The 230,686-nt window shown below is 46.4% G+C and carries 200 protein-coding genes, 3 tRNA genes and 4 pseudogenes (1 of these 207 running past the window's edge); 116 read left to right on the top strand and 91 right to left on the bottom strand.

Annotated elements, in window-relative coordinates:
- The 4 genes from R3289_RS02255 to serS all read left to right on the top strand — a co-directional run.
- Window positions 1–1,144, top strand: the end of a protein-coding gene (locus tag R3289_RS02255; RefSeq protein WP_318923790.1) for a DNA translocase FtsK. The gene continues 1,955 nt to the left of window position 1, outside the view; only the last 1,144 of its 3,099 coding nucleotides appear in the window; the start codon falls outside the window, past its left edge; its stop codon occupies window positions 1,142–1,144.
- 31 nt (window positions 1,145–1,175) lie between these two features.
- Window positions 1,176–1,793: an outer membrane lipoprotein chaperone LolA gene (gene lolA, locus R3289_RS02250; RefSeq protein ID WP_318923787.1), complete on the top strand. Its 618-nt coding sequence runs from the start codon at window positions 1,176–1,178 to the stop codon at window positions 1,791–1,793.
- Window positions 1,794–1,922: 129 nt separating this feature from the next.
- Complete coding sequence (locus R3289_RS02245; RefSeq protein ID WP_318923786.1) at window positions 1,923–3,263, top strand: replication-associated recombination protein A; 1,341 nt, start codon at window positions 1,923–1,925, stop codon at window positions 3,261–3,263.
- Between the two features lie 126 nt (window positions 3,264–3,389).
- Entirely contained in the window at window positions 3,390–4,682 is a 1,293-nt protein-coding gene (serS, locus tag R3289_RS02240) for a serine--tRNA ligase (protein ID WP_318923784.1), read from the top strand.
- A gap of 91 nt (window positions 4,683–4,773) precedes the next feature.
- Here the strand turns inward: serS and R3289_RS02235 are convergent, their stop codons facing one another.
- The 3 genes from R3289_RS02235 to metG form a co-directional block, all read right to left on the bottom strand.
- Window positions 4,774–5,679, bottom strand: a complete 906-nt coding sequence (locus R3289_RS02235) for a hypothetical protein (protein ID WP_318923782.1) — start codon at window positions 5,677–5,679, stop codon at window positions 4,774–4,776.
- 261 nt (window positions 5,680–5,940) lie between these two features.
- Complete coding sequence (locus R3289_RS02230; RefSeq protein ID WP_318923781.1) at window positions 5,941–7,254, bottom strand: dicarboxylate/amino acid:cation symporter; 1,314 nt, start codon at window positions 7,252–7,254, stop codon at window positions 5,941–5,943.
- A 546-nt stretch (window positions 7,255–7,800) separates the two neighbouring features.
- On the bottom strand, window positions 7,801–9,846 hold the full coding sequence (gene metG / locus R3289_RS02225; RefSeq protein ID WP_318923779.1) for a methionine--tRNA ligase: 2,046 nt from the start codon (window positions 9,844–9,846) through the stop codon (window positions 7,801–7,803).
- 432 nt (window positions 9,847–10,278) lie between these two features.
- Here metG and apbC point away from each other — a divergent pair, with 432 nt between their 5' ends.
- The 3 genes from apbC to R3289_RS02210 all read left to right on the top strand — a co-directional run bounded on the left by apbC (window position 10,279) and on the right by R3289_RS02210 (window position 14,696).
- Window positions 10,279–11,370, top strand: a complete 1,092-nt coding sequence (gene apbC / locus R3289_RS02220) for an iron-sulfur cluster carrier protein ApbC (RefSeq protein WP_318923777.1) — start codon at window positions 10,279–10,281, stop codon at window positions 11,368–11,370.
- 142 nt (window positions 11,371–11,512) lie between these two features.
- Entirely contained in the window at window positions 11,513–12,157 is a 645-nt protein-coding gene (gene udk, locus R3289_RS02215; protein ID WP_318923775.1) for a uridine kinase, read from the top strand.
- A 388-nt stretch (window positions 12,158–12,545) separates the two neighbouring features.
- Entirely contained in the window at window positions 12,546–14,696 is a 2,151-nt protein-coding gene (locus R3289_RS02210; RefSeq protein ID WP_318923773.1) for an AsmA family protein, read from the top strand.
- A 100-nt stretch (window positions 14,697–14,796) separates the two neighbouring features.
- Here the strand turns inward: R3289_RS02210 and R3289_RS02205 are convergent, their stop codons facing one another.
- On the bottom strand, window positions 14,797–15,249 hold the full coding sequence (locus R3289_RS02205; RefSeq protein ID WP_318923771.1) for an HPP family protein: 453 nt from the start codon (window positions 15,247–15,249) through the stop codon (window positions 14,797–14,799).
- A gap of 211 nt (window positions 15,250–15,460) precedes the next feature.
- Between R3289_RS02205 and R3289_RS02200 the strand changes: the two genes are divergently transcribed.
- Entirely contained in the window at window positions 15,461–16,501 is a 1,041-nt protein-coding gene (locus R3289_RS02200; RefSeq protein ID WP_318923770.1) for a metal-dependent hydrolase, read from the top strand.
- 59 nt (window positions 16,502–16,560) lie between these two features.
- Here R3289_RS02200 and R3289_RS02195 read toward each other — a convergent pair whose 3' ends face one another.
- The 6 genes from R3289_RS02195 to rne all read right to left on the bottom strand — a co-directional run bounded on the left by R3289_RS02195 (window position 16,561) and on the right by rne (window position 24,966).
- A complete protein-coding gene (locus R3289_RS02195) occupies window positions 16,561–16,995 on the bottom strand; it encodes a phosphate-starvation-inducible PsiE family protein (RefSeq protein ID WP_318923768.1) in 435 nt (144 codons plus the stop codon).
- Window positions 16,996–17,118: 123 nt separating this feature from the next.
- Window positions 17,119–17,724, bottom strand: a complete 606-nt coding sequence (gene cobO, locus R3289_RS02190; RefSeq protein WP_318923767.1) for a cob(I)yrinic acid a,c-diamide adenosyltransferase — start codon at window positions 17,722–17,724, stop codon at window positions 17,119–17,121.
- Window positions 17,725–17,758: 34 nt separating this feature from the next.
- Window positions 17,759–18,562: an adenosylcobinamide-GDP ribazoletransferase gene (locus tag R3289_RS02185; RefSeq protein WP_318923936.1), complete on the bottom strand. Its 804-nt coding sequence runs from the start codon at window positions 18,560–18,562 to the stop codon at window positions 17,759–17,761.
- 50 nt (window positions 18,563–18,612) lie between these two features.
- A complete protein-coding gene (gene cobT / locus R3289_RS02180) occupies window positions 18,613–19,641 on the bottom strand; it encodes a nicotinate-nucleotide--dimethylbenzimidazole phosphoribosyltransferase (RefSeq protein ID WP_318923765.1) in 1,029 nt (342 codons plus the stop codon).
- 242 nt (window positions 19,642–19,883) lie between these two features.
- On the bottom strand, window positions 19,884–21,443 hold the full coding sequence (locus tag R3289_RS02175) for a SulP family inorganic anion transporter (RefSeq protein WP_318923763.1): 1,560 nt from the start codon (window positions 21,441–21,443) through the stop codon (window positions 19,884–19,886).
- Between the two features lie 292 nt (window positions 21,444–21,735).
- Window positions 21,736–24,966, bottom strand: a complete 3,231-nt coding sequence (gene rne / locus R3289_RS02170) for a ribonuclease E (protein ID WP_318923761.1) — start codon at window positions 24,964–24,966, stop codon at window positions 21,736–21,738.
- Window positions 24,967–25,405: 439 nt separating this feature from the next.
- Between rne and rluC the strand changes: the two genes are divergently transcribed.
- The gene (rluC, locus tag R3289_RS02165) at window positions 25,406–26,350 is read left to right on the top strand and encodes a 23S rRNA pseudouridine(955/2504/2580) synthase RluC (protein ID WP_318923760.1); all 945 of its coding nucleotides are present in this window, start codon (window positions 25,406–25,408) and stop codon (window positions 26,348–26,350) included.
- A gap of 64 nt (window positions 26,351–26,414) precedes the next feature.
- On the opposite strand, the gene R3289_RS02160 is transcribed toward rluC, so the two are convergent.
- On the bottom strand, window positions 26,415–26,996 hold the full coding sequence (locus R3289_RS02160; protein WP_318923758.1) for a nucleoside triphosphate pyrophosphatase: 582 nt from the start codon (window positions 26,994–26,996) through the stop codon (window positions 26,415–26,417).
- Window positions 26,997–27,418: 422 nt separating this feature from the next.
- On the opposite strand from R3289_RS02160, the gene yceD reads away from it, so the two are divergent.
- From yceD to ptsG, 14 genes are all read left to right on the top strand, one after another.
- Entirely contained in the window at window positions 27,419–27,931 is a 513-nt protein-coding gene (yceD, locus tag R3289_RS02155; RefSeq protein ID WP_318923756.1) for a 23S rRNA accumulation protein YceD, read from the top strand.
- Window positions 27,932–27,955: 24 nt separating this feature from the next.
- A complete protein-coding gene (rpmF, locus tag R3289_RS02150; protein ID WP_006231206.1) occupies window positions 27,956–28,126 on the top strand; it encodes a 50S ribosomal protein L32 in 171 nt (56 codons plus the stop codon).
- A gap of 9 nt (window positions 28,127–28,135) precedes the next feature.
- Window positions 28,136–29,161, top strand: coding sequence for a phosphate acyltransferase PlsX (plsX, locus tag R3289_RS02145; protein WP_318923733.1), 1,026 nt, complete (start codon window positions 28,136–28,138; stop codon window positions 29,159–29,161).
- A gap of 5 nt (window positions 29,162–29,166) precedes the next feature.
- A complete protein-coding gene (locus R3289_RS02140; RefSeq protein WP_318923731.1) occupies window positions 29,167–30,123 on the top strand; it encodes a beta-ketoacyl-ACP synthase III in 957 nt (318 codons plus the stop codon).
- Window positions 30,124–30,148: 25 nt separating this feature from the next.
- On the top strand, window positions 30,149–31,084 hold the full coding sequence (fabD, locus tag R3289_RS02135) for an ACP S-malonyltransferase (protein WP_318923729.1): 936 nt from the start codon (window positions 30,149–30,151) through the stop codon (window positions 31,082–31,084).
- 12 nt (window positions 31,085–31,096) lie between these two features.
- On the top strand, window positions 31,097–31,831 hold the full coding sequence (fabG, locus tag R3289_RS02130) for a 3-oxoacyl-ACP reductase FabG (RefSeq protein ID WP_318923728.1): 735 nt from the start codon (window positions 31,097–31,099) through the stop codon (window positions 31,829–31,831).
- 159 nt (window positions 31,832–31,990) lie between these two features.
- Window positions 31,991–32,227 (top strand): acyl carrier protein, encoded by a 237-nt coding sequence (acpP, locus tag R3289_RS02125; protein WP_107253049.1) that lies wholly within the window; start codon window positions 31,991–31,993, stop codon window positions 32,225–32,227.
- 85 nt (window positions 32,228–32,312) lie between these two features.
- Window positions 32,313–33,551, top strand: coding sequence for a beta-ketoacyl-ACP synthase II (gene fabF, locus R3289_RS02120; RefSeq protein WP_318923725.1), 1,239 nt, complete (start codon window positions 32,313–32,315; stop codon window positions 33,549–33,551).
- Window positions 33,552–33,631: 80 nt separating this feature from the next.
- The gene (gene pabC, locus R3289_RS02115; RefSeq protein ID WP_318923723.1) at window positions 33,632–34,441 is read left to right on the top strand and encodes an aminodeoxychorismate lyase; all 810 of its coding nucleotides are present in this window, start codon (window positions 33,632–33,634) and stop codon (window positions 34,439–34,441) included.
- A complete protein-coding gene (gene mltG / locus R3289_RS02110; protein WP_318923721.1) occupies window positions 34,435–35,445 on the top strand; it encodes an endolytic transglycosylase MltG in 1,011 nt (336 codons plus the stop codon). Before pabC ends, mltG begins: the two co-directional genes overlap by 7 nt.
- On the top strand, window positions 35,445–36,074 hold the full coding sequence (gene tmk, locus R3289_RS02105; protein WP_318923719.1) for a dTMP kinase: 630 nt from the start codon (window positions 35,445–35,447) through the stop codon (window positions 36,072–36,074). The genes mltG and tmk overlap by 1 nt, the downstream gene beginning before the upstream one ends.
- A gap of 1 nt (window position 36,075) precedes the next feature.
- Entirely contained in the window at window positions 36,076–37,053 is a 978-nt protein-coding gene (gene holB, locus R3289_RS02100) for a DNA polymerase III subunit delta' (RefSeq protein ID WP_318923718.1), read from the top strand.
- The gene (locus R3289_RS02095) at window positions 37,043–37,819 is read left to right on the top strand and encodes a YchF/TatD family DNA exonuclease (protein WP_318923716.1); all 777 of its coding nucleotides are present in this window, start codon (window positions 37,043–37,045) and stop codon (window positions 37,817–37,819) included. Before holB ends, R3289_RS02095 begins: the two co-directional genes overlap by 11 nt.
- Before the next feature lie 462 nt (window positions 37,820–38,281).
- Window positions 38,282–39,712, top strand: coding sequence for a PTS glucose transporter subunit IIBC (ptsG, locus tag R3289_RS02090; RefSeq protein ID WP_318923715.1), 1,431 nt, complete (start codon window positions 38,282–38,284; stop codon window positions 39,710–39,712).
- A gap of 129 nt (window positions 39,713–39,841) precedes the next feature.
- On the opposite strand, the gene R3289_RS02085 is transcribed toward ptsG, so the two are convergent.
- The 4 genes from R3289_RS02085 to flgA form a co-directional block, all read right to left on the bottom strand.
- Window positions 39,842–40,684 carry a lytic transglycosylase domain-containing protein gene (locus R3289_RS02085; RefSeq protein ID WP_318923713.1) on the bottom strand — a complete coding sequence of 281 codons (843 nt, stop codon included), beginning with the start codon at window positions 40,682–40,684 and terminating at the stop codon, window positions 39,842–39,844.
- Between the two features lie 5 nt (window positions 40,685–40,689).
- The gene (flgN, locus tag R3289_RS02080; RefSeq protein ID WP_318923711.1) at window positions 40,690–41,124 is read right to left on the bottom strand and encodes a flagellar export chaperone FlgN; all 435 of its coding nucleotides are present in this window, start codon (window positions 41,122–41,124) and stop codon (window positions 40,690–40,692) included.
- A gap of 8 nt (window positions 41,125–41,132) precedes the next feature.
- Window positions 41,133–41,414 carry a flagellar biosynthesis anti-sigma factor FlgM gene (gene flgM, locus R3289_RS02075; RefSeq protein ID WP_318923710.1) on the bottom strand — a complete coding sequence of 94 codons (282 nt, stop codon included), beginning with the start codon at window positions 41,412–41,414 and terminating at the stop codon, window positions 41,133–41,135.
- A gap of 68 nt (window positions 41,415–41,482) precedes the next feature.
- Window positions 41,483–42,133, bottom strand: coding sequence for a flagellar basal body P-ring formation chaperone FlgA (gene flgA, locus R3289_RS02070; protein WP_318923708.1), 651 nt, complete (start codon window positions 42,131–42,133; stop codon window positions 41,483–41,485).
- Window positions 42,134–42,341: 208 nt separating this feature from the next.
- On the opposite strand from flgA, the gene flgB reads away from it, so the two are divergent.
- The 12 genes from flgB to R3289_RS02010 all read left to right on the top strand — a co-directional run bounded on the left by flgB (window position 42,342) and on the right by R3289_RS02010 (window position 52,360).
- On the top strand, window positions 42,342–42,704 hold the full coding sequence (flgB, locus tag R3289_RS02065; RefSeq protein ID WP_318923707.1) for a flagellar basal body rod protein FlgB: 363 nt from the start codon (window positions 42,342–42,344) through the stop codon (window positions 42,702–42,704).
- Between the two features lie 4 nt (window positions 42,705–42,708).
- Window positions 42,709–43,143, top strand: a complete 435-nt coding sequence (gene flgC / locus R3289_RS02060) for a flagellar basal body rod protein FlgC (protein ID WP_318923706.1) — start codon at window positions 42,709–42,711, stop codon at window positions 43,141–43,143.
- A complete protein-coding gene (gene flgD, locus R3289_RS02055; RefSeq protein ID WP_318923705.1) occupies window positions 43,140–43,832 on the top strand; it encodes a flagellar hook assembly protein FlgD in 693 nt (230 codons plus the stop codon). Before flgC ends, flgD begins: the two co-directional genes overlap by 4 nt.
- A 26-nt stretch (window positions 43,833–43,858) precedes the next feature.
- Complete coding sequence (gene flgE / locus R3289_RS02050) at window positions 43,859–45,067, top strand: flagellar hook protein FlgE (RefSeq protein WP_318923703.1); 1,209 nt, start codon at window positions 43,859–43,861, stop codon at window positions 45,065–45,067.
- Window positions 45,068–45,078: 11 nt separating this feature from the next.
- On the top strand, window positions 45,079–45,810 hold the full coding sequence (gene flgF / locus R3289_RS02045; protein ID WP_318923702.1) for a flagellar basal-body rod protein FlgF: 732 nt from the start codon (window positions 45,079–45,081) through the stop codon (window positions 45,808–45,810).
- A 14-nt stretch (window positions 45,811–45,824) separates the two neighbouring features.
- The gene (gene flgG / locus R3289_RS02040; RefSeq protein WP_318923701.1) at window positions 45,825–46,610 is read left to right on the top strand and encodes a flagellar basal-body rod protein FlgG; all 786 of its coding nucleotides are present in this window, start codon (window positions 45,825–45,827) and stop codon (window positions 46,608–46,610) included.
- Between the two features lie 10 nt (window positions 46,611–46,620).
- Window positions 46,621–47,295: a flagellar basal body L-ring protein FlgH gene (gene flgH, locus R3289_RS02035; protein ID WP_318923699.1), complete on the top strand. Its 675-nt coding sequence runs from the start codon at window positions 46,621–46,623 to the stop codon at window positions 47,293–47,295.
- Window positions 47,296–47,360: 65 nt separating this feature from the next.
- Entirely contained in the window at window positions 47,361–48,446 is a 1,086-nt protein-coding gene (locus R3289_RS02030) for a flagellar basal body P-ring protein FlgI (RefSeq protein ID WP_318923934.1), read from the top strand.
- Window positions 48,447–48,455: 9 nt separating this feature from the next.
- Window positions 48,456–49,004 carry a rod-binding protein gene (locus R3289_RS02025; protein ID WP_318923697.1) on the top strand — a complete coding sequence of 183 codons (549 nt, stop codon included), beginning with the start codon at window positions 48,456–48,458 and terminating at the stop codon, window positions 49,002–49,004.
- A gap of 5 nt (window positions 49,005–49,009) precedes the next feature.
- On the top strand, window positions 49,010–50,383 hold the full coding sequence (gene flgK, locus R3289_RS02020) for a flagellar hook-associated protein FlgK (RefSeq protein ID WP_318923696.1): 1,374 nt from the start codon (window positions 49,010–49,012) through the stop codon (window positions 50,381–50,383).
- A 9-nt stretch (window positions 50,384–50,392) separates the two neighbouring features.
- Window positions 50,393–51,289, top strand: a complete 897-nt coding sequence (gene flgL / locus R3289_RS02015) for a flagellar hook-associated protein FlgL (protein WP_318923694.1) — start codon at window positions 50,393–50,395, stop codon at window positions 51,287–51,289.
- A 15-nt stretch (window positions 51,290–51,304) separates the two neighbouring features.
- Window positions 51,305–52,360: a flagellin gene (locus tag R3289_RS02010; protein WP_318923692.1), complete on the top strand. Its 1,056-nt coding sequence runs from the start codon at window positions 51,305–51,307 to the stop codon at window positions 52,358–52,360.
- A 98-nt stretch (window positions 52,361–52,458) separates the two neighbouring features.
- Here the strand turns inward: R3289_RS02010 and R3289_RS02005 are convergent, their stop codons facing one another.
- The 18 genes from R3289_RS02005 to R3289_RS01920 form a co-directional block, all read right to left on the bottom strand.
- The gene (locus R3289_RS02005; RefSeq protein ID WP_318923690.1) at window positions 52,459–52,752 is read right to left on the bottom strand and encodes a hypothetical protein; all 294 of its coding nucleotides are present in this window, start codon (window positions 52,750–52,752) and stop codon (window positions 52,459–52,461) included.
- Window positions 52,753–52,869: 117 nt separating this feature from the next.
- The gene (locus R3289_RS02000) at window positions 52,870–53,865 is read right to left on the bottom strand and encodes a flagellar motor protein MotB (RefSeq protein WP_318923689.1); all 996 of its coding nucleotides are present in this window, start codon (window positions 53,863–53,865) and stop codon (window positions 52,870–52,872) included.
- Window positions 53,865–54,722: a flagellar motor stator protein MotA gene (motA, locus tag R3289_RS01995; protein ID WP_318923688.1), complete on the bottom strand. Its 858-nt coding sequence runs from the start codon at window positions 54,720–54,722 to the stop codon at window positions 53,865–53,867. Before motA ends, R3289_RS02000 begins: the two co-directional genes overlap by 1 nt.
- A 9-nt stretch (window positions 54,723–54,731) precedes the next feature.
- Complete coding sequence (locus R3289_RS01990) at window positions 54,732–55,460, bottom strand: FliA/WhiG family RNA polymerase sigma factor (RefSeq protein WP_318923687.1); 729 nt, start codon at window positions 55,458–55,460, stop codon at window positions 54,732–54,734.
- Window positions 55,461–55,471: 11 nt separating this feature from the next.
- A complete protein-coding gene (fliL, locus tag R3289_RS01985) occupies window positions 55,472–55,954 on the bottom strand; it encodes a flagellar basal body-associated FliL family protein (RefSeq protein ID WP_318923686.1) in 483 nt (160 codons plus the stop codon).
- 16 nt (window positions 55,955–55,970) lie between these two features.
- The gene (locus tag R3289_RS01980) at window positions 55,971–57,095 is read right to left on the bottom strand and encodes a flagellar hook-length control protein FliK (protein ID WP_318923684.1); all 1,125 of its coding nucleotides are present in this window, start codon (window positions 57,093–57,095) and stop codon (window positions 55,971–55,973) included.
- Between the two features lie 3 nt (window positions 57,096–57,098).
- The gene (locus R3289_RS01975) at window positions 57,099–57,401 is read right to left on the bottom strand and encodes a hypothetical protein (protein ID WP_318923683.1); all 303 of its coding nucleotides are present in this window, start codon (window positions 57,399–57,401) and stop codon (window positions 57,099–57,101) included.
- Window positions 57,394–57,783 carry a flagellar export chaperone FliS gene (gene fliS, locus R3289_RS01970; RefSeq protein WP_318923681.1) on the bottom strand — a complete coding sequence of 130 codons (390 nt, stop codon included), beginning with the start codon at window positions 57,781–57,783 and terminating at the stop codon, window positions 57,394–57,396. Before fliS ends, R3289_RS01975 begins: the two co-directional genes overlap by 8 nt.
- Before the next feature lie 11 nt (window positions 57,784–57,794).
- Window positions 57,795–59,132: a flagellar filament capping protein FliD gene (gene fliD, locus R3289_RS01965; protein ID WP_318923680.1), complete on the bottom strand. Its 1,338-nt coding sequence runs from the start codon at window positions 59,130–59,132 to the stop codon at window positions 57,795–57,797.
- Window positions 59,133–59,448: 316 nt separating this feature from the next.
- Window positions 59,449–60,297, bottom strand: a complete 849-nt coding sequence (gene lafA / locus R3289_RS01960) for a lateral flagellin LafA (protein ID WP_318923679.1) — start codon at window positions 60,295–60,297, stop codon at window positions 59,449–59,451.
- Window positions 60,298–60,406: 109 nt separating this feature from the next.
- Window positions 60,407–61,213, bottom strand: a complete 807-nt coding sequence (locus R3289_RS01955; protein ID WP_318923678.1) for a hypothetical protein — start codon at window positions 61,211–61,213, stop codon at window positions 60,407–60,409.
- A complete protein-coding gene (gene flhA / locus R3289_RS01950) occupies window positions 61,206–63,299 on the bottom strand; it encodes a flagellar biosynthesis protein FlhA (protein WP_318923676.1) in 2,094 nt (697 codons plus the stop codon). Before flhA ends, R3289_RS01955 begins: the two co-directional genes overlap by 8 nt.
- 23 nt (window positions 63,300–63,322) lie before the next feature.
- Complete coding sequence (gene flhB, locus R3289_RS01945; RefSeq protein ID WP_318923675.1) at window positions 63,323–64,450, bottom strand: flagellar biosynthesis protein FlhB; 1,128 nt, start codon at window positions 64,448–64,450, stop codon at window positions 63,323–63,325.
- Window positions 64,447–65,226, bottom strand: a complete 780-nt coding sequence (gene fliR / locus R3289_RS01940; protein WP_413466649.1) for a flagellar biosynthetic protein FliR — start codon at window positions 65,224–65,226, stop codon at window positions 64,447–64,449. The genes flhB and fliR overlap by 4 nt, the downstream gene beginning before the upstream one ends.
- Entirely contained in the window at window positions 65,226–65,495 is a 270-nt protein-coding gene (gene fliQ / locus R3289_RS01935) for a flagellar biosynthesis protein FliQ (protein WP_318923673.1), read from the bottom strand. The genes fliR and fliQ overlap by 1 nt, the downstream gene beginning before the upstream one ends.
- Before the next feature lie 9 nt (window positions 65,496–65,504).
- The gene (fliP, locus tag R3289_RS01930; protein WP_318923672.1) at window positions 65,505–66,251 is read right to left on the bottom strand and encodes a flagellar type III secretion system pore protein FliP; all 747 of its coding nucleotides are present in this window, start codon (window positions 66,249–66,251) and stop codon (window positions 65,505–65,507) included.
- A 3-nt stretch (window positions 66,252–66,254) separates the two neighbouring features.
- Complete coding sequence (gene fliN / locus R3289_RS01925; protein WP_318923671.1) at window positions 66,255–66,644, bottom strand: flagellar motor switch protein FliN; 390 nt, start codon at window positions 66,642–66,644, stop codon at window positions 66,255–66,257.
- A gap of 4 nt (window positions 66,645–66,648) precedes the next feature.
- Window positions 66,649–67,476: a FliM/FliN family flagellar motor C-terminal domain-containing protein gene (locus tag R3289_RS01920; RefSeq protein ID WP_318923669.1), complete on the bottom strand. Its 828-nt coding sequence runs from the start codon at window positions 67,474–67,476 to the stop codon at window positions 66,649–66,651.
- Window positions 67,477–67,988: 512 nt separating this feature from the next.
- Between R3289_RS01920 and R3289_RS01915 the strand changes: the two genes are divergently transcribed.
- From R3289_RS01915 to fliJ, 8 genes are read left to right on the top strand one after another with little or no spacing between them, the layout of a single operon-like run.
- Window positions 67,989–68,879, top strand: coding sequence for an OmpA family protein (locus tag R3289_RS01915; RefSeq protein ID WP_318923668.1), 891 nt, complete (start codon window positions 67,989–67,991; stop codon window positions 68,877–68,879).
- The gene (locus tag R3289_RS01910; RefSeq protein ID WP_318923667.1) at window positions 68,879–70,207 is read left to right on the top strand and encodes a sigma-54 dependent transcriptional regulator; all 1,329 of its coding nucleotides are present in this window, start codon (window positions 68,879–68,881) and stop codon (window positions 70,205–70,207) included. Before R3289_RS01915 ends, R3289_RS01910 begins: the two co-directional genes overlap by 1 nt.
- A 12-nt stretch (window positions 70,208–70,219) precedes the next feature.
- The gene (gene fliE / locus R3289_RS01905) at window positions 70,220–70,585 is read left to right on the top strand and encodes a flagellar hook-basal body complex protein FliE (RefSeq protein WP_318923666.1); all 366 of its coding nucleotides are present in this window, start codon (window positions 70,220–70,222) and stop codon (window positions 70,583–70,585) included.
- 54 nt (window positions 70,586–70,639) lie between these two features.
- Entirely contained in the window at window positions 70,640–72,310 is a 1,671-nt protein-coding gene (fliF, locus tag R3289_RS01900) for a flagellar basal-body MS-ring/collar protein FliF (protein WP_318923931.1), read from the top strand.
- Window positions 72,279–73,307, top strand: coding sequence for a flagellar motor switch protein FliG (locus tag R3289_RS01895; RefSeq protein WP_318923665.1), 1,029 nt, complete (start codon window positions 72,279–72,281; stop codon window positions 73,305–73,307). Before fliF ends, R3289_RS01895 begins: the two co-directional genes overlap by 32 nt.
- A 3-nt stretch (window positions 73,308–73,310) precedes the next feature.
- A complete protein-coding gene (fliH, locus tag R3289_RS01890) occupies window positions 73,311–74,075 on the top strand; it encodes a flagellar assembly protein FliH (RefSeq protein ID WP_318923663.1) in 765 nt (254 codons plus the stop codon).
- Window positions 74,068–75,423, top strand: coding sequence for a flagellar protein export ATPase FliI (gene fliI, locus R3289_RS01885; RefSeq protein WP_318923662.1), 1,356 nt, complete (start codon window positions 74,068–74,070; stop codon window positions 75,421–75,423). The genes fliH and fliI overlap by 8 nt, the downstream gene beginning before the upstream one ends.
- Window positions 75,420–75,854, top strand: a complete 435-nt coding sequence (fliJ, locus tag R3289_RS01880; RefSeq protein ID WP_318923661.1) for a flagellar export protein FliJ — start codon at window positions 75,420–75,422, stop codon at window positions 75,852–75,854. Before fliI ends, fliJ begins: the two co-directional genes overlap by 4 nt.
- A gap of 55 nt (window positions 75,855–75,909) precedes the next feature.
- On the opposite strand, the gene R3289_RS01875 is transcribed toward fliJ, so the two are convergent.
- From R3289_RS01875 to R3289_RS01865, 3 genes are all read right to left on the bottom strand, one after another.
- Window positions 75,910–76,809 (bottom strand): lysine exporter LysO family protein, encoded by a 900-nt coding sequence (locus R3289_RS01875; protein ID WP_318923659.1) that lies wholly within the window; start codon window positions 76,807–76,809, stop codon window positions 75,910–75,912.
- Between the two features lie 124 nt (window positions 76,810–76,933).
- Window positions 76,934–77,857: an HDOD domain-containing protein gene (locus tag R3289_RS01870; RefSeq protein WP_318923657.1), complete on the bottom strand. Its 924-nt coding sequence runs from the start codon at window positions 77,855–77,857 to the stop codon at window positions 76,934–76,936.
- A gap of 107 nt (window positions 77,858–77,964) precedes the next feature.
- Entirely contained in the window at window positions 77,965–78,564 is a 600-nt protein-coding gene (locus R3289_RS01865) for an LON peptidase substrate-binding domain-containing protein (protein WP_318923656.1), read from the bottom strand.
- Between the two features lie 258 nt (window positions 78,565–78,822).
- Here R3289_RS01865 and R3289_RS01860 point away from each other — a divergent pair, with 258 nt between their 5' ends.
- Window positions 78,823–79,410, top strand: a complete 588-nt coding sequence (locus R3289_RS01860) for a TfoX/Sxy family DNA transformation protein (protein ID WP_318923654.1) — start codon at window positions 78,823–78,825, stop codon at window positions 79,408–79,410.
- A 91-nt stretch (window positions 79,411–79,501) separates the two neighbouring features.
- Complete coding sequence (gene dsdC / locus R3289_RS01855) at window positions 79,502–80,410, top strand: DNA-binding transcriptional regulator DsdC (RefSeq protein WP_318923653.1); 909 nt, start codon at window positions 79,502–79,504, stop codon at window positions 80,408–80,410.
- 46 nt (window positions 80,411–80,456) lie between these two features.
- Here dsdC and R3289_RS01850 read toward each other — a convergent pair whose 3' ends face one another.
- From R3289_RS01850 to R3289_RS01835, 4 genes are all read right to left on the bottom strand, one after another.
- Window positions 80,457–81,002 (bottom strand): hypothetical protein, encoded by a 546-nt coding sequence (locus R3289_RS01850; RefSeq protein WP_318923652.1) that lies wholly within the window; start codon window positions 81,000–81,002, stop codon window positions 80,457–80,459.
- Between the two features lie 335 nt (window positions 81,003–81,337).
- The gene (locus R3289_RS01845; protein WP_318923651.1) at window positions 81,338–82,330 is read right to left on the bottom strand and encodes a 2-hydroxyacid dehydrogenase; all 993 of its coding nucleotides are present in this window, start codon (window positions 82,328–82,330) and stop codon (window positions 81,338–81,340) included.
- A gap of 75 nt (window positions 82,331–82,405) precedes the next feature.
- Window positions 82,406–82,906, bottom strand: coding sequence for a response regulator (locus R3289_RS01840; RefSeq protein WP_318923650.1), 501 nt, complete (start codon window positions 82,904–82,906; stop codon window positions 82,406–82,408).
- 20 nt (window positions 82,907–82,926) lie between these two features.
- On the bottom strand, window positions 82,927–84,852 hold the full coding sequence (locus R3289_RS01835) for an ATP-binding protein (protein WP_318923649.1): 1,926 nt from the start codon (window positions 84,850–84,852) through the stop codon (window positions 82,927–82,929).
- 219 nt (window positions 84,853–85,071) lie between these two features.
- Here R3289_RS01835 and R3289_RS01830 point away from each other — a divergent pair, with 219 nt between their 5' ends.
- From R3289_RS01830 to udp, 7 genes are all read left to right on the top strand, one after another.
- Window positions 85,072–86,379 carry a DUF945 family protein gene (locus R3289_RS01830; RefSeq protein WP_318923648.1) on the top strand — a complete coding sequence of 436 codons (1,308 nt, stop codon included), beginning with the start codon at window positions 85,072–85,074 and terminating at the stop codon, window positions 86,377–86,379.
- 182 nt (window positions 86,380–86,561) lie between these two features.
- Window positions 86,562–86,984, top strand: coding sequence for a CBS domain-containing protein (locus R3289_RS01825; protein ID WP_318923647.1), 423 nt, complete (start codon window positions 86,562–86,564; stop codon window positions 86,982–86,984).
- 435 nt (window positions 86,985–87,419) lie between these two features.
- A complete protein-coding gene (locus R3289_RS01820) occupies window positions 87,420–88,835 on the top strand; it encodes an SLC13 family permease (protein WP_318923646.1) in 1,416 nt (471 codons plus the stop codon).
- Between the two features lie 79 nt (window positions 88,836–88,914).
- Complete coding sequence (locus R3289_RS01815; RefSeq protein ID WP_318923645.1) at window positions 88,915–90,240, top strand: ATP-binding protein; 1,326 nt, start codon at window positions 88,915–88,917, stop codon at window positions 90,238–90,240.
- Window positions 90,241–90,249: 9 nt separating this feature from the next.
- The gene (locus R3289_RS01810; protein WP_318923644.1) at window positions 90,250–90,723 is read left to right on the top strand and encodes a response regulator; all 474 of its coding nucleotides are present in this window, start codon (window positions 90,250–90,252) and stop codon (window positions 90,721–90,723) included.
- 159 nt (window positions 90,724–90,882) lie between these two features.
- Window positions 90,883–93,384 (top strand): zinc/cadmium/mercury/lead-transporting ATPase, encoded by a 2,502-nt coding sequence (locus tag R3289_RS01805; protein WP_318923643.1) that lies wholly within the window; start codon window positions 90,883–90,885, stop codon window positions 93,382–93,384.
- 356 nt (window positions 93,385–93,740) lie between these two features.
- Window positions 93,741–94,508 (top strand): uridine phosphorylase, encoded by a 768-nt coding sequence (gene udp, locus R3289_RS01800; protein ID WP_318923642.1) that lies wholly within the window; start codon window positions 93,741–93,743, stop codon window positions 94,506–94,508.
- Between the two features lie 272 nt (window positions 94,509–94,780).
- Here the strand turns inward: udp and R3289_RS01795 are convergent, their stop codons facing one another.
- Entirely contained in the window at window positions 94,781–95,947 is a 1,167-nt protein-coding gene (locus R3289_RS01795; RefSeq protein WP_318923641.1) for a Card1-like endonuclease domain-containing protein, read from the bottom strand.
- Window positions 95,948–96,427: 480 nt separating this feature from the next.
- Between R3289_RS01795 and treR the strand changes: the two genes are divergently transcribed.
- The 3 genes from treR (at window position 96,428) to treC (ending at window position 100,822) form a co-directional block, all read left to right on the top strand.
- Complete coding sequence (treR, locus tag R3289_RS01790; RefSeq protein WP_318923640.1) at window positions 96,428–97,378, top strand: trehalose operon repressor TreR; 951 nt, start codon at window positions 96,428–96,430, stop codon at window positions 97,376–97,378.
- A 230-nt stretch (window positions 97,379–97,608) separates the two neighbouring features.
- Window positions 97,609–99,048: a PTS trehalose transporter subunit IIBC gene (treB, locus tag R3289_RS01785; protein WP_318923639.1), complete on the top strand. Its 1,440-nt coding sequence runs from the start codon at window positions 97,609–97,611 to the stop codon at window positions 99,046–99,048.
- Window positions 99,049–99,139: 91 nt separating this feature from the next.
- A complete protein-coding gene (gene treC / locus R3289_RS01780; protein WP_318923638.1) occupies window positions 99,140–100,822 on the top strand; it encodes an alpha,alpha-phosphotrehalase in 1,683 nt (560 codons plus the stop codon).
- A gap of 131 nt (window positions 100,823–100,953) precedes the next feature.
- Here the strand turns inward: treC and R3289_RS01775 are convergent, their stop codons facing one another.
- The 5 genes and pseudogenes from R3289_RS01775 to R3289_RS01750 all read right to left on the bottom strand — a co-directional run bounded on the left by R3289_RS01775 (window position 100,954) and on the right by R3289_RS01750 (window position 107,374).
- Entirely contained in the window at window positions 100,954–101,829 is an 876-nt protein-coding gene (locus R3289_RS01775; protein WP_318923637.1) for a DMT family transporter, read from the bottom strand.
- Between the two features lie 2 nt (window positions 101,830–101,831).
- Window positions 101,832–103,806 (bottom strand): annotated as a pseudogene (locus R3289_RS20510) (dipeptide ABC transporter ATP-binding protein).
- A 14-nt stretch (window positions 103,807–103,820) separates the two neighbouring features.
- Window positions 103,821–104,744: an ABC transporter permease gene (locus R3289_RS01760; protein WP_318923634.1), complete on the bottom strand. Its 924-nt coding sequence runs from the start codon at window positions 104,742–104,744 to the stop codon at window positions 103,821–103,823.
- 21 nt (window positions 104,745–104,765) lie between these two features.
- Window positions 104,766–105,734, bottom strand: a complete 969-nt coding sequence (locus tag R3289_RS01755; RefSeq protein WP_318923633.1) for an ABC transporter permease — start codon at window positions 105,732–105,734, stop codon at window positions 104,766–104,768.
- 59 nt (window positions 105,735–105,793) lie between these two features.
- A complete protein-coding gene (locus tag R3289_RS01750) occupies window positions 105,794–107,374 on the bottom strand; it encodes an ABC transporter substrate-binding protein (RefSeq protein WP_318923632.1) in 1,581 nt (526 codons plus the stop codon).
- A gap of 336 nt (window positions 107,375–107,710) precedes the next feature.
- Here R3289_RS01750 and R3289_RS01745 point away from each other — a divergent pair, with 336 nt between their 5' ends.
- Genes R3289_RS01745 through R3289_RS01735 form a run of 3 tightly spaced genes read left to right on the top strand, consistent with a single transcriptional unit; the run spans window position 107,711 to window position 111,096 of the window.
- Window positions 107,711–108,400 carry a GntR family transcriptional regulator gene (locus R3289_RS01745; protein ID WP_318923631.1) on the top strand — a complete coding sequence of 230 codons (690 nt, stop codon included), beginning with the start codon at window positions 107,711–107,713 and terminating at the stop codon, window positions 108,398–108,400.
- A 12-nt stretch (window positions 108,401–108,412) separates the two neighbouring features.
- Window positions 108,413–109,600, top strand: coding sequence for an amidohydrolase family protein (locus R3289_RS01740; protein WP_318923630.1), 1,188 nt, complete (start codon window positions 108,413–108,415; stop codon window positions 109,598–109,600).
- 14 nt (window positions 109,601–109,614) lie between these two features.
- A complete protein-coding gene (locus R3289_RS01735; protein WP_318923629.1) occupies window positions 109,615–111,096 on the top strand; it encodes a chlorohydrolase family protein in 1,482 nt (493 codons plus the stop codon).
- A gap of 265 nt (window positions 111,097–111,361) precedes the next feature.
- Here the strand turns inward: R3289_RS01735 and nagA are convergent, their stop codons facing one another.
- From nagA to R3289_RS01720, 3 genes are read right to left on the bottom strand one after another with little or no spacing between them, the layout of a single operon-like run.
- Window positions 111,362–112,501 (bottom strand): N-acetylglucosamine-6-phosphate deacetylase, encoded by a 1,140-nt coding sequence (nagA, locus tag R3289_RS01730; protein WP_318923628.1) that lies wholly within the window; start codon window positions 112,499–112,501, stop codon window positions 111,362–111,364.
- Entirely contained in the window at window positions 112,501–113,382 is an 882-nt protein-coding gene (locus R3289_RS01725; protein ID WP_318923627.1) for an N-acetylmannosamine kinase, read from the bottom strand. The genes nagA and R3289_RS01725 overlap by 1 nt, the downstream gene beginning before the upstream one ends.
- Entirely contained in the window at window positions 113,379–114,080 is a 702-nt protein-coding gene (locus R3289_RS01720) for an N-acetylmannosamine-6-phosphate 2-epimerase (protein ID WP_318923626.1), read from the bottom strand. The genes R3289_RS01725 and R3289_RS01720 overlap by 4 nt, the downstream gene beginning before the upstream one ends.
- Window positions 114,081–114,322: 242 nt before the next feature.
- On the opposite strand from R3289_RS01720, the gene R3289_RS01715 reads away from it, so the two are divergent.
- From R3289_RS01715 to R3289_RS01685, 7 genes are all read left to right on the top strand, one after another.
- The gene (locus R3289_RS01715; RefSeq protein ID WP_318923625.1) at window positions 114,323–115,288 is read left to right on the top strand and encodes a sialic acid TRAP transporter substrate-binding protein SiaP; all 966 of its coding nucleotides are present in this window, start codon (window positions 114,323–114,325) and stop codon (window positions 115,286–115,288) included.
- A 56-nt stretch (window positions 115,289–115,344) separates the two neighbouring features.
- Entirely contained in the window at window positions 115,345–115,860 is a 516-nt protein-coding gene (locus R3289_RS01710) for a TRAP transporter small permease (RefSeq protein ID WP_318923624.1), read from the top strand.
- Between the two features lies 1 nt (window position 115,861).
- Window positions 115,862–117,145: a TRAP transporter large permease gene (locus tag R3289_RS01705; protein WP_318923623.1), complete on the top strand. Its 1,284-nt coding sequence runs from the start codon at window positions 115,862–115,864 to the stop codon at window positions 117,143–117,145.
- Between the two features lie 60 nt (window positions 117,146–117,205).
- Entirely contained in the window at window positions 117,206–118,096 is an 891-nt protein-coding gene (locus R3289_RS01700) for a dihydrodipicolinate synthase family protein (protein WP_318923622.1), read from the top strand.
- Between the two features lie 149 nt (window positions 118,097–118,245).
- Window positions 118,246–119,079: a MurR/RpiR family transcriptional regulator gene (locus R3289_RS01695; protein ID WP_318923621.1), complete on the top strand. Its 834-nt coding sequence runs from the start codon at window positions 118,246–118,248 to the stop codon at window positions 119,077–119,079.
- A gap of 182 nt (window positions 119,080–119,261) precedes the next feature.
- The gene (locus tag R3289_RS01690) at window positions 119,262–120,422 is read left to right on the top strand and encodes an N-acetylneuraminate epimerase (protein ID WP_318923620.1); all 1,161 of its coding nucleotides are present in this window, start codon (window positions 119,262–119,264) and stop codon (window positions 120,420–120,422) included.
- A 16-nt stretch (window positions 120,423–120,438) separates the two neighbouring features.
- Window positions 120,439–121,509, top strand: a complete 1,071-nt coding sequence (locus R3289_RS01685; protein WP_318923619.1) for a YjhT family mutarotase — start codon at window positions 120,439–120,441, stop codon at window positions 121,507–121,509.
- A gap of 144 nt (window positions 121,510–121,653) precedes the next feature.
- Here R3289_RS01685 and R3289_RS01680 read toward each other — a convergent pair whose 3' ends face one another.
- Window positions 121,654–122,301, bottom strand: a complete 648-nt coding sequence (locus R3289_RS01680; RefSeq protein WP_318923618.1) for a LysE family translocator — start codon at window positions 122,299–122,301, stop codon at window positions 121,654–121,656.
- Between the two features lie 296 nt (window positions 122,302–122,597).
- Window positions 122,598–122,789, bottom strand: a complete 192-nt coding sequence (locus R3289_RS01675) for a hypothetical protein (protein ID WP_318923617.1) — start codon at window positions 122,787–122,789, stop codon at window positions 122,598–122,600.
- Window positions 122,790–123,386: 597 nt separating this feature from the next.
- Here R3289_RS01675 and R3289_RS01670 point away from each other — a divergent pair.
- Window positions 123,387–123,764 carry a hypothetical protein gene (locus R3289_RS01670; RefSeq protein ID WP_318923616.1) on the top strand — a complete coding sequence of 126 codons (378 nt, stop codon included), beginning with the start codon at window positions 123,387–123,389 and terminating at the stop codon, window positions 123,762–123,764.
- 32 nt (window positions 123,765–123,796) lie between these two features.
- Here the strand turns inward: R3289_RS01670 and R3289_RS01665 are convergent, their stop codons facing one another.
- From R3289_RS01665 to R3289_RS01645, 5 genes and pseudogenes are all read right to left on the bottom strand, one after another.
- Window positions 123,797–125,644, bottom strand: a complete 1,848-nt coding sequence (locus R3289_RS01665) for a M3 family metallopeptidase (protein ID WP_318923615.1) — start codon at window positions 125,642–125,644, stop codon at window positions 123,797–123,799.
- 196 nt (window positions 125,645–125,840) lie between these two features.
- Window positions 125,841–126,293: a hypothetical protein gene (locus tag R3289_RS01660; protein WP_318923614.1), complete on the bottom strand. Its 453-nt coding sequence runs from the start codon at window positions 126,291–126,293 to the stop codon at window positions 125,841–125,843.
- Between the two features lie 166 nt (window positions 126,294–126,459).
- Window positions 126,460–128,070 carry a M4 family metallopeptidase gene (locus R3289_RS01655; RefSeq protein ID WP_318923613.1) on the bottom strand — a complete coding sequence of 537 codons (1,611 nt, stop codon included), beginning with the start codon at window positions 128,068–128,070 and terminating at the stop codon, window positions 126,460–126,462.
- Between the two features lie 357 nt (window positions 128,071–128,427).
- A pseudogene (locus R3289_RS20505) lies at window positions 128,428–128,511 on the bottom strand (hypothetical protein); the annotation flags it as partial.
- 448 nt (window positions 128,512–128,959) lie between these two features.
- The gene (locus tag R3289_RS01645; protein ID WP_318923611.1) at window positions 128,960–129,889 is read right to left on the bottom strand and encodes a LysR family transcriptional regulator; all 930 of its coding nucleotides are present in this window, start codon (window positions 129,887–129,889) and stop codon (window positions 128,960–128,962) included.
- Window positions 129,890–129,961: 72 nt separating this feature from the next.
- On the opposite strand from R3289_RS01645, the gene R3289_RS01640 reads away from it, so the two are divergent.
- Window positions 129,962–130,921 (top strand): DMT family transporter, encoded by a 960-nt coding sequence (locus R3289_RS01640; RefSeq protein WP_318923610.1) that lies wholly within the window; start codon window positions 129,962–129,964, stop codon window positions 130,919–130,921.
- A gap of 24 nt (window positions 130,922–130,945) precedes the next feature.
- On the top strand, window positions 130,946–131,302 hold the full coding sequence (locus R3289_RS01635; RefSeq protein ID WP_318923609.1) for a nuclear transport factor 2 family protein: 357 nt from the start codon (window positions 130,946–130,948) through the stop codon (window positions 131,300–131,302).
- Window positions 131,303–131,661: 359 nt separating this feature from the next.
- Here the strand turns inward: R3289_RS01635 and R3289_RS01630 are convergent, their stop codons facing one another.
- Complete coding sequence (locus R3289_RS01630; RefSeq protein WP_318923608.1) at window positions 131,662–134,808, bottom strand: DUF748 domain-containing protein; 3,147 nt, start codon at window positions 134,806–134,808, stop codon at window positions 131,662–131,664.
- A 247-nt stretch (window positions 134,809–135,055) separates the two neighbouring features.
- On the opposite strand from R3289_RS01630, the gene R3289_RS01625 reads away from it, so the two are divergent.
- Window positions 135,056–135,538 carry a hypothetical protein gene (locus tag R3289_RS01625; RefSeq protein ID WP_318923607.1) on the top strand — a complete coding sequence of 161 codons (483 nt, stop codon included), beginning with the start codon at window positions 135,056–135,058 and terminating at the stop codon, window positions 135,536–135,538.
- A gap of 259 nt (window positions 135,539–135,797) precedes the next feature.
- Entirely contained in the window at window positions 135,798–136,160 is a 363-nt protein-coding gene (locus R3289_RS01620) for a carboxymuconolactone decarboxylase family protein (protein ID WP_318923606.1), read from the top strand.
- Window positions 136,161–136,420: 260 nt separating this feature from the next.
- Here the strand turns inward: R3289_RS01620 and R3289_RS01615 are convergent, their stop codons facing one another.
- Complete coding sequence (locus R3289_RS01615) at window positions 136,421–137,905, bottom strand: AGE family epimerase/isomerase (RefSeq protein WP_318923605.1); 1,485 nt, start codon at window positions 137,903–137,905, stop codon at window positions 136,421–136,423.
- Between the two features lie 297 nt (window positions 137,906–138,202).
- The gene (gene yccS, locus R3289_RS01610; protein WP_318923604.1) at window positions 138,203–140,392 is read right to left on the bottom strand and encodes a YccS family putative transporter; all 2,190 of its coding nucleotides are present in this window, start codon (window positions 140,390–140,392) and stop codon (window positions 138,203–138,205) included.
- A gap of 311 nt (window positions 140,393–140,703) precedes the next feature.
- Between yccS and helD the strand changes: the two genes are divergently transcribed.
- The 4 genes and pseudogenes from helD to R3289_RS01590 all read left to right on the top strand — a co-directional run bounded on the left by helD (window position 140,704) and on the right by R3289_RS01590 (window position 148,006).
- Entirely contained in the window at window positions 140,704–142,800 is a 2,097-nt protein-coding gene (helD, locus tag R3289_RS01605) for a DNA helicase IV (protein WP_318923603.1), read from the top strand.
- 309 nt (window positions 142,801–143,109) lie between these two features.
- Window positions 143,110–143,329 (top strand): annotated as a pseudogene (locus R3289_RS01600) (IS6 family transposase); the annotation flags it as partial.
- Window positions 143,330–143,568: 239 nt separating this feature from the next.
- Window positions 143,569–146,019: a M9 family metallopeptidase gene (locus tag R3289_RS01595; RefSeq protein ID WP_318923602.1), complete on the top strand. Its 2,451-nt coding sequence runs from the start codon at window positions 143,569–143,571 to the stop codon at window positions 146,017–146,019.
- A 421-nt stretch (window positions 146,020–146,440) separates the two neighbouring features.
- Window positions 146,441–148,006, top strand: coding sequence for a methyl-accepting chemotaxis protein (locus tag R3289_RS01590; RefSeq protein ID WP_318923601.1), 1,566 nt, complete (start codon window positions 146,441–146,443; stop codon window positions 148,004–148,006).
- A gap of 376 nt (window positions 148,007–148,382) precedes the next feature.
- Here R3289_RS01590 and R3289_RS01585 read toward each other — a convergent pair whose 3' ends face one another.
- The 3 genes from R3289_RS01585 to torT form a co-directional block, all read right to left on the bottom strand.
- Window positions 148,383–149,363 carry an alcohol dehydrogenase catalytic domain-containing protein gene (locus R3289_RS01585; RefSeq protein WP_318923600.1) on the bottom strand — a complete coding sequence of 327 codons (981 nt, stop codon included), beginning with the start codon at window positions 149,361–149,363 and terminating at the stop codon, window positions 148,383–148,385.
- Between the two features lie 265 nt (window positions 149,364–149,628).
- Window positions 149,629–150,087 carry a methylglyoxal synthase gene (locus tag R3289_RS01580; RefSeq protein WP_318923599.1) on the bottom strand — a complete coding sequence of 153 codons (459 nt, stop codon included), beginning with the start codon at window positions 150,085–150,087 and terminating at the stop codon, window positions 149,629–149,631.
- A gap of 127 nt (window positions 150,088–150,214) precedes the next feature.
- Window positions 150,215–151,309, bottom strand: coding sequence for a TMAO reductase system periplasmic protein TorT (gene torT / locus R3289_RS01575; RefSeq protein WP_318923598.1), 1,095 nt, complete (start codon window positions 151,307–151,309; stop codon window positions 150,215–150,217).
- A gap of 80 nt (window positions 151,310–151,389) precedes the next feature.
- Between torT and torS the strand changes: the two genes are divergently transcribed.
- Together torS and R3289_RS01565 are read left to right on the top strand one after the other, a co-directional pair.
- Window positions 151,390–154,344 carry a TMAO reductase system sensor histidine kinase/response regulator TorS gene (gene torS / locus R3289_RS01570; RefSeq protein ID WP_318923597.1) on the top strand — a complete coding sequence of 985 codons (2,955 nt, stop codon included), beginning with the start codon at window positions 151,390–151,392 and terminating at the stop codon, window positions 154,342–154,344.
- 173 nt (window positions 154,345–154,517) lie between these two features.
- Window positions 154,518–155,990, top strand: a complete 1,473-nt coding sequence (locus R3289_RS01565) for a C69 family dipeptidase (RefSeq protein WP_318923596.1) — start codon at window positions 154,518–154,520, stop codon at window positions 155,988–155,990.
- Window positions 155,991–156,111: 121 nt separating this feature from the next.
- Here R3289_RS01565 and fusA read toward each other — a convergent pair whose 3' ends face one another.
- Together fusA and R3289_RS01555 are read right to left on the bottom strand one after the other, a co-directional pair.
- On the bottom strand, window positions 156,112–158,205 hold the full coding sequence (gene fusA, locus R3289_RS01560; RefSeq protein WP_318923595.1) for an elongation factor G: 2,094 nt from the start codon (window positions 158,203–158,205) through the stop codon (window positions 156,112–156,114).
- Window positions 158,206–158,496: 291 nt separating this feature from the next.
- Window positions 158,497–159,354 (bottom strand): PA4780 family RIO1-like protein kinase, encoded by an 858-nt coding sequence (locus tag R3289_RS01555; RefSeq protein ID WP_318923594.1) that lies wholly within the window; start codon window positions 159,352–159,354, stop codon window positions 158,497–158,499.
- A 191-nt stretch (window positions 159,355–159,545) separates the two neighbouring features.
- On the opposite strand from R3289_RS01555, the gene R3289_RS01550 reads away from it, so the two are divergent.
- Complete coding sequence (locus R3289_RS01550; protein ID WP_318923593.1) at window positions 159,546–160,007, top strand: RNA-binding S4 domain-containing protein; 462 nt, start codon at window positions 159,546–159,548, stop codon at window positions 160,005–160,007.
- A 30-nt stretch (window positions 160,008–160,037) separates the two neighbouring features.
- Here the strand turns inward: R3289_RS01550 and R3289_RS01545 are convergent, their stop codons facing one another.
- Window positions 160,038–160,442 carry an XRE family transcriptional regulator gene (locus R3289_RS01545; protein WP_318923592.1) on the bottom strand — a complete coding sequence of 135 codons (405 nt, stop codon included), beginning with the start codon at window positions 160,440–160,442 and terminating at the stop codon, window positions 160,038–160,040.
- Between the two features lie 96 nt (window positions 160,443–160,538).
- Here R3289_RS01545 and R3289_RS01540 point away from each other — a divergent pair, with 96 nt between their 5' ends.
- Window positions 160,539–161,447 (top strand): aldo/keto reductase family oxidoreductase, encoded by a 909-nt coding sequence (locus tag R3289_RS01540; RefSeq protein ID WP_318923591.1) that lies wholly within the window; start codon window positions 160,539–160,541, stop codon window positions 161,445–161,447.
- Window positions 161,448–161,537: 90 nt separating this feature from the next.
- On the opposite strand, the gene R3289_RS01535 is transcribed toward R3289_RS01540, so the two are convergent.
- The 3 genes from R3289_RS01535 to mobB form a co-directional block, all read right to left on the bottom strand.
- Entirely contained in the window at window positions 161,538–162,830 is a 1,293-nt protein-coding gene (locus tag R3289_RS01535; protein WP_318923590.1) for a rhodanese-like domain-containing protein, read from the bottom strand.
- Window positions 162,831–163,032: 202 nt separating this feature from the next.
- Complete coding sequence (locus tag R3289_RS01530; RefSeq protein ID WP_318923589.1) at window positions 163,033–163,185, bottom strand: hypothetical protein; 153 nt, start codon at window positions 163,183–163,185, stop codon at window positions 163,033–163,035.
- Window positions 163,186–163,346: 161 nt separating this feature from the next.
- Window positions 163,347–163,865 (bottom strand): molybdopterin-guanine dinucleotide biosynthesis protein B, encoded by a 519-nt coding sequence (gene mobB / locus R3289_RS01525; protein ID WP_318923588.1) that lies wholly within the window; start codon window positions 163,863–163,865, stop codon window positions 163,347–163,349.
- A gap of 326 nt (window positions 163,866–164,191) precedes the next feature.
- Between mobB and R3289_RS01520 the strand changes: the two genes are divergently transcribed.
- From R3289_RS01520 to R3289_RS01500, 5 genes are all read left to right on the top strand, one after another.
- Window positions 164,192–164,689: a hypothetical protein gene (locus R3289_RS01520; protein WP_318923587.1), complete on the top strand. Its 498-nt coding sequence runs from the start codon at window positions 164,192–164,194 to the stop codon at window positions 164,687–164,689.
- A gap of 117 nt (window positions 164,690–164,806) precedes the next feature.
- Window positions 164,807–165,880, top strand: a complete 1,074-nt coding sequence (locus R3289_RS01515; protein WP_318923929.1) for an endonuclease/exonuclease/phosphatase family protein — start codon at window positions 164,807–164,809, stop codon at window positions 165,878–165,880.
- A 71-nt stretch (window positions 165,881–165,951) separates the two neighbouring features.
- Window positions 165,952–167,085, top strand: coding sequence for a 2-methylcitrate synthase (gene prpC / locus R3289_RS01510; protein WP_318923586.1), 1,134 nt, complete (start codon window positions 165,952–165,954; stop codon window positions 167,083–167,085).
- Window positions 167,072–167,707: an alpha-ketoglutarate-dependent dioxygenase AlkB gene (locus tag R3289_RS01505; RefSeq protein ID WP_318923585.1), complete on the top strand. Its 636-nt coding sequence runs from the start codon at window positions 167,072–167,074 to the stop codon at window positions 167,705–167,707. The genes prpC and R3289_RS01505 overlap by 14 nt, the downstream gene beginning before the upstream one ends.
- Window positions 167,708–167,831: 124 nt before the next feature.
- Complete coding sequence (locus R3289_RS01500) at window positions 167,832–168,974, top strand: DUF3541 domain-containing protein (RefSeq protein ID WP_318923584.1); 1,143 nt, start codon at window positions 167,832–167,834, stop codon at window positions 168,972–168,974.
- A 117-nt stretch (window positions 168,975–169,091) separates the two neighbouring features.
- Here the strand turns inward: R3289_RS01500 and amrA are convergent, their stop codons facing one another.
- Together amrA and amrB are read right to left on the bottom strand one after the other, a co-directional pair.
- A complete protein-coding gene (amrA, locus tag R3289_RS01495; RefSeq protein ID WP_318923583.1) occupies window positions 169,092–169,679 on the bottom strand; it encodes an AmmeMemoRadiSam system protein A in 588 nt (195 codons plus the stop codon).
- Window positions 169,648–170,436 carry an AmmeMemoRadiSam system protein B gene (gene amrB, locus R3289_RS01490; RefSeq protein ID WP_318923582.1) on the bottom strand — a complete coding sequence of 263 codons (789 nt, stop codon included), beginning with the start codon at window positions 170,434–170,436 and terminating at the stop codon, window positions 169,648–169,650. Before amrB ends, amrA begins: the two co-directional genes overlap by 32 nt.
- Window positions 170,437–170,508: 72 nt before the next feature.
- Here amrB and amrS point away from each other — a divergent pair, with 72 nt between their 5' ends.
- From amrS to R3289_RS01470, 4 genes are all read left to right on the top strand, one after another.
- The gene (gene amrS, locus R3289_RS01485; protein ID WP_318923581.1) at window positions 170,509–171,588 is read left to right on the top strand and encodes an AmmeMemoRadiSam system radical SAM enzyme; all 1,080 of its coding nucleotides are present in this window, start codon (window positions 170,509–170,511) and stop codon (window positions 171,586–171,588) included.
- A 100-nt stretch (window positions 171,589–171,688) separates the two neighbouring features.
- Window positions 171,689–171,997, top strand: coding sequence for a glutaredoxin domain-containing protein (locus tag R3289_RS01480; protein WP_318923580.1), 309 nt, complete (start codon window positions 171,689–171,691; stop codon window positions 171,995–171,997).
- Window positions 171,998–172,309: 312 nt separating this feature from the next.
- Window positions 172,310–172,972, top strand: coding sequence for a nitrite reductase (locus tag R3289_RS01475; protein WP_318923579.1), 663 nt, complete (start codon window positions 172,310–172,312; stop codon window positions 172,970–172,972).
- Between the two features lie 79 nt (window positions 172,973–173,051).
- Window positions 173,052–173,258, top strand: a complete 207-nt coding sequence (locus R3289_RS01470; protein ID WP_318923578.1) for a hypothetical protein — start codon at window positions 173,052–173,054, stop codon at window positions 173,256–173,258.
- 65 nt (window positions 173,259–173,323) lie between these two features.
- Here R3289_RS01470 and nrfA read toward each other — a convergent pair whose 3' ends face one another.
- Complete coding sequence (gene nrfA, locus R3289_RS01465; protein ID WP_318923577.1) at window positions 173,324–174,772, bottom strand: ammonia-forming nitrite reductase cytochrome c552 subunit; 1,449 nt, start codon at window positions 174,770–174,772, stop codon at window positions 173,324–173,326.
- A gap of 637 nt (window positions 174,773–175,409) precedes the next feature.
- Here nrfA and nrfB point away from each other — a divergent pair.
- The 6 genes from nrfB to nrfF all read left to right on the top strand — a co-directional run bounded on the left by nrfB (window position 175,410) and on the right by nrfF (window position 180,894).
- On the top strand, window positions 175,410–176,012 hold the full coding sequence (gene nrfB, locus R3289_RS01460; RefSeq protein WP_318923576.1) for a cytochrome c nitrite reductase pentaheme subunit: 603 nt from the start codon (window positions 175,410–175,412) through the stop codon (window positions 176,010–176,012).
- An 11-nt stretch (window positions 176,013–176,023) separates the two neighbouring features.
- A complete protein-coding gene (gene nrfC / locus R3289_RS01455; protein WP_318923575.1) occupies window positions 176,024–176,716 on the top strand; it encodes a cytochrome c nitrite reductase Fe-S protein in 693 nt (230 codons plus the stop codon).
- Entirely contained in the window at window positions 176,713–177,672 is a 960-nt protein-coding gene (nrfD, locus tag R3289_RS01450) for a cytochrome c nitrite reductase subunit NrfD (RefSeq protein WP_318923574.1), read from the top strand. The genes nrfC and nrfD overlap by 4 nt, the downstream gene beginning before the upstream one ends.
- 169 nt (window positions 177,673–177,841) lie before the next feature.
- Window positions 177,842–179,827 (top strand): heme lyase NrfEFG subunit NrfE, encoded by a 1,986-nt coding sequence (gene nrfE / locus R3289_RS01445; protein WP_318923573.1) that lies wholly within the window; start codon window positions 177,842–177,844, stop codon window positions 179,825–179,827.
- 21 nt (window positions 179,828–179,848) lie between these two features.
- Window positions 179,849–180,385, top strand: a complete 537-nt coding sequence (locus tag R3289_RS01440) for a DsbE family thiol:disulfide interchange protein (RefSeq protein WP_318923572.1) — start codon at window positions 179,849–179,851, stop codon at window positions 180,383–180,385.
- Window positions 180,382–180,894 carry a heme lyase NrfEFG subunit NrfF gene (nrfF, locus tag R3289_RS01435; RefSeq protein WP_318923571.1) on the top strand — a complete coding sequence of 171 codons (513 nt, stop codon included), beginning with the start codon at window positions 180,382–180,384 and terminating at the stop codon, window positions 180,892–180,894. The genes R3289_RS01440 and nrfF overlap by 4 nt, the downstream gene beginning before the upstream one ends.
- Before the next feature lie 282 nt (window positions 180,895–181,176).
- Here nrfF and R3289_RS01430 read toward each other — a convergent pair whose 3' ends face one another.
- Window positions 181,177–182,091, bottom strand: coding sequence for a diguanylate cyclase (locus tag R3289_RS01430; protein ID WP_318923928.1), 915 nt, complete (start codon window positions 182,089–182,091; stop codon window positions 181,177–181,179).
- A 294-nt stretch (window positions 182,092–182,385) separates the two neighbouring features.
- Here R3289_RS01430 and R3289_RS01425 point away from each other — a divergent pair, with 294 nt between their 5' ends.
- The 7 genes from R3289_RS01425 to R3289_RS01395 all read left to right on the top strand — a co-directional run bounded on the left by R3289_RS01425 (window position 182,386) and on the right by R3289_RS01395 (window position 185,665).
- A complete protein-coding gene (locus R3289_RS01425; RefSeq protein WP_413466655.1) occupies window positions 182,386–183,330 on the top strand; it encodes a sugar kinase in 945 nt (314 codons plus the stop codon).
- Window positions 183,331–183,526: 196 nt separating this feature from the next.
- Window positions 183,527–183,600, top strand: a tRNA-Cys gene (locus R3289_RS01420).
- 19 nt (window positions 183,601–183,619) lie between these two features.
- Window positions 183,620–183,695 (top strand) — tRNA-Gly (locus R3289_RS01415).
- 82 nt (window positions 183,696–183,777) lie between these two features.
- A tRNA-Leu gene (locus tag R3289_RS01410) sits at window positions 183,778–183,864 on the top strand.
- A gap of 242 nt (window positions 183,865–184,106) precedes the next feature.
- Complete coding sequence (locus R3289_RS01405; protein ID WP_107282882.1) at window positions 184,107–184,310, top strand: hypothetical protein; 204 nt, start codon at window positions 184,107–184,109, stop codon at window positions 184,308–184,310.
- A 3-nt stretch (window positions 184,311–184,313) separates the two neighbouring features.
- Window positions 184,314–184,664 (top strand): hypothetical protein, encoded by a 351-nt coding sequence (locus R3289_RS01400; protein WP_318923569.1) that lies wholly within the window; start codon window positions 184,314–184,316, stop codon window positions 184,662–184,664.
- 233 nt (window positions 184,665–184,897) lie between these two features.
- Window positions 184,898–185,665, top strand: coding sequence for a tRNA(His) guanylyltransferase Thg1 family protein (locus R3289_RS01395; protein ID WP_318923568.1), 768 nt, complete (start codon window positions 184,898–184,900; stop codon window positions 185,663–185,665).
- A 90-nt stretch (window positions 185,666–185,755) separates the two neighbouring features.
- Here the strand turns inward: R3289_RS01395 and R3289_RS01390 are convergent, their stop codons facing one another.
- Window positions 185,756–185,998, bottom strand: a complete 243-nt coding sequence (locus R3289_RS01390; protein WP_318923567.1) for an RNA-binding protein — start codon at window positions 185,996–185,998, stop codon at window positions 185,756–185,758.
- A 206-nt stretch (window positions 185,999–186,204) separates the two neighbouring features.
- Window positions 186,205–187,143: a DMT family transporter gene (locus tag R3289_RS01385; protein WP_318923566.1), complete on the bottom strand. Its 939-nt coding sequence runs from the start codon at window positions 187,141–187,143 to the stop codon at window positions 186,205–186,207.
- A 512-nt stretch (window positions 187,144–187,655) separates the two neighbouring features.
- Here R3289_RS01385 and R3289_RS01380 point away from each other — a divergent pair.
- From R3289_RS01380 to R3289_RS01370, 3 genes are all read left to right on the top strand, one after another.
- Window positions 187,656–188,318 (top strand): site-specific DNA-methyltransferase, encoded by a 663-nt coding sequence (locus tag R3289_RS01380; RefSeq protein ID WP_318923565.1) that lies wholly within the window; start codon window positions 187,656–187,658, stop codon window positions 188,316–188,318.
- A gap of 281 nt (window positions 188,319–188,599) precedes the next feature.
- Window positions 188,600–190,069, top strand: coding sequence for a multiheme c-type cytochrome (locus R3289_RS01375; protein WP_318923564.1), 1,470 nt, complete (start codon window positions 188,600–188,602; stop codon window positions 190,067–190,069).
- Window positions 190,070–190,118: 49 nt separating this feature from the next.
- Window positions 190,119–190,679, top strand: coding sequence for a NapC/NirT family cytochrome c (locus R3289_RS01370; protein ID WP_318923563.1), 561 nt, complete (start codon window positions 190,119–190,121; stop codon window positions 190,677–190,679).
- A gap of 196 nt (window positions 190,680–190,875) precedes the next feature.
- Here R3289_RS01370 and R3289_RS01365 read toward each other — a convergent pair whose 3' ends face one another.
- A complete protein-coding gene (locus R3289_RS01365; protein WP_318923562.1) occupies window positions 190,876–191,643 on the bottom strand; it encodes a DUF3108 domain-containing protein in 768 nt (255 codons plus the stop codon).
- A gap of 463 nt (window positions 191,644–192,106) precedes the next feature.
- Here R3289_RS01365 and R3289_RS01360 point away from each other — a divergent pair, with 463 nt between their 5' ends.
- Together R3289_RS01360 and R3289_RS01355 are read left to right on the top strand one after the other, a co-directional pair.
- Window positions 192,107–192,325: a hypothetical protein gene (locus R3289_RS01360; RefSeq protein WP_318923561.1), complete on the top strand. Its 219-nt coding sequence runs from the start codon at window positions 192,107–192,109 to the stop codon at window positions 192,323–192,325.
- Between the two features lie 136 nt (window positions 192,326–192,461).
- On the top strand, window positions 192,462–192,935 hold the full coding sequence (locus R3289_RS01355) for a DUF2947 domain-containing protein (protein ID WP_318923560.1): 474 nt from the start codon (window positions 192,462–192,464) through the stop codon (window positions 192,933–192,935).
- A 111-nt stretch (window positions 192,936–193,046) separates the two neighbouring features.
- Here R3289_RS01355 and R3289_RS01350 read toward each other — a convergent pair whose 3' ends face one another.
- A complete protein-coding gene (locus tag R3289_RS01350; protein WP_318923559.1) occupies window positions 193,047–193,883 on the bottom strand; it encodes a pirin family protein in 837 nt (278 codons plus the stop codon).
- Between the two features lie 401 nt (window positions 193,884–194,284).
- On the opposite strand from R3289_RS01350, the gene R3289_RS01345 reads away from it, so the two are divergent.
- Window positions 194,285–195,703, top strand: a complete 1,419-nt coding sequence (locus R3289_RS01345; RefSeq protein ID WP_318923558.1) for a bifunctional NUDIX hydrolase/phosphatase PAP2 family protein — start codon at window positions 194,285–194,287, stop codon at window positions 195,701–195,703.
- Between the two features lie 46 nt (window positions 195,704–195,749).
- Here R3289_RS01345 and R3289_RS01340 read toward each other — a convergent pair whose 3' ends face one another.
- Window positions 195,750–197,459 carry an ABC transporter substrate binding protein gene (locus R3289_RS01340; RefSeq protein ID WP_318923556.1) on the bottom strand — a complete coding sequence of 570 codons (1,710 nt, stop codon included), beginning with the start codon at window positions 197,457–197,459 and terminating at the stop codon, window positions 195,750–195,752.
- Window positions 197,460–198,009: 550 nt separating this feature from the next.
- On the opposite strand from R3289_RS01340, the gene R3289_RS01335 reads away from it, so the two are divergent.
- Complete coding sequence (locus R3289_RS01335; protein ID WP_318923554.1) at window positions 198,010–199,242, top strand: EAL and HDOD domain-containing protein; 1,233 nt, start codon at window positions 198,010–198,012, stop codon at window positions 199,240–199,242.
- Between the two features lie 284 nt (window positions 199,243–199,526).
- Window positions 199,527–200,759 carry a saccharopine dehydrogenase family protein gene (locus R3289_RS01330; RefSeq protein WP_318923552.1) on the top strand — a complete coding sequence of 411 codons (1,233 nt, stop codon included), beginning with the start codon at window positions 199,527–199,529 and terminating at the stop codon, window positions 200,757–200,759.
- A 187-nt stretch (window positions 200,760–200,946) separates the two neighbouring features.
- Here R3289_RS01330 and R3289_RS01325 read toward each other — a convergent pair.
- The 4 genes and pseudogenes from R3289_RS01325 to R3289_RS01310 form a co-directional block, all read right to left on the bottom strand.
- Window positions 200,947–201,428, bottom strand: a pseudogene (locus tag R3289_RS01325) (IS1595 family transposase); the annotation flags it as partial.
- 137 nt (window positions 201,429–201,565) lie between these two features.
- Window positions 201,566–204,013: a molybdopterin guanine dinucleotide-containing S/N-oxide reductase gene (locus R3289_RS01320; protein WP_318923550.1), complete on the bottom strand. Its 2,448-nt coding sequence runs from the start codon at window positions 204,011–204,013 to the stop codon at window positions 201,566–201,568.
- A 30-nt stretch (window positions 204,014–204,043) separates the two neighbouring features.
- Complete coding sequence (locus tag R3289_RS01315; RefSeq protein ID WP_318923549.1) at window positions 204,044–205,144, bottom strand: NapC/NirT family cytochrome c; 1,101 nt, start codon at window positions 205,142–205,144, stop codon at window positions 204,044–204,046.
- Between the two features lie 389 nt (window positions 205,145–205,533).
- Complete coding sequence (locus R3289_RS01310; RefSeq protein ID WP_318923548.1) at window positions 205,534–206,421, bottom strand: LysR family transcriptional regulator; 888 nt, start codon at window positions 206,419–206,421, stop codon at window positions 205,534–205,536.
- Between the two features lie 130 nt (window positions 206,422–206,551).
- On the opposite strand from R3289_RS01310, the gene R3289_RS01305 reads away from it, so the two are divergent.
- The 3 genes from R3289_RS01305 to R3289_RS01295 all read left to right on the top strand — a co-directional run bounded on the left by R3289_RS01305 (window position 206,552) and on the right by R3289_RS01295 (window position 211,868).
- Window positions 206,552–207,415: an MBL fold metallo-hydrolase gene (locus tag R3289_RS01305; RefSeq protein ID WP_318923547.1), complete on the top strand. Its 864-nt coding sequence runs from the start codon at window positions 206,552–206,554 to the stop codon at window positions 207,413–207,415.
- A complete protein-coding gene (locus R3289_RS01300; protein ID WP_318923545.1) occupies window positions 207,409–208,029 on the top strand; it encodes a DsbA family protein in 621 nt (206 codons plus the stop codon). Before R3289_RS01305 ends, R3289_RS01300 begins: the two co-directional genes overlap by 7 nt.
- Before the next feature lie 767 nt (window positions 208,030–208,796).
- On the top strand, window positions 208,797–211,868 hold the full coding sequence (locus R3289_RS01295; protein WP_318923544.1) for an FAD-binding and (Fe-S)-binding domain-containing protein: 3,072 nt from the start codon (window positions 208,797–208,799) through the stop codon (window positions 211,866–211,868).
- 156 nt (window positions 211,869–212,024) lie between these two features.
- Here the strand turns inward: R3289_RS01295 and R3289_RS01290 are convergent, their stop codons facing one another.
- Window positions 212,025–212,909, bottom strand: a complete 885-nt coding sequence (locus tag R3289_RS01290) for a LysR family transcriptional regulator (RefSeq protein ID WP_318923542.1) — start codon at window positions 212,907–212,909, stop codon at window positions 212,025–212,027.
- 190 nt (window positions 212,910–213,099) lie between these two features.
- On the opposite strand from R3289_RS01290, the gene R3289_RS01285 reads away from it, so the two are divergent.
- Window positions 213,100–213,786, top strand: a complete 687-nt coding sequence (locus R3289_RS01285) for a cation transporter (RefSeq protein ID WP_318923540.1) — start codon at window positions 213,100–213,102, stop codon at window positions 213,784–213,786.
- Between the two features lie 95 nt (window positions 213,787–213,881).
- Here R3289_RS01285 and R3289_RS01280 read toward each other — a convergent pair whose 3' ends face one another.
- The gene (locus R3289_RS01280; RefSeq protein ID WP_318923539.1) at window positions 213,882–214,361 is read right to left on the bottom strand and encodes an NYN domain-containing protein; all 480 of its coding nucleotides are present in this window, start codon (window positions 214,359–214,361) and stop codon (window positions 213,882–213,884) included.
- A 169-nt stretch (window positions 214,362–214,530) separates the two neighbouring features.
- On the opposite strand from R3289_RS01280, the gene R3289_RS01275 reads away from it, so the two are divergent.
- Together R3289_RS01275 and R3289_RS01270 are read left to right on the top strand one after the other, a co-directional pair.
- On the top strand, window positions 214,531–215,277 hold the full coding sequence (locus R3289_RS01275; RefSeq protein ID WP_318923538.1) for a YggN family protein: 747 nt from the start codon (window positions 214,531–214,533) through the stop codon (window positions 215,275–215,277).
- A 127-nt stretch (window positions 215,278–215,404) separates the two neighbouring features.
- Window positions 215,405–215,560 carry a hypothetical protein gene (locus R3289_RS01270; RefSeq protein ID WP_318923537.1) on the top strand — a complete coding sequence of 52 codons (156 nt, stop codon included), beginning with the start codon at window positions 215,405–215,407 and terminating at the stop codon, window positions 215,558–215,560.
- Between the two features lie 73 nt (window positions 215,561–215,633).
- On the opposite strand, the gene R3289_RS01265 is transcribed toward R3289_RS01270, so the two are convergent.
- The gene (locus R3289_RS01265) at window positions 215,634–218,000 is read right to left on the bottom strand and encodes a YgiQ family radical SAM protein (RefSeq protein WP_318923536.1); all 2,367 of its coding nucleotides are present in this window, start codon (window positions 217,998–218,000) and stop codon (window positions 215,634–215,636) included.
- Between the two features lie 310 nt (window positions 218,001–218,310).
- Between R3289_RS01265 and R3289_RS01260 the strand changes: the two genes are divergently transcribed.
- On the top strand, window positions 218,311–218,778 hold the full coding sequence (locus tag R3289_RS01260) for a hypothetical protein (protein WP_318923534.1): 468 nt from the start codon (window positions 218,311–218,313) through the stop codon (window positions 218,776–218,778).
- Window positions 218,779–218,909: 131 nt separating this feature from the next.
- Here the strand turns inward: R3289_RS01260 and R3289_RS01255 are convergent, their stop codons facing one another.
- The 3 genes from R3289_RS01255 to R3289_RS01245 form a co-directional block, all read right to left on the bottom strand.
- Complete coding sequence (locus R3289_RS01255; RefSeq protein ID WP_318923533.1) at window positions 218,910–220,385, bottom strand: peptide MFS transporter; 1,476 nt, start codon at window positions 220,383–220,385, stop codon at window positions 218,910–218,912.
- A gap of 446 nt (window positions 220,386–220,831) precedes the next feature.
- Window positions 220,832–222,187, bottom strand: coding sequence for an anaerobic C4-dicarboxylate transporter DcuC (gene dcuC / locus R3289_RS01250; protein ID WP_318923531.1), 1,356 nt, complete (start codon window positions 222,185–222,187; stop codon window positions 220,832–220,834).
- A gap of 335 nt (window positions 222,188–222,522) precedes the next feature.
- Window positions 222,523–223,392: a LysR family transcriptional regulator gene (locus R3289_RS01245; protein WP_318923529.1), complete on the bottom strand. Its 870-nt coding sequence runs from the start codon at window positions 223,390–223,392 to the stop codon at window positions 222,523–222,525.
- 139 nt (window positions 223,393–223,531) lie between these two features.
- On the opposite strand from R3289_RS01245, the gene R3289_RS01240 reads away from it, so the two are divergent.
- Entirely contained in the window at window positions 223,532–224,749 is a 1,218-nt protein-coding gene (locus R3289_RS01240; RefSeq protein WP_318923528.1) for an MFS transporter, read from the top strand.
- Between the two features lie 73 nt (window positions 224,750–224,822).
- On the opposite strand, the gene glpC is transcribed toward R3289_RS01240, so the two are convergent.
- The 4 genes from glpC to R3289_RS01220 form a co-directional block, all read right to left on the bottom strand.
- A complete protein-coding gene (gene glpC / locus R3289_RS01235; RefSeq protein ID WP_318923527.1) occupies window positions 224,823–226,034 on the bottom strand; it encodes an anaerobic glycerol-3-phosphate dehydrogenase subunit GlpC in 1,212 nt (403 codons plus the stop codon).
- Window positions 226,031–227,389, bottom strand: a complete 1,359-nt coding sequence (glpB, locus tag R3289_RS01230; protein WP_318923525.1) for a glycerol-3-phosphate dehydrogenase subunit GlpB — start codon at window positions 227,387–227,389, stop codon at window positions 226,031–226,033. Before glpB ends, glpC begins: the two co-directional genes overlap by 4 nt.
- Complete coding sequence (gene glpA / locus R3289_RS01225) at window positions 227,386–229,113, bottom strand: anaerobic glycerol-3-phosphate dehydrogenase subunit A (RefSeq protein WP_318923523.1); 1,728 nt, start codon at window positions 229,111–229,113, stop codon at window positions 227,386–227,388. The genes glpB and glpA overlap by 4 nt, the downstream gene beginning before the upstream one ends.
- A gap of 242 nt (window positions 229,114–229,355) precedes the next feature.
- Entirely contained in the window at window positions 229,356–230,549 is a 1,194-nt protein-coding gene (locus R3289_RS01220) for a GGDEF domain-containing protein (protein ID WP_318923522.1), read from the bottom strand.
- Window positions 230,550–230,686 lie beyond the last annotated feature (137 nt).

Here is a 230,686-nt window from a genome sequence, read left to right as displayed (position 1 = left end):
CGAGCGCTTCCGAAATATGAAAGGCGCGCTGCCTATCGTATTGGGTAATGACATAGCCGGTGAAGCGGTGGTGGCGGATTTGAGCAAAATGCCGCACTTGCTGGTCGCCGGTACAACGGGGTCTGGTAAATCGGTGGGTGTCAACGTCATGATCCTGAGCTTGCTGTATAAATGTAAGCCGGAAGATTGTCGTTTCATCATGATCGACCCGAAAATGCTGGAACTCTCGATCTATGAAGGGATCCCGCACCTGTTGACGGAAGTGGTTACCGACATGAAAGATGCAGGTAATGCACTTCGCTGGTGTGTGGGTGAGATGGAGCGCCGTTATAAAATAATGTCTGCGGTCGGGGTGCGTAACCTTGCCGGTTATAATGCGAAATTACAGGAAGCGGCAGAGGCCGGCCATCCGATTTATGATCCGTTATGGAAGCCCGGCGATAGCATGGATGAACATCCCCCGTTGTTAGAGAAAATGCCAAGTATTGTTGTTATCATCGACGAATTTGCCGACTTAATGATGGTTGTTGGTAAAAAAGTGGAAGAACTGATTGCTCGCCTGGCCCAGAAAGCACGTGCTGCCGGAATCCACCTTATACTGGCGACTCAGCGCCCATCTGTGGATGTGATCACCGGCTTGATTAAAGCCAATATTCCAACCCGTATGGCATTTACGGTATCGACCAAAACCGATTCCCGCACCATTCTTGATCAGGGCGGGGCAGAGTCGCTACTGGGAATGGGTGATATGCTGTATTTACCACCAGGTCAGAGCCATACCATACGTGTTCATGGTGCCTTTGCGTCAGATGATGATGTGCATAATGTTGTCAATGACTGGAAAGCCCGCGGACGGCCACAATACATCGACAGTATCTTAAATGCAGAGCAAGGTTCAGAAAGCTTATTACCGGGTGAATCTACATCCGCAGATGACGACCGAGATCAATTATTTGATGAGGTTGCCGCTTTTGTAGCAGAAACACGGCGGGGCTCAGTCTCCGGCGTACAACGCAAATTTAAAATTGGTTATAACCGCGCGGCGCGTATTGTGGAGCAACTGGAAGCACACGGGATTGTGAGCCCTCCGGGGCATAATGGTAACCGTGAAGTATTGGCTCCGCCACCGCCACCAAGGGATTAGCCAGAATGGTTAAAAATATAGGTTGTTGAAAATGATTAAAAAAATAGTAATGAGTTTGCTGGTTGCAGCGCCCATAATCGTTTCCACCGCTGCTTGGGCTGATCCGCAGCAAGAGCTAAGTGAGCGGTTAAATCTAGTGAATGCGTTCAGTGCACAGTTTGATCAACAAGTGCTGAGTCCCGAAGGTGATGTACTGGTGGAAGGTCAGGGCGATGTTGCCATTAAACGTCCGAATCTTTTTCGCTGGAATACCGTCACGCCTGACGAAAACATATTGATCTCAGATGGCAAAACGCTGTGGTACTACAGCCCGTTCATCGAACAGGTCACGGCAATGTGGCTGCAAGATGCCACAGAGCAGACCCCATTTGTGTTGCTGACTCGCAATAGTGACAGTGACTGGGCGCATTACAACGTGGCGCAAACGTCAGATACATTTACCCTGACGCCCAAAGACAACACATCCTCAATGGGCAAGTTTGTTGTTACTGTCGCTAAAAGCGGTGAAGTGCGTAATTTCTCTGTTGTTGAACAAGACGGGCAGCGTAGCAATTTTACCTTCCGCCAGTTCAGTAAGCAGATGCCTGAAGGCGGCATGTTTACCTTTTCGCCACCGAAAGGGGTTGAGCTAGATGATCAGCGCAATTAAGTGTTTCAGCGATGAGATGCGCGTATTCTAGTAGCGAGGATCTGGACCCTCGATCCTCGACCCTATCGCAATTGTTTAAATAGGTGGTACTGAGTACCGCCTTTTTCCGTATTAAAGAGAGTGGTTATTTTGAGTAACTTTAGCCTCGATTTTTCTTCTGACTTTCGCCCGCTCGCAGCGCGTATGCGTCCCCGTACTGTAGAAGAGTACATTGGTCAGCACCACATTCTGGGTGAAGGAAAACCGCTGCGTCGTGCGCTTGAGGCGGGTCATCTGCACTCGATGATCCTCTGGGGGCCGCCAGGTACAGGTAAAACGACGTTAGCAGAAGTTGCGGCAAATTATGCCAACGCCGAGGTCGAACGAGTCTCTGCCGTTACCTCTGGGGTCAAAGACATCCGTGCTGCGATAGATAAAGCCAGAGACAATAAGATGGCCGGTCGCCGTACTATCTTGTTTGTCGACGAGGTGCACCGCTTCAACAAAAGCCAGCAAGATGCTTTTTTGCCGCACATCGAAGACGGCACGGTGACGTTTATCGGCGCGACCACGGAAAATCCCTCTTTCGAGTTGAACAACGCATTGTTGTCACGTGCCCGGGTCTATAAATTGAAATCGCTGGAAACGGAAGAAATTCTGGCGGTCATCGAGCAGGCGTTGGCCGATAAGAGCCGCGGCATCAGCGATACTAATATGCGCTTCGTCGATGATGTAACAGAACGCTTGGCCGAGCTGGTTTGTGGTGATGCCCGTATGGCGCTGAACTATCTTGAGCAGCTCATCGATATGGCGGAAGAAGACGGCAGCGGCATTAAGCAGATCACCTTATCTTTGCTGGCTGAAGTGGCCGGAGAGAAGATTGGTCGTTTCGATAACAAAGGCGATCTGTGGTACGACATGATTTCCGCTCTACATAAATCGATCCGGGGCTCGAATCCTGATGCGGCACTGTATTGGTATGCCCGTATGCTGCAAGCGGGCTGTGATCCGCTGTACGTCGCTCGTCGTTTACTGGCAATTGCTTCGGAAGATGTCGGCAATGCCGATCCGCGCGGTATGCAGATTGCGGTTTCTGCCTGGGATTGCTTTACCCGGGTGGGGGCATATGAAGGTGAGCGGGCGATTGCTCAGGCAATCGTCTATCTGGCATGTGCACCGAAAAGCAATGCGGTCTACGTCGCCTTTGCGAATGCGAAAGAAGATGCCCGTAACCACCCTGATTATGAAGTACCACCTCATTTACGTAATGCACCAACCAAGTTAATGAAAGAATTAGGCTACGGGGCTGAGTATCGTTATGCCCATGACGAGCCTGGTGCCTATGCGGCCGGAGAGAACTATTTTCCACCGGAAATGAAAGAGACACGTTACTATCAGCCGACAAATCGAGGCTTAGAGACCAAAATTGCAGAAAAGTTGGATTATCTTGCTTCTTTAGATGCCAAAAGCTCATTAAAGCGCTACCAATAATAAGGCTTTTTGGGTATCGTTGAACAATTGACGTCAGACTTGCTGGCGTATGGAAAAATAAGATTATTTTGACATGAATTGTCTGAATAACATGCATTTCAGAATATTTAAGAGCACAGGATTAGCATGCTAGATTCTAAATTACTTCGAACTGAGCTGGACGAAACAGCTGAAAAACTCGCGCGTCGTGGTTTTAACCTCGATGTTGAAAAATTACGCAACCTTGAAGAGAAACGTAAGTCCCTTCAGGTAAAGACAGAAGAGCTGCAGGCTCTGCGTAACTCGCGATCGAAGTCGATTGGTCAAGCTAAAGCTAAAGGCGATCATGACGCAGCCGAGAAGATCTTGGCTGAAGTTGCCAATCTTGGTAACGAGCTGGATGACGCGAAAAAAGCCCTTGCTGAACTTCAAATCGAACTTCAGGACATTACGCTATCTGTGCCTAACCTGCCGGATGATTCTGTACCAGCAGGTAAAGATGAAGACGAGAACGTTGAGATCTCTCGCTGGGGTGAGCCAAAAAGTTACGATTTCGACGTAAAAGATCACGTTGATTTGGGTGAAATGGCCGGTGGTCTTGATTTCGCAAGTGCGGTTAAGATTTCTGGTTCACGCTTTATCGTAATGAAAGGCCAATTTGCGCGTCTTCACCGTGCGATTGCACAGTTCATGCTGGACCTTCACACCGAAGAGCACGGCTATACAGAAATGTATGTACCGTACCTGGTGAACAAAGACAGCTTGTTTGGCACAGGCCAGTTACCTAAGTTTGGCGAAGATCTGTTCCACACCCAGCCAGCTACTGAAGAAGGCGTAGGTATGTCACTGATCCCGACTGCCGAGGTACCAGTGACAAACATGGTGCGCGATACCATTACAGACGAAGCTGATCTTCCTCTGAAAATGACTGCTCATACACCGTGTTTCCGTTCTGAAGCGGGCTCATACGGTCGTGATACCCGTGGTCTGATCCGTATGCACCAGTTCGACAAAGTGGAATTGGTACAAATCACCAAGCCTGAAGATTCAATGGCTGCCCTGGAAGAGCTGACGGGTCACGCTGAGAAAGTTCTGCAGTTGTTAGAGCTGCCATACCGTAAAGTGGTTCTATGTACGGGTGACATGGGCTTTGGCGCATGCAAAACCTACGATCTGGAAGTTTGGGTTCCTGCGCAAGAAACTTACCGTGAAATCTCTTCATGTTCTAACATGTGGGATTTCCAGGCACGTCGTATGCAAGCTCGCTTCCGTCGTAAGGGCGAGAAGAAGCCAGAGCTTGTTCACACGCTAAACGGTTCTGGTCTTGCTGTTGGCCGTACGATGGTGGCGATTCTTGAGAACAACCAAGAAGCAGACGGCCGCATCGCTATCCCTCATGCACTGCGTAAGTACATGGGTGAGCAGACTCACATCGGTTAACGGCTCTGATCACCGTATGATCATTACAGCTGTTTACCGCTGGTAGAATACAACCTTGTTAAAACCCGGCTTCGGCTGGGTTTTTTATTGATTATTTAACCCCCGTCACCACTATCCGGCTCTTCTTACTCTTATGTCCAGCTTGCTTGTCTGACTTAATGTCCAGTGGAATAATATTTGCGTCATTGAGATTAATCGCCGGGAAACGGACTGAAATATCATTGGCAATATCCCTTAACATCACATCAAACAGAATAAAAATGGTGTCAGATATTCTTAAGGACAACTGATAGAGTGATTGTTTAGTCATCATCACATCTTCGGAGTCTAGATTGATCTGATCAAAATCGGCCTGCAATTCGTCAAGCATAAAGGCTGGGGGAGTCTGGCGCATGAGCACTGATAATTGCCCTAACCGACGCTGAACCATCTTAATATGGAGTTTGAGTTCTTGTTTTGAACCGGAATTATCAACATTGTAGTTTTCGATGGTGTGGCGAAAGCGACTTAGGCTATCGATAGCATTGAGCGTGATGGGCCAAAACGCCTGATACTGGTTGAACAATTGTTCTTTGCCGGCAGCCAGTAAACTTTGGGTAATAATATCATCAATAAGATACAGAACATGGCGTATAGCTTTGCCATGAATCGCTTGATTACGCCTTACCGAGAAGTGAAACCATTCATTCAGCAGGCTGTTAATACGCTGGCGCAAAATTCGGTGCATCGGCTTATGCGTATGCTCAGCCCGGTTAACTAAGGTTTGTAGCAGGGCTCTAATTGCTTTGGCTTCATTCAGTTCTTTCTGTGCGGGGGAATGGATCTGCGACAGACACTGATGAGATTGCCGGCGGTGAAAGCGTAATAGGTAAATTAGCTGGCGTAATCCAATTACCTGGTCAAATCGTGTCTGTAAGAGATCATTTGTTTGCTTTGACTGCCAGACCAAAAAACTGGTCGCGATCAAAGAAATCGCAAGTAGTAATATTATCCACATAATCCCTCCTGACAGATATTCAAACTTCTGGATATATTGATTCTGCAATATCTGTGCCGAAGAAAAGATAAGAACCGTTTGAATTAGTGCTATTTAAAACAGAGGGTTAACTGTTTATTGTTGAGGGGGAGGTGATGGGGTGTGCGATTTTGGGGAGTATTGACCCAGATTGGTGCAAACGGACTGCTGGATCTGCAGGTATAAAAAAGGCTCCGAAGAGCCTTTTTAAATAGAGTAATCGCTGTCTGCTTGAGTCAGTAATTAACTATGTTTTGTGATTGGATGAAGGTGAAACTCTTCGTCTTTCTCGCCCGCTCTCGGATCGTTGAAGTGTTTGATGTCCATTTCATTTTCAGATTTAGCCACGATACATGTTACCACGCTATCACCCGTGATATTCACGGCGGTACGGATCATATCCAGCAGACGGTCAACACCCATAATCAGCGCAATGCCTTCAATTGGGAGACCCACTTGGTTCAGTACCATTGCAAGCATGATCAGACCAACACCCGGAACACCCGCAGTACCAATCGATGCAAGAGTGGCCGTCATAATCACTGCCAGATAGTCACTCATGGTCAGGTCAATGTTAAAGGCCTGTGCAATAAAGACCGTCGCCACACCTTGCATGATGGCGGTACCATCCATGTTAATCGTTGCACCTAGCGGCACTGTAAATGAAGCAATCTTGTTGCTAACACCTAAGCGCTTGGTCGCTGTCTCCATGGTTACCGGAATGGTCGCATTTGAAGAGGCGGTAGAGAACGCAAACATAATAGCGTCTTCCATTTTCTTCAAAAATATCTTAGGGCTTAGACCTGTGAAGATCTTCAGCATTGAAGTATAAGTAACCAGACCATGGATCAGTAGTGTTGCTGTGAGTACCAGGAAGTATTCAAATAAGTTAAAAATCGCATCCAGGCCTAAGCTGGTGAACAATTTTGCCATCAGGAAGAAGACGCCGAACGGGGCGATGTTCATTAATAGCGCCACCAGCTTCATGATCACTTCATTTAAGTCTGTAAACATGGCAGAGATGCGTTCACCCGGCTTGCCTGCTGCACTGATAGCAATACCGAACAGAATAGCAAAGACAATGATCTGAAGGGTATTACCCTGAGCCATCGCGTTGATTGGGTTTGTCGGGAACATGCCAATGATGACATCACCCAGTGACGGCGCTTCTTTTGAAGCAAAACTGCTTGCTGCGGTTAAGTCAGCACCTGTACCTGGCTGGAAAATTGTACCCATGGCAAGGGCGAGTGTGATAGCAAGCGCGGTCGTTGCCAGGTAAAAAGCCAGCGTTTTACCCCCAAGTCGACCCAGGGTCTTGATATCATTGAGTGAACTGGTACCACATACCAGAGAAACAAAGACGAGTGGCACAACAAGCATTTTCAAGCTTGCAATAAATATTTTACCACCAACGTCGAACAGGCCATTGACAATGTATTCAAAGACAAAAGAGGTTTCAGCAAAAAGGGAACGAATGACAAATCCTGTCAAGATGCCCAACACCATACCGAGAATGACACGGCCGGTAAGCGACATTTTTTTCTTCTGTGTCTTCATGAATAGAACACTCCTTATAATTATTCACTCTGTAAATCATTCATCAGAGAGCGGAGCACATTAGCAGTAGTTTGGGTGTTAAAGCGAAGTAAAAGATGGCTCAAAATGCAAAGGTATGTTTCAGATCACACTTTTTATAGCGGAATAGCGTTCTGAAAACATTAAATTTAACCAAGCTTTAACCTGCGGTTTGATATTTAACCAAATATGATGTTGTTGCGTTGATATTTTAGGATGTTGCTCGCGGAATTTCGAATTACAAGCCATGTTATTGGCTCGATCAAAATTTTCATTAACAACTATAAACAGCAAGTCTTTATTCTACAGCGTGTTTTTCAGCACTAAACGTAATGATTTGGTTAACTATTTCACCAGTCAGGGACGTTTCAGGTAACGCCGCTGCAATTCAGAGTACGGCGCATAGAGGCACTGATATGAATATTTATGCTTAGACTTAAAGTGTGGGAGGGGGCTAAAAGAAACATTAAATAGTGTAAAGAATAAAAAAGGAGCCTCAGCTCCTTTTTCGATTAGTGATGTTAATGATTACATCACACGCATACCAGGCTGGGCGCCTTCGTGTGGCTCAAGGATCCACAGGTCTTTACCACCCGGGCCAGCAGCCAGGATCATGCCTTCAGACATACCAAACTTCATTTTACGAGGTTTAAGGTTCGCTACCATGACAGTATGCTTACCCACTAACTCTTCTGGCGTGTAGGCTGATTTGATACCGGAGAAAACCTGACGCATTTCACCACCGATATCCAATTGGAACTTCAGCAGTTTGTTTGCTTTAGGCACTTCTTCACAAGAAACGATTTTCGCGATACGCATATCCACTTTGGCGAAGTCATCAAACTCGATTTCAGCTTCAATAGGTTCGTCAATAAGAGGGCCGGTCGGTTTTTCTGCGGCTTCTTTTGCTGCTTTTTCTGCTGCCGCATCCTCTTTAGATGCTTCGAGCATGGCTTCTACATGTTTAGGATCGATACGGTTGAATAGCGCCTTGAACTTAGTCACTTCATGATCAGTGAGAGGCTTAGCAATACCCTCCCAAGTTAACGTCTCATTCAGGAATGCTTCAGTACGCTCTGCCAGCAGAGGCATAACCGGTTTCAGGTAAGTCATAAGAACGCGGAACAGGTTAATACCGACAGAGCAGATTTCTTGTAGCTCTTGATCTTTACCTTCTTGTTTCGCAACAACCCATGGGGCTTTCTCATCAACGTACTGGTTGGCTTTATCAGCAAGCGCGGTAATTTCACGGATAGCGCGGCTGTACTCGCGCGATTCGTACAGTTCAGCAATGCGATCAGCCGCTGCAACAAACTCGGCATACAGTTCTGGCTCGGCGAAGCTTTCAGACAGCTTGCCGTCAAAACGCTTAGCAATGAAGCCGGCATTACGAGATGCCAGGTTAACAATCTTGTTGACCACATCGCTGTTTACGCGCTGGGTAAAGTCGTCAAGATTAAGATCCAGATCATCAATACGGCTATTTAGCTTTGCCGCGTAGTAGTAACGAAGACATTCCGGATCCAGATGCTGAAGGTAAGTACCCGCTTTAATAAAGGTACCTTTAGACTTCGACATTTTCGCGCCGTTTACGGTGACATAACCATGCACAAAGACATTGTTTGGTTTACGTAAACCCGCGCCATCAAGCATCGCAGGCCAGAACAGGCTGTGGAAGTAAACAATGTCTTTACCGATGAAGTGATATAGTTCGGTAGAACTGTCTTTGTTCCAGAACTCATCAAAGTCCAGGTCATCGCGTTTGTCGCATAGGTTCTTGAACGAGCCCATGTAGCCGATCGGTGCATCTAGCCATACATAGAAGTATTTGCCGGTTTCACCTGGAATTTCGAAACCGAAGTAAGGTGCATCACGGGAGATATCCCACTGTTGCAGACCAGACTCAAACCACTCTTGCATTTTGTTTGAGGTTTCGGTTTGAAGCGCGCCTGACTTGGTCCACGCTTTCAGCATCCCTTCGAACTGAGGCAGGTCGAAGAAGAAATGTTCCGAATCTTTCATGATCGGCGTTGCGCCAGAAACGGCAGACTTAGGATCAATCAGATCGGTCGGGCTGTAAGTTTCACCACAGTTGTCACAGTTATCGCCGTATTGGTCTTCAGCTTTACATTTCGGGCAAGTGCCTTTTACGAAACGGTCGGGCAGAAACATTTCTTTCTCAGGATCAAACAGCTGAGAAATCGTGCGGCTAGTAATAAAGCCATTATCTTTAAGCTGAGTATATACAAATGATGCCAGCTCACGGTTTTCATCTGAATGGGTGCTGTGGTAGTTATCAAAGCTAATATCAAAGCCAGCAAAGTCCGCTTGGTGTTCTTTGCTCACTTCCGCAATCATCTGCTCAGGTTCCATACCCATCTGCTGGGCCTTAAGCATGATTGGAGTACCGTGTGCATCGTCAGCACAAATGAAATGAACTTCGTTGCCGCGAAGGCGCTGATAGCGCACCCAAATATCCGCTTGTACATGTTCAAGCATGTGACCTAAGTGGATAGAACCGTTAGCGTACGGCAGGGCGCAGGTCACCAGAATTTTTCTTGGATTTGCAGCCATAATTACTTATTTCGCTCATGATGGGTAAAAAGATTTTAAGCTACAAATATTACCTGAAGGGCACGCTATTGCCTAGGGTCTGACAGCGTTATTCGACCTCAATAGCAGCGATATTTAGGGTTTGGTGATACGCTATACCCAAGTTACCTCAAGATGCAGGATTCAGAGTGATGCCAGCCAGTTTACTTCAAGGAAAATGTGCGAAGGAATGGCTGGTCCTTTCGAGTGCATTTGACACAGAAGTAAACTGGCTGGATCACTCCCGAAGGGCGAGTTTTCCAGGTACTAATGTTGCGTTGCTGATTTTTAATGTAGAGCGCTATATCTGCAAATCAGCGCCTGACCTTAGCACCTGGAAATTCTCGCTGAAACGAGCATCTTGAGGTAACTTGGGTATAAACCCGGAATAATAATAACGGAGCGCTATACATTATGGGTAACGACTCAATGATCCGATTTGAAAATGTTGCAGACATCTGCCTATGGCTGAACCATTTTGAGCACCCCTGGCTGCATCACGCATGGGCTGAAACGCCGAATGTGGTGTCGGTTTCGGCCCAGGGATTGGTCACCATTAGTTTGCCTTTTGCGGCCGCAACGGTGGCTGAGCTGTTAGAACACTGGATTATCACCCAGCAACAATTACATCATGTTGCTGCCAATATGGCCTTCACTGTGCAATGTCATGTCGCCCCGCTATCGAGCGGTGATAAAGCCCCGCTGAAAGGGGTAAAGAACATTATCGTTGTCAGCTCAGCCAAGGGGGGGGTCGGTAAATCAACCACTGCTGTTAATCTGGCACTCGGCCTGAAACAGCAAGGCGCAAAAGTCGGGCTGCTCGATGCTGATATTTACGGCCCATCTGTCCCGATGATGTTGGGAACGGTTGATCAAAAACCGCAATCGCCTGACGGCAAGATGATGATGCCGATTGAATCATGCGGTTTGTTTACAAACTCTGTTGGTTATCTGGTTCCCGCGGAGAGTGCGACGATCTGGCGTGGCCCGATGGCTTCAAAAGCACTGACCCAAATTCTGACTGAAACCTGGTGGCCCGATCTCGACTATTTGGTGATTGATATGCCTCCGGGTACCGGCGATATTCAATTGACGCTGGCTCAGCAGATCCCGGTGACCGGTGCGATTGTTATTACGACGCCGCAAGACTTAGCGCTGGCAGATGCGATTAAAGGCATCAGTATGTTTAATAAAGTCGAGGTGCCCGTCATCGGGATAGTGGAGAACATGAGTTACCACATCTGCAGCAACTGCGGCCATCATGAACCTATTTTTGGCACCGGTGGCGCAGAGCGAATGGCGAAGGAATATTCGGTACCGTTATTGGCCCAACTGCCGTTGCATATCAAAATTCGTGAAGATATTGACCGTGGGAAGCCAACCGTTGCAGCCTCGCCTGATTCCGAGCAAGCCGCCGCCTATATTGATCTGGCCGGAGCGGTTGCCAGTCGATTATTTTGGCAAGGTACAGTGGTTGCAGAGCAGATTACTATTCGTACAATGTAACGTTTTGCGTGAAAATCTGTGAAGGATTTCCAATCTAATGTGTCAGGTGTCTCATTTTTGCTGGTATCTGACGCTGTGAATCCCTATAATCAGGCCGTTTAATTTTTCACCTAGCCACGTTGTCTTACAGGTGCTCTTTGATATGTCTGAAAACTCACACCAATGCGTAATTATCGGTATCGCAGGCGCTTCTGCGTCCGGTAAAAGTCTGATTGCCAGTACTGTTTATAAAGAATTAAAAGAAAAAGTAGGCGATCATCAGATCGGTGTAATCACGGAAGATTGTTACTACAACGACCAAAGCCACCTGAGCATGGATGAGCGGGTTAAAACGAATTACGATCACCCGAATGCTCTTGATCACAACCTTCTGTGTGATCATCTGCAACAGCTGATCGAAGGTAAAGCCGTAGAAGTACCTCAGTATAGCTACAGCGAACATACCCGCACGGATGAAACGACCTCAATGACACCGAAGAAGGTGATCATTCTGGAAGGTATTCTGTTGCTGACCGATCCGCGTTTACGTGAAATTATGCACGCAAGTATATTTATGGATACGCCATTAGATATTTGTTTGCTGCGTCGCCTGCAGCGTGATGTTGCTGAACGTGGCCGTACCATGGAATCGGTACTTGTGCAGTATCAAAAGACCGTACGTCCTATGTTTATGCAGTTTATTGAGCCATCGAAACAATATGCTGACATCATTGTTCCACGAGGCGGTAAAAACCGTATCGCGATCGACGTGTTGAAAGCGCATATTGCCAGGCTTCTTAAATCATAAAATTGCTTATTAAGGCTGACGTTGTCAGCCTTTTTTATATCCGTTTTTTAAGCCATCATGAATAAATACGGATAACATGACTATTTAAATGGGCAGCCTATACGGCTGTCTTTTTTTTACTTTACTCATCGCTAACCCCAACCATGTTAATGAATTCTCGCTGAACTCTGCATCTTCGGTGGTTTGGGTATATACTTTCTTTCTTGTCTTTGATGTAAAAGCATTTTTATTTTACGTGCGAATTATGAGCGGTGAGTGTTTGTAGGAAACTAACAATGGTTATCGCTGTCATAAACGGCAATTGGCTAGATTGCCTGACGGATTAATTTACCAGCTTGATATGATTTACCTCATCGAATCAGGAAGAACGGATCACACAGAGGATACAATGAAAAAGCTACTTTATATTTTACTGGCCATCGTACTCATCGTTGTCGTGGGTATTGGTGCTTTACTCGCGCTGGTGGATCCTAACCAGTTCAAGCCCTTGCTAAGCGAACAAGTTAAGAAGGCGACGGGGCGAGATTTGGTTATTACGGGTGACATTAGCTGGCGTTTCTTTCCGAGTATCGGATTTAACCTGGGGGAGACCGAATTTAGAAATCCTGACGGTTTTGCCGAACCGAATTTGGTGAAACTGGGCAATGCAGAGCTATCTGTTTCAGTCATGCCATTATTCTCGCAGCGTCTAGATATTGGCAATATCAGTCTTTATGATGCGCGTGTTTTTATCCAGACACGTGCGGATGGTGTGAGTAACTTAGATGGCTTGGGTGAGCAGCAAGGTGAAGTGAGTGAGCCGGCTACACCGTCCACACCTGCAGAAGCTGAGCCTGAGCCCGTTGGACCTGAAAGCAGTCAGCCGTGGTCAGTCAGCTTAGCGGGTATGGAGCTGGTTAATGCCAGTGCAATCGTTCGGGATGATAAAGCGGGCACCATAACGGAAGTCAGCCGCTTGAACGTCAGTTTGGCTCATTTCGCCCCGGGCGAATGGACCAGTGCTAATTTTGATGTCACCGGTAACAATGGCGAGCTGAGCTTTACGGCCAAAGGTGAAACGGGGCTGCTTATTCTGCCGGGTTTCAAAGATGGCGAGCTGAAAGCATTAACCTTATCTGCAACCGCGAAGGATCCTGTGAATGATATTGAGGTATTTGAGCTAGGCGTTGATAAGTTTAAAGTGGGAGAGTGGTCGACTATTTCCTACAACACCAAAGGGCAGGTGCCAGATCTTGGTTTTGATGCCAATGGTCAGACACGGCTTAAACTCAGCAAAGATTTTAATGTTGCCGAGCTGGAACAACTCACATTGGCGGCCAAACTGAAAGGTAATACGCTTCCCCGTCCGGAGATGACCGTCAAGCTCAATGCAGATGCCAGCTATGATGTGGCCAAAGGTCTGGCAACGCTGAGTCGTTTTGAAACCGCTATCGACGAAATTACGATGAAGGGCAAGGGATCATTCCAGAATGCCGATGTTCCGGCTGTACGATTTGCCGTAAACAGTGACAACATCGATTTGGATGCCTTCCTTGGCCTGAAGCAAGCACCTTCAGGTAAGCCTTCGGCAGAGGATGGCAAGCAGGTTGCACCCTCTCAGCCTGGTTCGCAATCGGATGAAGCGGTCCCGGTATCGGATATCGAGCCGGATCTGTCGGTACTGAAAACACTGGATCTGGCGGGTACGATGAATATTGGCAAATTGAAAGCCGCCAATGCCAGAGTCTCTAACGTGCAGATTGATGTGAAAGTTAAAAAAGGGATACTTACGCTTAACCGCTTTGACGCCAATTTATATGGTGGCTCAGTGAATGCGCAGGCAACGATCGATGCCAATGGCAAGCTACCCAAGTACCAGGTAACCAAGCAGATCAGGGGCGTGCAGGTTCAGCCAATGCTGGTCGACATTGTACAAAACGATACCCTGGCAGGTACCGGGAATATCGATGTTACGTTATCGGGTGCAGGGCTTGCGGAAAAACGGATACGTCAGAATACATCGGGTACGATAGACATTAACTTTGCCGATGGTGCTGTTTACGGAGTCAATATTCCGCAAATGATCCGTGAAGCCAAAGCAACCCTTAAAGGGCGAAAGGCGGAATACGTGAAAGAAGACAAGAAGACCGACTTCTCTGCGTTAACAGCCACCGTTAAGTTAGGCAAGGGGGAGGCCTCAACCAATAACCTGTATCTTGCATCACCGTTGCTTCGGATTGATGGCAAGGGCAAGACCAACCTGATGAGTGAAGCGATTAACTTTACCATTAACACCTCTGTGGTCGCGACCAGCAAAGGTCAGGGCGGGAAAGAGATTGATGAGGTTGCGGATTTAACCGTTCCAATTGATGTTAGAGGTGACTGGAAGCAGCCGACCTTTTCGCTTAACCTGAAACAGTTGCTCAAACAGAACAATGAGTTGGAAGAGAAAGCTAAAAAAGAACTGGATCGTGGTCTGGAGAAGTTGCTTGGCGATAAAGCCAAGGATGACAAAATTAAGGATGCAGCGGATAAATTGCTGAAAGGCTTATTTAACTAATCGCTTTATTTTACCGAACGACGAAACGAAAAGGCTTGCCACAATAGGGCAAGCCTTTCTTTTTTCTGATAAATCTGTATGCCCATTATCCTTATCGGAATTAGGCGGCCGATTTTCGCTTCTTATTGATTTTTTGTGACACCAAAGTGTCCTGGAATGCTAATAACAGATCAACGGCAGATAACATTCCTACCAGCTGCCCGGTTTTATCTAACACCGGAGCCGCCCCAATGTGGTGATTCAGTATCGTGCCGACAGCCTTGGTTAAGGTATCGTAAGTCCGGACATGAATTACATTTTTAATCATCACGTCACCCACATGCAGATCGTCTGTCAGTGCATAGTCATGGCCAATATCAGGTGACTCATCAACCCAGCCCGGTCGGCGTAATTCTCGGTCACTGATAATCCCCCTCAGCTCACCGTCAGCACCGATGACCGGCAGATGGCGAATGGCTTTATCGCGCATCAGAAAGAAAGCCTCACGCAGGCCGGCTTCAGGGGAAATAGTAATTACTTTGCGGGTCATGTATTCCGAGACTTTTGTTGGCATCACATCTTCCTTTGGTGAAAGTGAATGGATGTTGCCTTTCTTACGCTAACCAAATCAAACCGTATGAACTGCGACTCGTTACACATTTTTACTTTCTCTTAACTTTTTTGTCGCTATTATGTGTGGCAGGGTTAAGAAAGCTTATGAATGTTTTACCCTTTGGGATAATTGTGCCGATTGGCCCTATCCAAAGGGGATTAAAGGAGTTGATGTGGATTCGGTTACTCAGGCTGCGCTAGGCGCCACGGTTGCTGCCGTGGTTGCAGGAAAAAAATGTACGCCTAAGGTGTTACTGGCTGGGGCTACTCTCGGCACTTTGCCCGATCTGGATGTCTTTATTGGTTATGGTGATCCGGTCTCTGATATGGTGAAACACCGTGGCTTCAGCCACTCTCTGTTGGTTCTGCTGCCCTTTGCCAGCATACTTGCATGGGGCTGGCAGCGTTATATGGCAACGCGATTGACGTTTCCACGGTTATGGCTGCTTGTCACGGCGTGTCTGCTGACCCATCCCGTACTGGATGGGTTCACGTCCTATGGTACGCAGTTGTTCTGGCCACTGGATGTCAGCGTGGCGATATCGAGTATCTTCATCATCGATCCGCTTTATACCGTGCCGTTACTGGTGATGCTTTCAGCCAGTTTGCTGTGGCGTGAAAAAATGGCAAGGTTATGCGGAATAGGCCTGACCATTTCCACGCTTTATCTGGTTTGGTCAGTCGTTGCTCTCAATCTTGTTGAGTCCAGAATTGCTGCAGACGTCAAAGATACCCCATTGGAAAATAAGCCAATATTTATTGCGCCGACCCCTTTCAATACGGTGTTATGGCGGGTTGTTGTGCTTGATGGTGATACTTATTGGGAAGGACTGACCTCATTGCTGGATGACAACACGGCAATTGATTTTATCTCCAAGGAACGTGGACAGTGGCCGCTAGCAGATAAACCGGATCATCTTGTGATGCTGGAAAAGTTTACCCGGCAGTTTGTGAAGTATCGTCAAATCGATAATACGCTGACGGCAACCGATCTTCGCTTAGGGATGGTAGACTACCTGCCATTTCGTTTTGTCTTTGCTAAGCTGGGGGCAGATCAACAATGGCAAGCACTGGTACCTGAACAACTTGATGCGGCTCGCGTCAGACCAAAGCATTTACCTGCGTTATGGCTGCGCTTATTGGGTAACCAGGACATTAATGCAGACTTATGCCATGTAAAAGAGTGCACGGAAACGATAAATACTCATTCATAGGAGAAGGGAGCGTTCAGCTCCCTTTTTTATGCCTGTTTGTCTGCATTGACTTGGCTGGATTAATCTTCAGGCTGATTTTTGCTCGGATCGGTCACTATCTCGTAAGGCCAGTAATGGTGGCCGATACGGATCAGCAGTGTGGCGGCGGCAAGGATAAACGCGGCCAATGCCAGCCAGACGACCAAAATGCCGTCCAAGTCTTTCATTCCCAGTGTGATATACCGTGCTATCGCCATTATTGCGATATAGATAGGATAGCGAACGGGAATTTTACCGTTAACAACGAATTGCTGCACCATGGCCAATACTTCAAGATAAATAAACATCAGCAAGATATCTGTCAGCTGAATATTACGGTTAACGAGCACATGAATGAATTCATTGATCATGGCAAACAGGGTTGCCAGAGTGATAGCGACTAATAAAATAGCTTCAAGAACATGAAACAATTTCAGAAAACGAGAGCTGAAGGCTTTAGGTAAATGTGATGGCATAAACTCTCCGGGCATAACGCCTGACCGTGTTATTACGGCTTATTGGAATAATTACTTATAACGTAAAGCGAATAGCAAACCCTGCGGCAGTGGGCTTGCACAGCCGCAGGGTGTTGTAAGCACTTACCAGTCGATACCTTTACGGGCTTTAATCCCGCTTTCAAAAGCATGCTTAATGTTTCTGACTTCAGAGACGGTATCTGCCATATCGATTAACGAACGGTGCGCCGCGCGGCCTGTAATAATGACAGACTGCATCTTAGGGCGGTGACTGATTGCTTCAATGACTTCATCCAGCTCAACATAACCATACGTGACCATGTATGTCATTTCATCAAGCAGTACGACATCATAGCTGTCATCGGCCAGCATCTTCTTACATTCGCCCCAGGTCGCCTGTGCTGCGGCTATATCGGTTTCTTTGTTTTGTGTATCCCAGGTGAAACCGGTTGCCATTACCGAGAAATCAACGCCGTGCTGTTCCAGTAATTGACGTTCACCGCAATCCCAGGTGCCTTTTATGAACTGGCCGACGCCACACTTAAGGCCATGGCCAACAGCACGGGCAACGGTGCCGAAACCGGAGGTTGATTTTCCTTTGCCATTACCTGTAATGATCAGAAAAATCCCTTTTTCTATCTGAGCGGCTTCAACACGCGCATCCACTTGATCTTTTACTTTCTGTTGGCGCGCCTTATAGCGTTCGTCTTTAGTGGTTTCGTCAACCATGGGTCTTCCTTTGTTTTTATGTCGAATTTAATTATCAATATGATGATGAAAACAGGGCTAACAAGGCCATATACCCTGATAGTTCGGCAATTTGCTGCGCGGCACCCAGACAATCACCGGTATAGCCGCCCAATTGTTGCTGAAACCATTTACCACACAGATAGCGTATTGCGACCATAACAAGCGTTAAGGTAATCGCTGCGTCAATTGGCAGTAACAGTAACATAACCAGGCCAGTACCGAGTAAAATCCATAGATCCTGCTGGCTTTGCTGATTAGCCAGTGGCTTAACTTTACTTTGCTGATCGGCCCTGACATATGGATATGAAAAAATCAGGCTGGCAGCGCAAATACGGCTTATGCTGTGCATGACGATCAACAGGATTGCCGGCAAGGCTGGATCAATACGTGCCAGTGCAGACAGGCTCACCCATTTACACCCGAGCATCATGACTAACGAAGCAGCCCCATAGGTTCCCAAGCGTGAATCTTTCATGATGTCGAGCTTGCATTCAACCGTCCAGCCACCGCCAAAACCATCAAAAACATCGGCGAGTCCATCCTCATGAAAAGCCCCGGTAGTCAGGATGCTGGTCACCATTGCGAGGGCAAGGGCGAGTTCCGGTGGCCAAATGAGGATGGCGAGTAAGTAAACCGCCGCACTGATCAAACCAATAATAATACCTACAGCACCAAAATAGCGATTGGCCTGATTGAGGTGCTGAGTTGAGTAGGGCGTATCTGCCGGAATCGGGAGCCGGGTAAAAAAGGCCAGCGAAACAAGGAATATCTGCCATTGTCGCTGCCAGCCCGTTGCTTCGTTTCGTGCCGGTGGCATGGCCGTCTGTTCTTGTTCTGATGGCGCGTGCTGTTCAGTGTTTTGCTGGCTCACACCGTGACTCCTGCATCGGTGAAGCTGGCCATTTCGTTATAGAAAGTACAGGCTGATTCGATAATTGGCAGTGCCAGGGCTGCACCGGTTCCCTCGCCCAGGCGTAGCCCCAGGTTTAATAGTGGGGTCGCTTCAAGGTGCTGCAGCATACGCTGGTGGCCAGACTCTTCAGAGCAATGACAGTAAATGAAATAAGCGTTCGCTTCGGGATGCATACTGACAGCAATCATTGCCGCAGCGGTTGAAATAAATCCATCGACGAGTACCACCATTTTATTTTCGGCCGCTTTCAACATACCGCCGACAATTTGAGCAATTTCGAATCCACCGATGCTTGCAAGTATATGCAACGGATCATTAAAGCGGTCTTGGTGCAGGTCGAGAGCCTGAGTGATCAGATCAACTTTACGCTGCAGCTGCTGATTATCGATCCCGGTACCGCGGCCGACGCATTCATCGGCAGGAATACAGAGCAAAGCTGCCATAATTGCCGACGCACTGCTGGTATTGCCGATCCCCATCTCACCAAAGCCAACCAAATTACAGCCTTGCTGATAAAGTGCATCAACGACATCTGCACCGTACTGTATGCCTTGCAGTGCAGTATCGACGGGCATTGCAGGTTGCTGGCTGAAATCAGCGGTACCATGGCCCAGACGGTGTTTGATCAGGTTGTGATGATCTTCGGGTTCAACCTTAATTCCGGCATCAATGACTTTTAATACCATATTATTGGTTCGGCAGAAGCAGTTGATGGCTGCACCTCCGGCAAGAAAGTTAGCGACCATCTGTCCCGTGACTTCGCTTGGCGCGATGCTCAGGCCATGCCGGGCAATTCCATGATCGCCAGCAAAAACCAGCAGGTGAGGCTGGTCGACCGAAATTGTTTCAGTCTGCTGAATGAGCGCTAGCTGCATCGCAACGGTTTCTAACTGCCCTAGAGAACCTAATGGCTTGGTTTTATTGTCAATTTTATCCTGGATCTGTGCTGAAAGCATGGTGTCTGGTCGGGTGATGGTAAACATGGAACCGCTCTCCTTGGGCAGGTATAGGTGGTACTGCGAGAGAAATTTTGCGGGAGAGAAGGGCACAAAGCAATGAAAATATTCGTAATAATCAGCTTGCTAGCAGTTACATTAAAAAAGTGGCAGAAGGGTTAACCGAATGGATACAGGAGGGCTTTAATAACCGATTCTTCCTGAATATAGAAACGCCCGCAATCGCGGGCGTTTCTATGTTGTCAGCTTGAAACCAAACCGGCAGGGTATTAACCGCCTAAGGTATCTGTTGCAACTTTATAGGTTGGATCTTCCAGCATATTCACTTCAACCAGATTACCGGCTTTTTTCAGTAAGCTACGGCACTCTGGGCTTAAATGACGGATATGCAATGTTTTACCCTGGCTGGCATAACGTTCAGCGATGGTATCAATGGCTTCAATCGCGGAATGATCAGCGACGCGCGATTTAGCAAAATCAATGATGACAGCTTTAGGGTCATTTTTCGCGTCGAACAGTTCTTGGAAGTGAGACACCGAACCAAAGAAAATCGGTCCATTTACTTCGTAGATCTTAGTGCCTTTCTCGTCAGTATGCGTAGCCGCGTAAACATGCTTAGCGTGATCCCATGCGAAGACCAGTGCAGAATAGATAACACCCACGATAACCGCAGCGGCAAGGTCGGCGGCAACAGTGACACAAGTTACCAGAATGATCGTGAAGAAGTCATGCTTCGGTACTTTACGGGCCATCTTAAAGCTTGCCCACTCAAAGGTACCGATCACGACCATGAACATAACACCAACCAGTGCTGCCAGCGGGATCATCTCAATCAGCGCCGAACCGAAAAGAATGAAACACAACAAGCCAACCGCACCAGAGATGCCAGACAGACGACCGCGACCACCAGAGTTAATGTTGATCATAGACTGTCCAATCATCGCACAACCACCCATGGCGCCGAAGACTGAACAGGTCACATTGGCAACACCCTGACCGACACATTCACGGTTACCCTTGCCGCGAGTTCCTGTCATTTCATCAATAACGGTCAGAGTCAGTAGCGATTCAATTAAACCCACAGCAGCAAGGATTAATGAATAAGGAAGGATAATACGCAGGGTTTCCATATTGAAACCGACTTCCGGTAATGCAAAGCTTGGCAGTGTGCCAGCCAGGGTGGCATTAACATCACCGCTCATCGCCCGAACGAAGTCGATAACGGTACGGGAATCAAGCCCAAGAACGTTTACAAGCACAGTAACGGTAATAATGGCCACAAGGGAAGAAGGTACTGCTGTGGTGAGCTTTGGCAAAAAATGGATGATGAACATTGTCAGGGCAACAAGCCCTAACATGATGTACAGCTGAGAGCCCTGCATCCACTCGAGTGCACCTGTTGCATCAGGTACTTTGAACTGGCCCAATTGAGCAAGGAATATAACGATGGCAAGACCGTTAACAAAGCCGATCATCACAGGGTGTGGCACCATGCGGATGAATTTACCGAGTTTGAAAACGCCAGCAAGAATTTGAAACAGGCCCGCCAGCATAACGGCGGCAAACAGGTACTGAACACCATGTTCAGCGACGAGGCTGACCATTACAACAGCCATAGCGCCTGTTGCACCAGAAATCATACCTGGGCGACCACCTAAAATAGCTGTGATGATACCGACAATGAAAGCGGCATACAGGCCAACCATTGGGTCAACACCTGCCACAAAGGCAAAGGCAACGGCTTCAGGGATCAGGGCTAACGCAACGGTCAAACCCGAGAGTATGTCATTTTTTATAGAGTGGTGTGAAAATTGAGGAAATTCAAACATTATAATAAGTTTTATATCAGTCGGGTTGATGAGATCAATCACATTAAGTAACTGCGCTGAATGTTCAGTTATTTAATACGGTTGGTATTACTGAGCATTGAAAGACGCGAATCCTACAGAAATATGTGATTTGGTTCAACTTTCATACTAAATTAGTTTACAGAAATGTCAAAATTAGCATCAAAGTTTGATGTGAATTGGATTAAGGGTGAAAAATGATGATTATCAGCGTCGCTGAATTTAAGGGAAAAAAAAGCCATGCATTAAGCATGGCTTTTTCGGTTTATGCTACTTAGTCTTGCGAAGGCTTCGTCATCGGTGCCGTCGCTGTACTCGTGGCCGTTTTACTGCCAGCCTGACGAATTTTAGATCGTACTTCGCGCAGAGGAGCAGAGGCAACAACTGTCGACTCCCCACTTTCTGCAGGTGCCGGCGCTTTAACCATCGGAGATGTGGTATGGCGTCCACGAGGGGCTGTTGATGTTACAGCTGCCTGCGTAGCTTTCACTGTTACAGGTTTTACAACCGGAGCTTCAGCGGCAGGGGCCTTGGTTGCAACAACAGGCTCTGCAGATTCAGCCTCTTTCTCTTCGGCAACAGGCGCCGCAGAGATCGCTGGTTGAACGCTTTCAGCGACCGGCTCTGCGGTTGCTTTAGCTTCCATTGTGTTCGCGTCTGTAACCTGCGTCTTGGCAGCAGGACGAAGCGGGAACGCTTTACCCATTGCCAGCTCAGGCATTGCAACGCCACCTAAAGTTGTATGAACCGTTTCTTTCGTATCAACGATTTCAGCGGTTACAGCTTCAGCAACTGGTGCGGTTTCAACAACCGGTGCCTCAGTAAGAGGTGCTGCTTCAGCAACGTCAGCTGTTGGTTGAACGGCTTCAACAACAGGTTTAGCTGCACGAGACCAAACTTTACCCATTGCCATTTCCGGTGAGGCGACACCTGAAACAGGGCGGGATGATTTTGGCTTTTCAACAATTGAAACAACGTGTTCCAAGTTGTTTAATGTATCTGAAGCTTCTTCAACAGCATGGCCTACAGCATCAGTAACGGCCTGATCAACAAGGTCGGTTTTTTCAACTTTGGTATCACGCATACGACGACGGCGTTGACCGCTGGCACGTAGATGACGCGGAGAACGTCGATTACGGCGCTGACCACCTTCCTGCTCGTTGTTCTGTTCTTGCTGGTCGTTATCAACCTGAACATCTTGAGCTAATGCTTCTTTGGCAACAGCCGTGCCCATTTCTTGCAAAGGAGAAGCGACTGTATTCTCTTCCACAATTTCTGGCTGAGTGGCCGGGGTTTGTACTGGTGCATTGTCGACATCATTTGTGATGCGTACTTTTTTACGCAGCTGACGACGCTGACGGCGTTGTTTCACTGTCGCGACTTTTTCCTGCTCAGTAACACGTGGCTCGTCGAGGACAGGCTTTTCAACTTTAACTTGTTGTTCTTCCTGATGACGCGGCTTCTGAGGTTTTGTTTCGTCTTTACGTGGCTGACGCTTCGCTTCCTCACGCGGAGGACGTTGCTTCGTTGGTTTCTCCGCTTGCGGTTGCTGATCTTGCTTCGGTTTTTCCTGGCGACGACGTTGTTGACGTTGCTCCCCGTCAGCTTCCTGACGGTTACGATTCTTACGTGAATCATCGCCATCACGGCGGCTATCGCGGCGGCTATCACGGCGGTTATCACGGCGGCCATCGCGGCGGCCATCGCGCTGGCCATCGCGGCGGCTACGGTCGTCTTTTTCTTCTGTTGCGTTCTTCTCTGGCTCCGCTTCAGCCTGACCAGAGAAAAGATCAGTTAATGCAGAGAAAAGGCGACTGAACAGGCCTGGTTTCTGCTCTGTTTCAATTTCAACTTTAGCCGGTGCTTGAGGCTTTTTAGCCATTGGCGCAGGTTTTTTGGGAGCAGCAAACCCTTGCAGTACAGGCTCTTCGCGCTTTTTAGCAATACGCTCTTGCTGTGGCGATTCTGCTGCTTCAGCTTCTTTCAGTTCATCGATAATTTTCGGAATGTGGTAAGAAAGTGTATCTTTCTCATCCCCTTCGCGTACACGCATCACTTCAAAGTGAGGTGTTTCCATATCCGAATTAGGTACGATCACAACACGAACTTTGTGATACTTCTCAATATGTTGGACCGATCGACGTTTTTCGTTCAACAGGTATGAAGCAACGGCTACCGGAACAATGGCCAAAACCTGCGCACTGTTGTCTTTCAGCGCCTCTTCTTCGATCAGGCGAAGGATAGACAATGACAGTGATTCGTTATCACGCACAACACCGGTACCGGTACAGCGTGGACACACATGGTGGCTTGCTTCAGCCAGTGACGGGCTTAAACGCTGGCGTGACATTTCAAGCAGACCGAAGCGAGAAATGCGACCAATTTGCACGCGTGCACGGTCCATACGTACTGCTTCACGCAGACGATTCTCAACTTCACGCTGATTACGAACCGGCGTCATATCGATAAAGTCGATAACAACAAGGCCGCCTAAATCACGCAAACGAAGTTGACGCGCAATTTCATCTGCGGCTTCAAGGTTGGTTTGCAGTGCAGTTTCTTCAATATCACTGCCTTTAGTCGCACGCGCTGAGTTGATATCGATAGATGTTAAAGCTTCTGTCGGATCGATAACAATGGAGCCGCCAGATGGCAGATGAACATTACGCTGGAACGCAGATTCAATCTGGCTTTCAATCTGGTAGTGGCTAAATAGCGGTACTTCACCTTCGTACTGTTTTACTCGAGAGAGGAAATCAGGACGAATAAGCTTAATGTGATCACGTGCACGATCGAAGATTTTCGGGCTATCGATAAGAATTTCACCGATATCACGACGTAGGTAATCGCGAATTGCACGAGCAATGACATTACTTTCCTGATGGATCAGGAAAGGTGCAGGGTTTGAGGCTGCGGCTTCTTTAACAGCACTCCAGTGATTAAGCAGAACATTCAGGTCCCACTCAAGCTCTTCACCCGATTTGCCCACACCCGCAGTACGAACGATTAAGCCCATACCATTTGGCAGTTCCAGCGTACTGAGTGCCGCTTTAAGTTGGGTACGCTCTTCACCTTCGATACGACGAGAAATACCGCCTGCACGAGGGTTATTCGGCATCAGAACAAGATAACTTCCGGCCAATGAGATAAACGTAGTGAGAGCCGCGCCCTTATTGCCACGTTCTTCTTTGTCTACCTGAACGATAACTTCCTGACCTTCTTTCAGCACTTCCTTGATGTTAGGACGGCCCTGATAAGAGTAGTTAGCTGGGAAGTAATCGCGAGCAACCTCTTTAAGAGGAAGAAAACCGTGACGTTCAGCACCATAGTCAACAAACGCAGCTTCCAGGCTTGGTTCGATGCGGGTGATACGGCCTTTATAAATATTTGCTTTTTTAGATTCGTGGCCAGGGCTTTCGATATCAAGATCGAAAAGCTTCTGCCCATCAACTAATGCGACGCGCAACTCTTCCTTCTGAGTCGCGTTAATCAACATTCTTTTCATTATATTGTACTCGTTTTATTGTCGTTGTTTTAGCGAGCTAATTAAAAATACTTTATCGGTGGTGCCGGACTCCAAGTCTTATGTACGAGTGCAGCCTCACGGCTGGAAATTCAGGAGTGCTTCTGGCAACACTTATCATCCAACGGTATCGAGATGGTTAGATCTGAAATATATCGCTGGTATCACCGCATCGACGCGGTTGTATCTATCACACCAATAAAAAATCTATAATCTGACACGCTAATAATGGCTCTAGCGACCATAACGTCTTACGCCGTGTGCTGCGTATATCACTAGAGCTGCATAAGAAATAGTCATTCAGGTGGGCTTTTGCTCACCTTGTTATTAAAGTAGGCATATTTCCCTACTCTGTACGCAATGATAGCAGGGTGACTTTTTTGCGGCAATCTGCTTTGCATGCATGATACAATCAAAACCTATGAAAGAAGATAAACCAAAAGTGCAATTCATCGAGATATCCGATGACTTTGCTGGCCAGCGGATCGATAACTTTCTCCGCGCTCGGCTTAAAAACGTTCCAAAAAGTATGATTTATCGCATTGTGCGCAAAGGTGAGGTGCGAGTAAACAAAAAACGCATAAAACCTGAATATAAGTTACAAGACGGTGATCTGGTTCGAGTACCGCCGGTTTTTGTGCCGGAGCCGGAAAATCAAGCACCTGTCAGTACCAAGCTGACCAAAGTGGCTGAACTGGAATCATGTATCATCTATGAAGATGATCATATGCTGATCCTGAACAAACCCTCCGGAACGGCTGTTCATGGTGGTAGCGGGCTAAAGTTCGGTGCCATTGAAGCGCTGCGTGCATTGCGCCCGGATGCTAGGTTCCTGGAACTGGTTCACCGCATCGACCGTGATACCTCTGGCATCTTACTGATCGCCAAAAAACGTTCGGCGTTGCGCAGGCTGCAAGAGCAGTTCCGCAATAAAACGGTGCAGAAGTATTATTTCGCATTGGTGATGGGTGAATGGAAAGCCAGCTGCAAAAAGGTAACCGCACCTTTATTGAAAAATGAAGTGAACAGTATTGTCCGCGTTAATCCTAACGGTAAAGCGTCCGATACTCGGTTTAAAGTATTAGAGCGCTTTGAGCAGGCGACGTTAGTACAGGCTAGCCCGGTCACCGGACGCACGCATCAAATTCGAGTTCATTGCCAGTATGCCGGCCACCCTATAGCCTGGGATGACCGCTATGGTGATCCGCGTTTTGATGCTTATACGAAAAAAGTTGGCCTGGGGCGCCTGTTTCTGCATGCGGCGAATATTAAGTTTACGCACCCGCAGACGGAAGAACTGGTCGATATCAGTGCCCCTATGGATACGACGTTAAATCGAGCCATTGAAAAATTGCGTCAGCAGTAGTTGAGAGACGAGTAACGAGATCTGTAAGCTCATAGATAGGTTACTCGTCTCTCATTACTTGCCGCTATAGGATATCAACGCCTTGTTTGGCAAGCTGTTCACGCAGTGCGATCAATGGTAAGCCGACGAGGGTGTTAGGGTCACGGCCATCGAGCTTGCTAAATAGCGCGATACCTAACCCTTCACTCTTAAAGCTGCCGGCGCAGTTTAATGGCATCTCACGCTCGACATAGTGCCGAATTTCTTGTTCAGACAGCTCTCTGAAGTGAACATGGAAAGGTTCACAAAGTATGTCGCTTTGTTTTGTTTTGGCATTATACAGACATAAACCGGTGTAGAAGGTGACCGTTTGTCCGCTAGCGGCTTTGAGCTGCTGGCATGCGTTTTCAACGGTGTGGGGTTTACCAATAATACGATCGTTGATGACACAGACCTGATCTGAGCCAATAATTAGATGATCGGGAAAATTGTTTTCACAGGCTTTCGCTTTTTGCTCTGCTAATCTTTTAACCAGATCTTCTGCAGATTCTCCGTCAAGCGCACTTTCATCGATCTCCGGGCTGGTGGTTTCGAATGGATACTGGAATTTTTCCAGTAGCGCTTTTCTGAATGGGGAGGTTGATGCAAGTAGCAAAGGTTGAGTCATGGTGGTATCTGATTAGTGGATGGTCACAATAGTCTAACCAGCCCAGATAAGAGATGCGAGTTTTTCACTTTATCCGTGATCTTGTCACGGTCTTTGTGATCAGAGCAGGGCACTCATACGCTGGTATTGCTCCAGAGAGAGAAAGATAGGATCAGGGTTTAGAAAAGCTGTGATGCAACTGGGTACAAATAGCGCTACGGCTACCGTGCCGAGTGATTTTTGAACTGTATTTGTCGGTTATTTATCCGCTTCAGATAAAGGAAGCAAGTGGTTGAGTCACTGGTAAATAACCGTTCAACCGATGGGAAGGTGGATCTTAAACCTCGACGTGTTTAAGGCAGGCAGATGAAATGGCTAAAAGCTGTTAATTCGTACACATTTCCTTTGACTCAAACAAATTAGAAGGCTAATATTCGCGCCCTATGCAAAAGGTAAAATTGCCGCTAACGGTCGATCCGGTCCGCGCTGCTCAGAAAATGCTTGATTTTGATGGCATCATCAAAGCCGAGTTACTGACACGTCTGGCTGAATCCACTCAGAGCGTAGTAAGTGATGCAAACGTCACCTTGTCATTTGACTTTGACCGACGTCACCTCGCATTTCTGCACGGTCGTGCAGATGTTGAAGTGGTGTTGACCTGTCAGCGATGCCAGGAAGGGTTCAATCACACTCTTAGTGTGGAATTCTGTTATAGTCCGCTCCTCAAACCTGAGGAAGAAGACGAGTTTCCGGAAGCTTATGAGCCGGCTGAAGTCGACGAAAATGGTGAGATCAATCTGCTTCAAATCATCGAAGATGAGTTGATTCTAGAGTTGCCTCAAGTCGCTATGCATGATGAAGCTGACTGTAAAGCCAGCGGAAACATGACTTTTGGTGAGATCCCCATTGCTGATGAGCGTCCGAATCCGTTTGCAGTATTGAAAAATCGAAGTTAAGCGTTTATTTAAGGAGTAGGGTTAATGGCCGTACAAAAGAGCAAAAAATCACGTGCAGCACGTGGTATGCGTCGTTCACACGATGCACTAACAACTGCAGCTGTATCGGTAGATTCAGCAAGCGGTGAAACCCACCTACGTCACCATGTGACTGCTGACGGTTTCTACCGTGGCCGCAAGGTTATCAACAAATAAGGTTGAGCCTTGACTGGTCTAACCGTTGCACTTGATGCAATGGGTGGGGATTTCGGTCCTCATGTAATAGTGCCTGCCGCCGTGCAGGCACTGTTACAATACCCGGAGCTAAAAATTATTCTCTATGGTGATCAAAGTGCGATCACATCTCAGCTATCTCTCCTGAATCAACCTGGCAACCCTCGAATCACCGTTATTCATAGCGAAAAGACTATCGCCAATGATACTCGTCCGTCACAAGCATTACGCCGTAGCCAAGGTACTTCCATGCGCATGGCCTTAGACTCAGTAGCAGAAGGCCATGCCGATGCCTGTGTCAGTGCCGGTAATACCGGGGCTTTAATGGCGCTGTCTCGCTATACTCTAAAGCAGTTGCCTGGCGTTGAGCGGCCTGCATTAGTGACAGCTATCCCAACTCAAAGTCAGCACAAGACCTGGTTGCTCGATCTTGGCGCAAATGTCTCCTGCGATGCTGATACTCTGTTTCAATTTGCGGTAATGGGCTCGGTGCTCGCCGAGCAATGTTTACCGTCGAAACCCCGGGTGGCGCTGCTCAATATCGGTGAAGAAGAGATAAAAGGGAATGATCTGGTTAAGCGCTGTGCCGAAATGCTCAGTAGCTCGCCAGATATCCACTATATAGGCTACATTGAAGGTGACCAATTATACGCAGGAAAAGCGGATGTAATTGTCTGTGATGGTTTTGTTGGCAATGTCAGCCTGAAAACCAGTGAAGGCGTTGCTAATTTATTTATCAATAGTTTTAAGCAAGCCGTCACCAGCAACCCAATTAAACGTTTAGTGGCTAAATGGTTGTTTCGTGACCTATTTGTTAGCCTCAAACAGTTGAACCCCGACCAGTACAATGGTGCAAGTCTGTTAGGATTGCGCGGTATTGTGGTCAAAAGCCACGGAAGTGCTGATATTTCCGCTTTCGCAAATGCCATTGGCGAAGCGGTACACGAGATCAAGCGGCAAATACCGACAAAAATTAGTGACCGTTTGGAAGAAGTATTACTCGAGAGGCCATATTAGTCTTCATGTATAGCAAAATTTTAGGTACAGGCAGCTACCTGCCAGCCCAAGTGCGTTCTAACGCCGACTTAGAACAGATGGTCGAGACCAGCGACGAATGGATTGTTGCTCGTACCGGGATTCGTGAACGGCGTATTGCTGCGGCGGATGAAACCGTTGCCGTAATGGGGTATCAAGCTTCTTTAAACGCTATCGAAATGGCGGGTATTGATAAAGAAGAAATTGATCTTATTATTGTCGCGACGACCAGTGCCAGCCATTCTTTCCCGTCTGCTGCCTGTCAGGTTCAGGGCATGTTAGATATCAAGGGCTGCCCTGCATTCGATATTGCGGCCGCGTGTTCTGGTTTTGTTTATGCGTTAAGCATTGCGGATCAGCACATCAAGACCGGGATGGCAAAAAATGTGCTGGTGATCGGTGCTGATGCTCTGTCACATAAATGCGATCCGGAAGATCGTGCAACGATCATACTGTTTGGCGATGCTGCTGGTGCTGTGGTTGTGGGCGCGAGTGAAGAGCCGGGTATTATTTCGACCCACTTGCATGCTGATGGTCATTTTGGTGGCCTGCTAAGCCTGGCAACGCCTGAACACGGGCAGCCCTTTAGTGATGACCAATGGCTCTATATGGCCGGTAATGAAGTGTTTAAAGTCGCCGTTACTCAGCTGTCAAATTTAGTGAAAAATACGTTAGCCGCTAATGATATGGATAAGTCAGAGCTTGATTGGTTAGTCCCTCATCAAGCCAATTTGCGGATTATTTCGGCCACAGCCAAAAAACTGTCTATGTCCATGGATCAGGTGGTTGTCACCCTTGACCGCCATGGTAATACTTCAGCAGCAACGGTACCGACGGCACTTGATGAAGCGGTGCGTGATGGCCGTATTCAGCGTGGCCAGATCTTGTTGCTGGAAGCTTTTGGTGGCGGTTTCACCTGGGGCTCGGCATTAGTTAAGTTTTAACAAAATAAAAATTAAGGATCCTCGAATGTCTAAGTTCGCGATTGTTTTTCCTGGGCAGGGCTCTCAGGCGGTCGGCATGTTGGCTGAGCTGGCAGAGCAATTTGATGTTGTTAAGCAAACTTTTGCTGAAGCATCTGAAGCTCTTGGTTATGACCTGTGGGCATTGGTTCAAAACGGCCCCGCGGAAGATCTGAATCAGACTCACCGTACTCAGCCTGCGCTATTGACTGCTTCTGTTGCTATCTGGCGTGTATGGCAAGAACAAGGCGGTGAGCAGCCAGCAGTACTGGCAGGCCATAGCCTGGGCGAATATTCGGCACTGGTGTGTGCGGGCGTTATCGACTTCAAAGAAGCGGTTAAGCTTGTTGAACTTCGTGGTCAGCTAATGCAGGAAGCCGTACCAGCAGGTGTCGGCGCAATGTCGGCCATTATTGGTCTGGACAATGATGCTATTGCGAAAGCATGTGCAGAAGCCGCGCAAGATCAGGTTGTTTCTCCGGTTAACTTTAACTCTCCGGGCCAAGTGGTTATTGCCGGTAATAAAGAAGCCGTAGAGCGTGCCAATGTATTATGTAAAGAAGCAGGCGCAAAGCGCGCACTTCCTTTACCGGTTTCTGTACCTTCTCATTGTGAGCTGATGAAGCCTGCGGCAGAGAAACTGGCAGTGGCGTTAGAAAGCATTCAATTTAATATGCCGTCTATTCCTGTCATTAACAATGCAGATGTGCAGACCGAGACCGCTCCTGAAGCCATTAAGCTGGCACTGGTTAAGCAGTTATACGGTCCGGTTCGCTGGACTGAATCTGTCGAGCGTATGGCTGGCGAAGGCATAGAACAACTATTTGAAATGGGTCCCGGCAAAGTCTTGACGGGCCTTACAAAACGTATTAATCGCGCACTTAGCGGTGCCGCTGTCAATGATCCGGCTAATTTAGAAGCCGCTAAGTTAAGTATTAGCTAAAGAGGAATAACAATGAGCCTGCAAGGTAAAGTTGCTCTGGTAACGGGTGCTAGCCGCGGTATCGGCCGTGCGATCGCTGAAATTTTGGTTGAGCGAGGCGCTACCGTTATTGGTACCGCAACATCTGAGAGTGGCGCAGAAGCCATCAGCGTATATTTGGGTGATAACGGTAAAGGCCTAGCCCTGAACGTCACGTCACCTGAATCTATTGCTGATACGCTAAAACAGATTAAAGAACAGTTTGGCGATATTGATATTTTGGTTAATAATGCCGGTATTACCCGTGACAATCTGCTTATGCGTATGAAAGATGACGAATGGCAAGATATCATTGATACTAACCTGACATCTGTTTTCCGCCTGTCTAAAGCGGTGCTGCGTGCGATGATGAAAAAGCGTCACGGTCGTATTATCAGCATTGGCTCTGTGGTGGGTACCATGGGCAATGCAGGACAGACGAACTACGCAGCAGCGAAAGCCGGCCTGATTGGTTTCACCAAGTCGATGGCGCGCGAAGTCGCATCGCGTGGTATTACAGTGAATGCGGTTGCGCCTGGTTTTATCGAAACGGATATGACAAAAGCCCTGAATGATGAGCAGCGGGCTGCTACACTAGCTAACGTACCAGCTGGTCGCCTGGGTGATCCGCGTGAAATTGCAGCAGCAGTCGCGTTCTTGGCGTCTGAAGATGCTGCTTATGTAACCGGTGAAACACTGCATGTTAACGGTGGCATGTACATGATTTAATCAAAAAAGTTGCAATACTTGATGACGCAAGTCAAACTCACCATGTTTTAAGGCAAAATCGTGGTTTGACCAGCAATGAGAGTCTTGCAACTTTTGCCGTAATGAATAAACTACAGCAAATCGCATTAGCGAATTCTTGTTTTAAGGAAATATATTAGTATGAGCAACATCGAAGATCGCGTAAGAAAAATCATCATTGAGCAACTAGGCGTAGACGAAGCAGAAGTTAAAAACGAAGCTTCTTTCGTTGACGATCTAGGTGCTGATTCACTAGATACAGTTGAACTAGTAATGGCTCTTGAAGAAGAATTCGATACTGAGATTCCTGACGAAGAAGCTGAGAAAATTACTACAGTTCAAGCTGCAATCGACTACGTAAACAGCGCTTCTGAGTAATAAGAACACCCCCCAGGCGGTCACCATGACCGCCTGATTTTTTTTTAAATCTGTTAACCCCCCTCAATACCCGGAGAAATTAATCGTGTCCAAACGTCGCGTAGTTGTTACTGGCATGGGTATGCTAACTCCTGTTGGCAATTCGGTTGAATCTTCTTGGAAGGCTTTACTATCTGGTACCAGTGGTATCAGTACGATCGAGCACTTTGATGCTAGCTTGTTTGCTACTCAATTTGCCGGAATGGTAAAAGACTTTAATCCTGAAGAATACATGACCAAGAAAGATGCTCGTAAGATGGATTTATTCATCCAATATGGCATTGCTGCTGGCGTGCAAGCATTTAAAGATTCTGGCATTGAAGTGACCGAAGAAAACGCACACCGTATTGGTGTCGCAATCGGTTCAGGCATTGGTGGTCTTGGTCTTATTGAATCAAACCATCGTGCATATTTGGACAAAGGTCCGCGCAAAATTAGCCCGTTCTTTGTTCCATCAACAATCGTAAACATGATTGCGGGCCACATGTCTATCATGCATGGCTTCCGTGGTCCTAACATCGCTATCTCTACAGCTTGTACTACTGGTCTTCATAATATTGGCCATGCGGCACGTATGATTGCATATGGCGATGCAGACGTCATGCTGGCCGGTGGTGCTGAAAAAGCATCGACTGAACTCGGTATGGGCGGCTTTGCTGCTGCTAAAGCGTTGTCGACTCGCAATGACGACCCACAAGCGGCTTCACGTCCTTGGGATAAAGACCGTGACGGCTTTGTTCTGGGCGATGGCGCCGGCATGATGGTCGTAGAAGAATACGAACATGCTAAAGCTCGTGGCGCTAATATCTATGCTGAACTTGTCGGCTTTGGTATGAGTGGCGATGCTTACCATATGACATCACCAACACCTGACGGTTCTGGTGGCGCACTGGCCATGGAAGCGACCCTTCGCGATGCAGGTATCAATGCCGACAAGATCGGTTATATCAATGCACATGGTACGTCAACGCCTGCCGGTGACGTTGCTGAAACGCTTGGTATCAAGCGTGCTATGGGTGCGGCAGTGAATGATGTCCTGGTCTCTTCAACCAAATCAATGACCGGTCACCTGCTGGGTGCCGCGGGTTCTGTTGAAGCGATTATTTCCGTGATGTCTCTTGTTGATCAGGCGGTACCGCCAACAATCAACCTGGATAACCCTGATGAAGGTTGTGATCTTGATTACGTTGCCGGTGAAGCACGCCAGGTAAACCTAGAGTACGCACTGTGTAACTCCTTTGGTTTTGGCGGCACAAACGGTTCGTTACTGTTTAAGAAAATCTGATAATAACCTGATATCATAGAACGGCCCGATACTCATGTACCGGGCCGTTTTTTTATATGCAGTATGGATAAGGCGTCAGGATGGTACTGATCAACGGCAGAGAACAGACAACCGTACCGGTTGCAGATCGTGCGATGCAATATGGTGATGGTTGCTTCACCACTATTTTAGTGGACCAGGGTAAGCCTCAATTATGGCCGCTACATCTGCAGCGATTACAAAAAAATGTTTCGGCGCTTTACATTACAGAACCCGACTGGGCAATCCTGGCCCAACTTGTGCGTCAGCGAGCGGCAAGCTACTCTGACAAAGGCGTGGTTAAGGTACTGATCAGTCGTGGTGTCGGTGGCCGGGGTTACAGTGGCATTGGCTGTGATGATACTCAGGTTGTCGTATCTGATTTTGCCTGGCCGCAGCATTACGCACAGTGGCAGCGAGACGGTATTGAACTGGGTGTCAGCCAGCAACGACTGGGGCTGGTACCGATGTTAGCCGGGCTTAAGCATCTGAACCGTCTTGAACAGGTATTGCTGAAACGAGAGGCAGAAAGCCGCGGTTGGCAAGATGCGGTGGTGTTGGATGTCAATGGGCATGTCACGGAAACCACGGCTTCGAACATTTTCTGGCGTAATGGTAAAACCATTTATACCCCGGAGCTCGATGCCTCAGGTGTGCATGGCGTAATGCGAGCCCATGTCATTGAGCTGATTATAGGTACCGGATATTGTGTAGAGTTTGTCAAAAAGCCGCTTGAGGGATTGCTTCTCGCTGAGGAAGTCTTTATTACTAATGCCCTGATGGCGTTAGTGTCTGTAACAAAAATTAATGATCGAGATTTTCCTGAGCGTACTGCGTTCAGTGTATTGAACAAGAGGTTGTATTCGTGTTGAAGAAGTTGCTTATTGTTGTAGTGGTGCTGGGAGTCATTGCCGCAGGAGCCGTTGGTTGGTCATACCAACAAGTTAAGGCCTCGCTGGAGCAGCCTGTCATTAACAACCAGGAAGTATTTATCACGGTTAAATCTGGGACCAGTTTTCGTGGTTTATTGAATCAGCTAGCCGATGCCGAAGTGATCACGCCTTCGCAGTGGATGCGCTGGATAGGTAGAATCGCGCCTCAGCTGACTCAGATTAAAGCGGGAACCTATCAAGTTTTACCGGCACAGAGCTTACGTGATGCCCTTACGGTGATTGCGTCAGGAAAAGAGCACCAGTTTGTGATCACACTGGTTGAAGGTGACCGCCTGGTCGACTGGCTGGCTCAGCTCAGTCAGGCTCCGGCATTGGAATATAAAACGGCAGGAATGTCAGAAGCTGAGATTGCCAAAGCTATCGGTGCCGATGTCGAAAAACTAGAAGGTTACCTGCTGCCTGAGACCTATCATTACACCAAAGGCACTTCGGATCTTGAACTGTTAACGCGCGCTTATAGGCAAATGACCGCTCTGCTGGCTGATGCCTGGCAGGCGCGTGATAAGAAAATCCCGCTCAAGTCACCTTATGATGCCCTGATCATGGCATCCATTATCGAAAAAGAAACGGCGCTAGACTCAGAGCGTACATTAGTTTCGTCGGTATTTATGAACCGTTTGGTTAAAGGAATGCGGCTGCAAACGGATCCTACCGTGATCTATGGTATGGGCGATAAATATGACGGTAACATCCGTAGAAGGGATTTACGCACTCCAACGCCTTATAATACCTACACTATTTTTGGCTTACCGCCGACACCGATAGCGATGCCGAGCAAGGCTTCTGTGCTGGCGGCGGTCAATCCCGAGACAAGTACATACCTGTATTTTGTGGCTGATGGTAAAGGCGGCCATAAATTTTCGAAATCACTCACAGAGCATAACCGCGCTGTTCGAGCTTATTTAAAGACGTTAAGAAACTAATGACTGGTAAATTTATTGTAATCGAAGGCCTTGAAGGGGCGGGTAAAAGCACGGCTATTAATCAAGTGATTAAAACCCTGGCAGCACACGGCATTGATGATCCAGAATCAACTCGTGAGCCTGGCGGTACGCCACTTGCCGAGCAAATGCGGAGGTTGGTCAAAGAAGGGCATCCTGATGAGCCGTTAACCGATATGGCAGAGCTGCTATTGTTGTATGCCGCACGCATACAGTTAGTTGATAACGTCATTAAGCCAGCCCTGGCCCAAGGTCGTTGGGTTGTCGGTGATCGTCATGATATGTCATCGCAAGCTTATCAGGGGGGCGGCCGAGGCTTCGATAAAGCGCTGATGGAAAACCTGCGTGATATGGTACTGGGTGATTTCCGTCCTGATCTCACTATCTACATGGATATTGATCCCGTGCTTGGCCTTGAGCGTGCGAGAGGACGTGGCGAATTAGACCGGATCGAGCAAATGAACATTGATTTCTTTCACCGTACCCGTGCGCGTTTTCTTGAATTGTCGGAAAATGATCCGACGGTATTGGTCATTGATGCGAGTCAGTCACTTGAAGCTGTCTCCGCGGATATAACGCAGACATTAACTCGATGGTTGGAGCAGCAATAATATGCTTTATCCCTGGCATCAATCTTTGTGGCACAACTGGCAGCAATTGCTGGGGCAGGGGCGTCTGCATCATGCGGTACTGCTGCTTTCTGCTAAAGGGAGTGGACGGGAGGTTTTAGCCAAACAGCTGGCGAAGACGATGTTGTGCCAAAATTGCGATACTGAGCCTTGTGGTATTTGCCATAGCTGCCAGTTGTTTGCGGCTGAGACCCACCCTGATTTTCATATTGTGAAGCCAGAGCAAGAAGGTAAGCAAATTGGGGTTGATGCCGTCCGTCAATGTAATCGGTGGGCGATGGAAACGTCGCAACTGGCTGGTCAGAGGGTGATCATGATTGAACACGCTGATGCGATGGGCGAAGCCGGCGCTAATGCGATATTGAAAACCCTTGAAGAACCGCCCTCGGGCTGTCAGTTTATTTTAACGGCACAGTCGATTGATAGTTTGTTACCGACGATTGTCAGTCGTTGTAACAAATGGCGTTTGACAACACCGGATGAGCAGGATGTGAAGAGGTGGGTTGAAAAGCAGTTAATGCGGTCGATTAAGATAGAGGCGGTCCGTCTTAATAGTGGTGCGCCACTGGCAACTATGCAGTTTGTCGAGCAAGGGCTGGATATCCGTCATGGTAATCTGATCGATGCATTTGCGGCATTTTTACAGCCTCCCTATATCGGCATCTACGATGTGGCTGGTTTATGTTCCAGCGAAGGGATCCCCAGTTTAAAGTGGCTAAGCTATTTTATGGTTGACTGTATTAAACTTCAGCAAGGGGTCAGTGAATATCTGGTTCACGGCGAGTCTCTAGCCAAAGTACAAGCGGTTGCCGGGCTTGTGCCGCCTGCCGTCTTAATAAAGCAGGTAAGAAAGATTAACGAATTACATAGAATGTTAGAAAAACAACGCGGATTAAATACCGATCTGCTCCTTGTTGAGTGGTTAACCGGTTTCTTAGGAGAAAATAACAGTGTTAGTTGATTCACATTGTCACCTGGACAAATTAGATTACGAGCAGCTTCATACAGGGATTGATGATGTGTTAGCTAAGGCCAAGGCACGTGGTGTCGACTACTTCCTTTCGGTTGGTGTTACGCTACAAAGCTTTCCTGCCATGATGGCAATGATTGAACCACATGAAAATGTGTTCGCATCTTGCGGCGTGCACCCACTGGATATTGAAGAAGGTTTTGATTTTGACCAGTTGAAAGTGTTTGCACAGCATGAACGTGTTGTGGCTATTGGCGAAACAGGGTTGGATTATCACTATCAGCCGGAGCTTGCACAGCAACAGCAGGACATTTTCCGTCGGCATGTGCAATTAGCGGTAGAGCTTAATAAGCCATTGATCATTCATACTCGTATGGCGCGGGAAGATACGATGCGTATTTTACGCGAAGAAGGCGCTCAAAAGTGCGGCGGTGTGTTGCATTGCTTTACTGAAAGCCTGGAAATGGCACAAGAAGCGATTGAGTTAGGTTTCTACATCTCAATTTCAGGCATCGTAACGTTCAACAAGGCCAGTGAACTCAAAAATGTTGTGAGTAACTTGCCACTCGAACACTTGCTGGTTGAAACGGATTCCCCTTATCTTGCACCAATTCCGTATCGAGGGAAACAAAACCAACCAGCCTATGTCCGGGAGGTTGCACAGTACATCGCATTATTAAAAGGGGTATCGGTTGAAGAGGTTGAAGCGGTCACGACCAATAACTTCTTTACACTTTTTTCGCGAGCCGAGCGTTAGAATATTGAATGATAAAAAAGGAGCTAAGGCTCCTTTTTTTATTTATTCTGTCCAAAATTGGTCGATGTGTTTTGATTTAGAGACACTTCTTCATTCAATGCATTTATCAACATTTAGTGATTAAATTTTAAATAAATAATATAGAGCAATAATCACTAGAAATTTGCATGGCACCCCAGCAACTGGGTTACTTACCAGTTTTTGTTAGTTTACATTTAAATACAGTGTCTTACGATGGTTTCGGGCGGATTTCAAACCGGGTGTATTGACTTTCATGATTATATTTTGACATTTTATTTACTGTCGTGTGGCGTTTTGGTGGTTGTCAGCTCATATTTAAGGCTATGTTTTATAGTAACAATGACATAAGTGAGAAAAGTAGTGCTAGCATTATGACTGCGAAGGTATATCGCTTGCACGTATATTGATCTCTAAATAAAACATCGCACTCAGGAGCACAATATGTTTAAGAACCTTTTTGCTAACCTGCAGAAAGTCGGTAAGGCACTTATGTTGCCTGTATCGGTTCTGCCGGTAGCCGGTATTCTATTGGGGGTTGGCGCCGCTAACTTTAGCTGGCTGCCAGAAATTGTTTCTCAGATTATGGAACAAGCTGGTGGTTCCGTATTTGGTCAAATGTCACTATTGTTTGCAGTAGGTGTTGCACTTGGTTTTACCCACAACGACGGTGTTGCAGGTCTGGCTGCTATCGTTGGCTACGGTATCATGACGGCAACGCTGGGCGTGATGGCCAGCGTGATGGGGGCAGAGAAAATCGATACCGGGGTGCTCGGTGGTATCCTTGTCGGTGGTTTGGCTGCATGGGCTTTTAACCGGTTTTTCCGTATCCAGCTGCCGGATTACCTCGGTTTCTTTGCGGGTAAACGTTTTGTACCTATCATGACCGGCTTCTGTGCAATTGGTCTTGGTGTTGTTCTTTCTGTGATCTGGCCGCCAATCGGTGGGGCAATTGAGTTATTCTCTCATTGGGCCGCAGATCAGAATCCAACGGTTGCGTTTGGTATCTACGGTATTGTTGAACGTTCTTTGATCCCGTTTGGTCTGCACCACATCTGGAATGTCCCATTCTTCTTTGAAGCCGGTAGCTGTATCAATGCAGCGGGTGAAGCACGTACGGGTGTACTGACCTGCTATCTTGAAGCGAACGAAGCAACTCGTATTACTGGTAACGGCTTCGGTCAGCTTGCGGGTGGTTACATGTTTAAGATGTATGGCCTGCCGGCTGCAGCAATCGCTATCTGGCATTCAGCGAGACCAGAAAACCGGGCGAAAGTGGGCGGGATCATGATCTCTGCGGCCCTGACGTCATTCCTGACCGGAATTACTGAGCCAATCGAATTTTCGTTCTTGTTTGTGGCGCCAATGCTATACGGAATTCACGCGTTGCTGGCGGGGTCTGCATTTGTCGTGACCAACATGCTAGGCATGGTGCACGGTACGTCTTTTTCGCATGGTTTTATTGATTTTGTGGTTCTTTCTGCAAACGCTGAGAAAATTGCGTTATTCCCATTAGTGGGCCTTATTTACGCGGCTATCTACTATAGCGTGTTCCGTACCGTTATCGCCAAGTTTGATCTGAAAACGCCAGGCCGTGAAGAGGAAGAGGAAGATGCTGCAATCGCCTTTACTGGGACTGAAATGGCGAAAGAGCTGGTTATGGCATTTGGTGGTAAAGACAACATCACCGGTCTGGATGCATGTATCACACGTCTGCGTGTTTCAGTTGCAAGCATCGATAACGTTGATCAGGATAAGCTGAAGAAATTAGGCGCAGCAGGGGTCGTTATTGCAGGGGGAGGGGTTCAGGCTATCTTCGGTACTAAGTCAGATAACCTGAAAACGGACATGGATGAGTGGATACGTAATCACTAAGACGGCTCACTGATTTAGTCACCTGCGTATATGCATATAAAGGGAAGCTTCGGCTTCCCTTACCGGTTTGCTAAGGAAAATATCCAGTCAGTAGTCAGGAAGCTTGTTCCGCGGGTGCGTTATGAACTTCTACAGTGGCACCAAAGGCTTAACGGGTTCCATGTTGATGATTTTCCGAGGCTCAAACAGCTCCAGCAGTAAACGCTGTTCTCGCAAAACCAGAGGGATGACTTTGGCATCAAACTCGTGGGCAATACTGCTCTCTGACGCTGGCGGTTTAAGCGCTTTAACATCGACAATATCCAGCAGGGCATAGAATTTGTGCACGTAATTAACCGTTTCTTGCGGTAATTGCAGGGCGGAAAAATGTTTGTCTACTTGCTGTCTGAGGGCTCGCTGAACTCTTCCTTCCCCTGAGTTATAGGCTGCTAAAGTGAGTTTGATATCCTGATCGAACTTATTGTAAAGGAAACTTAGGTATTTAATTGCAGCTTGGGTACTTTTGCTGATATCAAATCGCTCGTCATTCATTTTGTCAACGTTTAACCCGAACCGTTTTGCGGTTGCTGGCATTAGCTGCCACAAACCTGCGGCCTTGGCTGGAGAAACTGCCTCAGGATTAAAGGCTGATTCCAGCATCGGGATTAAGATCAGGCTCTGGGGTAACTGATGTTGTTTTAACTGGAAAAGGATTTTTTGAATGGTTGGCTGATAGCGTTCGAACTGCTTATTGATAAGTACTGTATGTGGTGAAAGTTGATTGTAATGCTGGGCGACTTTTCTATTGAAGACCTTGTTGTTAAAGTTATTGTTGTTGAATCTATTATTATCATTATGGAAATTATCGCGATGGTAGGCACTGTTAGTTACACTGTCAGCCGGGACAGAGAAGAGTAGTATCGCAATGAGTATGGGGGGGAAAACCAGGTTTTGCCATAAACAGCCGAAATAAATGGATCGGATAGTCAGCATAGGGCTTAGCTTTGCATCAGTTGGCCAGCACCATAGCTCTCCTCTTGTTGCAGCTGTTGCAGCACCTCACTGTAGGATGCTGAAATGTGGCCATTAAGCTGATTGAGTTGCTGGCAAGATCTCACCCGAGCTTCCAGTGTGTACCAACACTCGTTCATTTGTTGCTTCAGCTGGCCGGGTAATACATTGAACAGTGTTGTTATACCTTGTTTCGAATTGCTAAGGCCAAGCTGCTGCATGAGCAAACTGCGTTGCTGCGCACTTTTATGCAATTGGTCAATTAAAGGCTGCTGTTGCTCCGTCAGCGCACCGAGCGCTTCGCCATTAAAATCGATGTAGCTGGCCTGCTGCTTCACCATTAAACGATAAAGCAGCTGGTAGTGACGGGTATCATTCTGGATGCCTTGTATCACTAACTTAATTGCTTGGTGTCTGTTCATTGTAGTATTCACTCGTGACCGGTATGGAAGCGCATCACGGCACTAGAAAGTGCACCAATATCCAGGTCGAGTTCACCACGAGCCAGTGCTTGTTTGACCGATTCCACTTTGGCCATATCAACATCTGGCAACGTGTTCATCTCTGCTTGAGCTTGAGATATCAGCGTTGTATCAATACGGGGGTTGGGTTTTACTTTGCCTTTGGACTCGTTTGTTTCCGGTGCTTTTGGCTCAGAGTGGTTAGCCTGAGTCGCCTGAACCTGAGAGCCGAATACTTTATCTATCTTCATTGCCTGATCCTGCTGCATCATCGCGAAAAATATCATTACTTTATTAAAACGACAGGTAAAGAAAAATATTAAAAAATAGTTTCTACTTTTCCGCGGCTGGCGACGATTGTACGAATGATCTTCGATGAACTGCTATTGCGGACATCGATTTGTTCGCCTTTCACCCCGTTATCCTGAGCGATCCCTTTCATACTGGCTTGCATGCCGTTTTTGCTGGCGATAATGACGACTTCATCCCCTTTTTCTACCAGCCACAGTTGCTGTAGCTGTGCGGGATTAATGAGCTGACCAGAACGAATTCTTCGTTTGACCCGTTTGCCAATGACGTCGCTAAATTGTGTAGTGAATGTTTTGGCCTTGGTTAAGTGTAACTCCTGCATTCTTAGCATCGAGGCAGTAATTTTGGTCTTCCTGTTGATCGTGGTTGTTGCCACGACAACAGGTAGCCTAATGGCGGCTCTGATGGTGGCATTCAGCACCCACGTCTGATCTTGGCTATTGCATTCAACCTGTCTTTTCAGGTTGCCGACCGGCATGCTTTGTTGATCACTGGCTGTGATGATCAGAGGTACCTGGCAGAGTGGTAAATACTTAGCCGTTAGCGGTATGGTGATATCAAGGTTAGTACTGAGATCTTGCCAGCGGTGCCGCTCGGCGTAGAGTTGAATTTCTAGCGTAATCTGCTCTTTCAGAAACTGCGTGAGCTTTTTTGTATCCATTTTTGCTTCTGAGGCATAAGCGGAGGTACAGAGAAAAAGCCCAATAGTTACCAGCCATCCCGCCCATTTCCCATGTTTCCGTGTTGCTTCCGACTGGCGGAAGTTCCGCTTCCGTTTTGGTTTGTAAATCATTGAAAAGTAACACCTAAATTTATGGCATGTATTTTGTATATTGTTGTTCATGCAGCCTGATATAAAGGAAGAGTGAATGGCAATCAGTTTTGACAATGCGCTTGGTGTTCATCCTGAAGCGCTTAATTTCAGGGTTCAGCGAACTAAGGTATTAGCCAGTAACTTAGCAAATGTTGATACCCCAGGGTATCTCGCTAAAGATTTGAATTTTCAAACAGTGATGAAAAACACGGGATTAAAAAAAGTTAACCAGTCAGTACCTGAGTTAATGGTCGCGACCAAGTACCGCATACCGTACCAGAACTCGAAGGATGGTAACACTGTGGAGCTAGGAGTTGAACAGGCTAAGTTTGCTCAGAACAACATGGATTTTCAAACCAGCCTGACTTTCATGAAGATGAAATTCAGCGGGCTGGCTAAAGCGATAGAGGGGCGTTAACGATATGTCATTTACTGATATTTATTCGATTGCAGGTTCAGCCATGACCGCACAGACAGTACGTCTGAATACCGTGGCGAGTAACCTGGCCAATGCGGATGCAGTTTCAGCCAATCCGGATGATGCCTATAAGGCACTAAAACCGGTTTTCGCGACGGTTTACAGTAAAACTCAGCTGTCAGCCGATCAGGATGTTTACCCAAATGCTGAAGTGAGGATTGTGGATGTGGTTCAGAGCAGTGGCGATGCCGACAAACGTTTTGAGCCGCACAATCCACTGTCCAATGATGAGGGGTATGTCTACTACCCGAATATTGATGTTGTGGCAGAAATGGCCGACATGATGTCAGCAACCCGAAGTTTTGAAACCAATGTTGAAGTGCTGAGCAATGTCAAAAGCATGCAGCAAGGGTTGTTAAGACTGGGGGAAGGTAGATGAGTCTTGCACAGTTTACCGCGCTAAGTGCGGATAATCTCGTTACGGGCTCATCAGCAACGGCGACGTCGGCGAATCAGGTTCAGTCCAATCCGGCTGACATGAACAGTGGTAGTTCACTGAAAAATGAGTTCATCACGTTGATGGTGGCGCAGATCCAGAATCAGGATCCTCTGAACCCGCTAGACGGCACGGAATATGTCGGTCAGTTAGCTCAGTTTTCTCAGGTAGAAAGCACCGAAAACATGACCAAGCTGATGCAGAACAGCATGGTATTGCTGGATAACATGCAGGTGTTGTCAACTGCCGGGCTGGTGGGACAAACCGTTTATGTCAGTACGAATGAATTTGAACTGTCAGAGCAACCGCTGAAAGGCAAAATTGAATTAGATCATTCTTCCAGTCAGGTCACCGTGCTGATTAAAGATGAGTACGGACAAACTACCCGTATGCCGCTTGGTGCACGCAGTAAGGGCGATGTGGACTTTACGGTGGATCCTGAAGCGCTTGGGCTGAAACCGGGTAATTACACTGTTTCTGTTGAGCTAGAGAAGGGTCAGGCACAGCCAAATATGCAGTTGGCCGGAGAGGTAACACAAGTTCGGGTACCCAGTAATGGTGGTGCAGCACTGGTTAATATCGCCGGTGTAGGCAGTGTTCCGTTTTATCAGATTAGTCAGTTTGGTAGCTAACCAAACGTTATAGCACAGAGGGTTTTATGAGTTTTGATATCGCACTAAGTGGTCTGGATGCCACGAATATTCAGTTAAATACCATCAGTAACAACATTGCAAACGTATCAACATCTGGCTTTAAAGAGTCTCGTACCGAATTCTCGGCGGTGTATAACGGCATGCAGGCGGGCGGGGTGGAAGTTGCTTCCATTTCTCAAAACTTTGACAAGAACGGCTCTATTACCGGTACCGGCCGATCGCTTGATTTAGCAATAAACGGCAGCGGTTTTTTTGTGGCCAAAGATAGCCAGGGGCAGACGCTATACACCCGCTCCGGTGTGTTTGGTACCGACAAGAATAACAATATCGTTAGTAATTCTGGCCTGAAGCTCCAGGGCTATGCGGTTGACGGTAACAACACTCTTCAGACTGGCTCAGTCAGCGACTTGAAAATCAGTACTTCATCGCTGGCCGCTAAAGCGACCGACAGTATTGATTTTGTTGCTAACTTTGATGCGCGTCTCGAGGTACCGACTACAGCAGCATTTGCTGCCGATGATCCAACGTCGTTTAACTCTTCATACACCTCTAAAGTGTATGACTCTTTGGGTAATCCTCATACCGTAACCCAGTATTTTGTCAAAACAGATCCTGTTACTAATCCTAATGAATGGAAAGTACATATAGAGGTTGATGGTAAACCGACGACTCCGACGGCAACAGAGGCCACGGTGAGTTTCAATACCGATGGCACGCTGGCCTCGCCAGCGACACCTGTCAACATTGCATTCAACCCCGCAGGTGCGGACGCGATGAGCGTAGATTTGAGCCTTAATGGTACCACGCAGTTTGGTGCCGATTTTGGTGTCAGCACCAACAGCCCTAATGGCTATTCATCCGGTGAACTGGCTGGCGTGCGTGTTGAAGATAATGGCATGGTGTTCGCGACGTATACCAATGGCCAGTCACAACTTCAGGGGCAGGTTATTCTGGCTGATTTTGCCAATGAGCAGGGGTTGGTAAAAATGAGCAATAGCGCCTGGATGCAGAGCTACAGTTCAGGTGCTCCGATCACCGGCTCTCCGGGTACCGGCACATTGGGTGGATTAACCCCAGGTGCATTGGAAGGTTCGAATGTTGATTTGACCAGTGAGCTGGTTAGCCTGATGACGGCACAGCGTAATTATCAAGCCAATGCCAAAACCATTTCGACCTCTGATCAGTTAACTCAAGCATTATTCAATGCGGTGTAAAGGGCTGAATAATGGATAGTTTGCTTTATACCGCAACCAGTGGCGCCAGCCGAGTGATGATGGCCCAGCATGTGCGTTCCAATAACCTATCAAATGCGGATACCACAGGCTTTCGTGCTGATTTAGAGCGCGTGCAAAGCTACGCTCTGCAAGGTGCCGGTTTTGACGGTCGAACCATGGTCGTTACCAATTCGGCATCGACGCGCTTTGACTCCGGTGACGTGATAAAAACCGGTCGTAGCCTCGATGTTGCCATCAACGGCGAAGGTTTCTTTACCGTACAGACCCCAACCGGTGATGAAGCTTATACCCGCGCCGGTAACTTCAAAGCGGATCAACAGGGCAACCTGACCGTTAATGGTTTTCCGGTGATGGCTGACGGCGAACCGATTGTATTGCCTGATTACCAGAGCCTGGATATTAGTGATAAAGGTTTGATCACCGTTGTACCGCCTGGTGGTGGCGCAGAGATCGAAGTCGGTCAGCTCAAGCTAGTAAAGCCTGATTTAACTGAACTGCAAAAAGAAACTACAGGTTTGCTGCATTCGCGTGATGGTGGTGCATTTGAAGCCGATCCGACCGTTGCCATTGCAGCAGAACACCTTGAAGGCAGTAACGTTTCCGCTATCGATGAGCTGGTTAATGTTATGTCATTGACCCGTAACTTTGAGATGCAGGTACGGATGATGAAAACTGCAGAAACCCTGGCTCAGACGGGTAATCGTCTGCTTCGTGATCGTTAACAAGGAGAAAAACAATGCATTCAGCGTTATGGGTAAGTAAAACGGGCATGGCAGCTCAGGATACCAAGATGACCGCCATTTCGAACAACCTGGCGAATGTGAACACCGTTGGTTTTAAGCGGGATCGGGTTGTCTTTGAAGACCTGTTTTATAGCATCCAGCGTCAGCCTGGCGCGCAGGTCGACCAGGTCAATCAATTACCTAGCGGTGTTCAGCTAGGTAGCGGTGTACGCGTTGTTGGAACCCAGAAAGTTTTTACTCAGGGTAATTCGCAGAATACCAGCCAAGATCTGGATCTGGCAGTCATGGGGGCAGGATTCTTCCAGATTGAAAACTCAGATGGCGAGATCATGTACAGCCGTAATGGCCAGTTTCATGTTAACTCAGAAGGGTTAATGGTCAACACTCAGGGTTTGCCGCTGATACCGCAAATTCAGATCCCGGAAGATGCAACGCATCTGTCGATAGGGGTCGATGGCACGGTTACATCCGTCAGCGCAGGGGATCCGCAACCGCAAGAATTAGGTCAGATCACCCTCGCCAAGTTTATTAATCCGGCGGGCCTGGAAGCCCTCGGCGGAAACTTGTTCCGAGAGACTGAAGCCAGTGGTCAGGCCGACGAGCTAGTGGCAGGATTGGATGGTGCAGGCAGTATTAAGCAAGGCGCTCTGGAAGGTTCGAATGTGCAGGTTGTCGAAGAAATGGTGGATATGATCACCACTCAGCGCGCCTATGAAATGAATGCCAAAGTTGTCTCTGCCGCCGATGATATGCTGAAGTTTGTCGCCCAGTCGCTGTAAGGACGAATCTATGAAGTCGCTAATTCCTTCGTCATTAATTTTGTTATCAGTGCTGTTGTCAGGGTGCTCAATGCGCCCTGAATTTCTCGCGCCAGAACCTAATGATGAAGCCTATGCTCCGCCAGAGCTGGATTATTCGTTGCCAGAAGCAACTGATGGCAGCCTGTACCGCCATCAATACATGATGACGCTGTTTCAGGATCGACGTGCCTACCGAGTGGGTGACGTATTGACCATATTACTGAATGAAGAAACCCAGTCGAGCAAGAAAGCCAATACCAAGTATGGTAAAGAATCATCTCTCAACTTTGGGGCACCGACATTCGGTAACAAGGTTTATGACGATTTAGCGGTGGGTGTTGATGCTGATCGTGGCTTTGACGGTTCTGCTGCAAGTTCTCAGGGTAATAAACTGGAAGGGGCGATTACGGTCACAGTCCATGAAGTGTTACCCAATGGCGTGCTGAGGATCCGCGGCGAGAAATGGATTCGCTTAAATCAGGGCGATGAATTTATTCGCCTGACAGGGATTGTGCGGGTGGATGATGTCGACAGGCGTAATCGAGTGTCATCGCTGCGAATAGGCGATGCTCGCATCACCTATTCTGGCCGGGGAGCCCTGGCTGACAGTAATGCATCTGGCTGGCTTACTCAGTTCTTCAACAGCCCATGGATACCATTCTGATGAAATTGATTAATGTAATGTTATTAATGGTGTTGTCACTTAAAAGAGTGCTGCTTGCAGTCGCGATGGTGGGGGGGGCAACACTGGCATCGACAGCTCAGGCCGAAACTCCGACGGCGATTATGGATCTGGTGGATGTGCAAGGGATCCGTAGTAACCAGCTGGTTGGGTATGGTCTTGTGGTCGGTCTGGACGGTACTGGCGACCGTAATCAGGTCAAATTTACCAGTCAGTCGATCACCAATATGCTGCGTCAGTTTGGTGTTCAAATTGGTGATGGCGCCGATCCTAAGCTAAAGAATGTCGCTTCGGTGAGTGTCACGGCCTATGCGCGCCCGATGGCGGGCACAGGACAAGAACTCAACATTGTCGTTTCCTCTATTGGTGATGCCAAAAGCCTTCGTGGTGGTACGTTGCTGATGACGCCGCTACGCGGTATTGATGGTGAAGTTTATGCTGTCGCCCAGGGTAATGTTGTGGTTGGCGGGGCTAAGGCGGAAGGACGCAGTGGCTCAAAAATTACGATTAACACCCCAACCACAGGGCGAATTCCAAATGGAGCAACGCTGGAACGCGAAATTCCTTCTGACTTCAATGACAAGCCTCAGATCACCCTTAATTTACGTCAGCCTAGCTTCACGACTGCCAAGAATATTGCCCGGGTGATTAACGCTACCTTCGGACCGAATGTGGCGATTGCTATCAATCAGGGACGGGTGAAATTAAGTGCACCAGGAGATACCCAGCAGCGGGTCACCTTCATGTCGATGCTGGAAGATCTTAAAGTGGTTGAAGGTCGTAAACCCGCTCGCGTGGTGTTTAATTCGCGCACAGGCACTGTGGTTGTCGGCAAGAATGTTCAGGTCAGTGAAGCCGCTGTTAGTCACGGAAATCTGACAGTTACTATCCGTGAAAATGACCAAGTCAGCCAGCCAAATGCGTTCAGTGAAGGTGAAACGACGGTGGTAAACAATTCGAGCGTTGATATCAATCAGGAGTCAGCACAAATGTATATCTGGCCCGAAGGAACGGAACTCAACACTATTGTCGATGCGGTGAACAGCCTGGGGGCGACACCGGATGATCTGATGTCGATTTTACAGGCTTTGCATGAGGCCGGCGCCCTGAATGCTGAACTGGTTGTGATTTAAGGAGGTACGATGAAAATTGATAGTAATGGCGGCAACAATACCTTGCTTTATCACGACAATAACGCGCTCTCGAGCATTAAGTTCGATGCCGACAAAGAGCAGGCGCTGGAGACCGTTGCCGGGCAGTTTGAAGCCATGTTTCTGCAAATGGTATTACGCCAAATGCGAAGCAGTAGTGACGTGCTTGCGCCAGAAGACAACCCCTTTTCCAGCAAAGAGCAGGGGGTCTATCGTGATTTTTATGATGGTCAGCTCGCGATGGAACTCGCAAAAAAACAGCGCAGTGGTATCGCAGACATGTTGATCAAACAATTAAGCCCTAATCATGAGGGAGCTGTTGATTCCGAGATTATGGCCGCAAACGAAGCTGCCGCTGAGCCCAAGTTAATACGGCAGAAATCGGGCGTTGAGGCGGATATGGTAAATGCCGTTCGCCCACTTAATGAACCGAGTGATTTGGCCGCCTATGACAAAAGAGAGTCTTTTAAAGACACTTACCAAGAAGCAATGAGTACCGTTGCTTTCCAGCAACCGCTGAACCGTAAGATGGAGCTTTAATACCGATGAGCTTAATTAACATTGCATTAAGTGGCCTCAATGCAAACAAAGCGGCGCTTGATGTAACCGCGCAGAATGTCGCAAATGTTAACACTCCTGGTTACAGTCGCCAGCAGGCGCTAACGTCAGCATTAGGGCCGGGGAGCAACTCGCGCTACAGTGCGGGCAATGGCGTTGAAGTGACCAGTATCCGCCGGATAGCAGATGAATATCTGGTTAAGCAGACCTGGGCAACCAAGAGCCAGGCGGCTTATTCCGCCCGTAACCTGACGAGCATGAGCCAGCTGGAAAACATGTTGGGTGCCGACGGTTTCAGCCTTTCTGCTGGGCTAGATACCTTGTTCGCCGCGCTGAATGATGCGTCAATCAAGCCGGAATCTATTCCGTTGCGCCAGCAGATCATAAATGAATCTGAAGCCTTGTCCCGTCGTTTTAACACCTTGACGGAATCGCTTCATGCCCAGCACAAAGATATCAGTGATCAACGGGTGGCGGCGACAGAACACGCCAACAGCTTGCTGAGCAACATTGCCGATGTAAACCAGAAGATTGCTGAGATGGCAGGTACTGGCGGCAATTCCACCCAGTTACTTGATGCCCGCGATGAACTGATAGGCCAGCTGTCTGAGGTGATTGATATCAAAACCACCAGTCAGCCAGATGGAAGTTTGCAGGTCACGCTGGCATCGGGCCAGCCGTTAGTTCTGGGTAGTGAAGCGGCACAGCTCAAAGTCATCCCCGATGTAAATGACCCCTACCTGGCAGATATTCAGGTGAATATTTCCGGTCAGAGCTTTGCTGCCAGCCGCAATATTGGCGGCACATTGGGTGCGATTAATGATTATCAGGTCACGACTTTAAAACCTTACCAGAATGCATTGAATGACATGGCTGTCGCGCTGGCGGATACCTTCAATAATACTTTAGCGGGGGGGCAAGATCTGAATGCTAACCCGGGTTCTCCGTTATTCAGTTATGATCCCGCCAACCCCGCAGCCAGTCTGACTATCACCGCTCTTACGCCGGAAGAGCTGGCGTTATCGTCAGATGGAAACCCGGGCAACAGTGATGTGCTTAAAGATCTGATTGGTATCAGTAATCAGGCATTCGCGATTACCGGGTTTGGTAATGCGACACTCAATGACACTTTTTCGTCCATGGTCGGGGAAACGGCGATTAAAACCCGTCAGGCGACATCGGACTGGAAAGCCACGGAAAGCCTGAAGCTGCAGGCTGTTGCCACGCGAGATAACCTCAGTGCCGTCAACAGTGATGAAGAAGCGGCTAACCTGATGGTGTTTGCCAATGCCTATCAGGCCAACATGAAAGTGATCAGTACGGCTAATCAGCTGTTCGATACGGTTCTAACATTATTCTAAGGTGATGAGATGAGAGTCAGTGACACCCAATTCAGTCAGATGATGCTGCGCAGCCTGCAAATGAATAATGCCGGGCTGGGGGAAGTATTACAGCAAATGTCGACTGGTGATCGCTTAACTAAGTTATCTGATGATCCGATTGATTCGATCAAATTGCTTAACTTAGAGCGTGAAGGCAGTGCCATTAATCAGTATCAGGCCAATATTCGTAACCTGAAAACAGTATTATCGAGCCAGGAAGCATACTTAGACCGGGCGAATGAAAGCTTGAAAAGTAGCCGTGACCTGGTGTTGTGGGGATCGAACGGTACCCTAAGCGATGATGACCGAACCGGTATTGTCAGCGAGCTGGAGAACCTGAAAGAGTCATTAGTCGCCACCTTTAATGCGCAAGATGAAGAAGGCCATTATCTGTTCTCAGGAACGAAAACGAATGCCCCGGCAGTCACCAAGTCAGGCGCAGATTATGTCGTTGATGGCAACGCTGATAAACGTTCAGTGACAGTTGCAAAAGGGGTCACTATGGAGGCTAATTTCACCGCACAAGAAATATTGGATATTGGTGGTGATAACGTAGTGAACCAGCTCGATAAATTGATTGCTGAGTTTAACAACCCGAGCGCGAACTTCCAGGTTGAAGTCGCAAATACACTGGCCGCGATAGATAAGACATCGGGTAACGTATTAGGGGCGATGACGACAACGGGTGGACGTTATAACAACCTCGATTTACTTGAAAGCAGTCACAGCGAAAACAAGTTGTTTGTCGACAAGGTAACGGGGGATCTGGAAGCATTGGATTACGGTGAAGCTTCTGTTCGCTTAACCAATTACATGAGCGCGCTACAAGCGACTCAGGCAAGCTATGTAAAAATTAATGATTTATCTTTATTTAACCGACTGTAATGGGATGGAAATGCGATGGTTAATTCGACGGTAGAAGTCAGGCCGCAAGGCGTTAGACTGCCTGGTAACGAGAAGGCATCCATTGCGCCCTCATACAGCGCTGAAAAAACGACCAATAATCCGCACTCTGTGTCAGTCAATAATGCCTCCTTACCTAAGGGGGCATATTCTGTTTCGAAGGCCCTGCTGGCAAAAGGACAGCAACAGGTTACTGTGGTTCAGATTGCCCAGCAGGCGATCCATAAAGTAGGCAGTGAGCTGCAGTCGATGAAGCGGGTGCTGACCCAGACTTTACACTCACCGGGTGATCCGTCGTTATCAAATTCAAATCAGGCAAAGCAGTTAATCCAGCAACAGACTAACATCAAAAGCTGGCTGCAAAGCGCAGTATCAGATGGCGTAAGGGTTCTCGATTCCCAACTTCGTATACAGGTAGATCGAGAACCCGAGCGTAGTTTTATGATCCCGGGGTTGGACTTAACGCGTCAGCGCCATCAGGATGAGCAAATTCGGCTCGATTTCCCGAACAGTGGCACTGCTTTAATTACATTAAATAGTCAACGCGACGACCAGCAACTGGCAAGTCAGATTGATCGTTCTCTGGTGCCGTTAGGCATTAGAGCCTCGTTGGGAAGTAACGGTGAATTACTCTTTAAGGCGAAAGAGTCTGATTTTTCTCAGATGAGCCAGCAAGTGATGGTGACTGGCCAAGGCCACCGTTATCCAGCGGGTCAGCCAAATATGATAAAGCTTAAGCCAGAGCCGGAAGGTATAGAGGATTTATCCATCAACCTCAGCAGTCGGGATAATATCCGACGCACGATCAGCAAGGTGACTCAAGGCCTGCGCCAGGTTCAGCAAAGCATTGATGAGATAAAAGTGTATCAAACAGAATTCGCCCGACAGGTGACGCAAATTAAAGCTCAAATCAACGTTGACGATATTGCGGCCATTGAAGGCAAAATCAGTTCACTTACCTCGGCAGTGAACACTAACTTCACCGCCACCTATCAAGCCGTTTCAGCGCAGGCCAACGTGCATCGTCATACGGTGGTGGCACTGCTTAAATGAGTTAAATTGCGACATATATAGAGTAAAGTCTAAGCGCCTCAGTGGCGCTTTTTTAATGTCGGTAAAAGAAGGCTGGGAATGGATGCCTGACTGTAAGTTTATGCCAGCAGAAAGAAGAAATATAAGAAAAAGATAAACGCCAGCAGAGTTGCCGATAAGGTCGGGTAAATGATGTAGTTATCATCGTGTCGCTTAGCGCGTTGAAAGCAAAAATAGGTGAGCAAGCCATTATAGAACACCAGCATAGAGCTGATAGCCGTGCCCGCTTTTAATGTCAGGCTTGATAGCTGTAGCAGGAAAAAAGCCAGCAGGGCGTAATCAACAATGATTAGCCACAAAAAAATCTTTTGTAGGCTATCGGCTTTTCGTGTTCTGACCTGCTGTTTAGACATGTTTGACCTTTCAGTAACATGAAGTCGTTCGACATAGCCTTATGAATAAGAAAGCCTCGTTAAGCAACTTACTGTATTTATCTGTTTATTTCAGGGTGAATTCTGCTTTGAATCTAATTATGAATTTACTGCCGTAGCTTGTACTTTTTGCTTAATTTGTTGTGGCTGACCAGCCACCTCACGCCTCAGTACCGGTTGATTAAACGCGGCTTGTTGTCGAGCTTTATCAAGGGCGTTATCGGCTTTTCCACCAAACAGTGCATCAAGTATCTGAGCGGCAGGTGTTGTGAGTACAAATAGTTCAATGCGGCGGTTTTCGCTGGCGTCAGGCGCCGCTGAATTTAATAGTGCTCGGTTAGACATGCCGGCGACTTGCAATACCCGCTTTTCTGGCATGCCGCCTGCAATCAGAGTTTGGCGGGCAATATTAGCGCGAGAGGCAGAGAGTTCCCAGTTAGACTTATTGCTAAAGCGGCTTTTGTAGGGAATGGAATCAGTATGGCCACTGATTATGAGCTGATTGTGGATCTTGCGAAAAACCGGCGCAATAGCTAACAGCAGATCTTCAAAGAAAGGGGTTAGCTCGTTACCGCCACGTCTGAACATATTCTGTTTATAATTATCTTGCAGAATGATACGTAAGCCTTGCGGCGTGACGTCGACCATCACATTACCATCAGCCGAGACTTGCTTGGCCATTTCTTCAACCACTTTAGCCAGCACCGTCAGTTGCTCCTGAGTTTCGAACGAACCGGGGATCAACGCATCGCTTTCTGCCCCATCGCCATTGCCATCAAAGAAAGAGCTGACGGTCACGGCGGCATTATGCGAACTTAAATCAGACGCATCGCCGCCGAAATCAATAGGGGATAAGCTTTGCGAGGTATCGAAAGGATTGCCTGAGCCTTCATCAAAAATGCTTGAGCTGTTGAGATAAGCGACGATTGCTCGCCGCTCTTTTTGATCGACAACCTCCATTAACCACAGGACGAGGAATAACGCCATCAGAGCAATCATAAAATCAGCAAAAGCGACCTTCCATGCTCCTCCATGGGAACCATGGTCGTGACGCTTCTTTGAACGTTTAAATATGACTTGCTCTTGTTTTTGCATTATCCCTCCTGTTCCGCTAACCATTTCTCCATTTCGTTGAATGAAGGCTTAATGTCTAACTGAATGTGTTTTCTACCGGCATCAATGGCTAGTAATGTTGGTTTTTTGGCGACATAGGCAACCAGTGTGGCGCGTACACATTCAAAGGCTGACATGTCACGTTTAACGCGCTGTGCCATGGCGTTACTTGCCGGATCAAGAATGCAGTAACAGCCGAAAATACCCAAAAATGTTCCTACCAGGGCGGCGGCAACGTGATAGCCAATTAGCGCAATTGAACCATCTATGGATTGCATGGTAATAATGATACCCATTACCGCAGCAAGAATACCGAAACCCGGTAAGGCTTCTGATGTACGTTGCATCGAACGTGAAGGCAACAGAAGGTCTTCTTCAATGGCCATAATTTCTTGTTCAAGCAGCCCCTCTAATTCATAAGGCGACATTTGTCCCATTGCCATTAAACGCAAATTGTCGGTGATGAACGAAACAATGTGGTGATCTTGGATGAGTTGCGGAAATCGATTGAATAATTCGCTGTTTTGGGGGTCTTCAATATGACGATCGAGCGCCTTGAAGCCGCTGCTACGAATAGTTTCTAGCAGGATCTGTAATAATGCCATCAGCTCCATATAATAGACTTGCTCATCATTACGAGTGGAGAGGATCCGGCGGAACTGACCACGCATTTCCTTTAATACGTGGGGCGGGTTGCCGATAATTGTCGAGCCAATTGTAGCCCCGGCAATGATCAACATTTCTGCGGGCTGCCAGATAGCGACCAGATCACCGCCGGCCCAAACGTAACCGCCGAAGACACACAGAATAATAACGATGGCACCAATGAACTTTTGCATCTGTTGCTCCTAGCTTGAAAGATAGTGATTGAGTTGCTTGAGTGCCTGTTTATGAAGTTGGCACACTCTGGGCGGGGTAAGGTTAAGAACCAGAGCAATTTCATGCAGGTTCATTTCATGCTGATAAAATAGAGTGAGCAGCAACTGTTCACGTTTCTTTAATTTTGTGAGAGTGGCTGCCAGTGTTCGCTTAATTTGCTCGTGGTTGATGCTGTCAGCATGGCTGCTCATCACTAAGTCACTGCCGTTCTCAAGTAATTGATCCAGGCTCTGCATTTCACTGGCCATGCTGGCATTAAGCCGTTGGTAATAATCGGCCTGATCGGTCCCTAGTGCGTTAATGATTTCAGCTTCGCTAGGCTGGCGGCCAAGCTTTTTCACCAGATCCCGAGTGATGTCATTCAGTTCATGTGCCTGTTGGCGGGTCTGACGAGAGCGCCAGTCCAGCCGGCGCAGCTCATCAAGAATGGCACCGCGGATCCGACATACCGCAAAAGAAGGAAATTGTGGGTCTTCGACATTCTGATAACGTCGAGCCGCTTCCAGTAATCCGAGCAAACCAATTTGTTGCATATCTTCAATACTACAGTGGTGGTTGGCATGGATGCGCAGCTGGTTCACTACCCGCTTGACCAGTATCAAGTGTTTACGAACCAGTAAATCCTCATTAAATGAGGATTGGACTGGCGTGACTTCCGGTTCAGTGGAATATTGATCCGCGGGATTCATCTCTAGCATAATTACTTACCTCACTGAACCACGTATTTAGTCAGCAATACATCGTCAATCATGTGGGAAAAGTTGGTATTAACGAAGGCTGTAACTAAGGTCTCCCTCACTTCTTCCTGTAACGCATCAATGGTTGGTTGGCTCTGTAGTTGTTCATAGGTTTTATTGCTGAATAACCTAAGCAGCGCATTACGGACTACCGGCATATAGTTGTCGATGTCTTTAATTTTCTCAGGCTGGCGAGTTTTCAGTGCCAGTTCCAGCATGACAAAGTGGGTCTGACGCTCGCCTTTTACACTAAAGACCAATTTATCCAATGAATGGAAACTTGATTGTGCTGACTGTTTCGGCTCTGTAAAAGGAAGCGTGGTGGAAAAGTCTGACATTTCTAGATTGTTGTGATTTTTCATATACCAGACTCCCCCCACGAAGGTTGCACCAGATACAACAATACTGGTTAGGATCACGGCGACACAAATTAAGGCAAGATTACGTTTAGTCATTAACCAGACTCCTTTACTAGGCTTTTGTAGAAAGCCAATGTTCTGAGGTTGTATTGATTGTTGCGTCTGTCAGCACATCGGCAGACAGGATTGCAGGTTGGTATTCGTCGTCAGGTTGAGCTTGGTGCTGTGAAGGCTGTCCTCGCTCACCATCGCCAACGTTGACGTCGACATGGACAAATTGCTGTTGTTGCAATTCAAGTCGCAGACGCTCAGAAACCTGAGCCAACGCATCGCGAATAGCGCCATGAGCAGCGTTAATTTGTACGTTCAGGCGATCACCGTCGACCCGAATAATCAAGTCCAGCTTGCCAAGATCGGGTGGGTCAAGACGGATACGAGCTTCCTGCATATTCTGGCTGGCCTGCAATGTGACCCGGTCTTGTAAAACCTGCAGCATTTGCTCGCCCCATTTACCGGGTGAAGAGTCCATCTGAAGATTGGCCCAAACCGCTCTCGGTTGAGCAGCTTCTGCCGGTGATGATGAGATGGCTGCTTGCAGGGTGGCAGACTGGCCAGCATGAATCTGTCCCTCTACTTGTTGTGGCAGGGGAAGAGTGATTTGGGGCAATGAACCTGTCTCGGTTTTTATCGAGAGCAATTGATTCATTTTACTGCTGAATGGTTCTCCGGCATGACGGGTGTGACTGTTTTCCTGCACCGAGCCTGACGGCAATAATTGCTGTTCAGCAACGTGACTCAAGCTTTGAAGCTCTGGTGATTTTACGTTGCTGCCGAAGCCGTTGATGAACAAGTCGACTTTGGCGTTATTCCCGCTGGCTTCAGTACGGTTTGCTGTGAAGGCAGGGTTGACAGAATTGGTCTGTGGTGAGAATCCCAGGGTACTTGTCGCGGAGTACTGCCCAATCAGTGGCGCTTGCGTACTGGGCTCAGAAGGCAAATTCTCAGCAACAGGGGAGGTTCCGTCAGCTGACAGATCTTCCTGCATCTCGAACGTTGACAGGGCCTTATGAGCTAAGTCTGCGAGGGATGAAAAGCCGGTGCTGGCAGAAAACGAAGCGAGGCCTGAAGACTCTTCTCCATTGGCTTGTTTCACTGCATGAACGAGGCTTTTTGTCGCAGATGAAGTATTATCCACTCCAGGTAAACTACCGGAAGCGGTTAGGGTCACGTTAGTCATCTGTTACTCCATGTCCATGGCCAGTTGATAGGCAAGTATCCGCTCTTTTTGCTCAGAGGCTGAATCAATGCTGCCTTTGGCGTTATTTCGGATATCAGTGACTGCTGCTACCGCTTGCTGGTGACACTTTTTCAGCTGATCTAACTCGTCCCGGATCGCGGGAGTTAAAGGCTGGTTGTGACAGGCGCGAAGCAGCGAGCGCAGCCGGAGATCAAGGCTTTTCAGCTCTTGCCACTGTTCGCTTTGTATTGCAGACAATATCTCTTGTTGCATCTGGCGCAGCGTTGCTGGAGTAACGCTACGCATGCTGACCGAATCCTTCCCAGCCCTCGCGGATATTGGTCATGATGCGTTCTACGTTGCCGATCCGTGCCGTATCATTACTGACACTGGCCTGGTAGAGTTCGATTTGGGAGAATTCATAAAGGTCGTGTAAGTTCATCGCGACTTCGCCACCGCTCGACATATCCAGGGCACTATCCAGGCCGATCAAGATATTCATGCATTTGTTAATCGCCTGGCCCTTTTCGGCCAGGCGCTTTGCTTCAATATGCCCCTTGGTGCGGATCAGTTCATTGAGCAGGCCGTCAATCAGCATGAGCACCAATTGATGCGGAGAAGCGGAAGCTGCCTGGGCATCCAAATCGACGCTTTGATAAGAATCAAAGCCGGAATTTTGCATTAACATGAGAGACTCCTTTACATAAACAGACTGCTGGTCTGGTTCATCTGGTTCATTAACGTGTTCATCTGGGTAAATTGTGCCAGATAGCGGTCGTAAGACATTTGGTACTTACGTTCAAGATTGACTTGCTTGTCGTCGAGACGAGACAGGTTTTGCTGCAGATTATCTTTACGGTTATTAAACTGGCCGTTAGTGAAGTTAAGGAAGGGATCGATAACATCATCAATAGATTCGAGCAGTTGGCCCGCGCCATTAAACATGGCTTCGAGACCGGCACTATCATTAAGCTGAGCACTTTCAAATCGCTCGGTATCGAGTTCCATCTTGCCTTCACGATTTACACTTACCCCGACTTCAAACAGACTTTTACCGTTATATTGCTGTCGTAGCAGTCCGTTAAGCTGGCTTTCAATTGAACGTATCGTTGGGTCGCCAGCCAGAATACCGCGCTGATTTTCATCTGACCCGGTTTTGGTGTGGTCAGCGATGGTAGAAACCAGCGAATTGTAGGCATCAATTAATGTGTTGAGCTGTTCTTTGGTGGCTTCGCTGTCGGCACCGATAGTCAGGTTGATTGGCTGCTCGGCAGCGGCTTGTGCTTTCGTCACCGTAAGGTCAACACCGGTGATCACATCAGAAAAGGTATTTGAACTGCTGGTGAGTGCCAGCCCTGTGCCTTGCGGGCCAAGCCAGATTTTGGCGTCTTGCGGGGTACTGATGTCGGTCAGGTTAGTAAAGGCATCTTCAAACCAGACTTGCCCTGTTCCTGACGCACTGACGTTGATGGTGTTGGCAACCCCCGTTTCGGTGCTGGAAAGCATGAAGTGGGTTTCGCCGTTAGAGCGTACTAACGTCGCATTGACGCCAGGATTAGTACTGTCGTTATTGATTGCGTTTGCTAATTCCGCAAGCGTATTTTTGCCGTCGCCATTACTGTCGACAGTCGATAAATCAAGCGACATGGTTTCACCATTAATGGTGAAATCCAGGGTGCCCGTAGCGGGTACTTCGGTATCGGCGGTAGTACCTCCGGGCATACCGGCAGAAACCTGATGCGCAGTCGCCACCTGCTCAACAAAAACCTGATAGCTGCCACTCAGGGCATTGGCATCGACGTTAGCCGTTAGATTGCCATCCTGCGAAAAAGTAGCGCTGTTTTTAATGATGCTGGCTGTCATGCTGTTCATTTTATCGACAACCGTTCTGAATTCACGCAGTGCCGCTTCAACTTTTCCCAGCGCGGTTAATTGACTTTGGTATTTATCGGCTTGTAGCTGGTATCGATGTTGAAAGGGCTGCACATCATAAGTGGCCAATTGAGTAGCCATCGTAATCGGGTCCATTGAACTCATTGCATAACTCCTTATTTATTTTCTTATATAGGCAAATTACGTGCCAGTTTGAAAGTGCTTGTTACTTATTAAAATTAATCGGTTCAGCATGCTTTACACCTGGGCTGCGGAAGGGTTACTTCCTCTTTTGCTTCCGTACGGTGCTTCCGCCATTCCTATGGGTCCGCGGCGGATACCGGATAGACAATGGAGACTAGTTACATAAGGCGACGGAAAACGGGGGAAATTAATAGCTGGCGGGATAATTGATAGTGGAGCGGAGAAATGAAAAAGCCTCCGTGAAGGAGGCTTTCTGGAGTGGAAGGCTGTACGTTGCTTAGCGAAGCAGTGACATCGCCATACCAGGTAGCTGGTTAGTTTGCGACAGTACCGTTGTACCGGCCTGCATCAGCATTTGGTTCTTGGTCATGTTTGAAGATTCAACCGCAAAATCAGCATCCATCATACGGCCCTTCGCCGCCGAGGTATTTTCTACCATGTTACCAAGGTTGGTGATGGTGTGGTCAAGACGGTTGATTGTTGCACCCAGGCCGGCACGTGCGGCACCAACTTCATTAATCGCTGTTTCTAGCCCGGTCATTGCAGCCGTTGCACCAGCAGCAGTGCCGATATTAAAGGCTGGAACTGTCGTTGATAGCGCAGTATGTGCCGCAATGACATCGGTATCAACGGTCGTCGCTAGGCTTAGAACTTCTGCAGCAGAAGCGCCGATTTGTAGATTCAGGCCACCTGTTTTAATACCAGCACCAGTGATCAGCGCATCGCCTGCATACTTAGTGTTGGTGACAATGTTATTAAGTTCTGCACCAAGTTCGCTAAATTCTTTTTGCATTGCGGTTTGGTCTGCAAGAGTGTTAGTGCCGTTTGCAGACTGAGTCGCCAGATCGTTCATACGGTAAAGGATGTTGGTTGCTTCATCGAATGCACCTTCAGCCGTTTGCAGCATTGAGATACCATCTTGCGAGTTACGCATCGCTACCGACATGCCGCGAGTTTGAGTTTCAAGGCGGTTTGCAATTTGAAGGCCGGCAGCATCGTCAGCAGCCGAATTAATACGGTAACCCGTACTCAGACGTTCCATTGCCGTATTAAGCAGGTTTGAGTTCTTGTTCAGACTATTTTGGGTGACCAGAGACGCGTAATTCGTGTGCATAGATAGAGCCATGGTAGTTCTCCTGATTTATCCATCGGTGTATTGTTAATCTGTGCACTGATTAAAGGCGGACGTAATTAGGAGAACATTAATTTAATTTTTAAAACTTTTATGTTTAATTTTATGTGTCTGAAATTAAATGGATTATTTTTTTGAATGTCGACGTTGGAATATCACTGATATAGCCAAAGTAATAGGTGGCACCCAGTAGTTTAAAATGCATCAACTCATTTTTACTCGCAATTCTTCCCGCTATAAATTGAATATTATGTTTTCGGATAAATTTAATAACAGGGAGCAAGCCGGATTTATTTTCTTTTTCCTGAAGTTTTTGAGAAATTTTAATGGCATCAGGTCGGCATTGTTCAAGAAATGGCAAATATTCAGTTGGGGTATGAATATCAATCCACAGGCTCGGGGCCTTCTTTTGCAATGAGGCTAGGTTGTTCGAGAGGATGCCCTGATCCAGGTTTGCCGTATGCAACTGCAGACAAGGAATGATATGCCGCATCGCTTTCTGGTGGTGGCGGTAAAGTTGCTCAATGAAGGTGTGACCTTGCGGCCAGTGTAAGGTTTCAGCTTGAATGGGCACCACCAGATCGTTAATGACGTCAGGGTGAAAGGTGTCGAGCTGAAAGGTAATGTGTTTGACCGCCAGGTAAAGGCTGTAGATATCGAGGCACAAGGCCATGTCTTCTGACAATGTAAAATTGTAAACGCTCTGCTCGCAGTTACCGCCGAACCGGAGTGTCAGGTGCTGGTACTCTACCTCATTGGTATGGATATTTCGAATTGCCTGACAAACATGGCGTATATCATTGAGTCGAAATGCCTCAATGATAATGCCATCGTCTTGGGTGTCCACCGCCGTGGGGATAAGCTCCGCCACATAATCATATAGCGCTTGATTGCTTGATAAATTAGCCAAGGTTTCCTACCACATTGATCTGTTTATTTTCAGGTACTTCATTATACGAGAGCACCGCTAAACCTTGCGCAAAAGTGCGTGCATAGCGAGACAGTAATGGCCTCAATTGCGGCATTACCAATAGGATAGGTGCCATGCTTTGCTCTTTCATCTGCTGTTTTACCAGCGGTAAATTTTGCTGGAACTGGCTCAGAATATTTGGCTCGATAGGGAAGCTATCGAGAACGATCTGCCCGCTGGCCTGTGCCTGCTGCAGTGACTTCATCAGCATCTGTTCCAGTTCATCAGAAAGGGTATAGACATTCAGGTCTTTACGATCGCCATTGATCAGATTAACCAGGGTGCGGCGCAGGCTGCATCTGATGTCAGCGGCAATCAAGATCGGATCTTTGGTGTTTTCAGCACTTTCCAGCATGGTATTGGCGATCGTTCGGATATCTTTCAGCGGAACCTGATCAACCAGTAATTGGCGGTAGACTTTTAATTGCTGGCTTGGATTTAACGATGTACTCAGGGCTTCTGCCAGTTTGGGAGCCTGCTGTGCCAGGCGGTTATTGATTAAGTCCACATCATCATGGGTGAATAACTCTGCCAGATGGTTTTTCATGATTTTACTGATATGGGTGGCAATAACCGTCGCATCATCCACGACTTGATAGCCCATATTAAGCGCCTTGGCTTTATCATCGTGGCTTATCCACACTGCGGGCAGTTGATAGGCTGGATCTTTACCCAGAATACCGTCAACTTGGCCATAAGTATCACCCACGGCAATGGCCATTAAACGCTCAGATTCAATTTCCCCGCGTTCAATCACTTCGCCTTGTACCGAGATGGTGTAATGGTTCGGCTTCAGGCTCAGATTGTCACGAATACTGACTTCAGGAAGGAGGTATCCCACTTGCTCAGACAGGTTTTTCCGTACCCCGCGGATCCGCTGGGGAAGTGGTGCCCCTTGCTCTTTGTTGACCAGGTGAACCAGGCGAAAACCGAGTGCCAGTGACAGGCTATGAACATGAGGAATGTCATCCCAGGTGAGGAGTTGGTCACTCTCGTGCTGCATGGCAGAGCTGATCGCCTGAATTTCATCGAGTTTATCAGCCTGGATGGGGGCTTTCAGCTGTCGCCAACCTGCAAAGGCGAGTACTGCGGCAAAAGAGAAGAAAGCCAGATGCGGCATGCCTGGTACCAGGCCAATGATCAGCATTACACCCGCGACAGTAAACAACGTTGCCGGAGACGCCAGCAGTTGGTTGTGCATGGTTTGTGCCATGTCGTGGTCGCTGTCATTGATACGCGTCACGATAATAGCCGCAGAGGTTGCCAGTAATAGCGATGGGATCTGAGCAACCAAGCCATCACCAATGGTGAGCAGGGCATAGGTTTTGAACGCCTCAGATATTGCTAAGCCATGTTCAAATACCCCGATGCTGATACCACCAATGATGTTAATAAACAGAATGAGCAAACCTGCAATCGCATCACCACGAACAAATTTCGAAGCACCGTCCATTGAGCCGTAGAAATCAGCTTCATTGGCGACATCTCTGCGGCGTTGTTTGGCTGTGTTCTGATCGATTAATCCGGCATTCAAGTCAGCATCAATGGCCATCTGTTTGCCTGGCATGGCATCAAGGGTAAAACGGGCGGCCACTTCTGAAATACGTTCGCCGCCTTTGGTGATAACCACAAAGTTGATGATCATCAGGATGACAAAGACCACCATGCCGACCACATAGTTACCGCCGATAACAACTTCACCGAAAGCCTGAATGACCTTACCGGCAGCATCGCCACCATTTTGACCTTCTAGTAACACAACGCGGGTGGAAGCCACGTTCAGGGTCAAACGCATTAAGGTGGCAACCAGCAGGATAGTCGGGAAGACAGAGAAGTCGAGCGGACGTTTTGCCGTTGTGCTCACTAACAACACCAGAATTGCCAGCACGATGTTAAAGGTGAATAAGGCATCAAGCAGAATAGGAGGCAGCGGCAGAATCACCATTGCCAGAATCATCAATAAGGCAGCGGAGATTCCCACATTACCGCGATTGAAATTTTTTATAGTGTGTAACCAGTTGAACATGCTTGGTCCTTATTGATACTGCTTTAGTGCTGTAAATGGCGTGGAATAGCAAATTTTGGCAGTGACTGAGGTTTGTCTCCCTGACCTTTGCGGAAGGTTTTCAGCTGTAAGACATAGGTCAGTATATGCGCAACGGCGATATACAATTGGTTTGGTACTGCTTGTTCCAATTGTGTCGTGTGGTAGATAGCACGGGTTAATGGCGGCGAGTTTAACACCTCAACCTGATTTTCACGGGCGATACGCTGAATATGCAAAGCCGTTTCATCGGTACCTTTAGCTACCACAAAAGGGGCATCCGATAGTGCGGGATCATATTTAATCGCGACGGCATAATGGGTCGGATTGGTGATCACGACATCGGCTAGGGGAACGGTTTTCTCAATTTTACGTCGGGCAAACTGTTGCTGGATCTGCCGGATACGCTGTTTAACCTCCGGGCGGCCTTCGTTGTTTTTGTATTCTTCTTTCATTTCATGTTTGGTCATTTTTAGCTGTTTCAGGTGTTCCCAACGTTGATAAGGAATATCCAGCAGGCCAAAAATAAGCAGAGCGATCCCCATGCGTAAGACGCCATCGAACAGGACGGTCAAGATCATGATCACACCTTGCTGCAGCGGCAGGCTCTGCATTGCCAGTAACTGGGCCAGGTTACTTTCAAGATAGTGGTAAAGCAGACTGAAAATCACCGCAACCTTGAGCGACGATTTCAGTAGCTCAACCAGCGAGCGGGTCGAGAATATCCGCTTGATACCGGAAAGCGGATTAATTTTAGACAGCTTTGGCAGAACGCTCGCGGGATGAAACAGCCACCCGCCAACAATCAGGCTACTACCGATTGTGGCGACCAAGATCACCACAAATAGTGGCAGTAACAGTTCGATGAGGATCCCAAGGCTATTTCCCAGGTGTTCAATCGCTTGCCACGGGTTATCTAAATCGGCTCGGGAAAGGCTCATATTAAAGCGAAACACGCCGGAAATGCTTTGCCAGATTGTCTGAAACTGAGTCTGGAAAAATAGGCAGACAATCAAGAATATGACCGCCGTCGTTAATTCTTTGCCGCGGGCGATTTGGCCTTCATTACGGGCTTTCTGAATTTTCTGTTGGGACGGCTTTTCTGTTTTGTCCTGGGCACTGTCGTCGCTCATGCTCCCCCCATCATGAAAAGGCGCAGTTGTTGCAGGCTGACATGAACCAGTTCAGTGTAGCGGGTCGGTACCCCACTGATTGACAGTAATATGCTAAATAGCCCTAGTAACATCGTCATCGGAAAGCCTAAAGCATAAACATTCAGGCTCGGGGCGGCGCGATTCATCACCCCGAAACTGATGTTAGCCAGCAGCATTGAAACAATGGCGGGCAGTGCCAACGCCAGTGCTGAGGCAAACATCCAGCCAAACATATTGATAACGAGCTCCAATGACGGCCCTGTCAAGCCGGAACCAACAGGCCAGACCCGAAAACTTTCGACCAGAATATCGATAATCAATAGGTGACCTTCTAAAGCCAGAAATAGCAACGTGCAAAAAATCAGGAACATGCGGCCAAGAATAGCGACAGACAGACCATTAACCGGATCATTCATCACTGCCATGCCAAGGCCCATTTGTAGTGAAATAATTTGGCCTAGCGTGGTCATGACTGAAAACAGTAAATGGACGATAAAACCGAAGAACAGCCCCCACACGGCTTGTTCAAATGCGAGAATAATGGCTTTCAGTGACAGGGGATCAATGGCTGGCATGGCAGGCATCAGCGGAGCAGTAATCACCACCAAAGACAGCACCAGCAACGCTCTGATCCAAACGGGAATGATAGCATCACCAAAAAATGGCATAGCCAGCAGGGCGGCGCCCATCCGAAAGAAGGGCCACCATAATTGACCTAACCAGGCGGTGATGTCGGCAAAGCTCAGTTGCAGCATTAGCCTATCATCCCGGGAATGTTGTGAAACAGGTAATCAAATAAATCGAGAATTTTACGCAACATCCAGTGACCTGCAAAAATTACCATCAGCAGAGTAACCAGCAGTCGCGGCAGAAAGCTTAAGGTCTGTTCATTGATTTGGGTTGCGGCCTGAAAGACGGCGATCAGTAGGCCGACACATAGACCTGGTACTATCAGCACCATTACTATCATGATGATCTGCCAGACAGCATTGGAGAACAGGGTAACGGCTAGCTCGGGCGTCATGAATCTCTCCTAGCCGAAGCTGGCTGACAAGGTGCCAACCGTCATTGCCCAGCCATCAGCGAGGACAAATACTATCAGCTTGAATGGCAGCGAAATAATCAGTGGTGATAACATCATCATCCCCATAGCCATCAAGACACTGGCAACGACCAGATCAATAATCAGAAAAGGGATAAACAACATAAACCCAATCTGGAATGCGGTTTTCAGCTCACTGATGACAAAGGCGGGCAATATCACGGCAAAGGAAATATCATCGACCTGCTGATCCAGCGGTTCATTGGCAATGCGCAGCATCTGCTCCAATGAGCTTTGCTGGGTTTGGTGCAACATAAACGCCCGCACGGGTTTTTCCGCGACAGAAAAGGCTTGCATCAGAGTGATATCGCCATTGTCATATGGGAGAAAAGCATTGTCGTAGACGTCGGTCCAGACCGGACGCATAATCAATATAGTCAGTGCCAGAGTGATCCCGACCAGTACCCGGTTAGGTGGACTTTGCTGCAACCCAAGCGCTTGGCGTAAAATGGCTAACACAATAATAATTCGTGTGAAACTGGTTGCCATTAGCAGAAAGGCCGGAAGAAAGCTGAGAGCAGTCATCAGCAGCAGGATCTGCAATTTAACACTGTATTCCTGCTCAGTTTGACCATCGGTAACGGTCAGGAATGCCAGGCCATTCGGCTCTGCTGCGAATGACTGGAAACTGACTAAACCCAGTAGCAGAATTAAAAGTGGAAGCCAACGCTTAGGCATAGATCAGCTATCCATCGAGCTAAGCGGTGAGTCAACAATATCGATCAACCGCAGGCCATACTTCTCATTAACGACAACAACTTCAGCATGGCCCATGAGTGAACCGTTAACTTTGACATCTAAGGGTTCGCCATTGAGCTTATCGAGTTCAATGATGCTGCCTTCACCGGCTTTCATTAAGTCGCCAAGCGGAATTTCTGTACTGGACACTTCAAGAGTGACCGTGACCGGAATTTTCTTAAAGAAACTGATATCGCGAGTGGGTATTGTTTTTGCCGGGGTGAAAATAAAGTCAGAGCTGTCTTCGGCATCAGAATCCAGCTGTTCCAGTTGCAGATCATCAAAGTTGAGATCGTCGGTATCGAATGTAGGTTGATCTTTCATGTTGTCCATTGAGTTAATCCTTTACATTGTTCAAAATCAGAACGAGTTGACCATTCTGTTCAGCGACTCGCGCACTAAACAGCTGTTCCTGACCAACACTGACCGGTACGTTACTAAGTAAATCAATGTCGATGATGTCATTAGGTTGCAGATTGAGAACCTGATCTAAGGGCATGGTTTTCTGGCAAAGTCTGGCATTCACTCTGACCGGTGTGTGTTCAAGAGCACGTTTAAAGGCTTTATCAATTGGTTTTGCAGGCTCCTGATCCAATTCATTAATCAGAGTCTGGACCAGGGTGGCATCAAAATAAGCCGTTAGTTCAGCACTTGAATCTTGGAAGGTGATATTAAAGCGAGCACTCAATCCAACCCCTTCACTGATAGCGGAGTCAACAGGCTCCCACATTTCTTCTGGCGCAACATGTTGAGCGATTATCTGCCCAATACGTTGCTGTAAACGCATGTCACTGCTTGTAATCTTTGATTTTTCGACATCAGAGTTACGCGCAATATCAGCACTATAAAAACTGTCTGCCATGGTCAGCAACAGCTGCTCAGAGAGATGGGAATTCAGCAAGCCACCAAGTTGATGTTGAAAGACAGCTGCTGGATGACTAAATGTTTCGCTATTAGCTCTATTCAGTTCAATATCAATCAAACTGACAGAGAGTGCGTTATTTTTAATCCATCGTTGTAACTCATGAGTAAGCGACGAAGATGCTTGTAAAAGGATCTGCTTCAGTTCTTCTCTTACGATATGAATCGGTCGTCCCAAAAGTTCAACATTTAAAGCTGGATATTGTTGGGTATTTTCAAGCTCAATTAATTTTATTTTTGGCATGAGATACATAATTCATATGAAATTGGTTTAAATATGATTTTGTTTTTAAATTATATTTAAACAATGGTTTGATACTTTATAAGACTCAGTTTAGCCTGATGTATTTGTTATACTTTAGCTTTTGTTTTCTATTTTGTGACTTTCGTCCATATGTTGTTTATAAGTTTGTGTTTATGGTTTTATTAGTTTTATTAATAACTGACACTATATAAGCTAGGCGTATGTCGGAGATACTTAGAACGGCGAGGTTTGTTTTTAAGTTGTTGTTTTTGTTTAAATTTATACTGATTGATTGTTTTTCGCTCTTTGCGTTTGATTTTAAACCTAAGCGTCAGGCAAATGTCATGTGAATGTCAAAAATAAGTCTTATCATGAATTTCGAACGATAATAAAATACGTTGAGTGCACTTTGTCCGATGCATGTTTAGGCCGTGTTCTGGTCATAAACAAGCTACCGTCAAGGTCCGGTTAATAAATTAAATTAATAACTTTCGAGATGATTCAGCGAGGGTATGCTCGTGCGTATTATGTTTGACAAAAAAATTGGACTGTTACTACTTTTGTTAAAAATTAGTGCGGTTAGTGCACAAAATATATCAATACCCATGGATTTAGTTAAATGGGAATATAAAGGCGACCAGTTTCAGTGTTTATTAAATCAAAATGTAAATAAATTTAGGCAATTAACGTTTATAGCTGAGCCGAATGACAAATTGACGTTGAAAGTTGAGAACAGCCAGATTCTGAAGCACATTGATAGTGCCAGTTTATATATCTCGGACGCGCCATGGGCTGTTGAAAATAAACCGGTTCTGATTGGTACCGGGCAGGTGGCGGCACCCCATGTATTAACGTTTGACCAGTCTGTTGGTGAGTTATTACGCGCCATGTCTAATGGGAAATGGGGTCAGTATGTTATCTCCTATCGTTCGCAGTCCGAGCCGGTATCGGTTGAGTTACCCAGTATCCGGATCACCGAACCACTGAATCAGTTTAATCGCTGCCGCTCTTCGTTACCCGCTATGTCTTACAAGCAAGCGAGAGATATGGTGTTAAGTTTTGAACTAGGGCAGCGAGTTGTCGATAAGCGGCAGAAACACTCACTAGTACAGCTGGCAGACTATGTCAAAGCGGATAAAAAAGTTCGTAACATCTTGATTGACGGGCATACCGACAATGTGGGTCCCTCTCTGGCTAACTTGCAGATTTCAAAAGTGCGCGCCGATGATGTCGCCAGCATACTGGAAGAGGCGGGTGTTAAACCTTCCCTGCTTGAAGTACGTTCTCATGGTTCGCGTTATCCGGTTGCGGGAAATACAACTGATGAAGGCAAGGCGTTGAATCGCAGAGTCACTGTGAGAGTTATCCGAAGTGCACCAAACGAAGAAAGTAAGGTCCACTGATGCGAAATAAAACCGTTCAGCTGATTGAGCCGAACCTTAAAGTCGCCGCTCAAATAACGAGTGTCTTAGAACAAGCTGGCTATCAGGTCAACCATACTCCTGACGGACGATTGGTACCGAATGCCCGGATTACATTGGTCAGCTCAACGCTGCCTGATATGAGCCTGACAGAGTGGATACGATTGAGTCAAGCTAAGACGGGGAATGGGCGACCGATAGCGATAGCAATTGTCGAGCAAAATGAAGGCTTGCTTGCTGCCGAGGCGATGAAAGCAGGAGCAACGGATTATTTACTCAAACCGTTTGAGGCAAACCAGCTTACAAGCTTGCTTCGGCGGGTTGAAGCGCTGGATAAGCCGATGGCGGATATTGTTGCCGAGTCGTGGCGCAGTAAGCAGATCCTGCAATTAGCGCACCGTGCCGCATGTACCAATGCCAGTGTGTTGATCACTGGTGAATCCGGTACCGGCAAAGAAGTGCTGGCGCGATACGTCCATAATCAGTCAGATCGTTGTGATAAGCCTTTTGTGGCGGTGAACTGTGCCGCGATCCCTGAATCAATGCTCGAGGCGGTCTTATTCGGTCATATGAAAGGTGCATTTACGGGGGCAACGCAAAACCAGACCGGTAAATTTGAAGAGGCCAATGGCGGTACTATCCTGCTGGATGAGATTGCAGAAATGTCACCAGCGCTGCAGGCCAAACTACTGCGTGTATTACAGGAACGCGAGGTTGAACGTGTTGGTAGCCATAAAACGATTAAGCTCGATATCCGAGTTATTGCTGCAACCAATAAAGATCTGCGTGTTGCGGTCAAAGAGGGGGTGTTCCGCGAAGATTTGTACTACCGCCTTGACGTTCTGCCACTTCACTGGCCGCCACTTCGCGAGCGTTCAGATGACATTTTACCGCTTGCTCAATTCTTCATAAACAAATACCAGGCCAACAGTGTTTGCTGTCTGTCTGATGATGCCAGCATGGCTCTTAGACATTACCACTGGCCCGGTAATATTCGTGAGCTGGAAAATGTGATTCAGCGTGCGCTGGTTATGCGTCACGGTGACTTTATTACCGATCACGATCTGATGTTACCGATTGAACAGAATACCGTTCATACGCTGAACAGAGCGCTTCCAAATAACGGCCATATTGAAGCGAAGAAAATGGCGGAATTTCAATATATTATCGACATACTAAAAGAATTTAGCGGTAATCGAACCCAATCAGCCAAAGCCCTTGGTGTAACGACTCGGGCTCTGCGTTATAAGTTAGCGGCAATGCGTGAACAAGGCATTGATCTTCAAGCTGAATTGGGCTCTGCCGCATAATAAGGAGATACAATGGCTACTAATATGATTCAGTTGGCAACATCCGAGCAATTAATGCTAGAAAAAATGCAGCAACTGCAGAGCCGGGCCCAGCCGGAGTTTGTGGTGTCTGCTAACCCGCAGGATCAACTGTTATCGCAAACTCAGCTATCGCCGCCGATTTCATTTGCTGGTGCCATGCATCAGGTGCTGGGGGTGGTGAATAATCATCAGGCGATTGCTAGTGCCAAAATGACGGCAGTAGAAACCGGTAAAAGTGATGATCTGGTTGGCGCAATGGTTGCCAGTCAGAAGGCCAGCCTGTCATTTTCTGCATTGATGCAGGTGCGAAATAAAGTTGTATCTTCTTTTGAAGATGTTATGAAAATGCCGGTGTAAGTTATGAACAATGTAATTTCTCAAACCATACCGCAAGTATCGTCAGGCAGTACGATGACCCAACATGTCGATCGGATAAAAAACTTTTGGCATAGCAGTCAGCGTAACTTAGTGTTATCAGCGGTACTTGCGGCAATAGTTGCAGCCATTATTGTGGTTGCGCTATGGAGTTCCAGCCAGAATTATCGCCCGCTTTATAGCCAGCAGGAACAATTCGATACCGGAGAAATCATTTCGGTATTGGAAACGGAAGGTATTCCGTATCGCTTACAAGAGAAAAACGGCCAGGTGTTGGTTGCTGAAGGGGAAGTGTCACGGATCCGTATGCTACTGGCGGCAAAAGGGATCAAAGCTAAATTACCGACGGGTCTTGATTCGCTGAAAGATGACTCCTCGCTCGGTACCAGCCAGTTCATGGAAACCGCCCGGTATCGTCACGGTCTGGAAGGTGAGTTGGTCCGTACTATTATTGCTTTGAATGCTATCTCAAATGCCCGCGTTCATCTGGCTATTCCTCGTAAGACACTCTTTGTGCGTCATAATAGCGAAGCGCCCTCAGCGTCAGTCATGGTGGAATTGAAACCAGGCGAAGACCTGAAAACCAGTCAGGTTGAAGCGATCATTAATCTGGTGACCGGCAGTGTGACCGGAATGAAACCGGAAAATGTGTCGGTCGTCGATCAGTTTGGTCGTCTACTGAGTGCTGACGTCGGATCTGTCGAAACGGGTAAAGTGAACGCGAAATATCTCGATTACCAGAAGAATTTTGAGAAACAGGTTATCTTGCGTGCGGCCGACATGCTGACACCGATTGTGGGTGCAAGTAATTTCCGGGTTCAGGTTGCTGCGGATCTTGACTTCAGCAGCACTGAAGAAACCAAGGAAATTATCGATACCAGTCCAGTGGTGCGTAACGAACACAGTATTCAGAATAGCTCTATTGATAAGATCGCTCTTGGTATACCGGGCTCACTAAGTAACAAGCCTCCAGTGGTTGAAGACCCATCGGCCGAAGACAGTAAAAATACCAATGAAAGAACGGAAATTAACCGTGAATATGCCGTTGGTAGCAGTGTGCGTCATACCAAATACCAACAAGGGCAGATCAATAAACTAACGGTTTCTGTATTGCTCAATTCGGCTGTTGCACCAAACGGTACCGCTTGGACAGACGAAGAGAAGAGGCAGATCAGCATGATGGTTTCTGATGCCGTCGGTATTTCTGCCCAGCGTGGTGACAATATCAGTCTGATGAGTTTCAACTTCACTCCGATTGAAATTCAGACCACGCCGGAAATCCCTTGGTGGCAAGATCCGACCATACAGCAGCCGATCCGTTATCTGATAGGCGGTATTCTTGGCTTGTCGATGATCTTCTTTGTACTTCGTCCTTTGATCACTCATTTAACTGGCATTGATAAGGTTAAAGATGAACTTGAATTTGCATCACCAGAAAGTGATAAGAACGATGAAGGGCTGGTGCAAACCCGTGCTGAAAGAGAACATGAGAACGCATTGAATCAACGGTTATCAGATCGGGGTATTGAAGCGACAAGTTCAGCGCTGGACGCTAATTATGACATGTTACCGCCACCAGGATCGCCGTTGGAAATTCAGCTGAAACATTTACAGCTGATTGCCAACGAGGAGCCGTCCCGCGTTGCTGAAGTATTAAAACAATGGGTGAATGTGAATGAACAAAGCACACACAATAAAGCCGTCTAAACCACATCAGTTAAATAATGTTGAGAAAACAGCATTAGTGCTGCTGGGGATGGGAGAAGATGCAGCGGCTCAGGTTCTGCGGCATTTTTCTCGCGATGAAGTGCAGCGTGTGACCCGTTCAATGGCAAAACTGAGCGGTATCAAAAGTGAAAACGCTAAGAAGATCATCCAGCACTTTTTTGATGATTTTAGAGAGCATAGCGGTATTCGTGGGGCATCTAAAGAGTACCTGTCGAATACTTTACGCAAAGCGTTAGGGAATGATCTGGCAAAAGGGCTGCTCAATACTATTTATGGTGATGAGTTGCGCAATAACATGCAGCGTCTGCAGTGGGTAGACGCTGAGCTTTTGGCGAAGTTCATCAGTCAGGAACACCCGCAGATGCAGGCTATTTTTCTGGCCTACTTACCGGCTGACAGTTCATCGAATGTGTTATCGAAGATGCCGAGTGACTATCATGATGAGATCATTTATCGGATTGCCCGCTTACAAGAAATTGACCATGAAGTGGCGCAGGACCTGAATGACCTAATAGAACGTTGTATCGAACAGATCTCTGTTAATCACAGTGCGCCTATTTCGGGTGCCAAGCAGGCTGCTGATATTATCAACCGTTTTGACGGCGATCGAAGCCAGTTGATGGAGTTGCTCAAACTTCATGATGAGCAGGTGGTTAGCGACATTGAAGAGAATATGTTTGATTTCGTTATTCTGGCCCGTCAGCGAGAAGCCACGATGGATCGTCTGGTACAGGAAGTAACGGTAGAGTTGTGGTCACTCGCACTTAAAGGTGCTGAAATTAAACTGCAGCAAGCGATTAAACGTTCGATGCCCCAACGAATGGTCAAAACACTGGAAGATGAAATGGCTGTGCGCGGGGCTGTAGCTATCAGCCAAGTAGAAAAGGCCCGCCAGGACATTATGCAACTAGTTCGGGAACTGGCTGCGAACGGTGAAATCGACTTGTTGCTATACCAAGAAGCGACGGTGGAGTAGGTCATGAAAACAGCAAAGGTTATGCGCTTAAACCCGGGCCAGTATCGTTTGCACCGTTTCCCGCCAGTGGCTGAACCAAGACGGGAACCCGATTCTAATAATTTCGACGGTGGCGAGGACAGCTGGCAGGATAACCAATTTGACTTACAGCAACGACTCGAAGAAGGCTTCCAGCAAGGGTTGCAGCAGGGGCATGATGAAGGCCTGCAACAAGGAATAAAACAAGGCCGGCAACAGGGCTTAGTTGATGGACAGAATGAAGGTTTTCAGCAAGGCTTTGTTAAAGGAGAGCAGCTAGGGCGTGAAGGCTTTACGGCTGCAATTCAGCCAGTCAATGAGTTGTACAACAAACTAGCGTTGTGGCATACAGACAAAGAGCGAGAACAGCGCCAACAGATTTGTGATCTGGTACAAAAGGTCGCTCAGCAAGTTATTCGGGCCGAGTTAACGTTAATGCCTCAGCAGATCTTAGCATTGGTAGATGAAACGCTGGAAGCTCTGCCGGGTAAAACGGATCGGGTGGTTGTTCATCTTAATCCGCAAGATCTTGAACGGATCAATAATATCAGTACTGAGCTGCCAAAATCATGGAATTTGGTGGCGAATAAAGATCTTACTATTGGCAGTTGTCAGTTGGTAACTGATCATGCGGAAGCTGATGCCAGTTGCGATGCCCGGCTAGAAACCTGCATGGAAAATGTACGCGAGCATTTGCTGGATGATGAAGTAATAAAATCGGTGATTTCACAGGAGGTCGCAAGTGAATAACGACGTGCTGGCTGATCGTCTGAGTGATGCGATAGCATCTTTGGAGTCGATACCGGTTGCTCGTGTTACCGGGCGGCTGGTCAGAGTCAGCGGTTTGATGCTGCAAGCTGTCGGGTGTCGTTTCAAGCTCGAGCAGCGGTGTCTGGTTGAAGCCGATGATGGCGAAATGATCGAAGCACAGGTTGTTGGTTTCGATCATACAATGACCTATCTGATGCCTGTGCGCCAGCTTGGCGGATTGTATGCGGGCGCGAAGGTTATCCCTCTTGATGGTGACAGCATGGTCAATATTGGTGCTCATTGGCTGGGCCGAGTCGTCAATGGCCTGGGTGATCCATTTGATGAGGGGGGGCCATTGAAAGGGGGGGAACGGGTATCTTTAGAGGCTCGTTCTATTAATCCGTTGAAACGTCGTCCGGTCGATACCCCGCTTGATGTTGGCATTCGTTCCATCAATGCGCTGCTGACCGTTGGTAAAGGACAACGTATCGGCTTAATGGCGGGTAGTGGAGTGGGTAAAAGTGTTCTGCTTGGCATGATCACTAAAAATACTACAGCAGACGTGGTGGTGGTCGGCCTGATTGGTGAGCGCGGCCGAGAAGTCCGTGAATTTATTGAACGCAACCTTGGCCCTGAAGGGTTAAAAAGGGCGATCATCATTGCCGCTCCAGCCGATGAGTCTCCCTTGATGCGACTTCGAGCCACCAAGCTTTGCCATCGGGTTGCTGAATACTTTCGTGATCAGGGCAAAGACGTCTTACTATTAATGGATTCACTGACACGTTATGCCATGGCGCAACGTGAAATTGCACTGTCATTGGGCGAGCCGCCAGTCTCCAGAGGCTATCCGCCCTCGGTCTTCAGCTTATTACCACAGCTGTTAGAGCGGGCGGGGAATAGTGAAAATCAAGATGGCAGCTTAACCGCTATTTATACCGTACTCGCCGAAGGTGATGATCAGCAAGATCCTGTCGTCGATTCAGCCCGGGCTATCTTAGATGGTCACGTGGTGCTGTCGCGTACGCTGGCAGAGCAGGGACATTATCCGGCGATTGATATTAATGCTTCAATCAGTCGCTGTATGAGCAATTGCACCGATAGCTCTCATGTTATGGTCAGCAATCGGTTTCGGCAGTTTAACGCCAATTATCAACAGGTGAAGGAGCTTTTGCCGCTTGGTGGTTATCTCCCCGGCCAGGATCCCGAACTGGATCAGGCGGTAATGATCCAGCCTAAGCTTAAAGCCTTTTTAGTCCAGCAAGTCGATGAAGTAACCGATTATCCAGCCAGTTTAGCCCAGTTAGCCCTGCTGTTTAGTGATCAGCCTGATCCGCAGGCGGCAATATGAATAACATGGTGAAAGCGGTGGGCAAACTGCAGCAATTAGCTGAGAAGGATAGGGAACGGCAGGGAAAGTCTTATAAACTGCATCAGCAGCAAATCGGCTACTTTCAACAACAACTTGATGAATTAAGCCTGCTCAAGTCTGGCAGTAGCGAAGGCTATACAAGCATAGCCAATGGTATAACTCTACAGAATAATACCCGTGTTCAGGTGATGTTGAGCAGAATGATTGATCACCAGCTGCATGAAATGGCAGTTATGGACGCTGAGTGCCAGCGGGCTAAATCCCAGTTGGAAGCAAGCCATGCCAGAGTGAAGGGGCTGGAAACCGTACTTGACCGTTGGAAAGCTAAACAGCAGTATGAGCAGGCTAAAAAAGAGCAGAAACAGATCGAAGATCTTATTAGTGCCCGTTATAAGCGAAAAAGAGTGTAGCTTCGTTCAAATCGGGCGGTTAGCTGTTGCGCTAATGAAGACCGCCCTATTGGTATTACAGCGATAAAAAGAACAACATCAGTACGGGAACCAGCAAGCTCAGGATAAAACCGCTGACTATTGCAATAGGAACACAGCGAATGCCGCCGCAGTTCTGAATGACCGGCAGGGTAAAGTCCATCGCAGTGGCACCGGCATAGCCGATAGCCGTATTGGGATAACGCTGTATAATGATTGGGATCAGGCTGAGGGCAATAAGCTCTCTGAGTAATTCATTTAAGAAGGCGGCACCACCATAAACTGGCCCCAGTCCGTCGCCCATTAATATGCCAGCCAACGAGTACCAGCCAAAACCCGACGCCATCGCTAAACCGTGGTTAAATGGAATATCCAGGATAAAAGCAGCAACCAGGCCACCGGTCAAGGAGGTGGCGATGATCACGAGGGCAATAATAATGCCTTTCTTATTCAATAAAATTTGGCGTAAAGTCATGCCGCTATTTCTAAGTTGAATGCCAATCAGAAAGAGCAAAATGAGCAGGATTGTTTCGCTGGCTTGGTCAACCCATGAAAGATCGAAACCCACGGTGATCCCCACCAACAGCCCACCGGCGACGACTAAAACCAAACGAACTGATTCCATGACCATTTTACGAAGGGGGAGTTGACGATGATCGTGACTGGTATCCGTTGGCCATAGCCGATCTAAGAAAGGCAGTGCCGCCAAATTACATAAGCTAATCGAGATAAAAAACGTCAGGGTATAGGTAAGAATTTGGTTCAGATTCTGCCCTAAATTATCCAATCCTGCCAGGCTTAACCCCATCAATGCAAGAATCACCAACACAAGGCGGCTGGTCTGGGTATTAATGAATTCTAATACCGAACTTTTGCTCACCGGTATTAAATAGCCAATTATCAATGGCAGGAAAATGTAGAGCATCCCTGAGAACATGAGCATCCTTACGTATTGTCTAAATATCAATATTTGATATGTATTTTAATAGCTTATCAATAGGGCTTAGCCATGGTCAATTGAAACAACGCGGTATATTGTACCGCATTGGGAAAGGAGGGGGTTACATACCGGAGTCTTTCATGATATTTCGTATTTGGCTTTCGAAATCGGCATCAGGCATGTTGGTGAGTTCATACATGACTTCGGCACCAGCTAAATCAAGTTCAACATGGTGTTCGTTGATGGCCTCATCATTACTTTTAAACATCAACAAGTGGTTGGCCATTCTCGCGATATCCAGATAACTGGTATTATTATACTGTTCCTGATAGGGCATCGCTTTATTTGAAGAGACTTCCAGATAATCATCATCAAATCCCCAGTGCTTGAGCACCATGGGCGTCGCTTTACCACAGCAGTGCTGGAAAACATAGATCGCGATGTCGAGATCCAGGTAATTACCATTATCCAAGTAAGACTGGTACTCATTAATTAAACCAAATACGCCGATATCGGCTAATAAACCCGTCAGTAAGGCTTTTTCGGGTTCAAGTCTCAATGGCTTATTACTATGCTTAGTTACCCCCTGACAGATTAATGCCATGGTACCGGCTAGCTGGCGAGAACGAAGAGCACTTTGCGACAATAATAAATTACATTCATGACTAAAATGATTTTTATTTTTCAGCTCTTCAATTGCTTGTGCTGTGACAATATCCCGGACTCTGAGAATACCTAAGCGTGATACTGCGGTTTGAATATCATGACAAATAATATTACGCCTATTGAACATAATAGTATTCGAAGTGCGAACAATCGATGCTGCCAAGCTGGGATCATCGAGCAAAAGGTCAGCAATATCACGAACCGTCGTATCGTCAGCGTTACAGAGCGTATGTAGCTGAGCTAACACCTCCGGTATCGGTGGAAGTGATAGACGATTTTTCCTGACTGCGTCCTTTACAAGAGAGCAAAATTCAGACTCCAGCCCTTTGATGATTTTTTCATTTTCGGGTTTTAGCCAAAAAAAAGATAAATGTGTCATTACTTATTGTAGTTAATGATAGATAAAAAGATTCTAACGCGAGCGGAGAGTGATGGACAGAGGCATGGAACAAAAAAGAGAAAGAAGTTAAAAGTTAAAAATTCAAATTACATCGCACTACTCTCGTCATTATATTCAGTATTTAGCAATCTCAGCAGAAATCGAATGGTTAACTTTGGACTTTCCTGGGTAATGAGCAATTGTTTATATCGAACCTCAAGAGGCAGGATCTCAATCCACCTCTGACAGATCCAACTAAGATCATGGTATTTTGGGGCGGGATATAATGCACCGATATCAGGCATGGTGGAGTAAAACAGTTTTAGCTTATCACTTAAACATTGCGTCTTACTCGTAATCGGCAGCGAATGCCACTGAACATAAGGCTTATATTCTCCGATCAGAAGCCCGTCATTTTCAATCTGAATATCGAGCAGACGGATTTTTTTCCTTCCCTCAACCGTCACTCCCAGCAGCCCCCCGTCAAGCGCGTTAAAATCGACAATGTTGACCAGAGTTGCAATCGCAGGAATTTTTTTTATCTCCTGGTTTTCATCGGCCTCATTGACCATGCACATAGTAAAGCCAGAATTTGATGCTAGCGCTTCTTTTACCATACGAATGTATCTTATCTCAGCAATTGTAATTTCGACTCTTCCGCCGGGTAAAACATGATCTGATGATGGAAGCAGTGCCGTACGTGCCATTTTATACCCTCAACTTATTACTATTAACCATAGACCTCAGTGATAAGAATAACGATAAGGCATAGGCATATTATTCGATGTTTCTGAGATATTACTCGACGAAAAATATGGTCACTTTTTGTCACTTTTCGCTTATTTCGCGATAAATAATATGCCTCAAATCTCAAAATCAAGTGTTCATTGTTTCATATGTGGCAATTATAATTCTCGTGTGTCATTGTCAATTTATTGGCGATTTTGTTGGCTGGAGGATATACAGTGACTTCGTTCAAGGAAGAGTTTTTTAACTATCTGAGCGGCTTCGGATGCCATGAGAAACGCTCAATGTTCGGCGGAACAGGTGTTTTCATCAATGGCGCAATGTATGCGATTTTAACGGATACTTCATTTTTTCTCCGTGGAGGAGGAGATCTCGATAAAAAACTTGTAGCATCAGGCTGTGTGAAATTTAAACATATCAAAAGAAGTACAACCGCTGTAGTTAATTATTATGATATTACTCAATTGTTTTTGCGAGATGCGAAAAAATGCAGCGCACTCGTCAATGAGTCTATCGACATATCGCGAAAAGAGAAGGCTTTTAAAACATCGGAGCAGAGTAAGCGATTGCGAGACTTACCGAATATGCGTTTGACCTTAGAGCGCATGGTTAAAAAGGCGGGCATTCCGGATGTCAGTAGTTTTGTTACATTAGGCGCTGCGGAAGTGTATCGCAAAGTAAGAAGTACACATGGCAATGATGTTGACGTGAAATTGCTCTGGATGTTTGCGGGGGCAATTGATGGTTGCCATTGGACGTTATTAAAAGAAGAGCAGAAACAAAGCTTACTAAGCGCTATTAAATAAAACTCTCTCTCCTTATCGTCTGGCCACCTCTTCTGGGTGGCTTTTTATTTGGTACAATGTGACCAAATAAATATGCCCCATTTGGGACTCTATGCAATTACCTAAACTTACGGGATCTGTGCTGTCTGGCCTGCACTGCTTTCTTATTGCCGCAGATCAGATGAGCTTTACTCGCGCGGCAGAAATTCTTTGCCTTACTCAAAGTGCAGTTAGCCATAAAATAAAGAACCTGGAAGGCAGCCTGGGAGTGCAGTTATTTATTCGACAGCCACGTAAGCTGTTATTGACGGAAGAAGGTAAGCGTCTAAAAGCCGTTGTTGCTCATAATTTTGGAGATATAGTCCATGAAATTAGGGATTTAAAAACATTAGAGCTGAGTGGAGATCTGAATGTTTCAGTACCGCCGACTTTCGCTCAAACCTGGCTGCTACCTCGTCTTAAAAACTTCATCGATAAATACCCGGCATTGCGTTTTCATCTTCGTACCCGCAATGATCTGGTTGACTTCCAGACTGAATCATTTGATTGCGCGATCTACTTTGGCCATGGGAAATATGCTGGTCTGCATTCAGAGAAGTTAATGGATGAAACGATGCTGCCTGTTTGTAGCCATGAATATGCCACGGCACATAATCTTTATGAGCAGCCTGAAAATCTGATTTCATGTATGTTGTTGCATGATGCAGCACCATGGGCCAGGGCTGGTCGTAACGATGAATGGCAATACTGGGCGCAGCGGCAAGGGGTTGCTTTACCGGAGAGTGGCTGCACCTTTGATCGAGCTGATTTGGCCTTACAAGCCGCTGAAAGAGGGCTGGGTGTTGCAATGGGGCGGACGTCATTTATCGCAGAGCAATTGTCGACCAATCGTTTAGTAACACCGATTAACCGGCCTGTTCGTTCCCCGCTCAGTTACTACGTGGTGTGTCGTCAGGAAGTCGTTTCCTCACCACGGATTAAGGCATTTCAGCAGTGGTTAACCAGTGAAATCTCTGACTGAACGCCAAGTTAGCCACGATAAAAAGCCCCTGGCGGGGCTTTATTCTTTAGTATTTGAAGCGAGTGGTCAGCATGATATGGTCGCTGTAAGTGTCGTTGAAACGACCTTCTGCACCAATAGAAAATAACTCCGTCGCATGGAATCGCGCGTATATTGCACCGATAGTGCTCTCGTCATCATCGATGCTGGTATGGCCAATCAGACCGCCAACTTCAAGTTGCGGGCCAAGCCACTGGCGAATACCAACGTTCACTTCCATGCCGAATTCTCCGCTCGAACTTGTGTGCTTATCACTTTTTTCGTTACGAAGCTTAAGCTGACCCGTGATATCGGCCCAGTTGTTAACCGGGGCGTGGAAACCAACCCCCAAGGCCAGATTCCAGTCGTCTTCGAACTCTGTATCAATATTACCGGTAATATGCGCATTCGGGTGTATGGATTTACTGAAACCTGCGCCGTACGTTAGCGGGCTAATACCAATACGCGCTTCAGCGTAATCGTAACTGAAGTTACTCATCGTTGTTGATGACTCAGCATGGACTGCTGAAACAGATGCTAGCACAAGGCCTGTAGCACAAAAAAATTTACGCATGATAATTAGTCCAAGGAGCAAAAATAATCCGCTCATTTTAATAGACAAATAAATTCAATAATAGATTTATGGTCTATTTAGTTGAGAAATTGATGTGTGTGTGGCTAAAAGTGCAGCAAAAATCACAGAAAAGCGTGATCTGGCACTCGGTTATCATTATGAGCTAATGAGATTAAGAGCATATAAGTGTTTAAAAAATAGGCATATAAAAGCCGATGTAACGAATAACCTAAATTTAGAGTGGATTCTCGCGGACTTAACCTTACAGGAAGCAATAAAATGTTCCCTGTAAGGGGGGTAATGTAGACCAGGCAGTGCAACGAATAGGCTTGGTATTACTGAATCAATTCATTGCCCGATGCCGTACCGGCTTCGAAATGGCGAATGTTATTTAATGTCGCATCCGCAATATTCCCCAGCGCCTCTTCTGTCAGAAAGGCCTGATGGCCGGTAAATAAGACGTTGTGGCACGAAGATAGGCGGCGGAAGACGTCATCCTGAATGACGTCATTTGATTTATCCTCGAAGAACAGATCTTTTTCATTCTCATAAACATCGATGCCCAGCGAGCCAATCTTACCGGTTTTAAGTGCTTCGATAGCATCTTTAGAATTTAGCAGCTCACCACGGCTGGTATTGATGATCATCACGCCGTCACGCATTTTGTTAAACGCGTCCGCATTCAGCATGTGGTAGTTTTCCTTTGTCATCGGGCAGTGCAATGTGATCACATCCGCTTGGTGGTAAATCTCATCAAGGGTGCTGTAGGTTACACCTAACTCAATGGCTGTCGGATTTTCGTAGGGATCATAGGCCAGAATATTCATGCCCAAGCCTTTCAAGATCTTGATCGTGGCGATGCCAATTTTGCCGGTACCAATAACACCGACAGTTCTACCGTGAAAGTTAAACCCGGTTAATCCCTCTAATGAAAAGTTCGCATCGCGGGTACGCTGGTAGGCGCGGTGAATTTTCCGGTTGAGGCTTAGCATTAGCCCTAAGGCATGCTCGGCGATAGCTTCCGGAGAATAGGCTGGAACACGAACAACCTGGATGTTTAATGCTTTTGCGGCGTTAAGATCGACCTTGTCGAAGCCGGCGCAGCGCATTGCAATCAGGCGGACACCATTGCTGGCCAGTTCTTGTAGAACGGGTTTGCTTAAATCATCGTTAACAAATGCACACACAGCGTCAAACCCGTGAGCCATACGGGCGGTTTGTCTGGTCAGACGGAAATCAAAGTAAACCAGTTCGTGCTGGTAGCTATCATTAACCAGCTCAAAAGAGGCCTGATCGTACTTTTTGGTGCTGAAGACTGCAATTTTCATATGTCACCTTTCCGGAGAACGATTATGTGATCAACATAACATTTATGGATTCTCGCGGGAAGGTTTGTATGATAATTATATATCTGACAGAGATAAGCGATTATCGCTAAGTGCTTGCATGATTCTGGCAGTATCCAGCACGCGTGCCCATGGCATTAAATCTTTTTCATTATCAATTATATAGGTGGTCAGTTGGTCAGTGGCAACATCTTTTAGCTGATCGCCGTTCCAAGGTTTTGCAATAAAATAGTCGAGACTGGCGTTATTGACGGCCTGGACGGTTTCCTCTAATCCGGCCTGGCCTGTCAGCAATACTTTTCGTGCCTTGGTGGTTTCTGACTGCTGCTTCAGTTCGATGAGAAAATCGATTCCGGTTTCTCCCGGCATGATGTGATCGCATAAAATCAATGCCAATGGGATATGATCCGCAATGGCTTCTGCCAGCACTTCCTTTGCTTCATCTACCGATTCCGCCGCCTCAATAATAAAGTGTTCTTCAAGTGTCTTGAGATCATGCAAAACGCTGTCCAGCACTTCTCTTTCGTCATCGACACATAAGATAAGGTATTTGTTCATACGGTCTCCTTCCGCTGCATTTACTTGACCGGCAGCGTGACTATCATTCGAGTAAATTGACCGGGTTCTGATTCCACCCGAATCTGTCCATGGTGTTGGTTGATGAGCTGCTGGCAAACCGATAACCCGATACCTAAACCGAAATCGCCTTCGCGTTTGGTCGTGTAATTCAATGCGAAGATTTTCTGCTGATCATCTTCGGGGATCCCCTTGCCATTGTCTTCAATAATAATATCAATTTGTTGCTGGTTACTCTCTGGAGTATAACGAGTTGTGATATGGATCTCTCCAGGCTCTTCAATGGCATCCAGCGCATTGGCAATAAGATTAGTCCAAACTTGCTGTAAGGCGATAGGCTGACAGGTGATCGGGGGAATGTCGGCATACTCTTTCGTGACGTGATGACGCTTTAAACGGTTTTCAAAGATGACTAAGGTGTCTTCCAGCCCTTCGTGTACATCAACCGTATGCAATGTTTCGTCATCCTGACGGGCATAACTTTTTAAACTTTTCACCAAATCGGCGATGCGATGGGCGCAGACGTTAATTGAACGTAGAAAATTACCCATCTGGTAATAGTTATCCCACTCTGCCATGACTTGCTTTAACTGGTTTTTCTGCGGTAATAACCAGGAAGTCAGATGGTCATGATCATCAATGCCCATTTGTACTGCTTTACGGGCTAGCTGGCGATCACCAAGCAGCCCTTCTAATTGCTTAGCCCGCTGACGGGTTTCTGAGGTTGATAATGGCCTCGATTGCATGGCCTGTTGCAGAATAGAGTTACCACGTGTTTGGTTGTCATGGCTAAGCTGAGACTCTGTGAGCTTACTGATCGTCTCTTTTAGGGTTTCACTGCCGCGTAAAATAGCAGAGACCGGGTTATTGAGTTCATGGGCAACCCCTGCAACCAACTGCCCCAGGATGGCCATTTTTTCTTTCTCAACCAGTTGGTGATAGGCCTCATCCAATGACTTCAATGTCTGCTGCAGTCGCAATTCAGTTTTAATGCTGCCTTGTAAACGGCGGTTGAAGTTACGTAGCAGTAAGTTAGTAAATAGCGGCAATAGCTCGTTGCGTGAGTTCATGACCTTGGTAAATAGCTGGCGGTCGAGCTTGATAACATCAGTTTTACTGAGGGTGATACCGGTTGAGAACGACGGTTCACCGGTAACAAATGACATCCCGCCCACTAAATGTCCGGGACCGACCCTGACCACTTCATGTTTGCAGCCGTCATTATCTTTCTTATAAAGCGCGACTTCCCCCTGAGTGATGAGCCAGAGCAAACTGTTGGGTTCCCCCTCGGTGGTGAGCAAATGGCCTTCACTGTAGGTACGGCAGGCCCGGCTTTCATCATTACCATCAAAAAATTCATGCAGTGCATCAGCGACTTGTTTTGCTAAGCTTTCATCATCCAGGCTGTTGGTATTTTGAATGAAACCGGAACGAAAACTCGACATCTGACGGTCGATATGTGCTTTTAGAATACGGCGATGATCAAGTGTCTGGCTGTATTTCAGCCAGTCTTCTTCCGGGTGTTTGAGGATGTAGGTGGTGAGCTCTTTAACCAAAACCCGATGGAGTTCGTCTTTATTCCAGGGCTTGGTCAGGCAGTAATTTAAGCGCCCTTCATTGACGGCTTGCATGATGGTGTCAAGCTGCGGCCGGTTATTGAGAAGAACGGTACGTGCTTGCTCGGTAGCAGGATACTGATCAAGCCGGATCAAAAAATCTACGCCCTGATCGGTCCCTAATTCGTTATCACAAATTACCATGGCAGCCCGTTGGCCATTTTGCTCAATAAAGTGAAGGGTTTCATTGGCTTCTTTAATGCTGTCGGCACCAACAATATCGAACAATTTTGCAAAAGGTGCTAAATCCCGGCTTAATCGTTCAACCACTTCATGGTCATTATCGAGGCATAAGATGACAAAACTGTTCACCCACATATCCTTATAAAAAGATCCTTGTCCAGAGTGTATGATAATTCACCAAAAAGGACTGAGACGCTGATTACAAACCTGTAAAGAAGAGTTTCATTAGTGATTGATCAATAGAGGAATATTCTAAGTTGTAATAGACTATACCCAAGCTTACTCAAGATGCTGAATCTTGCATCTTGTGGATATACATTCACTTGAATTTTTAAATCAGGATACGACATGCTGAAGAAAGTAGCTGCGGCTGGTGGTGCTGTTGTTATTGCACTCTGCTGGCCATTTGCGACAGGTCAGGTAGGAGAGCGGATATATCTCGATACTGTTGGAAAATATGATAGCCCTTACGTGAGCATTACCAATGCCAATTATGATCGTGGTTACTTATCTTCTGATGCTGTCTCTCGGATAGAGATAAAAGATGCCTTTAAGGCGATTTTTGAAGATGAGGGGTTGCCAACCGTCTGGTACCTTGAACATAAGGTAAAACATGGCCTGTTTGGGGTAAGCTCTGTCAGCTCTCTGGTGTTGGATGAAGCGTTTCAGCCGATTGCCAACGATCTATGGGGGGACGGCGTCTCCCCGATCACTTTTACCACATCGACGGCATTGACCCGCACAACAGACTTTAACATTACGATTAATCCGGTTTCTTACACGGAAGAAAGCGGAGCCAAAGCCGACATCAAGGCTTTTGTAATGGAAGGTACGGTTGATGCCAAAGGGGCAAGTGAATTCCGGTATCGTTTACCTGAAGCCAAGATTATCACCCTGGCAGATGAAGCGATGGTGATGAGAGAACTTGCTGGGGGAGGGAAAGGCGTATTAGCTGATCAGTTCTGGATTGGCAGTCAGAATGTCAGCCTTAACAGCGTGAGCTTTATTGATCAGAACAATGATAAGAGTGTCGAGGTTGAGGATGTAAAGCTGGCAATGAGCAATACCCTGACCCAGCCCGATCCGGCATCTGATACTGCAGAACAACAGCTTACCAATCTGAACACGGTGACAATTGCTAAAATAACATCGCTCGATGGCGAAGAGTTCAGCAATTTTAACTTTAAAATGGCATTCGCAGATCTGAACTATCGTGCCATTAGCCGCTTGGGTGACATGGCTGATGAGCTTGACGATCAAATGACAGCCGAGCAGGCTGAGGAAGCCTCGTTAGCCCTTGATCTGCTGGTGGCGAAAGGGCTGACGTTTAATCTTGAAGATTTAAGTGTAACGACCCCGCAAGGCCATGTGAAAAGTAATATCAATGTGGTGATTGCCCCGGGGATTGCCCGTGCGTCGGAAAATCTCGCGCAAATCACTGAGAAGTTATCCGGACAGATTAACCTGATCCTGCCACAGGCAATTGTCGATGAAGATCCTGTTTTGTCTGAAAAAGCGGCGATGATGGAGCAAGGCGGTGTGGTTGTGAAAGAAAATGGTCAGTACAAAATGCAATTGCAGATTGAGGGTGACCAGATCATTTTAGCATCGGGTGATCAGCTACCGCTGGCCATGTTGTTAATGCTGCTTATGTAGCATTGTTATCGTGGTTTATGTTTGGTGAGCTTTAATCAGTTATATCTATTGATAAAATTGGTTATTTCGATTTAGTAATTTTAAAGAAATAGACGACACTTAATTTAACGGGGCAGGTATCTTGACATCAAAAAAGCTCGTAGCCTGTTTATCCGGCATTAACAATAGGTTCTGGGGGATACATGGAATCGTTAAAAGTAAAAGATTATATGAAGCTGCAGCCAGTAACATTCGATCCGAAAATGTCGTTATCTGTCGCATTGGATAAGCTATTATCATCAAAACAAATCGGTGGTCCGGTTGTTGATGAGCAAAAGAAAGTCGTGGGTTTTTTGTCGGAACAAGACATGATCCACAAGTTACTGAAAGTGGGGTACTACTGTCAGGACACCGACAATGTGCGAGATTGTATGCGTTCTGATGTGCTGACCGTGTCTCCTGAAGACTCAATCATCGAGCTGGCAGAAATCATGTCGGCTCAGAAGCCCAAAATTTATCCGGTCGTCGATCCGAAGAATGGAAAATTGGTCGGTGTGATCACCCGACGTGATGTGTTAACGGCTATCAGTACTCAGATTGGGGCGTGCTTTAAACACCCGGTATAATTTTACATCAACGTATTAAAGAAAGGCGCATCGGCGCCTTTTTTTGTTGAATATAATTCATATTTAAATTTATTGTGAGTGAAGTCGCGATTTGACTTATTTGGTAATAACTATCTGTCTTATGGTCGTTTAAGAATGAGAGACCTAGATCAAAAGCCTTTCATATTTCACAAAATTATTGATCTGAGAGGGTGAAATCAAGCGGATTAAGAAGCAGAATGATTAACGCGAAAGGTTTATACCCAAACCACCCCGATATACGGTGTTAATACACCTTGAAGTGGTTTGGGTATATATCATTCGCACGCCGATGAACGTAGGTTCGCACGGGTGCAGAATCACTGCTGATTATTCTAAAGCATAAGCAAAAAAAGCAATGAACGCAGTGGTTATGAGTGATGTTTGTACATTTTGTTTTAAGGGAATAACACCATTATGCGTCAATACATCAGGTATATCGTACCTATTCTGATCCCGCTTTTGATTCTTTTGTTGCCGGCGACCGCATTTCCTGTCGAGGGGCTGACAATTGTCCAGCAACGGGTCATTGCAATCTTCTTGCTGGCGGCTTTGTGCTGGGTTCTTGAGCCTATTCCCATTTATGCGACTTCTGTGGTTATCATTGTTCTAGAGTTATTGTTGCTGTCAGATAAAGGACTTTATCTGTTCCGGCAAGCGGAAGGACAAGAACACTTTGGTGATTTGCTGGTTTACAGCGATATCATGGCTACGTTCGCCAGCCCAATCATCATGCTGTTCTTAGGTGGCTTTTTTCTGGCGATGGCAGCAACGAAATACCGTTTAGATGTTAACTTGGCCCGCGTACTGCTGAAGCCTTTCGGAACTCAGCCGAAGTATGTGATGTTTGGTTTAATGCTGATCACCGCAATTTTCTCAATGTTTATGTCGAACACGGCCACCACGGCGATGATGCTGTCTATTCTGGCGCCGGTTATTGCTCTGTTTGGCAGTAAAGATCCGGGCAAGATAGCGTTTGCTTTATGTGTACCCGTTGCCGCGAACATCGGTGGTATTGGTACACCGATCGGTACGCCGCCAAATGCGATTGCGCTGAAATACCTGAGCGAAGAGAACATGATCACTTTTGGTGAATGGATGTTCTTTGGGGTGCCGTTTGTCGCAATCATGCTGGTATTTGCGTGGGTACTGATAAACTTTTTGTACCCGGCCACGCAGGAAAAAATTGAACTGACCATTAAAGGAAAGTTTCTGAAAACACCTCAAGCGATCACTGTGTATATCACCTTTGGTTTGACCATTTTGTTGTGGCTGATGGGCTCGTCCCATGGCATGAATTCATACACTGTCGCATTGATCCCAGTTGCAGTTTTTTCACTGACCGGCATTATCAACAAAGAAGACTTAAAGAAAATTTCATGGGATGTTCTGTGGCTGGTGTCGGGTGGTATTGCACTGGGTCTGGCCCTCGATCGAACCGGTCTTGCTCGCTTGATGGTACACAGCATTCCGTTTGATAGCTTCTCACCTTACGTGGTGCTGGGGGGGGCAGCGTTACTGTGTTTATTGATGGCGAATTTCATGTCCCATACCGCAACAGCAAACTTACTGATGCCAATTATGGCGGCTTTAGGCACATCGATGACCTCATTGGTGCCATTGGGTGGCGAAATCACCCTGATCCTGGTTGTGACTTTTGCCGCTTCACTGGGGATGTCGTTACCCATCAGTACTCCGCCCAATGCGCTGGCACATGCCACTGGCCATGTCGAGAGTAGCCAGATGGCACGTATTGGAGTCGTTGTTGGAGTCGTCGGTGTGACCTTAAGCTTTGCGATGATTTGGTTACTGCATTTAATTGATCATATCTAAGGAAAGGCGAGGTTCGAGTAACTAGTATCTGAAATCACATTCTTGGCTCCTCAAATTTAAGGAACTAAAAGGCGTATTCATGCATCAACCGAAAGCATTACAGCGCATTGTCGACGTCTATTTTCAGGATCGTACGCGCACAATATCGGTCAGTGCAAACACTCAGGTGTTAAAGCAGGATGGCTTTAACGACAGGTTGTACTGGGTTAAGAAAGGTGAATTGTCGGGCTATCTGCACAATGAAAATAGTGGCTTAACGGCGAAGGTATTTCGGGTTGAACAAGGGATGTATTTTGGCGTACACAGTTATTTTGCTAAGACGCTGGTGGCCTCAACCACGGTGATTGCGGAAAAAGACAGTGAGATCGCCTGGATTGATTTAAATACCCAGGCGGTCGAGCCAGAGAAGTATGGTTCACTGATCGAGCAGTTTATGCCGGTGATGGTCCACGAGCTGGCACAACGGCAAATGCTGACAGGCATGCAAGCACTGGAAAAAGAAAAAGCGTTACAAAAACTGTATGCGGCTGAGCAAATGACGACATTAGGTCAGCTGGCTGCGGGTATTGCTCATGAATTGAATAATGCCGTTGGCGTATTGAGCAGTAAAACGGAAGGGATCCAAAACTCAATTTGCCGTTTTCTTGAAGAAAACAGACCGGAAGTTTCACCGTTTTTAGAGCGTGGGATCTGTGACGGTCAGTCATCCACTTCCGCTGAGGTGAGAAAACGGGCAAAAGAGTTGCAGGAAAAGTATTGCCTCAATCGCGATCAGGCTCGCCAGTTAGCTCGGGCCTTGCCGCAAGGTGATGTACCTGATACCTGGTTGGCTGCTATTGATGATGCATTGCAGTATTGGGACATAGGTCGGGATCTGCATGATATGCGGCTTGCTGGTAAGCATGCCGCCAGTATCGTGCGTTCGGTGAAACAGCTCGGTGGCAGTGATCAGACTCGCCAGTCGGATATCGACGTCAACGATACGATTCACAAATCACTGGCATTGCTGCAGAGCAACTTGCGTCGCGTCAATGTGATATTGCGTCCGGCGGTATTACCCACGATTACTGCAAGTGCGACCGAGTTGGTGCAGGTGTGGGTTAATATCATTAAAAATGCCTGTGATGCGATGGAGCAAACGCCTGAGGCGCAGATTGAAATTATCACCCGTTATTCTAAAAATCGGTTGCTGATCACTATTAGCAATAATGGTCCGATGATTGATGAAGCAACCCGGAGAAAAATTTTTCAGCCAAACTTCACCACCAAGAAAGGGGGCTTGTCGTTTGGCTTAGGGCTGGGTTTGTCGATCGTGCAGCGTATTGTAAACAGTTACGGCGGTACGGTTGCACTGAAAAGTGACCCAGAAAAAACCAAATTTCGAATTAAACTGCCTATTGCGTAAGGGACGGTTATGGAAAAGCTAAACATCATCTGTGTTGATGACCAAAGGGAAGTGCTAAGTGCCGTACTTAAAGACTTAGCGCCGCTGAATGACTACTTTCATGTGGAAGATTGTGAGTCGGCGGATGAAGCATTAGAGCTGATGGATGAGCTTGATGCTGAAGGTGAGTATGTGGCTCTGGTGATATCCGACCATGTGATGCCGGGTAAAACCGGGGTTGAATTGTTAACGGAAATATCACAAGACTCACGTTTCAGGTTCACCAAAAAAGTACTGTTAACCGGCCAGGCGACTCACCAAGATACCATTGCTGCGATTAACCGGGCTCGGATTGAAAGCTATTTTGAAAAACCCTGGAAAGCAGAAGTATTACTTACTTCAGCCCGTAACCTGATCACTGAGTATGTGTTTGACATGGGCTTCGATTATCAGCCGTGGATCGAGATTCTCGATAACAGCGTCATTTTCAGGCGAGTTAGATAGTGATAGCTGATTATCATCTTCTCGTTTGCCATTAATTAAAAGCCAAAACAATTTGTTTTGGCTTTTTTTTTGTTGACCTTAGACATTACTCAAAGGTTTATAATTATCACATTGATAAGACCTATTATTGTGTAATAACAGCGAGCAAGGAGAATCACAATGTGTGCTCAATGTAATAAGAAGAAACCTCATATTCATACCGTAAAACCAACCGCAGCTAAATCAAGTTCGGTACAGGTTGTCGCCGCCATGGCAACAGAGTGTTGCAGTATGGGCAGCACCTATGTTGCGTCGAGCGATGAAACCGGTGATGAATCAGGCCCAGACGATCCTGCTTCCGGCCATAAGTTGACTGTTCCACCCTTTGGAGGGGTAATTAAGTCTAAGTCAGGGACGTTGTCGTTGTCATCTGCGGCTGTTTTCACCCCCATACCTGATCACTCAGAATCACTTCCGTCAATGGAAAAGTGTTGCAGTACAACCAATGGTTGCTCTGATCAGTCTCTCTCTTTAGAAGACCATCAACATCCAGAAGCGCAATTAATTCAATCAAATTTAGGTCACAGCCAGAGTTGGAAAATCCTTGGTATGGATTGCCCTAGCTGTGCCAGTAAACTGGAAAAAGCGCTGCTCACTATTATTGGTGTTGAGCAGGCAAAGGTTATGTTTGCGACAGAAAAGCTGGTGGTAAATTGCCAATCGGCATCACTGGCCGCAGAGGTTGAAGCCAAGGCATTAGAAACGGGTTTTAAATTAGTGACAGGTAGAAAGATCCAGGAGCAGGAAAAGCCCGGTTTCATCAAGCAGTACCTGCCGGTGATTATCATTGCCCTGATGATGCTGGCTTCATTCTTAATTAGCCGCAGTTCAGAACTCTATGGTCAGCTTGCCTTCACGCTAACGACCGTTTTGGGGCTGCTCCCCATCGTAAAAAAAGCCGTTAATTTGACAAAGTCGGGGACACCTTTCTCGATTGAAACCCTGATGAGTATTGCGGCTATTGGTGCGTTGTATTTAGGCGAAACTGCAGAAGCCGCCATGGTATTGCTGCTTTTCTTGATCGGCGAACAACTTGAAGGGTATGCATCATCACGTGCACGCAGCGGGGTAAAAGCCCTGATGGATTTGGTACCTGAAGAAGCGACCGTGCTCTACCCTGACGGGACGAAAGAAAGAGTCGCAGCGGAAGATCTTAATAAGGGGGATGTGATTGAGGTTGCGCCGGGAGCACGCTTACCGGCTGATGCCCAACTGCTCGATATTACCGCGAGTTTTGATGAAAGTGCCTTAACGGGCGAATCGGTACCGGTCGAGCACCTGCCGGGTGAGAAAGTGATGGCGGGTTCACTGGTGGCTGATAAGGTTGTGCGCCTGAGCATTATTTCAGAGCAGGGTGATAATGCGATTGATCGCATTCTTCACTTAATTGAAGATGCCGAATCCCGTAAAGCGCCGTTAGAGCGATTTTTAGATCGTTTCAGTCGATGGTACACCCCGGCAATGATTGTGCTTGCGGCACTGGTTATTGTGATCCCACCGGTGCTGTTTGCTCAATCGTGGCATGAGTGGATATATCGCGGTTTAACCTTATTGCTGATTGCCTGTCCTTGTGCATTAGTGATTTCTACACCGGCAGCGATTACATCAGGCTTGGCCGCTGCCGCTCGCCGTGGTGCCTTGATTAAGGGCGGGGCCGCATTAGAGCAGCTCGGGCATATTGGCACGATTGCGTTCGATAAGACGGGAACCTTAACCCAGGGTAAACCTGTGATGACCGATCTAATCTGTTGGGATGGTAACGAAGAGAAATTACTTCGCCAGTCAGCAGCCGTCGAAGCAGGATCATTGCACCCGTTGGCCATTGCGGTAGTTAAGGCTGCGCAAGATCGTGGAATGAGAGTAACTGAAGCCGCTGAGCGTGAAGCACTGCCCGGGCGTGGGATTCAAGGTGTGATTGACGGTGAGACTCTGCTGCTTTGTGCGGCTGATCGTTTACCTCGGTCTGTGGCATTAACAGCTGAACAACACGCGCAAGTGATGTCACTGGAAACCGAAGGTAAAACCCTGGTTGTTGCATTGCGTGATTGCATTGCTGTGGGGGTGATCGCATGGCGAGATAACCTGCGGGATGATGCTGCCAATACCATTAAAGAGCTTGAGCTGATGGGGATCGGGTCAGTGATGTTAACCGGAGATAACCCCCGGGCTGCCGCGGCTATAGCCAAGGAGATAGGCATCGATTTTCGCGCCGGGTTATTACCTGCTGACAAGGTAAAAGAAGTACAAACCGCCAACGAAAATGCCAATGTAGCAATGGTAGGCGATGGTATTAATGATGCCCCGGCAATGAAAACAGCGTCGATCGGTATCGCCATGGGTGGCGGTACCGATGTCGCGCTGGAAACGGCAGATGCGGCGCTCACTCATAACCGTCTGTCGGAGCTTCCGATGATGATTGAACTGTCTCGTGCCACGCTCAGAAATATCCGTCAGAATATTGTTCTGGCGTTAGGATTGAAAGGCATCTTTCTGGTAACGACTTTGCTGGGGATCACCGGGCTGTGGGTTGCGGTACTGGCCGATAGCGGTGCAACGGCGCTGGTGACATTGAATGCATTGCGTTTGTTGCGCTTTAACCCCAAAAGCCGTTTGGCTGAATAACCGGGTATAATACGCAGAATTATTACGACAAAAAATCGGTATCACCTATTCTTATATCTCTCGTTGATGGATAAAGGTGATGCCGTTTTTTTAATTTAATTTGTGAGAAAGGACAACAGCAAACGGTTAGGTGTGACGAGCATCACATTTGCGTGTAACTAGTAAAGCGTTTCATTTTTCTATATGTGACTTTCGTCACTTAAAGTTGTGATTCTATCCGTTATCGTTAACTGGTGTTTTGAGAGTATTTATCTTTTTATAATATAGGATGAATACTGCCTAAACATTAAAATTAGTTTAAAGCCACGACCTCTGACTTCCCTATACAGAGTGGCAAACAATAAAAGGATATGACTATGTCTGAGACTACAGTTTTTCATTTAGGTGTGACAAAAGCGGATCTTAATGGTGCGGAACTCGCAATTATTCCAGGAGATCCGGCACGTGTTGAAAAGATCGCAAATCTGATGGATAACCCTGAGTTTCTAGCAAGCTCACGTGAATATACGCTTTACCGCGCCGTTTTAGATGGTAAGACTGTGATTGTTTGCTCTACGGGTATTGGCGGTCCGTCAACGTCAATCGCGGTTGAAGAGTTGGCGCAATTAGGTATCCGTACATTCCTGCGTGTTGGTACAACAGGCGCGATTCAGCCACATATCAATGTGGGTGATATGATCGTATCAACAGGTTCTGTACGCCTTGACGGTGCGAGCCTGCATTTTGCTCCAATGGAATTCCCAGCCGTTGCCGATTTTGATGTTGCGACAGCGATGAAAGCTGCAGTTGAAGCAGAAGGTGCAACAGTACACACAGGTGTAACGGCATCGAGTGATACTTTCTACCCTGGTCAGGAGCGTTACGACACGTTCTCAGGTCGTGTTGTTCGTCGTTTCCAGGGCTCAATGAAAGAGTGGCAGGAGATGGGCGTTCTGAACTATGAAATGGAATCAGCAACACTGTTAACGATGTGTGCTAGTTCTGGTCTGCGTGCCGGTTGTGTTGCGGGCGTTATCATCAACCGTACTCAGAAAGAGATCCCCGATCATGCGACGCTGAAAGAGACGGAAGCACGCTCTATCAAAGTGGTCGTTGAAGCTGCTCGTCGCATGCTAGCAGAGTAATTCTTATTACTTGTTTTTTGCCCTGATCTCTTTATCGGAAGTCCTCATTTATAGTTATAAACTCAGGGCTTCTTCTTCGACCTCAGGACAACTAACGGCGTACTAAGAACCACTTCAGGATATGTGCTGGAAGCGCAAAAATCCTATGAGTGATCTCACCATTCAAGATGAAAACCGGTACTAATGTACCGGTTTTTTTGTACATATAGAAAGAGTAAAGAAAGTACAAAAAAGGTCGTAATTTCGACCTTTTTAAATGAACCGTTGCTAGTTTACGCAATATTATGTGACTGACCACCGGCATCTTTCAGCCAGTTGTGAAGGTGGGTTTGCAGATCACCGAGTTGATCCGGACCAATGATAGCGAGGCCTAAATCCTGGGCGCGGACTAAATCATGATGACGCAGTGGACGGAAGCTCACCAGCATTGCACGAGCTTGCAGACCGCCTAATAAATCACGCAGTGATTCCAGCTTGTAGAGCGTGTCGTCACCATCATCACGCATACCTTTAGTTTTACACTCAATAATGTGCAGCTTATTATTTACAACAGTTGCGACATCCAGCTCATTACGGACTTCACGGTCTCCGATCTTACGGTAAACCTGAACGCCTACTGAGTGATCCTGAATGGTTGGCAGTTCATTTTGAATTGCACGAACTGTGCTGTGCACCAGATTTTCCAGCCATTCGCCATTCGCGAAACGACGTGCGTCTTCATGCTTGAAAATCAAAATGCCTTTTTCGTAGGTTGCCAGTCCGGTATCCTGCAGATCGGCAATTAACATGCCCAATTCTCTATAGCCTTGTTGCTTTTCACTCAGGGTAACATCAAGCTTCTGCTCTTTACGGCAGGTGGTTGCCAGGTAGTTCAGCGTTGCTAATCCGGGCCCCAGTTCCAGTGCCGATCTTGCCCAGCGTTGTCCCAGCTCCCAAAGCTGATTGTTGAGTGAATCCGGTACTGTGGTTGCTGGCAACTCACTTCTTGCACCAAAAATAGTGAGGTAGTCAGCCAGTTGAATTCGATCTTCAACTTGTTGTTGTTTACGATCTGACGGGTAGAGCCAGCACATTTCGTCACTAAAAGGTTCGATGACATAAATAGGCCAATGAAAAGAGCGGAAAACCTCATACGCAGAAAGCAGGCGGTGACGTAAACCACAGCTCGCGTTAAACCAGACTTCAGTCTGGGTTTGTCTGAGTTTATCTGCTAACTCGTTGAGTCGTTGACGAAGGCTAATGATACTGATGGAATCAGGGATCGGGAAAAATTCAACCTCAATATCTCTGGGTGTCAGTATTGATGCCAGGCGCTCGTACTGCTCTTTCTGGCTTGCCGTGCCGATAAAAATCATTTTATCGGCCGGAATTGCGTGATCTAATAACGGGGTAATAAGTCTTACGGGGTCTTGGTCTATAACGCCAACATGAGTAATCATAAAAATCCTTAATGCCTTCCCCGAATGAACAGGGTTTGATAGTTCTTGTGGGCACTAAAAGGCAAAAAGAATAAAGGATGCCAACACAAGATTATTAAATCTATTTATTTAGACTAAGATATGGGTATTGAAAAACAGTATTTCAATGCAATATCCATAATCATCTTCAAATAATTGCACAAAATCCAATATATCTGAAATATCTCTCTTTTTTGTTTGCTGTGTGTCAGTTTTATGTGGGTTAAAGTCATTTTTTGCTTGTAGTTATTTTAACCAGAGTTGTTACTAAATATCTGCAATCGTGGTGATTATGTAACTATTTAATTAAGACTCCTTTTAGGTGTCTTATGGGTATAAACTCAGCGTATTCGTGGTGAAATCACGTTCATCTAAAGGTTTTTTGATGTTAGGAAGGAAATTGATTGAAATATTATTGCTGAGAGTGACAATAAAGACGTTTATCTTAGCCTGAACTTATTTATGACTAAAAAGCTCACCATTCTGGATATTGCTAAATTAGCCGGGGTTGGAAAATCCACGGTTTCTCGCGTGTTGACCAATGATCCTAAAGTCAAAGCGGCCACCCGTGAAAAGGTTGAGCAAGTGATCAGAGATTCTGGCTTTGTGCCGTCAAAGTCAGCACAGACGATGCGAGGAGGCAGCACCAAAGTGGTCGGAATTATTCTGTCTCGTCTCGACTCACCGTCTGAGAACAGAGCGGTTAGCGGCATTTTGGATGTTATTTATGCTGCTGGTTATGATGCGGTGATCATGGAAAGTCAGTTTAGTGCCGAGAAAACCAATGAACATTTAGCGGTTTTACAGAAGCGTAATGTCGATGGTGTGATCGTGTTTGGTTTTACCGGCTGTGATTTAACGGCGGTAGAAATGTTACAGCATAAAGCTGTTGTTATCGCCGTTGATACTGACACGATTTCATCGGTCGGGTATGACAACCACGGTGTCATTGAGCTGGCGATGACGCATTTACAGCAACAAGGTAAACGCGAGATCAGTTTTGTGGGAGTCGATCCAAGTGATAAGACGACCGGGCAGATGCGCCTGAATGCCTACCTGACCTATTGCAAAGCGGCTGATATTACTCCGAACTATCAGACCGGTCAGCTCAGCCATGAAAGTGCCTACGCGCTGACTGATAGTGTATTGACCCCGAAAACAGAAGCCATCGTCTGTGCCAGTGATACCCTTGCGCTGGGTGTTGCAAAGCGCCTGCAGGAATTAAACCGCAGCGATGTGGTGGTGTCGGGGGTCGGGGCAACCGATTTGCTCTCATTTATTTTCCCCAATACTTTCAGTATCGACCCCGGATATTTTGAGGCGGGTAGAGCCTCGGCAAACTTGCTGATCAGGCAGCTGTCCGGTCTGTGTGCGATAACTCATCTGACGCAGCAAGCGACTCTGTCTTATTAACCCTTAAATTAAAACGCGATCAGCTAAAAGTCATCGTTACCTTCTATTCTGATAACGTGTCGGGAGGTTTTTTTGCCCGCACGGTGTGAACTCTTTCACGGTTTGGGAATGTTCCCATTTTGTTTCTGTCACTCTTTTGCCATTATCATGACTACGAGTGGGAACATTCCCGCTAGGCGGGAACACTAAACAACGATAAGTACCTTTCACAACATGAGATGGACAACGGTATGAGTAAGATAAATCGGCAGCACATCGAACGCTTGGTTGAATGCATCGGCGGTGCTGACAATATTGCCAGCGTAAGTCATTGTCTTACCCGACTACGCTTTGTACTAAACGATACGGATCTGGCAAAGGTTAAAGACATTGAAGCCATTCCGATGGTGAAGGGCTGCTTTACCAATGCGGGTCAGTTTCAGGTGGTGATTGGTACTGAGGTTGATGACGTTTATAAGATCCTATCAGGCATGACAGGCAATGCAGCTGCATCGAAAGATGAGGCAAAAGTTGCTGCCCGCCAGAATATGAGCCTGCTTGAGCGTAGCATTTCCCATCTGGCCGAAATTTTTGTTCCTCTGTTACCTGCGATAATTACCGGTGGTTTGATTCTGGGCTTTCGCAACGTCATAGGCGACATTCGGATGTTCGATGGTAAGACGTTGGTTGAAATCAGCCAGTTCTGGTCGACAGTGCATTCTTTCCTGTGGCTGATTGGTGAGGCGATCTTCTTCTTCCTGCCGGTCGGGGTCTGTTGGTCCACGGTGAAAAAGCTCGGCGGTACACCGATCCTGGGTATCGTTCTCGGTGTCACCCTTGTTTCACCACAATTGATGAATGCCTACCTGATCGGCAAACAAGTGCCCGAAGTCTGGGACTTTGGCTGGTTTGTGATTGAGAAAGTGGGGTATCAGGCTCAGGTTATTCCTGCCATGCTGGCGGGTATCGCCCTGGCAATGATTGAGACGAATCTGAAGCGGATCATTCCTGCCTACCTGTATTTAGTCATCGTACCATTTATTTCGCTCATTCTGGCTGTGATTCTGGCGCATGCCTTTATTGGTCCGTTTGGCCGGGTGATTGGTAATGGGGTGGCCTATGCGGCGAAAATTGCAATGACCGGTGACTTTGCCGTGCTTGGCTCGATGATCTTTGGCTTCTTGTATGCGCCATTGGTCATTACGGGGATTCACCATACGACCAATGCCGTCGATTTGCAGCTAATGCAGGATATGGGCGGTACACCGATCTGGCCTTTGATTGCATTGTCTAATATCGCCCAGGCTTCTGCCGTTGTCGGTATTATCTGGATCAGCAAAAAACACAATGAGCGTGAAATATCAGTCCCTGCAGCAATTTCGGCCTTCCTTGGAGTAACAGAGCCTGCAATGTACGGGATCAACCTGAAATACAAATTCCCGATGTTAACTGCGATGATTGGCTCTGCCATGGCCGCTGCGATTTGTGGTAGTGCCGGCGTGATGGCCAACGGCATAGGTGTCGGCGGTCTGCCGGGCATTCTGTCTATTCAACCACAGTACTGGATGGTGTACCTCGTTGCCATGCTGGTCGCGATTATCGTCCCTATTGCCTTAACGCTGGTACTTTATAAGCGCGCACAGGCCAAGGGACAGATTGAGGATTGTGAGCAAACACCGCAAACCATTTAAAGCTTCAGAATGGGATAGACCAAGCGGCTGGGCTATCCCCGTTTTATATAAGCAAATTTTCTTTTGAATCAATTTTCTGTGAGTAACAAGCATGATGACAGAACAACAGGAATGGTGGCGTACTGCGACTATTTATCAAATTTATCCTAAAAGCTTTTGTGACAGCGGAAGTCAGGGTACTGGCGATATTCAAGGGATCATTTCTAAGCTCGATTACCTTAAAACGCTGGGTGTCGATGCCATCTGGTTAACCCCAATCTACTGTTCGCCAATGGTCGATAACGGCTACGATATTTCTGACTATTACAATATCAATCCGGATTTTGGCACCATGGCTGATTTCGACCAGCTACTGGCCGAGGCGCATGAACAAGGTATCCGCATTGTGATGGATATCGTGGTAAACCATACCTCAACCGAGCATGCGTGGTTTAAGTCGGCGCTGGGTGATAAGCAAAGCCCGTATCGTGATTATTACATCTGGAAAAATCCGGTTAACGGTCAGGCCCCAACAAACTGGGAGTCTAAATTCGGCGGCAATGCCTGGGAGCTGGATGAAGCAACCGGTCAGTACTACCTGCATTTGTTTGCTAAAGAACAAGCCGATTTGAATTGGGAAAATCCAAATGTTCGGGCCGACGTGAAAGAGGTGATCAGTTTCTGGGCGGAGAAGGGCGTAGACGGTTTCCGCCTGGATGTGATCAACCTGATTTCCAAGCAACAAGACTTTCAGAATGACGATATTGGTGATGGTCGCCGCTTTTATACTGATGGCCCGCGTGTTCATCAATATCTGCAGGAGATCAGCAAAGCGGTATTCCAGCAATACGGATCGGTAACGGTCGGTGAAATGTCATCAACCACGCTTGAACATTGCCAGCAGTATTCGTCGCCTGACGGTAAAGAGCTGTCGATGGTATTCAACTTCCACCACCTGAAAGCCGATTATCTTGATGGCGACAAATGGACTAAAGCGCCGTTTGACTTTCTTCAGCTTAAGCAAATATTCAGCCACTGGCAGCAGGGGCTGCACAACAAAGGCTGGGGGGCGTTGTTCTGGTGTAACCATGATCAGCCACGGGTGGTCAGCCGCTTAGGTGATGATCAGCAATACCGTGTCGAATCGGCGAAAATGCTGGCGACCTCGGTGCATATGATGCAGGGCACACCATACGTTTATCAAGGCGAAGAGATTGGTATGACCAATCCGGGGTATACCTCAATTGCGCAGTACCGTGATGTGGAAAGTACCAATATGTACGACATCATGGTGAACCAGCAAGGTGTGAGCGAAGCCGAGATGCTGGCTATTTTAGCGCAAAAATCCCGTGATAACTCACGGACGCCAATGCAGTGGAATGGCCAAGAGCATGCCGGGTTTACCCAAGGTCAGCCATGGCTGGAAGTGGCGGCGAATTATCCTGAAATCAACGCCGAAAAAGCGGTGGCGGATGACGGTTCCGTATTCCACTATTATCGTCAGCTGATTAAATTACGTAAAGAGTTAGCCGTGATCACAACCGGTGATTACACGGATCTAATGCCCGAGCATTCGCAGCTGTTTTGCTATCGCCGTCAGTCTGATAAGCAAACCTTAGTTTGTATCAATAATTACTATGGTCAGGAAACCGAATGCCAGTTGCCAGAAACGCTTAATGTTAAACAAGGGCGGTATATTCTGGGCAACTATGCAGATTATCGCCAGCAAGACCCCAGCCATCACCTGGTACTGAAACCTTATGAATGCCGTGTCTTGTTGATTGAACATAATTGATATCAACCGGTATATCCAAGTGACTCAAAGGTGCTCGCTGAGCACCTTTGAGTCATCATTAAAGAAATCAAGCCTCACCAATGAATATGGATACATATTCCAATTCCAAGCGACGACAGAACCTTCGATATTTATTCATAATTGATCGTCGAAGTCGATTTTTTCGATATCTCTGTTGAAACTTGGATACCTAAAAGAATAATGACGGCTCCGACGACTGTGAGTAAATCCGGAAGTTCAAAGAAAAACAAATATCCCCATGCGGTTGAAAAAATAAGGCCAGTAAATAAGCCAATGGAAACGCTGCCTATGTCTCCACTTTCAAGTGAGCGGTTGTTAAACCAATGCCCCAGCACGTAACACAAGGCAATCAGCATACAGATAACGGTTACAGCCAAACTGGGTGAGGTCCATACCGGTATGGTTAACATTGCGATCATGGGCAGAGTAATAATGTAGTGGTTATAGAGCACATCTCCAGGCGAATCTGTATCAAGTAGCTTCTTCACAAACAACCAAGAACCAGCATTAAATACTGAATAGCACAACATCGCTATCACACCTATCGTCAGTGGCATATAGCTTGGGCGCAAAATGATTAGCACACCGATAACGCTTAATAAGCAGGCCGATGCCTTAGCTATCGTCATTTTTTCTTTAAAGAAATAAACAGCAAGCAATAACATCAGGATCGGACTAATAAAGCTGATGGCAACGGCATTAGCGAGAGGGAGTAACGTCACACCATAAAAAATGGTGATTCCTGCGGCTAAATCAATCACAGAACGGCTGATATAGATTTTTGGCTGACCTAACTTCAGTCGCCGGCTCTGTTTCCCCCGGCTTAAAAGCAAGAAAAACAACCCAAACAGATAGTTCAAAAAGAGGATCTGTAAGGGGGGGATTTCCCCGCCGGCGTGTCGAATGAATGCCCCTCCCAGAGTGAAAAAGCATTGAGAAATAAGTACATAAAGCAACCATGAGGGTAAAGCTAACTTATTTAGCACAATTACACCGCTTGATATTCACAGTGAACAATGTGCTCTTTTGCAATTGTTCGCTTGGTTGGGAAACTCTGCTTACAAGCCACTGTCACATTATTACAACGAGGGTGAAACGGACAGCCAGAGGGAGGATTAATCGGATTAGGGACTTCACCTGACACTGGGGTTCTGGCACGATTAATTTGGCTGATATCCGGGATTGAATCCATCAACATCGTGGTATATCGATGCTGAGGATGGTCGAAAATACGGTCAACCGGGCCAGATTCGACTAAATTCCCCAAATACATCACGCCAACGCGATCAGAAAAATGTGAAATAACAGACATGTCATGACTTATAAACAGATAGGTTAAGTCAAATTCGTCCTGCAAATCCTTCATCAGATTGATAATTTGAGCTTGAACTGAAACATCGAGTGCTGATGTTGGTTCATCACACACCAAGAACTCTGGCTTTCCTGCCAAGGCACGGGCAATGGAGATGCGTTGCCGTTGACCGCCTGAAAACTCATGGGGGTACTTCGCCATATCGCTAGCCCCCAAGCCAACATAACCCAGCATTTTGGCGACTTTCTTTCTGGCTTCACTGGCCGTATTAACGAGGCCAAAGGCGTGTAGCGGTTCGGCGACAATACGTTCCACCGTCCAACGCGGGTTCAAACTAGCAAAGGGATCTTGGAAAATCATTTGTGATTTTCTGCGGATCATGTCTCGTTCCGCTTTGGTTGCCATGGCCAGATCGATGCCGTCATAGATGATCCGACCACTGGTCGGTTTATATAACCCGACCAGTAACCGGGCGATAGTCGATTTACCGCAACCAGATTCGCCTACAATACTGAAGCTTTCACCTCGGTTGATCTCAAAAGAAACATTTTTTACCGCTTTCAAATACGACTTGGGTTCATTCGAAAGAAGTCGGTTTAAAAACCGTTTTGACACATCAAATTCGATACTTAAATCTTCAACTTTAACTAATGGCTCGGTCATTTTATCTGTTCCTTAATCAATACAGATGGCAAGCGATTTCAGCACCATCAACTACCTTGGTTTGCGGCACGGTTTGTTTACATTCGGCTGTTGCGCGTTCACAACGAGGGTGAAATGAACAGCCATCAGGAATTGCATTTAACCGTGGCATTGAGCCATCAATTTGATATAAGCGTTCTTTTCTGTGACCAATTTTTGGAATAGCTGCCATTAAACCAAGCGTGTATGGATGGCTTGGCTGTTGGAGCACTGTTTGTACCGGACCACATTCAACAACACGGCCGGCATACATGACGGCTACGCGATCACAGATTTCAGCAATCACCCCCATATCATGAGTGATGATCATCACTGACGCACGGTGTTCTGCACAGAGCTTTTTTAGAAGCTGCAAGACTTGTGCCTGTACGGATACATCCAGTGCTGTCGTGGGCTCATCGGCAATGATCACTTTGGGTTCAACACAGAGCGCAAGGGCAATAACCACTCGCTGGCGCATTCCGCCGGAGAACTGATGTGGGTAATGATCTATCCGCGTTTCTGGTGCGGGGATCCCAACTTCTTGCATCAACGAAATCGCTTTTTCTCTCGCTTGCTCTTTCGATAATGGTAAGTGAGTTCGGATCGTTTCTATCAGCTGCGCTCCGATCGTCAGTACCGGGTTTAAGCTCGTCAGTGGGTCCTGGAAAATTACACCGATCTCTTTGCCACGAAGTCGATGACGTGATTCTTGATCCAAAGTATCAATACGCTTTCCTTCCAGATAAACGCTACCGCCGACAATTTCCCCGGGACTTTCTAGCAAACCGGTGATAGCTGAACCGGTGAGGGATTTTCCCGCACCTGATTCTCCGACAACACCTAAAATCTCACCGGGGAAAATACGCATATTAACATCTCTCAGTGCCGCTAAATCGCCCCTTCTGTTGACGAAGTTAACCGATAAGTTATTGACTTCCAGAGTCGGTTTCTTATTTTCTTGTGTCATAATATGTTACCAAATCAGTTTAGTTTCGGGTTCAGAGCATCGCGTAACCAGTCGCCAACAATGTTGACCGACAGAGCGAGCAAGACGAGCATTAATGATGGGAAGAACACAACCCACCATTGGCCAGAGAACAGGTAGGAATTACCTTCGTTAATCAAAGTGCCCAATGATGGCTGATGAGGAGGCATTCCCACGCCGAGAAAAGACAACGTGGCTTCGGTAAGTATCGCCAGCGCCAAATGCAGTGTTGCCAGCACCAGTAAGGGGCTTAGAGTATTGGGTAAGATATGAGTAAACATGATCTTAAACGGTGCAACGCCCATCACTTTCGCCGCTTGCACATATTCTTTATTTTTTTCCAGAAAGACGGAGCTGCGTACAGTCCGGGCATACTGCATCCAACCGGTTAAGGTAATCGAAAATACGATGATATAGAGCATCATGTCATCATGATAAGCCTGAGGCAGAATCCCTCGTGCGACCCCGCTCACCAACAGCGCAAACATGATGGTGGGGAAACTCAACATGGCATCAGAAAAACGCATGATAAAGGCATCAAGCGCACCGCCCACATAGCCGCTGAGGATCCCCAGCGAAACGCCTAATACAGCTGACATGGCAACACTCATAAAACCGACGATGAGCGAAATTTTTAAGCCGTACAGCATTAAGGAGTAAACATCGCGCCCTTGAATATCTGTTCCCAGGAAAAAACGCCCGTCTCCATCTTCGATAAAGGAAGGTGGCAACTCTGAATCCATTAAATTAAAAGATGCGGTATCAAACGGATCATGAGGGGAAATCCATACTGAAAATATCCCAGAAAAAATTAGGATGGTTGCGATGGTAAACGCAAACACGGTTATCTTTGATTGTCTAAATTTATAGACGAAATCAGTATCCCATAACGCATGGGCTTTTTGAGCGAAAGCAGTCATTAATAATCCTTTAATAATGGTTTAAGCGTGAGATTTCATTCGTGGGTCGATAATGAAATACAACATATCAACTAATGTGTTTAAGCAAATAAAAATAAATGAAATGAAAACCAAATACGACGAGATAACTGGAATGTCGACATAGTTAATCGCCTGAATAAATAACATCCCCATGCCCGGCCACTGGAAAACGGTCTCGGTTACAATTGCAAACGCAATAAGACCACCAATTTGTAACCCCATGACGGTTACAACAGGCAACAATGAGTTTCGCAGCGCGTGAACATAGTTAATACTGCTCTGCTTAATACCTCGAGCTTTAGCAAATTTAATATAATCTGTGCGCAGAACTTCCTGCATTTCTGAGCTGATCAGGCGCATAATTAACGTTACTTTGAACAAGCACAGTGAGAGTGCTGGTAAAATAATCGAATGCCACCCAGATGTTGTTAACAAGCCGGTTGTCCAGCCGCCGAGGTCGACCACTTCGCCACGGCCATGTGATGGGAATATCCCAAGCCAAACCGAGAACACAATGATCAGCAGTATTCCGGTGACAAAGCTGGGCAGAGAGACACCAACCAAAGACCCAACCTGTACAGTACTCGTCAACCATTTGTTTTTACTTAGTGAAATCCAAATTCCTAACGGGAAACCAATAAGAATAGAAAGCACAACCGCCACAAAAACAAGTTCTAAAGTTGCGGGGATCCTTTCCATAATTAATTTGAATACATCTTCTTGATTATAATATGAAATGCCAAAGTTACCTGTGGCCATATTCTGAACAAAACGAATGTATTGCGTGATAACGGAGTCATTAAGTCCCAGTGACTCTCTTAATGCATCTCGCTCAAATTGTGTGGCACTTTCAGCCAGCATGCCATCAACCGGATCACCGACAAATTGAAACATTACAAAGGCAATCAAGGCAACAGACAACATTAATATACTGGCTTGTATTAGCCGGCGAAATAAGAAGGCAATCATATATTCACACCAAAAAATTAGGGGGAAATAAGGGTCATGACAACCCTTTCCTTGAGTGGTTATTTAAAGTTTCCATACCATAAACGCGGTACATTATCTGGTGCTTGTGGCAGTTCAAAGTGTTTAGAAAGAACCCAAGCAACTGGCTCATGGTGCAGCGGAATATACGGCAGATCCAATTGGGACTGGTTTAATGCCGCGGCCATAAGCTGTACACGTTTACCGTGATCTAATTCGAGCGCAGATTCTTCAATCAAACGGTCAACTTTGGTATTTTTATATTGTGGAATATTGAAAGCACCATAGTTGTTATTATCCTTAGAGTGCAGTAGTTGCACATTGATACTGTGAGCATCAATCAGAGGAAGGTTTGCCCAGCCTATTACCGCAACATCCGTTTTATGATTATCGCGTACCTGGGAGTAGGTACTGCGAGGATGAATGTTGAAATCAGACTTGATCCCCACTTTCGACCAAAACGTTTGTACAGCCTGACACCATTGCTCGGCATTCAAGTAAGCACCTTGTACACAGTCGAACGCTAACTTAAAACCATCGGGATAACCGGCTTCCGCTAACAGTTTTTTCGCTTGCTGAGGATTATAACTGAGTGTGATCGCTGATTTTTCGTCGTAGCCAGCAATTGCAGGTGCAACATAATGGTTCGCCACTGTCGTCATATTTCGCATGATTTTCTTAACGATGGCATCACGGTTAATGGCCATAAACATCGCCTGGCGAACACGCAGATCTTGAAGTGGATTGGCCCCGTTTACGTTACCTGCAATTAACGTGTCAGACATATTTAGCGACAGATAGTCGACCCGTAAAGACGGGGTAACTAACACTTTTAGATCTGGATTTTTTTCAATACGAGGAAGATCTTGTAATGGAACATCACTAACCAAATCAAATTCACCTGCCATTAAGCCGGCAAGGCGGGTTGCAGGTGATTTGACTGGACTGAATATGATTTTGTCGATGTTGTGCTCAGCATTCGCGGTATTCCACCATTCGGTATTTTTTTCCAGTACCATTTCTGCGTCGCGGCGGCGGCTGACAAGTTTGAAGGGACCGGTACCGTTGGTGTTATTTGTTGCGTAGCCTTCTGTCCCTTGAGACATATTGGTTGGCTGTAGGGCGTTATGCTCTTTTAACCACTCTTCGTCCATCATTAACACACTGGTTAATTCATTCAGACTAATCGAGGATTTATTATTAAGAATAATCTCGACAGTGTATTCATCAATTTTTTTTGCTTCTTTAATGGTTGAAACATTTCCTCTTACCCCTGAATCTTGGTGGGTGACTCGAGCAATAGAGGCCACAACATCATCAGCATTGAAGCGATTGCCATTGTGGAACTTAACATCTTGTCTTAAAGATAAACGTAGTGTTGTGTCATTGATAAATTCCCAGTCTGTCGCCAGTACGCCTTCCATTTGAAGCTTGTCATTCCACTGGATCAATGCTTCGTAGATATTATTTTGAAAACTCAGTGCTGAGGTTGAAGCAAATGCATAAGGATCCAGTGTCGCAATATCAGTTTGTGCCGCCCAGCGAACCACATTCTCAGCTTGTGCGCTGTAAGCAAACGTTGCCCCTAACAGCAGGGTTAGTGCCTTCTTACTAAATTTCATTCTTCTTCCCTAAAGTCCGTTATATCACTCAGAAAAAATCAACCATGTAGGATACAACCTCAAGCAATAACGGAATTTTAACAACATTCCACCAACCGCTGCCATTCAGTATCTAATTGATATATATAGTAAAGTTAAAGGTAACCTTCAAGGCTTCAGCCCTTTTTGATCACAATGTCATAATATATTGTATACAATATATGTCAATACAGAATACAATATTGTTAGTTTATTGGTTACAAAGTGAAGATTTATAAAGTATTATTTGATGATGGTTGTTAAATTTATCCGTCGGTTTAACGTTTGAGTTATGCATTTTATTGGTAGGCGCTAACTATGAAATTCTCTCTTTCAAAACATGAAAATCCTGTTTCTGAAGTGTTGCGGCTTGCTATCCGTCAAAAGAAATTACTTCCAGGCTCTCGGCTTAAAGAAGCGGAGCTTGCCACAGCCTTTAACCTTAGCAGGACAAAAATACGAGAAGCGTTGCTGCAATTGGCTCAGCAAGGGCTGGTGCATATTGAACCTAATAAAGGCGCGGTGATCCCGGTATTTTCTGAATTTGAAATTCAAGATGTTTTCTGGTCGCGGCAGGTGGTTGAAAGGGCAATAGCTGAACGCTTGGTAAATACTTTCACCGTTGAGATAGCAGAGAAGATTCAACAACACATCATGCTGGAGCGTGAAGCCTATGATAAAGGGGATCGGCTTGAACTATTACAGCTCTCTGGCGATTTTCATATCTTGCTCGCAGAGCTTGCGAACGTCCCGCTATTAAAAAGCTTTCTTCGTCAGCTCATCGATAAAAACAGTTTAATCCTATCTCATTACGAAATAATGGAGGGTATTAACTGCAGTATTGTAGATCATCCAAAGATCTTAGCTGCCTTTAAAACACGACAATTAGAACAGGTACTTGCCATCACGGATGAGCACCTTTCGTTCATCAAAGATAGTATTTACGAACCGCTACGCAGTAATCAACAAGGGATTGCCGATGTACTATCCCAATACCTCAATCCATAGGAAGGAAAAAAAATGAATAATTTGCTGATCAAAAATGTTCGCCCTTTTGGTAAGGAAAGCTCGGATATTTTGATCCTTGACGGGAAAATAGAAAAAATCGCACCAAGCATAACGGCTGTAACGCCAGCCACTGTGGTTGATGGCGGAGGAAAATTGGCACTGCCCGGCTTTATTGATGGTCATGCCCATATCGATAAGTCGCTATGGGGAATGGATTGGTACGCGAATGATGTCCCCAGTGATCTGGAAGGTATCATTACTAATGAGCGGAATTTCAGAGCCGAAAATCCTTTCTCACCACAAGAGCAATCTGAACGTGTATGCCGCCAAGCAATCAGCAAGGGCACCACGCACATTCGTACCCATATTGATGTTGATACTGAAATCGGTCTGAAACATATTCAGGGTGTTCTTGAAACCAAAGAAAAATTGAAAAATCAGATTTTTATTGAAACAGTCGCGTTTCCACAAAGTGGGATGTTAGGACGTCCAGGAACCGTCAATTTAATGGAAGAATCCTTGATCATGGGGGCTGATTTAATCGGCGGGATTGATCCTTCCTCATTTGAGCGCAATCCGGTTGAACATATTAACACCCTATTTCTTCTTGCGGCGAAACATGGAAAAGGGGTAGATATTCACCTGCATGAACCGGGTACATTAGGGGCGTTTTCGGTTGAACTTATAATTGAAAAAACCAAGGAATATCAACTTAATGGCAACGTCACTATCAGCCATGCTTTTTGTTTAGGCGAGGTAGATGCTGACTATCAAGCACGGCTTGTCGATGGTTTAGCCACCCAGCAAATTCACATTGCCACCACGGCGCCAGCAAACAGAAACCTTCCGCCGTATGAAATGTTGAAAGCGGCAGGCGTAAAAGTGACCGTCGGTAATGATGGGATCCGTGATACGTGGAGTCCGTACGGCAACGCCGACATGCTACAGCGAGCAATGCTTATGGGGTTAAAATATCGTTGGCGTAAAGATCGTGATCTTGAACAAGCATTATACGCCATCACCCAAGGCGGTGCCGATGTGTTAGGGCTCACTAACTATGGCCTTAAAAAAGGAGTTGAGGCCGATCTCGTGCTGCTCGAAGGCCAAGTTGCTATCCAGCCGATCATTGACCAACCCGTTGATCGTACGGTGATCAAAGCTGGGATGGTTGTTGCGGAAAACGGTGTGTGTACTTTTTAACTTAAGAGGCAATAATGGCAATCACAAAGTTAAAAGGAAAATACGTTATCGGTTATGAGGACAGCAGCCACCAGATTTATGAAAATGGTGAAGTTGTCTTTGAGTCTGATTCGGTCATTTTTGTCGGTCATAACTACCCTTATCCGGTAGATCAAACCTATGACACCGGCAATAGTATTATTGGGCCTGGGTTTATTGACCTCGATGCACTCGCTGATCTTGATTCGACGGTGTTGGCATTTGATAACCAACCCGGTTGGAAGAAAGGCCGTATTCCTGCCAGCACATGGCAACGAAGAGAAACGTATACTAATGCAGAACTTGATTTTAGTAAAAAATACGCTTTTGCCCACCTGTTATTAAACGGAGTGACAACGGCATTGCCTATTACCTCTATTCTTTATCGGGAATGGGCAGAAACGTATTCGGAATTTATGCGGGCGGCGGATATCGCTGAGGATATCGGGATCCGCGCCTATTTAGGTCCTGCGTATATGTCGGGCCATGCGTGTGTTGAGCCTGATGGTTCGTTTAAGATGCGGTTTAACGAAGAAAAGGGGATGAGTGGATTGCATGATGCAGTGCGCTTTGTTGAACAAGTCAATCAGGGCTATAGCAGCCGCATACAAGGAATGTTTGCCCCAGATCGGATTGAAGGGTGTACTCAATTACTGTTGGCGACGACCGCAGAAGCCGTGCAAGATCTCGGGTGTCCGGTTCGGCTGCATGCATGCCAGGGACAGTTTGAGGTTGATATGGTTGAGCAACGCTTTCCTGGCCTGTCATCACTCGATCTGATCAGCCAAAGCGGTTTATTATCATCGCATTTACTGATGCCTCACGCACAATTCTTAGGTGGTAAGGAGCCTACTTCAGAAAGGGTTGACCAAGAATTGTCGATGTTTGCCGAAGCGGGTGCCAGTGCCGTAGTTTGTCCGTTAGTCGCGGGTCGGCATGGGAAATATATTGATAGTCTGACTAAGTTCAAAGCCAAGAAAATCAATATTGGCTTAGGTACCGACACCTTCCCGCCGGACTTTATTCAAAATATGCATATTGGCACAATCTTAAGCAGGGTAACGGAAGGTGACATCGCCGCTGCCAGTGCTGCTGATTATTACAATATGGCTACTATTGGTGGTGCCGATGCTATTGGCCGCCCGGATTTAGGTCGGTTGTGCAGAGGTGCCAAAGCTGACATTGTGATATTTGACTTAAATTCAATCCATACCGGGCAATGTTTTGACCCGATCACTACCTTAGTGATCAATGGCAACGGGCGCGATGTCAAAGGCGTGTTTGTCGACGGTGAAATGGTAGTTTGGGATCATCAACTTGTAAGGCTCAACCTCGATTTATCAGCGTTACATTATCAAGCCCAGCAACAATTTAATCGTTTTATGGATACCTTCCCTGAACGTAGCCATAAGCATCCACCTCGTGATGAAATATTTCCCCCCTCTTTTCCGTTACATCGACACGAACCTTTCCGCTAACCTGGAAAGTCTTCGCTTCTTCTCTACTCGAGTCACGGCTGCCGCTGGCTACGAAAACGAGTGGAGACAGGCGAGGCGGCTGTCTCGGATAATCACCAAGAACCACAAGTGTACTCATTTACAGGTCCATCCGTCTGCCAGGGAGTAACATTGCTCCCTGGCGGGCATATCGATTGTGTCGCAAATTCGTCGATGTTCAAGCGACTTTTCGTCTGTCAGTTAAAGCGCCGCCGCTCATGCTGCAAGCAAGGTAATGTGCTTTCCGTTAGTGTGTAAACTGACCATCGACAAGCACCTCTTCAGCGAGATACTGATCATTGACAATGGTTACAGATGCCCGATAGCCTGGTTTAAGTGATCCCAGCTGACTGTCCAGATTCAAGGCCTGGGCGGGATAGGTTGAAGCCATTCTAAATGCCTCAGACTCTTTAACTCCCCATTGGATAAGGTTGGCAACAGATTCATCCATCCCTATGTGGGCTCCGGCAAGGTTGCCCTGCGCGTTGACCAATTTCCCGTTTTGTACCGAGATGGTTTCATCGTTGAGCATAAAGCTACTATTTTCACTGCCGACGGATGCCATAGCATCTGTAATGACCAGCAATTTACCTGCAGGCTTGATTCGTTGGCTAAGCAGCACATTCTGTTTAGATACGTGAATGCCGTCGGTGATGATAGAGCACCAGGCTTTATCTAGTCTCAGCGCGGTTCCGACAACTCCGGGCTCCCGTCCTTCGAGAGGAGACATTGCATTAAACAGATGGGTAAAGCCGTCGATGTTAGCGGTAATGTCCGAGGTGAAATCGGCCGATGTTGCATTACTGTGTCCGCATGAAAGGAGTATGCCTCTTTCTTTGAGCCATGAGATCGCCTGGCTGCTGACTTCTTCTGGCGCCAAAGTAATTAAGGTCGTACCTGTTTTAAGCCACGGTAACTGTTCGAGAGCTTGCTCGGAGGGGGTATAAAAGTGCTTGGAATCATGAGCCCCTTTTTTAGCAATACTTAGCCAGGGACCTTCAAGGTGAACACCTAACACACCGGGTACGTCATTGGTTAATGCGGTTTGAGCCGCCTTTAGTGCTTGAGATATCTTTTCGGCAGTATCGCTGATAAGCGTTGGCAGCAGATAAGCGGTCCCATGTTTCCGGTGTGCACGGCAGATGGTATCAATGCCATCTGCTGTAGTGATTTGATTAAACATCACGCCACCGCCACCGTTTACTTGTATATCAATAAAACCTGGCACAACGGTTCCATCTGGATAGTCGGTGACTTCCGCTTCGATAGGTAGTGAAGCCGTAGGGATAATCGAGATAATTTTATTATCTCGCCACAATAGGGATGCGTCAGAATGAAAGCTTTCTCCATCGAAGATACGCTTGGCTGATAGTGCTCTGAGCGTCATTATTGCTCTCCCGGCATTTTATGTGAGTAAAGATAGGCGGCCCCTAGCAGGCAAGCGTCATGATTGCCATTCGCTGGTAACAACACAACTTGAAAAGGCAGGGGCTTAGATTGGATGTATTGGTTCACCCGGTCCAAATAACCGCGGGCCAAGCCGATGCCGCCACCCAGAACGATGACATCTAAATCGAGTGCGGCCTTTAAATTCGAACATAATGTGGCGACAGCCTTTGCGCTGTCTTGAATGATTGCTTCTGCGTCAGGATCGGCTGGAGCCAACTCGAATAACGTCTGATTACTGATTGATGGTGATAGTTTTTGTTGTACTTGCTTGTGGATCGCGGTGCCAGAGGCCATCGCTTCGACACAGCCTGTCTGGCCGCAGCCACATTCGATGCCGTTATGATCTATGACCATATGGCCAACGTGACCTGCAAAATTTGTCTTCCCTGTATGCAGTTTTCCATCGATTACCAAGCCTCCGCCAATTCCTGTTGAAACGGTAATATAGGCCATGTTGTGGTAATCGCCTTCAAGGCATTGATACTCGTACCATGCGGCTGCCTGAGCATCGTTGAGCATGGCAACAGGTAAACCGCTTAGCTCTTGCAATGCGGTATGAAGTGGAAAAGGCGTAGGGAAGGCCAGTGTATCTGGATTGATGGCGGTAATGCCAGCGTCTGTGACGAGCCCTGTGGTTGAAACACCAATGCTATCGACTTTATCTAGCCAGGGCTGGCACTCAGCAAGTAATTGCTGGGCAAAGGCTATTGCAGATCCCACTGAAGGTGTTGGAATTTGTTTACGCTCTGTCATTTTTCCTTGCAGCACCAAGCCAAGCGCTATTTTTGTACCGCCAATATCGAGGGCTAAAACATTCATGAATGTGCCCCTGCTGTCTGTGTTGCTTGGTTAAACCAACCGGTGACGACTTCCAAGCGAGTCAATGCTGAACCCACGGTTACCGCAACGGCACCACATTCGATTGCTTTGGCCGCCAGCTCCGGAGTATTAAACCGACCTTCCGCCATAGTAAAGAATCCGGCCGAGGAAAACTGTTTTACCAGTTCAAAATCAGGGTCTGTTGGTGGTTCATCACCCACGTAGCCGGACAATGTTGAGCCTATGATGTCGATACCATGATCATGAGCCCACTGGCCATCTTCATAGCAGGAGCAGTCAGCCATTGCAAAACACTCGGATCGGATAATGGCATCGGCAATTGTTTCGCGTGTTTCAGGACGGACGCGTTCGGTTGCATCAAAAGCGATAATACTCGCGCCGGCTTGCTCCAGAGCTTGAACATCTTGGGTAAATGGTGTGATCCGTACGGGGCTGTTTTCTAAATCACGTTTCACAATACCGATAATGGGTATATTAACCTGCATGGCAACGGCTTTAACATTTTCGACACCTTCGATACGTAATGCACGTGCGCCTGCTTGCTCTGCGGCCATTGCCATCGCGACGATAAACTCGGTCTTTTCTAGCGGGCTTCCTGCTACGGGTTGAATGGAAACAATAGTCTGTCCATATAAAACCCCCTTTAAATCGCTGATAGTTATTGAATTATCTCTCATGGCTGGCCTCATGTAGTCGGTTTTATCACGGAGGAGGGATCGTCTTAACTGACACTTATATTCATCTAACGGCTAACTTAATTGATAGTGTTGTGAATTATTGTCCGCGATCACATTTTGTGCAAAATGATTTGAAAATAATCTTCACCGCAATGATAATTCATAACGAAGATTTTTTTCAAACAAAAAAAATATTTTTTCCAAACGGTGTGATCAGGTTTATAACTACAAAAGGGAATAATATGAAAGCCATCAATAAAATCACTTTAGCCATGCTGTCGCTTGGATTTGCGATATCTGCGCAAGCTGCTACGACATTAAAAATGGGTATGCAGGCATCTGTCGGTTCTGTTGAATATAAGTCAGCCAAATTGCTGGCCGATACCATTGACGAGATGAGTGAAGGTGAAATTAAGCTATCACTTTACCCAAGCGCACAGTTGGGTGACGACCGTGCAATGTTGCAACAACTTACATACGGTGACTTGGATATTACCTATGCCGAGTTCGGACGTATGGGGTTGTGGATACCCAGAGCTGAAGCCGTTACCCTGCCTTATGTTGCGACCAGCTATGAACACCTGCGCCGCATGTTTGAATCCGATTTTGGCCAAGGTGTTCGTGATGAAATGCTAGCGAAGTTTAACTGGCGGGCATTGGACACTTGGTACAACGGCACGCGTCAGACGACATCTAACCGCGCTCTTGAATCCATTTCTGACTTTAAAGGTCTAAAACTTCGAGTGCCAAACGCGAAACCAAATCTTAACTACGCAAAACTTTCTGGCGCATCACCAACCCCAATGGCATTTGCTGAAGTCTATCTGGCTCTGCAAACGAATGCGGTTGATGGGCAGGAAAACCCGCTGCCAACCATCAAAACGATGAAGTTCTATGAAGTTCAAAAGAACTTAGCCCTGACAAACCATATCGTGAATGATCAAATGGTAATCATCTCTGACCCGACTTGGCAGAAGTTATCTGACGCAGAAAAAGACATTGTGACTAAAGCCGTTGCTGAAGTGGGTGCCGTACACACTGCTTCCGTTAAAAAGCAAGAAGCAGAATTGGTTTCTTTCTTTGAGTCGCAGGGTGTCAACGTAACTCGACCTGAACTCACTCCGTTCCGCGAAGCTATGCAGCCGCTATACGCTGAATTTGAGAAGAAGATTGGCGAACCATTAGTTAAGAAACTGGCAAACATGTAACTCTACGCATGGCTGGCTATTGATAGCCAGCCTGATAGCCAGCCTTGGAGCTAGAAATGCTACGTAAAATTTTAAATAACATTGAAGAGATCATCACCGTGCCATTGATGGCAATGTTGCTGGTGGTATTAACTTGGCAGATAGGTACGCGTTGGTTACTCAATGACCCTTCTCTTTGGAGTGAAGAGCTTGCGCGGGTTCTATTTATGTACATGTCGTTAATTGGGTGTGCGCTTGCGATTAAAACGGGCTCCCATGTCAATATCACTTTCTTTTCGGATAAGTTATCGGAAAAATCTCGGCTCTTTTTGACGTTGAGCTTAGAGTTGGCAGTATTAGTGTCAATTTTTGCCATTATTTATCTTGGTTATCAGCATGTTCAAAGAACAGCGTTTTTTGAGTTGATCACTCTCGGAATTTCGAGCAAGTGGATGAACTACAGCTTACCGCTTGGTGGCTTATTCATGGTTGTCCGCCAAAGCCAAAAAATGTTAGGGATCATTTCAGCATATCGAAAGAGTGATACCTCTTCTTTATTACACCATTCTCACGAACTGGATAGGCAGGAATAATATGGCGGGTTCAATTTTTGGCTGGTTAGCACTCTTATTTGCTGGGATGCCTGTTGGTTTTTCTCTTATTTTTGTCGCTTTAGCTTTTCTCGTGTTTACCCAGAGTACGGGAATTAACTTTACCGCTCAGCAAATGCTAGGCGGGATCAATAACTTCACGCTGCTATCGGTGCCGTTTTTTGTTTTAACCGGACACTTAATGAACAGCGCAGGGATCACCGAGCGTATTTTCAACTTTGCAAAATCGATGGTCGGGCACATTACCGGCAGCTTGGGGCATGTCAATATCATGGCGAGCCTGTTGTTCTCTGGTATGTCTGGCTCGGCATTGGCAGATGCCGGTGGTTTAGGGCAGCTTGAAATCAAATCAATGCGAGACGCTAAATATGACGATGATTTTGCCGGTGGTTTAACGGCGGCATCATGCATCATCGGGCCTCTGGTTCCACCATCAGTTCCTTTGGTTATTTATGGTGTGGTATCGAATACATCAATCGGCGCTCTGTTCTTGGCCGGTGCAATTCCGGGTTTAATGTGCGCGGTTGCCTTAATGGTGATGAGTTATTTTATCTGTAAAAAACGTGGCTATATAACGCTACCGAAAGCATCGCGTAGAGAGCAGCTTAAATCACTGAAAGAAGCTTTTTTATCACTATTAACGCCAGTCATCATTATTGGTGGGATATTTTCAGGTAAGTTTACGCCAACAGAAGCGGCGGTGGTGTCATCGTTATATGCGCTGTTCCTTGGCACCATTGTATATAAACAGCTAACTGTTGCAGGTTTTGTCGATATTCTTAAAGAGACGGTCAATACTACAGCGGTAGTGGCCTTGATGGTCATGGGCGTAACCGTGTTTGGCTGGATAGTCGCTCGTGAGCAGTTACCGCAAATGATGGCGGATTACTTCCTGACGATCAGTGATAACCCATTAGTACTGCTACTTCTGATCAACTTATTACTGTTGTTCTTAGGCACTTTCATTGAGTCACTCGCACTGTTGTTACTGTTGGTTCCTTTCCTCGTACCAATTGCGGCGGCGGTAGGCATTGATCCGGTTCACTTTGGTGTGATGGCTATTTTAAACCTAATGATAGGTATTTTGACTCCCCCAATGGGCATGGCGTTATACGTCGTCTCACGTGTAGGCAATATCCCATTCCATACGCTGACAAAAGGGGTGCTTCCTCTGCTTGTCCCGCTGTTTGTCGTATTGATCCTGATTGCGGTATTCCCGCAGTTCACATTGTTCCTTCCGCAGTTGATGTTAGGTTACGGACAATAATTAAAAATCGGCCGGGCGGAGTATTCCGCGCGGCCTATAAAATTACAGTAAGGAAAGGCCATGAATAAATTAACAGGCTTAATTGCAGCTCCCCATACACCCTTTGACAGCAACAATAACGTCAACCTCTCTGTTATTGATGAGATTGCGCAGTTGCTCATTGAGCAAGGGGTCAAAGGGGCTTATGTATGCGGAACAACAGGTGAAGGGATCCATTGCTCGGTTGAAGAGCGCAAGACGATAGCCGAACGCTGGGTAAAAGCCGCCGATGGAAAGCTGGATATCATTTTGCACACAGGTGCATTGAGTATCGTCGATACGCTTAATTTAACCAGCCATGCTGAAACATTAGATATTTTTGCGACTTCCGTGATTGGGCCTTGCTTCTTTAAGCCAGGTACGGTCGATGATTTAGTGGAGTATTGCGCTCAAGTCGCCGCCGCGGCCCCTTCGAAAGGTTTTTATTATTATCACTCCGGCATGTCCGGTGTGAACGTCGACCTGGAAAAGTTTTTAATAGAAGGCGATAAGCGTATTCCGAACTTATCGGGCGCTAAGTTTAATAATACCGATTTATATGAATACCAGCGCTGTACTCGCGTAGCGGGCGGCAAGTTTGACATACCATTCGGCGTTGATGAATTTTTACCTGCAGGCCTGGCGGTAGGGGCTGTGGGCGCTGTGGGTAGCACCTATAACTATGCAGCACCGCTTTATCTTGAAATTATTGAAGCGTTCAATAATGGCGATCAGGCGAAAGTGTCGGCTCTGATGGATAAGGTGATTGCCTTAATCCGTGTGCTGGTTGAGTATGGCGGCGTTGCAGCAGGTAAAGCGGCAATGCAACTGCACGGTATTGATGCCGGAGATCCTCGCTCTCCACTTCGCTCACTGAGCGCGGCTCAAAAAGCAGATGTAGTCGCTAAAATGCGTGATGCAGATTTTTTGTAAATTAGGCTGGGGGAGGCGTCAGCCTCCCTTACTCACTAAGATGAGTATCAAATGTAGCATCAAACCTTGCATTACATGCCGGTAGCGTGTAACTGTACGTCTGACATTGGTACTTTTAACGCGGCATAAAATAATACAATGAGGCATTTGTGAGTTCGCCTAAAAATCTGTTAGTTAGATTACGCTCGAATATAGAGCCGTTGAGTAAAAAACTAAGAATAGTCGCTAACTATATCTTAGAAAATGCTCATGATGTTCAGTTTCAAACCATTACTGATCTGGCCAGAAGTACTCAAACCAGTGAAGCAACGGTCATACGTCTTTGCCGTGATATGGGGTACAAGGGGTATTCCGACTTTAGAATGGCACTCGCGGTCGATCTGAGCCAAAATGCGAACCGAAGCAACACCGTTGCAGAAGGCGATATTTGTGATGTATCCGCGCAGGGTGCCGTTGCCAGCTTGCAAGATACCGCGAAGCTTATCGATAGGAAGTCGTTAGAACGCATTTGTAAGCTTGTTCATGAAGCCAAGTTTATAAGCTGTGTCGGTGTTGGGGCATCAAGCATTGTTGGGCGCTATCTGGCGTTTAGGTTATTACGGATAGGAAAAAAGGTCACTATGTACGAAGACACTCACCTAGCGGCAATGAATGCCGTGCGGTGCAGCGAAGGTGACTTGTGGTTTTCTATTTCTAGTTCAGGGTCGACAAAAGAAGTGATTCACGCCGCCTCTCAGGCATACAAACGTAAAGTCCCTGTCGTGACACTCACCAATATAAGTCATAGCCCACTTTCGGCTATTTCCAGTGAGATGTTGGTCGCCGCCCGACCAGAAGGCCCGCTGACAGGTGGCGCGTTTGCATCAAAAGTTGGGGCGCTGCTTTTAGTTGATGTACTTGTGAACACGCTATTAGATAAGTATCCAGACTATTCGGAAGCGGTACTGGAAACGGCAGAAGTGGTTATGCCACTAATGAAGTAAATTTAATTTAATAGGTTTTTAATAAAAGCTCATCAGATGACGGGCTTTTTTTTCACCAATAAATAAATATTATTTTTATTGCCGCCATCATCAAAGAAATTATTTTTCATTAATTGATAATTAGGATGAGTTTCATATAAGCGATAACTAATTTGGTCCAATAAAATAGGGAAATAAACATAATGAAAAAGCTTAATCTACCAACAGTTTTTGCACCTTTGCTTGCTGCTTCTGTTTTGATGGCAACACCTGTTGTTGCTAAGGATCTGTGGCCTGACTTACCTGTAGGGATGAAAAGTGGTGTCAGTGCTCAAATGGGAGACAAGCTCTTTGTCGGATTAGGTTCGACAGGTACTGATTTCTATATGCTAGATCTTAAAAACGTGAAGAAAGGCTGGCAGAAAAGAGCCGATTTTACCGGCCCGGCTCGAAGTGGTGCTACAGCCTCTGTGGTAGATGGCAACATCTATGTTTTTGGCGGGTCAGGAAAACAACAATTATCTGATGCATCGCCTATTTTGTTCGACTCGGTGTATCGTTATAACGTGTCTTCAGATGAGTGGTCGATGGTAGAGACAGCGTCTCCTGTTGGTCTGTTAGGTGCCGCCTCTTATTCCCCGGATAACCAGCAAGTTGTCTTTTTTGGTGGTTACAACAAAGCGTATTTTGATAAGTATCTTGCTGATATTAATGCGACGAGTAAAAAAAATCAGCCAAATGAATGGCAGAAAATTGTTGATGACTATATGGGGATGCAGCCGCTGGACTACAACTGGAACCGTCATGTGGTCAGCTATTCACCAAAGAGCAACGAGTGGGCTGAATTAGGTACTGCTCCCTATTTGCCAAATTGTGGTTCAGCGCTGTTAACCCAGGGTTCTAAAGCGACCATTATCAGTGGCGAAATCAAACCAGGGTTAAGAACAGCAGAAGTTAAGCAATATCAATTTGGTCAGCCTCAACCATGGGAAAGTTTACATTCACTGCCAGCATCTCGAGGCAGTCAAATACAAGAAGGGATCGCCGGTGCATTTTCGGGTCTTAGCAATGGTGTCGCGATTGTTGCCGGCGGAGCGAATTTTCACGGCGCTAAGGCGGCTTTCGAACAAGGCAATATGTTTGCCCACAATGGATTCGGCAAAGCCTTCAACCCGGAAATCTATGTATATAACGATGGGCTGTGGTCTCAATCGGTCAATCTACCTGAAGGTCTGGCTTATGGCGCGTCATTTACGACGGACCAAGGTGTGCTGATCGTCGGGGGGGAAGATAGCAAGCGACAAGCCCGTAACGACGTTTATTTGCTGTCGTGGAATGGTGAATCAGTCGTGATCGCGAACTAATTATACGGAGCAGCAAATGTCATTAGCTATTACTCAATTACCAGATTTCCCGTTGGGACTAAAGAACGGTGTAGGTGCTTTGCATGGTTGTCAGCTCTATGTCGGATTGGGCAGCGCTGGGAAGCGTTTTTTTCACCTTGATTTAGATGCCGTGAGTGAAGGCTGGAAGGCGTGCGAGGCGTTTCCCGGCACGGCAAGAAATGATGCGCTAATGATAGCCGATGAAACAGGACTGTGGGTATTTTCAGGAGCAGGACAGCCGCCAGAGAGCCGTTCTGCCCAAGTCCTAACGGATGTTTATCACTATTGTGTGGATAGTGGTCGCTGGGACAAAGTGGATACCGACATACCTGTTGGTCTACTAGGCGCTTCAGGTTGCGAAATCTCATCGGGGAAATTTGCTTTCTTTGGTGGGTATAACAAGGCAATTTTCGATTCATTCGTGGCAAAAATTACGAGTGTGGATCCAGATGAAGAGCCAGAAAAGCACCATGCTCTGCTCGTGGAGTTTATGTCCCGTAAACCTGAAGAGTATCACTGGAACCAAAACGTATTGCAGTTTGATACCGCGAGTTCGATGTGGCATGTATTAATGGAAAACCCGTTTTCTGCAAACTGTGGTGCCAGCCTTATTCAAGATGGTGCCAAGGTCATTTTGATTGATGGAGAAATAAAGCCTGGCCTGCGCAGCACGCAAGTAAAACAGTTTACTTTTCATCCATTCGGCGAGATTGAAGCTTCGACCTTACCCTCGATCACCAGCCAAGAATTAGAGCATGAGGGTGTAGCAGGAGCGTATTCTGGTGTACTTAATAATCAGTATTTTGTAGCAGGTGGTGCCTACTTTATTGGTAGTCAGCAGCGATTAAGAGAAAGGCAGTGGTATACCCATCAAGGGCTGACCAAACATTATAATAATCAAGTTTGGCGGTTCGATGGTTCACGTTGGATACAGGCAGGGGAACTTCCGGTCGGGAGTGCCTACGGTGTCAGCATAACAACAGACAAAGGCATAGTGATTGTAGGAGGTGAAGATAATAAAGGAAACGGACTGACTCATTGTTACTTGATGAATTGGAATAACTGAGAAATCAGTCATCCGTTTCGCCAGCCATGGATACTCCTAAAATGAAGTATCCATGGTGATTTGTTGGCCCATAACGCCATCGACAAGCGTTAATTTTGCTTTCCACATCATAAGTGTCAGAGCGGGGGGCTGAATTGATACGCTCTAGTTAATCGCTGGCGTCGGCACCTGAGAGGCTAGTAGCCAGATAGCGAGAATAAAAAAGATCAGACCCATAAACTTGTGCTGGTTGGTACGAAATTTTTCATTCTTCAGTAACGGCTTACCTAAGCTGCCTACCATTGTTACCAGAAACAGGTTAAACAACAGGCCGAGAACATTGAGCAGCAGACCCAGCACCAGCATCTGTTCGCCAGAGGTTGCCGTCGCCTGAGTTGACACGAACTGGGGCAAGAACAGAACGAAGAAAATCAATGCTTTCGGGTTAAGCAGGTTACTGATCACCGCACGGCGGTAGAGTGTGGTTGCCATACCTGATTGCTGCTCTAATTCAGGCGTCTCAGCCGGCGTTGTACGCATGCAATCCCAGCCCATTTTCAGCAGGTAAGCGCCACCCAGCAGTCGAAGCACTTGTAATGCGATTGGATTCATTGCAATAAGTGCTGATACGCCCATTGCAGCTAACAGCGTTAGCAGCAGGCCTGAAGTCGCGTTACCTAAGCTGGCAAATACGCCTACCTTACGACCATAGCTGAGGCTGGAGCTGGCGATAAGCAGCATGTCTGGCCCCGGGATCAGCAGCAGGGCAATTACAGCGGTCAAATACACCGGCAGTATAGAAAAATCGATCATGATTCTGATATTGAATTTAGAGTGAAGGGCTGGATTTTACAGCGATGGCGAGATAATTAAAGTTATTGTTGAATATAAATGACGTTAATCGCTGATTATTTGCTCATGGCTGGTTGTTCACACTGAAACTGTTAATGATTATCGCAACAAATGTTTCTTGGTTGGGGGGACGGTTTATTGGGGGGCGATATACCCAAGTTATCTCAAGGCGCCGGTTTGTCGCTGGGGCGCACCTGAGGTTACTTGGGTATAAATTGTATTATTCTGCATTTTTTTGTTTAGATTGGATAACGGGTTTATGGCAAATCTTTTAGTTTATGCTGATAATCGCTACTCAGATCGCCATCAAAAACGAGCACCAAAAAATAATTTCCTGATGGGTCTTTTTCTTTGAAATGTTCGAGAATATTTTTTGCTGTGTTTAAATCGTTATAAACACCATCGGTATAACCGGTTTTCTCTTGATAGATCATATAACCAAAATTCATAAAATTACCCTCATCAATAATCTAATTGAGTTCAAAGCATCGTTGTCTCCAGCAGTTAACAAATCAAACATCTTTACATGGCGTTTAGCTCTATTGGAATACATTGAGTATTGCAGCAAATTGGCTAAACGATAAAACGGATGATTAGTCTGCTACGTATGTTCTTCTCTTGTAAGGTTTCACCTTTTATGTCCGGCGCGATTTTTTCTGTACATGGCGTACCTGGTCGGCAACCAAGCACCTCATCAGCGAAACTGAGCAAAAATAGCTCATACCGATTTCATTCAACTATACTTGAAATCTTGATTTACATGATTTCGCCAAAGTAGAAAAAATGCACGTTAACCATCTACCTGAGCAAGAAAACAAAAAGCTTAAGGGTAAGTTTGAGGAATTACTTTTTTGAAATCGAGATCTGACTAGTCCAGACAAATATACGACGGTTATGGTAGTGCAGCGAGAAAAACGTATTGAGGGAAGCATGCAATATTTAATATGGCACATTACCCCAAGACTAATTTGCCTTATAAATCTTGCGAACTTTGCCTATGGCGCGGTTAAGCAGCCGAATATCATTAAGCAATAGGGGATAACCTAATGAATCAACGTTTACATATTGGCGGATTTCTGGCTTTCAGTGAAACTCTCAAAGGGCCTTACACATGGGATGGAAAAACCCCCAGGATCTCCATTGATGACTCTATCGACATTCAAACGCCGTTCGTTGATCTTGAAGAGGAACGGACAATCGTGATAGCAAACCCTATTCATCTCGTTGATCCGCAAGGTACAACTGCAAGCTGGGGGGTAAAGATACTGAGTAAAGAAGTGGTTGGGGATACCGATAAACCCAAAATACTGCGCATCTACTTCCAAGTCACAACCCATGGCGGCACGACTGTCTCTGTTGATGCTATTAACTTTTTCGGTATGCTATTTTCTGGGGCATCCGGAGAGTCAGTTACGTTCGAGTGACTACTCCACAATCGTCGAGTAGTCATTTTTATTTATCGGCCATATCTCGACACAATGTATTGCTCGAATTCACGGCACATTTCATTGTCAGAGGTGAGATTACTGGCAATCTGGTTGGCACCATCAACAATGTTGATACTGGCATTTAAAGAAGCAACATCAGCCCGCGTTCTGGATTGAAGCGCGGATATTTTTTCCTTCTCGATTTCCCATGCTTGCTCGGCAGACAGATTGCATTCATCCGCGAGATATTTAGCGTTAAATCCTTCGCCTGTTAGACTCACTATTGTGGCGTTATGATTAACGCTATTGCCTCGATGCCAATAATGCTTCGCAAGTAGCGGGCCGATTTCTGGGTTATCGGTTAAATAGCCGAATTTCTCGGTAAAGTACGCTCTGGTCTGATAAACCGCCATATTAGCCAGCAAGTATCCCTGATAAGAACATGCCGACTCATCGGAGAGAAGATGTGGAATAGCCATTAACGGACGCGGGCTGCATTCCAGGCCGAGGATCTTGTGCTCCATCGCCCGCGCTAACTGTGTCACCGTCTCAGCACTCAGTTCATCGTCACTCAGTTGATACAGCGCTCGTTCAAAGTACGGCACAACCAAAATACTTCTTTCGATATACGCTCTGAAGGGCTGTTTACTGTCAATCATCGATTTAATGACTGCATCCGGCACTACATTTCCTTTCGCATCAAAGGCGTACTGCTTTAACCAATCGGCATCGCCCAGCAGGCTATCGCAAAACATCGACTGCGTTTCAGCATAGGCCATCGAGGTCGGCGCGAATTCTTGCGAGAAGCACGGAGCATTCATTTTTACGTTAGAGAAATGGGCGGCATGTCCGCCTTCGTGGAACAAGGTATTGATCCCGTCATATCCACTGCCGACTTGATCCGGTTTGGCATTGCTGGTGAAGTTGACCTTAGCGGCAACCCAGCGGCCTTGATCGTAAAACGCGGGAACAGGGCCATGACAGAAGCCGTTCTGATATTTTCCCTTACGATCAAGAAGATCTAGCGTCAGTTCAGCGCCAGAGTAATCAATGTTTAAGCGCCCAAATGATTCTACCCAGCGGCGTAGCGATTGAGAAAACGGGACATAGGGATCTAAGTCGCGCATCGCATCACCCGAAAACGAAAATACAAAGTTATGCCCTTGAAGGGATTGAGGCCCCATGGCTTCAACTAAACGATTTACGCTATTTCGGTGGCTGTCTTTGGTTCTGGCTTCAAAGTCGTCCAGAATAGTAAACAGCTCTGCGGTCGTCATCTGCTCTGTTTTAACAATCGAGTAGTCAAAAAAGTTGTCATACCCTAATGATTTTGCAAACTTGTTCCGCAGTTTGACGAGTTCTAAAAAACCGTTTTGCAGTAGCCACTGTTCTAAATCGAGCAGGGCCTGATGAGATGTCTGACGAACATTTTCATTGGCACTGGTACGAATGTTGGCGGAAAGTACCGGTAAAGATCCTTCTGCCTCTTTACCGTCTTCAGCCACATACGTCATGGTATAGTTCTGTTTTTTCTCAAACAAACCTGCTTCGAACTTAATCAGTTCCGATTTCAGTGTTTGCGCTTGTTCAGACTCTAGCGCATGAGCTTGAAAAGTGGCGAGCCAGCCCTTTAATCCAATCAGAGTTTGATTTTTCTCGTCAGGATCAGCAAGCGATTGTGCCATTTCTATTTGCTTTTTAAGCTCTGTGATTTGAGAAGAAGCGCTTAAGAATTGAATCCACTCGGTTTCTGCTTTGGTTGAACCATCATGGTCATCACTGATACCCATGTATGTTTCCCAAAAGAAGTCCTCTTTTTTTCTATGAATAGATAAATAGCGCTGGTTCAGTGAATTAAGGTAGTCGGTTGCAGTCATTATCGTCCCTGTAAATATAAGATGTTGATTAATTTGAAATATTATATACCTGTCCGTGGTGATACAACAGAGATACCCTTTTAATATTGAATTCATACCACAATGACATTGTAGAAATCGGCCACGAATTCTCTATTTTTCAACGTAATCCCTCTCTGAAATCACTGATGTATAAAGTGACCATTTGATACGGACTCTAATCATAGGAGCGGTACCTCTTAACGAAAGAAGCTTTGCTCCTGCAGTGAAAATCGTGGTAAGGCGTATAATCGGTGAAATGCCCGTTGCTGTCAGGCACGTATCCTTTTTGTATGTAATCGTCGATGAGGTTTTTCAGTACCTGATAGTACTCAGTATCGTTATTACAGTGTTTCTTCATCTGTGCCAGGTATGACGTGTAGCTCGTGCTATCGAGCGATCGCAGTATAAAGGCAACTGTTTTGAGATCGGCATCAAATTCGAAAGATTCGGTCAGTCTGATAAGGGACTGGGCCAAGTTTTTGTGGCGAGAGTACAGCAGGCACTCTTTAGCCTGCAGTTCTCTTGCTGCCGTATTAATATTATCGGAAAAACTGACCACAAAGAGGTCTTTGGGGTGGTCGCCGACGGCAAATGGTGACTTAACGTGATGTAGAAATAGCTTATCCATCGGAAACATCCTTAGCAATAAACTTCGTGATCTTGTTGATCTGTTATAGCTTATTCTGGCTCAGACTCTTTGATGGGCGCTAAAGACAACATCAGTGGTTAGTTGCAGCAGGGCACATTTGCCCTGCCGATGACACGTTGATAGAGTGCCGTTTAAGCGCCCGCTGTTAGTTTGCTGTTACGGATGCAGAGCAGTTTCCCGTACCACTTTCACAAACCTGGTATAGATAACCGCTTTGTCCTGTGTTGTCTTTGTATGTGCCGTCATTCGCTGTGTCCCTGAAGGGGAGATTAGGGTAAAGGTCTTGACGGTAAATATCGACATTAGTTGTCGTCGCTCCTGCCCAGTTTAGTGATACGAACTGCTTGTTACTGCGCCCTTTTACGGTTGCCGTCAGCGTGATGGCGTCCGCCGGAGGTGGCTGGGACTCACCGCCATCAAAAGTACCCGTTAATGAGACGGAGGGAACGTCGCTATAGGCGTAAATCGCGATGTACCAATAGCCGTCTTCAACCACACCTGGTGAGCCGATAGTGCAGCGCTCGTCGCTATTGGACGAATATGAGCCACAATCGAACTCGCCCGTGGGGCCTGTGGGATCAACTTTCGGGGAGCTGGCGTGTTTGATATAGAGATCAGCATCGCCACTGATCTTATTTCTGCCTTTAGCTGTGTTGCGCAGCACGATATCCAGATTGGTGGCACCAGCTGCTACATCAATTTTCCAGCAATTCCACTCGCCAGCATTTGCGCTAAAGTCACCGGTCGGGACACCGTTGCTAAGGATTGGCTCGTCAACGGAGCAAACTGCGCCGGGTGGTGGTTTTGGTACACCAACCTGTTGAAAAGCATCTATTATGTCTGTCTTATTATACATGTCAGGATCATAGGGAATTGTGGGTGTATTCAACATGTCGGCGGCGGCTAACAGCCCTTCATAAGCCGTGTCGAAGGTTTCGCTTGCGGTCCAGATATTCTTGTTCGTATAGGCAAAAAGCTCAAAGGCCTTGCGTATCCCCCAGCCCTTGTTTCCCGGATATTGTGAAGATGCGGGCGCAGCCAGAATAAAGAACGCCCGATTGTAAACACCGCTGGAGTAATGGACGTCCATGCCGGTGACGTAATCGGATGCATGCCCGATTGATGCACCATCAAGAGTAGGATCTTGCATGTAGCGAAGCGCCCCCGTGCCCTTGATAATATCAGCGCCGACCTGAAAGTCTGCGGTGCCGTTCATATAGAATTCAGCGGCTTCACCTGCAATGTCAGAGAATGACTCATTGATACCGCCGGACTGACCTGAATAGATCAGGTTGGAATGTTGCTCGGTGAAGCCATGGCTGACCTCGTGAGCCGTTACATCTAAGCTGACCAGGGGATAGAATCTATTGTAACCGTCACCAAAAGTCATCGATGACCCATCCCAGAAGGCATTTTCGTAATTCGTACTGTAGTGGACGCGCATCGTTAACGGCATATTCTGTGCCGCTAGCGGTGATTCACTCAGCCAGTCGTTAAACATATTGAATACAACCCCACCGAAATAGTGAGCGTCATTCAGCGGGCTGTAGGCACCGTTAATTTCTTTGTGCGTGTTCTCGGGGCATGTATATGTGAAAGTGTTCGAACCGTTGGTACCGTGGTTCAGATCTACCGTCGTAACGTTGGTGTTGTTCATCGTACAGGTGCTGCCAACCACGTCTACGTCCAGCATTCCGAAATCTGTACCATAGTCGTAACGGTTAGTCTTGTCGTTACCGCCAGGTCCCGTTCCCACCTCAGCATGGGTGAGTCCCTCAAATTCAAACAGTACTTGTCCGCTGAATGCATCGACGAGAAAGGTCGGCCGGGTGGGGCTACCTCCGTCGGGGATGTCCGCGAAGAAGCTAACCGCATAGCTGAGTGTTGGGCGGTCACCATCGAGATACAGCACCAGCTCAGACGATTCGTTTCGAAATTCAAGTGCGGTAATGTCGTTTTGTCTGCTTTTAACCCGGCTTTGCATGGCATCGAGCGCAGTGTTTGCATCGATGAGGGGAGTGGTATCGATCGATTGCGCTGCAAGATTGCGGACAAAGCGACCATGCGCATTAATGGCTTTTCCGGAATGGTCGCGGCTAATGACAATTTCTTCTCCCCACACCGGTACGCCGCGATAGGTTTGTCGGTAACGGGTATGCGTAAAACCGTGTTTGTCGACTTTTTCTTTCGATACCACCAGCGCTTCATGTGGCGAGAGTTGAAATGCTTCGTTGAGGGTTGGCGCGTTGTGGATCCGTTGAAGTGTCTGTTTATCCTTATTCAGATTTTGGAGATCGGCGGCTATCGAGTAGCCACTCGAAAGTGCGAGCAGAACGGTGACACTAATATATAAAAGCCGTAAATACACAATAATTTCCCTTCAGGCGGCCAATGTATATGAAAGTGTAGGAACAACAACAGGAATTTTCCATCCGGAAAGAGAATAGGGAGACTTAAGAAAACAACAGAATGCCAGTCCAAGAGACTCGCGGCCCGAATAGTTGGATAACGATTCGGGCCGACATTGCACCTGTGTCGTTAATCAGCGGTCAGAGTCAGCACGGCACGGCTTTCCCGTGTATTGACCAATTATCTTGTTGAGAGGTTATCCCAATAGCCGAAGCGTACACGAAGAGGCAATGACACTATACCGTCAGCACTTCAGACAGATAGTCGATAAATGCTCTGACTTTGACGGGCATATAGGCACGTTCAGGAAAAACTGCCCAAATGTTTTTTTCTGGCATTTTGTATTCTGGCAACAATTGGATGAGCTCACCATTATCGATATAAGGCTTTGCGATGAAATCGGGCAATCGTCCTACACCAACCCCCTGTAAGCACCCTGCTAATAATGCTTCACTGTTATTCACTCGGTAATTTCCACGTACGGCAACGGTTTCAATGTGATCTTTGTATTCGAACACCCATTCTGTCGTTTGTGCAGAGTAGCTATAAATCAACGCATTGTGTTCGGTTAGGTCGATAGGTGTTTTGGGGAGTGGTTTTCCATCTAAGTATGCGCTGGACGTACAAATTAGACTGCGGCTAGACATGAGTTTTCTTGCTATCAAGGAAGAATCTGCAAGTTCGCCGCCACGAATAGCGACATCAAATCCAGCAGCAACGATGTCCGAGTAGCGATCATCCATAACCATATCGATTTCGACCAGCGGATATTTCTTCAGAAAACCGGGGATCAAAGGGGCGATCTTCAGTCGTCCAAAAGACATTGGAACACAGATCCTAAGCTTGCCTATTGGCGATTGTTGACGGCTGGTTGCGGCGTCTTCGGCTTGTTGTATCCAGTAATACGCGTTTTGTGCATTAGTAAAATAATGGCTGCCAGCTTCTGTGAGGCTAACCTTTCGTGTCGTTCGATGCAGGAGACGAACGCCCAAGGTCGTTTCCAATTGATTAACTCGTTTGCTTACTGCTGAGCGAGAAACGTCAAGATGACGGGCGGCTTCTGCAAAGCTTTCATGCTCAGCAACGGCAAGAAAATAAGGAATAGCGTCCAAGTGTTCCATAGGGTTTGTAGAGGGATTGGAAACAATGCAGTGAGTATATGGCATATTATCATTCTGATCGAATGGTAATATGCTTTCCTTACTGAACTCGGGTCTAAACAACTTAAAGGAGGCACCATGTCCAGTAACTCTTTGTTATCCAGAAGTGTAAGTGCAGAAACTAAATTGGAGTCATTATCTCTTAGAAGCACTCGTATTTTGTACATTCTTGGAGTGGGTATTTCCGTTGCAGTGAATTTTGCATTAGCGAAATACAGTGTCATGAACGGTTTTTCTCCCTTAGAGGTGTTAGTACTACCGTTGCTGGGTTCAGCCATCATTTTATTGACGTTACTATCATTGAAAGGTGAATTAAAAGCGCTCGAGGTGCAACACTTTCGTTACTACATTTTTGCCGGCCTACTTGGTGTTAGCCTTCCGAATTTGGCATCAAATTTTGTGCTTCAGGAAGTGGCGGCCAGTACTTTCAGTGTACTGATCACGTTGTCACCACTGTTCACTTTACTTCTTTCTATACCATTCCAGAAAGCGGGGTTGACTATAAAAAGAGTCATGGGAATAGCTATTGGATTTGTGGCGGTTTTGTTAGTTACCATATCGCCCGACTTCAAGTTAAAAGATGATGGCGGTATGTTATTACTCGCTACTTCGGTGCCCTTATTCCTCGCTATGGGTAATATATATCGTAGTAAAGCCTATCCCGTTGGCGCTAATCCCATAGCCTTAGCGACAGGGGTATTGTGTATTCAAGGTTTGATTTGGCTGCCTATCAGTCTGATGGTCGGGGGCAGTTCGAGCTATGATGCGCCGCAATCTGGCTGTCTGATCTTGGTACTGATGGCGATAATCTCTGCATTCAGTTATCTGCTTACCTTTCGTTTACAACAATTGACCGATGGATTGGGCTTTAGTCAAGTGGGTAATGTGGTAACGGTGACTGGCGTAGGGATTGGGATTTTCTTTTTTGCTGAGGCGTTCCACTATCGCTTGATTATCGCTTTAGCGCTGTTATTCATTGGACTCGCGATGACGAATCAACAGTCAAAACAAGCATCGAAATCCAACATAAAGTTATGACGTAAACGACTAAAGGAAATTAAGATGAATAATCCAATCGCATTTACCAAAACACTTTACAAAATCGTGGACAGCCGAGATGTGACCGCGTTGTCTGAGATGCTTCATCAAGACGTTATGTTTAGGTTTTCCAATACTGAACCGGTACAAGGTAAATCGGCTGTTGTGAATATGAATTGTCAGTTTTTCGATTCTATAGCTGGCATGTCTCACACTTTTGATGGGATCTGGAATCACGATGACATAATTATCTGTAATGGCGAGGTTAACTATGTAAGGAAAGATGGCAGTGAACACTTGGCGAAATTTGCGACATTTTTAACCATAAAAGATGGTCTAATTGTTGACTACAAAATTTATGCTGATGTATCTCAACTATAACAACTAAGGCATCACATCACTCAGTAGAGGTGGGTAGAACTGTAAGAACTGGGGCTGGCATACTTAAGAAACCATCAATCATTTGCTCATAGGCTAATAGTGTAATTCATCTCAGATAATCAAAGACTTCCAACTTATTCTGGCTCCAGGAAGGGTAAACCTACCTTCCAATACCCCATAAATCACGAAATAGCTTCAGGTTAGGCTATTACGAGCAAGAAGAGCCATAATGCTATTCGGATGTATTTACCCCAACTTAATGATGTCAGTCTTAGTGACTTCTTTTAACTATGCCTGTCCAAGATACTGCCGGCCCGAATAGCTGCATAACGATTCGGGTCGACATTGCACCTGTGTCGTTAATCAGCGGTCAGAGTCAGCACGGCACGGCTTTCCTCTGTATTGAGCTGTGATTTGCTGTCCAGGAGAAAGACCCGTTCCGGATTGATCTTCTTGTCATTCACCATAAAGGCTTTGACCGTTCGAGCTCTGGCTTCGGCCAGATTACCCAGTTCGTTGTGGCTGATCTCCTGTGCATTGAGCAACTGGTTATACATGCCTATATGTAGAACGGTGGTTACCTGGGCCGCTTCCGGTTCCGCATCGGTGGCGCTGGCCTTTTCCTTCAGCAATTGTTCCACCTTGGCCCGCTCCGCATTGATGTCCAGCTTCAGCTGGTGAACGAACAGACTTTCCAACGCCGTGGCCAGTGGGCCAGATGCGGGGAAACGACTGGCGCTGAGATCCTGTGGCAGACTGGCTAGACCGCTGAGCTGCAGTAGCTCCTGTTGTAATTTTTCTTCTGCCAGTGCTTTGCTGTCATCGGCGAGGGCCACAGAGCCTTCTATGCTGACTTTGAGTATCGGTCTGTCATCTAAGGCCTTTGCAAGCTTGCTCAGGCGATCTTGCTCTGCGGTATCCAGGCTGGCGAGCCCTGGTCTGAATTGGACATGACTGAGTTCCTCATCCGTGCCGGCCAGATCGGCCAGCAGAGAGAAGGGCGCCGTCACTGCCTTGGTGATCACATTGGTGATGGTATTCATTATGATGCTGCCGAAGCTGAAATCGGGGCTATCAATATCACCTGATACTTCGAGCCCCAGATCGATGACCCCATGGCGATCCTGCAACAGGGCAATAGCCAGTGACAGCGGCAAACTAGTAGCCAGATCTGATTCGCTGGGTTTACCCAGCTGCAGCTGATCGATGACCAGATGGTTGCTGCCCTTAAGCTGATTATTTTCCAGTTGGTAGTTAAGTGCCAACGACAGCAGGCCCTTATCGATGTAATAGCCGACATAGGTACCGGAATAAGGGTTGACGGATGTCAGCTCCACGCTGTTGAACACCAGATCCAGATCCAGGTAGGGAGACTGGAGCAGCGGGTTGATTTCACCGCTAAGTGTCATCGGGGCGTATTTGTCAATTTTACCTTTGAGATCAACTTGAGCCTTAGTGCCCGGGGTCGAGGACAGGTGGCTGATGTGCCCCTCCAGCGATTCTATGCCGGAGGCAAAGTTAGGCGTCAGGGAATTATCGGCAAAATAGGCCGATCCCTTGGCGATTGTAATACTGCCGATATCCAGCGCAAAAGCTTGCTCTGCCTGCGGTTCTGTTGTCTTCGGTGCAGATTGGGTGGTTTCAGTATCCTGCATCTGAACCGTTTCACTCTCTGGCCTGTTTGCCAAAGTAGCATCTGCGGGCGTCTTGGTTTCGGTTACCAGAATTTCGCTGATATTGGTGCGCCTGTCTTTGGCGATCAGCACTTTGGCATAGGGGGCATCGAGCGTAAGATTGTCAATCTTGACCTGCTTGTTCTGCAGGTCAAACAAAAGTGCGTCGATAGACATCTGTTGCCATTTCAGCAGGGGTTGATATTCCAGCCTGTCCTTGATCAGCAGATCGTCGATTGCAGCTTGCCCCTGATAAACAACTTTGCCCCGATGATCGGCACTGAAATCACCGCCAGTGGTCAGGCTGCCGCTGCTCAGTTGCAGATTCAGGAATGACTCCAGATAGGGCTGGAACTGGCTCAGATCCAGCGCAGTTAATTGCAGTTTGCCGTCGATACCGAGTGTCTTGGCATCGAGACTGCCGCTGCTGCTGAACTGACCGCGATCTTTGAGCGGCAGAGCCTTGGTGTCAGAACTTAAGCTGAGTGCCAGCTGGTAATCCAGTGGCTGGCTCAAGTCGCTCAGTACCGCGCTGGTACTTAGTGTCAGCGGGTAGATACGCCAATGCACACCTTGGCTGATAAGGTTCTCGGTAAGATTAAGATCGGTGTCTGCCATTTCGAAGCTATTGAGGCGTATCAGCCAGTCTTTGGCAGCGGCCTCGTCGGCATTGCCCGGCGTTGAGTCCTCAGTCGCTTTGGCACCTGCGGGCATAAAGAGCTGCTGCAGATCCAGGCCGTTGTCGTTCAGGCTGGCATCAACCCAGATCCCCTGTACTTGGAGGGCGTGCAGATCCACAGTTTGCGAAGTACTGCTAAGGGCTATGCCATCGACCACCAGTTGGGGCAGTTTCACTTTTGGGGTTTCATTATCATTGAATGCCAGATTGGCGAGAACAAAGCTACCCTTGTCAGTATCAAAGCTGAATTGTTCTTGCTCCTGCTTGAGATGAAAGCTGGATTCAACATTGATTTCACCACTGCTTAATTTGGCCTTCACCGACTTGGCCGCAAAGGGCCAGAAGGGAGGCAGAGTGACTTTGGCCAGCGTCAGTTCACCGCGAACCTCCAGTGGCTGCAGCTGGAATTGTCCTTCCAATTGCAACAGGCCTTGGTCTGCTCCCTTTACCGCAAAGGCATAGCGGTTGGCCTCCGGGCGGAATTGAGGTATTTGCTTATCTGCAGATGAGTTTTGTGCCGGGTTCAGAGTCAGCGCCTGTGAGTCGAGTTGCTGCAGGCTAAAAGTGAGCCCCTGATATTGTAGGTTAGCGCCGGTCTGCTGATCCTGAAAACTAAAGCTACCTTGTACGATCTCAATAGCACGGGCACGAAAGGCCGGAATGCCCGAGGGGGCTTGGTCCGTATCGGGCTGAGGTTCTTCGCTCTGCTGCGCGGTTAAACGCTTCAGTATGTCACTAAAGTTAAACTCGGCGGCGTCCTTTTCGGTGGCCAGTCTGACGATGTTGATCTGTGGTTGTTCAATATGCAGGTGATCCAGGCTCGGGGTTAATTGCAGAAGACTGCGCCAGAAGCTGAACTCAAGCTCAAGCTGCTGCAGGCTGACAAAGTTGACAGGCCTATTTTGCTCGCTGATTTCGACACCGCTTATCCGCGCCCGCAACAAAAACGGGTTAATGCTGGCCTCAGCGATGCGGACGTCACGTCCAAGAAGTTCACTGAGTTTTTTGGGTGCTTGAGATTGAATGAGTGCAGGTACAAGCAGCCCCAGCAGCAGGGCGTAACAGGTATAGGTCAACAAAAGGTAAGTGAGAGCTCGCGCTGATTTAGGAGCCTGTTTGAAGCGGTTGAAGGCGTTTATCAAGGCAATTTTCATACCAGAGTAAGATCCCTTGGTTGTCTTAGAATTATGATTGTCAGAGTTTAACTACTTTTTGCTATCCGGTATAAGGGGCGGCAGAGGTTTTTTTAACTATTTCATTCGAATCGACAGGGTATATGGCTTAGCTCAAAAATAAGCGCTCAGTTAAATTCCAATCGAAATGGTAAAAACGGGCATCTTAACTTATCCTTTTATGAAAGGATGCAAGCAGATAATAAATCTACTAGAAACAGGATATCACATGAAAAAATACCTTCTGGCCGTCGTCATCTCACTCATATTTACGCCATCAGTCTACGCAGATAAACCTGACTGGGCTGGTAAAGGAAAACCTAATCTTGCAGAGATCAAAAATGCAGAAGATAAGCAAAATGCAATGTCTGTTCTGGAAGAGCGCGAGCAACAATTAGAGTTGCTGTTGCAAGACAAGCAACAGGCACATAAAAAGACAAAAAGTAAAAAAGAGAAGGAAAGGCTCGAAAAGGAAATCGAAGAGCTTGAAGATGCTCAAGAAGAAGTTGATACCCTGAAAGAAAAAGTTAAAGGCCAAAAGACCGATAAAGATAAGAAGAATAAAAGTAATGGCTCATCGTCAGGTGATCTGGATAAACAGCAGCAGAAAAAAGCCGAGCAAGAGCGCAACGAGCAAGGAAAAGGCTCTGAAAAAGGTCAGGCACAAAGAGAAGAGAACAGTAAGAAGTGGTGGAAATTCTGGCAAGATTGAGAAACCAATATCAGCCTGGATAAGCCAATGAAAAACGGTTAAATAGCTTGTACGGACTAATGCTTGATTTGGCACTCTGTGACATTAGATGTGATGCAGAGTAGCCGTCACAAGTATCGCTTTTTTATCGTCAAGTCATTCGACCGAGCCTGTCGATTTACCTGATGTGACTATTTCAATCGGCACTGATTGCAGAGATATACGATGCCTGTTATATTAGCCTTTATTAAATTAGGGTAATCTACTTAAGGTTAAGCTTGTGCAAAACAAATCATACCGTGAAATCAACAGGCAGCAACGCCAACTGGGCCATGCATTTATGCAGGAAAGCCAAAGCACCATGAATCAATTCATGCAGCTTCATAAAGCCGCTATGTCGCCGGGTGCTCTGGATGTAAAAACCAAAGAACTCATTGCGCTGGGGATAGGTATTGCAGCCCGTTGCGATGGTTGTATTGCTGCCCATGTACAGGCCGCAATCAAAGCCGGTGCCGTGAAGGCTGAGGTCGTCGAAACTATTAATGTAGCGGTATTAATGGGTGGTGGCCCTTCATTGGTCTTCGGTACACAGGCCCTTGCAGCTGTCGAAGAGCTAATGGAAGCTGAACTTACGGAAGCATAGCAACAGCTTCTGACTTCACTGCTTGCCCGCAGGCTATCTGTTTCTTTAAGAAAAAGTAGCGGCGATATAGAAAACCAGCCAAAGGCTGGTTTTGTCGTTGTTCAGCCTAAGCGTTGCGGAAGCGATGATTGCTCTGCGGGCTTGCCGGTTCTGGCGGCAAGCTTATTGGCCAGAGAGTGCAGCTCGGGCTGAATATCCAGAGCACCGAAGTTCACATCAGGAAGGAATAAAGGTGCCTGTCCTAGATGCTTTTTTTTCTGTTAAGGGGTAATGTTGGTAAAGCTGATAACCTGCTTCTTGAGCCCTTTAACGCCGTCTAACTCCCCAACCTCTCTACGAGACGTCATATCACCTTGATAGTAGTAAGGCTCAATTTTCCCTCTGTAGTCACTTGGCAACGCAAAATACAATTGCGCAGGCTTGCTATACCATTGCTGTGCGCTCAGATATCCAATGAGGGCGTGCTCAAATTGGTGGTAAGCATTACCCCAGTGAAAAGCCTTGGTTCGCTTCGGGTCTAATCCTACACCCCCATATTGATGATCGACCCACGCATCCATGTATTGATTTTGAGTGTAGTAGAGTTGATTCGTGGTGGTACCATCCAGTAGATTAACCGTCATTGCTGCTTGGTCTAATTCAGCCCATTGCCAAGACGAGATAAAGTGATTGTAACGGCTACTTTTCCATGTCGGTACTGCATTAAGACTTTGCCACTGACTAAACAATGAGTTAGAAAGATATGGCTTAGCCTGATCTGTCGGCATCGAGTAGCTTGCACGTTCCATCGTGGTTCTCATACCTTGTTCACCCAGCTTCTGCCACTCGTTTTGGTCAAAGTAGCGGCCAACTAAATAAGTCATCCAGAACGCCTTGATGGTATGGCCGTAATCGTTGTGCTTTGCATCTGGCATCATTACGGCTTTATGGTGAATTGCGCCGTAGAAGCGTTGCTCTTTTTCAGAATAGTACTGCTTAACCATCTGATCGGTTAACCAGTAAAGATCGTCTCGCCATTTCTGCTGTACTGATTTAGGCATTATCGGAGTTAACAGCAGCAAATAACCGTTAATTTGATCAAGCTGGCCGACCAGCTCTCGTTGTTTGTGGCTCTGTTCGTCACCATCCTCGATCACCCAAAGCAGATCACTGTTTGCGGCATTTTTATAGCGTTCAAAAATGAATTTCTGCTGGTCTATCAATGCCTGCTCGACCACTGGATCTCTGGTGAGGTAATAATAGAATGCCAACCCGACAATGGCATACGCTTGATCTTGGGCGGTTCGTTGCTGCCACTTTAAGCCCGGTTTCCCCTCTTTAATAAAGCTGACAAACCCGCCATGTTCTTGATCGCGTAATTCCGCTAATAAATAATCAACCCCCGCTTTTGCCAGCTTCAATGCCTCTTCATTGCCGGTTAGGTGGTAAAGCACGCCATAGCCATATATCTGGCGTGATTTCATGCGTGTATATTCGCGATCAAAGTAGGGATTTATCCAAGACTTGTCTAGCTCTGGACATGGTTGACTGACATCGAGAAGACTGCCGTCGTCGCAACGAAAGGTTGGGAAATTACCAAGTGGGGCACCTTGTGCGGTTTCCATCATCCAATAAGGTTGAAGCCCTTTTGTAACATGGTTGAGCCAGTCGTTACCCGATGGAAGCGCTACCGTATTTGTCGATGATGCCACCGCGCCAGTCGAGCACAATGTAGCCAGCAATAATGTGCTACACGTCCGGCGCATATATTTACCCGATAGACTATATATAAACGGCATATTCATTTTTAAATCAATTCCTTACACAAAACATGAATATATGCATTTGTATTCACACATTCTGTCTACTGCTTCACAGAGTCGATCGACGGTTCGCACTGAACGCCATCAGCGATAGGACGTTTTCAAACTGAAAGCAAAACGAAGATTCAATCACTTTAGTTTTGTGCTGTGTTTGACCCGAACAGTACCAATCATGACTCATGAACGGGCCTGTCAGCGAGCATGAGTCAGATTGGTACTATTGGTTTTTGCGGTTAAGGATCAACGTTGCGGAAGCGATGATTGCTCTGCGGGCTTGCCGGTTCTGGCGGCAAGCTTATTGGCCAGAGAGTGCAGTTCGGGCAGCATGCGATAGATCAGGTGCAGTTGCTGCAAGACCATTCGTACAGAAGTACAGTCATCATCTCGCCACTGGCCCAGGCGCTGCTCAAGATCATTATCGTTATCGGGTGCCAGCGCACAGACATTGCCTGCTAATTGCTCGGCCAGACAATCAAGGTGGGTGTGAATGAGACGATGAGCCTTTGAGATCAGATGGTTTCGTTCATCTTCCAGGCGGGTACGATGTGCACCCAGCGCGGAAATATAACTCAGCATGGCATGGTTAAGCGTCAGAAAGCGGAAGCTCTCGTCGGTGGCCATACGGTAACGGCCCGGCTCGGCCAGCATATTACTGATCGCAGTGCTTAGCTGGGCATCGGTATTGTGGGCATCGCGGCGGGCGATCCGGTAGTTCAGGTTGTCTTGTTTACCGATCCGGTACTGGCCAATGATCTGGGCGAGATAATCCCGATTGGTGGTGATCGCCGATGCCATCACTTTATGTAAGCGCTTCGCCTGCCAGTCGGGCAAGATGAAACTTACCGCCAGTACGGCCAGCAAACAACCAAGCAAAGTATCACCCAGACGCGGCAGTATCACCGCAAACCCTTCACCCAACTGGTTGAAACAGAACAGTACCAATAGAGTAATGAAGGCGGTTGCCAATCCGTAACGAACAGTTCGGAATGCAAAAAAGAGAACACCGGCTCCGACCATGAGCACCAGTTGGCCTTCCTGTCCTGGGAATAAATAGAGTAAAGGGATCCCTGCCAGCAGGCCACCCAAGGTTCCCAAGACCCGCTGAACCAGTTTCTGACGGGTTGCACTGTAGTTTGGCTGGCAGACAAACAGTGTCGTGAGTAAAATCCAGTAGCCGCGCTCAAGCTCCAGAGCCTGAATAATGCCATACCCCACGGTCAGTGCGATGGCCATACGTAACGCATGGCGAAACAGCATCGAATCTGGCTTTAGCTGGCTGATAATGCGCAGCCACAAATCTTTTGCGCTACGGGCTTCGGGATCGGCCAGTTCGATATCAGGATCTGTTTGTGCCACGTCCGGGTTACTGACGTTCGACATCTGGCGCTCGACGGTTGCCAGATTATTGAACAGGTAATCGAGCTGGATCAGGTACGATCGCCATTGCGGATTATGCCGGTTTTTTAAATAGAGTAGTGATTCTTGCAGTTCATCCAATGCCCGCACGCTCTCAGGTCCATGCTGATAGGGTTTCCCCATTGCCAGCGCACGAGAAATTTCACGGCAGGCGCGGGCCTGTGACGTCAATAGTTGTTGGAAGCGGAACAAGACATCACTGCGATGGAAAGTAGCAGCAAGATCCTGATAACGGTAATGGGAAGAGCTGGCGCGTTCGTGAATATCCTGCGCCAGAAAATAGATTTTTAGAAATTTGTCGCCAGTGGCATTTGGCTGGCCACGTCGAGCGCGGTGCAATAAGGTGGCTTTGGCCGCGTTCAGTGCTGCCACTACACGAGCATTTTTACTGGCCGCTTCTATGCGCAACGGTTGAGGTTCCATGTTTGAAACCGGTACAAACAGCTTACTTTTAAACTCTAAATAGTGAGCAAATTCGCTGAATACCTTAGACAGACTTTGCTGAACCGGTTGATTTGGCCATAAAACTTGCCAGATCAGCGACAGCAGGCCATACCATGCAGCCCCTGCAAGCAAAATGGCCGGCTGGTACCAAAGGTTCGGACTGGTTGCTGAGCCCAGCATGGTATAGACCGCCAGCAATAGAGAGGCAAAGGCGATACTGGCGTATCGGGCACCCATAGCCCCGAGCATAATGAAGCCAAAGGTGGAGATAAATAATCCGAAGCTAAACAGCACCGGATAATCAAACAGCATTTCGATAGACAAAGAGGCAATAAGAAAACAGGCCAGCGTCATGGCCAGCCCTTTAATACGGCCGGTCAGATTATCTTCGGTTTCAGCCAGTGCGCTAGCAATAATACCTAAGACCAACGGGGTGACCTCAGTGGTTAACCCCAAATACCAGCAGGGCAGGGCAACACCGACTAAGGCGATAAAGACCCGAACACTGTAGTTAATTCGGTCATTCGCCCAGTAACGGCATAAATTGGATCTTAAGCGGCTTTTCTGCATGTATGATTAACAATCTTCTGATATATGGCGGAAAATGAACAGCTAGAATAGCAGGGCGATTATAGATGGCCTGCCGTGCTCATAAAGATACCAAAGTTATGATAAAACCCTAGGGAAATTAGTCATTACTTACTTTGTCAGCAGAAATTTTAATCAATTGGACCTCAAGAGCCGAACTCTGCATTTTAAGGTGATTTGGGTATAACATAAATTATTGGTAACCTACTGCCTCTTTGCATGACTCTGCGTACGTCGACTCGGTGTGTAAAAGATAGCGGGATGGAATATATGAAGCTTTTTTTGGTGACAGAATGCGTTTAAGTGCCGGTTGGTTAGCACAGTGGTTAGTGCAGGGCGATTATTTCAGTATCGAGCTGAATGATAACAGTTTGATCCTAGATAGCCAGACAGAAGAAGATGTGATTCCCTTTGATGACTGGGACGGGGCGATCGAAGTCCGTCGCGGTATCTTATGGGGATCGTTAGAGATCACCTCGGCGGATCAGCAATACTGCTGGACCGTTCATGGTCTGCCATGGCATCAGTGCAAGCCCTTCGCGACACATCTGCTGGAAGCTTACCGTAACTGGGCTCGTGGCCGGGTCGATAAGCTTGACCGTTCATTGCCTGACATGCTGCATCGTATTGATAATTTTACCGGTCAGCAGGGCTACCTGCGCCAATCTGATCATCATAATTTGTGTCAGTTTCTTACCGATTCGCTGGGATCTACCGGGCTGACCCAGGAGTTGGCCGGATCCTTCCGTCCGATGGCGTTTGAGAAAATCGAGCCTTGGCTAGACGATAACAGTGAATGGATCGAACAAAATAACCAGCAATGGCTGACTCAGGAGTCCGAAAAGTGGGCCTCGTGGTTTGATCAATTTGAATCATCTCCGCTTAACCCTTCCCAACGCGAAGCGGTATTGATTAATCAGGATCATAATCTGGTGCTGGCTGGTGCCGGTACCGGTAAAACCAGTGTGCTGGTCGCGAGAGCCGGTTATTTAGTGGCCAATCAAGACGCCCAGCCGGAAGAGATCCTGATGCTGGCTTTTGGTCGCAAAGCGGCCCAAGAGATGAGTGAACGCCTCGGAAAAAAAGTTAACGACAAAATCAAAGTTGCTACTTTCCATGGTCTCGGAACTCAGATTATTCAGGCGGTAGAAGGTGAGAAACCTAATGTATCGCCGCTGGCTTTAGATGAAAAAGCCCGCGGTCAGTGGATAGCCGCCCTGCTTGCTGAGCAGTGGGAAACCCCGGCTACGGCGAAACGCTGGCAAAAGCATTTGACCCAATGGCGTATTCCGGGCTTTAAAGCCGATAACTCGATGGAGAAGCAAGCCAGGAGTGAACAGCTTGGGGCCTGGATCTGGCGGCATATTGAATTACTCGGCCAGCGCGGGACCAATAAATCGGTTCTGAATCAAGATATTGAACAGCACGACAATGCAGCCAGCAAAGCGCGGATGAAAAGTGAACTTGGGTTGCTCTGGCCTTGTTTCCGTGCCTACGAGCAGTACCTGAAAGCCAATAAACAGATCGATTTTAATACTATGATCCAAAAGGCGACGGAATACGTTAATCAAGGTAAATATGCCGCGAGCTGGCGCTTTATCATGGTGGATGAATATCAGGATATTTCGCCGCATCGTTTAGCGATGATTGAAGCCTTGTGTCAATCCGGTGATGAAGACAAGCCAAGACCGACGTTATTTGCCGTTGGTGATGACTGGCAGGCGATTTATCGTTTTGCCGGGGCCGACGTTAATCTGACGACGGGTTTTGCTGAGCGTTTTGGGGCTTGTCATATTACCGAACTGGATACCACCTATCGCTTTAATAACATGATCGGGGAAGTGGCAAATACCTTTATCCAGCAAAACCCACAGCAGCTCAAAAAAGATCTGGTTAGCTTTAAGAAACAAAAACGTAAAGCGGTAACCTTGCTGTGCCAGGACTTACTGGAGCAGGAACTGGTGCAGCTGGCCTCGCAGAATGAAAAACCGGTTACGGTGCTATTACTCGGGCGCAATAACAAACAAAAACCAGAGAAGTTGCGCGCGTGGCAGAAACAATGGCCGCATCTGGAACTGACCTTTATGACTTGTCATGCCAGTAAAGGCCGAGAAGCGGATTTCGTCTTTATTCTCGATGTGAATCGCGGGATATTCCCGGCTCATGATCGTGATACCGGTCTTGCGGCCTGCCTGCAAGCGCGACATGAAGGTTTTGCCGACGCCGAAGAGCGTCGTTTGTTCTACGTGGCACTGAGCCGCGCCAAAAAGCATGTCTGGATCTGTGCCGATCCCGAGAAAACATCCCCGTTTATCAATGAGCTTATTGATGATAAATATCCGGTAATGAATAAGATCAAACGTAATAAAAAAGCCCCCGTTAAGGCCTGATGAGTATTATCCGAACTTGACCACCAGTTTGCCGCTATGGCAATGATCTTTCAGTTGCTGCAGGCCGTCGGTAAGTTGCTCAAAAGGCAAGACTTGCTCAACCATCGGATCAGGGCGCTCATCACGCTGCCCGATTTTGCCGACACACAGTCAATCACACTATGCACTAACTGAGCTTCTGTCAGCTCGATCAGCCGCATTGCCACATTTTATTTATCTGGATCGATCACGGCGTCGATACCATATCCTAACAGTCGCTGGTGGTGTTTTTTCCGGCAATAGCGTAGACAGTCGCACCCGCCAGTTTCGCTAATTGAAATTCTTTCAACTAAATATCTGAACAATATAGTTGAGCAAAGCTCAATGTAGAGCGAAAGGTAAAATGAACCAGGCAGCATTTGGCTGGAAATCTTACGAAGGCGCAGAGGCGACATTAGCTGGCATCGAACGTTGGCCGATGATTAAAAAAGGACAGCTCAACAATCCAGAAAACTTATCTTCTTGGGAGCCGTTTTACGCGCTGGCAGCCTACATTATGTCTTGGAAAGCTGCATACCTCTACTTCAGCATAACCTTTCGACGAAGTCCAAATATGGCATTATTAACCCATTGTTTTTAATGAAGTTAATTCCTTTCTGAATCAAAATCTCATTTTTCAGTCAAGCATAAAAAGAACCTAAATCCCCCCTTTATTAAGTTGAAACTAAATTCCACAATTATGTCGAAACTTAGTTTTACACCAAAATACTTAACTATAAGAAATCTGCAATGAAATTTAAAACACCGTTCAAAAAATCCAGTAAGCTCTGTGCTCTTGCGGTCGGCCTTCCTGCTTGTTTATTTTCTTTTACTGCTTGGTCTGAAACGCTTTGTGATGTTAATACACTCGTTTCAACACAAGATCCGATACCGTTAATCGAACAGGCAAACAAGCAGTGTACCAATGACTGGTTTTACGTACCTCGTAACGTATTTGATTCTCTCTATAGCGAAGATACGCTCCAGACAGTTAACAAGCATCTACAGCAAAAAGTAAGTCAGTACACGGGAAATGCAACACAAGCCACTGAAATTGCCAACCTTATTGAATATGTTCGTGCCGCTTACTATGTGAGATTTGGCTTAAAAGCTGAACTTGGTGAATACTCAGATCAACTTAGCAAAGCGTTCGCGAAAACAGTAAATCAATTTTTGGCAAATCCTTATGCAACAGAAATAGCCCTACCAGAACAAACTAACGCGTTATACGGCATGACGTACATGGTTGTGAGCATTAAGCAGCTGCCGATGACCATGAAGCCAATGCTGTCACTTCTTAATACACTGGATCGTGCCAATGCGAATAGCAGCCAATATGTTGAGGGACTAAACAACCTTTTCCGTGCAATGCACGGAAACGTTCATCGCGCGCCTTTCCAAATAATGCTGAAGCATCACCCTGAATATTTAGATCAGTTACATCAGTTCATTATCAATAATGAGTGGGCACTAGATACACCAGCTGATATTTTGCTTAGTAATGCAGCCCGTGAATTAGGTCGACTACTTACCTCGCCAGATGAGAAGGTCAAACAAAAAGTGATGACCATTCTGGATGATCTGCTTATCCGCTACCCGTTTGGAGGCAAAAGCGACAGCATTTGGATAGGTATTGTTGAAATGCTTAACCATTATGCGCCAGAGAAAGCCAAGGCGTTAAATTTAACAACGGCAAAAGCGGATCTGGAAAAAATCGTTTTACCGATTACATTCAACTGTGAAGGCCCTGCCATTATTCGGGCTCAGAAAATGACACAAAAACAGGCGCAAGCCTCATGTGACATGCTGAATGATAAAGAAACCGATTTCCATCAGGTGGTCAATAGTGGCTATAACCCTGTCAGTAACGATTCGAATGATTCGGTTGAAGTGGTTGTTTTCGATACTAACAGCGATTACATCACCTATTCTAACTTCCTGTTTGGCAATACAACCAACAATGGCGGCCAATACCTGGAAGGTAAACCAAGCCGCGAAGATAATCAGGCTCGCTTTATTGCCTATCGCAACGAATATGCCGAAGATTTCTCAGTGTTAAACCTTGAGCATGAATATGTCCATTATTTGGATGGACGTTTCAACCTGCAAGGTGGTTTTAATGACAACTTGCGTGAAGGTCACATCGTATGGTGGATTGAGGGTTTTGCTGAGTACATGACCTACAAGAAGAATTACACTTCAGCAAATGACCAGGCGGAACAGCAAACCTATCGCCTATCCGAAATATTCGCGTCGACCTATAGCCACGACTTAACCCGTATTTATAGCTGGGGCTACCTTGCTGTTCGTTTTATGTTTGAGCGTCACCCGGAAAATATTCAGCCTTTACTGAACCTTGCCCGTCTGGGTCGCTTCAAAGAGTGGGCTACCACTGTAAAATCCTTAGGGAAGGCATACGATCACGAATTCAGCGACTGGCTAAAAGAGATAACGGAAGAGAACAAGCTAGCGAAAATATCTGCGCAGAAAGCACTAACCGTTGAGCTAACGCCGAATACATCGGTAACATTGAACCCCGAGCAGCATCGCGAGAAACTTTTCTATGTCGATATAGCTGAAAAGACGACAACATTTTCTGTCTCTATCTCCGGTGACGGCGATGCCGATCTCCATGCCAGCTATGAGCGTGTCGCGCATTATTATGACTATGATATATCCAATGCCAAGGTTGGTAGCAATGAAACCATCACCTTTGATACACCGAAGCCGGGCCGTTATTACTTAAGTGTCGTGGGTCGTGAAGCCAGCAATCAAGTTAAACTCGTCACGCAGGTGACTTCGGAAAATCTGTCGAGTAACACTGGTAATAACGGAAATACTGGCAATAACAGCCAACGACCTGAAGATGACTTAGCTCCGGTTATGCTTGAAAAAGACACCCCAACCGAAATGACAGTTCATCAAAACCGCTATATGGCTGTTTATGTACCGGAAGGCAACCAAACGCTGCGGGTATGGCTAACGCCTAAAGCGTCTGCCACCGCAAAAAACAAAGGGAATGTCAACCTGTATGCCGCTCAGAAACACTGGCCAAGTCAGGAAGAGTATAGTGCTTCATCGACACGTTCAGACAGTCATGAGTTCATTGAAATGAAACATGAGCAGGCCGGTTACGTTTACTTATTAATAACAGCGGATCAGCCAGAAAATCTATCTGAAGTATATGTGACTTACTTCTAAACCAAACAATAGCCTCGTCGATTATTCGTCCTTGATAAACTCCGCCCCTGTATTACATACAGGGGCGTCTGTTGCACTTATTTTACTACTCCAGCTTGTGACAGACCCCTAACTTGCACTGACATTGCTTCATTTAAAATGGCGATATGGAAGTGTTCAAGTTATAACCAAATATGGCGTTACTATGAGCGTATATCTTGGCTGTCAAACCTATATATTGAGCAATATCAACATTTTCATTATGCACGTGAGCGATATGCTGGTGTGGGATGTATTATGCCAAGCTGAAATCAGTGTTTATATTGCTGGAGAAGCATGAATTAAATTAAGGTCATTTTACCACGCTACACCTTAGTGATGCTCGTTGGGTATTAATTGGTTAGGTTTTTTACTGCTGCAAATGGCATAAAGGAACGAGTTAATGAAAAAAATAATATTAATTGTTGTTTGCATCATGTTTGCAATTGCTGCAATAACAAGTATTTCTTCAACATCTTATATCTCCCATCAAGAAATCGACAAGATCATTTTGAAAAAGTCACAGGCACAAGCTGAGCTGCTTGCCGAAAATGTGGAATATATATTGAGCACATCTTCACAGCCTTTAAATGATTTACAGAAATTGGTTCAATCGCTTAAAAGTCGTCCAGATATTAGCTATGCAATCGTGATTGACAAGAATGTTCAAGCGATTGCCCATAGTGATATCGAAAAATTAAACAAAATCTATGACGATAACTATACCGTAGATGGAGCAACAAAAGGAAAACCACAATATTCCAAGTGGTATGCAGACGTACAGGAAGTCTGGGTATACGACATTTTATCTCCAATTTATGTTAATGGTGAATTGTACGGTACTTTCGATATCGGTATTCCCATCACTGAAGTCAGCGAAGCGGCGAAAGGTATTGTGATTAGCCAGCTAGTCGTTATTTTAGGTATTTTCTTTATTTGTGGCTGCGTACTTATGTGGCTGCTGGGCAAACTGTTAAGACCGCTTTCAGGATTACAGCATGTGTTAGAGAATATTTCGAAAGGTGATGGCGATCTTACCATTCGGTTGCCAGTACGCGGTAACGATGAGATCGCCCATATTTCCACTGCTTTCAATACCTTCGTTAGCAAAATCAATGAGATAGTTGTTCAAGTGGTTAAAACCGGTGTTGATCTTGGCCACTCAGCTACAGAGCTTCGGAGCCAGTCTCAGCAAGCACTATCGCGAGGCCACGAGCAAAGCGATCAATCTTTATTAGTTGTGACTTCAATGAATGAGATGATCGCAACAATTGGTGAGATTTCGCAAAATGCTACCGGTGCCGCGGAGTCAGCAAAGAGTGCCAATATCGAAACTCAGGAAGGGCAAAGAATCTTACAGGAAGCAACCAGTACCATTACTGATCTTGCTGCTCAAATGAACGATATGTCAGGGGTGATTACTTCTCTGGCAGAAAGAACACAATCCATAGGCTCTATTCTTGACGTGATTCGAGGTATTTCAGAGCAAACAAACCTGTTGGCGTTAAATGCGGCCATTGAGGCAGCGCGTGCTGGTGAAGCCGGCCGTGGTTTTGCTGTCGTTGCGGATGAAGTAAGAAATCTGGCTACCAAGACGGCCCAATCAACCAATGAAATTCAAGTTATGATCGACCAGCTACAGAATGAATCCAAAAATGCTGTCGATGCGATGGACTGTAGTAAATCATTAACCATTGAAGGCTCTCAAGCAACGGAAAAAGCTCAGCAAGCTCTTGAGCAAATATCGGCGCAGGTCATGACGATACTTGATATGAATACGCAAGTTGCTACTGCTACCGAGCAGCAGTCTAGTGTTGCCAACGAAATTAACATCAATATGGATACAGTGGATAGCTCGGTCAAAGTTGGCCTGACTGCCAGCCGAGAGCTAGAAAGATCCAGCCAGAAACTGGCGGAACTTGCCCAGACGTTAGATCGTCATGTCGGCTCTTTTAAAATTAATCACTAACATGTAATTCCTTTTGAATTAACCTCTTTTTAGGTAACACTGATCAGTTGAATGTTTTATTGGTTGGTTAAAAATACCTTCTTTTCCCAAGGAAAGAGGGTATTTTGTCTCTCTGTCACATGCAGTCTTGGTCGCTTCATCGTAGCAATCCAGAGAGTGATTTCAGGCTAAAAGTGTTTCCATTTAAATTCGTAGTTGGTCATTAAGTCGCTAGATTAGATGGGAAAGGCGGAATTCTTAGTCTTTCCTTATTTAATCAACAACGCCCATTACACTTAAAACATCCCCGTTTATCAATGAGCTTATTGAAGATAAATATCCGGTAATGAATAAGATCAAACGTAATAAAAAAGCCCCCGTTAAGGCCTGATGAGTATTATCCGATCTTGACCACCAGTTTGCCGCTATGGCAATGATCTTTCAGTTGCTGCAGGCCGTCGGTAAGTTGCTCAAAAGGCAAGACTTGCTCAACCATCGGATCAAGCTTGCCTTCTGCAACGAGGTTGCTCAGGCTGTTGCCGATATCGGCAAGGTGGTGAATATGCTCAGCGTTGCCATGCGCAAAAGTACCGTGCAGGGCAACTTCATGTATGCTCAGTGCCTTGGTGGTTGCCAGTAATGGCACTTGGTTGAACTGATCGGCGACCATAACGATTTGACCGTTATAGCGGATCAGGGCGCTCATTACGCTGCCTGATTTTGCCGACACACAGTCAATTACACTATGTACTAACTGAGCTTCTGTCAGCTCGATCAGCCGCATTGCCACATTTTCTTTATCTGGATCGATGACGGCGTCGATACCATATCCTAACAGTCGCTGGTGGTGTTTTTTTTCGGCAATAGCGTAGACAGTCGCACCCGCCAGTTTCGCTAATTGGACGGCAAACCCGCCGACACCTCCCCCCGCGCCGGTAATGGCAATATGCTGGCTGTTTTCAACCCGTAGCTTGTCATAAACTGCCAGCCAGGCACTGTAACCGGCACAGGGCAGCGCGGCAGCTTGATAGAATTCGAGTGTGTCGGGAATACGACTGACGGCCATTGCTTTGCAGGTGGCATATTCAGCAAAACCGCCCGCAGTTCGGGGGTCGGCAAAAAAGAGCACCCGGTCGCCAGATTTGAAATTGGTGACATCTCTGCCCACGGTGTCGACAGTTCCGGTAACATCAAGACCGATAATTTGCGGATACTGCCAGGTAGCATAGCCCCAGCTGGCTAGCTTATAATCCATTGGATTTAGCCCGACGGCGGCCACTTTTACGCACACTTCACCTGCGGCAGGAGTGGGTTTCCGGGCTCTGGTGAGTTTCAGACACGGCAGTCCTTCCGGCAGGGTAAGTTTCCATGCTTTCATATGCCACTACCTCATTATGGCGCACTACATCCCAAGAGTACGAAATAGCAATAACTGTTTAGAATCTTATTTTTATACCCATCAGCATATATCCAATAATAAAATATTGCCTGAATTTGGGCGAATAAGTTTTCTTTATGAGAGATGGGTTATGACGATAAGCAAAGGGGGCAAGCCGGGGTGGGATGTTGGCCGTTAGAGAGCAAAAAAGCCTTCAGTATGTTGAAGGCTTTTATACTAATCGGAATAATTGCCCAGAGTAGTCTTAAAGAATTCGTTCAGCCAGATAGGCGTCGTAATCCGGGATCTCGATGTCGACGTCCTGATCCAGCATAGGGGAGGTGATCATAAAGTTAGCGCTGGCGCGGTTGGTGGCAACCGGTACATTCCATACAGCAGAAATACGCAGTAAGGCTTTCACATCAGGATCGTGCGGCACTGAATTCAATGGATCCCAAAAGAAAATCATCATGTCGATTTTGCTTTCTGAAATCATTGCCCCTAGCTGCTGGTCGCCGCCTAGTGGGCCGCTTAGCATGCAGTTGATATTCAGACCTGTTTCTTTTGCTAGCAGGTGGCCCGTCGTCCCAGTGGCATAAAGCACATGATCCTTCAGTCTGTCCTTGTGCTCTAGTGTCCAGCGAAGAAGATGTTTTTTACAGTTATCGTGTGCAACTAAAGCGATGTGCTTGCTTTTTTGCATAGTACGCGTTGTGACTTGCATGCAGGGCTCCAACCTTCTTGTTCACTAATGAACAGAGTTATTATTTATAGTTGCATTAATATCAGAGCTTACTTGTGTTGTACAACCTAAATACTTGAAAGTATAAGCTGGCTCAAGGCACCGAAGCCTAACGCACGACTTTATGGTTAATCACATTGAAAGCCGGCCTGAACTCAGCAGGGGATAAAGATTCAAAAATGACCTCTGCGGGTAAATGGTTGGGTGTTAATGGTTCAATTTTAGGGGCCAGATCCAACTCAACGGGTTTACCTTCCAGATATCGCACAGCCTGATCGATAGAGATCCGGGCTTGTTGGGCCATTTTATCGGTCGGAGAAAACAGAATTTTTCCCCGGCGCAGGCCACGATAGACACCATGGCTGAGGTAAGTGGATACGATCTTAATGTCATCTGTTTTCTTTGTTGCCCGTAATTCACTGATAGCCACTTCAGCGGCGACAGCTCCACCTGCAATATAGTCAATGTTCGGATGGGAAGTGAAAAGTTGCTGGATAAGATTACGTTGCAGCTCTTTGCTGTTATCAGCCCACAGGGTTGCTATGATTTCGATATCACTGTTTTTCACCGCGTCGTGAAATCCCTGGGTAACTGGTTTCGTTCCGCCCCGTTGCTTTGGGCCCGGCAGCCAGGCGACCTTGACTTTACCACTGCCCGCGGGGTGGCGTTTAGCTAGGAAATCACCGGTCTGTTTTCCCATGTAGTACCAATCGACCCCCACCTTCGCTTTAACATGCTGTTGAATGTCGGGATCACTCATGTCGATATCATTAATGGCAGCAAAAATGGGTATATTACCCGTGAGTTGAGAAAGCGTCCCGTTGTAGGCTTTGCTGTCTACGGTTCCTAAAATAATGGCATCTGCACCCCATTGACGGCAGTAGCTTAGTTGGTTTTTCTGTTTTTCCAGATTAGGGTAGCCACCCGCTTCTAACACCGTGAGTTGAATGCCCGTGCGCTTCGCCTGTTCAATCATGCCGTAATTAATAGATAACCAGTATGAATCCTTCAGGTGCGGATATACCGCACAAATTTTCCACGGTTTTGAGGCTGACTGAAGTGGCTGATAGAGAATTGCCTGTGACCTCTTGTCGGCCGAAAATGGTGGCTGATGGGTGATCACCTGCCTCCCATATGCTGAGTGGAAGGAGAAAAAGAGGAATAAAAAAGAAAAAACACGCAATTTAAACATCATTGTTAGCATCTATACCTGTATCGCTGGCAAAATAGTAATGCTTTCTGTCCTGGGGTTAAACCCAATTTTTAGAGATATGGTCCTGATCTATGTCATTTACCCGAAACAGTATTGGTCGAAAACTGCTGTTAGCCTTCTCAGCCATTGCTGGACTGATGATTATTGCCGTGGTTATTGGCGTGGCCGGTTTTTCGCTGGTTGCTAAAACTGAGCGCACCGTTATTAATTCTGCAGTACCGGCACTGGCAGAAGCGCGGCAGCTCTCTGATCTTAGTACACGTATCATTTTTACGGCTCAGGTGTTGACCACATCGAAAGACGAGAGTGAACGGCAACGGCAGGGACGGGCACTGACTATTCATATCGAAGGGCTGAAAAAAAGCCTGAAGGCGTTGGATCGGTATTCGTTTGAGAACGAGTTAATGACGCAACTGGAAGAAGACGTCAAAAACATTGTCGATAACTTAGCGCTGCTAGGGCTGTTAGTGGGACGCCAGATTGATTTGCAAGAGCAGGTCCATATTCTGACCGACGAAATGTCGGCGGCGACACAGCAGATTGACTCTTTATCACAGTCTCAGGTTTCTAATGCCAACACTATTGCCGTTGCCAACGTTTCACGTATCTATGATTTAGTGGCAGTGGGAGATAACTCGGCGGTATATAAAGCACTTGATAGCTTGGTTGAAGTCGATATGGATTTATCGGAGCGTTTGTTTGAACTGCGTTTCTTGTCGCTTCAGGTGATTAATATACTTGATGACTCTAACAGACAGACTGATATCACAGCTCTTTCCGAGTTGAAAACGCGATTTATGAATGCCATTAGCGTGATGAGCCATCGGGTGAAATCGGTTGAAGATCCTAATCGTTCTCTGCAGTTGGGGGAGTTGACCGAGAGATTGAACCGTGGTGGTTTGCTTTTCGCAACATTGGAACAGCTGCTGTACGCCAAACAAGATGTTGAACGGCTTGATCAACAGAATCTGATTTTGTTTCAACAGTTAAATAACCGGGTTGATGACATCATCGATGCTGCCAATAAGGGAACTCAGCTTGCGATATCCGAAGTCGATGAAACCCTGACCCTAGCAAGAACCAGTCTGATTGGTATCTCAGCGATTGGTATGCTGGCAGTGGTATTGATCATGTGGCGTTTTGTGTATGCCCGGGTGATCCGCCGGATCAATGATTATAGCCAGGCCCTGTTATCTCTGGCGCGGGGTGACTTGGAAATTCGCTTAACGATAAAAGGTGACGATGAGCTGGCCCAGATGGGCCGAGCGATCATGGTGGCACGTGATACCGCTTCAGAACGTTATCGTCTGGCGCAAGTGGAATCAAAAATCCGCCACGAACTGCAGCAGCATAAAACCAGCCTGGAAGGCTTGGTCGCACAGCGAACCAGTGAACTGGAAAAAACCAATGCACGGTTAAATATCGAAGTGAAGAACCACGATAAAGCCAGAGCTGAGGCTGAAAAAGCTAACCGGGCTAAATCAGTATTTCTCGCCACCATGAGCCATGAAATTCGGACCCCAATGAATGGTGTATTAGGCACCGCATCGTTGTTGGGCGATACCGGGCTTAATCAGCAGCAGGCGAAGTATCTGGAGGTGATCCACCGCAGCGGTGAAACCTTGCTCGATATTCTTAATGATATTCTCGATTATTCCAAAATTGAAGCGGGTCACCTGGATATTCGTGCCGCAGATTTTTCTTTGTCTGAGCTGTTAACCGACGTTTATAACATACTTGAGAGCCGCGCATTGGCTAAACGCATTCAGCTGATCTGCAATATTGATGATCAGATCAATGATATATGGGTTGGCGATGCGACCCGCATTCGTCAGGTATTGGTTAATTTGGTGGCTAATGCCATTAAGTTTACCGATGAAGGTTATGTGAAAATTCAGGTAGGCATCAATCCCCTGCAGGGTGATGAACTGTTATTTAAGGTAGAAGATACCGGGATTGGTATTGCCAGGAGTGAACAAGCGACGCTTTTTACCGCTTTCCATCAGGCCGAAGAGGGCCGCAAAGCGATTGGCGGAACAGGCCTTGGACTTGCCATCAGCAAGCATATTATCGCGGCGATGAATGGTGAGATTGGTTTGCATTCCACATTGAATGAAGGCAGCTGTTTCTGGTTCACGATTCAACTGGAACAAGGTAAACAGTCGCAAGTTCTTGAGAAGCAGGTAATGAACGTGCCATCGGCATTCATTTTGCTGGTGGAGGATAATCCGGTAAACAGTCTGGTTGCGGAAGGTTTTCTTAACCGCCTGGGCCATACCGTTATCATTGCCGCAGACGGGAAGGCGGCTGAGCAAGCATACCGTGAGCACGAGTTTGATATGGCACTGCTCGATATACATTTACCTGATACCGATGGGGTGACCTTGCTTCACCGTCTGCGCCGAATTGAAGCTGCTAAGCACGGTGAATCGTGGCGTGAACCCACCCCTATGGTGGCTTTTTCTGCTCATGTATTCCGCGAGGAAGTAGAAATTTATCTTACGTCCGGTTTTGCAGGTTTTTTACCTAAGCCGTTGGTTGAAAAGCAGCTAATTGAGACCATCAATAGTATTCTGAAAGGGGATAAACGCGTGGCGATAGAACAAGGTGCACTGGCGGTGGAAGGTAAACTGGAAGAAACGGAAACGGTTGAAGCTGACGTTTGCGAAGTGGAAACTCTGACGGATGAGCCTATTTTACGAGAATCCGTACTGGGCAATGATCTGCAGGTGTTAGGCGAAGCTCAGGTCCAGCGCCTGATCCAGCTGTTTGCGACATCATCCGGTCAGACGCTGCAACAGCTCGAAGCGGCAATTGAGGCGGGTGATATGAATGAAACATCCAAACAGGCCCATACCCTTAAAGGCGCAGCCGGTACCATGGGTCTGATACGTTTGCACGACAGGTGTTCAGTGTTTGAAAAAGCAGGTAAAGAAGGTTCAGTGGGTGGCCTGAACGTTGATGAACTTGCAGACGTCTTCGAGCAATCCAAACAGGCTCTGGAAGCGGCGTTTGGATCGAAATAATAGTAATAATTACTCAGTAAAGTAACGAACTATCGGGATCCAGGCCTTATTTTTTTAATTCTAGTTTTTTCTCTATTAATGGTGTGATTGCCTACACATAATGATATTTGTTGGAGGAATAAACTAACCGTGCACTAAATAATCAAAATAATAATGACGCATGGAGAGATACGATGAACAAAACCTCTGTCACCATACTGTCGGCTGCGATCTTGTCAGCATTAAGCATGAGCGCTAACGCTTGTACCGGTTTGATTGTCGGCAAAGGGGCTTCTGTTGATAGCAGTATTATGATCGCCCGAAACGAAGATTTTGGTATTAATAATTGGAACAAATATCTGGCTTATCGCCCGGCGCAGGTGAATGACGCGGGTGAGTGGAAGCTTGGCAATGGCCTGACCGTACCGATGCCTGCTCATTTTTATGCCTATTCAGCAATTCCGGATTGGGATGCGAATACCGTTGACAGCGCAGGAAAATATTACGAAGAACGCGGTATTAACGAATTCAATGTGGCGGTTTCAGCCACAACCAGCGCGGAAGTCAATGATAATGCGAAAGCTGCTGATCCGCTGATTGATGATGGCATCATTGAAGCCATTATTCCGACCCTCATTTTACCGCAGGTTAAAACCGCGAAAGAGGGGGTTGAATTACTGGGTCACTACATTGAAACTTATGGCGCTGGTGAAGGGAATAGTCTGTATATTGCCGACGTCAATGAAGCCTGGTTATTTGAGATCGGCTCTGGTCATCATTGGATTGCGGCAAAAGTACCAGACGACAGTTATGCCATGATTGCGAACGGCTTGCGGGTACATGGTGTTAACCTCAATGACAAAAATATCATGCACTCCAACGGGCTGCTGGAATTTGTAACAGAGAATCAGCTGCTAAAAGCCCCCGATCCTGAGTCATTCAACTTTGCCAAAGCCTTTGGCGTTATCGGTGATACGTACAATGTTGACCGCGAATGGCTGGGGCAGAATATGCTTACGGCCTCAAACAAGCAGGCAACGCGCCAGCAACAGTATCCATTGTTTATGAAGCCCGATAGCAAACTCTCAGTGCAAGATGTGGCGAACGTTCTGAGTGCAACCTACGAAGGAACTCCTCTGGCAGAAGATGGCGAGCGTCCAATTCGTGTTGAACGACAGTTAGAATCACACATTATTCAGCTGCGTAAAGAGATGCCCCATGAACTGCAGGGGATGATCTGGCAAAGTTATGGGGTGCTGGCTGAATCGGTATTGGTACCGTTGTATGGCAATTTGCAGGACTATCCAACCCCATACACTACCGGCAGCGATACCTACAGCGATGATTCTGCTTATTGGCAATTTAGAAGTCTGACGGCATTAGCGACAGCTAAGCCCGAAAAATATTTGCCGATGCTGAAAGCAATCTGGGATAAAGAAGAGCACAAGTTATATAAGCAGGTCAGTAATATGGATGAGACCCTAAAAGCGCTGTACAAGTCTGACAAGCAAGCCGCATTGGATATGGCATCGGATTATTCTTATGAGCAATTACAGCGCACCTTAACCATGGCGACTGACATACGCTACAAAATGATGACTGACTTAACCAAAAGTACCGAGAAGAAATATTCAGAAGAAGAGTTTAAGAAAATTATGAGTTTGTGATCCCTGCGGGGATTAATGAATAACGAAAAGCCTCTTCGGAGGCTTTTTTTTACGCAAGGTAAAAAATAACCCCGAGAGTGAAAACTCTCGGGGTTATATCAGCTAAAGCTTAAAGGAAGAATTACTTCTTCTTCTTCTCGTTAGCTGCTTTAACTTCTGCGATTACTGTTTCAGCAACGTTTGCTGGACATGGTGCATAGTGTGAGAACTCCATAGAGAACTGACCACGACCAGATGTCATTGTACGCAGGTGACCGATGTAACCAAACATTTCTGAAAGAGGAACATCAGCTTTAATACGAGAACCAGTCAGACCAGCCATTTGGTCTTTGATCATGCCACGACGACGGTTAAGGTCACCGATAACATCACCAACGTGATCTTCTGGAGTGAACACGTCTACGTGCATGATTGGCTCAAGAAGCTGAGCACCCGCTTTAGGCATAGACTGACGGAATGCGCCTTTCGCTGCGATTTCAAATGCTACTGCAGATGAATCGACTGCGTGGAAACCACCGTCAACTAGTTCAATTTCAACGTCAAGAACAGGGAAGCCAGCTAGAACACCGGTATTCATCATGCCCTTAAAGCCTTTCTCGATTGCAGGCCAGAATTCTTTAGGTACGTTACCACCAACAACAGATGATTTGAACGTAAAGCCAGAACCTACTTCGCCAGGGCGCATGAAGTAATCAATCTTACCGAATTGGCCAGAACCACCAGACTGTTTCTTGTGCGTGTAGCTATCTTCAACTGCTTGAGTGATAGTCTCACGGTAAGCAACCTGAGGTGCACCAACAATAAGGTCAACGCCGTAAGTACGCTTAAGGATATCAACTTTGATATCCAGGTGAAGTTCACCCATACCTTTAAGGATGGTTTCACCAGTTTCTTCGTCAGTTTCAACCTGGAAAGATGGATCTTCTGCAACCATTTTACCGATTGCGATACCCATTTTCTCAGAGCCGCCTTTATCTTTAGGCGCAACAGCAATTGAGATTACCGGAGTCGGGAAGATCATCGCTTCAAGCGTACATTCGTGCTTAACATCACACAGAGTGTGACCAGTCTGAACGTTCTTCATACCAACAACAGCGATGATATCACCAGCTTGAGCGCTAGAAAGTTCGTTGCGCTGATCCGCCTGCATTTCAACCATACGGCCGATACGCTCAGTCTTACCAGTAGCACTGTTAAGAATTGTATCGCCTTTGTTCAACTTACCTGAGTAGATACGGATGAAAGTAAGGGCACCGAAGCGGTCGTCCATGATTTTGAACGCAAGCGCTTTTAGTGGCTCATCAACAGATACGGTAGCAACTTCACCAGTTGGCTCACCAGTTTCTGGATCTGTCAGCGGCTGTGGATCAACTTCTGTTGGAGACGGCAAGTAATCAACAACTGCGTCAAGTACTAGCTGCATACCTTTGTTTTTGAATGCAGAACCACAGAAAGTAGGGAAGAACGTACAATCACGAGTACCTTTACGGATACAGCGCTTGATGTCTTCGATAGAAGGCTCTTCGCCTTCCATGTAAGCTTCCATTAGGTCGTCGTCCTGCTCAACAGCAGTTTCGATCATCTCTTCACGGTAAGCTTCTACGTCATCAACCATGTCCGCAGGGACTTCTTTGATCTCGTAGTTTTCAGGAAGACCTGTGTCATCCCAAACGTAAGCTTGACGGTTTAGTACGTCAACAACACCAACGAAGTCATCTTCACGGCCGATTGGCAGCGTCATAACTAGAGGCGTAGCACCCAGAACTTTTTTAATCTGGTCAACAACGCTGAAGAAATCTGCACCCATACGGTCCAGTTTGTTTACGAAAATGACACGTGCTACTTCTGAGTCGTTCGCGTAACGCCAGTTAGTTTCTGACTGAGGCTCAACACCACCAGAACCACAGAATACACCGATACCGCCATCAAGTACTTTCAGTGAACGGTATACTTCAACTGTAAAGTCAACGTGTCCAGGAGTATCGATAACGTTAAAGCGGTGATCTTTCCAGAAACAGCTTACTGCTGCTGACTGGATAGTTATTCCGCGCTCAGCTTCCTGTTCCATGAAGTCAGTTGTTGATTCACCATCATGAACTTCACCAGTCTTGTGGATTTGACCAGTAAGTTTCAGGATACGCTCAGTAGTAGTGGTTTTACCCGCATCAACGTGCGCGAAAATACCAATGTTTCTGTATTTAGATAAATCTGTCATTGTCTTACTCTATAGAAAATGAGGTTCACAGTTCGGTGCCGGAGTATATCACTTATTACTGCGAACAGAACATAGGTTTAGGGTCATTTAATGACCATTCGTGTCGCTTTTTTCAGAAAGACTGCCAAATATGGCTATCGACCGAGTACTGATGTAAGCAAATAGCTTTGCGAACGGCAGGATCTTGTCGTTTAGTTTAGTCTCTCTGTGGTAATTATTTTTCGCGGCTAAAGCTTATTATCACTAACAGAAAATCCAGATAATTGCTCAATCCGAGAAAACAGAGCTGGACTACTCCAGCTCTTCTGCTTCGCGTAGCCGTTCCCGGCGATCTTGTTCTTCGGCAAAAACCGCTTTAATCTCTTCCAGTACGGAATCGATATCAGCCACTTCTGTACTTTCTTCAAAGTGACCCGTTAGCTCAATATCAGGGTGCAATTCACCGGCCTCAAACAGGGCCCAGATTTCTTTGGCGTACTGGCTGTCTAGCAGTTCGGGGGCGTACTGAGCGTAGTAGCTGGTCATATTGTTGACATCTCGCGCCAGCATCCATTGAGCATTGTTATTTGCTGCGGCATCAACAGCTTGAGGAAGGTCGATAATGACGGGGCCGTATTCATCCACCAAGACATTAAATTCTGACAGATCACCATGTATCAGCCCGGCGCAAAGCATGCGCTTAACATATTCCATGACAACAGCGTGATCTTCACGTGCTTGTTCGGCGGACATTGATACATCGTTCAGGCGTGGGGCAACCAAGCCTTCATCATCAGTGACCAGCTCCATTAGCAATACGCCGTCAAAGCAGCCATAAGGCTGGGGAACGCGTACACCAGCAGCGGCTAACGTATAGAGCGCATCGACTTCGGCATTTTGCCAGACCTGTTCTTGCTGCTCACGGCCGAACTTGGAGCCTTTCTCCATCGCCCGGGCGCGGCGGCTATTTCGTACCTTGCGGCCCTCGCGGTATTGCACGGCTTGTTTAAAGCTGCGCTTATCCGCTTCCTTGTAGACCTTCGCGCAGCGAACATCATTGCCGCAGCGTACTACATAGACGCTGGCTTCTTTGCCACTCATCAGCTGGCGGATGACTTCATCCACTAAGCCGTCATCAACCAGTGGCTGGATTCGTTTCGGTATTTTCATCGCGTCTTTATACCTTAAACTGACCATTAGCACGAACTTTTTTGTGTGTAATGTTATTCCGGCCCAGTTTGATTTTCAACAACACCTTGAATTACTTCCGTTGCTACTGCTTGCCTTAAGATTGCTAACCTTAAACCTGCTTTGTGCGGTAGAATTCACGTTATTAATTGGTAACTATTAGAGTCAGGCAAATGTCTCAGGAAGAAATTGAAGTTGAAGCGATTGGTATTGAGGTCTCTTCTCAACCTATCGAGCTATATAAAGTGTTGAAAATTGCTAATGCGGTGAGTGGTGGCGGTGAAGCCAAATTTGCAATCGCAGAAGGGTATGTGGTGGTTAACGGTGAACTTGAGCAGCGTAAACGCCGTAAAATGTATGACGGTGATTTGGTCGAGTTTAATGAAGAATACTATGTGGTGCTTTGTGATCAGCCCGTTCAGGAGCCTATAGAAGAAGCCGAAAAGCCTAAATCAAAGACATCAGCGCCGAACAAGCCACAACAAAAGAATGCTAAAAAAAGCAATAAAAGTACGGCTAATAAGAAAGGTAACAAAAGCAGTAATGGAAATAAAGGCGGTCAGAAGAAATCATCTTCTCCCAAAGAGATCAGTAAAGCAGACCAGTCAACAGGGCGTAAGCTAATCAGTTTTTAAGGTGATGGCCATCAAATGATTGCCCTGATGCTATTGTTCATCCATTTTGGCGACAGCTAAAAATGTCAACATGCCATTGAGATCCAGATAGCCGTCTGATTTTTTAGTTTTGCGTAGAAATTGATAGCCCGAAACCATGCGAACAAGCTCTCCGAGTTGCAGTTCTGATAAAGACTGCTCACTGATCGCTTGATATGCAGCTTTTAGGGCTTCTTTATCAACAACTTCAGCATGGCGGTATAAATAGCCGCATCCCGTTGCTAACCATTCCAGCGAGCAGTTTGCTTTCATCGCAATTTGGTTGGCTTTACTCAGGCCGGGCTCGCTGCCTTTGAGGTATTTGCGGATCAGAGCTTCACTGAGCTCGACCCGGCGGGCAAAGCCGCTGATGCTCTCTTCACCAATTAATATCTTGAGGCGTTCGGCAAATGCCATAATTCGTACTCCAGTTCGAGGTTTCCCCTTTGTAGCATTGCGGCTCTGGCGAAACAAGCCTAGGATGGAAACAGAATTTTCGGGAGGAAAAAGATCATGGTTGCAAAAGTAGAATTAACCCCGCAAGGCCCACAATTTTCTGAGCTTGTCCAAGGCTATTGGCGTTTGGCCGATTGGGGTATGACAGCGCAGGAGCGTCTGTCATTTTTGAAGTTGCATATTGAGCTCGGAATAACCACGGTCGATCATGCTGATATTTATGGTGGTTATTCGTGTGAACAGTTATTTGGTGAAGCCATCGTGCTGGATCCGAGTATTCGCGAGCAAATAGAGATCGTGACAAAGTGCGATATTAATTTATGCACAACGCAATTCCCTAATCGCAAAATCAACCATTACGACACCAGCAAGCAGCACATTATTGAGTCTGTGAACAACTCATTAACTCGTCTGCATGTTGAGAATATCGATGTCTTGCTGATCCACCGGCCTGACGCATTAATGGATGCTGACGAAGTTGCAGAAGCTTTTGCTGAACTCAAACAGCAAGGCAAGGTGAACCATTTCGGCGTGTCGAATTTCTCGCCCGCTCAGTTTGATTTGCTGCAATCTCGCCTGGATGCACCGCTGGTGACTAATCAGGTTGAAATTAATCCCCTGAACTTTGACGTCGTTCATGACGGTACGTTAGATCAGCTGCAAATGAAACGTACCAAGCCGATGGCTTGGTCTTGCCTGGCGGGTGGCGAAATTTTCTCTGGCCAGTCAGAGCAACAAGTTCGTGTACGTAACGAGTTAGAAGCCATTCGCCAGGAAGTCGGTGCGGTGAGTCTCGATCAGGTGATTTACGCATGGGTGAAGCGTCTGCCATCGAATCCGTTGCCAATTATCGGCTCCGGTAAGATAGAGCGAGTGCAGGCGGCAGTTGAATCACTCAGGATTGAGCTGACACGCGAACAGTGGTTCCGGGTATGGGCGGCTTCGAAAGGCCATGGTGTGCCATAAGGCATTCTCTTAAAAATCACCGAAAATAAAATGACATAATGGCAGTCAGAAGAGGGTTATAAGCCTAATTCTGACTGCCATTTTTGCGGACTATTTTTTATCTGAAATATCGCCCGTCGAAGTCGGGTTGGCTTTATCGCCACTCCACTCGAACCAGCCGCCATCAAAGACGCTGATATTTTTCCACCCCATGACATAGGCGTAGAAGAACGTTTCAGAGGCACGCCAACCGGTGCCGCAATAGAAAGAGACTTGCTGGGACGGGTTGATATTCCATTGCTGCCAGAGATTTTCGATGTCTTTAGCACTTTTCATGGTGTCATCAGGGTTGCGAAAATCTTCAAGATGATTGGCATCGCTACCGGCGTGGCCCCATTTAGAACCGGTAATTCGTCCTTTGGGTTCGATATACTTATAACCACTGGTCTTGCCGATATATTCGTCCCAGGTTCGGATACTGACTAATGATTGTGTCGCAGGTGCCTTATTCAGCATCGCCTTAGCTTCTGCTACATCAATGATCAGATCTGGATTTGCAGGAATTTCCCGACCAAAATCGACGGGAGTGTTATCGCTTTTTAACATCGGTTCGGTGGCGTATCCGGCATTAACCCAAGCCTTCCAACCCCCGTTAAGCAAACGCACATCTTCAACACCGGCATACATCATGATGTTGGCAGCGCGGGCGGCAGCCATGTTATTACGGCCATACAGGATTACTGTGGTGTCGTAGCGGATGCCCAGTTCTCGAATAACCTTGGCTAACTTCTCGTCGCTGACCCGGTTCCACCATGGCTCTGATTCAATCTCATTAGTATTGAGATACCGTGCGGTTGGAATGTGAGAGGCAAGGTGTTTGGTTGGTGGCCCCCAGGCAACCTCGACTAATTTATACCCTTTCTTGGGAGCATAATGAGGCTGCTGGCCTTCCACGACCTGCTTTACCCACTTAGGCGTGACCAGTTGCTGGAAGCGAGGCAGGGCATCAAGTTGACCAGAGTACAGGCTAATTGGCTGGTCGATGATATTAACCGCGGTTAGACCTTGATCTTTTAGGGCTGAATTCACAAGTGCGCTTGCCGTGTTGTCACAATATAGATAGGTCGGTTTATCAACCATGACCTTTTTCTCGTTCAGCAGTTGCTTGAATTGTGCTGGTTCAATACTTTTCAGCCAGCCTGCATCGATATTGATTGCACCAGGGAAGTGCCCGCCACGTTTAGCGTCAGCTTCCGGCCAGCCGTTATAGTAGTTGCTGGAGCGGCAGTCTATTACCTGAATATCTGAAGAGGGGATGACTGATAGGTCATCAAAGGTGATTGCTTGCAATTCAAAGCTGATAAGCATGATGACAGGGAATATTGTTTTGCTGATAGCGTGCATCATAAAACCTAATTGATTGAAGATTTCTGATTATATACCCAACCAACTTCAAGCGCTCGTTTCAGCGAAAATTTCCAGATGCTAATTTGCATATATAGTTGTTCTATATCACAAATCAGCAACGGAAAATCAGAGTCTGGAAAACAATTAAAGAGGAGAAATCGACGCAATTACCTCTCCCGCTGTTTTCTCTTATGCACCATTATTGTTCGATAACCTTAATGCCACCGTCTTGCTGCGCCTGTTTTAACAGTGCTTGTCGTTGCACTTCTTTTTCTGATAACGCTGTTGGCTGTTCAGCCTCTGGTTCATCATTTTGTTGAGTGAAGTTGTGGATTTGAGTGAAAGTTAGCATTGGTAACGACTCTGTATTGTGTGTGCTATGCATAAAGAATGTCGTGAGGTGGTTAATAAATCATCATCCCTAGCTGTTTTTTTTAGGGATGAGTAGCAAGGCGTAGATCACACTCGTTCGGCGATCTGGCATTTTTGACTGCTCACCGACGGAAAAAGGGTTTATATATATTGCCGCCGCCATTGCACGATAAATTCGGCAATCTGTTGTGGCTGGTTTATATCCAGCACCGGTAACGGAATGTTCTTCGTCGGTTGGCTGTCTGTGGCAAACGCAATAATATGAGGGTCATTAGGGTAGAGCAGCGGTTTCCCATAAGCCGGGCGATGAATTTCAATCTTAGGAAAAGCGTTGTCGCGAAAACCTTCTACCAGCACTAAATCCAACCGGGTATGATCGAGTTGGTCCAGGCATTGCGTTAGCTCCGGCTCATCATGTTCTGGCTCTGGATACTCGAAGTAGAGCATATGGCGGGCCTTCGTTGCGAGTAGCGTTTGAGCGCAACCCGCATGACGCAGGCGATAGCTGTCTTTCCCTGGTACATCAGGATCGATGTTATGGTGGCTGTGTTTAACCAGACCGATACGCAGGCCATGCTGCTTTAATACGGGGATTAATTTTTCCAGTAAGGTGGTTTTTCCTGAACCACTGTAACCGGCAAAACCGATTATTGGCGTCATGTTTTTCTCGGGAATAAAAAGTATCCGGTGATCTTAAAGCAAATCAGCCTAAACGTCATGGTGTCACTCTCGTTGCCTGGCGTACTATCCGTCGAGGCGGTCAATTGTTACTCGTTAGTGGTATATACCGTCTAGAATTATTGTGTGGTTTACTGATTTTTCGTGGGGACTGCTGCAGTGAATGACCCTAATAGAAGAGAGTAAAGGTACGAATAATAAACGGGGTGAAAAGGACTGAGAGGTTAAATCGAGATTTATCAGTAAGAGATGAAAGACCGACAGGATGGTGTCTTTCATGAATTATCAACGGCATCAGGGAGAGTGCTATGTGGGCAACGCTGGATTTTGAAGCATCTGGATTATCGGATCAATCGTATCCGATTGAAGTGGGGTATTCCTTACCCGACGGCAGTGGTCACAGTCTGTTAATCAACCCGTTAACCGCCAGCGATGTTTGGCAGCATTGGGATAAGTATGCGGAACAAGAAATTCATCGAATTTCTCGTAAAGAGCTTGAGCTTAATGGCAATCAGGTCGTTGATGTTTGTCAGCACTTAAATATTGTTCTCGGCAAATTCGAATATGTTTTTTGCGACAGCCAATGGGATTTATTCTGGCTTGGTCGACTTTACCATTCAGCACATATGCGCCCCTCTTTTACGCTCACCGAAGTCGGTCATTGGCTAATGCAGGAGAATGGTATTGAGCGTGCTCGTTTCCAGCTGGCACTGGAAGAACAAGGGCCGGTCAAACACCGTGCAATGCATGATGCCGAGCAAATACGGCTGGCAATAACGCATTTGGTCGGCTGGTCAATCAGTTGAAAATCGTGCGTTACAGCTGACAGATAAATCGTTACAATTCAACTCACTATCTCTTTATGGATACAAGAGCGCTCCTTGCTAACTCAAACTGTACGTATAGCGTTGTTTAATATTTCGATGTCTGAACCGGTTGAAGGTCAGATCCTCACACAGACTTCTACCGCGGATAATGGCCGTTTTTCTAAACTTGCGGCTATTATTCAGCACGTTCGTCCCGATGTCTTACTGCTGTGCGAATTCGATCATCCCGGAAAAGGAGGGGATGACGGTGCATTAGCAAATTTTTGTCGCCTCTATCTGGCTGAACCCCAGCATCACCAGTCTGCAATTGAATATCCCTATCACTATGCACCGGCAAGTAATACCGGTTTATTAAGCCCATTTGACTTGAACGGTGATGGTAAGCTGACGTTACCGGATGACGGTCTCGGTTTTGGTGAACACCATGGCCATTTCGGATTCGTTATCCTGTCACGCTTCCCTATTCTTCAGCGGCAGATCCGAAGCTGGCAACAATTACTTTGGCAAGATATGCCGGGCCATTGCATGCCTGAGGGTTATTACAGTGAACAAGCCGCCGGAGTGCTGAGGTTATCGTCGAAAAATCATGTATTGATACCTATCGAGGTTGAACAGCAGGTTATTAATCTGCTTTGTTGTCACCCCACACCGCCGGTGTTTGATGGTGAAGAAAGACGTAATGCGCGCCGAAATCATGATGAATTACGCCTGATCACCGACATCATTAACCATGCTGGTTATCTGGTCGATGATCAGGGCCAGCAAGGTGGTTTATCTGATAAGGATAAGTTTGTGGTGATGGGCGATCTTAATGCTGACCTGATCGACGGTGATGGGATCAAAAAGTCCATTCGTGACTTGCTGTATCATCGCCGGATCAACCGTTCCGCCAGTGCGGGTAAACTAACCCCTAAGAGTTTAGGTGGGTATTTTCTTCAACCTCGTCAGGCTCGCACCGGCCGGAAAAATGAATGGACGCACCTCGATGGGCTGCGGCTTGATTATGTCCTGCCTTCAGAGAACCTATGTGTGAAGCAATCCGGTGTATTCTGGCCGGATAAAAAAGGTCCGCTACGTCATCTGATCACCGATGAGCGGGGTAGGGAAAGGGCGCAAGCGGGCTCTGATCATCGGCTGGTATGGGTAGATATTGATCTGACTCCGATGTAATTAGTTGTAAGTGTATATTCTGACCTATCTTTAGAGGGAATTCTCTTTTCTTTAAAGATAAGGAGCGGGTTATGCCTGGTAAACACAAAGAGTTGAGTGGTGAAGGGTTACGCGGGCAAAGTGCGGGTTCGACTGCACTTTGTACGGTAGGTAAAACCGGTACAGGTCTCACTTACCGTGGTTATGATATTACGGATTTAGCCGAACACGCTGAATTTGAAGAAGTGGCTTATCTGTTATTAAAAGGCAAGTTGCCAACCCGGACAGAGCTGGCTGCTTACAAAACCAGGTTGATCTCATTGCGGGGTTTACCCCTGGCATTAAAAAACACATTAGAGCAGATCCCGGCAGATGCCCATCCGATGGATGTGATGCGAACCGGCTGTTCGATGCTGGGTAATCTGGAGCAGGAACATGACTTCAGTGAGCAGCAGGATAAGGCCGACCGCTTGCTGGCGTTATTGCCTGCGATCCTCTGTTACTGGTATCGCTACAGCCATCATGGTGTGCGGATTGAAACTTATTGTGATCAGGATAGCCTCGGGGGCTATTTTTTAAAGATGCTGACCGGAAAGACGCCTTCTGATCTTCATATACAGGTCATGCAATGCTCACTGGTTCTGTATGCCGAGCATGAGTTTAATGCCTCAACCTTTTCGGCGCGAGTCTGCGCATCAACCTTGTCTGATCTTCATTCATGTATTGCAGCAGCAATTGGTACGTTGCGCGGACCCTTGCATGGGGGAGCTAACGAAGCGGCGATGGAGATGATCGAACGCTGGCAGACCCCGGATGAAGCTGAAGCCGGTATTTTACAGATGCTGGTAAATAATGAAAAAGTGATGGGTTTTGGCCATGCGGTGTATACCGAATTCGATCCTCGTAATGTACTGATCAAACGCTGGGCGAAGAAGCTGGCTGCAGAGGCGGATGATTCGGTGCTGTATGAGATGTCCGAGCGTATCGAGCAGGTAATGAAACGGGAAAAAGACCTGTTCTGTAATGTCGATTTCTTCCATGCCCCGGCGTATCACTTTATGGCGATCCCTACCAAGTTGTTTACCCCGATTTTCGTGATGAGTCGAGTGACAGGCTGGGCGGCACATGTGTTCGAACAGCGAGCGCATAACCGTATTATCAGGCCTAGTGCCGACTATATTGGGCCGGATCACCAAGACTGGCTGCCGATTGATGAGCGACACTGACAATATCGATTTTTTCGAGTCAGCAAGCAAAGCCGGGGAATGGATAACCATTCCTCAGGGACGGCTGTACTGGGCGCCACATTTCTTTTCAGCGCAACAGGCTGATGAGTATTTTCAGCATCTATCGAACGAACTGAACTGGCAACAACAATCGATTCGGATGTTTGGCCGTCAGGTCTTGCAGCCTCGTTTGCAGGCATGGTGCGGCGATGTTCAGTACACCTATTCGGGCCTAACTATGAAGCCGGAGCTGTGGACGCCTACCTTACTGGCAATCAAAGCGGCCTGTGAGCAGGCGGCTGGGGTGTCGTTTAATTCGGTACTGGCGAATCTCTATCGCCACGGACAAGATTACATGGGCTTCCATCAGGATAATGAAAAGGAGCTCGGTTATCAGCCCGTTATTGCGTCGGTCAGTTTCGGTGAACAGCGTCGTTTTGTTTTAAAACATATCGAGACCAAGCAGAAGATTGAATTTGTCCTGCACTCCGGTTCGCTATTGATCATGGCGGGTGAGACTCAAACCTGCTGGCTCCATTCCGTTCCCAAGACTCAGAAACCCATGCAACCGAGAATTAATCTGACCTTCCGCCAGATTATGCCAGTTGATATTACGGGTTAAGTAACCGTTTGTTCGTTATCACATCCGGTGTCTTGAGTATAATATTATCTGCTAGCGTATTTTTGCACACGGTGTTGGTATTGTCGCAGGCTTAATAGAATCTGTGCTATAGACAGGGAGTTGTATGAAATTATTAACGATAGGCCTGCCGCTTTTTATCTCTTTGCTGGTGGCTCCAGCTATTTCCAGTACAGAACCTGCATTTTCCACTCAAGAATTGGCTCTTGCCAGTATAGATCAACCAATCGTCACTCAGACGGAGAGCATATACCGATTTAAGCAAGATGCTCAGCTGATCCGCGATACCTATGAAGCGAAGCTATTTACGTTACCGGCGTTTAAGTCCGGCCATTACGGGCTGAGAATGTATCGTCAGACGCTGGATGATAAATATGAAGCGGCGGTATGGTCTGATATGGCACGGGTTGCCAGTCGGCTGAATATGTTTGCGACCGAAGTTTATACCCCGGAGCAGATCCAGGTTTATTCCAATAAGCGTATTGAAAGCTATCTGGATAAAACAAATGAGCGCAGCAAGTTGCGTTATGAAGCAACACAGCAAATGCCTGAATACCTGTACCTTGGTGTTGACTTGCTTGGTTCAATGGCGCGTGCCGATGAATATGGTCTGAAACATCGTGAAGATGACAAATTACACCAGGTGATCCGTCGTTATGATTTTGCCAAGTACGCAACGGATGAGGCGATGATAAAAGCTTGGGCGGCTCAGTTGGCTAATCAGGTGTACTGGTTGCGTCAGTTAGGCGAACAGGATGTGGTTGAGGAGTTTATTGCCGCATTCAGGAAAGCGTATCCGGACCGTGATGACAGCCAGCTGTCAGAACAGCAGTTTGGCAATAAAATTTATGGGCTTACCCATATTATTTTTGCCGCATCCGCGTATTACCAGCATCCAATTAACGAGCAGGATTTCCAGTGGGTATATGACTATTATCGCGACAATATTGATGCGATTATCGCCCGGGCGAAAGAAGATGTGATTGCCGAGGTGGGGATTAACTTCCTGCTGGCCGGGTTAGGTGATGATCCTGTTGTTCTGAAAGTGCAAAAGGTGATTCAACAAGCCTTGAATCGTGAGCATGGCCTGGTGCCATCGGTCAGTGGCGGGGTTGAGTTAAGGGATGGTGAACACCGCAATGTACTGGCAATTATGCTGCTTGACTGGAAAGGGCCGCATGTGGCCCCGACGATCACCAAGCAACCTGATATGTTTGACTCTGTGCCATATGGTTTAGTGCCAAAATAAAGTCATATAACGGCTGGTATTACATCTGCCGCTAAACGCAAGCAGAAAGGCGAAGTACGGCTTCGCCTTTTGTGTTTGTCTTCCGATGACCATGAAAATCGTTAATTCTCGTGGCACTTAGAAATATTTGCCTTTGATACTGCTGACCGTGAAGGTGCTGACCACCATATCGGGTGACCAGTAGGTCGCTTTTAAACCGGCTTTTACTTTCAGCTGACGGATGAAATCTTTCGGTTCGGGCAGCTTTTCCCATACCTGGGGTAAGAACAGGGCTTGTTTGTGATTTTGTGTCAGGATCACTCCGACCTTATGGTCAGCCAAATAATCGAGTAATTCCTGTTCTGAGTTAACCATCAGCCGTTCCGGATCAGAAAGGACTGACACTTCAATGGTGAGTTTGTCGAGTTGATCTTTTGTCAGTGGCATAAACCTGCGGTCCTGATAGGCACTGGCTCTTGCTTTGTTGTGTACTTCCAGTACCAGAGGAGAATGGGCCGCTATTGTACCGAGACAACCTTGCAGTTCACCATTAACTTCCAGGGTGACAAAACAGGCGGCAGGTTTTAATAATTTTTTACTGTATAAATCAAGCTGCGGAGCGTTTATTTCACCATTCGATAAATGTCCTCGGATGGCTTCACGAGCGATATCCAACAGTTGGGTTAGTTCCCCTTTACTTAATTTCTGATATGAGATAACTGACATATCCTACGACTCTCTCCTTATCTCCGGCGGTGTCACCGGAATTTTTTAGATCCATGCGTGTGAGTTGGTAGCCCCGTTTCTTTGCAAGTAATAGCAGTGCATTTATCCCGGTCGAGCCACAAGCCTGCTCGGGTGTTAATGACGATTGAAAATGTTCGATTAAAGAGCATGTGTGTTTATCGATGTGTTGTGCTTCTGAATAAGGGTGAAAATGGCTCAGATCGCTGCTGACAACCAGAAGGGTATTTTCCTGCTGCCACAAGTCGTCGATGAGATTGGCGACCGTGGCCGGCGAGACATTACCGGTTAACAACGGCAATAAAGTAAACTGATGCAGGCAGGTTTGCAAAAAAGGCAGTTGTACTTCAAGACAGTGTTCTAAGGCATGCGCCTGATCTGACATTTCCACATTTTCTTTTTTTTGTAGCTGTTCAATGGCTTGGGTGTCAATGGGGATATTGCCTAGCGGGGTGGCGAAATAGTGCGCAGAAGGTAGCGCGCAGCCCTGAAAATAAACGCGATGACTTGGCCCGACGAGTATGACTCTCTCGATCTTGTCTGCCAGGCTCTTCAGGTGGCGGTATGCCTGGGCGGCCGTTTCTCCGGAATATATATAACCGGCATGAGGCACGATAAGAGCACGTATCGAATAGTGTAAGGCAGGTTGAGGTTTGAGCCAGTTATCTAACTGACTTTGAAGATGTTGCGCGGATTTATCGTAGAAGCTACCTGCCACTGCCGGGTATCGAATATTCATAGAAATCACACGGTTATTTTCAACGGGACTATATTTAGTATAGGTAGTAAATTTATATTGTGAGTCGTTGAGATGCAATTAGCCCCCAGCTTTTTTAAAACCCAATACTGGCATCGCCTAGATGATGGCAGGGTCATGTGTGATCTTTGTCCCCGCCGCTGTCGATTGCGCGAAGGCAAACGTGGCGCCTGTTTTGTCAGGCAGGCACACGAGGGTGAGATCGTGCTGACCAGCTATGGTCGATCCAGCGGTTTTTGTATCGATCCTATTGAGAAGAAGCCGTTAAATCACTTTTATCCGGGTAGCTCGGTGTTATCGTTTGGTACTGCCGGTTGTAACCTCAGCTGCAAGTTCTGCCAGAACTGGGGGATCAGTAAATCGCGTAAGATTGATACCCTGGGCGAGCAGGCGATGCCTGAGCAGATTGCGCAATCTGCCAAACGTTATGGTTGTGACAGTATTGCGTTTACGTATAACGATCCGGTGATCTTTATGGAATATGCGGTGGATGCCGCACAGGCTTGCCATGAGCTCGGTATTCACAGTGTTGCCGTCAGTGCCGGGTATATCTGTGATGATCCAAGAATGGAATTTTTCCAGCATATGGATGCCGCGAATATTGACTTGAAGGCTTTTACTGAACGTTTCTACCATAAAATTTGTAGTGGGCATCTGGCTCCAGTACTCGATACTTTGCTGTATCTACGTCATGAGACTGAGGTGTGGTTTGAAATTACCACGCTGCTGATCCCTGGTGAAAATGACAGCTCGGCAGAGTTAGACGAGTTGACGCGTTGGGTGTACGACAATCTAGGGCCGGATATTCCGATCCACTTCAGTGCCTTCCATCCGGATTTTAAAATGCTCGATAAACCGAGAACACCGCCTGAAACCGTTCAGCGGGCGAGAGATATCGCGATGAAAAACGGGCTTAATTATGCCTATGTCGGTAATATTTATGATGAAGCGGGCGACAGTACGTATTGCCCGCAGTGTCATCATAAAGTCATATCCCGCGATTGGTATCAGATTGGTGAATATGCCCTGACAGATGATGGTCACTGCCAGCACTGCGGTTATCAGTTAGCCGGACGTTTTTCCGCCAGAGGTAAAGCCTTTGGCCGCCAGCGTATCCCGGTTAAGATCGGCTAGCGTAGTGTGAAAACCTACGGATCTGTTTTGCAGGGTTTTACTCGTCTTTCGATTTCCATTATCTTATTGCGATAACATCAATCAGCCTTATTGGAAAACCATGTCGAAAATTACCATTGAGCAGTTAGCGCAATACCAGAACCTGGTAATCACTCAGCCTCATTGTCCATTCTGCGTAAAAGCGAAAGCTATTCTGGATGATCGCGGTACCGAGTACACCACTTTGGTACTGGGAACGGATCTGGAAAAAACAGAGATGATTGCATTCATTGAACAGACCGTAAATGTCACGGTTCGTACCGTCCCTCAAATCATTATTGATGGTCAGTACATCGGTGGCCACGATGACTTGGTTGCTTTCCTTGAGCGTCAGGTTGATACCGCTGAACTGGGTGATTTCGAACTGTAAGTTTGATATTACTGATCTCCTTAATATCCGGGATCCAGCTCTGATCGTGTATGCCTTAGATTCCGTATAAGTTCGTTCCTCACTTTACGGAATGATCACGTTTTGAGACTGAACGGGTCAAAAACTTCTGTGATTAAGTATTAGGGGATATTTGTTTGTAAGAAGGCTCCTTCGGGAGCTTTTTTTGTTTTCTGTTTCTTGTGCATCGGCACTTGATCCAGATTAAGTTAACGAATTTTGTTACTCACAGATTGAGCTGAAAAGAGGTAAAATAAAGCCAACAATTTACACGATGATATAACGGTTGAATGCGTGATTGAGTTAGGGATAGGTATCGCGACAGTCGTTGTCGCCGGTCTTGCGATGATATGGCTGATGCATTTTCGCGCAGCAGAAAAGCGAAGAATCATTCCGGTAGTGATGAGCCTCTGTCTGGTCGCGGGTTCGGCGGGTTTTTACTGGCAGTTGGGCTCTTCGCAGTACCAAACAGAGCTTGTATCCAAAGTGGCTGACGATGAATTTGCCGGTATGAGCGCAAAGGAGATCAATCAACGTCGTATCGAAGAAATTCAACATAAGATCCGTGAAGATAAACAAAACAGCGAAGCCTGGTACGCATTGGGCAATGCCTATATGTATGTGAGCGAATTTGATAATGCTGCTGTTGCGTTCGGTTATTCAGCCCGTTTGGCAAAGCAACCTCAAGCCAATATTTTCTCAGCGCAAGCGACCGCTTTGTATTATGAAAATGGCCAGCAGGTAACGGAACAGATCCAGACACTTATTAAGCAAGCATTGACCTTGGATAAGGATAACTTACCCGCACTGATGCTGCTCGCTTCCGATTATTTCCTTAATGCCCGTTATCAGAAAGCCATTGATACCTGGCAACAAGCCTTAGACAGCGAGCGCTCTGATCTTGATCGGGTCGCGTTAATTTCATCGATTAACCGGGCGAAGAAGTTAGTTCGATAACGGCGAACACTAACAACTTAAAGCGGGATCTCTGTATACTGCTTGCAACAGTCTTAAGTAAAACTGCGTAGCGACAATTATGAAACTCAATTTTTCCGAATTAAACAAACAGACCAAGAAATCTTTTGGCGATCAGCGTGCGGTCATTAAGCGCGTAATGCAGGGTAAGACCGTGCTGTGTCCGGAATGTGGCCAGCCATTACATCTGGTTCCGCCTGAGACCAGCGATAAGCCGGGGATTGCCTGCGCCAAAGGGTGTACGGCCATTGAATTAGACTTTTCTTAATTTATTTGAAACAAAAAAAGCCAGCGTGATGCTGGCTTTTGTATTTCTGTGGTATCCGTCAAGTCTTAATAAGTCGCTTCACGCTCATTTGCTTGCTTATTCCACTCTGGAACAACGGTTTTCAAGAAGTCTTCCTTTTCAGCGTTGAGCTTATCCATATCCATACCAAGCGCTTGTTGTGCTTTAGCTTTGGTTGAAATGTCAGGAAGCTGAATTTCTGCCGTAATGCCTTTGGTTGCCAGCAGACGAACCACTTTCGTACGGGCATCAGCCGCTTTATCAAGTGCGGTACCAAGAATACGTAATGCAACTTCAGGCGCATGCATGTGAACGCCATGAGAAGCGATAGCGTAATCCCAGCGCCACTGAGCATGACGGATATCCATCTGGATTGGCTTCATCTCTTCTTCCGTCGCACCGGCATCCCAGGCTGCTTTTGCTTCAAAGTGAGCGGCAACAATTTGCTTCTCAGCTCTTAGCTTCATTTCTGTTACGCTTGCCTTGCGTTCCGCGACAATGTCTTGCATGGTTTTCTTGTCTTGGGTGTGGCATTGGGCACAGGTGTCTTCAAAGCGATCAAAAGGATTACCGACTTTGTGATCGGTAAACACGGTACCGTCTTCGTTTTGTACCTTAGGCATATGGCAATCAATACAAGTGACATTGTTTTTACCATGAATGCCGTCACGCCATGTTTCATAACCCGGGTGCTGTGCTTTCAGCATCGGTGTTTTAGAAACGGCATGAGTCCAGTCTTTGAAACCAAGCTCATCATAATAAACTTCCATTTCATCAACGGTGGTACCTTTGTCCCATGGGAACTTCACGGATTTATTTGGCCCGGTGAAGTAGTACTCGACGTGGCATTGGCCGCAGACTTGCGCTTGCTGATCGAAGCGAGACTGATCTTCAAACTTTTTACCGATGGTTTCCATCGCACGCGCTGCATAAGGGCGTGATAGCTGAAGTGCCGGCTGACCCTCAGCAAACTCTTTGCTTCCGCTATTGTGACAGTCTGAGCAACCAATAGCATTGTTGATTTCAGCGCCCAGGCGAGCCCATTTGCCTTCGAAGTAACCGTCTTCACCTCGTTCGTCAATTACACGAGCCACATCCGGGCTCTTACAGCTCCAGCAAGCCATAACCATTGGGCCAGATTTTTCATCTTTCGGACCGCCGGTACGCAGGGTTTGACGTACATCCGTCACTGCATAGAAGTGGCCACGAGCTTTATTGTAGTCTTTAGAAAAACCATAGCCCGCCCAGAGAACCACCATATTGGGATCTTCCTCTAGCCCGTCTTCAATCTGCTCGCTTTCTTTTGTTGCTTCCCAGGTTTTATATTGATCTCCATGGGTCTTCGCAAATTGTTCGTTGCGAGGCTCAAAGCGCATTGTTTCTTTCTGCTCCGCGGTTGCGGTCTGTTCAGAAGTCGCCAACGCATTAGTCGATAAGCACAACGCTGACAAGATAGCTGCCACTGCGACAGTATTTCGCGTCCATTTCTTACTCACGATTTGTCACTCCAGTTTTCTAATTATTAAATAAGCCAAGCGTTGTGAATGCGGCTAATTAAGCAAGAAGAATTGAAGTTCGGCTAAATAGTATCAAAAAATAAATTGGCATTCATAATTATTAATGTTCTGTTGCTTTGGATTAATCAAAAATGTGATGTCAAAAATGACGAAAATCAATAACCACACCTACCCCTTAAGGGCTATTGTGGGTGTTGATGGCACAAATACCCCTTAAGGGGTATTTACAAATCAGCATAATATGGATGTTTGTTTTCTGGTATAACCTTTACATTCAATGGCTTGCGATGAGATTTTCTTGATCTTAATCATAAAATGTTCATTTCTGATGCTACTTTAGAGGTAATTGTAGTCCGTCTCAATTTTTCATTATTTTAAATATTATTTAATATGCCTGTTGAGCGTTGTGGCTAATCAATCAAGTAAATAAGAATTAATTTCAACTGTGATCAAAGTTCACTTTTTAGTTTTCGCTCCTGGAATAGATAACCGCCGGGATGGAATTGCTCTAGAGGGAAATGACTTCGCAGGCTCTTTATATACAAAATTTAAATATAAGCACCGATTGCAATTTGTCGTATAAGTTTTGCAATTACGGAAGATGAAAAGGTGAATAATGGGCAATTGTAAAGTGGCCATTAATACGATGCTTACATTCTTTGTAGCGATCTGTATTTTTGGTTTTTCCATGAATGTTGCCGCCGACTCTGACACGCAGGAAGCCACAGTCGCTGATCCTGTTGTGATAAATCAAGGGTCCGGTCAACATGTTGTCAAATTTATAAGGGATCGAGATTACGCCTGTACACAATGCCACAAAGATGAAAAAGACGTACTGAGAGGGGCACATGCTGACGCCGTTCATGCGCAAACGAACCGAGACGTCACTTGTGTTGATTGCCACAGTAAAGTGGGCAAGAACCACCGTGATGGTGCGGTTGAGGTGACCAAGTTTGCCCTGGCACAGTCAGTGGCAGGTTCTGAGAAGCCTGCAGCTGATCCGGCGTGGATCAAACAGCAGAATAATACCTGTGTTAACTGCCACGAACCGAAAGATCTGAGCGAGGCTAACTGGACGCATGATGTGCATGCGCTGGATTTATCGTGTGCGTCTTGCCATACCATGCATCCAAGTGCCGATCCGATGAAAGGTATTGAACGAAAGTCGAAAATTAAGATGTGCGTCGACTGTCACTCAGACCTGAAAAAAGAGAAGTAGGAGGTGATGGTATGACGTGTTCAAGACGAAATTTTTTAGCTGGTGCAGGCGCCGTGATTTTTACAACGGGCGTGAGTGCAGGCGGGTCGCTATTAGGACGTCAGTCACTGGTAGCTACCATGGAAGACGGAACTAAGCGTTATGGCATGGTACATGATGAAACATTATGTATCGGTTGTACTGCTTGTACCGATGCGTGCCGTGAAGTTAACAAGGTGCCTGAAGGGGTATCCCGTTTAGAGATTGTTCGCAGTGAGCCACAAGGGGAATACCCTAATGTGGATTACCAGTTTACCCGTATTTCCTGTCAGCACTGCGACAATGCGCCATGTGTTCATGTTTGTCCTACCGGGGCATCTTTTAAAGATCCCGCAACAGGCATTGTGGATGTCGATCCATTTAAATGTGTCGGTTGTGGTTACTGTCTGGCGGCGTGTCCTTATAAGGTCCGTTTCTTTAATCCTGAAACAAAAGCCGCTGATAAATGTGATTTTTGCCGTAAGACCAATCTTAAGGAAGGTAAGCTACCTGCCTGTGTTGAATCTTGCCCAACAAAATCGCTGACGTTTGGTGATTTGAATGATCCAAATAGCAGTGTTTCCAAGTTGTTGGGTCAAAAAACAGTTTATCGTTCGAAAGTGGAATTAGGTACGCAGCCGAAGCTGTATAAAGTGCCTCATGGAAAAGGGGAGATAAAAGGATGAGTATGACATTTGCCGATGCCTTTTATTTTGACTCATTAGTTTGGGATTGGATCATCGCTATTTATCTGTTCCTGGCCGGTATGTCTGCCGGGGCCGTGATGATTGCAATTTACCTAAAGCGTAAAGTCGTTCAGGGTCACCCGAGTGCTAATGGGATCATTAAGGCGACAGCCATTCTTGCACCTTTTGGCATCATCGCGGGTTTAACGATCTTGATTTTTCACCTGACAAAGCCATTGTCATTCTGGAAGATCATGATTTTCTATAACACCAGCTCAGTGATGTCGATGGGGGTTCTGTTATTCCAGGTGTACATGGCGGTACTGTTTGCCTGGTTAGCGATCATTTTCAAAGATGATCTGCTTAAGCTGTTGAATGGCCGATTACCCATTGCCGATAAAGTTGTTGGTCTGATCAGTAAATATGAAAATAGCATCGAGCTGTTTCTGGGCTTTTTAGCAGTGATGCTTGCAGCCTATACCGGCTTCCTGCTTTCAGCACTGAAAACCTACCCGTTACTGAATAACCCGATATTGCCAATTCTGTTCCTGTTCTCAAGCTTGTCGTCAGGCGCTGCCGCCTGTTTGTTGCTCGGCATTATTGGGTTCAAAGAATCAGCTCATAGCGCGTGTGTAAAATGGATCCACCAGTTTGAACGTCCGGTTGTGATATTTGAATTGTTTGTCCTGTTTGCCTTTTTCTCTGGTCTGTACTTTGGTGGCGGCCAGAAAGAAGCGGCGGCTATCGCAGCGATTGGCGGGGGGTTCTGGGCGACCTGGTTCTGGTATGGTGTTATTGGTGCCGGCATGTTATTGCCGCTTGGCCTGAACGCAATTAGTCCGCAAGGGGTTAAGCACAATAAAGCTTTTATTATGCTGGTGACGTCCCTGAGCCTGATTGGTGTTCTGATGTTGCGTACTTTTATTCTGTACGCAGGACAAATGACGCTCGTCTAGTGACCTGACAGGTAAGATAATAATGAAATCGGCACGGGTAACCGTGGCGATTTCGTCTGTCTTGTGCTGATAACCTTGGGGGGAATTCCGGCCTTTTATGATCGAGTTCAAGGTCGGTTCTCCAGCGTTACTGGATGATGATTGCAGTTCATGATTAAAAGGAAATTGAATGATCCCTGAAGTCGGACATTACGCATTAATACTCGGGTTTGTTTTTGCGTTAATGGGTGGGACGATTCCGCTATATGGTTTAGCTAAAAAGGACTCATACATTATCCGCTATGCATGGCCGTTAAGTTATGGCGCTTTTTTCTCTGTCACGACAGCAATTGTGTTGCTGGGGTACAGCTTCGCCGTTGATGATTTTTCTGTTGCTTATATTGCACACCACTCGAATTCTCAGTTACCGCAATTTTTCAAAGTGGCAGCTGTATGGGGCGGCCATGAAGGGTCATTTCTGTTTTGGTTATTTTCGTTAACCGGATGGGCGGCGGCAGTTGCCTATTTTTGCCGTAACAAAAATGAACAGTTTATTGGCCGGGTGCTGGTGATTCTGGCATTGCTGGCAGCAGCCTTTAGCCTGTTTACCCTGCTTGCTTCTAATCCCTTTCTGCGTTTATTTCCGATGCCTGCAGAAGGGCGTGATTTAAACCCGATGTTGCAAGATGTCGGGCTTATTTTCCACCCGCCGATGCTGTACTTGGGATATGTCGGTTTTGCTGTCAGCTTTGCGTTTGCTTTATCGGCGCTTACAACGACCAGCGATACTGTCAGTCCGGCATCCTGGGCGCGCTGGAGCCGACCATGGACACTCAGCGCTTGGGTTTTCCTTACCGGAGGTATCGCGTTAGGTTCATGGTGGGCATATTATGAATTAGGCTGGGGCGGCTGGTGGTTTTGGGATCCCGTTGAGAACGCTTCGTTAATGCCGTGGCTGACGGGTACGGCATTACTGCACTCGCTGATCATTACCGAGAAACGCAAAGCCCTCACCAGTTGGACACTGTTACTGTCGATTTTTACTTTTTCACTGAGTTTACTCGGCACTTTCATTGTCCGGTCCGGGGTCTTGACCTCAGTGCATGCGTTTGCCGTTGATCCGACACGTGGTTTAGCCTTGCTCGCTATTCTCGGTGTCATATTACTGACATCACTGAGCCTGTTTGCGCTTCGTTCCGGGCAATATATCAAACCTGTTCGATTTGGCTTTTTGTCTCGCGAGGCGGCATTTCTTGCGGGTAATAGTTTATTTGCCGTGGTGACGTTAACCATCCTGCTCGGAACGTTTTATCCGATGGTCTTTCAGGCGCTTGGCTTAGGTAATATTTCTGTCGGGGCACCGTATTTTAATAGCTTGTTTATGCCGCTGAGTTTCATGCTTTTTGCGTTTATGGGTTTAGCCCCGTTAATTCGCTGGCATCGTGCATCTTCAGACAACTTCATTACCCGTATTCTGGCGCCTATGGCGGTTTCTGTCGTATTGGGCGTTGCGCTGTCAATCATGATTGAAGATGGAATTAATCTGGTTGTATGTATCGCTTTCATTATGGCGTTATGGATCACGCTAACCTCGGTGCAGACTTTATATATGGATCAGAAGTCACGCAAAAGCTGGAAATTTGATCGGAAATGTTGCCGTCAGCTGGCAATGGTCACCGCCCATGTCGGGGTTGCTACCGCCTTGGTCGGGGCGACGCTGGTGAGTTACTACGCCGAAGAAGTGACTAACAAGATGGGGCCCGGTGATCAGCTGGCGCTGGGTGATTATCAGTTTCATTATCGCGATACCGAGTTACTGATTGGAGCAAACTACACCGCAGAACAAGCCAATATAGAGGTCGTACAAGAAGGCGCAAGCCTTGGCATGATTGAACCTCAGCGTCGCCATTACACCGTGCGTACCATGAATATGAGTGAGCCGGGCATTCGATGGTTCTGGCATGGCGATATCTATATCACCTTGGGGGAGAAGCTTAATCGCACAGATTATGCGGTCAGGATCCAATATAAACCTTTTGTTCGCTGGCTATGGCTGGGCGGGATATTAATGATGTTAGGTGGAACGCTTGCCGTATTAGTCCGAATTAACGTTAACGTTTACCAGCCTTCGGAGAAAAAAGAACAATTAATATCGACGATTGTTATTTGGAAGTAAGAAGAGAAAGGATTCAAGATAATGAAAATAATCCGCTTTCTACCACTTGTTATGGTCTTAGCTGCCGGGTATTTACTGGTGCTGGGTATGGAAAGCAAAAATGCGTCGGTTTCTTCGCCCTTGGAAGGCCAGCCAGTGCCTGAATTTGCGTTACCAAGCCTGCAGTACGGGCAAAGTACGATTACTCAAGCCAGCTTGACCGGAGACGTTCAGCTACTGAATGTGTGGGCCTCATGGTGTGGTATTTGTAAGTTGGAACATGAGTACCTGAAGCAATTGGTTAGCCAACAAGCCATTCCAATAGTCGGACTGAACTATCGAGATGACAGGCAGGCGGCATTGGATGAGTTAAAGCAATCGGGCAATCCCTATCGGCAGGTGATTTATGATCCCCAGGGGGCGTTAGCACTGGATTTAGGCGTCTATGGCACCCCTGAAACGTATTTGATTGATAAAAATGGTGTCATTCGTCACCGATATACGGGGGCATTAACCCCGACCATCTGGCAACAACAATTTGCACCAAAAATAGAGCAGTTAACGAGCATTACCCTATGAATAATCCGTACCTTAAAATAGCACCGCTTTTTCTTAAAAATCATATCAAAGCCTTATCGGCGGGAAGCGTTTTAACGTTATTGGTGCTCTTTTCTTTGCTCGGCACTGTGCAGCCCGCGTATGCTCAGGCAGATCAAACCTTTATTGCCGCAGAGACTCGGTTAGTCGAATCGGTGGAAACTTTTCAGTTTCGTTCGCCTCAAAAGCACAAACGGGCGATGGTTCTGGCAAAGAACCTGCGCTGCCCGCAATGTCAGAACCAGAATCTGATTGAATCAAACTCGCCAGTGGCAAAAGATCTGCGCCTGAAAGTCTATCAGATGGTGAATGATGGAAAATCCGATCAACAAGTTATTGATTTTATGACCAGTCGATTCGGTGATTTTGTGCTATATCAGCCAAAATTCGGGCCCAAGACTTATGTACTGTGGTTGGGGCCGATCCTGATATTGCTTGCATTTGTCTGGGGAACAGTACGATCGATTCGTCGCCATCAGGGACAAGATTAAGAGATGGTGGGATTTCAGCTTAAATAAAACATTTCAGCACTACTTTTTTACCATTCTCATATGCTGCTCATGCAACATCCAGCTTGTTTTCTATACTGGAAATTGTTCTCGGTACCAGGCTGGGACTCAGGCGCAAGCCAACGCCTATATGAGAAAGGTGAAACAATGATAAATAAAGGGATTATGTTGATTGTAATATGCTGTGCGCTGCTTGGCGGTCTAGCAAGTGCTGCGGGTGGAGGAGGTGTAATTGCCGATATAATTTAAATTGATCGCACTGTTCTATTCAACAGAATAACAGTTTTTTCCGTTTCGTTTTGACTGGTAGAGTGCAACATCTGCTCGTTTGTATATTTGATCAACACTATAGTCACTTTCTTTGAAATAACCGATTCCAATACTAATTGATAAATCTAAGCCTGATTGTTTTTCCTTGGTTCTACGTGCAACGACCCCATTTAGGCGTTTAGCTAGGGCGGAAGATGAAGCTATGGATGCATTTCGGTGGATGATCCCAAACTCATCGCCACCAAGCCGACCCATAATATCAGTATGCCTAATTTCTGATTGGCAAGTGTTTGCGATGAAACGTAAGGCTTCATCGCCAGATTGATGTCCGTGAGTATCGTTAATTCGCTTAAAGTCATCGATATCGATAAGTAAAAAACAGAAGTTTTCCTTATACCTTTGAAAGGTATAAAATGCCTCACTCAGGTGTTCGAATAGTTTCCTGCGATTGAATGTGCCAGATAAGGCATCAACCTCGGATTTATATTTTAATTCTTTTTCTAGCTCATGGCGTTCGGTTATATTTCTCGCCACCCAGACAACGGCTCTTTCTCCGTAGTGTAAAGATTTTAGTGGGTTTACACGACCTTCAAACCAAAGGCTTCCTGGTGGCCCTGATTCATTATTGATATTCTCTACATCATCACCAGCGAGGGTATACTCAAACACCATCAATTTATTTTCAGATAGAGTCTCTTGTATCCGATGGAGAAACCAAACGGCTTTGTCGTGAGGTAAAACATCGAATAAGCTCACACCTTTAAGTACAGAACCATCATGATAAAAATTTGAGTCTTGTCCGCCAAAGATATCAGCATACCGTCCTGATTCTGTGAGAATAAACACCACATCAGGCAGTGCCGCAATTACGGCTGCATACTCATCACATTCCCTTGCCGTTTTGACCATAGGCACACAGGCTCTGCAAAAAATCCGACTATTAATCTATTTATAACTTAAATTTTTAGCATTGCACATTATTTTTCAATGCCGTTCGGCCAGCCAGTTAATCGATTGTTAGAACCCTCTCACCGGATAAAGTTTTACCATGTAAGCCTTCAAGGGGCCTCCCTCGTATTTAAGATCACACGCCAAGTATCAACAAGCCTGATATGGCGGAATAATTCGCTAAAACTCGTAAAAATGCAGCTCTTTGTTGTGCAGTAAGCTCGCCAGCTTCAATTACTCTTTAATAACAGCTCAATAAATGATGGTGATAGTGTGAAAATTGCATTTTTCGGAGAGTGTATGATCGAATTGAGTGGCCAGCCTCTGCAGCGTACCTTCGGTGGTGACACTTTAAATACGGCATTGTACCTGTCGAGATTAAGCGCTTCTCGCAACCACTCGGTCAGCTATGCCACAGCTCTAGGCATTGATCATATTAGCCAGGATATGCTTTTATCATGGCAAGCTGAACATATTGATACTGCAATGGTGCGCAAAATTGCGGATAAATTACCGGGGTTGTATCTGGTCGAAACTGAGCCGAACGGTGAGCGTCACTTTCATTACTGGCGCAATGACAGCGCAGCAAAGTTTTATTTTTCTGATTCATCGTCGCCTTCACCGTTAGAGCAAGCCATTGATGCCAAGCAGTTTGAGGCCTTGTATATCAGTGGGATCAGCTTTGCAATTCTGGCCGAAGATGCGAAAACGGTATTAATCACTTTGCTTGAAAAACACAAAGCCAATGGTGGTAAGGTATTGTTTGATAATAACTTTCGGCCTCAGTTATGGACTGCAAAGCAAGCACAGTATTGGTATGCCCAAATATACCCTTTTGTTGATATTGCGCTGATCACGGAAGTTGATGACCGACGTATTTGGGGAGAGACGAAAATAGTGGAGCGCTGCCAGCAATTTGGCTGTAATGAGGTAGTGATCAAGCGTGGCAGTGAACCTTGTGAGGTTGTTACTGACTTACAAAGCGATCATCCTGAACGCCATTTTGTGGCGGCGAATAAAGTCGACCCCGTCGTTGATACCTCTGCCGCTGGCGACTCTTTTGCAGCGGGTTATCTAGCCAGCCGTTTAAATGGTGAGTCTGCAGCCTCATCGGCAGAGCTAGGCCATCATCTGGCTTCGATTGTCATTCAATATACCGGGGCGATTATCCCGCCCGAAGCAATGAAGGAGATTATGTAAAGTGGCATGAGTTCAGCGTCAAACTCCTGTTTGATTTATCGTCGCTTCATCTATCTCTTTACCGTTTTGTGCATAAAATCAGCAAACAAACACAATTACTCTATTTTGCAGTTGACTCATGCAGAGCAATCCGTAGAATGCACCCCATACCGCAACGGGGAGACTTGTTAAGCGGTTGAAACTTCTACGAAGTAATGGCGCGTTGGCAGAGTGGCTATGCAGCGGATTGCAAATCCGTGTACCTCGGTTCGACTCCGGGACGCGCCTCCATTCTCTTTGAGAATAAGATGCGACACTAGCTCAGCTGGTAGAGCGCAACCTTGCCAAGGTTGAGGTCACGAGTTCGAACCTCGTGTGTCGCTCCAAATATTGCAATGTCGAGATTGTTGTTTTTAACAAACTCGGTGTTGAAAGATGGTGTCTAACCATCGCAATCAAGAATTGCGTGCCCTGGTGGTGGAATTGGTAGACACAAGGGATTTAAAATCCCTCGGCGTTCGCGCTGTGCCGGTTCAAGTCCGGCCCGGGGCACCATCTAAAACAACAAAGGCTTACCGAAAGGTAAGCCTTTTTTGCATCTGACACTTATCTATTTCAGCGACTTCAATTATCTTGCGGTACTCGGTATATATACGCTCATCGCTGCCAATTCTATTGCCTCAAATCTGTTCATAGCCTGGACATATTCCAAAAATGACGGTGATTGATTGGAAAAGCCGCGCATTACGCCATTGCATACTATCCTTAATTCTTGAAACCCACTTAAGGAGACCATTATGGCTGATATTGAGAAAGACACCACAAACTGGCCAGATCTCGCCGGTGCCCTCTATGACAAACTCACCGAACGTCATGCAGAATTAACGTATGACTTTGATAATGTAGAAATTAGTGTTCCCAGTGGCGCTGGTGAAAAAGCACCGCATTCTACTTGGAAGTTCAATGGCACCATTAGTATTCGAGGCCGGAACCTGGACTAACTGATGCGGTTTGACGTACAGGGTGAAATGGATGTGGAGGTGAATGGCGAACCCGTTCACCTTTCTGCATGTGGCAGCAGGTTTGAACTTATTCTGCCCCAATTGAGTACCTTATCGACGCTTGCCCGGGCTTTTCCGTACTTCCCGATGGGAGCAGGCAAACTGGCCTTAATCCGTCAGGCGATCACATTTTGTGATCATATCACCATCAAGGTAGAGGATATCACGGTCATGACCATCAACCGGCGCGAAGGAGATCGTTATTTTTCTTTAACCCGTCATCAGGTCGCGTTTGAAAATAAGAAGTTGTGGTTCAAAGACAGTTACAAGCTGATCAGGCACTACTTCAGGTAACCGGATTTGCCAAAGGGCGGATAATTGCCTTATATATCCAATAAATCTCGCCCTTTGGGATCGAGCCCACTCTGAATCCGGCATTTTGGAGTCTATTGGGCATAATAAAATAAATTCAATCATTTTGGTTACCTTCACTTTTGGGCATATACCGCTTCTGATAATTAAGTCGTCTGAATTACGAAAGCGGTATACCCCTGAACGATGGTTAATTGACTGAGAAGAGTGGAAAGATGAAGTTCAACGAGTTAGATGAAAAAATGCGGATTTATGAAACGGCACATGATCATTGTGTCTTACCTGAAATTCATATCATCGCTCGACTGGATGGACGTAGTTTTACTTCTTTAACCAAGGATAAGCATAACTTCAATGCTCCCTATGATCTTAAATTCAGGGACTTGATGCTTGAAACGGTAAAGCACTTGATGCAATGCGGTTTCAAAGTACTTTATGGATATACTTACAGTGATGAGATATCACTGCTTCTTGATGTGAATGATAATACTTTTGAGAGAAAAGAGCGGAAGCTGAACTCCGTCCTGGCAGGAGAGGCAAGTGCAAAATTTAGTCTGTTATTAGGCGATATTGGGGCCTTTGATTGTCGGATTAGTCAGCTCCCGAATAGACAACTTGTTATCGATTATTTCCGTTGGAGAAATGCAGATGCCTATAGAAACGCATTAAATGCGCACTGTTATTGGACTCTCAGGAAGGAAGGAGTTTCCCCTAAAGAATCAGCGGCCGCTTTTATTAACATGCCAGCGGCTAAGAAGATTGAGTTCCTTCTTAATAGAGGAATTAATTTCGATGAGATACCAAGCTGGCAAAAAAGAGGCATGGGTATCTATTGGGAGCCTTATGAAAAAGAGGCAATCAATCCGATAACTGGTGAGGCCGTCAAGGCCAGAAGGAAGCGACTGAAGGTCGATCTAGAATTACCGATGCAAGAGCACTACAGTGATTTTATTGACAATCTAGTGCAGGATGTCAACGAATAATCATCTCTGCTTTGACCAAAGCTGTGGTTGATTGCCGATAAAACAGGCCAGATACAATGATGCCCTGGCCTTAAGTCACTCGCGAGTATGTTACTTATACTCAGCTTCTTTTACTCGAATTTTGCTTTTCGCGATGCTAGTACCGTTAAGAGCGGCAATTGCAGCGTTGGCTTCATCATCTTCAGGCATTTCAACGAAAGCAAAGCCCTTAGATTTCCCCGTTTCCTGGTCTAATACCAGGTTACATGAACCAACGGTGCCGTGAGCTTCAAAGATAGCCTTTAGTTCAGCTTCAGTTGTTGTGCGTGCAAGGTTTCGAACTAATAGTTTCATGGGTTGCCGTCTTGTTAGAAAGTGAATGAGGTGTACTTGCGACGGATTATCACAGAACAAGTGAGGTAAACCAAGCAGTGACGACCTTAGTTTGATTTACAGCCTGAAATCTGTACAGCTGGCTTGTAACACATCTGAGCCATCGCGCGATAAAAAAGAAGGTGACAGAGTGAGAGGGTTCCCGATCCCTCTCGGTATGAACTTGATTAAGCGCAGCGCTGTTTTTTGTTTGGTGTTTCTGCCGCAGGGCTATTGAGGCTGACGGCTGATGAAGAACGGATCATTACAGCCATCGCTACAATAACGGTGACCACACCATAACTGACTTGTGACCACGATTCGGCATGACCATTAGCCTGGTTGACCATCAGTACCATGACCGGGATCAGGTAGGTATAAGCAGAAACCTGTACTGGAGTGAGAGCAACACATGCTTGCTGGAATAAAAAGAAGCTCAGTGCCGTGGCGAAGACGGCCAGATAAGCAATGCCCAGCCAGACATCAGTGGAAATGGCACTCCAATCCGTTGCCAGCAATGTTGTGCTGGTACCGAGTGTCAAAACAACGGTGGCACAAATGAGCGTCCAGCATGTCATCGAAAGAAATGATTCGCCTCGATATAATGTTTTTGCGGCGATGGGGTTCAGTGCCATTGCAAAACAACCAAACAGGAAAATCTTATTCGATGACGTCAGTGATAACGAGGCCACGGCAGATAGATCTCCGCGAAAGATAATTAATCCCGCCCCCAGCATTCCGCCTATGAGCGCAAATGAAATACTAAGCGATGTACTGCGTTTAAATATAATGGCTGCCAAAATTGCGCTCATCAGCGGTACCGTGGTGTACAGCGCACTGGTATCCAACGCGCTTGTATCTCCCAGGGCAATAAACATTGCGACAAAGTAGGTTAGCGAAGGCAGGCAGATCAGGGTATAGCGCCCCAAGTCTTTTAAGGCCGGCAATCGAAATTGGCCTTTACAAACCAGCAGAGTAATAAACAATAAACTGGCTAGTAAATAACGCATCCATGTTACGACCAGCGGGTTAAGTTCCGCCGTAATGTAGCTGCCGATGGGAAAAGACAGGCTGATGAGCGCAGTGAATGCCAGTAGCTTCAAGTGCGCGGGATAGTTTGGTTTCATGTCAGTATACTTAATGGTTGAATCAGGGGGATCCAGCTCTAACCGCGTGCTCCTGAGATTCCGTATAAGTTCGTGCCTTTCTTTACGGAATAACGAAGGTGGTGACTGAACTCGTCAAAGTTCTGTGGTGAAGTGCTAGTGGCCAATAATAAAAGAAGCACTATAAAGAAATTAAGTATTAATACAATGGCTTTTCCACCAACCACAACCAATATAGTCACGCCTAAAAAACAACAGCAAACCGAATGACTTCTGTAAGCTATACCCAACTCGCCTCAAGATGCTCGTTTCTGCGAGAATTTCGCATGACTTTCAACGCTGCTCACTGGAAAGCGGTTGGGTTCCTCATCGGTTTTTGGTTGGAAAACAGACTTGTGCTCTAAAATCGTTGTCAGGGTATTTTTGAAGATAGGGCGGGCGAATTTATTGTGGTTCACGTATCATCGATGGCAGGGTGGAACAGCCAGCTTTGCTCGGTTGTTCCACATTATGTCAGCAATTTTAGGTTTTAAATGCAGTTATATAAACAAGATGCGGTTGAATGGTTGTCGACACTCCCGGATGGGAGTGTCGATTTATTCATCACCGATCCCCCCTACGAATCACTGGAAAAACATAGGGCTATCGGTACGACGACACGCCTGAAAGAGAGCAAGGGATCGAGTAACCAGTGGTTTACAATCTTTCCGAACGAAAGATTTGAAGAGTTTCTGGCACAGGTGTACAGGGTTCTAAAAAAGAATAGCCATTTCTATTTATTCTGTGATCAGGAAACCATGTTTTATATAAAGCCTATTGCAGAGCAAGCAGGCTTTAAGTTCTGGAAGCCCATTGTCTGGGACAAAGTCGCCATTGGGATGGGCTATCACTATAGAGCAAGGTATGAGTTCATTCTCTTCTTTGAAAAAGGGAAAAGAAAACTCAACAATCTCGGTATTCCCGATGTGTTAGAGCACAAACGAGTCTATCGGGGATATCCGACGGAGAAGCCGGTCGCTTTGATTGAGACGCTGATACAACAAAGCAGCTCAGTGGGTGATGTGGTGGTTGATCCGTTTTTTGGTTCGGGAGCGACATTGATTGCGTCAAGTAATTTAGAACGGATAGCCTGGGGCAGTGATGTTTCAGACGATGCTCACGAGTACCTCAGACAGCGTCTTATAAAAACAGCATAAAGACACTGTACTAATACACTGCACTTCACATTTTAGTTTAAAGCGAAAACGCGGAGTCGGCATTACGTGCATTGCAAGAGTTTAAATCAATCGGCCCACCCATTCATCTGACCCCTGTATTTTGCAGTGGTTTGGATTGTGGTTGAAAAACATACACTGCTCTCAAATTTCCATAAAAATCATATGGGAATACCTCCGTCATCTACACTTGATCTTGTAATTGTTAAGTTACATTTAGAAATAAAATGTAATAAAAATGAGTGGTGTGAGTGAGGTTCGTTATGGACAATGGATTATTGGCTGTACGATGCTTATGTTTTGCCTTTGCGGCGATGATTTGCACGGTACTATTATCGTGGCCGACGACGGTTAGTGCTGAACCCAAAGCATTGATTATGAAACCCTTTAAACAATTAAGTGATGAAAGTAAGGAGTGTGCTGCGTGTCATAAAGAAAAAAACCCTTCCATTTACGCCCAGTGGGGGCGTTCTAAGCACTATGGTGCCAATGTTGGTTGCTATGAGTGTCATAAAGCAGATCCCGGAGATAAAGATCTGATCACGCATGAAGGTGTTGATATCTCAGTGATTGTTTCACCCAAAGATTGTAGTCAATGCCACAATCAGGAAGTCGATGAGTTCTCGAAGAGCCATCATGCTAAAGCTGGGCAAATCATTGGTTCTCTGGATAATTTCCTTGCCGAAGTGGTAGAAGGTGCTTTAACCATGAATGGTCAGTCACCCGTCGCAGTGAATGGTTGTTGGCAGTGCCATGGTTCAGAAGTTAAAGTGCTGGAAAATGGTGATTTGGATCCGACTACCTGGCCAAATACCGGAATTGGACGTTTAAATCCAGATGGCTCGGTAGGGGCTTGTACTGCATGTCACCAGCGACATGAGTTCGACATGGTGCAGGCTCGTCGCCCGGAAGCATGTGGTAAATGTCACCTTGGTCCTGATCATCCGCAAAAAGAAATCTATGAAGAATCGAAGCACGGTATTAGCTTCTTTGCGCATGTAGATCGGATGAATTTGGATTCGTCTAAATGGGTGGTCGGTGAAGATTATGATGCTGCGCCAACGTGTGCAACGTGTCATATGTCAGCTACCCGTGAATTACCAGTGACGCATGATGTTGGTGATCGCATTTCGTGGACATTGCGTCCGGCGATTTCTGAAAAGATCGATGCGAAAGATCTGGCATCCGGTAAAGAGACCAAGTCGTGGGAAGCGCGTCGTGCTGATATGCAAAACGTGTGTCAATCGTGTCATACCAAGTCGATGATCGACAATTTCTATATTCAGTTTGATTCGTTGGTTGAGCTTTACAATGATAAGTTTGCCCGTCCCGGCAAAACATTGATGGCGACGCTGAAGAAGGAAGGGATGCTGACTGAAACCGGCTTTGATGAAGAGATTGAGTGGACCTGGTTCTACCTCTGGCATCATGAAGGTCGTCGGGCTCGTCACGGTGCGGCCATGCAGGCGCCTGACTATGTGCAGTGGCATGGTATGTACGAAGTCGCTGAACGCTTCTATATCGAGATGGTTCCTCAGTATATTGAAACGGTTGAGAAGGCTGAGCATAACGGTAATGCTGAAGGGGCGAAACGTGCTCGCCAGGTGTTGCAGGATATTCTCGACAAACCTGAACATGCCTGGTTCAGCGGTAAAGAACCGGAGTCAGTAAAAAAGGCACGGAAAGAAGCCCAAGCAGCCTTTAAAGCCCGCTATTTAGGTGAAAGCAAGTAATTATCCGGGGAGGTCAGCGTAAGCTGACCTGACTCCTAAGTGAGGAACGATGGGAGATGAATTAACTCGGACGCAACGCTTGTGGCGATGGCTGAAAAAACCGCTGCTGCTGGGTATACCAATTGGTATCTTCCTAGCGTTGTTGGCAGTGGGAGCCTTTCAGGGGGTGATGGTTGCGTCCAATCAAAATACATTCTGTTTTAGCTGCCACCTCAGCATGGATACCATCGTACAGGAATACAAGGCATCCCCGCATTATCGAAGTGATGATGAAGTACTGGCGACCTGTGCAGACTGTCATGTACCCCATGGTTTTATCGATAAGATGAAGGTGAAAATTGCTGCGACAGCAGATATCTATCATATGATGGTGGGTACGATTAATAAGGAGAACTTCGAGCAGCATCGACCCAGACTGGCGAAAATGGTGTGGGAAGATATGTTAGCTAATGACTCTGAAGCTTGCCGGTTTTGTCATGTTGATGATAATTTCGATTTGAGCAAGCAGCCCCAGCGAGCAAGGCTGAATCATGAACTGATGGAAAGCCGTGGTGAAACCTGTATCAATTGTCATACAGGGATTGCCCATAAGCGGATTACTTTGGAGTAAAGGGATCTGTTGGCAAAAAGGGCTGCGCCAAGAGCGCAGCCCTTTTATTGTAAGTCTTAAGTATCTCCCAATTGGCATCATTTAAAACAAGTCTACTTGCAAGCACTTAAGTGAGTTGATGGTTCAAGCCAGACACCTTCTCTTTTAGCCACTATTTGAAGAGGCGTTAAGCGGTAAGTTATCGTGATTTACACATTCAACCTGACGGGGTCAACATTGTCGTGGTGGCTGTAAGTGGTTTGGCTGGCGGACACTGTGTTTTTTTTCGCACCAGCGTCGCTTTCAGATCGAGGATTTTTCGTTTATAAGTCGCTCTGACTAACTGAAAGTCAACACTGGGTGCAAACCAGAGCACCACTTTGCGATCGCTTTTCTTTATTTGCTCGACACGAATAGTGTTAATGTGGCCAAAATTGGTGTTAATGGTTTCTTGTCCTTTCACCGCAAAGTAATAGTGATTCACTTCATCAGCCTCTTGTAGCATGAAATCAAAGGCTTTATCCCCATTGATTAAGTGGAACCGCATTTGACTAGCGACAGCATCGCCATCGAGTAGTGGCATATTATTATCAAAAAAGGTCAGGGTTTTACCGTCATTCGAGACGGAAGAACGACGACCGTTGTCACTGAATTTAGCGGAAATGTTTCCTGCCATAATCCCCGAGATCGTCCGGTCAAACGACTGAGTCAGAAACATGTTTGTTTCTGGTGACCATTCTACTTTTGATTGTTGTTTCAATGTGGATTTTGTCACCAGAACATCGACTTTGCTGTAGGTAGAGATGTCGACGTTGCCTTCATTCCAGTTCAGCTTTCGTTCGAGTATGCCAATTTTATGGTTATGAAAATAGACATCATAAGTCAGTGTCTTATTGCACTGGTGGTATTGGGCAGGCAAAGCGGCATACAGCAATGATGAAAAGCTGCTGAGAAAGACAAATATAGACAAAATTATACTTTTCACCGTACCTCCGGGGAATGATGGTTTATAGGGGATAAGTAAACGGTAGCAGTGTGTGTGGGTTAGTGCAAAAGGCAATGAAATCTGCCGTTAATAACACCAACACTAACACAAATATTATTTTTTCAGCAGACAATAGCGTGGGAGGCATGTCGATGAATATTTACTGTGCTGCATATTGAAACCTCACTATGAATAAAGACAATTGTCATATAGTCGAGAGTAGATAAAAAAACTAAAATAATATGCTTTTATCATTATAAAATATATAAATCAGTGTGATACGAATTTTATTTATTCGTTCGGAATTTGACTTTTTGTTTATTTACGAAGTAAGGCTTTGTTTCTTCTAGACTTCGTGAAAATCTGCTTTACCTCATTCAGATGCCATTTTAGTGTCGGTGATTTGACGATTTAAACACTAACTCCTATTTTTATTTAGGTTTAACTGAGAGAGGAGCTGGCAATGAAGAAAATGAACTCGGCATATCGATTAAGAATCATCAAAGAAGTAGCAACAAGAAGACGTCTGACAGAACACGATGATCCGATGGCTAATCATATCTCTCAGCTACTCGACTCTCATTCCGGAGGGGGCTCCCATCCTGAACCTCTTAATTTTAGTGGCAACCATTATGATGAGCGCATCGGTGGCTGGATAAGTAACTTCTGGGATATGAAATAACCAGAGGCGAGTGGCGAGGCTCTAGAGCATAGCCTAGGGGTTCGCCTCTCGAACGCTCTTTGTTTTTTCACCGAACGCTGGAACAAAACCGACGACTAAGGTACATTGCTCCGTCAATGTTTTGTTAGGTCGACGAATGAACTACGTAGAGTTAGAGCAGTATTCTCGCAGGTGGATTTTTACCCACGCTTCAATGCCGGTTGCAGCAGATGATTTAGAACAAATTAAACCTTTCACTCAAGCGCGTTCTTCCCAAATCTGGTGTGAACATATCAGTAGTCAAAGTCCTGATGCCGACCACTTCGAGAAAGGTGACTGGGCCCACGTTGACAAAATTTGGTCAGAATCCATTGACTGGCAGAATGCCTGGGATAGTGATGACATTGACTTGCCCCCGGAGCTACTCGAGTTTATCAATTGGGAAGACAATACCACGGTATTTTTCTGCTACGAAAAATACAATGTGATTGAGACTAAGTGGGGGGTCTTTAAGCGCAATTGGAAAAACTTTCTTTTCTTTGATGATGGTCCCATTCTGATTGGCCGCAAAAAGAAACAGGCGTTGTGGTTTAATTCCAACGGCACCTTTAAGTGTGGACATCGCGCTTAACGTTTTACAATGTATTTAATCAACAGCCCATAAACTCATCGCAACGATTCCTTGATAGTGCTGTAACGTAGCACAGGGAAAGAGATTAGGGCTGTTTTTTCAGACCTGTGTTTATCGACAGTTTTTAATTGCGCCCATAAGTTCTTCTATTTTGTTTTTGCCAATAACAAGATTTTCTTTCGATGAATGCACGGAGGCTCCTGAACTAATTAAAGGTTGGTTCAGAGGTTTACCTAACACAACAAATAATCGTGTACTTGTATTCCCGGTTTTTATTTGTACAGGCCGTGATGATGTTTCCAATATACCCATTTGACAAGGGTGAAGTTGATTACCATTGATGTAAGCAATACCAGAGCGAAGGTAAATAAACCCGGAAGTTTGGCTCTTATCCGGTTGGTAATGCCAGACACCATAAGGTGTAATAATAATATCGAGATAGGTTATTTGGATACTATAAGAAACGGGGCTTTGTGCGCCTTTATAGGATCCTACCAAGACCTTGGTGGTTGAATCAGCCTCTTCCACTAAGGGAAGTCTGCTGGTCGTGTAGTTTGCACTTGAAGCATCATCCATTTCCCCTTCATTGGCAGGAAGGGCGGTCCAGAGCTGGAAAGTTTCAGCATTGCCATTATGCGGTGTGATGATGTCTTTATGAATGATCCCGCCACCGGTAGTCATTACATGGATATCTCCTCCCTGCAATGTGGTCTGGCAGCCTGATGAGTCGATATGTTTGAGGTTGCCGGCAACAGGGTAGCTCACGGTATCGACACCGGAATGGCCGTGATAATCCAACCCTACAGGCTGTACTGCGCCCTTGGCATCGAAGTGGTCCCACAAAACGAAGGGATCTATTTCTGAGATATTGTCTCTGTTGATGAAGGCGGTCATTGACCCTGTTTTCAATCCGTAGCGGATTTTTATGATCTTTCTTGTGTTCTTCATAATCTCACCTGGGAAGGTTCAACAGTTAAATCATAGCCCTTGAGCTGGAAATAGACCAAGATTTGCCTATGTCTAAACCTCATCAAAATGCATTATTCAGCGCGTCCTCTGAAAATCTTATTTAAGCGAAATGTGTAGGAATGGCATCACAAATAGAATCACTATGCGCTCAAACGGCGGCCTTGATTAAAAGCCACTGAATTTGCACAGAACATTTCATCTGCAGTGGTTTAGGTATAAAGAGCTGTTAGAATTGAAACAGGTTCGCTCTTTTTCAAGGCTAATTTGTGTCAATAAAAGCTAGGTCTGTTTTTAGGGTATGGTTTTCCCTATTTTCTCTCTGTTTTGTGTTTCCTGTATTGGGTAATGCAAGTTTATCAAACGCCACGTCATCAGAAGTCATGTTATCAAACAATACCGTGATTCCCGGTGATATCGTGGGCGCGGTATGTGTCATCCGCCATGCCGATAAAATAGTTATGTTGTCTGAAGTTATCACCCAGAAGTTATCCCTGCCCGGAGGGTACATTGATTCTGGTGATACGCCGGAACAAGCCGCTGCTCGCGAAGCATTAGAAGAAACCGGTTTAGTTGTCTCAGTCGATAAGTTACTGCAGTACCGTGGCCGTGCTGCAATTTATAGCTGCCAGTCGGATACGCCGATACTGGTGTCTTCACAAACGGATCAAACGGGTTTTCCGGTTGTTGCCTCTTGGTTTTCAGAACATTTCGGGAAAGAGGTAAAGCGTGTCTATCTGATCAACCCGAAAGAGGTGTCAGCAAAAGAGTATCGCTATCCGAATGACATTGAACTATTGGTCAAATGGCTTGAACAAACACCGGAAAGTAATATTGAGATCTATGCTGATTTAAGTGAGCGTGTCAGTACACTCCACCGTACAGAGTTGCTCCTTATTCGACATTTTCAGCAATGGATTAAGTCCTGGCCGGATGCGGCTCAGTGGCTATTTGATGGCGCGATGTCAGTTCTGAATCTTCCAGGTGAAGCGGTATTTATTTTAATGCTGATTTCTTTGGTTGTTGGGTTCTTTGGTCCGGTTGCCATGCTGCAACTGGCTGTGATGCTGATAAGTGTCACCTTGGTTGCTTCGCTGATAAAGCATGGGATCAGCTCACCTCGGCCTTCCTACATTATCCCGGAATTACAGCAGATTAATGTCTATGGTTTCGGCTTCCCGAGCGGGCATACATTAATGGCGACGGTGGTATGGGGAATGGTTGGGCTTTTCTGCAAAAGTCGAATGTCAGCAGGCGATCAATGGCACCGTCTCAGAGTGTTCATGATCCCATTCCTCGTTTTCCTTGTTTTAGGACAAGCCGTAGCACGGGTCTGGTATGGGGCACATTTTATCAGCGATATTGTTGCCAGTTTATTGCTAGGCGCCATTATGCTGACACTTTTTGTGAAATGGAAAAATGCGACAGCCTTTTCACTCGCGCAGAGTATTAAGAATAAAGGGTTCTGGTTGCTGGTGACCATCGTCATCGGTCTGATTGCCAGCTTCACTCACAACCCGGTTCATGTTGATCTGTTTGCTATATTACTGGGGATTTTTCTCAGTGCAGAATGGCTGCCGAAACAACCATTAACTGTTTCGCTTATCCGTCGGATCATGATCAGTGTTGCTGCATGTTTGGGGGCTATCGCCATTGTTTTCTTCATTGATATAGTTGCAGAGCGCTCAACGATAAGCCTGATAGTACTTACGCTGCATTCCGTTGGATCGCTGTTAGCGACTATTTGGCTGGTGGCAGGAATGTCTTTGCTTACAAAAAAACTGGCTCAAAAAGCCGTATAGTGAGACGGCGGTTCCTGACTGGTAACACGGCCTGGAATCACCACCGCTATCCAACAACAACTTGATTCCTGCCATTGTTCTTTGCGGTATATAAGGCCTTATCGGCTCTGTGCAATACCGTCTCGAAGGAATCGCCTTTGATAAAATTGGCCACACCTATGCTGGCGGTAATAGTGCTAACATTGCTGACGCGTATCTGGCTGATGTTTTCTCTTAATCTTTGGCAAACCGCAGAGGAAAATTCAATATTGGTACCGGGTAAAACAATTAGGAACTCTTCTCCGCCCCACCGATAAACTCTGTCGTTGGGTCTGAGTGTTTCTTTTAGCGTCTTACTCACGGCACATAGCACTTCATCGCCGGTCTGATGACCAAAGTTATCGTTGATCTGCTTAAATAAATCAATGTCTAAAATTGCCACAGTTAAGGGCTGATAATCGACATTATAGCGTTGAATATGGGCTGCGACCTCGCTAGACGCTGCCCGACGATTGGGCAGGCCGGTCAGAACGTCAGTGTAGGCAAGTGATTGCAATATTTGAGATGCTGCTTTCAGTTCCTTATTGCTCTCGTCCAGCGCTTTTGTCCGCAGCTGAACGGTGGATTCCAGTTTTTGGTTGAACAGGCGAAGTTTCTGTTGAGCGGCAATGCGGCGCTGTATGTTGACTACCAATACTGAAATAATGATAAACAGGAAGATAACGAAAGCGATGGTGCTGTTTATTAAGAAGGTATGTTGCTCATACAAAGAGACGGGTTTGCCTATCACGATACTATCTGGCGGTAAACGGTTCAGCTTGATATCAAAACGTTTTAACTGGTTATAGTCAAAAATCGGCGAATAATTGGCTTTTTGCTGGATTTCGATGTTACTTAAAGGGACGCCATTTAAAATCTTCAGGGCTATTTTGGCCGCATTCTGTCCATGGGTATAGGGGTTATTCATCATGCCGCCTATAGCCCCATTGCCGATCATGAGTGCTCCCCACATACCATAGACTGGCACCTTACTACGATGTGTTAAAATGGGCAGGTAATGTTCATACGAAAAATAGTTCCCTAACCTGTCTTTGTGAATAGCAAGCATGAGAAAAACGGTATCAGAACGCATATTCTCGGCTTTTTGGTAGAGTTCATCTATTGAGAACTGATCCCAGATTTCCAGGGCGATTTGTTTTTTTAGCGGATCATCTTGCCATTGCGACTTGATCTGTTGGGCTCGATCCACCATGCGTAACCCCAAACCTGTGGTATCGCCCAGCATGACGATCCGTCGGGTAGCAGGCTGAAGTTGTAATATAAGATCAAGATTACCCTCGATCTCCATTCCTTCTTCAATACCAGTGATATTGTTTCTACCTTTTAATGTTTCAGGTGCCAAAATATTAACACCGCAAAACACGATAGGTTTACCTGGAAACAGCTTTTCTCCGTATTCAATCATGAAATTGTAAGCGTGATCGTCGCTTGTCATGATAATGTCGGGTTCGTATTGTTGGTATTTGTATAGCAGGAGGTTAACCAATTTGGTGGTGTACGTGAGGTCGTCGATAAACCGCCTTTCATCCATATATTCGATGTAAAGATTTTCAACTGGGATGGAAGTCGTCAGCACATCCTGAATGCCTCGCGTAAGTTCAGCAGTCCATGGGTACTGGGAGTGATAAGAATTTATAAGCAGGACTTTAGGTTCATCTTTCGCCATCGTCAGAAATGGCGCAAGCCACAATAGAAAGAACAATAAATTTTTTGCCATATTGCCTTTCCTTTTATCTAAACAGCGATATATTAACTAATAATAAGTCAGGGAACGTAGACAAACAAGAACTGTATTGATCATCCAATAGAATGAAAATCGCCATCTTACTTATTATGTTGGAAAAATATTTTCATCTACAAAATAAGGAAATGTTATCCTTTTCAATGAAAGGTTCTGGATCTTTGTAATAATCACGATATCTGTCGTACTCAATAAATTAATTCAACGATCTAATCTTATTAATAATAAGGAATCATGTTTGTATTTAAATTTAGATACTGTCGTCTATAAAAACCTACACCCAGGGTGTTGAGTAAACCAATTATACACTTGTATGCATAATTGGTTTTATCGAAGCTTGCAATAGTGAGAAGGTAGTGGCTAGTTTTCGGGCAGATTTGAAAGGAATTAAGGATGAGTACTATCAGTTCGAGTAACTGTTACTGGAAAAACGATTATTTTCAGTTATGATTGGTGTCTTTTTGACTTAGGAAGCAACTAATCACTTCCTGATTTTGATAGTAAATACAATAGATTGAGTAAAGGAATGCAACAAGCTTTTATTAGGCAAGCTGTATATAACAGTAGAAAAATGGTAGTGGCTTATCAGGTCAGTTTTATTAATGAAACAGCACCTTCTAACTACTGCATTCCTGTGAATATATTTAATAACAATTGTGACCCTACAAAATTACAGCAATTACTGAGTAAGATTGGGATAGGTAACTTATCTGAGTCTAGACCCGTTATCGTCATGTTTGATCGGAAAACATTGGCTCATTTAGTGGGGTTTTATTTACCAGTAAAGTCTTTAGTGATCGAAATTTCACCGAATGAACAATTGGATACTGAATTACTTCACCTTATCGTTAAGTGCAAGAATAAAGGTTTTACGATAATAATGGGAGCGGCTGTTCTACTTAGTGAACATAGTGATTTCTTAAATTTGGTCAACTCCGTTAAAGTCGATATTGATAATAATAAAAGCAATAAATTAGATGGCGTGCTTAGTAAGCCATTGCCGGAAAATAAACGGTATATTTTTGATAATGTTCCTTCTTGTGAGGCATATACGGCTCTAAATAAACTATATAAAGCACCTTTTTTCAAAGGAAATATATTTTCAGTACCTGATATGCCGAGAGAAGAGAAAGATAAATTCAGTGACAGTATATTAGTAAAGGCCGCAAGTCATGTAATGAAAGACGGGTTTTGTTATAAGAAGCTTACTCATGTTCTTGAAAAAGATACAAAATTAGCGCGTCAATTGATAATGTCCTTAAACTCTATTTTATATGGCAGAGAAAGTAAGATTAACTCCATAAAGCAAGCAATTTGTTTTATGGGAGAAAATAACATGCGCAAGTTTGTTGCATTGATGGCAACGAAAAGTTTTGTTGTAAAGGCGGATATAGAAGAGTTGTATCTTCAGGCAACAATAAGAGGCCGATTCTGTGAATTACTTGCCATTAATAAGGAAAAAAACAACGCATTTGTTGATAAGGTTTTTATCGTTGGTTTGTTTTCTAAACTTCCTGATATTCTTGGCATTGATATGGCAGAAGCCGTTGAACTACTTCGAATTAATAATATAGTAAAAGAAACTTTGTTGGGAAAACAGACACTATTAAAACCATACTATGATATTGCCTTAAGTTATGAAAAGATGGAATCGGAAAAATTGGTTTCTTTAGCAAAAAAAATTGGTGTCAGTGTTACACACGTTTCTGGCCTATATCAAAGAACACTGGTTGATGTAAAAAATGACAAGTATTTTTAATTGGTTTTTTATAGTGGGCAGCATTATTTTTTAGGCTCTGTCATATATTTTCTTTGACTGTGAAGTACTGTCGGTTAAAATTGTAGCCATATTAGTAACATATCTGCTATTTCTCTTTGTGGCGAGGTAACGGTAATAGCATCGGCCTCAGTGACCGTCAGATGGGGTGATTCATGCCTGGGAGCTTGAGTACCGACGCGCTTTCTCTGAGCTGCTGTAAAGTGTTGTTCAGACCTCTATACTCATGATTACCGGGCCTTTAATGTGTAGAAAAGGAATTTCTAATGTTTACCCGAGCTTTTGATATTGTATTGTTTGGCGCTACCAGTTTTGTCGGTCAGATCACCGCTCATCATATGTCGGATCGTTTTGGTAAAAATAGTCAGGTTAACTGGGCTATTGCTGGCCGTGATCTGAAAAAACTGGGAAAATTACGCCGCCAATTAGGCGGTTCAGCAGAAAATATTCCTATTATCCTGGCTGATTCTGCCGATGAACAAAGTATCAAGAACCTGTGCCAGCAAACCCGGGTTGTTGCTACTACGGTAGGTCCTTTCGATCTGTATGGTGAATTATTAGTAAAAGCCTGCGCTGAAACTGGAACGGATTACTGCGATCTGACGGGTGAAGTTCAGTTTATCAAGCGCATGATAGACAGCTACGGCGAACAAGCGAAGGCCAGCGGTGCCCGTATTGTTCATTGCTGTGGTTTCGATTCTATTCCCTCAGACCTGGGCGTTTTTTTTCTGCAGGATCAAGCACTGCAGCGGTGGTCTGAGCCTTGCAGTCATATTGATATGCGAGTGACAAAAATGAAGGGGATGCTTTCCGGTGGCACTATTGCCAGTATGATCAATGTTGCCAAGGTATTGAAGCAGCAACCTGATTTGAGAAAGCCGTTTAAAAATCCTTACCTGCTGGTGGATGAACTTAAGCGGCCGAAGGAACGGCAAAAGGATTTACGAAGCGTAGAATTTGATTCGCAGGCAGATGCCTGGTCTGCCCCGTTTATTATGGCCGGTATCAATACCCGTGTCGTCTTCAGAACCAATTCACTGCTGAATGATGCTTACGGCCAGCCGTTTTATTACAATGAAGCTATAGTGACTGGCAAGGGTAAAAAAGGGCGCCGCAGGGCAAAAATGATGGTCCTGGGTTTAGCCGGACTATGGTTGGGAATATTACTGGCTCCTTCGCGTTGGTTGTTGCAGAAATTTGTGTTACCCAAACCCGGTCAAGGCCCGTCTGCGCAAGAACAACTGGACGGTTCTTATCAACTTCAGTTTTTTGGTCGTACGGACTCTGGCCGTCAATTAACCGTTGAGATCACTGGTGATCGGGATCCTGGTTATGGCTCTACCTCAAAAATATTAACCCAGGCTGCAGAGTGTCTGGCGTTTGATCTGGAAAAAGAACAGTACCCAGGTGGGTTTTGGACCCCGGCTTCATTGATGGGGAAAAAACTGATAAAGCGATTAACGTCCCATGCCGGGCTCACGTTTAAAGTGTTGGATTAGAAACAGATATTCACCTGCTTAATGTTTGCGGATTCGAATACTGCTCCAAGTCAACTTTGATGCGCTGGCGGGAGTATGTACGAGAGTAAAAAATGCGAGGTGAAATTAAATAAGGTTGGTCGATTCAAAAAGACTATTTTGGTCATGCCGTTATCGTGATGGTCAGCCTGTACAAAGGAATTTTTGATTACCATCGAGCCTCAGCTAACTTGAGAAGACGTTGAGCCATCGGTGCCGTTTGAATACTTGAAAATATTAACTGTTCAATCATCTTCTCTAAATTAAACCGCCTATTAAACTTAAAACAGAACTCTGACAGATAGCGCGGCAGGTGCTTTTTGTTGATTGAATAATATGTTCCGCGCATTGCATTTTTTACCTTGATTATCAATGTGTTAACCCATTTTAAATATGGCAACTCTACACAATCAGCACCCCCGCCGGTCACTATTGAATGGTGAAAACTTTCTGAATCTTCAATACCACGAAAACAAGCAAGGCAATTAGATATAACCAGTGATTTAGGGTATAGATGAGCTTTTGCCCAGAGAGTAAGTTCTTCTTTTTTTAAGCCTTTAACTACGTAGAAACGCATTCTTATTGGATGACTTTCTTTATTCATAGAGACAGCGGCAACAAAAGGACGTTTCCCTTAGCACCGCGTCCTCGAACACTTGAAGCACACCGGGATATCCATATTTCGCTCCCTCTATTAGATCAAAGGCCTAGTTTTATAGCCTGATCTCTGCCATCAGTCTAAAGCCCAGCAACGCTGGGCTTAAGTTTAAGTCAATGAAAAGCGAGAATTAAGCGTTCTTTGGTGGATCGAACGCTGTTAATTCAAGTACTGGGCCTTCGTATTTCTCAATGCGAACAACAGAAGAGTTAGCCGCACAACCGTTTGATAAGCGAGAAGTGGGAATATCACGCGTTAGTACGTTGGGGCCACCGTTCTTACATAGACCTGTTACTTTGTCTAAATCTGGCCATGCACCTTCGTGAACACATACAGTACCCGGTTTGATACCATCTGTGACCACTGCACCGACTAGGATTTGACCACGGTCGTTATATGCACGAACAAGATCGCCGTTCTTTATGCCCCGTGCTTTTGCATCTTCTATGCTGATGGTTATTGGCTCACGGTTAGCCACAGCATACTCTTCACGAAGTTTCGCATAGTTGAATTGGCTATGTAGGCGATGTGCTGAATGCGATGTGATCAGCGTTAACTCATCCTTCTTCGCCCCACCAATCCACTCGTCAGGAGCCATCCAAGTTGGGTGTGCTGGACAGTCTTTTAGACCATAGCCTTTGATAGTTTTTGAGTAGATTTCAATTTTACCACTTGGTGTTCCCAGAGGATTCATCACAGGATCTTTGCGGAATTGCTCGTGACGGACAAACTTAGCATTCTTCTTGTTAGGTTTCATTTCGATAAGCTCATTGAGCTCCCAGAATTTACCAAACTTAGGCATACGAACACGAGCACGTTTCGCCCCTTTTGCTGCTTCATCATAGAAGTATTTCAGCCAGTCCATTTCTTCTTTATCTTCTGTGAAGATGGCACGGCCTTTACCCGGCATAAGAAGTTCAGACATTTGTGCAAACACTTCAAAGTCGCTACGAGCTTCAAACTGAGGCTCAACCACTTTAGGCATTGGCACTAAGTGCGCGTTTGAGTAGTCACCAGTCATGGTCATATCGTTACGCTCAAATGAGGTCGTGATAGGGAATACCACGTCAGCGTGTTTTGCTGCAGCTGTCCAGTAGATTTCAGAGACAACAGAAAGCTCCAGTTTTTGCCACGCCTCAATCTGACGGTTCGTGTCTTGGTGGTGAGTAAAGTTACCGCCGCCAGTCCACCAAACCATCTTCAGGTTAGGGAAGGTTAGCTCATGACCATTGTGCATGTACTTCATGCCAGGGTTTTCAATCGCTTCAACAATACGTGCAACAGGAAGTGCATTAACTGCTTCTTTAGAAGCAGAGCGAGCACCAGACTTGCCAGATTTACCGACAGTTGCACCCATAGCAGGTAGAACGCCGCCGTCTCGAGTTGGGTTACCACCGTTTGAATAGTGGTAAGATAAACCAAAACCACCACCCGGCAGGCCGATTTGACCGAGCATTGCAGCCAGTGTTGCTAACATCCAGTGACGCTGCTCACCGTATTGCTGACGCTGCATAGACCAACCAGACATTAGCATTGTGCGGTTTTTACTAAAGATGTCAGCTAGTAGCTCCATTTGTTTAGCTGGAACGCCACAGATCGATTCAGCCCATGCAGGTGTTTTCTCAACACCATCACTCTTACCAAGTAGGTACTCTTCAAACTTGTCGTAGCCAACAGTGTACTTATCTAGGAACGCTTTATCGTTCTTGTTTTGAGATATTAGCGAGTGAGCAATACCCATCATCATTGCTGTATCAGTAAATGGGTGCGGTGCAATCCACTGGGCAGTATCGCCAAAGAACTCAATAGTTTCTGAGCGCATTGGGTCGATACAGATGATAGTTTTGCCCGCTTTTTTCAGCTGATGGAAGAACTCGATACCTGAGTTTTCATTTGAAGTCCAAGCGATCTTCAGCGTGTTCATTGGATTCATTCCCCAAAGCACAACAACATCAGAGTTTTCAAGTACAACAGGGTGGGTAGTTTGCTGTTCATACACTTCGATAGAACCCATCACGTGCGGCATAATCACCTGAGATGCACCCGTTGAGTAGTCACCTAGGTGACTTGTGTAACCACCAGCCATTGACATGTAACGGCGTAATAGCTCTCGGCCTTTGTGTAATACGCCTGATGAACGCCAGCCATAAGCGCCAGCAAATACAGATTCATCACCATATTCACCACGGATGCGCATGTGTTGTTCGTGAACTAGCTTTAAGGCATCATCCCAAGACACGCGAACGTATTCATCGTCACCGCGGCGGCGAGCAGGGTTTTGTGGGTTCTCTAGGTAGCTTTTACGTACCATTGGGTATTTGATACGTGCCTTTGTATGAACCTGATCTGGGCCGGTAAGTTGCAGGCTGTTAGGAACCGTTTTTGGCAATGCCCCTTCAGTTGAAACAAGTTTGCCCTCTTTCACTATTGCGTATAGTGGGCCCATACGAGAAGCAGTTAAGACACCTTCACCTTTTGTTTTTGCTGTTGCTTGCATTGGCATAATAGAAGTTATGGCTAGAGCACCGGCAGCTATCCCTGTGCCTTTTATAAAACCACGTCGTGAAATATTCGTCATTGTTAATTCCTTTAGACTTATTAAACGTTATTAGTGAGCTGAACCACCCATGTCTTTAGCATGGTTCTGGAAGTACTTCGTCAAGATTTCAAGATCTAGCTCAGAAATATCAGTACGGTCACCCATACCTTTGGCAACCGGGCCCCAAGCGTTCACAGTAAAGTGACCAGCCGGGATCTTAGCGTGACAAGCCGAGCAGTAGACGTTATCAAGTTGCTCTGCATATTCCCAAATAGGGTCTGCGCTTGCTGTTACTGGTGCGTCAATAGTGGCAGTTAGATCGGCGCTTCGCCATTCGTTACCGTATTCATCAGTAATGAATTTACCTACTTTAAGCGCCGCTTGGCCTTTGTCTGAAAGTGTGGCGATAATGGAGCGTTTGCCTTCTCCCATGTAAAGCACTTGTTCAGCGCCTTTCATTTGGAAACCAGAAAGTTTTACCTGACGCTCGTTGTCATTGGCCCTGATCACTTCTAGGTGAACAACAGGGTTGATGTGACCAAGTTCCCCCATTTCAGCCCCTTCAACGGTGTACACTTCTTTTGCATTTTCTGGCGTGGTTTCAGTGTGAGATAGTAGATTTTCGAATGCCTCACTATCTAGTTCAGCAACAGGAGCAAAGTGCGCTACGCCTTTGTGGCAATCAATACAAGTTAAGTTATTGTCTTGTCCGTATTCGTGCATTTTTACAGTATTCTCTGACTGCTCATAAGTGTCCATTGCCTCGAATTCGTGACAAGAACGGCAAGGTGCTGAGTCATTTTTACGCATATGACCCCAAACTGTTTCCGCCATCGCTAAGCGCTGCTTTTCATATTTTTCTTCAGAATCAATCTTACCAGTGACAAATTCGTGATAAATATCTTTTGTTGCTCGGATTTTTGTAAGTATGTAGTCCAGAGGCTCTGATGGAATATGACAGTCAGCACATTCAGCGCGGATACCTTTAGCATTGGAAAAGTGAATTGAACTTTCGTACTCCTCCTGAGGGATTTGCATTGTGTGACAAGAAAGACAAAACTCAGTGCTTGAGGTGGCTTTCATTATGTAGGCAGAGCCACCTAGTGCGGCAGCACCAACAACTGCACCAATCAATGCTATTAGCACAAAGGTTCTTTTTTTCATGTTCATCGAACTTTATATACCCTATGGTGTGTTTTATATTCTCATGAAGAATACCTCTTTATAGTTATAACAATAGTGACTAATGTCACCTAATGAAGCTTGTATTAGTGCACGTCAGTGCATTATGAATAAACGCCATAGTCGAATCACCCCGTTAGGCATTCCGCCTATCCCTTGCCCGTAACGTGCTTTTTTGGGAAAATCTCACCTAACCAACTGTTTTGTTTCAGTTACGGTCTGATGTAAAGTGGCTTCAACCTACTTATTTCATAGCATGAGGCCAGTCGTCGTAGGATACGGCAGCGATACTGGAGCAGATCAAATGCTACTGATTATATTTTGCGTTTTACTCCTTTTTTACCAGTTGCACCAGTTGCTCTCTAAGAGCTAAAGTCTTACCAAGGATTGTCTCTAAAATGTTCCTGAAAATAGTCAATTAATGCTCTGACGGTAGGGGATAGGTGCTTTCTGGAGGAGTAGAGAGCATATATAGTGAGCTCGGCGGGCTTCCACTCAGCAAGAACTGGTCGCAATGTGCCATCTTTAATGTATTTGTTCGCTAGGTAGGTTGGCTGAACAGCAACACCGCCTCCCATAAGGCAGGCATGGAGTAACGTCGTGGCTTCATTGGCGGTAAGCTTGCAATCCACATCCACTGACTCTTGTTGTTCACCATTGGTTAGGTGCCATATGTGCCGTTGAAAGTTCTTATAGCCCAGGCACTTATGTCCCATGAGATCTGTCGGCTTTAAGATTTCATCTCTACTTGCTAAATAGCTAGGAGAAGCAACCAGTACTGACTCACACACTGTAATAGGTTTACCAATCAAAGAGGGTTCTGGATTAGAAGCAATTCGGATAGCGAGATCAATTTGTCTTTCAGTCAGGTCGGCGACCGAATCTTGTAAGTCTATATCGATATGTACTTTAGGGTGCATAGACATAAAGCTTTGAAGCGCAGGTACAAGTTGTGAAAAACCAAATGACATACTGGTCGCTATCCGCACCATGCCAGATAACTCTTCAGTGGAATCACTCAATACAATTAAACGATCCGCCTGTTCTAGCCATGCTTCAACCTCTTTCAAACACCGATCTCCGGCACTTGTGAGCGTTACCCTACGGGTGGTCCGGTGCAATAAACGGCTATTCAACCACTTTTCCATGGCTTCAATATAACGAGTGACCATTGGCCGGGACATCTCTAATCTCTCGGCCGTCGCAGTAAAACTGCCCGATTGAGCGACATCAACAAACACTTTTGCAGCGATTAATCTATCCATTCACTTGCACGAATTAAGAAATAATATTGATCAATTTGGTGTGTTTTTTAGCTTAAGTCAATCTTTTATGATTACGTTCGTTGAAACCAACAACCCTTTTAGTTAAATAAACCAATAAACGGAAATAATTATGAAAAAGATGACTTTATTAGCGGCTTCTATCCTTTTTGCGGGCAGTGCTTTTGCCACAGAGCAAACACCACTGACGTTTGATGTTTATAACGCCGACGGAAACAGCTTCCATGTTAACTCAACGCTAATAGAAGGCGAAAAGGAAGTCATGTTGATCGATACAGGGTTTACTAAAGCCGATGCCCTCCGCATTGCCGCGAAAGTACTGGATACCGGTAAAGAGTTAAAAACCATTTTTATTAGCCAAGCTGACCCAGATTACTACTTTGGTGCTGAAGTACTTCATTCGCTATTTCCAGACGCACAAATTGTTACTACCCCCGCAGTAAAAACAGTGATTGAGCAAAAGTTGCTAACAAAACTTAAAGTGTGGGCGCCACGCATGGGTGACAATGCTCCCATTAAGCCTTACGTCCCTCATGCGATAACGGCGACCTCTCTTACTTTGGAAGGGCACAAAATAGAAATTAGGGGTACAAGCGGCGTTTTAGCACACCGCCCATATTTATGGGTTCCTTCGAGTAAAACGGTATTGGGTAACGTAGCCGTATTTGGCAACTTGCACCTTTGGACGGCAGATGCCCAAACCGATCAAAGCCAAAAGGCATGGAGTGAGCAGCTTAATGAGATGCAAGCTTTACAGCCCGAGTTGGTGATCCCGGGACATATGAAATCAGGCACGGCCTTAAACGTTGAAACGATTCGTTATTCTCAGCAGTATCTTAAAGACTTCAGCCAAGCAAAAACCAGCAGTGAAAACAGTGAGCAACTGATTGGAACATTGTCTAAAAAATATGGAGATCCCGAGTCAATGAATTTAATCATTGGCGCTAAAGTTCACATGGGAGAGATGAAATGGTAACTGTTCACTACTTCTATGACCCAATGTGCGGGTGGTGTTATGGCGCAACCACTCTTATCGAAGCTATCGCCAAAAGTCATCACTTAACGTTGAAACTTCATCCGGGAGGAATGATTTCCAGCTGCGTAGTTGAACCGACTTTCCGTGATCATATTTTGAAAAATGACACCGCGATCAGCGAGCTGACTGGGGCGAGATTTGGACAAGTTTATCTTGAACGCGTAACCAGTACTGATGAGTTTGTTTTGGATTCTTACCTTCCTATTCGGGCAATTCTTGTTGCAGATTCTTTAGGAATGGACCCGTTTCTAATGCTAAAGGCGATACAAAAAGCGCATTACGTTGACGGAAAATCGGTAAATAAACGAACGACGTTAGAAGAGATAGCCACTCAATTAGGATTAGATCAAGCATTATGGAATGAGAAAATGCAAACGGAGGAAAGCTTGGAACACGCTGCGGTCGATAACAGTCATCAATTGATGACTCGATTAAAGGTACAAGGTTATCCGACACTGTTCCTCGAAGATAATGATCAGTTTATCAGATTGCCTCATACGAAATATTATGGCCAAGGAGAAAAATGGCACACTTTTTTGGAAAGCCTAACCTAACGTTCTCCCGTGTTGATTTATCGGAGTAAAAAGCGCCATGTAAACAGGTGCTCCTTCCCTAAAGTTCGTAATCATGCTCTCCCTCCAAACATGTTACGAACTTTTTAAATTGAATAGTCATGTACCTTAAGAGTTTTTCGTAAACGGCTATAAATGATTGCTTTTTGGATATAGTGCGCATCATCTTCTCTCAGCTTGGAATGAGAAAATATAAGTAAAACTCAAAACGAGATCTATCAGACTAAAATCTCGTGAAATTAGAATGGGCAAAAACGAGTTTTTTGAACTGGTTGTATTCATTAATATAAATGGTTACGGCATCAGCAACGGTGAGCCGATGCCATGCCGTATCATCCCCAGATTAAGAATATACCTCTGAAGTTCTTCTTCTCGCTTCAACGCCCACGTAGATGCACGGCTATTATGTCTGAATGTCTTGTACTCAGTCTTAGCGACCTTTATTCGGACGACTGCCTGATAATGACCTGATTTCAGCTTGCGGATTGTCGGTATGCTTATTTCCCAATGTGCTCAAATTGTGCTGTTCACACTGAATGTCAGTGCAAAAGACATAAACGCTATGGTCGTATCACCCAGTTAAGCATTCCACTTATCCCACACCTGTAACTCGCTCATATCTGCCATCATCACCTAACCAACTGCTTTGTTTCAGTTACGGTCTGATGTAAAGTGGCTGCAACCCACTTATTTCATAGCATGAGGCCAGTCGTCGTAGGATACGGCAGCGATACTGGAGAAGGAGAGCAATGTTACCCGCACTGACATATCAGAGCAGTATCGACGATGTCGTACTGTCTTACCTCAACGAGTTAGAATCGGCCGGATTTACTGGTGATATTGAAAAAAGTTATGCCAGTCGCCTGGCTGTAGCGACCGACAATAGTGTGTACCAACTATTGCCACAAGCCGTTATTCTTCCTCGTTCCGCTGATGACTTAGCTCTTATCGGTCAACTTGGCCAGAAAGAAGCTTATAAGAAAGTAACCTTTTCGCCACGAGGTGGAGGTACGGGCACCAATGGTCAGTCATTGACCTCTGGGGTGGTGGTTGATCTTTCCCGTCACATGAATCAGATTCTGGAAGTGAATGCCCAGCAGGGCTGGGTCAGAGTACAAACGGGTGTGATTAAAGATCAGCTTAATGATGCGCTTCGGCCTTATGGGTTCTTTTTCTCGCCAGATCTCTCAACCAGTAACCGTGCAACCATCGGTGGCATGATCAATACCGATGCCTCGGGACAGGGCTCCCTAAAGTACGGTAAAACTTCCGATCACGTTCTGGCATTGAAAGCAGTATTGGTTGACGGTTCAGTACTCGATACCGAGCCTTTAGACAACGACGGACTGGATAACGCCGCCTCGAGTCAGAGTCAGGCTGGTACCGCCATTCGAACCGCAGCGAAAGTGTGCCGCGATAAACGGCAGCAAATTGTCGACAAATTTCCGCCATTGAACCGTTTCCTGACCGGTTATGATCTGAAAAATGTCTTTGATGATGAGCTGAAGATGTTTGATATTGCGCGTTTATTATGCGGTTCGGAAGGTTCACTGGCGTTTATCGCCGAAGCCAAGTTGAATATCACCCCAATCCCTAAATCGCGGGCATTGGTTAATATCAAATATGACAGCTTTGATTCAGCCCTGCGTAGTGCACCTATGATGGTTGAAGCAAAGGCATTGTCGGTAGAAACCGTTGATTCGCGGGTATTAAATTTTGCCAAGCAAGACATCGTCTGGAATACGGTGAGTGATCTGCTGACGGATATACCAGGCAAAGAGATGCTGGGCATTAATATGGTGGAATTTGCCAGTAATGACCCGGATGAAAACCAGCAGAACGTAGCAGCATTGTGCGAAAGGCTGGATGCGCTAGTTACCCGAGAGGCTGACGGTATCATTGGTTATCAGATCTGTGAGGATCTGGCCAGTATTCAGAAAATTTACGCTATGCGGAAAAAGGCCGTCGGCCTGCTAGGTGCTGTGCAAGGCAGTAAAAAACCCATCGCTTTTGCGGAAGATACCTGTGTTCCGCCTGAACATCTGGCCGATTATATTGCCGAGTTTCGCCAGTTGTTAGATGAAAAACAGCTTGATTATGGCATGTTCGGCCATGTTGATGCCGGCGTGCTGCATGTTCGTCCGGCTCTGGATATGTGCGATGCGCAGCAAGAACGGATAATGAAAGAAATCTCTGATCAGGTGGTTGGTCTGGTCGCAAAGTATGGCGGTTTAATGTGGGGGGAGCACGGGAAAGGTTTTCGCTCAGAATATGGCCCGGCTTTCTTTGGCGATGAGCTGTTCACGGAACTTCGTCGCATTAAGGGGGCTTTCGATCCGGATAACCGGATGAATCCGGGAAAAATCTGTACACCGCTCGACAGCGACGATGAGCTGGTTAAGGTCGATGGGGTTAAGCGCGGTTTTTACGATCGCCAGATCCCCGTAACGACTCGCGACAGCTTTAAGTTGGCGATGGAATGTAACGGCAATGGCTTGTGCTTTAACTATGACACCAGCTCGCCAATGTGCCCGTCGATGAAAATTACGGCAGATCGTCGTCACTCACCGAAAGGACGTGCCGGATTGGTACGTGAATGGCTCCGCCAGCTGGCAGAGCAGGGCATTAATGCCGATGAACTTGAGCACAAACTGCTGACGTCGACGCCGACGGTTAAACAGATCATCGATCGCCTGAAAAACACCTACGGTCGGGGTAAAAATGATTATGACTATTCGCACGAAGTAATGGAAGCGATGAACGGATGTCTCGCCTGTAAAGCGTGCGCCAGCCAGTGCCCGATTAAGGTGGATGTTCCCAGCTTCCGTTCACGCTTTATGAATATCTATTACAGCCGCTATCAGCGTCCGGCAAAGGACTATCTGGTCGCTTATGTGGAAAGCTATTTACCGCTAATGGGCAAAGCCCCTGCAACCTTCAATGCCGTAATACGTTCGCCATGGCTGAAGACGCTGACCGAAAAAACGGTCGGCTATGTTGATACGCCTACATTGTCGGTGCCGACGTTGATGGAAAGTCTGGATGGACACCATGCAACGCGATTTGATCTGCAGTGGTTGCAGGCGCTGTCTGACCGGGAACGCCAGAATTACGTTCTGATTGTTCAGGACCCTTTCACCAGTTTCTATGATGCTGAAGTCGTGCGTGATTTTGTGTCTCTGGCCGAGAAACTGGGTAAAAAGCCCATGCTGGTACCGTTTAAACCAAATGGTAAAGCGCAGCATATTAAAGGGTTCTTACGCCAGTTTGCCAAAACAGCCCGTAATACCGCAGATTTTCTGAATCAGTTAGCGGCACTGAACATACCGCTGGTGGGGGTCGATCCGGCACTGGTACTGTGCTATCGCGATGAATACGCAGAAGTACTTGAAGAGACTCGCGGTGACTTCCATGTAATGACAGCCCATGAGTGGTTAACGCCATTACTGGCGGAGCTTCCATCTTACCCTCAGCGAGAAGGTGACGAATGGTATCTGTTTGCCCATTGCACGGAAAAAACCAAAATGCCCAATGCTGAACAAGAGTGGATGGTTATCTTCAACCGATTTGGTTCTGCTTTAAAACCGGTGTCGGTCGGCTGTTGTGGTATGGCCGGTACTTTTGGTCATGAGAAAGATAAGGTTGAAATGTCGAAAGCGGTTTATGACTTAAGCTGGAAACCAAATATCGAGCAGCTTAACCCTGATCGCTGTATGGCTACAGGGTATTCATGCCGCAGCCAGGTGAAACGCCTCGAGCACATTAAAATGAAGCACCCTGTTCAGGTGCTACTGCGAATCATCAGCAGCTCTGCATTGTGATAATAAAAAGCCCCGGTTGGAACCTCCGGGGCTTTTTTAATACAAAGGAAGTGACAGAATCTCCCGCAGCTTAACCGGCGAAAAACAAGACCTGCAGACCACGTAACAACAGACCACAGAGGATATGCCCCCGCGCCACAACGCCGTGCTCCTCGGCTAATCGGTCACCTCCAGTAAATAGTTTTCTAATTGATCTGAGAGCCATTGGATCACTGCGCCACGGCGCGATTCACTTTCTACCATTTCTCCATAGGGTTGCCAGGTCATCGCTTTATTGTGCTTTATGACTTTAATTGTTCCCTCTCGCAAATGATCATTGATTAGCAGTGCCGGTACATCAGACCATCCGGTACCGTCGAGTACGGCATTTCTCAAATGCTCATAGAACGTCAGGGCAATGTAATTGGAGGATTTCGGATCAACAGGCTTAAGACCTTCTTCATCAATATATGCCAGGGCGATTTCGGTATAACGCTCTAAGTCAGAACTGTTCACTTTGCGTAACTGGCTGAGCGGATGATTTTTGTGGGCAACAGACATCATTCGAATTTGCCCTAAGTCGAGTTGCAGAACCCGAGGGATCTTGTGGTGACGGGGCAGCAGGCCGTAGGCAACATCCACAACGTTCTGTGCCACCATATCTTCAAGTTCTGGTGGCGGTGCGACGTAGACGGAAAAACTGGTGTTGGGAAAGCGGGTGTTCAGTTGTTGCAGTAATGACCGCCACAGCGATTCGGGCAGAGCATCGTCACGGGCAATACGCAGGGCGGACTCAACACCATTGAGATGTTGAGTGCACTTGGTCTGGATGTCGTTGGCAATCATGATTAGCCGTTCACAATCATTGGCAACCGCTTCTCCTATTTCCGTCAGTTTGACCCGGTTGCCTGTACGGGTTAAGAGCTTAACGCCTAAATCATCTTCCAGCGTACTTAATGCTGCACTGACGGTGGTACGGCTTTTGTTTAGCTTGCGTGCCGCTTCGGCAATAGAGCCGGTGTAACTGGTATGGAGAAACATTTCAACCTGACTGGTTTTCACAAGCATAATCCTGATGATGAATGTACAGCATCTTAGTCAATCATTGATAGGCGAGACTTTAGCGACGAAAAATTGAGCGCTGAGAGATTGTAGCATTGAAATTTATCGCGGTACGATTGAATCGTTCTCAAATGAAATAAAAACCTAACGATAAAAAAGACGAAAAAGTCGTCGGTTACTAGAGGTAATTATGACGTGTAATGTGCAGCTTGAACGAAGGCTGCTTCAGTGTTCGACCGTATCATCGCTGTTGTTTTCTCTGATGGGGATAGGCCTTGGGCTCTGGATGGGGTCATTGGTTATTGTGTTTGATGGTGCTTATTCCCTGGTCAGCCTGGTTTTGACACTGGTCTCCCTGGCGGCGGTGGCCTATATTCGTAAGCCAGTTGCGAATCGTGATCCGGATAAACTTGCCAGGGTTGAGCCGATGGTAATCGCCTTTAAAGGTCTGGTTATCACTATGATGTGTTGCGTGTCGTTCAGTTCGGCTGTAATGGCCATTCATCATGGCGGTCGAGATATTAATACCGGTTTGGCTTTGATCTTCGGTGTTATCAACGTGGTGGGTTGTTTTGCGAATTATTGGTTCATGTCGTCGCTGGGTAAAAAAGCACAATCAAGGCTGGTTGATGCAGAAGTCAAACAGTGGCTGATGGATGCAGTGATCAGCGGGGCGGTGCTGGTAGGTTTTGCCGTGGCAAAGCTGTTAGCTATCTCGGAATTCAGCGCCTATGCGGTTTATGCCGATCCGGTAATGGTTGTGATTGCCTCTATTTATTTTGTCATCGTACCATTGAAAATGATGTTTGAAGGCCTTCGTGAGTTACTGGTGATTCAGCAACGTGAGCCTGTAAACAATATCATCGCGAAGGGATAAATTTTTAATTGACGTCATCCGCAACTCAGTCCGATTAAATCAAATCAGCAGGCCCGATGCGATACCAAAATGCCGGGCCTTTCTGGGTACTCAACCTAACGCCCCAGTAACAGGGTGCCTTCTATTTCACGGAAATACTGGGCAGTGTTAATCAGCGAGGTTGCCGTTAGCCCGGGTACACCATAAACTTCCACACTGACGCCATACTTTGACTGTACTTTTTCCACCAGCAGATCGAAGTCGCCATCACCGGAAAGCAGGATAATACGGTCAACGTCAGGCGCATGCTCAATGACATCTAATGTGATCCCGACATCCCAGTCCCCCTTCGCTGAGCCGTCACTGCGCTGGATGAAGGGCTTGAGCTTTACGTCAAAGCCGATACCGCGCAGAATATTCTGGAATTGTCGCTGCTTTTCATCACCACGATGAATGGCATAGGCATAGGCCGCAACAACTTCCCGGCCCTGTGTTGCTTCAGCCCAAAAAGCATTGTAATCAAAATTACAATGGTAAGTATCTTTCACTGTGTAATAGATGTTTTGAACATCGACAAAAATAGCGACTTTTTCCACAAGAATCCTGATATTAGATCAATAAGCATAGGCTGATAAGCAGGTTGCCTTGAAACGTGAAATAATTCAAGTGATGTCTTGCTGAAACGAGCATCTTGAGACCACTTGGTATTATTAGGTTTTTTATATAAAGTGAGTCATAGTCTGTTTTTGGCTGGATATACGAGATATGTTGATGAAAAAAATCCTGATTGGCGGATTACTGTTAAGTTCTGCATCCGTCTTTGCACAAAGTTGTCCGGTTGACGTCCAAAACGATATTCATATTAATGAAGGTCAGGTATCTGTTTACCAACGTGGTCAGCCTAAAATGATGATTGATGAAAATAACAATATTTTCATCAATGGCAAGCAGTTAGATCTTAACGCCATGCAGCGTCAAGCAGTTGAAGCCTATAGCAATGGCGTACAGGAATACCTGCCGAAAATGGCAGATATCGCTAATGACGGTGTCGGTATTGCGACGGATGTTCTGGAAGAAGTGTCATCGAGTTTTGATTCAAAAGAGTCGTTTGCCAAGGTTGAATCTTTGATTGACGAATACGGTAAAAAAGCCCAGGAGAAGTTTTATCAGGATGGCGAATTTGTGATGCCGGCGGATATGTTTGCAGATGTGGATTTAAGTTGGAAAGCCGAGTTTGAAGAAGCGATGAAGCATGTCAGTGTAGAATCAATGTCGGGTTTATTTGCTGCGCTCTCTGACGAAATGAAAAACGGTGAGATTAGTTTCACTGAGCTGCAGAATAAATTTGCTGAATTAAAACTGCGAATTGAAGAGCGTATTCAATCGCGTTCTGGTGAAATTGCAACCAAGGCAAATGACCTGTGTGATTCCATTAAAGGCTTGGCCGAAGAGGAACAACAGCTGCATAAAGCGATTCCTGAACTAAAAGATTATCAGATGTTTGAAATCTAATAATTTGGCTAGTTGCCTCAAGCAAATTGGTTGAATGTTCCGTTATGTAATATATGACGCCTTATGCAAGGCGTCATTTTTGGATCATGGTAAAATCTATATATCGGATGTTTGAGATGAAACTATTATGCTAAAGATTGCGGTTATTTTTCTGCTATTAGCATTCGGCTTTTTAGCGACGAAGTATTTAGACGAGAAAGTACAGAAAACAGTATTCATAGGTTTTGCTATTGCTTTCGGCGCAGCCGTGCTGCTGCTAATGGCCTTTGAATTGTTTCGTTGAAGTAGCTTGATCTTACGGATATAAAAATGCCTCCAGCGAGGAGGCATTGTTGAGAGTTATTACGACTAAACGGCTAGCGTGCTTTCACGCGGCTGCGGTTAGGTTGTCCACCTTGACCTTGACGGGTCGATGCGGGCTTACCTGGGCGGCTAGGGCGGTTACCGTTATTACTGCCCCCTTTATTATTACTGCCACCGCGGTTTGCATTTTCACCGGCACCATTACGGTTCTCTGACTTGGCGCCTGGTTTGCCGCCTGATTTAGGCTTGTGACCATTAGGGGTATTGCTACCCGAACTGCCAGCAGCAGGGCGTTTGCCGTCTTTTCGAATATCCGGCTGGTTAGGGTGCTTGGTCGCAAAGCGTTTAGCACCATGTCGGCCAGAGCCACGGCGTTGAGCCGGTGTTATTTCGGCTTCGCAGCCTTCCTCTGGCACCAGACAGTTTGGTTTGTCACCGATAAGGTGCTTTTTCCCCATATCGATCAAGGCATCACGAATAATTGGCCAGTTAGCCGGATCATGATAGCGCAGAAGGGCCTTATGAACGCGGCGTTGACGTTCACCTTTTGCGACAAACAAGTCTTCACGTTTTTTGTATTTAACCCGCTTTAGCGGGTTCGTTTCAGAGTGATACATCGACGTAGCATTACACATCGGTGATGGATAGAAGTTCTGAACCTGATCACATTCAAATTCGTTTTTCTTCAGCCAAAGCGCCAGATTCAACATGTCTTCATTGGTCGAGCCCGGGTGTGCCGAAATGAAGTAAGGGATCAGGTATTGTTTCTTACCGGCATCCTTACTGTATTTCTCAAACATGTTTTTAAAGCGATCATAGGTTCCCATGCCTGGCTTCATCATCAGATCAAGCGTGCCTTTCTCGGTATGCTCAGGGGCAATCTTCAGGTAGCCGCCAACATGATGCGTTACTAGCTCACGCACGTATTCTGGCGATTCAACCGCTAAGTCATAACGTACGCCAGAGGCAATCAGTATCTTCTTGATCCCATCAACCTTACGGGCGTTACGATAAAGATCGATCGTGTGCCTATGATCGGTATCGAGCTTTTTACAGATCTCAGGGAAAATACAAGACGGGCGACGGCAGTTTGCTTCCGCGCGCGGATCTGAACAACCCAAGCGATACATATTTGCCGTTGGGCCACCGAGATCTGAAATCGTACCCGTGAAGCCCGGTACTTTATCGCGGATATCTTTTAGCTCTTCAATGATGGATTCTTGAGAGCGGTTTTGAATAATACGGCCTTCATGTTCGGTAATTGAACAGAATGAACAACCACCAAAACAGCCGCGCATGATGTTGACCGAAGTCTTGATCATGTCATAAGCCGGAATCTTTGCTTTGCCGTATGAAGGGTGTGGGACTCGCGCATAAGGAAGGCCAAATACGTAGTCCATCTCTTCGGTCGTCAGCGGGATCGGCGGGGTATTGACCCATAATTCACGATCGCCATGTTTTTGAATCAGTGCGCGCGCGGAATATGGGTTGGCTTCAAGGTGCATCACGCGGCTGGCATGCGCATACAAGATACGGTCGTTACGCAGCTTTTCATATGACGGCAGACGAACAAAACTATTTTTAGGATCGTGGCGAGAAGGCGTGATGGTGATGGGTTGAGCCACCGGTTGCTCTTCTGTTTTATTCGTTTCACAGACGGATTCTGTCGCATACGGATTGAGCATCGGCATGGCTTTGCCGGGCTTTTCGATACGAGATGAATCTATTTCACGTAAACCTTCAGGCGCTTCTTTCAACATGACGGCGGTGCCAGGGATACGCTTCATTTCTTCAAGTGTTTCGCCATTTGCAAGGCGATGCGCGACTTCTACCAAAGCACGCTCCGCATTGCCGAACAGCAGAATATCTGCTTTGGCATCAAAAATTACCGAGCGACGCACTTTATCTGACCAGTAGTCGTAATGGCTTAAGCGGCGAAGGCTGGCTTCAATCCCCCCCAATACGATAGGCGTTTCTTTATATGCTTCACGACAGCGCTGAGAATAGACAAGTACCGCACGGTCAGGACGTTTGCCGCCTTCGTTGTTCGGTGTGTATGCATCATCGTGGCGAAGTTTGCGGTCTGCGGTGTAGCGGTTGATCATTGAGTCCATGTTACCGGCGGTGATACCAAAGAACAGGTTAGGCTGTCCCAGCGCCATGAAAGCGTCTTTGTTATCCCATTTTGGCTGGGCAATTATTCCTACGCGGAACCCTTGTGATTCCAGTAAGCGCCCGATGACGGCCATCCCAAAACTCGGGTGGTCGACATAAGCATCACCAGTAACAATAATAATGTCACAGCTATCCCAGCCGAGAGCATCCATTTCTGCACGGGTCGTCGGCAAGAAGGGTGCTGTTCCGTAGCATTCCGCCCAGTACTTTGGATAGCTATTGATTGGTGTTACTTTCGTGTGCATGTGCTGACCTCTGTCTTTGGAGGCGGGGATTATATACTCAAATTACTTCAAAATGCAGAGTTCAGCGAGAATTCAGTGATTTTTAAGCAAGGCTGTTATCTGAATCGATCGCGGGTTGATTTCTATTATGGTTAACGCTTTAGTTCATTCTTCTTCCTCCTCCACCATAAATTACCAATTCTGTAGGATTTTATTGCACGGGTAGCGGCGTTAATGACGTGCAATTAACCATCTTGAGTATAATGACAATATACTCTTAAGGTATGTTCGATGTGGTGTGTGAGTGTGTTCAAATGGGGGAGGAGGAGTTATGTATGGTGTAATTCCAGATAAAAACGCGGTCCATGCTTTTTATGGTCGCGTGCCATGCGTTGACAAAAATGAAGGCTACAAAACTTGCTACTTCTCTTCATCAAATTATTCATCACCTTATGATGCTGCAAGCAAATGGGTTAACAAGGTGGGGGTTGAAATATGGGGATTAACGCGATGGTTAATGATAAAGGAGGGTAAGTTGCGCCGGATGCGCAGTTTGAGCCACTCGGTAACCGTCAAACCCGTTGTTCAGCATAATCATCAGCCTGACGGATCCATTGTTGGGTACACCTCGTTCGTTGTGAGATGGTATGACGACGATCTTGTTGAAACGACAAAATGGTTTGGGCCAAAGCGATGGAGAACCCTCGAAAAGGCAGAGATAGCGGCTCACCGATTTGCCGCCAAGAAACGTGCAGAGCATACGGGCGGTGAGTTGCATTTACCTGAATCATTGTCTTGACGTGGTTTGGGTATATTGCGCCTGATTAAAAATAGTGTCCGGTAATTTTATTGCTTTAAAATAAAAGGCCTCCAAAAAGGAGGCCAAATTAATGTTATTACTTCAAATTCAACGAGGTTGCTGCCGGTAGATTACCCTTCAGCTTGTGCAGGCACCATGTCTTGTGATTCTTCGCTGCTCTTAAGCATTACGCGGATAACGCGAGAGGCCAGTAATGCCACGGCTACCATCACAACAGCCAGTATTGTTAGTGTGCTGAAGTAGCCGCCATATACGGTTTGCACGATTTCTTGAGTGATCTCCTGGCCTTTCTCTAGCGCGATTGAGGTAGAGAATACGGCACCAACAATGCCACTAAGAGCAATCGCGACCGAGAACAGGCTCACAGAGAAGTTCTCAATGTGCTTAGGAGCGACGGACAGAATGAAGGCGACAACCATACTACCGACAATCACTTCAGCAAGTGCCTGGAAGAAGTGAATGGCCAGGAATACTTCAGGACGAATTATCACATCTGGTCCAATGCTCATAACGGCAGCGGTAAGGATACCGAACGCAATAGCGGTTAGGATGAATGAAAAGCCTACTTTAGTCGCTGTTGAGAAGTTGATATTGCGCTTCTCAAGCGAAGAAAATGTCATCGCAATTAATGGCCCACCCAAGATACACCACAATGGATTCATGGCCATTGAAGCTTCTGGGGCAATAGGAATAAATCCGAACAGATCACCACGCATAGTGTTAATTGTTACCATGGTCATCGACGTCATCATCTGCCCGTAGTATACGAAGAAGGCGGTAGTCAGAGCCGTCATGATGAGAATGGTGCCCATCTTAAGTGCATCGGCCTTCTTGGCTTTAAGCATTAATGAAATAAAGTATCCGATGGCAGCAGCGCCGATCGCATAGACAATGTTCTGGCCGATATCCATGTTGGAGAACATGAAAAAGACGAGTCCGATCATCGAAATAGAAATGCCGATAAAGGCGGCCCAGTTTTTAGGGCTGACAGGCTGTTGATCAATATCAGCGCCGACGGTTAGCAACGGTTTGCGAGAAATAAACAGAATGATGAAGGCGATGAATGCCATTGATGCCGACAAGGTGAAGCTGCCATTAAATCCAACAACCAGAACGAACATCGGGAACAGGTATTGTCCAAAGAGTGCGCCGATATTATTCACGGAGTAGTTGACCGGGTAGCCATTCTCGAAGTCTTCTTCATTAGAAAACGTACGCTTAAACAGGCTTGGATAGGAAGGAGACATCAGGCCGCGAGAGTAACTGGCCAGCGCGATACCAACAAGGCTCAATGAGATATTTGTTGTAGAGGCACCAAGCACCAATAAGGTATATCCGATTGCGAAGCCACAATAGCTGATAGTGAGAGAGCGGTATGCCCCCAAGAACTTATCGGCGATGAATCCGCCTGCAATAGCGAAAAGAGGCCCTATCGATGAGAAAGCACCAACCACCATCATGGTATCCGCTTCGCTATACCCAAGGTCTTCCAGGAAGAACCTTGTCAAAATTACCATCACGCCATAAAACGATAAGCCAAACATCATTTGGCAAACCATCATTGATTTATTAAGTCGATTCCACATAACTAGCTCTCTTTGTTTATGGAAGGAAAGTAAATAAAAAAAGTGTAAGTGTTTGTAAGTGCGTGTTGATATTAACATTAATAAATCCGCTTAACTCGAGCTCTTTGTCGCAAAAAACGAACACAACACGTTAGATTATCTAATCATAGGGGTGAGTTTTTATTATCCTATTTCTGGCGGTTATGCGTAATATTGGTGCCATTGTCGTTTTTTTAGCTATATTTGATGGCGCTGCGGCAAAGTTATGATTACTTTTTATAATCGAATAGTGGCAAGGGGGAACTGTACAGTGGTGATATGCCTGTAAAAAGGAAACCTTTCAGTTATCGGCTAATGCTCTGTGCGTAGCCTGCAAGTTGAATGTAGAAAAAAGCCCGCATCAGCGGGCTTAGAACTTTTTGAAACAGAAGTATGTTTAAATCAAAGGCTTATTTAAATAATACCGATTATGTCATTGGCACCATGATTTGGGTTGCCACAATAACAATGACAATACCCACAATCACAGGAACAGAAGTGCGCTTCGCGACTTCAAACGGAGAGAGCTTCGCCATGCCTGAACACGCGACCACCACGCCAGAGACTGGAGAAACAGTACGGCCAAGGTTTGATGCCTGAAGCATTGGAATAACCAGATAGGCTGGGTTAATTCCCATCTTTGCAGCAAGGCTTGGGATCAATTCGACGAAAGCATAGAACGGTGCATTACCAGAACCCGTAGTGATTGCTGCAACCGCCGTAATAGCAACCAGTAGAATCATGAGAACAATACCGCCCGCACCTGCAGCTTCAGCAAGGTGTAGCAGATTGTCGATGAAGCCAACAGATTTTAGGCCTTGTGCAAAAACACCGGCAGCAATTAATAGCATAACCACGCTAGAGAACGCCTCAGCCATCCCTTTATACGCCGCGTCCAGACCGTCAAACACCACTATTGAATTGCGGTGGCGGATAAGTTCGATAATGGCTGCCAGGAACATACAGATAACCAAAATAGTGACAATATGCAGTTCAGGCAGGAATTTTCCGCTGAATAATAAAACGCCGATGATAGGCGTGAATGGCAGGATGCAGAAGAACTTAGGGGCATCAACGGTCAGTTCACTTACGTCAAGCTTTTCATGGATTACACCTTCTTTATCATCGAGGTAACGCTGCCAGAAAAAATGCGCTGCAGCCATACCAATGATAGCGAGTACGGAGATCGGTAGTGTTGTTCTGAACGCAAAATCAATCAGTTCCATACCAGAGGCTTCTGCTGCGATAATTACATCACCGGAAGTAGGAGAAAGAATGAGCGCGGCAGGTGATGCGCAGATGGCGGCCGCAGCACCACGACTGATCCCCATGTTGACCATGAGTGGGAACAGCGTCGCCATGAGAAGTACTCCCAATCCGGTTGCAGATGCGACAGCCAGTGACATCAGGCATGCAACAAAATAAGTCGCGACCATCAAGACATAAGGGGATTTAATAAAACGTAATGGTTTAGATGCCATTTTCACGACCATGTCGTTGGCACCAATTTTTGTCATATAAGCTGCGAAGCCGCAAAGCACCATGATCATCATGCCCAGGCCGCCGGTACGATACATTAACAGGTACTTAATGTATTCGAAAACGTCAGTCGCTGCGTTTCCTGTCGATGTTACGCCAGATGGCAGTACGTCCTTACCTAATACTGCTGTGATAGCGAGCAAGATAATACCGCCAGTTAATAGCACTCCAGTTGCCGTGTATCCTTTGAAGATGTAGCGGCCTACGCCTCCCGCAACGAGAAGGCCAATTAATAACTCCGACATGAAAATATCCTTTTAAAGTACAAATAAAACAGAAAATGCAAGAAATCCATACCTTACAAAATGTTTTCTTACATATTATGACTAGGCAATTTACCTAATAAAATATAAGCATACGATAGCTATCAACTTAACTTATGATCTAAAGCAGGGTTTTCTATGGCGTGTTAATTAAGTGCTACATTAATGAAAAGTATTGCCGCGCCAACTGTAAAAAATTAACGAAATCGTTACTTCTGGTTGTTAATCAAACAAATGACAGCTAACGCCATATAAGATAAGAAGGATGTTAATCAAGGGAAGAGCATTTCATAATTAAATGTAAATATGATTATCAATCAGCAATGTTTCTTCACAAATGCCATGAAGGCGCGATCGGCGAGCGACAGGTAACCATTTTTGCGCCAGGCCATGGCGATATTAAGATAGACAGGCTCAGCGAAGGGGATGGGAATTAACCCTGTCTCATGTTCAGTCACCAGTTCTAAGAGAGCAGAGACCGCGAAATTATGCCTGATAATATTGAGGATCATTGGCAGAAGGTTAGTTTCAAAGGCTATTTGAGGGGTAAAGTGATGGGTGTGGCAGATGTGATCAATAAATTCGCGGTGGAAATAGCCTGGCTTGAACATGACCAGCTCTTCTTTAAAGAAGTCTTCGAAATGAATTAGCGACTGTGAGGCTAATTCATGCTCTTCACCCACGACGGCAACCATTTGCGAAGTAATAAGGTGTTCAGTTTCTAGCCTGTCTGGCACATCGACGTTATGGATTACACCTAAATCAAGCTCGCCGTCCAGTAACATTTTACGAATTGATTGGGTGCCTGCTTCGACGATGGTTAATTTAAGGTTGGGATACTGACTTTTAAATCCCATTAATATTTCCGGGAAAAAGTATGAGCCCAGCATACTGGGGACCCCTAACCGCACCTCGCCTCTTTCCAATCCTTTCAATTCATCCATGGCAATATTTGCATCGTTAATTTGCTGCAATATGCATCGGGCATGCACGAGTAAGACCTCACCTTCGTGGGTCAGCGTAACTTTGCGATCAGTGCGATGGAACAGAAGTAAACCCAGTTGCTGTTCAAATTTCTTAATTGCAACACTTAAGGCGGGTTGAGCTATGTGTAATCGCTCTGCTGCCCGAGTGAAGTTTGCCGTTTCAGCAAGGGTGACGAAATAGGTTAATTGGCGAGTATCCATAGCTATAACCTTAAATTATCATCATGATAGTTTTTATATATTTTCATTATTGCGCTTCAATTGCTACCGTTTCCTTGTTGTCACTAGTGTGCACTTTGTTTTATGTGCTTTTGGTCCTTATTTGCTGAGTAGTTTAAAGATGATTGAAATAAAAACACCCGCATACCGCCGTGCCAGCTTTGCTCTTGCCTTGGGTTCCTTCCTGGTGTTTTGTAATCTCTATTTGTTTCAACCGATGTTGCCGCTAATGGCCGCAAAATTTGCAGTGAGTGCTACTCAGGTTAACTGGCTGTTAGCCGCCGGTACCTTGGCCCTGGCGGTAACGCTCGTGCCTTGGGCGGTCAGTTCAGAAGTTTTCGGGCGTCGGCGCGTGATGATGCTGAGTTTATTCTTGCTGCCTTTGGTTGGGCTGACAATGCTACTTACCGAGAGTTTGCTGGCGCTGACCTTAGCCCGGGCGGCAATGGGGGTGTCGCTGGCCGGATTTGCCGCTGTCGCGGTGGCTTATATGGCGGAAGAGTTTACACCCCAGGCACTAATGCTGGCCGTCGGGAGTTATATCAGTGCGAACTCGCTGGGGGGGATATCCGGACGACTGTTTGGTGGCATTGTGACTGAAAACTGGGGCTGGCAAACGGCAGTGATCGGGATGGCGGTGTTCAGTTTTCTCGGTGCGCTGCTTGTTTATGTCTTATTACCGGAGCAGCAATACTTCCAGCCACAGAAGGGCCAGTTACGAGCGCACAATAAAGGCGTGTTACGGCATTTGAAGCAGCCGGTACTATGGCTGGCAATGCTGATTGGCGGTGTTAACTTCGCGTTGTTTGTCAATTTATATACGGTCATGGGGTTCAGGTTAGTTGCTCCGCCTTATTCATTACCGATCAGTTTGGCATCGCTGATTTTTCTTTGTTATTTAAGTGGTACGGTAACCGCAAAATTCAGTGGCAGGTGGAGCCAGGTATACAGCCCCGTTAACGGCATGATTTTAGGCACCACAGTCAGCGCTCTGGGTATGTGGGTGGCGGTATATGATTCTCTCTATACCATGCTTATCGGGTTATTACTGATCAGCTCGGGTGCCTTTTTTACCCACTCACTGGCGTACGCCTGGGTAAGCCAGAAAGCGAAGACCGCCAAGGCAACGGCGACGGCCTTGTACCTGGTACATTACTATGTCGGTGGAAGCCTCGGTGGTTTCTATTTAATCGCCTGTTGGCAATACGGGGCATGGTCGGCGGTATTGGCGGGAGGAACGATCTTGTATTGCCTGATTTACGTACTGTGTTTGCGATTAAAGCGCCTGGAAAATAACAAAGAAAAAGCCGCGTCAGATGGCATTCAGCCAGCAGCTTAAGACCGGTCTCATTCATTGCAAGTACTGGCCGCAATGAATGAGAGGGTATCCTTATTTATTTGCGATTTGATGCTTAGGCGAGGGCCATGGCCAGCAGAGAGATAGGGTGAATGGTCTCTAATGCCGTATTCTCTTCGATTTGCCATTTACACGTTTCACAATCGGTAATGGCAAAATCGGCACTCGACTGACGGATCTGGTTAAACAGATTTTTACCGATAGCCATTGAAGTCTCGTAGTTTTCGGTTTTAAAACCGTAAGTACCGGCAAGGCCGCAACACTGGCTGTCTAATACCTGCACTTCCAGCCCCGGGATCATCTTTAACAACTCAATGGTATATAGGCTACCGCCGGTTCGCTCCAGATGGCAGGGGGTGTGATAGACAACTTTCTTATTTATGGGCTTCATTTTTGGTGTATTGCCATTCATGAAGTGGCGTAATAAAAAGCGTGTTACATATTCGATTTTGTCGGCCACATTTGTGTTATCCACTTTTAATACATGCGGATATTCTTCGCGTAACGTGAAAGAGCACGTTGATGAGGTGGATAGGATGGTGGAATCGTATTTTTCAATCGCCGTTTCAAAGTGCTTAATGTTCAGTTTGGCATTTTTCTTGGCTTTATCGAAAAAACCATTGGCAATCAAAGGCACGCCGCAGCATTTTTCTTTATCTAACAGCTGTACGCCGATACTCATCGCGTTCATCACTTTGACAAAGTCTTTGCCTAGCTGCGGGTGGTTATAGTTAACAAAACAGCCGTGGAAATAATGCACTTGCTGAGGGTACAGCGCCTGACTGGTGCAGTTTTGTTTGTACCAGCGGCGGAATGTACCATGGGAGTACTTAGGCAGACTTTTGTGATCATGTACCCCGATGGTTTTATGCATGATTTTTTTCACCGGCTTGAGACTGGTGACGGCATTGACCACTGGTGCAAAAGGTGTGGCTACCGAACCCATCAGATCGGTATGGCTCAAGACGAAATCACGAATGGTCTTGATGTTTAATGGTATTTTGGCGTGTTGGTCACGGGCAACCGCAATGATGTCACCAATTTTAACACCTGAAGGGCAGGCGGTTTCACAACGTTTACAGTTGGTGCAGAGCTTCAGGGTTTCATCATAAAAATCAGGGCTTTTTAAGCGCAGGCGTTCGCCATCAGGACCGCACTGTTTTGGGCCCGGATACTGTGGATTTGCTTTTGCGACCGGGCAGTAAACGGTACAAACGGTACATTTGATGCACTGGTCAAAACTGGTGTCTTTTTGTAGAAGGCTCATGCGATAGTCCTTTCTTGTTGTTCTTGTCGGCGTTGTTGCTCAGTGTCAGAGTCGGTTGGGTTCGTTAAAGTAGCGGTTGCGATCATTTGTTCGGCGATACAGTAGCCGGTACTGATTGCAACCCCGCTGCCACACCCTTCAAAGACGGGATCATAATGCGCGAGCAATGCGCCGGCGCAGAATAAGTTCTCGACTGTCTGATTATTTACGGATGCCTGAAATTGTGAGTTGCAGTCGGCACCCATTTTCAGGAATGGATGTGCCTGCTGAGCAAAAAACTGGGGCTGATACCAATGGTCGCGGTCCGGAATGGCGGCAGTGTCGAGACCAAAGACAGGTTCTTTTACATTGAGGCGCTGAGCGGCCAGGCCGCGGCTGAAGAAGCTGCCCGTCGCAATAACAAAGTGCTCTGCAATCAGGGGCATATCACGATGATTACGGGTATAAATACATTTCAATTTACCGTTTTCAAAATCACCGCCCTGAACCTCATCGCCGGGCAGAATAAGACCTCCTAGCGTTTTATAGTGAGATTTCATTGCTTCCTCGAGGCGAATACCGAGTAAAGACGGTGGCATGGTTGGCAGTTCACAAATCGTAAAGCCGGTTAATCCTTCTAGTAGCTTGATAGTTGCTGCACCATCGCCATTACCAAATACGGCAGGAAGCACCACCAGATCAGCTTTGCCTACCGACTGAATTAAGGATTTGGCAAAAGCATGGAGTTTCGTTTCGTCGCGCAATACCCGCGAAATATCGATCGAGCGGAATTCGCAAGGATTACGCTGCATAGTGTCAAAATCAGGCAACTCGACCGCCGCGGTGGTGATTTTTACCTCGCTAAACTGTGACAGCCTGGCCAGGTTATCAGCCGCCATCTTCGGCTGGAAATCGCGAAAGCCGTCAATGGTCACCAGGGCGATATGGGCCAATTGCCCGGCTGTGTCGGTCAGTGGAAACTGATGTACCGTTTGCTGAGATAGCCAGGTTGAGCGGAATGTGCCCATGGGGGTCAGGCGAAGATGGTTTCTATCGTCGGGCTGAGAAGACAGCAGTACGCCGCGGGCCTGGATCATCTCCTGATACCAAGTGAGTGCTTCGCGCACTTTAGTTTCGCCTAATTTGCTATAAGGATGATTCGGGCTTTGGGCCTTCAGGGCATCGAATTGGGCAAACGGCTGATAAACAGGTGTGCCATTTGGCAGTCGGCTTAATACATCAATAGAGCCCGAAGAAAAGTGTAATGCACTTTGGCCTGCCGCGATAACTGCGGTTTTGAGTCCGGCTTCTGCACAGCGGATCGCACAACTTAACCCGGCAACTCCGCCGCCAATAATCAAGCTATCAAATTTCATGATGCAACCTCGCTGTTTTCGCTATTGTTCTTGTTTTTAATTCCGATATTGCTGTTGTTAGTCTCTGACGGAATACGCGGTGTCTTCGGTTCGGTTAGCGCAGGGATGTCGTTTTGTTCCGGAATATCACTGACGCCAAACAGGCCTTCGTAAATCCAGTAGGTAAATTCGCCTTCACGCAGCGCATCGCCCCAGAATACCGGCTTGATGCCTTTCCAGCGCTCTTCAAGAAAATCGCTGAGTAAGTGGCTGGCTTCGGTGCCCGAAGTCTGGCCGTATTCAGAGAACAGGCCTGCAGCACGATAAGAGCACAGCTCCCCCTGACATGGTCCCATACCGACGCGAGTACGACGGCGCAAATCGATCAGGTTGTGGACATCCAGTTCTTTGATGGCGTATTCCACCTCGCCACTGGTCACCATTTCGCATTCGCAGATAACCGCCTGGCTCTTTTTATCGTTTTTCAGGAATTTTTCTGCACGTTCGCCATGGCGATAATAAGCCGATTGATAAATTGGTTTTGCCAAACTTGCAGTGTGTTTCATCGCCTTGGGGGCCTGTTCAGAACCCGGTAGCGGTTTTTCATGAGTAATGCACGGCTGAGTATTGCCCAGCTTTGTTGCGACCATATCGGTTGCCCATTCCGCCATCATGCGGTAGGTCATTAATTTTCCGCCGGTAATCGTGATGAAGCCGTCCATGCCGTCACGTTCCGCATGGTCAAGCAGTACAATACCGCGGCTGATATTACGACCACTGGTATCACCGTCTACCGCAACCAGAGGGCGAACACCGGCATAAGCCCGAAGCACGCGGGTATTCGCCATAATCGGTGCTAACTTGGCGCCCTCTGCCAATAAAATGTCAATTTCTTTACTGGTAACATGCAGATCATCGATTTTATCGTAATCAATACGTTCAGATGTGGTGCCGATCAGTGAGATGGTATCGCCAGGAACAAGAATATCGGCATCGGATGGTTTGCGGCAGCGGTTAATGACCAGGTTGTTGATGCGGTAATCCAGAATTAACAGCGAGCCTTTAGCCGGGAACATCTTGATGTTCAGATCAGCGTATTCGCAGATTTGCTGGCCCCAGATCCCGGCAGCGTTAATGACTTGTTTGGCCCGTACGGAAAAATGCTCACCGGTTTTCATGTTAAGGCAGTTCACGCCTTTTACGGCATGGCCTTCGCGGATCAAGCCGGTGACAGTGCTGTGGTTAAACAGGCGCGCACCGTGTTCAACCGCGTCCAATACATTGGATGCCGCTAAACGAAAGGGGTCGATAGTGCCATCAGGAACCTTCACCGCACCAATTAAATCAGGGTTACAGTTGGGCTCTAAGCGCAGGGCTTCTTCCGGGCTCAGTTGATCAACGTTGATATCGGCACGGGTACAGGCTGATAAGAAGGTTTTCTGGAAGTCGAGATCATCATCGGGCAGCGATATAAATAATCCCTGGGTGTCTTCGACACAGTGGCGGGCGATTTTTTTCAGGATGCGGTTTTCCTGAATGCACTCACGGGCCGATTCTTCATCCGTGACGGCGTAACGCGCTCCTGAGTGAAGCAGGCCATGGTTGCGGCCGGTGGTGCCTGATGCAAGATCATCCCTTTCAATCAGGATACATTTGATCCCGCGCAACGCACAGTCACGCATAATACCTGTTCCGGTTGCACCACCACCGATGATAACGACGTCTGTTTCAAACCAACTAGTCATGTTCGTTTTCGCTTATTATTTGTTAACCAGCCCACACAGGAACAGTTTGATTCCCTTTCGTATAGCATAAATATGCCACTTCTCAGCGAGGAATTATTTGATCTACTACACGTAAATGGTCGAACGAGTGTTCGTTCGCGCTATTTGGTGGTTGGTTGGCTAATTAACAGGCATGTGAACAGAAAAAAGAGCTTTAAAGCGCTTAATACGTGGCAGGAGGAGTGACATTATGAGCGAAAACGTTAAGCGACAGCTTGGCGGCGTTCATCTTTGAGGGTGAGATGGCCGACAGGGTGGAAACGACAGCAGTCGCGGCCAGACTTCTTACACTCGTAAAGAGCGCGATCGGCCCGCTCAAGCATAGATGACACCGTGTCGCCAGGCGAATAGGTGGAAATACCAATACAGGTTGTGATACTTAAGTGGGTGTCATCGAGACCAACAGGAAAATCCAATTTGCGGATACTGTCGAGCATACGTTCGGATATTTTATGGGCCATTGCCTGATCGCAACGCGGCAGAAATAAAACAAACTCTTCGCCGCCATAACGCCCGAACAGATCGGTTTTACGTATTTTTGTCTGCATGAAGTCAGTAAACCCGCGCAGCACTTTATCTCCGGCGCTATGGCCCCAAGTATCGTTGATACGCTTAAACTTATCGATATCGAACAGTAATACTGAAAAGGAATTGCCTTTAAGTTCGCAGTTTACCAGTGATTTCTGTGCCAGTTGCAATAACATGCGACGGTTATAAATACCGGTTAACGGATCCAGCGTCGCCTGGCGGTAGAGCCGCATCAACATGTAGAGCTTAGAGAGCTGAGACCAAAGTACCATCAAGGCCAAGACTGCTTGCAGCCAGTAGTTGGCGAGATTTTCAGCTGAGAGCAGCCGTTCGGTCAGAAGGTTAACTAAAATTTGGGTCAGTATTGTGATAGTCAGCAGACTGAGGCTTTCTTTAATGGTGAGCGGAAGAATGGTTAGGGTTGCAATATAAATGATGGGTAACAGTGTGTAGCCATATTCATATCCACTGAAGGCTAACGGAAAATCGAGCACCACTAAGCTGTAAACGTAGAACAGATTGAATCCGACAACCAGCGCAGTTATGCACCATTGGGCTTGTTTTAACGAGCTGTGCTGGTGATTTATTTTGGCGATAAAAAAGAGAAAAGTGCCCAGGAGAATGCGAGCGATGGTAATTTTCAGGCCCTGATCCAGAGGTAAAAAGTAAACGTCGAAGGGGATCCATAACATGAACAGCACTCCCCAAACGATAGAGAGCAATGATGTCCGGGTGCGGAGGTAGCTACTTCGTGTATTCTGAAAACTGGATGTATGCGGTTTTTTACTCCATAAATCAGGCAAATACAGTTTTACCGACTTAAGCAGCGGCTCTAGGTTTTGGCGCATTGTTTGCTTTATTTTGTCCATTTTCTTCCCATCTGGTATCTGGCTACTGATTCGGGATAGATCAAAATACAGTGCAAATTATCTCTATTCTGAGTGAGCTTATTATTCTACAGATTGAGTAACGTCACTGTGACCTTGGTCCAAGAAATGTAGCAACG

This window comes from Photobacterium sp., from assembly GCF_033720175.1.
Classification (GTDB): domain Bacteria; phylum Pseudomonadota; class Gammaproteobacteria; order Enterobacterales; family Vibrionaceae; genus Photobacterium.
The sequence above is the reverse complement of the archived record's forward strand: the minus strand, read 5'-3'. Positions and strand labels throughout refer to the sequence as shown.

What these genes read in the sequence shown, in the direction of transcription:
- udk (WP_318923775.1), top strand. Translation starts at nt 11,513, where the DNA reads ATGTCTGAAAACTCACACCAATGCGTAATTATCGGTATCGCAGGCGCT.
- R3289_RS02025 (WP_318923697.1), top strand. Translation starts at nt 48,456, where the DNA reads ATGAAAATTGATAGTAATGGCGGCAACAATACCTTGCTTTATCACGAC.
- R3289_RS01400 (WP_318923569.1), top strand. Translation starts at nt 184,314, where the DNA reads ATGCGGTTTGACGTACAGGGTGAAATGGATGTGGAGGTGAATGGCGAA.
- R3289_RS02185 (WP_318923936.1), bottom strand. Translation starts at nt 18,562, where the DNA reads ATGCCACCGGCACGAAACGAAGCAACGGGCTGGCAGCGACAATGGCAG.
- torS (WP_318923597.1), top strand. Translation starts at nt 151,390, where the DNA reads ATGTCATTTACCCGAAACAGTATTGGTCGAAAACTGCTGTTAGCCTTC.
- R3289_RS01330 (WP_318923552.1), top strand. Translation starts at nt 199,527, where the DNA reads ATGTTTACCCGAGCTTTTGATATTGTATTGTTTGGCGCTACCAGTTTT.
- R3289_RS01990 (WP_318923687.1), bottom strand. Translation starts at nt 55,460, where the DNA reads ATGCTAGAGATGAATCCCGCGGATCAATATTCCACTGAACCGGAAGTC.
- R3289_RS01705 (WP_318923623.1), top strand. Translation starts at nt 115,862, where the DNA reads ATGGCGGGTTCAATTTTTGGCTGGTTAGCACTCTTATTTGCTGGGATG.
- R3289_RS01720 (WP_318923626.1), bottom strand. Translation starts at nt 114,080, where the DNA reads ATGAGAGATAATTCAATAACTATCAGCGATTTAAAGGGGGTTTTATAT.
- nrfF (WP_318923571.1), top strand. Translation starts at nt 180,382, where the DNA reads ATGAATAATCCGTACCTTAAAATAGCACCGCTTTTTCTTAAAAATCAT.
- R3289_RS01710 (WP_318923624.1), top strand. Translation starts at nt 115,345, where the DNA reads ATGCTACGTAAAATTTTAAATAACATTGAAGAGATCATCACCGTGCCA.
- R3289_RS01370 (WP_318923563.1), top strand. Translation starts at nt 190,119, where the DNA reads ATGGGAGATGAATTAACTCGGACGCAACGCTTGTGGCGATGGCTGAAA.
- R3289_RS02005 (WP_318923690.1), bottom strand. Translation starts at nt 52,752, where the DNA reads ATGTCTAAACAGCAGGTCAGAACACGAAAAGCCGATAGCCTACAAAAG.
- R3289_RS01375 (WP_318923564.1), top strand. Translation starts at nt 188,600, where the DNA reads ATGGACAATGGATTATTGGCTGTACGATGCTTATGTTTTGCCTTTGCG.
- R3289_RS02195 (WP_318923768.1), bottom strand. Translation starts at nt 16,995, where the DNA reads ATGCCATCACATTTACCTAAAGCCTTCAGCTCTCGTTTTCTGAAATTG.
- R3289_RS01255 (WP_318923533.1), bottom strand. Translation starts at nt 220,385, where the DNA reads ATGTGGAATCGACTTAATAAATCAATGATGGTTTGCCAAATGATGTTT.
- R3289_RS01740 (WP_318923630.1), top strand. Translation starts at nt 108,413, where the DNA reads ATGAATAATTTGCTGATCAAAAATGTTCGCCCTTTTGGTAAGGAAAGC.
- treR (WP_318923640.1), top strand. Translation starts at nt 96,428, where the DNA reads ATGACTAAAAAGCTCACCATTCTGGATATTGCTAAATTAGCCGGGGTT.
- R3289_RS01305 (WP_318923547.1), top strand. Translation starts at nt 206,552, where the DNA reads ATGAAAAAGATGACTTTATTAGCGGCTTCTATCCTTTTTGCGGGCAGT.
- flgH (WP_318923699.1), top strand. Translation starts at nt 46,621, where the DNA reads ATGAAGTCGCTAATTCCTTCGTCATTAATTTTGTTATCAGTGCTGTTG.
- R3289_RS01220 (WP_318923522.1), bottom strand. Translation starts at nt 230,549, where the DNA reads ATGGACAAAATAAAGCAAACAATGCGCCAAAACCTAGAGCCGCTGCTT.
- R3289_RS01795 (WP_318923641.1), bottom strand. Translation starts at nt 95,947, where the DNA reads ATGATTACTCATGTTGGCGTTATAGACCAAGACCCCGTAAGACTTATT.
- nrfC (WP_318923575.1), top strand. Translation starts at nt 176,024, where the DNA reads ATGACGTGTTCAAGACGAAATTTTTTAGCTGGTGCAGGCGCCGTGATT.
- R3289_RS01820 (WP_318923646.1), top strand. Translation starts at nt 87,420, where the DNA reads ATGCGTCAATACATCAGGTATATCGTACCTATTCTGATCCCGCTTTTG.
- R3289_RS01385 (WP_318923566.1), bottom strand. Translation starts at nt 187,143, where the DNA reads ATGAAACCAAACTATCCCGCGCACTTGAAGCTACTGGCATTCACTGCG.
- rpmF (WP_006231206.1), top strand. Translation starts at nt 27,956, where the DNA reads ATGGCCGTACAAAAGAGCAAAAAATCACGTGCAGCACGTGGTATGCGT.
- R3289_RS01360 (WP_318923561.1), top strand. Translation starts at nt 192,107, where the DNA reads ATGAAGAAAATGAACTCGGCATATCGATTAAGAATCATCAAAGAAGTA.
- R3289_RS01300 (WP_318923545.1), top strand. Translation starts at nt 207,409, where the DNA reads ATGGTAACTGTTCACTACTTCTATGACCCAATGTGCGGGTGGTGTTAT.
- glpB (WP_318923525.1), bottom strand. Translation starts at nt 227,389, where the DNA reads ATGAAATTTGATAGCTTGATTATTGGCGGCGGAGTTGCCGGGTTAAGT.
- pabC (WP_318923723.1), top strand. Translation starts at nt 33,632, where the DNA reads ATGGTACTGATCAACGGCAGAGAACAGACAACCGTACCGGTTGCAGAT.
- R3289_RS02000 (WP_318923689.1), bottom strand. Translation starts at nt 53,865, where the DNA reads ATGCAAAAACAAGAGCAAGTCATATTTAAACGTTCAAAGAAGCGTCAC.
- R3289_RS01675 (WP_318923617.1), bottom strand. Translation starts at nt 122,789, where the DNA reads ATGAATTTTGGTTATATGATCTATCAAGAGAAAACCGGTTATACCGAT.
- R3289_RS01845 (WP_318923651.1), bottom strand. Translation starts at nt 82,330, where the DNA reads ATGAAAATTGCAGTCTTCAGCACCAAAAAGTACGATCAGGCCTCTTTT.
- R3289_RS01275 (WP_318923538.1), top strand. Translation starts at nt 214,531, where the DNA reads ATGTTGATGAAAAAAATCCTGATTGGCGGATTACTGTTAAGTTCTGCA.
- R3289_RS01635 (WP_318923609.1), top strand. Translation starts at nt 130,946, where the DNA reads ATGAATAATCCAATCGCATTTACCAAAACACTTTACAAAATCGTGGAC.
- R3289_RS01640 (WP_318923610.1), top strand. Translation starts at nt 129,962, where the DNA reads ATGTCCAGTAACTCTTTGTTATCCAGAAGTGTAAGTGCAGAAACTAAA.
- R3289_RS01725 (WP_318923627.1), bottom strand. Translation starts at nt 113,382, where the DNA reads ATGAATGTTTTAGCCCTCGATATTGGCGGTACAAAAATAGCGCTTGGC.
- R3289_RS01910 (WP_318923667.1), top strand. Translation starts at nt 68,879, where the DNA reads ATGCGAAATAAAACCGTTCAGCTGATTGAGCCGAACCTTAAAGTCGCC.
- nrfE (WP_318923573.1), top strand. Translation starts at nt 177,842, where the DNA reads ATGATCCCTGAAGTCGGACATTACGCATTAATACTCGGGTTTGTTTTT.
- R3289_RS01830 (WP_318923648.1), top strand. Translation starts at nt 85,072, where the DNA reads ATGCTGAAGAAAGTAGCTGCGGCTGGTGGTGCTGTTGTTATTGCACTC.
- R3289_RS01310 (WP_318923548.1), bottom strand. Translation starts at nt 206,421, where the DNA reads ATGGATAGATTAATCGCTGCAAAAGTGTTTGTTGATGTCGCTCAATCG.
- glpA (WP_318923523.1), bottom strand. Translation starts at nt 229,113, where the DNA reads ATGACTAGTTGGTTTGAAACAGACGTCGTTATCATCGGTGGTGGTGCA.
- flgF (WP_318923702.1), top strand. Translation starts at nt 45,079, where the DNA reads ATGGATAGTTTGCTTTATACCGCAACCAGTGGCGCCAGCCGAGTGATG.
- nrfB (WP_318923576.1), top strand. Translation starts at nt 175,410, where the DNA reads ATGGGCAATTGTAAAGTGGCCATTAATACGATGCTTACATTCTTTGTA.
- fliH (WP_318923663.1), top strand. Translation starts at nt 73,311, where the DNA reads ATGAAAACAGCAAAGGTTATGCGCTTAAACCCGGGCCAGTATCGTTTG.
- fliP (WP_318923672.1), bottom strand. Translation starts at nt 66,251, where the DNA reads ATGCCTAAGCGTTGGCTTCCACTTTTAATTCTGCTACTGGGTTTAGTC.
- R3289_RS01850 (WP_318923652.1), bottom strand. Translation starts at nt 81,002, where the DNA reads ATGCGTAAATTTTTTTGTGCTACAGGCCTTGTGCTAGCATCTGTTTCA.
- R3289_RS01715 (WP_318923625.1), top strand. Translation starts at nt 114,323, where the DNA reads ATGAAAGCCATCAATAAAATCACTTTAGCCATGCTGTCGCTTGGATTT.
- amrB (WP_318923582.1), bottom strand. Translation starts at nt 170,436, where the DNA reads ATGAATATTCGATACCCGGCAGTGGCAGGTAGCTTCTACGATAAATCC.
- R3289_RS01810 (WP_318923644.1), top strand. Translation starts at nt 90,250, where the DNA reads ATGGAAAAGCTAAACATCATCTGTGTTGATGACCAAAGGGAAGTGCTA.
- cobO (WP_318923767.1), bottom strand. Translation starts at nt 17,724, where the DNA reads ATGGTTGACGAAACCACTAAAGACGAACGCTATAAGGCGCGCCAACAG.
- R3289_RS01390 (WP_318923567.1), bottom strand. Translation starts at nt 185,998, where the DNA reads ATGAAACTATTAGTTCGAAACCTTGCACGCACAACAACTGAAGCTGAA.
- ptsG (WP_318923715.1), top strand. Translation starts at nt 38,282, where the DNA reads ATGTTTAAGAACCTTTTTGCTAACCTGCAGAAAGTCGGTAAGGCACTT.
- fliE (WP_318923666.1), top strand. Translation starts at nt 70,220, where the DNA reads ATGGCTACTAATATGATTCAGTTGGCAACATCCGAGCAATTAATGCTA.
- R3289_RS01335 (WP_318923554.1), top strand. Translation starts at nt 198,010, where the DNA reads ATGCAACAAGCTTTTATTAGGCAAGCTGTATATAACAGTAGAAAAATG.
- R3289_RS02205 (WP_318923771.1), bottom strand. Translation starts at nt 15,249, where the DNA reads ATGCCAACAAAAGTCTCGGAATACATGACCCGCAAAGTAATTACTATT.
- R3289_RS01320 (WP_318923550.1), bottom strand. Translation starts at nt 204,013, where the DNA reads ATGACGAATATTTCACGACGTGGTTTTATAAAAGGCACAGGGATAGCT.
- R3289_RS01315 (WP_318923549.1), bottom strand. Translation starts at nt 205,144, where the DNA reads ATGAACATGAAAAAAAGAACCTTTGTGCTAATAGCATTGATTGGTGCA.
- R3289_RS01615 (WP_318923605.1), bottom strand. Translation starts at nt 137,905, where the DNA reads ATGCGCCGGACGTGTAGCACATTATTGCTGGCTACATTGTGCTCGACT.
- R3289_RS01520 (WP_318923587.1), top strand. Translation starts at nt 164,192, where the DNA reads ATGTGGGCAACGCTGGATTTTGAAGCATCTGGATTATCGGATCAATCG.
- R3289_RS01345 (WP_318923558.1), top strand. Translation starts at nt 194,285, where the DNA reads ATGTTATCAAACAATACCGTGATTCCCGGTGATATCGTGGGCGCGGTA.
- yceD (WP_318923756.1), top strand. Translation starts at nt 27,419, where the DNA reads ATGCAAAAGGTAAAATTGCCGCTAACGGTCGATCCGGTCCGCGCTGCT.
- R3289_RS01285 (WP_318923540.1), top strand. Translation starts at nt 213,100, where the DNA reads ATGACGTGTAATGTGCAGCTTGAACGAAGGCTGCTTCAGTGTTCGACC.
- R3289_RS01260 (WP_318923534.1), top strand. Translation starts at nt 218,311, where the DNA reads ATGTATGGTGTAATTCCAGATAAAAACGCGGTCCATGCTTTTTATGGT.
- flhB (WP_318923675.1), bottom strand. Translation starts at nt 64,450, where the DNA reads ATGAGCGACGACAGTGCCCAGGACAAAACAGAAAAGCCGTCCCAACAG.
- flhA (WP_318923676.1), bottom strand. Translation starts at nt 63,299, where the DNA reads ATGTTCAACTGGTTACACACTATAAAAAATTTCAATCGCGGTAATGTG.
- serS (WP_318923784.1), top strand. Translation starts at nt 3,390, where the DNA reads ATGCTAGATTCTAAATTACTTCGAACTGAGCTGGACGAAACAGCTGAA.
- fliS (WP_318923681.1), bottom strand. Translation starts at nt 57,783, where the DNA reads ATGTTAATGCAAAATTCCGGCTTTGATTCTTATCAAAGCGTCGATTTG.
- R3289_RS01595 (WP_318923602.1), top strand. Translation starts at nt 143,569, where the DNA reads ATGAAATTTAAAACACCGTTCAAAAAATCCAGTAAGCTCTGTGCTCTT.
- R3289_RS02235 (WP_318923782.1), bottom strand. Translation starts at nt 5,679, where the DNA reads ATGTGGATAATATTACTACTTGCGATTTCTTTGATCGCGACCAGTTTT.
- R3289_RS01585 (WP_318923600.1), bottom strand. Translation starts at nt 149,363, where the DNA reads ATGAAAGCATGGAAACTTACCCTGCCGGAAGGACTGCCGTGTCTGAAA.
- R3289_RS01245 (WP_318923529.1), bottom strand. Translation starts at nt 223,392, where the DNA reads ATGGATACTCGCCAATTAACCTATTTCGTCACCCTTGCTGAAACGGCA.
- R3289_RS01755 (WP_318923633.1), bottom strand. Translation starts at nt 105,734, where the DNA reads ATGATTGCCTTCTTATTTCGCCGGCTAATACAAGCCAGTATATTAATG.
- R3289_RS01500 (WP_318923584.1), top strand. Translation starts at nt 167,832, where the DNA reads ATGAAATTATTAACGATAGGCCTGCCGCTTTTTATCTCTTTGCTGGTG.
- R3289_RS01975 (WP_318923683.1), bottom strand. Translation starts at nt 57,401, where the DNA reads ATGCGTAGCGTTACTCCAGCAACGCTGCGCCAGATGCAACAAGAGATA.
- R3289_RS01505 (WP_318923585.1), top strand. Translation starts at nt 167,072, where the DNA reads ATGAGCGACACTGACAATATCGATTTTTTCGAGTCAGCAAGCAAAGCC.
- holB (WP_318923718.1), top strand. Translation starts at nt 36,076, where the DNA reads ATGCTTTATCCCTGGCATCAATCTTTGTGGCACAACTGGCAGCAATTG.
- R3289_RS01625 (WP_318923607.1), top strand. Translation starts at nt 135,056, where the DNA reads ATGAAAAAATACCTTCTGGCCGTCGTCATCTCACTCATATTTACGCCA.
- dsdC (WP_318923653.1), top strand. Translation starts at nt 79,502, where the DNA reads ATGCAATTACCTAAACTTACGGGATCTGTGCTGTCTGGCCTGCACTGC.
- R3289_RS01660 (WP_318923614.1), bottom strand. Translation starts at nt 126,293, where the DNA reads ATGGATAAGCTATTTCTACATCACGTTAAGTCACCATTTGCCGTCGGC.
- treB (WP_318923639.1), top strand. Translation starts at nt 97,609, where the DNA reads ATGAGTAAGATAAATCGGCAGCACATCGAACGCTTGGTTGAATGCATC.
- fliN (WP_318923671.1), bottom strand. Translation starts at nt 66,644, where the DNA reads ATGGACAACATGAAAGATCAACCTACATTCGATACCGACGATCTCAAC.
- R3289_RS01980 (WP_318923684.1), bottom strand. Translation starts at nt 57,095, where the DNA reads ATGACTAACGTGACCCTAACCGCTTCCGGTAGTTTACCTGGAGTGGAT.
- treC (WP_318923638.1), top strand. Translation starts at nt 99,140, where the DNA reads ATGATGACAGAACAACAGGAATGGTGGCGTACTGCGACTATTTATCAA.
- flgM (WP_318923710.1), bottom strand. Translation starts at nt 41,414, where the DNA reads ATGAAGATAGATAAAGTATTCGGCTCTCAGGTTCAGGCGACTCAGGCT.
- R3289_RS01630 (WP_318923608.1), bottom strand. Translation starts at nt 134,808, where the DNA reads ATGAAAATTGCCTTGATAAACGCCTTCAACCGCTTCAAACAGGCTCCT.
- rne (WP_318923761.1), bottom strand. Translation starts at nt 24,966, where the DNA reads ATGAAAAGAATGTTGATTAACGCGACTCAGAAGGAAGAGTTGCGCGTC.
- R3289_RS01240 (WP_318923528.1), top strand. Translation starts at nt 223,532, where the DNA reads ATGATTGAAATAAAAACACCCGCATACCGCCGTGCCAGCTTTGCTCTT.
- flgL (WP_318923694.1), top strand. Translation starts at nt 50,393, where the DNA reads ATGAGAGTCAGTGACACCCAATTCAGTCAGATGATGCTGCGCAGCCTG.
- R3289_RS01545 (WP_318923592.1), bottom strand. Translation starts at nt 160,442, where the DNA reads ATGGCATTTGCCGAACGCCTCAAGATATTAATTGGTGAAGAGAGCATC.
- R3289_RS01760 (WP_318923634.1), bottom strand. Translation starts at nt 104,744, where the DNA reads ATGACTGCTTTCGCTCAAAAAGCCCATGCGTTATGGGATACTGATTTC.
- R3289_RS01530 (WP_318923589.1), bottom strand. Translation starts at nt 163,185, where the DNA reads ATGCTAACTTTCACTCAAATCCACAACTTCACTCAACAAAATGATGAA.
- lolA (WP_318923787.1), top strand. Translation starts at nt 1,176, where the DNA reads ATGATTAAAAAAATAGTAATGAGTTTGCTGGTTGCAGCGCCCATAATC.
- R3289_RS01895 (WP_318923665.1), top strand. Translation starts at nt 72,279, where the DNA reads ATGAACAAAGCACACACAATAAAGCCGTCTAAACCACATCAGTTAAAT.
- R3289_RS01645 (WP_318923611.1), bottom strand. Translation starts at nt 129,889, where the DNA reads ATGCCATATACTCACTGCATTGTTTCCAATCCCTCTACAAACCCTATG.
- udp (WP_318923642.1), top strand. Translation starts at nt 93,741, where the DNA reads ATGTCTGAGACTACAGTTTTTCATTTAGGTGTGACAAAAGCGGATCTT.
- yccS (WP_318923604.1), bottom strand. Translation starts at nt 140,392, where the DNA reads ATGCAGAAAAGCCGCTTAAGATCCAATTTATGCCGTTACTGGGCGAAT.
- R3289_RS01270 (WP_318923537.1), top strand. Translation starts at nt 215,405, where the DNA reads ATGCTAAAGATTGCGGTTATTTTTCTGCTATTAGCATTCGGCTTTTTA.
- amrA (WP_318923583.1), bottom strand. Translation starts at nt 169,679, where the DNA reads ATGTCAGTTATCTCATATCAGAAATTAAGTAAAGGGGAACTAACCCAA.
- R3289_RS01535 (WP_318923590.1), bottom strand. Translation starts at nt 162,830, where the DNA reads ATGCACGCTATCAGCAAAACAATATTCCCTGTCATCATGCTTATCAGC.
- fabG (WP_318923728.1), top strand. Translation starts at nt 31,097, where the DNA reads ATGAGCCTGCAAGGTAAAGTTGCTCTGGTAACGGGTGCTAGCCGCGGT.
- R3289_RS01340 (WP_318923556.1), bottom strand. Translation starts at nt 197,459, where the DNA reads ATGGCAAAAAATTTATTGTTCTTTCTATTGTGGCTTGCGCCATTTCTG.
- R3289_RS01865 (WP_318923656.1), bottom strand. Translation starts at nt 78,564, where the DNA reads ATGGCACGTACGGCACTGCTTCCATCATCAGATCATGTTTTACCCGGC.
- nagA (WP_318923628.1), bottom strand. Translation starts at nt 112,501, where the DNA reads ATGACGCTCAGAGCACTATCAGCCAAGCGTATCTTCGATGGAGAAAGC.
- R3289_RS01440 (WP_318923572.1), top strand. Translation starts at nt 179,849, where the DNA reads ATGAAAATAATCCGCTTTCTACCACTTGTTATGGTCTTAGCTGCCGGG.
- R3289_RS02210 (WP_318923773.1), top strand. Translation starts at nt 12,546, where the DNA reads ATGAAAAAGCTACTTTATATTTTACTGGCCATCGTACTCATCGTTGTC.
- flgG (WP_318923701.1), top strand. Translation starts at nt 45,825, where the DNA reads ATGCATTCAGCGTTATGGGTAAGTAAAACGGGCATGGCAGCTCAGGAT.
- mobB (WP_318923588.1), bottom strand. Translation starts at nt 163,865, where the DNA reads ATGACGCCAATAATCGGTTTTGCCGGTTACAGTGGTTCAGGAAAAACC.
- R3289_RS01265 (WP_318923536.1), bottom strand. Translation starts at nt 218,000, where the DNA reads ATGCACACGAAAGTAACACCAATCAATAGCTATCCAAAGTACTGGGCG.
- R3289_RS01580 (WP_318923599.1), bottom strand. Translation starts at nt 150,087, where the DNA reads ATGCAAGTCACAACGCGTACTATGCAAAAAAGCAAGCACATCGCTTTA.
- torT (WP_318923598.1), bottom strand. Translation starts at nt 151,309, where the DNA reads ATGCTAACAATGATGTTTAAATTGCGTGTTTTTTCTTTTTTATTCCTC.
- R3289_RS01430 (WP_318923928.1), bottom strand. Translation starts at nt 182,091, where the DNA reads ATGGTCAAAACGGCAAGGGAATGTGATGAGTATGCAGCCGTAATTGCG.
- R3289_RS01870 (WP_318923657.1), bottom strand. Translation starts at nt 77,857, where the DNA reads ATGACACATTTATCTTTTTTTTGGCTAAAACCCGAAAATGAAAAAATC.
- R3289_RS01665 (WP_318923615.1), bottom strand. Translation starts at nt 125,644, where the DNA reads ATGACTGCAACCGACTACCTTAATTCACTGAACCAGCGCTATTTATCT.
- R3289_RS02010 (WP_318923692.1), top strand. Translation starts at nt 51,305, where the DNA reads ATGGTTAATTCGACGGTAGAAGTCAGGCCGCAAGGCGTTAGACTGCCT.
- prpC (WP_318923586.1), top strand. Translation starts at nt 165,952, where the DNA reads ATGCCTGGTAAACACAAAGAGTTGAGTGGTGAAGGGTTACGCGGGCAA.
- R3289_RS01825 (WP_318923647.1), top strand. Translation starts at nt 86,562, where the DNA reads ATGGAATCGTTAAAAGTAAAAGATTATATGAAGCTGCAGCCAGTAACA.
- R3289_RS01395 (WP_318923568.1), top strand. Translation starts at nt 184,898, where the DNA reads ATGAAGTTCAACGAGTTAGATGAAAAAATGCGGATTTATGAAACGGCA.
- R3289_RS02160 (WP_318923758.1), bottom strand. Translation starts at nt 26,996, where the DNA reads ATGACTCAACCTTTGCTACTTGCATCAACCTCCCCATTCAGAAAAGCG.
- fliF (WP_318923931.1), top strand. Translation starts at nt 70,640, where the DNA reads ATGACCCAACATGTCGATCGGATAAAAAACTTTTGGCATAGCAGTCAG.
- flgE (WP_318923703.1), top strand. Translation starts at nt 43,859, where the DNA reads ATGAGTTTTGATATCGCACTAAGTGGTCTGGATGCCACGAATATTCAG.
- apbC (WP_318923777.1), top strand. Translation starts at nt 10,279, where the DNA reads ATGGGTAACGACTCAATGATCCGATTTGAAAATGTTGCAGACATCTGC.
- flgD (WP_318923705.1), top strand. Translation starts at nt 43,140, where the DNA reads ATGAGTCTTGCACAGTTTACCGCGCTAAGTGCGGATAATCTCGTTACG.
- R3289_RS01555 (WP_318923594.1), bottom strand. Translation starts at nt 159,354, where the DNA reads ATGAAAATACCGAAACGAATCCAGCCACTGGTTGATGACGGCTTAGTG.
- fliD (WP_318923680.1), bottom strand. Translation starts at nt 59,132, where the DNA reads ATGAGTTCAATGGACCCGATTACGATGGCTACTCAATTGGCCACTTAT.
- R3289_RS02140 (WP_318923731.1), top strand. Translation starts at nt 29,167, where the DNA reads ATGTATAGCAAAATTTTAGGTACAGGCAGCTACCTGCCAGCCCAAGTG.
- cobT (WP_318923765.1), bottom strand. Translation starts at nt 19,641, where the DNA reads ATGTTTACCATCACCCGACCAGACACCATGCTTTCAGCACAGATCCAG.
- R3289_RS01680 (WP_318923618.1), bottom strand. Translation starts at nt 122,301, where the DNA reads ATGATCGATTTTTCTATACTGCCGGTGTATTTGACCGCTGTAATTGCC.
- R3289_RS01815 (WP_318923645.1), top strand. Translation starts at nt 88,915, where the DNA reads ATGCATCAACCGAAAGCATTACAGCGCATTGTCGACGTCTATTTTCAG.
- R3289_RS01540 (WP_318923591.1), top strand. Translation starts at nt 160,539, where the DNA reads ATGGTTGCAAAAGTAGAATTAACCCCGCAAGGCCCACAATTTTCTGAG.
- flgB (WP_318923707.1), top strand. Translation starts at nt 42,342, where the DNA reads ATGGCAATCAGTTTTGACAATGCGCTTGGTGTTCATCCTGAAGCGCTT.
- R3289_RS01380 (WP_318923565.1), top strand. Translation starts at nt 187,656, where the DNA reads ATGCAGTTATATAAACAAGATGCGGTTGAATGGTTGTCGACACTCCCG.
- R3289_RS02230 (WP_318923781.1), bottom strand. Translation starts at nt 7,254, where the DNA reads ATGAAGACACAGAAGAAAAAAATGTCGCTTACCGGCCGTGTCATTCTC.
- amrS (WP_318923581.1), top strand. Translation starts at nt 170,509, where the DNA reads ATGCAATTAGCCCCCAGCTTTTTTAAAACCCAATACTGGCATCGCCTA.
- R3289_RS01590 (WP_318923601.1), top strand. Translation starts at nt 146,441, where the DNA reads ATGAAAAAAATAATATTAATTGTTGTTTGCATCATGTTTGCAATTGCT.
- R3289_RS01480 (WP_318923580.1), top strand. Translation starts at nt 171,689, where the DNA reads ATGTCGAAAATTACCATTGAGCAGTTAGCGCAATACCAGAACCTGGTA.
- rluC (WP_318923760.1), top strand. Translation starts at nt 25,406, where the DNA reads ATGAAAGAAGATAAACCAAAAGTGCAATTCATCGAGATATCCGATGAC.
- R3289_RS01515 (WP_318923929.1), top strand. Translation starts at nt 164,807, where the DNA reads ATGTCTGAACCGGTTGAAGGTCAGATCCTCACACAGACTTCTACCGCG.
- helD (WP_318923603.1), top strand. Translation starts at nt 140,704, where the DNA reads ATGCGTTTAAGTGCCGGTTGGTTAGCACAGTGGTTAGTGCAGGGCGAT.
- motA (WP_318923688.1), bottom strand. Translation starts at nt 54,722, where the DNA reads ATGCAAAAGTTCATTGGTGCCATCGTTATTATTCTGTGTGTCTTCGGC.
- R3289_RS01690 (WP_318923620.1), top strand. Translation starts at nt 119,262, where the DNA reads ATGAAAAAGCTTAATCTACCAACAGTTTTTGCACCTTTGCTTGCTGCT.
- R3289_RS01350 (WP_318923559.1), bottom strand. Translation starts at nt 193,883, where the DNA reads ATGAAGAACACAAGAAAGATCATAAAAATCCGCTACGGATTGAAAACA.
- R3289_RS01920 (WP_318923669.1), bottom strand. Translation starts at nt 67,476, where the DNA reads ATGCCAAAAATAAAATTAATTGAGCTTGAAAATACCCAACAATATCCA.
- R3289_RS01685 (WP_318923619.1), top strand. Translation starts at nt 120,439, where the DNA reads ATGTCATTAGCTATTACTCAATTACCAGATTTCCCGTTGGGACTAAAG.
- acpP (WP_107253049.1), top strand. Translation starts at nt 31,991, where the DNA reads ATGAGCAACATCGAAGATCGCGTAAGAAAAATCATCATTGAGCAACTA.
- fabD (WP_318923729.1), top strand. Translation starts at nt 30,149, where the DNA reads ATGTCTAAGTTCGCGATTGTTTTTCCTGGGCAGGGCTCTCAGGCGGTC.
- R3289_RS01840 (WP_318923650.1), bottom strand. Translation starts at nt 82,906, where the DNA reads ATGAACAAATACCTTATCTTATGTGTCGATGACGAAAGAGAAGTGCTG.
- nrfD (WP_318923574.1), top strand. Translation starts at nt 176,713, where the DNA reads ATGAGTATGACATTTGCCGATGCCTTTTATTTTGACTCATTAGTTTGG.
- R3289_RS01805 (WP_318923643.1), top strand. Translation starts at nt 90,883, where the DNA reads ATGTGTGCTCAATGTAATAAGAAGAAACCTCATATTCATACCGTAAAA.
- R3289_RS01295 (WP_318923544.1), top strand. Translation starts at nt 208,797, where the DNA reads ATGTTACCCGCACTGACATATCAGAGCAGTATCGACGATGTCGTACTG.
- dcuC (WP_318923531.1), bottom strand. Translation starts at nt 222,187, where the DNA reads ATGTCGGAGTTATTAATTGGCCTTCTCGTTGCGGGAGGCGTAGGCCGC.
- R3289_RS01875 (WP_318923659.1), bottom strand. Translation starts at nt 76,809, where the DNA reads ATGTTCTCAGGGATGCTCTACATTTTCCTGCCATTGATAATTGGCTAT.
- fliJ (WP_318923661.1), top strand. Translation starts at nt 75,420, where the DNA reads ATGAATAACATGGTGAAAGCGGTGGGCAAACTGCAGCAATTAGCTGAG.
- flgC (WP_318923706.1), top strand. Translation starts at nt 42,709, where the DNA reads ATGTCATTTACTGATATTTATTCGATTGCAGGTTCAGCCATGACCGCA.
- R3289_RS01700 (WP_318923622.1), top strand. Translation starts at nt 117,206, where the DNA reads ATGAATAAATTAACAGGCTTAATTGCAGCTCCCCATACACCCTTTGAC.
- R3289_RS01750 (WP_318923632.1), bottom strand. Translation starts at nt 107,374, where the DNA reads ATGAAATTTAGTAAGAAGGCACTAACCCTGCTGTTAGGGGCAACGTTT.
- R3289_RS01550 (WP_318923593.1), top strand. Translation starts at nt 159,546, where the DNA reads ATGTCTCAGGAAGAAATTGAAGTTGAAGCGATTGGTATTGAGGTCTCT.
- fusA (WP_318923595.1), bottom strand. Translation starts at nt 158,205, where the DNA reads ATGACAGATTTATCTAAATACAGAAACATTGGTATTTTCGCGCACGTT.
- R3289_RS01745 (WP_318923631.1), top strand. Translation starts at nt 107,711, where the DNA reads ATGAAATTCTCTCTTTCAAAACATGAAAATCCTGTTTCTGAAGTGTTG.
- R3289_RS01565 (WP_318923596.1), top strand. Translation starts at nt 154,518, where the DNA reads ATGAACAAAACCTCTGTCACCATACTGTCGGCTGCGATCTTGTCAGCA.
- R3289_RS02175 (WP_318923763.1), bottom strand. Translation starts at nt 21,443, where the DNA reads ATGTTTGAATTTCCTCAATTTTCACACCACTCTATAAAAAATGACATA.
- metG (WP_318923779.1), bottom strand. Translation starts at nt 9,846, where the DNA reads ATGGCTGCAAATCCAAGAAAAATTCTGGTGACCTGCGCCCTGCCGTAC.
- lafA (WP_318923679.1), bottom strand. Translation starts at nt 60,297, where the DNA reads ATGGCTCTATCTATGCACACGAATTACGCGTCTCTGGTCACCCAAAAT.
- fliR (WP_413466649.1), bottom strand. Translation starts at nt 65,226, where the DNA reads ATGCTGCAACTGAGCTTTGCCGACATCACCGCCTGGTTAGGTCAATTA.
- flgK (WP_318923696.1), top strand. Translation starts at nt 49,010, where the DNA reads ATGAGCTTAATTAACATTGCATTAAGTGGCCTCAATGCAAACAAAGCG.
- R3289_RS01470 (WP_318923578.1), top strand. Translation starts at nt 173,052, where the DNA reads ATGAAACTCAATTTTTCCGAATTAAACAAACAGACCAAGAAATCTTTT.
- R3289_RS01670 (WP_318923616.1), top strand. Translation starts at nt 123,387, where the DNA reads ATGAATCAACGTTTACATATTGGCGGATTTCTGGCTTTCAGTGAAACT.
- R3289_RS02085 (WP_318923713.1), bottom strand. Translation starts at nt 40,684, where the DNA reads ATGCTGACTATCCGATCCATTTATTTCGGCTGTTTATGGCAAAACCTG.
- fliL (WP_318923686.1), bottom strand. Translation starts at nt 55,954, where the DNA reads ATGACTAAACGTAATCTTGCCTTAATTTGTGTCGCCGTGATCCTAACC.
- fliQ (WP_318923673.1), bottom strand. Translation starts at nt 65,495, where the DNA reads ATGACGCCCGAGCTAGCCGTTACCCTGTTCTCCAATGCTGTCTGGCAG.
- R3289_RS01915 (WP_318923668.1), top strand. Translation starts at nt 67,989, where the DNA reads ATGCTCGTGCGTATTATGTTTGACAAAAAAATTGGACTGTTACTACTT.
- tmk (WP_318923719.1), top strand. Translation starts at nt 35,445, where the DNA reads ATGACTGGTAAATTTATTGTAATCGAAGGCCTTGAAGGGGCGGGTAAA.
- flgA (WP_318923708.1), bottom strand. Translation starts at nt 42,133, where the DNA reads ATGGATACAAAAAAGCTCACGCAGTTTCTGAAAGAGCAGATTACGCTA.
- R3289_RS01355 (WP_318923560.1), top strand. Translation starts at nt 192,462, where the DNA reads ATGAACTACGTAGAGTTAGAGCAGTATTCTCGCAGGTGGATTTTTACC.
- R3289_RS01735 (WP_318923629.1), top strand. Translation starts at nt 109,615, where the DNA reads ATGGCAATCACAAAGTTAAAAGGAAAATACGTTATCGGTTATGAGGAC.
- glpC (WP_318923527.1), bottom strand. Translation starts at nt 226,034, where the DNA reads ATGAGCCTTCTACAAAAAGACACCAGTTTTGACCAGTGCATCAAATGT.
- R3289_RS02030 (WP_318923934.1), top strand. Translation starts at nt 47,361, where the DNA reads ATGGTGGGGGGGGCAACACTGGCATCGACAGCTCAGGCCGAAACTCCG.
- R3289_RS01405 (WP_107282882.1), top strand. Translation starts at nt 184,107, where the DNA reads ATGGCTGATATTGAGAAAGACACCACAAACTGGCCAGATCTCGCCGGT.
- flgN (WP_318923711.1), bottom strand. Translation starts at nt 41,124, where the DNA reads ATGAACAGACACCAAGCAATTAAGTTAGTGATACAAGGCATCCAGAAT.